Source organism: Maribacter sp. UH1 (assembly GCF_056839145.1).
The window spans coordinates 1,641,544-1,872,229 of the sequence record NZ_CM166387.1 but is presented as its reverse complement, the minus strand read 5'-3'; the positions used below and the strand labels follow the sequence as shown (position 1 = coordinate 1,872,229).

General features: G+C 35.2%; 212 protein-coding genes, 1 tRNA gene and 1 pseudogene (2 of these 214 running past the window's edge). 110 read left to right on the top strand and 104 right to left on the bottom strand.

Going from position 1 to position 230,686, the window contains the following annotated elements; genetic code table 11:
* Positions 1 to 1,538 carry the 3' portion of a sodium:solute symporter family protein gene (locus UH1x_RS08235; protein WP_482626135.1) on the top strand. 274 nt of this gene lie to the left of the window's left edge, so the window shows 1,538 of its 1,812 coding nt (coding positions 275-1,812); its start codon lies off the left edge, out of view; the stop codon is at positions 1,536 to 1,538.
* Positions 1,539 to 1,655: 117 nt separating this feature from the next.
* On the opposite strand, the gene UH1x_RS08230 is transcribed toward UH1x_RS08235, so the two are convergent.
* Entirely contained in the window at positions 1,656 to 2,240 is a 585-nt protein-coding gene (locus tag UH1x_RS08230) for a riboflavin synthase (RefSeq protein ID WP_482626134.1), read from the bottom strand.
* A 138-nt stretch (positions 2,241 to 2,378) separates the two neighbouring features.
* Between UH1x_RS08230 and pdxA the strand changes: the two genes are divergently transcribed.
* From pdxA to UH1x_RS08175, 11 genes are all read left to right on the top strand, one after another.
* Positions 2,379 to 3,431 (top strand): 4-hydroxythreonine-4-phosphate dehydrogenase PdxA, encoded by a 1,053-nt coding sequence (pdxA, locus tag UH1x_RS08225; RefSeq protein ID WP_482626133.1) that lies wholly within the window; start codon positions 2,379 to 2,381, stop codon positions 3,429 to 3,431.
* A 122-nt stretch (positions 3,432 to 3,553) separates the two neighbouring features.
* Positions 3,554 to 4,084: a YceD family protein gene (locus UH1x_RS08220; protein ID WP_036150613.1), complete on the top strand. Its 531-nt coding sequence runs from the start codon at positions 3,554 to 3,556 to the stop codon at positions 4,082 to 4,084.
* A 7-nt stretch (positions 4,085 to 4,091) separates the two neighbouring features.
* Positions 4,092 to 4,289 carry a 50S ribosomal protein L32 gene (gene rpmF / locus UH1x_RS08215; protein WP_027065618.1) on the top strand — a complete coding sequence of 66 codons (198 nt, stop codon included), beginning with the start codon at positions 4,092 to 4,094 and terminating at the stop codon, positions 4,287 to 4,289.
* A gap of 233 nt (positions 4,290 to 4,522) precedes the next feature.
* Positions 4,523 to 5,515: a beta-ketoacyl-ACP synthase III gene (locus UH1x_RS08210; protein ID WP_482626132.1), complete on the top strand. Its 993-nt coding sequence runs from the start codon at positions 4,523 to 4,525 to the stop codon at positions 5,513 to 5,515.
* Between the two features lie 33 nt (positions 5,516 to 5,548).
* A complete protein-coding gene (accB, locus tag UH1x_RS08205) occupies positions 5,549 to 6,040 on the top strand; it encodes an acetyl-CoA carboxylase biotin carboxyl carrier protein (RefSeq protein WP_396632813.1) in 492 nt (163 codons plus the stop codon).
* 84 nt (positions 6,041 to 6,124) lie between these two features.
* Positions 6,125 to 7,477, top strand: coding sequence for an acetyl-CoA carboxylase biotin carboxylase subunit (accC, locus tag UH1x_RS08200; protein ID WP_036150607.1), 1,353 nt, complete (start codon positions 6,125 to 6,127; stop codon positions 7,475 to 7,477).
* An 82-nt stretch (positions 7,478 to 7,559) separates the two neighbouring features.
* Positions 7,560 to 8,675 carry an NAD(P)/FAD-dependent oxidoreductase gene (locus tag UH1x_RS08195; RefSeq protein WP_482626131.1) on the top strand — a complete coding sequence of 372 codons (1,116 nt, stop codon included), beginning with the start codon at positions 7,560 to 7,562 and terminating at the stop codon, positions 8,673 to 8,675.
* A 171-nt stretch (positions 8,676 to 8,846) separates the two neighbouring features.
* Entirely contained in the window at positions 8,847 to 9,458 is a 612-nt protein-coding gene (locus tag UH1x_RS08190) for a hypothetical protein (protein WP_482626130.1), read from the top strand.
* Positions 9,445 to 9,915: a 3-oxoacyl-ACP synthase gene (locus UH1x_RS08185; RefSeq protein ID WP_482626129.1), complete on the top strand. Its 471-nt coding sequence runs from the start codon at positions 9,445 to 9,447 to the stop codon at positions 9,913 to 9,915. The genes UH1x_RS08190 and UH1x_RS08185 overlap by 14 nt, the downstream gene beginning before the upstream one ends.
* A gap of 14 nt (positions 9,916 to 9,929) precedes the next feature.
* Complete coding sequence (locus UH1x_RS08180; protein WP_482626128.1) at positions 9,930 to 10,766, top strand: FKBP-type peptidyl-prolyl cis-trans isomerase; 837 nt, start codon at positions 9,930 to 9,932, stop codon at positions 10,764 to 10,766.
* A gap of 98 nt (positions 10,767 to 10,864) precedes the next feature.
* The gene (locus UH1x_RS08175; RefSeq protein ID WP_482626127.1) at positions 10,865 to 12,193 is read left to right on the top strand and encodes a GntP family permease; all 1,329 of its coding nucleotides are present in this window, start codon (positions 10,865 to 10,867) and stop codon (positions 12,191 to 12,193) included.
* Between the two features lie 13 nt (positions 12,194 to 12,206).
* On the opposite strand, the gene arfB is transcribed toward UH1x_RS08175, so the two are convergent.
* From arfB to UH1x_RS08140, 7 genes are all read right to left on the bottom strand, one after another.
* Positions 12,207 to 12,608 (bottom strand): alternative ribosome rescue aminoacyl-tRNA hydrolase ArfB, encoded by a 402-nt coding sequence (gene arfB / locus UH1x_RS08170; RefSeq protein WP_482626126.1) that lies wholly within the window; start codon positions 12,606 to 12,608, stop codon positions 12,207 to 12,209.
* Between the two features lie 14 nt (positions 12,609 to 12,622).
* Entirely contained in the window at positions 12,623 to 13,612 is a 990-nt protein-coding gene (locus UH1x_RS08165) for an ABC transporter ATP-binding protein (RefSeq protein WP_036150589.1), read from the bottom strand.
* 85 nt (positions 13,613 to 13,697) lie between these two features.
* Positions 13,698 to 15,854, bottom strand: a complete 2,157-nt coding sequence (locus UH1x_RS08160; protein ID WP_482626125.1) for a prolyl oligopeptidase family serine peptidase — start codon at positions 15,852 to 15,854, stop codon at positions 13,698 to 13,700.
* 86 nt (positions 15,855 to 15,940) lie between these two features.
* On the bottom strand, positions 15,941 to 16,930 hold the full coding sequence (locus UH1x_RS08155; protein ID WP_482626124.1) for an aspartate-semialdehyde dehydrogenase: 990 nt from the start codon (positions 16,928 to 16,930) through the stop codon (positions 15,941 to 15,943).
* 242 nt (positions 16,931 to 17,172) lie between these two features.
* Positions 17,173 to 17,574, bottom strand: a complete 402-nt coding sequence (gene mscL / locus UH1x_RS08150) for a large conductance mechanosensitive channel protein MscL (protein WP_276491319.1) — start codon at positions 17,572 to 17,574, stop codon at positions 17,173 to 17,175.
* Between the two features lie 85 nt (positions 17,575 to 17,659).
* Complete coding sequence (gene alr, locus UH1x_RS08145; protein WP_482626123.1) at positions 17,660 to 18,766, bottom strand: alanine racemase; 1,107 nt, start codon at positions 18,764 to 18,766, stop codon at positions 17,660 to 17,662.
* Positions 18,759 to 19,403, bottom strand: coding sequence for a thymidine kinase (locus UH1x_RS08140; RefSeq protein ID WP_482626122.1), 645 nt, complete (start codon positions 19,401 to 19,403; stop codon positions 18,759 to 18,761). The genes alr and UH1x_RS08140 overlap by 8 nt, the downstream gene beginning before the upstream one ends.
* 103 nt (positions 19,404 to 19,506) lie before the next feature.
* Here UH1x_RS08140 and UH1x_RS08135 point away from each other — a divergent pair, with 103 nt between their 5' ends.
* The 14 genes from UH1x_RS08135 (at position 19,507) to UH1x_RS08070 (ending at position 30,872) form a co-directional block, all read left to right on the top strand.
* Complete coding sequence (locus tag UH1x_RS08135) at positions 19,507 to 20,199, top strand: hypothetical protein (RefSeq protein ID WP_482626121.1); 693 nt, start codon at positions 19,507 to 19,509, stop codon at positions 20,197 to 20,199.
* 155 nt (positions 20,200 to 20,354) lie between these two features.
* Entirely contained in the window at positions 20,355 to 21,026 is a 672-nt protein-coding gene (gene rsmI / locus UH1x_RS08130) for a 16S rRNA (cytidine(1402)-2'-O)-methyltransferase (RefSeq protein WP_482626120.1), read from the top strand.
* Positions 21,027 to 21,160: 134 nt separating this feature from the next.
* Positions 21,161 to 21,484, top strand: coding sequence for a hypothetical protein (locus tag UH1x_RS08125; protein ID WP_482626119.1), 324 nt, complete (start codon positions 21,161 to 21,163; stop codon positions 21,482 to 21,484).
* Between the two features lie 231 nt (positions 21,485 to 21,715).
* Positions 21,716 to 22,519 carry an MbnP family protein gene (locus UH1x_RS08120; RefSeq protein ID WP_482626118.1) on the top strand — a complete coding sequence of 268 codons (804 nt, stop codon included), beginning with the start codon at positions 21,716 to 21,718 and terminating at the stop codon, positions 22,517 to 22,519.
* A gap of 52 nt (positions 22,520 to 22,571) precedes the next feature.
* Positions 22,572 to 23,609 carry a cytochrome-c peroxidase gene (locus tag UH1x_RS08115; protein ID WP_482626117.1) on the top strand — a complete coding sequence of 346 codons (1,038 nt, stop codon included), beginning with the start codon at positions 22,572 to 22,574 and terminating at the stop codon, positions 23,607 to 23,609.
* Positions 23,610 to 23,612: 3 nt separating this feature from the next.
* Entirely contained in the window at positions 23,613 to 24,584 is a 972-nt protein-coding gene (locus tag UH1x_RS08110) for a transporter family protein (protein WP_482626116.1), read from the top strand.
* 33 nt (positions 24,585 to 24,617) lie between these two features.
* Entirely contained in the window at positions 24,618 to 24,962 is a 345-nt protein-coding gene (locus tag UH1x_RS08105) for a HopJ type III effector protein (protein ID WP_482626115.1), read from the top strand.
* 77 nt (positions 24,963 to 25,039) lie between these two features.
* Complete coding sequence (locus tag UH1x_RS08100) at positions 25,040 to 25,612, top strand: uracil-DNA glycosylase family protein (protein WP_482626114.1); 573 nt, start codon at positions 25,040 to 25,042, stop codon at positions 25,610 to 25,612.
* Between the two features lie 472 nt (positions 25,613 to 26,084).
* The gene (locus tag UH1x_RS08095) at positions 26,085 to 26,513 is read left to right on the top strand and encodes an OsmC family protein (protein WP_482626113.1); all 429 of its coding nucleotides are present in this window, start codon (positions 26,085 to 26,087) and stop codon (positions 26,511 to 26,513) included.
* A gap of 40 nt (positions 26,514 to 26,553) precedes the next feature.
* Complete coding sequence (locus UH1x_RS08090) at positions 26,554 to 26,916, top strand: four helix bundle protein (protein ID WP_482626112.1); 363 nt, start codon at positions 26,554 to 26,556, stop codon at positions 26,914 to 26,916.
* A 95-nt stretch (positions 26,917 to 27,011) separates the two neighbouring features.
* Positions 27,012 to 28,700 carry a single-stranded-DNA-specific exonuclease RecJ gene (gene recJ, locus UH1x_RS08085; protein ID WP_482626111.1) on the top strand — a complete coding sequence of 563 codons (1,689 nt, stop codon included), beginning with the start codon at positions 27,012 to 27,014 and terminating at the stop codon, positions 28,698 to 28,700.
* Complete coding sequence (locus UH1x_RS08080; protein ID WP_482626110.1) at positions 28,697 to 29,080, top strand: VOC family protein; 384 nt, start codon at positions 28,697 to 28,699, stop codon at positions 29,078 to 29,080. The genes recJ and UH1x_RS08080 overlap by 4 nt, the downstream gene beginning before the upstream one ends.
* 62 nt (positions 29,081 to 29,142) lie before the next feature.
* Positions 29,143 to 29,505, top strand: coding sequence for a hypothetical protein (locus UH1x_RS08075; protein ID WP_482626109.1), 363 nt, complete (start codon positions 29,143 to 29,145; stop codon positions 29,503 to 29,505).
* Positions 29,506 to 29,609: 104 nt separating this feature from the next.
* Positions 29,610 to 30,872 (top strand): MFS transporter, encoded by a 1,263-nt coding sequence (locus UH1x_RS08070; RefSeq protein WP_482626108.1) that lies wholly within the window; start codon positions 29,610 to 29,612, stop codon positions 30,870 to 30,872.
* Positions 30,873 to 31,511: 639 nt separating this feature from the next.
* Here UH1x_RS08070 and UH1x_RS08065 read toward each other — a convergent pair.
* The 7 genes from UH1x_RS08065 to UH1x_RS08035 all read right to left on the bottom strand — a co-directional run bounded on the left by UH1x_RS08065 (position 31,512) and on the right by UH1x_RS08035 (position 37,203).
* Entirely contained in the window at positions 31,512 to 32,276 is a 765-nt protein-coding gene (locus UH1x_RS08065) for a UDP-2,3-diacylglucosamine diphosphatase (RefSeq protein ID WP_482626107.1), read from the bottom strand.
* Between the two features lie 74 nt (positions 32,277 to 32,350).
* Entirely contained in the window at positions 32,351 to 33,337 is a 987-nt protein-coding gene (locus tag UH1x_RS08060) for an endonuclease/exonuclease/phosphatase family protein (protein ID WP_482626106.1), read from the bottom strand.
* An 81-nt stretch (positions 33,338 to 33,418) separates the two neighbouring features.
* Positions 33,419 to 33,868 (bottom strand): 6-pyruvoyl trahydropterin synthase family protein, encoded by a 450-nt coding sequence (locus UH1x_RS08055; RefSeq protein WP_299798967.1) that lies wholly within the window; start codon positions 33,866 to 33,868, stop codon positions 33,419 to 33,421.
* A gap of 56 nt (positions 33,869 to 33,924) precedes the next feature.
* Entirely contained in the window at positions 33,925 to 34,350 is a 426-nt protein-coding gene (locus UH1x_RS08050) for a hypothetical protein (protein ID WP_482626105.1), read from the bottom strand.
* Between the two features lie 216 nt (positions 34,351 to 34,566).
* Complete coding sequence (locus tag UH1x_RS08045; RefSeq protein ID WP_482626104.1) at positions 34,567 to 35,334, bottom strand: enoyl-CoA hydratase/isomerase family protein; 768 nt, start codon at positions 35,332 to 35,334, stop codon at positions 34,567 to 34,569.
* 21 nt (positions 35,335 to 35,355) lie between these two features.
* A complete protein-coding gene (locus tag UH1x_RS08040; protein WP_482626103.1) occupies positions 35,356 to 36,690 on the bottom strand; it encodes an MATE family efflux transporter in 1,335 nt (444 codons plus the stop codon).
* Positions 36,691 to 36,702: 12 nt separating this feature from the next.
* A complete protein-coding gene (locus tag UH1x_RS08035) occupies positions 36,703 to 37,203 on the bottom strand; it encodes a GNAT family N-acetyltransferase (protein ID WP_482626102.1) in 501 nt (166 codons plus the stop codon).
* A gap of 53 nt (positions 37,204 to 37,256) precedes the next feature.
* Between UH1x_RS08035 and UH1x_RS08030 the strand changes: the two genes are divergently transcribed.
* The 6 genes from UH1x_RS08030 to UH1x_RS08005 all read left to right on the top strand — a co-directional run bounded on the left by UH1x_RS08030 (position 37,257) and on the right by UH1x_RS08005 (position 44,588).
* On the top strand, positions 37,257 to 38,054 hold the full coding sequence (locus UH1x_RS08030; protein ID WP_482626101.1) for a universal stress protein: 798 nt from the start codon (positions 37,257 to 37,259) through the stop codon (positions 38,052 to 38,054).
* A 128-nt stretch (positions 38,055 to 38,182) separates the two neighbouring features.
* Positions 38,183 to 38,428, top strand: coding sequence for a GIY-YIG nuclease family protein (locus UH1x_RS08025; protein ID WP_482626100.1), 246 nt, complete (start codon positions 38,183 to 38,185; stop codon positions 38,426 to 38,428).
* Between the two features lie 164 nt (positions 38,429 to 38,592).
* Positions 38,593 to 38,669, top strand: a tRNA-Ala gene (locus tag UH1x_RS08020).
* Between the two features lie 296 nt (positions 38,670 to 38,965).
* Positions 38,966 to 42,148, top strand: a complete 3,183-nt coding sequence (locus UH1x_RS08015; protein ID WP_482626099.1) for a TonB-dependent receptor — start codon at positions 38,966 to 38,968, stop codon at positions 42,146 to 42,148.
* Positions 42,149 to 42,222: 74 nt separating this feature from the next.
* A complete protein-coding gene (locus UH1x_RS08010; protein WP_482626098.1) occupies positions 42,223 to 43,224 on the top strand; it encodes an endonuclease/exonuclease/phosphatase family protein in 1,002 nt (333 codons plus the stop codon).
* An 8-nt stretch (positions 43,225 to 43,232) separates the two neighbouring features.
* The gene (locus tag UH1x_RS08005) at positions 43,233 to 44,588 is read left to right on the top strand and encodes an alkaline phosphatase family protein (RefSeq protein WP_482626097.1); all 1,356 of its coding nucleotides are present in this window, start codon (positions 43,233 to 43,235) and stop codon (positions 44,586 to 44,588) included.
* On the opposite strand, the gene UH1x_RS08000 is transcribed toward UH1x_RS08005, so the two are convergent.
* Positions 44,585 to 45,208, bottom strand: coding sequence for a Crp/Fnr family transcriptional regulator (locus tag UH1x_RS08000; RefSeq protein WP_482626096.1), 624 nt, complete (start codon positions 45,206 to 45,208; stop codon positions 44,585 to 44,587). The two genes, UH1x_RS08005 and UH1x_RS08000, sit on opposite strands and share 4 nt — an antisense overlap.
* Before the next feature lie 566 nt (positions 45,209 to 45,774).
* On the opposite strand from UH1x_RS08000, the gene UH1x_RS07995 reads away from it, so the two are divergent.
* The 6 genes from UH1x_RS07995 (at position 45,775) to UH1x_RS07970 (ending at position 50,146) form a co-directional block, all read left to right on the top strand.
* A complete protein-coding gene (locus UH1x_RS07995; protein ID WP_482626095.1) occupies positions 45,775 to 46,044 on the top strand; it encodes a helix-turn-helix transcriptional regulator in 270 nt (89 codons plus the stop codon).
* 77 nt (positions 46,045 to 46,121) lie between these two features.
* Positions 46,122 to 47,327 (top strand): primase-helicase family protein, encoded by a 1,206-nt coding sequence (locus tag UH1x_RS07990; RefSeq protein ID WP_482626094.1) that lies wholly within the window; start codon positions 46,122 to 46,124, stop codon positions 47,325 to 47,327.
* Positions 47,328 to 47,535: 208 nt separating this feature from the next.
* Complete coding sequence (locus tag UH1x_RS07985) at positions 47,536 to 48,492, top strand: toprim domain-containing protein (RefSeq protein ID WP_482626093.1); 957 nt, start codon at positions 47,536 to 47,538, stop codon at positions 48,490 to 48,492.
* On the top strand, positions 48,489 to 48,794 hold the full coding sequence (gene mbpA, locus UH1x_RS07980) for a mobilization protein MbpA (RefSeq protein WP_482626092.1): 306 nt from the start codon (positions 48,489 to 48,491) through the stop codon (positions 48,792 to 48,794). Before UH1x_RS07985 ends, mbpA begins: the two co-directional genes overlap by 4 nt.
* Positions 48,791 to 49,660, top strand: a complete 870-nt coding sequence (locus tag UH1x_RS07975; protein WP_482626091.1) for a relaxase/mobilization nuclease domain-containing protein — start codon at positions 48,791 to 48,793, stop codon at positions 49,658 to 49,660. Before mbpA ends, UH1x_RS07975 begins: the two co-directional genes overlap by 4 nt.
* A 12-nt stretch (positions 49,661 to 49,672) precedes the next feature.
* A complete protein-coding gene (locus tag UH1x_RS07970) occupies positions 49,673 to 50,146 on the top strand; it encodes a DUF6730 family protein (RefSeq protein WP_482626090.1) in 474 nt (157 codons plus the stop codon).
* A gap of 113 nt (positions 50,147 to 50,259) precedes the next feature.
* Here the strand turns inward: UH1x_RS07970 and UH1x_RS07965 are convergent, their stop codons facing one another.
* Positions 50,260 to 51,477: a phage integrase SAM-like domain-containing protein gene (locus tag UH1x_RS07965; protein WP_482626089.1), complete on the bottom strand. Its 1,218-nt coding sequence runs from the start codon at positions 51,475 to 51,477 to the stop codon at positions 50,260 to 50,262.
* A 576-nt stretch (positions 51,478 to 52,053) separates the two neighbouring features.
* Here UH1x_RS07965 and UH1x_RS07960 point away from each other — a divergent pair.
* Complete coding sequence (locus UH1x_RS07960; RefSeq protein WP_482626088.1) at positions 52,054 to 52,779, top strand: hypothetical protein; 726 nt, start codon at positions 52,054 to 52,056, stop codon at positions 52,777 to 52,779.
* A 112-nt stretch (positions 52,780 to 52,891) separates the two neighbouring features.
* Here the strand turns inward: UH1x_RS07960 and UH1x_RS07955 are convergent, their stop codons facing one another.
* Positions 52,892 to 53,932 (bottom strand): succinylglutamate desuccinylase/aspartoacylase family protein, encoded by a 1,041-nt coding sequence (locus tag UH1x_RS07955; protein WP_482626087.1) that lies wholly within the window; start codon positions 53,930 to 53,932, stop codon positions 52,892 to 52,894.
* A 217-nt stretch (positions 53,933 to 54,149) separates the two neighbouring features.
* On the opposite strand from UH1x_RS07955, the gene UH1x_RS07950 reads away from it, so the two are divergent.
* The 15 genes and pseudogenes from UH1x_RS07950 (at position 54,150) to UH1x_RS07880 (ending at position 66,490) form a co-directional block, all read left to right on the top strand.
* Positions 54,150 to 55,313 (top strand): imelysin family protein, encoded by a 1,164-nt coding sequence (locus UH1x_RS07950; protein WP_482626086.1) that lies wholly within the window; start codon positions 54,150 to 54,152, stop codon positions 55,311 to 55,313.
* A 110-nt stretch (positions 55,314 to 55,423) separates the two neighbouring features.
* Positions 55,424 to 56,818: a di-heme oxidoreductase family protein gene (locus tag UH1x_RS07945; protein WP_482626085.1), complete on the top strand. Its 1,395-nt coding sequence runs from the start codon at positions 55,424 to 55,426 to the stop codon at positions 56,816 to 56,818.
* 4 nt (positions 56,819 to 56,822) lie between these two features.
* Positions 56,823 to 57,920, top strand: coding sequence for an imelysin family protein (locus UH1x_RS07940; RefSeq protein ID WP_482626084.1), 1,098 nt, complete (start codon positions 56,823 to 56,825; stop codon positions 57,918 to 57,920).
* Positions 57,921 to 58,086: 166 nt separating this feature from the next.
* A pseudogene (locus UH1x_RS07935) lies at positions 58,087 to 58,260 on the top strand (flavodoxin family protein); the annotation flags it as partial.
* Positions 58,261 to 58,615: 355 nt separating this feature from the next.
* A complete protein-coding gene (locus UH1x_RS07930; protein WP_482626083.1) occupies positions 58,616 to 60,460 on the top strand; it encodes a hypothetical protein in 1,845 nt (614 codons plus the stop codon).
* Positions 60,461 to 60,548: 88 nt separating this feature from the next.
* A complete protein-coding gene (locus tag UH1x_RS07925; RefSeq protein WP_482626082.1) occupies positions 60,549 to 61,085 on the top strand; it encodes a hypothetical protein in 537 nt (178 codons plus the stop codon).
* Positions 61,086 to 61,138: 53 nt separating this feature from the next.
* Complete coding sequence (locus tag UH1x_RS07920) at positions 61,139 to 61,711, top strand: hypothetical protein (RefSeq protein ID WP_482626081.1); 573 nt, start codon at positions 61,139 to 61,141, stop codon at positions 61,709 to 61,711.
* Complete coding sequence (locus tag UH1x_RS07915) at positions 61,711 to 62,328, top strand: hypothetical protein (protein ID WP_482626080.1); 618 nt, start codon at positions 61,711 to 61,713, stop codon at positions 62,326 to 62,328. The genes UH1x_RS07920 and UH1x_RS07915 overlap by 1 nt, the downstream gene beginning before the upstream one ends.
* Before the next feature lie 33 nt (positions 62,329 to 62,361).
* A complete protein-coding gene (locus UH1x_RS07910) occupies positions 62,362 to 62,706 on the top strand; it encodes a biotin/lipoyl-containing protein (protein ID WP_482626079.1) in 345 nt (114 codons plus the stop codon).
* 142 nt (positions 62,707 to 62,848) lie between these two features.
* Positions 62,849 to 63,799 (top strand): SDR family oxidoreductase, encoded by a 951-nt coding sequence (locus UH1x_RS07905; protein WP_482626078.1) that lies wholly within the window; start codon positions 62,849 to 62,851, stop codon positions 63,797 to 63,799.
* 41 nt (positions 63,800 to 63,840) lie between these two features.
* A complete protein-coding gene (locus tag UH1x_RS07900; RefSeq protein WP_482626077.1) occupies positions 63,841 to 64,353 on the top strand; it encodes a hypothetical protein in 513 nt (170 codons plus the stop codon).
* A 1-nt stretch (position 64,354) separates the two neighbouring features.
* The gene (locus UH1x_RS07895; RefSeq protein WP_482626076.1) at positions 64,355 to 65,266 is read left to right on the top strand and encodes a helix-turn-helix domain-containing protein; all 912 of its coding nucleotides are present in this window, start codon (positions 64,355 to 64,357) and stop codon (positions 65,264 to 65,266) included.
* A gap of 33 nt (positions 65,267 to 65,299) precedes the next feature.
* Positions 65,300 to 65,635: an avidin-fold protein gene (locus UH1x_RS07890; RefSeq protein WP_482626075.1), complete on the top strand. Its 336-nt coding sequence runs from the start codon at positions 65,300 to 65,302 to the stop codon at positions 65,633 to 65,635.
* A gap of 301 nt (positions 65,636 to 65,936) precedes the next feature.
* The gene (locus UH1x_RS07885; protein ID WP_482626074.1) at positions 65,937 to 66,230 is read left to right on the top strand and encodes a Bor family protein; all 294 of its coding nucleotides are present in this window, start codon (positions 65,937 to 65,939) and stop codon (positions 66,228 to 66,230) included.
* Between the two features lie 56 nt (positions 66,231 to 66,286).
* Positions 66,287 to 66,490 (top strand): hypothetical protein, encoded by a 204-nt coding sequence (locus UH1x_RS07880; protein ID WP_482626073.1) that lies wholly within the window; start codon positions 66,287 to 66,289, stop codon positions 66,488 to 66,490.
* A 5-nt stretch (positions 66,491 to 66,495) separates the two neighbouring features.
* Here UH1x_RS07880 and UH1x_RS07875 read toward each other — a convergent pair whose 3' ends face one another.
* Positions 66,496 to 67,836 carry a sugar porter family MFS transporter gene (locus UH1x_RS07875; RefSeq protein WP_482626072.1) on the bottom strand — a complete coding sequence of 447 codons (1,341 nt, stop codon included), beginning with the start codon at positions 67,834 to 67,836 and terminating at the stop codon, positions 66,496 to 66,498.
* 116 nt (positions 67,837 to 67,952) lie between these two features.
* On the opposite strand from UH1x_RS07875, the gene UH1x_RS07870 reads away from it, so the two are divergent.
* Entirely contained in the window at positions 67,953 to 68,663 is a 711-nt protein-coding gene (locus UH1x_RS07870; protein ID WP_482626071.1) for an SDR family oxidoreductase, read from the top strand.
* A 2-nt stretch (positions 68,664 to 68,665) separates the two neighbouring features.
* Here UH1x_RS07870 and UH1x_RS07865 read toward each other — a convergent pair whose 3' ends face one another.
* The 4 genes from UH1x_RS07865 to UH1x_RS07850 all read right to left on the bottom strand — a co-directional run bounded on the left by UH1x_RS07865 (position 68,666) and on the right by UH1x_RS07850 (position 77,230).
* A complete protein-coding gene (locus UH1x_RS07865) occupies positions 68,666 to 71,407 on the bottom strand; it encodes a PD-(D/E)XK nuclease family protein (RefSeq protein ID WP_482626070.1) in 2,742 nt (913 codons plus the stop codon).
* Positions 71,408 to 71,479: 72 nt separating this feature from the next.
* Positions 71,480 to 72,823 carry an OmpA family protein gene (locus tag UH1x_RS07860; RefSeq protein ID WP_482626069.1) on the bottom strand — a complete coding sequence of 448 codons (1,344 nt, stop codon included), beginning with the start codon at positions 72,821 to 72,823 and terminating at the stop codon, positions 71,480 to 71,482.
* A 113-nt stretch (positions 72,824 to 72,936) separates the two neighbouring features.
* Entirely contained in the window at positions 72,937 to 74,130 is a 1,194-nt protein-coding gene (gene kbl, locus UH1x_RS07855) for a glycine C-acetyltransferase (RefSeq protein ID WP_482626068.1), read from the bottom strand.
* Positions 74,090 to 77,230 (bottom strand): UvrD-helicase domain-containing protein, encoded by a 3,141-nt coding sequence (locus UH1x_RS07850; RefSeq protein WP_482626067.1) that lies wholly within the window; start codon positions 77,228 to 77,230, stop codon positions 74,090 to 74,092. The genes kbl and UH1x_RS07850 overlap by 41 nt, the downstream gene beginning before the upstream one ends.
* Positions 77,231 to 77,349: 119 nt before the next feature.
* Here UH1x_RS07850 and UH1x_RS07845 point away from each other — a divergent pair, with 119 nt between their 5' ends.
* Positions 77,350 to 77,958: a superoxide dismutase gene (locus tag UH1x_RS07845; RefSeq protein WP_482626066.1), complete on the top strand. Its 609-nt coding sequence runs from the start codon at positions 77,350 to 77,352 to the stop codon at positions 77,956 to 77,958.
* A gap of 1,067 nt (positions 77,959 to 79,025) precedes the next feature.
* On the opposite strand, the gene UH1x_RS07840 is transcribed toward UH1x_RS07845, so the two are convergent.
* From UH1x_RS07840 to purN, 4 genes are all read right to left on the bottom strand, one after another.
* Entirely contained in the window at positions 79,026 to 80,924 is a 1,899-nt protein-coding gene (locus tag UH1x_RS07840) for an amidophosphoribosyltransferase (RefSeq protein WP_482626065.1), read from the bottom strand.
* A 47-nt stretch (positions 80,925 to 80,971) separates the two neighbouring features.
* Positions 80,972 to 81,898 (bottom strand): PfkB family carbohydrate kinase, encoded by a 927-nt coding sequence (locus UH1x_RS07835; RefSeq protein ID WP_482626064.1) that lies wholly within the window; start codon positions 81,896 to 81,898, stop codon positions 80,972 to 80,974.
* 114 nt (positions 81,899 to 82,012) lie between these two features.
* Complete coding sequence (locus UH1x_RS07830; protein ID WP_482626063.1) at positions 82,013 to 82,648, bottom strand: ribonuclease H1 domain-containing protein; 636 nt, start codon at positions 82,646 to 82,648, stop codon at positions 82,013 to 82,015.
* Positions 82,648 to 83,223: a phosphoribosylglycinamide formyltransferase gene (gene purN, locus UH1x_RS07825; RefSeq protein WP_482626062.1), complete on the bottom strand. Its 576-nt coding sequence runs from the start codon at positions 83,221 to 83,223 to the stop codon at positions 82,648 to 82,650. The genes UH1x_RS07830 and purN overlap by 1 nt, the downstream gene beginning before the upstream one ends.
* A gap of 289 nt (positions 83,224 to 83,512) precedes the next feature.
* Here purN and UH1x_RS07820 point away from each other — a divergent pair, with 289 nt between their 5' ends.
* From UH1x_RS07820 to pyk, 5 genes are all read left to right on the top strand, one after another.
* On the top strand, positions 83,513 to 83,746 hold the full coding sequence (locus UH1x_RS07820) for an acyl carrier protein (protein WP_008269813.1): 234 nt from the start codon (positions 83,513 to 83,515) through the stop codon (positions 83,744 to 83,746).
* 106 nt (positions 83,747 to 83,852) lie between these two features.
* Positions 83,853 to 85,103, top strand: coding sequence for a beta-ketoacyl-ACP synthase II (gene fabF, locus UH1x_RS07815; protein WP_482626061.1), 1,251 nt, complete (start codon positions 83,853 to 83,855; stop codon positions 85,101 to 85,103).
* An 8-nt stretch (positions 85,104 to 85,111) separates the two neighbouring features.
* Positions 85,112 to 85,846, top strand: coding sequence for a ribonuclease III (gene rnc, locus UH1x_RS07810; protein WP_276493327.1), 735 nt, complete (start codon positions 85,112 to 85,114; stop codon positions 85,844 to 85,846).
* 115 nt (positions 85,847 to 85,961) lie between these two features.
* A complete protein-coding gene (locus tag UH1x_RS07805) occupies positions 85,962 to 86,426 on the top strand; it encodes an IPExxxVDY family protein (protein ID WP_482626060.1) in 465 nt (154 codons plus the stop codon).
* Positions 86,427 to 86,428: 2 nt separating this feature from the next.
* A complete protein-coding gene (gene pyk, locus UH1x_RS07800) occupies positions 86,429 to 87,871 on the top strand; it encodes a pyruvate kinase (RefSeq protein WP_482626059.1) in 1,443 nt (480 codons plus the stop codon).
* 67 nt (positions 87,872 to 87,938) lie between these two features.
* Here the strand turns inward: pyk and UH1x_RS07795 are convergent, their stop codons facing one another.
* The 6 genes from UH1x_RS07795 to dinB all read right to left on the bottom strand — a co-directional run bounded on the left by UH1x_RS07795 (position 87,939) and on the right by dinB (position 96,291).
* Positions 87,939 to 88,463: a PAS domain-containing protein gene (locus UH1x_RS07795; protein WP_482626058.1), complete on the bottom strand. Its 525-nt coding sequence runs from the start codon at positions 88,461 to 88,463 to the stop codon at positions 87,939 to 87,941.
* Between the two features lie 264 nt (positions 88,464 to 88,727).
* The gene (locus UH1x_RS07790; protein ID WP_482626057.1) at positions 88,728 to 90,176 is read right to left on the bottom strand and encodes a TolC family protein; all 1,449 of its coding nucleotides are present in this window, start codon (positions 90,174 to 90,176) and stop codon (positions 88,728 to 88,730) included.
* Positions 90,169 to 93,411 (bottom strand): efflux RND transporter permease subunit, encoded by a 3,243-nt coding sequence (locus tag UH1x_RS07785; RefSeq protein WP_482626056.1) that lies wholly within the window; start codon positions 93,409 to 93,411, stop codon positions 90,169 to 90,171. Before UH1x_RS07785 ends, UH1x_RS07790 begins: the two co-directional genes overlap by 8 nt.
* 16 nt (positions 93,412 to 93,427) lie before the next feature.
* A complete protein-coding gene (locus UH1x_RS07780; RefSeq protein ID WP_482626055.1) occupies positions 93,428 to 94,513 on the bottom strand; it encodes an efflux RND transporter periplasmic adaptor subunit in 1,086 nt (361 codons plus the stop codon).
* Between the two features lie 145 nt (positions 94,514 to 94,658).
* Positions 94,659 to 95,078 (bottom strand): hypothetical protein, encoded by a 420-nt coding sequence (locus tag UH1x_RS07775; protein WP_482626054.1) that lies wholly within the window; start codon positions 95,076 to 95,078, stop codon positions 94,659 to 94,661.
* A gap of 109 nt (positions 95,079 to 95,187) precedes the next feature.
* Positions 95,188 to 96,291, bottom strand: coding sequence for a DNA polymerase IV (dinB, locus tag UH1x_RS07770; protein WP_482626053.1), 1,104 nt, complete (start codon positions 96,289 to 96,291; stop codon positions 95,188 to 95,190).
* Positions 96,292 to 96,343: 52 nt separating this feature from the next.
* On the opposite strand from dinB, the gene UH1x_RS07765 reads away from it, so the two are divergent.
* On the top strand, positions 96,344 to 96,817 hold the full coding sequence (locus tag UH1x_RS07765) for a CYTH domain-containing protein (protein WP_482626052.1): 474 nt from the start codon (positions 96,344 to 96,346) through the stop codon (positions 96,815 to 96,817).
* Here UH1x_RS07765 and UH1x_RS07760 read toward each other — a convergent pair.
* The 19 genes from UH1x_RS07760 to UH1x_RS07670 form a co-directional block, all read right to left on the bottom strand.
* Positions 96,814 to 97,392, bottom strand: coding sequence for a TetR/AcrR family transcriptional regulator (locus tag UH1x_RS07760; RefSeq protein WP_482626051.1), 579 nt, complete (start codon positions 97,390 to 97,392; stop codon positions 96,814 to 96,816). The genes UH1x_RS07765 and UH1x_RS07760 overlap by 4 nt on opposite strands.
* A 17-nt stretch (positions 97,393 to 97,409) precedes the next feature.
* Positions 97,410 to 98,813, bottom strand: a complete 1,404-nt coding sequence (locus tag UH1x_RS07755; protein ID WP_482626050.1) for a TolC family protein — start codon at positions 98,811 to 98,813, stop codon at positions 97,410 to 97,412.
* Between the two features lie 7 nt (positions 98,814 to 98,820).
* Positions 98,821 to 101,970 carry an efflux RND transporter permease subunit gene (locus UH1x_RS07750; protein ID WP_482626049.1) on the bottom strand — a complete coding sequence of 1,050 codons (3,150 nt, stop codon included), beginning with the start codon at positions 101,968 to 101,970 and terminating at the stop codon, positions 98,821 to 98,823.
* A gap of 39 nt (positions 101,971 to 102,009) precedes the next feature.
* A complete protein-coding gene (locus UH1x_RS07745) occupies positions 102,010 to 103,095 on the bottom strand; it encodes an efflux RND transporter periplasmic adaptor subunit (RefSeq protein ID WP_482626048.1) in 1,086 nt (361 codons plus the stop codon).
* A gap of 102 nt (positions 103,096 to 103,197) precedes the next feature.
* A complete protein-coding gene (locus tag UH1x_RS07740; protein WP_036157432.1) occupies positions 103,198 to 103,689 on the bottom strand; it encodes a GbsR/MarR family transcriptional regulator in 492 nt (163 codons plus the stop codon).
* A gap of 243 nt (positions 103,690 to 103,932) precedes the next feature.
* Positions 103,933 to 104,328 (bottom strand): hypothetical protein, encoded by a 396-nt coding sequence (locus UH1x_RS07735; protein WP_482626047.1) that lies wholly within the window; start codon positions 104,326 to 104,328, stop codon positions 103,933 to 103,935.
* A 9-nt stretch (positions 104,329 to 104,337) separates the two neighbouring features.
* The gene (pheS, locus tag UH1x_RS07730; protein ID WP_482626046.1) at positions 104,338 to 105,357 is read right to left on the bottom strand and encodes a phenylalanine--tRNA ligase subunit alpha; all 1,020 of its coding nucleotides are present in this window, start codon (positions 105,355 to 105,357) and stop codon (positions 104,338 to 104,340) included.
* 71 nt (positions 105,358 to 105,428) lie between these two features.
* The gene (locus UH1x_RS07725) at positions 105,429 to 107,303 is read right to left on the bottom strand and encodes a SulP family inorganic anion transporter (RefSeq protein ID WP_482626045.1); all 1,875 of its coding nucleotides are present in this window, start codon (positions 107,301 to 107,303) and stop codon (positions 105,429 to 105,431) included.
* A gap of 171 nt (positions 107,304 to 107,474) precedes the next feature.
* Positions 107,475 to 108,104 (bottom strand): carbonic anhydrase family protein, encoded by a 630-nt coding sequence (locus tag UH1x_RS07720; RefSeq protein ID WP_482626044.1) that lies wholly within the window; start codon positions 108,102 to 108,104, stop codon positions 107,475 to 107,477.
* 65 nt (positions 108,105 to 108,169) lie between these two features.
* A complete protein-coding gene (locus UH1x_RS07715; RefSeq protein ID WP_482626043.1) occupies positions 108,170 to 109,762 on the bottom strand; it encodes a SulP family inorganic anion transporter in 1,593 nt (530 codons plus the stop codon).
* Positions 109,763 to 109,831: 69 nt separating this feature from the next.
* On the bottom strand, positions 109,832 to 110,125 hold the full coding sequence (locus tag UH1x_RS07710; protein WP_482626042.1) for a hypothetical protein: 294 nt from the start codon (positions 110,123 to 110,125) through the stop codon (positions 109,832 to 109,834).
* A gap of 58 nt (positions 110,126 to 110,183) precedes the next feature.
* A complete protein-coding gene (locus UH1x_RS07705; RefSeq protein WP_482626041.1) occupies positions 110,184 to 110,945 on the bottom strand; it encodes a tetratricopeptide repeat protein in 762 nt (253 codons plus the stop codon).
* 2 nt (positions 110,946 to 110,947) lie between these two features.
* Entirely contained in the window at positions 110,948 to 112,672 is a 1,725-nt protein-coding gene (locus UH1x_RS07700) for a BatD family protein (protein WP_482626497.1), read from the bottom strand.
* A gap of 59 nt (positions 112,673 to 112,731) precedes the next feature.
* Entirely contained in the window at positions 112,732 to 113,592 is an 861-nt protein-coding gene (locus tag UH1x_RS07695) for a tetratricopeptide repeat protein (protein WP_482626040.1), read from the bottom strand.
* Complete coding sequence (locus tag UH1x_RS07690; RefSeq protein WP_482626039.1) at positions 113,585 to 114,631, bottom strand: VWA domain-containing protein; 1,047 nt, start codon at positions 114,629 to 114,631, stop codon at positions 113,585 to 113,587. Before UH1x_RS07690 ends, UH1x_RS07695 begins: the two co-directional genes overlap by 8 nt.
* A gap of 1 nt (position 114,632) precedes the next feature.
* On the bottom strand, positions 114,633 to 115,631 hold the full coding sequence (locus tag UH1x_RS07685; RefSeq protein ID WP_482626038.1) for a vWA domain-containing protein: 999 nt from the start codon (positions 115,629 to 115,631) through the stop codon (positions 114,633 to 114,635).
* Entirely contained in the window at positions 115,632 to 117,293 is a 1,662-nt protein-coding gene (locus UH1x_RS07680; protein WP_482626496.1) for a hypothetical protein, read from the bottom strand.
* Between the two features lie 5 nt (positions 117,294 to 117,298).
* Positions 117,299 to 118,165: a DUF58 domain-containing protein gene (locus tag UH1x_RS07675; protein WP_036157393.1), complete on the bottom strand. Its 867-nt coding sequence runs from the start codon at positions 118,163 to 118,165 to the stop codon at positions 117,299 to 117,301.
* A 138-nt stretch (positions 118,166 to 118,303) separates the two neighbouring features.
* Entirely contained in the window at positions 118,304 to 119,305 is a 1,002-nt protein-coding gene (locus tag UH1x_RS07670) for an AAA family ATPase (RefSeq protein ID WP_036157390.1), read from the bottom strand.
* Between the two features lie 171 nt (positions 119,306 to 119,476).
* Between UH1x_RS07670 and UH1x_RS07665 the strand changes: the two genes are divergently transcribed.
* The 3 genes from UH1x_RS07665 to UH1x_RS07655 all read left to right on the top strand — a co-directional run bounded on the left by UH1x_RS07665 (position 119,477) and on the right by UH1x_RS07655 (position 122,335).
* Positions 119,477 to 120,340 carry an aldo/keto reductase gene (locus tag UH1x_RS07665; RefSeq protein WP_482626037.1) on the top strand — a complete coding sequence of 288 codons (864 nt, stop codon included), beginning with the start codon at positions 119,477 to 119,479 and terminating at the stop codon, positions 120,338 to 120,340.
* Positions 120,341 to 120,352: 12 nt separating this feature from the next.
* A complete protein-coding gene (locus tag UH1x_RS07660) occupies positions 120,353 to 121,105 on the top strand; it encodes an SDR family NAD(P)-dependent oxidoreductase (protein WP_482626036.1) in 753 nt (250 codons plus the stop codon).
* Positions 121,106 to 121,198: 93 nt separating this feature from the next.
* The gene (locus UH1x_RS07655) at positions 121,199 to 122,335 is read left to right on the top strand and encodes a DUF5929 domain-containing protein (protein ID WP_482626035.1); all 1,137 of its coding nucleotides are present in this window, start codon (positions 121,199 to 121,201) and stop codon (positions 122,333 to 122,335) included.
* Here UH1x_RS07655 and UH1x_RS07650 read toward each other — a convergent pair.
* Both UH1x_RS07650 and UH1x_RS07645 read right to left on the bottom strand, forming a co-directional pair.
* On the bottom strand, positions 122,313 to 124,262 hold the full coding sequence (locus tag UH1x_RS07650) for an amylosucrase (protein ID WP_482626034.1): 1,950 nt from the start codon (positions 124,260 to 124,262) through the stop codon (positions 122,313 to 122,315). The two genes, UH1x_RS07655 and UH1x_RS07650, sit on opposite strands and share 23 nt — an antisense overlap.
* 1 nt (position 124,263) lies before the next feature.
* Complete coding sequence (locus tag UH1x_RS07645; protein ID WP_482626033.1) at positions 124,264 to 125,208, bottom strand: carbohydrate kinase family protein; 945 nt, start codon at positions 125,206 to 125,208, stop codon at positions 124,264 to 124,266.
* A gap of 185 nt (positions 125,209 to 125,393) precedes the next feature.
* Here UH1x_RS07645 and UH1x_RS07640 point away from each other — a divergent pair, with 185 nt between their 5' ends.
* From UH1x_RS07640 to UH1x_RS07625, 4 genes are all read left to right on the top strand, one after another.
* On the top strand, positions 125,394 to 126,530 hold the full coding sequence (locus UH1x_RS07640; RefSeq protein ID WP_482626032.1) for an SPFH domain-containing protein: 1,137 nt from the start codon (positions 125,394 to 125,396) through the stop codon (positions 126,528 to 126,530).
* A gap of 39 nt (positions 126,531 to 126,569) precedes the next feature.
* Positions 126,570 to 127,652: a TFIIB-type zinc ribbon-containing protein gene (locus UH1x_RS07635; RefSeq protein ID WP_482626031.1), complete on the top strand. Its 1,083-nt coding sequence runs from the start codon at positions 126,570 to 126,572 to the stop codon at positions 127,650 to 127,652.
* Positions 127,649 to 128,383 (top strand): metallophosphoesterase family protein, encoded by a 735-nt coding sequence (locus UH1x_RS07630; RefSeq protein ID WP_482626030.1) that lies wholly within the window; start codon positions 127,649 to 127,651, stop codon positions 128,381 to 128,383. Before UH1x_RS07635 ends, UH1x_RS07630 begins: the two co-directional genes overlap by 4 nt.
* A 64-nt stretch (positions 128,384 to 128,447) precedes the next feature.
* Positions 128,448 to 129,446: an acyl-ACP desaturase gene (locus UH1x_RS07625; protein WP_036157363.1), complete on the top strand. Its 999-nt coding sequence runs from the start codon at positions 128,448 to 128,450 to the stop codon at positions 129,444 to 129,446.
* Positions 129,447 to 129,500: 54 nt separating this feature from the next.
* Here UH1x_RS07625 and UH1x_RS07620 read toward each other — a convergent pair whose 3' ends face one another.
* From UH1x_RS07620 to UH1x_RS07585, 8 genes are all read right to left on the bottom strand, one after another.
* A complete protein-coding gene (locus tag UH1x_RS07620) occupies positions 129,501 to 130,154 on the bottom strand; it encodes a hypothetical protein (RefSeq protein WP_482626029.1) in 654 nt (217 codons plus the stop codon).
* Positions 130,155 to 130,186: 32 nt separating this feature from the next.
* On the bottom strand, positions 130,187 to 131,092 hold the full coding sequence (locus tag UH1x_RS07615; protein WP_482626028.1) for an OmpA family protein: 906 nt from the start codon (positions 131,090 to 131,092) through the stop codon (positions 130,187 to 130,189).
* A gap of 584 nt (positions 131,093 to 131,676) precedes the next feature.
* Positions 131,677 to 133,230 carry an L-piperidine-6-carboxylate dehydrogenase gene (gene amaB / locus UH1x_RS07610; RefSeq protein ID WP_482626027.1) on the bottom strand — a complete coding sequence of 518 codons (1,554 nt, stop codon included), beginning with the start codon at positions 133,228 to 133,230 and terminating at the stop codon, positions 131,677 to 131,679.
* A gap of 80 nt (positions 133,231 to 133,310) precedes the next feature.
* On the bottom strand, positions 133,311 to 133,682 hold the full coding sequence (locus UH1x_RS07605) for a DUF1304 domain-containing protein (RefSeq protein ID WP_482626026.1): 372 nt from the start codon (positions 133,680 to 133,682) through the stop codon (positions 133,311 to 133,313).
* Complete coding sequence (locus tag UH1x_RS07600; RefSeq protein WP_482626025.1) at positions 133,679 to 134,221, bottom strand: 3-hydroxyanthranilate 3,4-dioxygenase; 543 nt, start codon at positions 134,219 to 134,221, stop codon at positions 133,679 to 133,681. The genes UH1x_RS07605 and UH1x_RS07600 overlap by 4 nt, the downstream gene beginning before the upstream one ends.
* Before the next feature lie 113 nt (positions 134,222 to 134,334).
* The gene (locus tag UH1x_RS07595) at positions 134,335 to 134,841 is read right to left on the bottom strand and encodes a CAP domain-containing protein (protein WP_482626024.1); all 507 of its coding nucleotides are present in this window, start codon (positions 134,839 to 134,841) and stop codon (positions 134,335 to 134,337) included.
* A 266-nt stretch (positions 134,842 to 135,107) separates the two neighbouring features.
* Entirely contained in the window at positions 135,108 to 135,587 is a 480-nt protein-coding gene (locus UH1x_RS07590; RefSeq protein WP_482626023.1) for a CAP domain-containing protein, read from the bottom strand.
* A gap of 189 nt (positions 135,588 to 135,776) precedes the next feature.
* Complete coding sequence (locus tag UH1x_RS07585) at positions 135,777 to 136,301, bottom strand: CvpA family protein (protein ID WP_482626022.1); 525 nt, start codon at positions 136,299 to 136,301, stop codon at positions 135,777 to 135,779.
* An 81-nt stretch (positions 136,302 to 136,382) separates the two neighbouring features.
* Here UH1x_RS07585 and UH1x_RS07580 point away from each other — a divergent pair, with 81 nt between their 5' ends.
* From UH1x_RS07580 to UH1x_RS07570, 3 genes are all read left to right on the top strand, one after another.
* Positions 136,383 to 136,739 carry a hypothetical protein gene (locus UH1x_RS07580; protein WP_396632991.1) on the top strand — a complete coding sequence of 119 codons (357 nt, stop codon included), beginning with the start codon at positions 136,383 to 136,385 and terminating at the stop codon, positions 136,737 to 136,739.
* 354 nt (positions 136,740 to 137,093) lie between these two features.
* Positions 137,094 to 138,581: a glycerol kinase GlpK gene (gene glpK, locus UH1x_RS07575; protein WP_482626021.1), complete on the top strand. Its 1,488-nt coding sequence runs from the start codon at positions 137,094 to 137,096 to the stop codon at positions 138,579 to 138,581.
* Between the two features lie 142 nt (positions 138,582 to 138,723).
* The gene (locus UH1x_RS07570; RefSeq protein WP_482626020.1) at positions 138,724 to 140,391 is read left to right on the top strand and encodes a glycerol-3-phosphate dehydrogenase/oxidase; all 1,668 of its coding nucleotides are present in this window, start codon (positions 138,724 to 138,726) and stop codon (positions 140,389 to 140,391) included.
* Here the strand turns inward: UH1x_RS07570 and UH1x_RS07565 are convergent.
* A complete protein-coding gene (locus UH1x_RS07565; RefSeq protein WP_036157330.1) occupies positions 140,388 to 141,389 on the bottom strand; it encodes an NAD(P)H-dependent glycerol-3-phosphate dehydrogenase in 1,002 nt (333 codons plus the stop codon). The genes UH1x_RS07570 and UH1x_RS07565 overlap by 4 nt on opposite strands.
* A 110-nt stretch (positions 141,390 to 141,499) precedes the next feature.
* Here UH1x_RS07565 and UH1x_RS07560 point away from each other — a divergent pair, with 110 nt between their 5' ends.
* Positions 141,500 to 142,414: a nicotinic acid mononucleotide adenyltransferase gene (locus UH1x_RS07560; protein WP_482626019.1), complete on the top strand. Its 915-nt coding sequence runs from the start codon at positions 141,500 to 141,502 to the stop codon at positions 142,412 to 142,414.
* Positions 142,415 to 142,463: 49 nt separating this feature from the next.
* Here the strand turns inward: UH1x_RS07560 and UH1x_RS07555 are convergent, their stop codons facing one another.
* A complete protein-coding gene (locus UH1x_RS07555) occupies positions 142,464 to 142,991 on the bottom strand; it encodes a DUF421 domain-containing protein (protein ID WP_482626018.1) in 528 nt (175 codons plus the stop codon).
* A gap of 124 nt (positions 142,992 to 143,115) precedes the next feature.
* Positions 143,116 to 143,964, bottom strand: coding sequence for a helix-turn-helix domain-containing protein (locus UH1x_RS07550; protein ID WP_482626017.1), 849 nt, complete (start codon positions 143,962 to 143,964; stop codon positions 143,116 to 143,118).
* A gap of 146 nt (positions 143,965 to 144,110) precedes the next feature.
* Here UH1x_RS07550 and UH1x_RS07545 point away from each other — a divergent pair, with 146 nt between their 5' ends.
* Entirely contained in the window at positions 144,111 to 145,085 is a 975-nt protein-coding gene (locus tag UH1x_RS07545) for a phytanoyl-CoA dioxygenase family protein (protein ID WP_482626016.1), read from the top strand.
* 82 nt (positions 145,086 to 145,167) lie between these two features.
* Complete coding sequence (locus tag UH1x_RS07540) at positions 145,168 to 146,799, top strand: SulP family inorganic anion transporter (RefSeq protein WP_482626015.1); 1,632 nt, start codon at positions 145,168 to 145,170, stop codon at positions 146,797 to 146,799.
* Positions 146,800 to 146,820: 21 nt separating this feature from the next.
* On the opposite strand, the gene UH1x_RS07535 is transcribed toward UH1x_RS07540, so the two are convergent.
* Positions 146,821 to 147,096 carry a hypothetical protein gene (locus UH1x_RS07535; protein ID WP_482626014.1) on the bottom strand — a complete coding sequence of 92 codons (276 nt, stop codon included), beginning with the start codon at positions 147,094 to 147,096 and terminating at the stop codon, positions 146,821 to 146,823.
* A gap of 161 nt (positions 147,097 to 147,257) precedes the next feature.
* On the opposite strand from UH1x_RS07535, the gene UH1x_RS07530 reads away from it, so the two are divergent.
* Positions 147,258 to 148,361, top strand: coding sequence for a lactonase family protein (locus UH1x_RS07530; RefSeq protein ID WP_482626013.1), 1,104 nt, complete (start codon positions 147,258 to 147,260; stop codon positions 148,359 to 148,361).
* Here UH1x_RS07530 and trxA read toward each other — a convergent pair.
* From trxA to UH1x_RS07505, 5 genes are all read right to left on the bottom strand, one after another.
* A complete protein-coding gene (gene trxA / locus UH1x_RS07525) occupies positions 148,358 to 148,654 on the bottom strand; it encodes a thioredoxin (RefSeq protein WP_482626012.1) in 297 nt (98 codons plus the stop codon). The genes UH1x_RS07530 and trxA overlap by 4 nt on opposite strands.
* A 44-nt stretch (positions 148,655 to 148,698) precedes the next feature.
* Entirely contained in the window at positions 148,699 to 149,388 is a 690-nt protein-coding gene (locus UH1x_RS07520; protein ID WP_482626011.1) for a DsbA family oxidoreductase, read from the bottom strand.
* Between the two features lie 136 nt (positions 149,389 to 149,524).
* Complete coding sequence (locus tag UH1x_RS07515) at positions 149,525 to 150,004, bottom strand: c-type cytochrome (protein WP_482626010.1); 480 nt, start codon at positions 150,002 to 150,004, stop codon at positions 149,525 to 149,527.
* A 158-nt stretch (positions 150,005 to 150,162) separates the two neighbouring features.
* Positions 150,163 to 151,125 carry a YheT family hydrolase gene (locus UH1x_RS07510; RefSeq protein ID WP_482626009.1) on the bottom strand — a complete coding sequence of 321 codons (963 nt, stop codon included), beginning with the start codon at positions 151,123 to 151,125 and terminating at the stop codon, positions 150,163 to 150,165.
* A gap of 25 nt (positions 151,126 to 151,150) precedes the next feature.
* The gene (locus tag UH1x_RS07505) at positions 151,151 to 152,125 is read right to left on the bottom strand and encodes an NAD(P)H-dependent flavin oxidoreductase (protein ID WP_482626008.1); all 975 of its coding nucleotides are present in this window, start codon (positions 152,123 to 152,125) and stop codon (positions 151,151 to 151,153) included.
* Between the two features lie 122 nt (positions 152,126 to 152,247).
* Between UH1x_RS07505 and UH1x_RS07500 the strand changes: the two genes are divergently transcribed.
* Positions 152,248 to 152,721 carry an acyl-CoA thioesterase gene (locus UH1x_RS07500; RefSeq protein WP_482626007.1) on the top strand — a complete coding sequence of 158 codons (474 nt, stop codon included), beginning with the start codon at positions 152,248 to 152,250 and terminating at the stop codon, positions 152,719 to 152,721.
* Positions 152,722 to 152,834: 113 nt separating this feature from the next.
* The gene (locus UH1x_RS07495; RefSeq protein ID WP_482626006.1) at positions 152,835 to 153,452 is read left to right on the top strand and encodes a GntR family transcriptional regulator; all 618 of its coding nucleotides are present in this window, start codon (positions 152,835 to 152,837) and stop codon (positions 153,450 to 153,452) included.
* On the opposite strand, the gene UH1x_RS07490 is transcribed toward UH1x_RS07495, so the two are convergent.
* Entirely contained in the window at positions 153,449 to 154,351 is a 903-nt protein-coding gene (locus tag UH1x_RS07490; protein WP_482626005.1) for a DMT family transporter, read from the bottom strand. The two genes, UH1x_RS07495 and UH1x_RS07490, sit on opposite strands and share 4 nt — an antisense overlap.
* Positions 154,348 to 154,701, bottom strand: coding sequence for an arsenate reductase family protein (locus UH1x_RS07485; protein ID WP_482626004.1), 354 nt, complete (start codon positions 154,699 to 154,701; stop codon positions 154,348 to 154,350). The genes UH1x_RS07490 and UH1x_RS07485 overlap by 4 nt, the downstream gene beginning before the upstream one ends.
* Positions 154,702 to 154,836: 135 nt before the next feature.
* Between UH1x_RS07485 and UH1x_RS07480 the strand changes: the two genes are divergently transcribed.
* On the top strand, positions 154,837 to 155,298 hold the full coding sequence (locus UH1x_RS07480; protein ID WP_482626003.1) for a DinB family protein: 462 nt from the start codon (positions 154,837 to 154,839) through the stop codon (positions 155,296 to 155,298).
* Here the strand turns inward: UH1x_RS07480 and UH1x_RS07475 are convergent.
* Complete coding sequence (locus UH1x_RS07475) at positions 155,295 to 156,038, bottom strand: DUF3298 and DUF4163 domain-containing protein (protein WP_482626002.1); 744 nt, start codon at positions 156,036 to 156,038, stop codon at positions 155,295 to 155,297. The two genes, UH1x_RS07480 and UH1x_RS07475, sit on opposite strands and share 4 nt — an antisense overlap.
* A gap of 84 nt (positions 156,039 to 156,122) precedes the next feature.
* On the opposite strand from UH1x_RS07475, the gene UH1x_RS07470 reads away from it, so the two are divergent.
* The 4 genes from UH1x_RS07470 to UH1x_RS07455 all read left to right on the top strand — a co-directional run bounded on the left by UH1x_RS07470 (position 156,123) and on the right by UH1x_RS07455 (position 162,038).
* Complete coding sequence (locus UH1x_RS07470; protein ID WP_482626001.1) at positions 156,123 to 157,277, top strand: cystathionine gamma-synthase; 1,155 nt, start codon at positions 156,123 to 156,125, stop codon at positions 157,275 to 157,277.
* 160 nt (positions 157,278 to 157,437) lie between these two features.
* Complete coding sequence (gene gdhA, locus UH1x_RS07465; protein WP_482626000.1) at positions 157,438 to 158,781, top strand: NADP-specific glutamate dehydrogenase; 1,344 nt, start codon at positions 157,438 to 157,440, stop codon at positions 158,779 to 158,781.
* A 124-nt stretch (positions 158,782 to 158,905) separates the two neighbouring features.
* The gene (recO, locus tag UH1x_RS07460) at positions 158,906 to 159,634 is read left to right on the top strand and encodes a DNA repair protein RecO (protein WP_482625999.1); all 729 of its coding nucleotides are present in this window, start codon (positions 158,906 to 158,908) and stop codon (positions 159,632 to 159,634) included.
* On the top strand, positions 159,627 to 162,038 hold the full coding sequence (locus UH1x_RS07455) for a TonB-dependent receptor plug domain-containing protein (protein WP_482625998.1): 2,412 nt from the start codon (positions 159,627 to 159,629) through the stop codon (positions 162,036 to 162,038). Before recO ends, UH1x_RS07455 begins: the two co-directional genes overlap by 8 nt.
* 52 nt (positions 162,039 to 162,090) lie before the next feature.
* Here the strand turns inward: UH1x_RS07455 and UH1x_RS07450 are convergent, their stop codons facing one another.
* Complete coding sequence (locus UH1x_RS07450) at positions 162,091 to 162,507, bottom strand: hypothetical protein (protein WP_482625997.1); 417 nt, start codon at positions 162,505 to 162,507, stop codon at positions 162,091 to 162,093.
* Between the two features lie 187 nt (positions 162,508 to 162,694).
* Between UH1x_RS07450 and ileS the strand changes: the two genes are divergently transcribed.
* From ileS to UH1x_RS07430, 4 genes are read left to right on the top strand one after another with little or no spacing between them, the layout of a single operon-like run.
* Positions 162,695 to 166,093 (top strand): isoleucine--tRNA ligase, encoded by a 3,399-nt coding sequence (gene ileS / locus UH1x_RS07445; protein ID WP_482625996.1) that lies wholly within the window; start codon positions 162,695 to 162,697, stop codon positions 166,091 to 166,093.
* Positions 166,094 to 166,096: 3 nt separating this feature from the next.
* Entirely contained in the window at positions 166,097 to 166,480 is a 384-nt protein-coding gene (locus UH1x_RS07440; protein ID WP_036157281.1) for a TraR/DksA family transcriptional regulator, read from the top strand.
* Positions 166,481 to 166,519: 39 nt separating this feature from the next.
* Positions 166,520 to 167,140, top strand: a complete 621-nt coding sequence (locus UH1x_RS07435; protein WP_482625995.1) for a DUF4097 family beta strand repeat-containing protein — start codon at positions 166,520 to 166,522, stop codon at positions 167,138 to 167,140.
* Between the two features lie 33 nt (positions 167,141 to 167,173).
* Complete coding sequence (locus UH1x_RS07430) at positions 167,174 to 167,821, top strand: lipoprotein signal peptidase (protein ID WP_482625994.1); 648 nt, start codon at positions 167,174 to 167,176, stop codon at positions 167,819 to 167,821.
* A 12-nt stretch (positions 167,822 to 167,833) separates the two neighbouring features.
* On the opposite strand, the gene UH1x_RS07425 is transcribed toward UH1x_RS07430, so the two are convergent.
* Entirely contained in the window at positions 167,834 to 168,394 is a 561-nt protein-coding gene (locus UH1x_RS07425) for a 5-formyltetrahydrofolate cyclo-ligase (protein ID WP_482625993.1), read from the bottom strand.
* A gap of 489 nt (positions 168,395 to 168,883) precedes the next feature.
* Here UH1x_RS07425 and uvrC point away from each other — a divergent pair, with 489 nt between their 5' ends.
* From uvrC to UH1x_RS07385, 8 genes are all read left to right on the top strand, one after another.
* The gene (gene uvrC, locus UH1x_RS07420) at positions 168,884 to 170,677 is read left to right on the top strand and encodes an excinuclease ABC subunit UvrC (protein ID WP_482625992.1); all 1,794 of its coding nucleotides are present in this window, start codon (positions 168,884 to 168,886) and stop codon (positions 170,675 to 170,677) included.
* Entirely contained in the window at positions 170,655 to 172,946 is a 2,292-nt protein-coding gene (locus tag UH1x_RS07415) for a patatin-like phospholipase family protein (protein ID WP_482625991.1), read from the top strand. The genes uvrC and UH1x_RS07415 overlap by 23 nt, the downstream gene beginning before the upstream one ends.
* A 356-nt stretch (positions 172,947 to 173,302) precedes the next feature.
* Positions 173,303 to 174,082: a DUF3108 domain-containing protein gene (locus UH1x_RS07410; RefSeq protein ID WP_482625990.1), complete on the top strand. Its 780-nt coding sequence runs from the start codon at positions 173,303 to 173,305 to the stop codon at positions 174,080 to 174,082.
* Positions 174,083 to 174,089: 7 nt separating this feature from the next.
* Positions 174,090 to 175,061 carry a tryptophan 2,3-dioxygenase family protein gene (locus UH1x_RS07405; RefSeq protein ID WP_482625989.1) on the top strand — a complete coding sequence of 324 codons (972 nt, stop codon included), beginning with the start codon at positions 174,090 to 174,092 and terminating at the stop codon, positions 175,059 to 175,061.
* Positions 175,061 to 176,359 carry a M23 family metallopeptidase gene (locus tag UH1x_RS07400; RefSeq protein ID WP_482625988.1) on the top strand — a complete coding sequence of 433 codons (1,299 nt, stop codon included), beginning with the start codon at positions 175,061 to 175,063 and terminating at the stop codon, positions 176,357 to 176,359. Before UH1x_RS07405 ends, UH1x_RS07400 begins: the two co-directional genes overlap by 1 nt.
* Positions 176,346 to 177,983, top strand: a complete 1,638-nt coding sequence (pgi, locus tag UH1x_RS07395; RefSeq protein WP_482625987.1) for a glucose-6-phosphate isomerase — start codon at positions 176,346 to 176,348, stop codon at positions 177,981 to 177,983. The genes UH1x_RS07400 and pgi overlap by 14 nt, the downstream gene beginning before the upstream one ends.
* A 172-nt stretch (positions 177,984 to 178,155) precedes the next feature.
* Entirely contained in the window at positions 178,156 to 180,858 is a 2,703-nt protein-coding gene (locus UH1x_RS07390) for a TonB-dependent receptor (protein ID WP_482625986.1), read from the top strand.
* Between the two features lie 92 nt (positions 180,859 to 180,950).
* On the top strand, positions 180,951 to 181,391 hold the full coding sequence (locus UH1x_RS07385; protein WP_482625985.1) for a hypothetical protein: 441 nt from the start codon (positions 180,951 to 180,953) through the stop codon (positions 181,389 to 181,391).
* 58 nt (positions 181,392 to 181,449) lie between these two features.
* Here the strand turns inward: UH1x_RS07385 and UH1x_RS07380 are convergent, their stop codons facing one another.
* Positions 181,450 to 182,490: an endonuclease/exonuclease/phosphatase family protein gene (locus UH1x_RS07380; RefSeq protein WP_482625984.1), complete on the bottom strand. Its 1,041-nt coding sequence runs from the start codon at positions 182,488 to 182,490 to the stop codon at positions 181,450 to 181,452.
* A 107-nt stretch (positions 182,491 to 182,597) separates the two neighbouring features.
* Between UH1x_RS07380 and UH1x_RS07375 the strand changes: the two genes are divergently transcribed.
* On the top strand, positions 182,598 to 183,878 hold the full coding sequence (locus tag UH1x_RS07375) for a hypothetical protein (protein ID WP_482625983.1): 1,281 nt from the start codon (positions 182,598 to 182,600) through the stop codon (positions 183,876 to 183,878).
* A 181-nt stretch (positions 183,879 to 184,059) separates the two neighbouring features.
* Here the strand turns inward: UH1x_RS07375 and UH1x_RS07370 are convergent, their stop codons facing one another.
* The 13 genes from UH1x_RS07370 to UH1x_RS07310 all read right to left on the bottom strand — a co-directional run bounded on the left by UH1x_RS07370 (position 184,060) and on the right by UH1x_RS07310 (position 200,605).
* Entirely contained in the window at positions 184,060 to 184,404 is a 345-nt protein-coding gene (locus UH1x_RS07370; protein ID WP_482625982.1) for a hypothetical protein, read from the bottom strand.
* A gap of 51 nt (positions 184,405 to 184,455) precedes the next feature.
* Complete coding sequence (locus UH1x_RS07365; protein ID WP_482625981.1) at positions 184,456 to 184,833, bottom strand: hypothetical protein; 378 nt, start codon at positions 184,831 to 184,833, stop codon at positions 184,456 to 184,458.
* A 504-nt stretch (positions 184,834 to 185,337) separates the two neighbouring features.
* Positions 185,338 to 185,715: a hypothetical protein gene (locus tag UH1x_RS07360; protein ID WP_482625980.1), complete on the bottom strand. Its 378-nt coding sequence runs from the start codon at positions 185,713 to 185,715 to the stop codon at positions 185,338 to 185,340.
* Between the two features lie 790 nt (positions 185,716 to 186,505).
* Positions 186,506 to 190,192, bottom strand: coding sequence for a YobI family P-loop NTPase (locus UH1x_RS07355; protein WP_482625979.1), 3,687 nt, complete (start codon positions 190,190 to 190,192; stop codon positions 186,506 to 186,508).
* A gap of 470 nt (positions 190,193 to 190,662) precedes the next feature.
* A complete protein-coding gene (locus UH1x_RS07350) occupies positions 190,663 to 191,331 on the bottom strand; it encodes a recombinase family protein (RefSeq protein ID WP_482625978.1) in 669 nt (222 codons plus the stop codon).
* A gap of 255 nt (positions 191,332 to 191,586) precedes the next feature.
* Positions 191,587 to 193,554 carry a heavy metal translocating P-type ATPase gene (locus tag UH1x_RS07345; protein ID WP_482625977.1) on the bottom strand — a complete coding sequence of 656 codons (1,968 nt, stop codon included), beginning with the start codon at positions 193,552 to 193,554 and terminating at the stop codon, positions 191,587 to 191,589.
* The gene (locus UH1x_RS07340) at positions 193,554 to 193,925 is read right to left on the bottom strand and encodes a DUF3703 domain-containing protein (protein WP_405412196.1); all 372 of its coding nucleotides are present in this window, start codon (positions 193,923 to 193,925) and stop codon (positions 193,554 to 193,556) included. Before UH1x_RS07340 ends, UH1x_RS07345 begins: the two co-directional genes overlap by 1 nt.
* A 55-nt stretch (positions 193,926 to 193,980) precedes the next feature.
* Entirely contained in the window at positions 193,981 to 194,397 is a 417-nt protein-coding gene (locus tag UH1x_RS07335; protein WP_482625976.1) for a Fur family transcriptional regulator, read from the bottom strand.
* An 11-nt stretch (positions 194,398 to 194,408) separates the two neighbouring features.
* Complete coding sequence (locus UH1x_RS07330) at positions 194,409 to 196,589, bottom strand: TonB-dependent receptor (protein ID WP_482625975.1); 2,181 nt, start codon at positions 196,587 to 196,589, stop codon at positions 194,409 to 194,411.
* 60 nt (positions 196,590 to 196,649) lie between these two features.
* Positions 196,650 to 196,967 (bottom strand): DUF6660 family protein, encoded by a 318-nt coding sequence (locus UH1x_RS07325; RefSeq protein WP_446051902.1) that lies wholly within the window; start codon positions 196,965 to 196,967, stop codon positions 196,650 to 196,652.
* A 395-nt stretch (positions 196,968 to 197,362) separates the two neighbouring features.
* The gene (locus tag UH1x_RS07320; protein WP_405412203.1) at positions 197,363 to 198,373 is read right to left on the bottom strand and encodes a tyrosine-type recombinase/integrase; all 1,011 of its coding nucleotides are present in this window, start codon (positions 198,371 to 198,373) and stop codon (positions 197,363 to 197,365) included.
* A 2-nt stretch (positions 198,374 to 198,375) separates the two neighbouring features.
* Entirely contained in the window at positions 198,376 to 199,368 is a 993-nt protein-coding gene (locus UH1x_RS07315) for a tyrosine-type recombinase/integrase (protein WP_482625974.1), read from the bottom strand.
* A complete protein-coding gene (locus UH1x_RS07310) occupies positions 199,337 to 200,605 on the bottom strand; it encodes a site-specific integrase (RefSeq protein WP_482625973.1) in 1,269 nt (422 codons plus the stop codon). Before UH1x_RS07310 ends, UH1x_RS07315 begins: the two co-directional genes overlap by 32 nt.
* Before the next feature lie 243 nt (positions 200,606 to 200,848).
* Here UH1x_RS07310 and UH1x_RS07305 point away from each other — a divergent pair, with 243 nt between their 5' ends.
* A complete protein-coding gene (locus tag UH1x_RS07305; RefSeq protein ID WP_405412209.1) occupies positions 200,849 to 201,193 on the top strand; it encodes a helix-turn-helix domain-containing protein in 345 nt (114 codons plus the stop codon).
* A gap of 296 nt (positions 201,194 to 201,489) precedes the next feature.
* Here the strand turns inward: UH1x_RS07305 and UH1x_RS07300 are convergent, their stop codons facing one another.
* Complete coding sequence (locus UH1x_RS07300) at positions 201,490 to 202,083, bottom strand: hypothetical protein (RefSeq protein WP_482625972.1); 594 nt, start codon at positions 202,081 to 202,083, stop codon at positions 201,490 to 201,492.
* Positions 202,084 to 202,147: 64 nt separating this feature from the next.
* On the opposite strand from UH1x_RS07300, the gene UH1x_RS07295 reads away from it, so the two are divergent.
* The 3 genes from UH1x_RS07295 (at position 202,148) to UH1x_RS07285 (ending at position 205,558) form a co-directional block, all read left to right on the top strand.
* Positions 202,148 to 202,372 (top strand): helix-turn-helix domain-containing protein, encoded by a 225-nt coding sequence (locus UH1x_RS07295; RefSeq protein ID WP_405412214.1) that lies wholly within the window; start codon positions 202,148 to 202,150, stop codon positions 202,370 to 202,372.
* Between the two features lie 260 nt (positions 202,373 to 202,632).
* Positions 202,633 to 204,180 (top strand): TonB-dependent receptor, encoded by a 1,548-nt coding sequence (locus UH1x_RS07290; RefSeq protein ID WP_482625971.1) that lies wholly within the window; start codon positions 202,633 to 202,635, stop codon positions 204,178 to 204,180.
* 16 nt (positions 204,181 to 204,196) lie between these two features.
* Entirely contained in the window at positions 204,197 to 205,558 is a 1,362-nt protein-coding gene (locus tag UH1x_RS07285; RefSeq protein ID WP_482625970.1) for a DUF5689 domain-containing protein, read from the top strand.
* Between the two features lie 2 nt (positions 205,559 to 205,560).
* On the opposite strand, the gene UH1x_RS07280 is transcribed toward UH1x_RS07285, so the two are convergent.
* The 3 genes from UH1x_RS07280 to UH1x_RS07270 all read right to left on the bottom strand — a co-directional run bounded on the left by UH1x_RS07280 (position 205,561) and on the right by UH1x_RS07270 (position 208,848).
* The gene (locus UH1x_RS07280) at positions 205,561 to 205,968 is read right to left on the bottom strand and encodes a response regulator (protein ID WP_482625969.1); all 408 of its coding nucleotides are present in this window, start codon (positions 205,966 to 205,968) and stop codon (positions 205,561 to 205,563) included.
* A 263-nt stretch (positions 205,969 to 206,231) separates the two neighbouring features.
* Positions 206,232 to 206,639, bottom strand: coding sequence for a response regulator (locus UH1x_RS07275; protein ID WP_482625968.1), 408 nt, complete (start codon positions 206,637 to 206,639; stop codon positions 206,232 to 206,234).
* Between the two features lie 13 nt (positions 206,640 to 206,652).
* On the bottom strand, positions 206,653 to 208,848 hold the full coding sequence (locus UH1x_RS07270; protein ID WP_482625967.1) for a PAS domain-containing sensor histidine kinase: 2,196 nt from the start codon (positions 208,846 to 208,848) through the stop codon (positions 206,653 to 206,655).
* 108 nt (positions 208,849 to 208,956) lie between these two features.
* Between UH1x_RS07270 and UH1x_RS07265 the strand changes: the two genes are divergently transcribed.
* Together UH1x_RS07265 and UH1x_RS07260 are read left to right on the top strand one after the other, a co-directional pair.
* Positions 208,957 to 209,421, top strand: a complete 465-nt coding sequence (locus UH1x_RS07265) for an ankyrin repeat domain-containing protein (RefSeq protein WP_482625966.1) — start codon at positions 208,957 to 208,959, stop codon at positions 209,419 to 209,421.
* A gap of 3 nt (positions 209,422 to 209,424) precedes the next feature.
* On the top strand, positions 209,425 to 210,213 hold the full coding sequence (locus UH1x_RS07260; RefSeq protein ID WP_482625965.1) for a nitrilase family protein: 789 nt from the start codon (positions 209,425 to 209,427) through the stop codon (positions 210,211 to 210,213).
* Here UH1x_RS07260 and UH1x_RS07255 read toward each other — a convergent pair.
* Positions 210,197 to 211,813, bottom strand: a complete 1,617-nt coding sequence (locus UH1x_RS07255; protein WP_482625964.1) for an Ig-like domain-containing domain — start codon at positions 211,811 to 211,813, stop codon at positions 210,197 to 210,199. The two genes, UH1x_RS07260 and UH1x_RS07255, sit on opposite strands and share 17 nt — an antisense overlap.
* Positions 211,814 to 211,864: 51 nt before the next feature.
* Entirely contained in the window at positions 211,865 to 212,566 is a 702-nt protein-coding gene (locus UH1x_RS07250) for a ComF family protein (protein ID WP_482625963.1), read from the bottom strand.
* 40 nt (positions 212,567 to 212,606) lie between these two features.
* Here UH1x_RS07250 and UH1x_RS07245 point away from each other — a divergent pair, with 40 nt between their 5' ends.
* Positions 212,607 to 213,506 (top strand): hypothetical protein, encoded by a 900-nt coding sequence (locus tag UH1x_RS07245; protein WP_482625962.1) that lies wholly within the window; start codon positions 212,607 to 212,609, stop codon positions 213,504 to 213,506.
* A 37-nt stretch (positions 213,507 to 213,543) separates the two neighbouring features.
* Positions 213,544 to 215,088, top strand: a complete 1,545-nt coding sequence (locus tag UH1x_RS07240) for a glycine--tRNA ligase (protein WP_482625961.1) — start codon at positions 213,544 to 213,546, stop codon at positions 215,086 to 215,088.
* Between the two features lies 1 nt (position 215,089).
* Here the strand turns inward: UH1x_RS07240 and UH1x_RS07235 are convergent, their stop codons facing one another.
* Together UH1x_RS07235 and UH1x_RS07230 are read right to left on the bottom strand one after the other, a co-directional pair.
* Positions 215,090 to 217,180: a TonB-dependent receptor gene (locus UH1x_RS07235; RefSeq protein WP_482625960.1), complete on the bottom strand. Its 2,091-nt coding sequence runs from the start codon at positions 217,178 to 217,180 to the stop codon at positions 215,090 to 215,092.
* 26 nt (positions 217,181 to 217,206) lie between these two features.
* Positions 217,207 to 217,728, bottom strand: a complete 522-nt coding sequence (locus UH1x_RS07230) for a hypothetical protein (RefSeq protein ID WP_482625959.1) — start codon at positions 217,726 to 217,728, stop codon at positions 217,207 to 217,209.
* A gap of 115 nt (positions 217,729 to 217,843) precedes the next feature.
* On the opposite strand from UH1x_RS07230, the gene UH1x_RS07225 reads away from it, so the two are divergent.
* Positions 217,844 to 218,608, top strand: coding sequence for an exodeoxyribonuclease III (locus UH1x_RS07225; protein ID WP_482625958.1), 765 nt, complete (start codon positions 217,844 to 217,846; stop codon positions 218,606 to 218,608).
* A 69-nt stretch (positions 218,609 to 218,677) separates the two neighbouring features.
* Entirely contained in the window at positions 218,678 to 219,718 is a 1,041-nt protein-coding gene (locus tag UH1x_RS07220; protein WP_482625957.1) for an aldo/keto reductase, read from the top strand.
* 105 nt (positions 219,719 to 219,823) lie between these two features.
* On the opposite strand, the gene radA is transcribed toward UH1x_RS07220, so the two are convergent.
* The 6 genes from radA to panC form a co-directional block, all read right to left on the bottom strand.
* Positions 219,824 to 221,185, bottom strand: a complete 1,362-nt coding sequence (gene radA / locus UH1x_RS07215) for a DNA repair protein RadA (protein ID WP_482625956.1) — start codon at positions 221,183 to 221,185, stop codon at positions 219,824 to 219,826.
* Between the two features lie 73 nt (positions 221,186 to 221,258).
* Complete coding sequence (locus tag UH1x_RS07210; protein WP_405412247.1) at positions 221,259 to 221,429, bottom strand: hypothetical protein; 171 nt, start codon at positions 221,427 to 221,429, stop codon at positions 221,259 to 221,261.
* A 54-nt stretch (positions 221,430 to 221,483) separates the two neighbouring features.
* The gene (locus tag UH1x_RS07205) at positions 221,484 to 222,626 is read right to left on the bottom strand and encodes an alpha/beta hydrolase (RefSeq protein WP_482625955.1); all 1,143 of its coding nucleotides are present in this window, start codon (positions 222,624 to 222,626) and stop codon (positions 221,484 to 221,486) included.
* A 26-nt stretch (positions 222,627 to 222,652) separates the two neighbouring features.
* A complete protein-coding gene (locus UH1x_RS07200) occupies positions 222,653 to 223,618 on the bottom strand; it encodes a lysylphosphatidylglycerol synthase transmembrane domain-containing protein (RefSeq protein WP_482625954.1) in 966 nt (321 codons plus the stop codon).
* A gap of 2 nt (positions 223,619 to 223,620) precedes the next feature.
* Complete coding sequence (gene panD, locus UH1x_RS07195; protein ID WP_036157224.1) at positions 223,621 to 223,971, bottom strand: aspartate 1-decarboxylase; 351 nt, start codon at positions 223,969 to 223,971, stop codon at positions 223,621 to 223,623.
* 8 nt (positions 223,972 to 223,979) lie between these two features.
* Complete coding sequence (panC, locus tag UH1x_RS07190; protein ID WP_482625953.1) at positions 223,980 to 224,825, bottom strand: pantoate--beta-alanine ligase; 846 nt, start codon at positions 224,823 to 224,825, stop codon at positions 223,980 to 223,982.
* A 102-nt stretch (positions 224,826 to 224,927) separates the two neighbouring features.
* Between panC and UH1x_RS07185 the strand changes: the two genes are divergently transcribed.
* From UH1x_RS07185 to UH1x_RS07170, 4 genes are all read left to right on the top strand, one after another.
* On the top strand, positions 224,928 to 225,737 hold the full coding sequence (locus UH1x_RS07185) for a glycogen/starch synthase (RefSeq protein WP_482625952.1): 810 nt from the start codon (positions 224,928 to 224,930) through the stop codon (positions 225,735 to 225,737).
* A gap of 5 nt (positions 225,738 to 225,742) precedes the next feature.
* On the top strand, positions 225,743 to 227,665 hold the full coding sequence (locus UH1x_RS07180; RefSeq protein ID WP_482625951.1) for a DUF4270 domain-containing protein: 1,923 nt from the start codon (positions 225,743 to 225,745) through the stop codon (positions 227,663 to 227,665).
* A 151-nt stretch (positions 227,666 to 227,816) separates the two neighbouring features.
* Entirely contained in the window at positions 227,817 to 229,661 is a 1,845-nt protein-coding gene (gene glmS / locus UH1x_RS07175) for a glutamine--fructose-6-phosphate transaminase (isomerizing) (RefSeq protein WP_482625950.1), read from the top strand.
* A 290-nt stretch (positions 229,662 to 229,951) separates the two neighbouring features.
* Positions 229,952 to 230,686 carry the start of a TonB-dependent receptor gene (locus tag UH1x_RS07170; protein ID WP_482625949.1) on the top strand. The gene runs 2,049 nt beyond the window's last position, so the window shows 735 of its 2,784 coding nt (coding positions 1-735); the start codon lies at positions 229,952 to 229,954; the stop codon falls past the right edge of the window.

Here is a 230,686-nt window from a genome sequence, read left to right as displayed (position 1 = left end):
TCGTTTATGCAAAACTATGGCGTAAATCGAACGTAAATACCGATTTAGAGTTCTACGAAATGCGATATGGCGGTAAACCGGCAAGTTTCTTAAGAAAATTTAGGGCAGTTTATTTAGGAGTGATTTTCAATGTAATAACCATGTCTGCCGTAACATTGGCAGCGATTAAAATAGGTAGCATAATGCTAGGTCTAGAACCTTGGCAAACGGTTGTAAGTGCTGGTCTGATTACAGTAACCTTTAGCGCCCTTGGCGGATTCAAAGGGGTAGTATATACCGATTTCCTTTTATTCTTTGTAGCAATGGCAGGGGCAATTGGCGCTGCTTATTACTTAGTGAATATACCAGAGGTTGGTGGTATTGAAGCTTTAATGGCAAATGAAAATGTTTCTGAAAAACTAAACATCCTTCCAGATTTTAGTAACAAGAAAGCGTTGATTACGTTGTTTATAATTCCCTTAGCCGTACAATGGTGGAGTTCTTGGTACCCAGGTGCAGAGCCGGGAGGTGGTGGTTATATTGCGCAACGTATGTTGGCGGCAAAAGATGAAAATCATGCAATTGGCGCAACGTTCTTTTTTAATATAATGCATTACGCGCTAAGACCATGGCCATGGATCTTAGTGGCTTTGGCATCTATCGTGGTATACCCGGATTTAGCAAGCATACAAGAAGCTTTCCCAAATGTTACGGCAGATAAATTAGGTCATGATTTAGCATATTCTGCCATGTTGACCAAACTACCTAGTGGATTATTGGGTGTTGTGTTGGCATCCTTGGTAGCTGCGTATATGAGTACTATTAGTACACAGTTAAATTGGGGGTCGTCATATATTGTATTTGATTTTTATAAGCAGCAGATAAACCCGAATGCATCTGAAAAAAGATTGGTGGCCGTAGGTAGAATTTCAACCATTGTTTTAATGTTGTTTAGTGCAGCATTGGCTTTGCTGCTTCAAAATGCACTTCAGTTATTTGATATTTTGTTGGCATTTGGTGCAGGTACTGGACTCATATTTATCTTAAGATGGTTCTGGTGGAGGATTAATGCTTGGAGTGAGATTACGGCAATGTTTGCATCGGGTATTATTTCTATTATATTAAAATTGACTCCCGTTGGTGCATATCTTTTTGCAACGGAAACAGGCGTATTACCAGACTGGTCTGAGTATATATTTATAGTAGTTGTAACTACGATTATTTGGTTGATTGCCACTTTTATGACGCAGCCAGAATCAAATGATACCCTAAGAAGCTTTTACAAGAAAATACAACCAGGTGGTCCCGGTTGGTCAAAAGTAGTTGCCGATGCAAAAACAGATGCCGTTAAGATTGTAGAAGATAAAGAGAAGTGGAGTGTGCCTGCAGGTGTAACCGCTATGTTGTTAGGCGTAATTCTAATTTATTCTATAATGTTCGCTACCGGTTATTGGATTTATGGAAGAACTACGCAAGCCATTGTTTTAACCGTAGTATCAGCAATTGCAGGTGTGTTATTGGTAAAAGCTTGGAATCGCCTAAAAGGAAACATCTTATAACATCCGTGCAAAAAAGGATAATATCGTTTAGGGCTACATTCTTATATGAGCTATGTTGTTATATGAATAGTCTTATATAACTGCCTTATATTTTGTAAAATGTATTAGGCAGACAGATTATTTCGCCATCAACTTTGCAACATACTTCCCAATAACATCAAACTCCAGGTTTACGATGGTACCCGGTTTATAGGTGTTAAATCTAGTATGTTCGTAGGTGTAAGGTATAATAGCTACGTCAAAAGAATTTTTTCCAGAATTAACAACAGTTAAACTAGTACCGTCAATGGTAATAGATCCTTTTTCAATGGTGGGGTTACCAGTATTTATATCGTAGGTGAAAGAAAATATCCAACTACCATTATCTTCTTTTACGCTAGTACATTCGCCAGTTTGATCTACATGACCTTGAACAATATGGCCGTCTAACCTAGACCCTAAAATCATGGCACGTTCCAAGTTTACAACATCATTGGTTTTAAGCGTATCTAAGTTAGTTTTATTCAGTGTTTCTGCAATAGCAGTTACCGTGTAAGTAGTATCGGTAAGACTTACAACCGTTAAGCAAACGCCGTTATGTGCAACACTTTGATCTATTTTAAGTTCAGGAGTTAAGCTAGATTCTATAGTGATATCTAAGTTTCCGCCTTTGGCTTCCAGAGAAGTAACTTTACCTAATGTTTCAATAATTCCCGTAAACATGTGTCGTTTAATTTAAGTAATTTTGTCGTTTAATATGTGTCCCAATATTTAAATTAGGACGACCACTTTGCTTCTCCTTTTGGAAAGTCAAAACCAATTTCAAGGTTTTTAAGTGGGGTTACAAAGGTACAGATTATCATGGAGGAAAATAGGAAAATAAGGTTAGGCATCTCAATAGGGGACTTAAACGGAATAGGATGTGAAGTTGCATTGAAAACATTCCAAGACAGCAGAATGTTAGACTTCTGTACTCCCGTTATTTTTGCCTCTAATAAAACGATTTCCTTTCAAATGAAGCAGTTGAAACTTAATGTTGTTTTCAACGGAATTCCAGATGCTTCAAAAGCAATAGATAATAAGGTCAATATTGTAAATGTTTGGAAAGAAGTGCCAAGAATTGATTTTGGACAAGCAACTAAAGCTGGTGGTGAATATGCCATTAAATCTTTAAGAGCAGCGGTAGATGCATTAAAAAAAGGAGATATAGATGTGTTGGTAACGGCACCGATCAACAAGAACAATATTCAGTCAGACGAATTTAAATTTCCAGGACATACAGACTTTTTAGCACAAGAGCTAGATGGTGAGAGTTTAATGTTTATGGTAACAGATACCTTAAAGGTAGGTTTGTTGACCGATCATGTAGCGGTAAAAGATGTCTCTGCAGCTATAATACCAAGGTTAATACGCGATAAGATCAATACTATTGAAAAATCATTGAAGATGGATTTTGGTATTCGCAAACCAAAAATAGCTTTACTGGGTATAAATCCGCATAGTGGAGATAACGGAGTAATTGGCAAAGAAGACGATGAGGTAATGAAGCCAGTGATAAAAGAAATGTCAAATATGGGTCATTTAGTATACGGACCCTACTCAGCAGATAGTTTTTTTGGATCTGATGGTTATAAAAAGTTCGATGCTATTTTAGCGGCATATCATGATCAAGGGTTAATTCCTTTTAAAACCATTGCATTTGGTCAAGGTGTAAATTTCACGGCAGGCTTAAGTAAAGTGAGAACATCTCCAGATCATGGAACAGCCTATGAAATAGCAGGAAAAGGCTTGGCAGACGAGAGTTCTTTTAAAGAAGCGGTCTTTATGGCATTGAAGATTTTTAAGAACAGAACCGAGTTTGAAGAGCTTACGAAAGACGTATTAAAAAAGCAACGTTTAAAGAGAGAACGTTAAAATTTAGTTAGATTAAAAAGTTATAAAGATAAATAGTTGATAACTATTGTCTTTTATCAAAATTATAGTATCTTTGCACCCGCCTTTTGTGGGCGATTAGTGTTAATTTAAGTGTGTACGTGATGAAGCAAAAGGAGTTCAATATTCCTTTCTCAGGATTGAAGCAAGGAAAACACAACTTTAATTACCAGATTGACAATACGTTCTTTGATTCTTTTGGATATGATGAGTTCAACGCTGCCAGCATCAATTTAGATGTGGTACTTCATAAAACAAGTACTATGATGGAGGTTGATATGGAAGCATCTGGAACAGTGAATGTTGATTGTGACATTACTAGCGAACCGTATGATCAAGCTATAAGCGGAGATTTACATTTGGTGGTAAAGTTTGGTGAAGAGTATAATGACGAGAATGATGAAATATTGATTCTTCCTCATAACGAGCACCAATTGAACATTGCGCAATACGTGTATGAAATGCTAGTATTGGCAGTTCCGCAAAAAAGAATTCACCCTGGTATTGAAGATGGCACTTTAGAATCTGAAGTGTTAGACAGGTTAAAGGAGCTTCAACCAAAAGAGAAAAGATCAGATAAAGAAGAAAACGATCCCAGATGGGACGCATTAAAGAAACTATTAACGGATAAATAAGGTTTAAATGGCACATCCTAAAAGAAAAATTTCCAAAACAAGGAGAGACAAAAGAAGAACACATTATAAAGCAGTAGCACCTACATTGGCTACCGATTCTACAACTGGCGAGACTCACCTTTTTCACAGAGCTCACTGGCACGAAGGTAAATTACATTATAGAGGTCAAGTTTTGGTTGACAAAACTGAAGAAGCAGAAGCTTAAGAACCTTTTACATTATACTATACTCCCACTTCATTTGAAGTAGGGAGTTTTTTTTAGCCCAATTTGTATTTTACGCCCTTGTTACTCAGATAAATTAACTGATAACAGAGGTATGGCTATTAATTGCAATTTTTCAAAAACCCGATAACTTTACCCAAAAAGTCGTTGAAAATCACTAATTTTCATGACTTTTGACAGGTTTTTTAAGTTTTTTACAAGAAAGCAAATAAAGTATGACCAAAATTACAGCAGCTATTACCGCGGTAGGAGGCTATGTTCCCCAGTTTGTAATGACCAATAAAATGCTAGAGGATTTGGTTGAAACCAATGACGAATGGATTACTACCAGAACGGGCATTAAGGAAAGAAGGGTACTTAAAAAGGAAGAGGGAGAAGGTACGTCGTATTTAGCCATTAAAGCGGCACAAGACCTAATGGAAAAGAAGGGGCTAGATGCTTCTGAAATAGACCTTATTATAGTTTCTACGGCAACACCAGATAGTATGGTTGCTTCTACAGCAGCTTTCGTGGCTTCAGAAATAGGAGCGGTCAATGCTTTTGCCTATGATTTATTGGCGGCCTGTTCAAGTTTTCTTTTTGGCATGTCCACAGCCGCCGGTCATATAGAAACCGGTAGATATAAAAAAGTATTACTAATAGGTGCAGATAAAATGTCATCTATTATTGATTATACCGACCGTACCACATGTATTATTTTTGGGGATGGTGCCGGCGCAGTTCTTTTTGAACCTAATACAGAAGGTCTTGGTCTACAAGATGAGTATTTGAGAGCGGACGGTAGTGGTAGACAATATTTGGGCATGGAAGGTGGCGGATCTCTGATGCCAGCTACTATAGAAAGTGTTACCAATAAAAAACACTTCATTTTTCAAGAAGGAAAAACGGTATTCAAATTTGCCGTCTCTAATATGGCAGATGTAGCGGCAAAGATCATGGATAGAAATGATCTTACCGAGTCAGATGTAGATTGGCTAGTGCCACATCAGGCGAACAAACGTATTATTGATGCTACAGCCAAAAGAATGGGTGTAGGTGATTCAAAAGTGTTGATGAATATTCAACGTTACGGTAATACTACATCAGCAACATTACCATTATTATTATTTGATTACGAAAAACAGCTTAAAAAAGGAGATAATCTTGTATTTGCAGCCTTTGGTGGCGGTTTTACATGGGGTTCTATTTACCTTAAATGGGCGTATTAACTAACATCAACTACCAATTATAACTTAGAAAATATGGATATTAAAGAAATTCAAAGCCTTATCAAGTTTGTTGCCAAGTCTGGCGCTAGCGAGGTAAAACTGGAAACGGATGATATTAAGATCACCATTCGTACCGGAAGCTTAACTGGTAATTCTGAACCAACTTACGTGCATACTATGCCTATGGCACAGCCAGCAGCAGCGGCACCGATAGCGGCCGCACCTGCAGCTCCTGCAGAAGCAGCTACACCAGCGGCACCTGCAGCAGAGGCGGAAGACGATAAGTATATTACAATAAAGTCTCCTATCATTGGTACATTCTACAGAAAACCTTCTCCAGACAAACCTGTTTTTGTTGAAGTAGGTCAGACAATTGGTACTGGAGATGTACTTTGTGTTATTGAGGCAATGAAATTGTTCAACGACATAGAATCTGAAGTTTCTGGTAAAATCGTTAAGATTTTGGTAGACGATTCTTCACCGGTAGAGTTTGATCAACCATTATTCTTGGTAGATCCTTCTTAACTAAATTTTGAGTAGTTATTGTTAGATACCGCTGTTCTGCGGTGTGTAAGAATTATGTAGAACCAAGAACTTAAAATTTAAAAGATGTTTAAAAAAATACTGATTGCCAATAGGGGAGAAATCGCTTTGCGTGTTATCCGTACCTGTAAAGAAATGGGTATTAAAACGGTAGCCGTATATAGTAAGGCAGATGAAGAAAGTTTACATGTGCGTTTTGCAGATGAGGCTGTATGTATTGGTCCTGCCGCTAGTAGTGAATCCTATTTAAAGATCCCAAATATAATTGCAGCTGCAGAGATTACAAATGCAGATGCCATTCACCCAGGCTATGGTTTTCTTTCAGAAAATTCAAAGTTCTCACGTATCTGTGCAGAACATGATATAAAATTCATTGGTGCCTCTGGTGATCAAATAGACAAAATGGGAGATAAGGCTACGGCCAAAGAAACCATGAAAGAAGCTGGCGTGCCTTGTGTACCAGGTTCAGAAGGTCTATTGAAAGATGTTGCAGATGCCAAGAAGATAGCGAAGAAAATGGGCTATCCGGTAATGATCAAAGCTACTGCCGGTGGTGGTGGTAAAGGTATGCGCGCCGTTTTTTCCGAAGATAAAATGGAAGAGCTTTTTGATAGTGCCGTTAACGAAGCAACTGCTGCTTTTGGTAATGGTGGTATGTATATGGAAAAGCTGATCGAAGAGCCAAGACATATTGAAATTCAAATTGTTGGTGATCAATTCGGTAAAGCATGTCACTTGTCAGAAAGAGATTGTTCTGTACAACGTCGTCACCAAAAGTTGACAGAGGAGACTCCGTCACCTTTCATGACAGATAAGTTGAGAGAGCAAATGGGTGAAGCTGCGGTTAAAGCTGCGGAATACATAAAATATGAAGGCGCTGGTACCATAGAATTTTTGGTAGATAAGCACCGTAAGTTCTATTTTATGGAAATGAATACTCGTATTCAAGTAGAGCACCCTATTACAGAGCAGGTTATTGATTACGATTTAATTCGTGAGCAAATACTTGTAGCTGCAGGTGTGCCGATTTCAGGTAAAAACTACCTTCCAAAATTACATTCTATTGAGTGTAGAATTAATGCGGAAGACCCATATAATAACTTTAGACCATCACCAGGTAAGATTACAACCTTACATACGCCAGGTGGTCATGGTGTACGTATGGATACGCATGTATATAGTGGGTACAGTATTCCTCCAAACTATGATTCTATGATCGCAAAACTGATCACTACTGCCCAAACTAGGGAAGAGGCGATCAACAAAATGAAGCGTGCTTTAGATGAATTTGTAATTGAGGGAATTAAAACGACTATTCCTTTCCACAGGCAGTTAATGGACCACCCGGATTATTTGGCAGGTAATTATACGACAGCCTTTATGGACGATTGGAAAATGGATCCTCAACCAGAAAATTAATAACGAACTCCAACAGCAATGTTGGAGTTTTTTTATGTTCTTTTTTAAGATTGATTTTTTATCTTATATCAAAAATGCAACTATGAATTTAAGCTACTGGGAACGTGCATCTTGGTTTTCTAATATCGATTTTACTATTGTAGGTAGTGGAATAGTAGGTTTAAACTGTGCTTTAGAATTAAGACGAAAGCATCCTAAAGCACGTATTCTTATTTTGGAAAAAGGGAAGCTTCCGCAAGGTGCCAGTACCAAAAATGCAGGGTTCGCCTGTTTTGGTAGTGTTTCTGAAATTTTATCAGACCTAAAAACACATTCAGAACAAGAAGTACTGCAATTGGCTCAAGACCGGTTTCATGGAATACAATCGCTACGTACGTTGTTAGGGGATGATGCAATTGGTTATCAGAATAATGGCGGACACGAATTATTTTTAAATCAGGATGCAGCGTTATATGAGAGCTGTCTAAAGGAATTAACATGGATAAATGAGCTACTACGGCCCGTCTTTAAGAATGATGCCTTTAAAATCACGCCAAATAGTTTTAATTTCAATGGAATAAAAAGTAATTACATTTCTCAGGTATTTGAAGGGCAAATTAATACCGGTAAGATGATGTCAGCTTTAGTGCAATTAGCACAGCAAAAAGGCATTACAATTGTAAATTCAACCCAAGTACATTCTTTTGAAGATGCAGGTGCAAAAGTAATAGTCAGAACAGATGACCTGGAATTTATGACCCAAAAATTACTGATAGCGACAAATGGTTTTGCTGCTCAACTACTGTCGGAGAACGTAAAACCTGCACGGGCACAAGTATTGATTACAAAACCAATTAGAGACTTGCATATAAAAGGAACATTTCATCTAGAAGAAGGCTACTATTACTTCCGCAATATTGATGATCGAATTTTGTTGGGGGGTGGTCGCAATCTGGATTTTAAAACCGAAGAAACTACTGACTTTGGCACAACCCGTTTAATAGAAAATAAACTCCTAGAGTTGTTGAAATCAGTCATTTTACCAAATACCGTTTTTGAAATTGATTACAGCTGGAGTGGTATAATGGGTGTAGGTCAACAAAAGAAGCCAATAGTAAAACAAGTAACCAACAATGTTGCATGCGGTGTCCGCTTAGGTGGTATGGGTATTGCCATTGGTAGCACTATAGGTAAAAAGCTTGCCAATATATTAGACTAATGAAATATCCCATTCAACCAATTTTTTAGAAATCTTATTCAAAACGTAGGTATACTCTTATATTTATTTATAAATTGTACGTCCCCTTAGATTATCTATTACCCAAAATGCACTTAACGGTTTACCTAGAACAGTAAACTTGAAAGTTGGTTTGTAATAGCATTATACTATATGAAAATATTTATTGAAAGAGTGGTTATGGCTGTACTTACAGTTGTAATTGGCATTACTTGTTTGGCAAGCTGCGGATTAACCAAAACTCATTATCAGCGAGAATACGCCAGGGTTTGGAAAGAACATATTAAAAGCGAGGCTTGGAAACAATCGCTTATTACAGCTAATTCGTATACAAAAGACGATTTATATGCCAGTACAGATGCTGAAGTGCCACTAGCTGATGATGATATCGTGGAATCTAGATTTCATTCTAAATATGAATCTTTAGTATCTAGAGCTTATTTTAAAATTATTACCGAGGCAGAAAAAGCAGATGCACAAATTACGGCAGATTATAAATTGCTAAACGAAAGCGAGTCAGCCGTAAAAGTTGATAAGAAGAAAATTCAAGCAATAACAAAACGATATGAAGCTCATAAAGCAATGCTAAACGGACTTAAATCATGGAATATTTTTAGTGATGATCGCTCTGGTGATTTGGACTATTTTAAAGCTGAAAATGAAATAGAGATTCAAAACTTGATAAGTGGTGGTGAAAGTGATAATCAAATCGTAAATTACTTGATCTATAAACTAGCAGATCTGTATCACATTGAAGGAAACTGAATTACTTGATAACTTAAAGAAAGACGCTCATAATTTTTGCTTGCAATTTGTTGAAGATAGGTCAACTAGAATACAGAATCAAATTAAAGAATTAGAGTCTGCCTTAACCACAGAGACCAAGAGTAGCGCCGGTGATAAGCACGAAACTGGTCGTGCAATGATCCAGTTAGAGCGAGAAAAGTTAGGCCAACAGTTGGCAGAATTAGAAAAAACGCAACAACTACTATCAAAAGTACCAATAGATAGAAATGCCCCAACCATAGGTTTAGGAAGTTTGGTTGTTACAGATGCCTTCATATATTACATAGCTATATCTGCAGGAGAATTTAAAAGCAAACCTAAGTCCGTCTATTGTATTTCTGCCGCAACACCTATTGGTAAACTCGCCTTTGGTAAAGCAGTAGGCGATGTTTTTAGTTTTAATGGAAAGGAGTTGGTTATTGTTGGTGTAATATGATTTCAACTATTAATATGAAAAAGATCTTTCTTCTTTTTGTTTTAATTATTTCATTCTGTTCTTGTAATCAGGGGGGTAAAGAGGAGAGAAGAGATATAATATTAGGTGATACTATAATTACATCTAGTGGATTAAAATATATCTTTTTAAAAGAGGGTAACGGCAGACCAATTCATTCGAGATCTAAAGTGGAAGCATATATGGATTTGTACCTAAATGAATCTGATTCCATTTTTTGGTCAACATCCACAGAAGAAGATTCTATTATTAGATTTATTCATGGGGTAACTTTTATGATTGATGGGTTTGAAGAACTAAATAACTACTTGGTTGAAGGAGATGAGATAACTGCTATTCTACCAGATTCAATTGCTTATGGAAAGGAAGGTGGTAATGGAGTACCAGCGGCTGCTACTTTAATTTACAATCCATTAATCGTAAAAAAAGTTTCAGAACCTAAAAGGTTAATAAGTGATACACTTCAAATCATTACTACCGAAAAAGGTTCTCAAGCTGCAATTAACTTTTATAGTAAAACAATAAATAGTGAGATAAAAGAGGAGTTTCATGCGGATACGGAATTAATATATAATTTACTTGATTCGCTAATAGATAAAAAATTTTATCAGGAAACTGAAAAATTATCAAAGTATTTTGAAAAAAGAACCAAGAATGTTTTTGAGTTACAAACCTTTGCTTATTATGAAATGCTTGGGTTAGAAGAGCAAGGTAAAGTCAATGACGCTATGCTAATTGTAGATGAGCAACTTGAGAAAGAATCGCATTGGGAATGGTGGGGTGATAAAAGAATCGAATTATTACAGAAGCTAGACTCCTTGCAAGTAAATTAGTGGTTTGCTGAAATAGAAAGACTTGACTAAACTTTTTAAATAGGATTTGGTTAAATTGTTACTTAGTTCAACTCAATTAATAATTACAGCCACCAATCATGGAAATATTTTACCTATTTCTTGCAGTCATTGCCATAATTATACTAACGACAAAACTAAAGATTCACGCGTTTCTTGCGCTGTTTATTATTTCCATTTTATACGGCATTTTTGCAGGTATGCCTTATGCTGATATCATTGTTTCTATAAATGACGGTTTTGGCGGAACGCTAGGTAAAATTGGGTTGATTATAGTACTTGGGGTCATCATTGGTGCTTTTCTAGAACATACTGGTGGTGCATTTGCTATTGCAGAAAAAGTGTTGGGTGTAATAGGGAAGAAAAGGGTGACGATGGCAATGGGAATCATCGGCTATATTGTTTCTATTCCGGTGTTTGCAGATAGTGGTTTTATGCTACTACATCCTTTGAACAAAAGTCTTTCCAAGAAAGCCAAAATCTCAATTGCCGGTCCGGCAATAGCATTAGGTTTGGGCTTAATGGCATCACATACTATGGTGCCGCCAACTCCTGGCCCAATTGCAGCTGCAGGTATTCTTGGTGCAGATTTAGGTTTGGTTATTGCTTTTGGGTTTCCAACAAGTATTGTCGCCTTGATTGTCGGAATCATATTCGCTAAGAAATATGCATCAAAAACCATGATAGCGCCTGATGTTGAAGATGCTTTAGACGCAGAACAAGAAATTAAAGATTCGCCCAGTGCTTTAAAAGCATCTATACCCATTCTGGTTCCCATTTTTCTAATTGTCTTGAAGTCCGTACTGAACTCCATGGATATCGGACAAGAAAACGGACTATTAGATTTCATCAATTTTGTGGGTGAGCCAGTTATATCTTTATTAATTGGAGTTTTCTTATGTCTGCTCTTGCCTAAAAAATTGAATTATGATATGCTCTCATCGGCTGGTTGGGTAGGTAAAGCAATTAAGGATGCGGCCTCTATTTTATTGATTACAGGTGCAGGTGGAATATTTGGTAAAATATTACAGAATTCCGGCATTGCAGAAATTCTAGGGCAAACCTTGACCGATTATAATATGGGTATTTTCTTGCCTTTTGTTTTAGCGGCAGCCTTGAAAACAGCGCAAGGTTCTTCAACGGTAGCATTGGTAACTACAGCATCCATAATCATGCCGATGATGTCATCACTTGGTTTTGATACCGAAATACAAAAAGCTCTGGTTGTAGTAGTAATTGGTGCGGGTTCTGCTGTAATTTCTCATGCAAACGACAGCTTCTTTTGGGTGGTTACGCAAATGAGTGGTATGAATGTAAAGACAGGGTATCGTCTTTTTGGCTTAGGCACTGGAGTGCTAGGAATAACAGGAGCCATAACCGTATTTGTATTCTATTCCATTTTCGCATAAATGGATTTACATATTAGTAGTCTGGCTTACCTCTATTCAGCTTTTTTAAAGAAGCGATTTTCTTACCTTTCAATCTCTTTTCAATAGATGATCTAGTAGGTCTGCTTTTCTTTCTTGCCTTAGGTACTACTAAAGATTTTTCTATAAGTTTCAAGAATCTTTTAATAACCAACTCTTTGTTTTTATGTTGGCTGCGAGATTCATCGCATTGTAATATGAGTAAGCCCTCTTTACTCAGTTTGTTACCTAATTTCAGAAGCACCCTTTTCTTCTGGCGTTCTGTTAGTCCCGATGAAGCTTCAATATGAAAAGACAATTCTACTTTAGAGGAAACTTTATTGGCATGCTGACCTCCGGGACCACTACTTCTAATGGCTTTAAATTGTAATTCGGTAAGAATTTGTTCTTTGTTCACAACTTGCTTTTGTATTAATTAGCAGCGGCTTCTTGTATGCGTTGATTGATAGTTTCAATGGCTACATTCAAAAACAATTCCTTCCCCTTAGGGTATAGTTTATCTGCGTTAAAGAAGATGGTTTCGTCATCATCGCTTTTACTTTCTGTTAGGTAATGACTGCCCATTGGGTATGCTTTTTCTACCGTAACATGAAAGCCTTGAGAAGGTGAAACTCGGAACTCATGTGCATATACTATAATTTTTCTTTTGGTATTCGCGTATGTTTTAAGCACATCTATAGAAATCATACTTGCCTCGCCAAAAAGAGAAGCTACATACAAGTTTTTAGGGTTTTTATATAGCTCCATAGGTCTTGCCCTGGCTATAATTTCTTTATCACGTAAAACAACCGCGCGATCGGCAAAAGGTAAAACATCATGTACGTCATGCGTGGCAACAATCGTAGTAATAAGATTCTCTTTCAAGTAATTGAAAATATTTCGGCGCAAGCTGTTTTTAAGAAAATTGTCGATATGGCTAAACGGTTCGTCTAAAAGAAGCACTTCTGGTTTTTGCGCCAATACTCTAGCCAAGGCAACGCGTTGTTGTTGACCACCACTTAGGGTTTTTACTTTTTTATCTGCAAACTCAGTGAGCTCTATCATCTCTAATAGCTCTTGAGTACGTTCTTTTAATTCATCAGGATAAAAAACAGATAGATACTGGCTAATGTTTTCAGAAACGGTAATGAATGGCATTAAATCAAAATCTTGAGACAAGTATTTCATAAAAGGCATACCTGGAACCAGATGAAATGCAGGACCTAAAATTTGTTCGTCTTCCCAGAATATTTCGCCCTGTTCTAAATCCATTAAACCATACATTAGTTTTAGCAAGGTGCTTTTGCCGCAACCGCTTTCACCAATAATGGCCACATGCTCTCCACGTTGAATACGTAAATCAATGGACTCTAAAACTGGAAGTTTATCATATGAAAATGATAGATTCTCTACTCGTAACATGCTTTTATTCTTAGGAATGTAAAATTGAAAAATCCGTTCCAATTTGAAACGGATTTTTCAATAATTTATTGATTTAAGATAGTAATTACTCCTTAAATTCTTTTAAAACACTTTTGTTAGGTAGCTCGGTATAGCCCATATTGTAAAGTGTAAAGCCATAAATATCTGCATATTGTTCAATAGTTTTGCTTACAGGCGTACCAGCACCATGACCAGCATTTGTTTCAATACGTATTAACGTTGGGTTCGTGCCTGCTTGTTTTTCTTGTAATTCTGCCGCAAACTTAAAACTATGTGCCGGTACTACTCTGTCATCATGATCACCGGTCGTAACCAAAGTAGCAGGGTAAGCCGTACCTGCTTTTACATTATGTACAGGCGAGTATCCTTTCAAGTACTGAAACATTTCATCATCGTCTTCCGCGGTACCGTAATCATAAGCCCATCCGGCACCAGCCGTAAATGTATGATAACGTAACATATCCATTACACCTACTGCAGGTAAAGCTACTTGCATTAAATCTGGCCTCTGCGTCATTGTGGCACCAACTAACAATCCGCCATTAGAACCTCCGCGAATGGCTAAGTATTCTTTTGAAGTGTATTTGTTTTCTATTAAATATTCTGCAGCGGCTATAAAGTCATCGAATACATTTTGCTTTTTAGTTTTAATACCTGCATCATGCCATTTTTTGCCATATTCGCCACCACCACGTAGGTTGGGAACAGCATAAATCCCGCCTTGTTCCATCCAAACTGCATTACCAATGCTGAAAGACGGGGTCAAGCTTACATTGAATCCGCCGTAGGCGTAAAGAATTGTTGGGTTTTTACCATTCAATTCCGTACCCTTTTTATAGGTAATAATCATAGGAACTTTAGTGCCATCTTTTGAAGAATAGAATACTTGTTCTGAAGTATAGTTATTAGGATTGAAATCTATCTCAGGTTTCCAGTACAATTCATATTCACCGGTTGCGGGATCGAATTTATAGGTAGAACTGGGTGTGTTATAATTTGTAAAAGAGAAGTACAGTTCTTTATCTTCTTTATCACCACCAAATCCACCAACGGATCCTATACCAGGTAACTCTACTTCACGAATAAGTTTACCATCATAATCATATTGAATTACCTTAGAAATAGCATCTACCATATATTCCGTAAAGAAGTAACCACCACCAGTATTGGGGTTCAATACATTCTCCGTTTCCGGAATGAAATCTACCCAGTTTTTTGCCTCAGGGTTAGCAGCGTCAACCGTAACTATCTTCTTGTTAGGAGCATTTCTGTTGGTAACGATATACAGTTTAGAGCCCACATTATCAATAACATAGTTGTCAGAATCGGTGTCTTCAACCATAGGAATAAGTAATCCGTTAGGGTCTTCTAAATTTCTGATGAATAATTTATTACCAGAGGTAGAAACAGAAGCACTGATCAGTAGGTATTTATTGTCTTCGGTAACATAGGCCCCTATATAACGATGTTTTTCTGCTGGAGTGCCACCAAATATAAGTTCATCATCTTTTTGAGAAGTACCTAATTTATGATAGTATACCTTATGCTGATCTGTTTTTGCAGAAAGCTCGCTACCTTTTGGTTTATCGTAGCTGGAATAGTAAAAGCCTTCTTTACCTTTCCATGAGAGTCCGCTGAATTTAATATCAATTAGGGTGTCTTCAACAATCTCTTTGGTTTCAGCATTTAAAATTATCGCTTTTCGCCAATCGCTACCACCTTCAGAAATAAGGTAGGCCGCCAAGGAGCCATCTTTAGTAAAGCTTAAACCTGCTAGAGAAGTTGTGCCATCTTCAGAAAATGTATTCGGATCTAAAAATACTTCTGGATTCTCATCACCTTTGGTTCTGTAGACAACATATTGATTTTGGAGTCCGTCATTTTTATAGAAATAGGTATAGTCGCCATTTTTGAAAGGAGAACCTAGTTTCTCGTAATTCCATAGTTTTTCAAGACGATTTTTTAAGTCGGTTCTGAAAGGAATATGTTCTAAATAGCCGAAAGTAGTTTTGTTCTGTTCTTTTACCCAAGCTTCTGTTTCTGGGCTTCTATCATCTTCTAACCAACGATAAGGGTCTTTAACTTCGGTTCCAAAATAAGTATCTACAGTATCAACTTTTGCGGTAACAGGATAATTCACGGTAATAGGTTCAGGTTTAGATTCGTTTTTACAGGAAGAGATTAGCGCAAAGAGAAGTAGCGCAGGTATTACTTTTTTCATGAGTAGTTCAGTTTGTACTAAAATACCATAAAAAAACCTTCAAAACAGTGAAGTTTTGAAGGTTTTAACGTTGTAAAGGATATAAATTAAACTAAGCCTTTTTCTACTAGGTATTCTGAGATTTGAACAGCGTTAGTTGCAGCACCTTTTCTAAGGTTATCTGCAACGATCCACATATTCAAAGTATTTCTTTGCGTTTCATCTCTACGTATACGACCAACAAAAACCTCATCTTTATCATGAGCATAGATTGGCATTGGGTAGGTATTTGTATCAGGATTATCTTGAACGGTTACACCAGGCATTTCATTTAACAAACGACGCACTTCGTTTAGCTCAAAATCATTTTCAAACTCTACGTTTACAGATTCTGAATGCCCACCAGCGGTAGGTATACGTACTGCTGTTGCGCTAATTGAGAAAGTGCGATCATCTAAAATTTTCTGTGGCTCGCGCGCCAATTTCATTTCTTCTTTAGTGTATCCGTTTTCCATGAAAACGTCACAGTGAGGCAATGCATTTCTACCAATAGGGTAAGGGTACGCCATTTCTCCTTGCACGCCGGCAATTTCATTTTCCAATTGTTTTACTGCTTTTACCCCAGTACCGGAAACCGATTGATAGGTAGAAACAACTACACGTTTCATTTTGTATTTGTTGTGTAAAGGGTGCAACGCCATTACCAATTGAATGGTAGAGCAGTTAGGGTTTGCAATGATTTTATCTTCTGCTGTAAGCTCATGAGCATTGATTTCAGGAACCACTAATTTTTTGGTTGGGTCCATTCTCCAAGCAGAGGAATTATCTACTACCGTAGTTCCCACTTCTGCAAATTTAGGAGCCCATTCTAAAGAAGTGTCACCACCCGCAGAGAATATGGCGATATTTGGTCTTGCGGCTACCGCATCAGCTAAGCCTATAACCGTATGTTCTTTTCCTTTAAAGGTCATCTTTTTACCTACAGAACGTTCAGAGGCTACCAATAATAACTCCGTTAATGGAAAATTACGTTCTGCCAATACTTTCAACATTACATCGCCAACCATGCCTGTGGCACCAATTACAGCTACTTTCATTTGTAAAACAATTATATTAAGCGGCAAAAATACGTATTACTGGTACTTGCACAAGTAAAAAAGAATAGAATAATCAAAATATAACAAATTGTTTAAAATATAACAGATGATTATGTGGAGGTAACTTGGAAAGTGTGCTATAAAAAAGAACCGTCAACAATGTTAGCGAAACAAAGTTGACGGTTTTAATTAATGTAAGTTGCAGTGCAACGGTACCCTATAACTAGGGAGTATTATTAAGATTACTTTTTTAAAGCATCTCTTATCTCTGCTAATAACTCTTCTGCAGTTGGTCCTGCTGGTGCAGCTGGAGCTGGAGGAGTTTTAGTTTTGTTGTAAGCTTTAACAATGATAAACATTACGAATCCAACAATAAGAAGGTTAACGATAGCATTTACCCATGCACCCCAACGGATAGCATTTTCTGGCTTAGCGATTGCGCCATCAGCACCAACAACAGCTTCATCTAATACGATTTTCAAATCAGCGAAATCAACTCCACCTGCGAAGTGACCTACGATTGGCATGATGATATCAGCAACAAATCCGTTTACTACTAATCCTACTGCTCCAGCTAAAATAACTGCTACAGCAAAATCGATGACGTTACCCGTCAAAATAAAATTCTTGAATTCTTTTAACATGTTTACTTAATTTATATTAATGGTTAAATTTAAAAAGTAACGCAATTTACTAAAAAATTTGATTCCTTAATGAAATGTTAACGATTCAATTTATTAAAACTCGCTTTATGCGTTGAGAAAGTCCCGTAAGTATTTCATACGTTATGGTGTTAGCTGTTTCTGCAAATTCGTTCGCAGACAGGTTTTTTCCAAAAATTTCCACTTCATCTCCTTCTTTACATTCAATATCGGTAACATCTACCATGATCATATCCATACAAACATTACCAATAATTGGAGCTGGTTTACCATGTATAAGTACATACGTTTTTCCATGGCCATATTCTCTGCCAATACCATCTGCATGACCCAAAGGCAATGTAGCCGTTACGGTTTTATGATCAGATTTGTATTTACGATTGTAACCAACAGATTCTCCTGCAGCGATGGTGTGTTTTTGGGAAATAATCGTTTTCAAGGTCATTACGGGTTGTAGATCAGCATCTATACGTGGTTCGTTACCATAACCGTATAGTCCAATTCCACTTCTGACCATATCATACTGTGCATCTGGGTAATTTATAATACCCGAAGTATTGAGCACATGCTTCAAAGTCTTGGTTTCAAAAAGTTCATCTGCTTTTTTACAAATAGTGTTGAACCGTTCTAGTTGAAGGTTGGTGAAGTCGGTTTCGTTAGGATCTTCCGTTGCTGCCAAATGAGATAACAGGGCAATCGCTTTTACAGCATTCTGTTGCTGAATAAGTGTAGAGATTTCTGGTAATTCATCTACGGAAAAACCTAGTCTATTAAGTCCCGTATTAAATTTTAAATGAATAGGATACTTTGTTTTTCCCAGTATTTTGGCTGTAGCAATAAAATCCGACAGGATAGCTTTGGAATATATACTGGGCTCAAGATTGTTTTCAATGAGCGTTTTAAAATGAACTTTTTGGGGGTGCAGTACTAAAATAGGAGCGGTAATACCTCCTTTCCTAAGGGTTATCCCCTCATCTATATAAGCTACGGCAAAATAATCCGCACCTAAATCTTGAAGATGTTTGGCAATAGCTACGGAATCACTGCCATAGGCATATGCTTTTACCACAGCCATAAATTTAGTTTCCGGCTTTATTATAGATCGCAAATAAGAGTAGTTATGACCAAGTGCCTTTAGGTCAATTTCTAAAACGGTCTCTTCTGCCTTAGCCATTTTGCTTCTTTTTAAGGGTATCGACCTCTTCGGATTTTACATCCATCGTTTTTACCTTTTCTTTCAGCATGGTCTTGTAATATGCACCTCTGCTTAAAGGTTCATATTCATTTACTTCTCCTAACATCACCAAATTATCGTTGCTGGATTTTCTATAACTGTAATTTGCCAAATTGCCTGTACGGGTGCAAATAGCATGTACTTTAGTAACATATTCTGCGGTAGCCATAAGAGCAGGCATGGGTCCGAAGGGTTTTCCTTTAAAGTCCATATCTAGTCCCGCGACAATTACCCTAACCCCTTTATTGGCCAGGTCATTACAAACGGTAACTATTTCATCATCAAAAAATTGAGCTTCATCAATACCTATAACATCGCATGTATCTGCAAGAATACGAATATTGGCAGCTGCGGGTACTGGTGTAGAGCGTATTTCATTGGCATCATGAGATACCACCATTTCATCATCATAACGAGTGTCTACCATAGGTTTAAATATTTCAACCTTTAATTTGGCAAACTGTGCTCGTTTAAGTCTACGGATCAATTCTTCTGTCTTTCCAGAAAACATCGAGCCGGCAATGACTTCTATCCAGCCGAATTGTTCTTTATGATTAACTGTGTTTTCAAGAAACATTTTGTAATTTTAGACGAAAATAATCGGTTTTTCGTTATTCTTTAAAGATGATAAAGGTATTTAAAAAACCCGCTATTTAGGTCTTTACCGTAAAAATTGTGAGATGAAAAATAAGTTGAAACTGGAATTGAGAAAGTTATCTACAGAAATTTTAACTGCAGAGAACTTAGATGATGTTACAAAATTATATGAGGTTTCTAAAAACCTATATGAGAAACTCGCTGTGCTTAAATTTATTGAAGTAGAACTCAATGATATGGAAGTCGATGTTTCTAAAAATGCAATTGCGGCAAAATTTGAGGAAATGGCAAATGCCGTAATGAAAGGAAATACAGGAGTGCCGGAAAATAATCCGCATGAAGAGGATATAGTCAAGCACCCAGGCATGGACACCATTAAAGGTTTTATTTCTGAAATGCCGGATAATGAAGAGCTAGAAGATGTTTTGGCAGATTTTATGTCGAAACCCGATCTTATGAAAAATGATAAAGAGCTCTTTACACCAAGAAAGGAAGATTTTAAACCAGTAGATACCGCACCAAAATCATTAAATGACCGTTTGGCAAAAAGTAATGTAAAGGTAGATTTGAACGATCGCTTGGCTTTTGTAAAACATTTGTTCAATGATAACATGGAAGATTATAATCGTGTATTGTCTCAACTAAATACCATAGATACAGAAGAGCGTTCTATTGCTTTTATAAAAAACATGGTAAAGCCAGATTATAATAATTGGGTGGGCAAAGAACCATACGAAGAACGATTTATTGAGTTGGTATCTCGTAGATTCTCGTAATTAAAACAATATATGTGTCATAAACCCAGCACTTGTGTTGGGTTTTTTATTCGATAGTAAAGATTTAAATATTCCTAAGTTTGCATCGAAATCTAAATTAATTTTTCAATTCAATGCTTCAAGGACATACCTTGAGGTTGTTCACTTTAAAATACATGGGAAAACTTTATTTAGTGCCAACGCCAATAGGTAATCTAGAGGATATGACCATAAGGGCAATTCGTATTCTTAAAGAAGTTGATTTAATTCTGGCGGAAGATACCCGTACAAGTGGAAAGCTTTTGCATCATTTTGAAATTGGTACGCAAATGAAAAGTCATCATATGCATAATGAGCATAAAATGGTTGATTTTTTAGTGGAAAAGTTAAAAGGAGGAGAGAACATCGCATTAATTTCAGATGCAGGTACACCAGCAATTTCCGATCCCGGATTTCTTTTGACACGCGCTTGTGTTGAAGCAGGTGTAGAAGTTGAATGTTTACCAGGTGCAACCGCTTTTGTACCGGCTTTGGTCAATAGTGGTTTACCTAATGATAAGTTTGTTTTTGAAGGGTTCTTACCCGTAAAAAAAGGAAGACAAACACGTTTAAAGTTATTGGCAGAAGAGCCACGTACCATTATATTTTATGAATCTCCGCATAAGTTATTAAAGACTTTAGGGAATTTCGTGGAATATTTTGGTGCCGAAAGACCTGTTTCCGTTTCAAGGGAACTTACCAAACTTTACGAAGAAACTGTTCGTGGTACTGCCGAAGAAGTTCTAAAGCATTTTACCGAAAAACCACCAAAAGGAGAGATTGTTATTATTGTTGGGGGAAATAAGTAGAAACAATAAAATTCTAAAGATTTAAGTGTTAATTCTAATAAAGAGTTAAGAAAATTTCAAAATCAGAATTATCTTCGTGGCGATTAATGAAAAAAATTCTCACATACACCTTTATCTTGTTATACCTCACTGCGATGGTAAAACCGGTATTGCCTGTATTAGAATATGTAATTAATCAAGATTATATAGCTGAGGTTTTATGTATTAATAAAGATAAGCCGATGCTGAATTGCGATGGTAAATGTTACCTCTCACAATTGATTAAAAAGCAGCAGCAAGAAGACCATCAAGATATACCTTCTGCTGATCTTCGGGAATACCCAATTGGTTTTGTAAGTATTCTTGATTGTAATTTTCAAAGTACAATTGTTGAAACAAAAGTGGTTTCAATGCATCCTAACTTAAACGAGCAGCAGTATATATCAGCTGTATTTCATCCGCCTAACTTCTTATCTTAAAGTACAACTTAGCATAGGTATGCCTTATTTAAAAGGCAGATGCTGTTGTATGCTCACACAACGACACATAACCTGTAGTCGTGTACACAATCAATTATTTTAAAATCATACCTAATGCAATGTCACTAGGTGAAACCATTACATAAACTAAGGTGTAATGCGCTGCTCTATTTATTGGTGAAAACCAGATGTAGTTTGGCGAATTATATCGAATAATTAATAAATCAACAGATGAAATCTATATACAAACTTTTTGCAGTAACCTTAATATTAACCGTATTCGCCAGCTGTAGCAGCGATGACGATGCTACAGAAGAATTAATGGGCGAAAACAGCATAACTCTTGAATTTGACAATAGTGTTGGTTCAGATGATTTGCTATTGGCAACTTCAAGTTACACCAATTCTCAAAACGAAACATTGACCATTACAAGACTAAATTACATTGTCAGTAATTTTAGATTAACTAATGATGAAGGTGAAGTGTTTGTCTATGAAAAAGACGATAGCTATTTTGTAACTAGTGAAGAAACCGGTAGTACAGAAGTTGTGTTAGAGAACATACCTGCAGGTAATTATGTGTCCATAACTTTTGGTATAGGCGTAGACCAAGAAAAGTATCTTCAAGGAGCAGAGGGTCAAGGAGATTTTTTGACCGTAGCCGAAGAAACCAATATGATGTGGTCATGGCAAGCGGGTTATAAGTTTCTAAATTTTGAAGGGACTTTTACATCGGAAACTATTACTGAGGCAACAGATTTTAAAGTACACATGGGTAGCCACGGGTCTAGTTTGGACAACTACAAAGAAGTTACTTTGAGTTTGGGTACAGATGCTTTGGTCAGCGATGAAATGTCGCCTATTATACATCTGGTAGCTGATGCCAATGCTATTTTAGACGGAGAAAACAAACTGTCATTAACCGAGCAATCGGTAATTATGGTCAGCGAAGAAAAGTCGCCACAAGTTGCTTTGAATACTGCAAGCATGTTTACCGTAGACCATGTTCATAACGGCACAGGAGATTCACACTAAATATTTTCGGGTCGCTCTTAATGGGGCGGCCCTAATTTTAAAACGATAACAGATGAAATATCTATTTTGGGTATTACTGTGTGTATTTTTGGTGTCTTGCAGTGATGATGATTATGTGGCTATTGAGAACACGCTTTTAACAGTAGAAGTTCCAGAGAATTTTCCTGAATTGGCTTATGATATTGAGGCTAATCCACCAACACAATTAGGATTTGAGCTGGGTAAGAAATTATTCTATGATGGTAAACTATCTTCAAGTGGGTTTATATCATGTGGCTTTTGTCATGAACAAAGTTCTGCTTTCACTCACCACGGACATCAATTTAGTCACGGTGTAAATGATTTGGAGGGTACAAGAAATACACCCACCATATCTAATATGGCATTCTTTACTGAATTTGCTTGGGATGGTGCCACGTCTCACTTAGACCTCTTTCCAATAATTCCTATCACTAATGAAGTGGAGATGGGTGAAACCATGACAGGGGTTATCAATAAACTGATAGCAGATGCCGAGTATCAAAAAGAATTTGAAATGGCTTTTGAGGAAGGTGGTGTAAATGCCGAGAACTTTCTAAAAGCGATATCTCAGTTTATGGTCATGATGATTTCTTCAAATAGTAAATACGATAAGTATGTACGCAATGAAGAAGGAGGAGAATTAACTGAGCAAGAGGCATATGGTCTAGAAGTGTTTCAGCAAAAGTGCGCTACATGTCACGCAACAGATTTATTTACCGATGGCAGTTTTAGAAACAATGGCTTACCACCAAATCCACAATTAAATGATATTGGCAGAGCCGAAGTGAGCGGTAGCGATAGTGACAATTATAAGTTTAAAGTGCCAAGTTTAAGAAACGTATCACTGACCGCGCCTTACATGCATGATGGTAGGTTTGGAAGTCTAGAATCGGTATTAAATTTTTATGCCAACGGCATGGTTGAATCGGAAACAATTGATGATTCTCTACGCACCGATGACGGATTAGGAATAGCATTAAATGATACAGAAAAAGAGGGATTGTTGGCTTTTTTTGAAATTTTGACGGATGATACTTTTATAAATGACGAACGATTTTCAGAATATTAAAAAATGAAAAAAATAATAATAAGTATACTTGTGCTTGGCGGATTTTTTACTGCTCAAGCAAGTGATTTACCAGAAGAAACAACCGAGTGTATCTGGAAAAATACCGCATATGAATATTTCTGCGATACCTGTGGGTGTGGTGGTAATGGAGGAAGTATGGGTTTTGGTACCGGATTGAATAATAACTTTGTAGGACTTAGATATATTGGTCAGAAGTACCGTTCTCGCGATGGTATTTTTGATAATTCGCCATGGATAAATGAGAATTTCAATACCGTACAGGCATGGGGAAAATTCCCGATTGGAGACCGATTTTTGGTAAATGCCATTCTCCCTTATCATTCACACAATAGAACATTTATAGATAATACAGAGCAGACTATAAGTGGTATTGGTGATGCTACGGTTTTAGCATATTACAATGTACTGAAGCAAACTGCCGATAGTATAATTTCAATAAAACCAGAACATGCGTTGCAAATTGGCGGGGGTATAAAATTACCGACAGGAACTTTTGATGCAGCCAATAATGAAGGCAGTGTTAACCCTGGGTTTCAATTAGGAACGGGTAGTTGGGATTATATATTAGCCGCAAATTACGGTATTACACATAGAAATTGGGGTTTTGCCGCCCTATTGAACTACACGATAAAAACGGAGAACAGTAAAAATTATTTGTTCGGAAATCAATGGAATGCAACATTGAATACCTATAAGACCTATTACCTGTCTCCATCGGTATCGCTAACCCCACAAGCAGGTTTGGGAGCAGAGTTCTTCGCCGAAAATAAAGAGTTTGATTTTGCTGTTCCTGACACAGGTGGCGATGTGTATTTTGCTAGATTTGGGCTAGAGGCAAACTACAATAGGTATGCATTGGGCATTTCAAGTATGCTACCAATTTCTCAAAATTTGAATGACGGTAAAGTTGAAGTAAAAAATAGGGTTTCGTTATATTTGAACATCAATATTTAATTGATGACTATTTAAAAATCTAAATAACTAACCATGACCTTAGAAGAATTCAAGAAAAAATTAGCTGCTAGTCCTAAAGAGATTCTCTTTTCAGAGACTATGGCTGCTATCGATTCTAAATATGCATTTACACCAACCGCTTATACCAATGGTAAAGTTAGAAATGAGGTTGGTCAGAATTCTGGGTCTTGTAAATTATTCTCTTTTGCCATGAAAGAAGAACTTTCAAAAGAGGAAACCTTGGCCTGTTTTGGTCAATATTATTTTGATGAGGTATTGTTAGACCTTAAAGGAACTTCACATCAAAATATTAGAAACTTTATGGAAACAGGTTTTGAAGGATTGTCTTTTGATGGTGAAGCATTGAAGTTGCTTTAGAGGCAATCTGACTAATCATTGTCAAAAGGTAAATCGTTAGTATTTATATTAAACATTCAATTCAATAGAAATATAACGTGCAAGAATTATTAGCTGAAATAAGAGGTTGCGAGGTTTGTAAGGCACATTTGCCTTTAGAACCAAGACCTATTGTTGCGGGTACTAACAATTCTAAAATTATATTGGTAAGTCAGGCACCGGGTAGAAAAGCACATGTTGAAAACAAGGCTTGGGATGACCCAAGTGGTAAAAAGCTTAGAGAGTGGCTTGGTGTTAATGAAGAGGTATTTTATAACCCTGATAATTTTGCAGTGTTACCTATGGGTTTTTGTTATCCGGGAAAAGGAAAGACCGGCGATTTACCACCCAGAAAAGAATGTGCTCCTTTGTGGCATTCTGAGGTGTGGGATCAATTTAAAAATGTACAGCTCATTTTACTGATTGGTAAATACTCTCAAGATCAATACTTAGGTAAGCAAGCCAAAAAGAACTTGACCGAGAACGTATTGCACTATAAAGAATACCTGCCAAAGTTTTTCCTATTACCACATCCATCACCAGTAAATCATTTTTGGAGAGGAAAGAATCCGTGGTTTGAAGATGAGGTTGTTGGGGAGTTGCAGAAATTAGTGGCTAAGATTTTAGAGTAGGGTTGACGTCGTTGCGATTCCGATAGCTAATTGCTTAGGAGGAGGATATTTAATTAATATTTTAATGTCACTTCGAGTGAATTTTGAGGCACGAGAAAATTAGTATCGAGAAGCAGTCATGTGCTAAAAGGCGATGTCCTGAACTCAGCCGAAGGGTTCTCGATACCCTCCTAACTGGCGGGCAGGCATTTTTTAAGTCAATGAAAAATTGAATTAAAAACCATTCGAACTGACAATAGAGACAAATGGAAAATTAATTTTTAAAATAAACAGATAGTCTTGCACTTCCAAATACTGATTTTTATTTTCTAACAACTAACAACTAACAACTAACAACTAACAACTAACAACTAACAGCCAACAGCCAACAGCCAACAGTCAATACCTGAATCATTAACTCTTTTCATTCGTCTACCTAACATCATCTCAGCCTATATTATCGTATTTTTGTACCCTACAAAAACATAAAATTATGAGTACAACAAATCATATTAGCACAAAGTGGTTGGGCAACATGTCCTTTGAAAGTAATAATCCTTCTGGGCATTCTTTACGAATAGATATTGCAAAAGAAGACGGTGGTGATGGTAGTGGTTTAAGACCAAAAGCATTAATGTTGTCTTCATTAGCCGGTTGCTCTGGCTTAGATGTAGCTGCAATGTTCAAGAAGATGAAGTTAGAAGTAGATGAATTTCACATTGAGACAATCGCAAACCTAACAGATGAACATCCTAAGTTTTATGACAAAGTAGTCATAGAGTACCATTTTCATGGCGCAAATTTAGCCGAGAAAAAATTACAAAGAGCGGTAGACCTATCCATTGAAAAATATTGCGGAGTAATGGAGATGTTCAGACAATTTGCCGAGCTTGATATTAAGACTGTTTTTCATACCAAATAAAAAAAACTCAAATACAAATTCAAAAATCAAATACAACTAGATGTCTAATAAGCCGTATGATTTGGAGGAAAGATTAGTAAATTTTGCAGCTGATGCTGCTCAATTTTGTAAAGGAATCCCGAATGATTTTACAGGACAATATTATGGACATCAGCTTTTACGGTCTGCAGGTAGTTCAGCTCTTAATTTCGGAGAAATGCAGGGTGCTCAATCGGATAAAGATTTTAAGAATAAAGCAACTATCTCTTTAAAGGAGTTAAAAGAATCTAGAATTAATTTAAAGATTCTGACAAAGATAAATTATGGTGATGCAGCTAAAAGAATAATGATTTTGGATGAAGTTGAGCAATTAATAAAAATCGTAGCGACTATTATTAAAAACAAGAAGCAAACAATTACTTAAATTTTAATTTCACATTTAGATTGAATTTGAATTTGATATTTGAGTTTGAATTTAAAGAACTGCCAACTGAAACTGTAAACTGAACACTGACTAGAATGCGCTGGACAATTAAACCAAAACCGAAACAAGAAGACATCGATGCTTTAGCCAAAGCGTTAAAGGTTGATGCTTTGGTAGCGCAGCTGTTGTTGCAAAGAGGTATTTCTACCTATGAAGAGGCTAAGAATTTCTTTCGTCCGCAGTTAGAAGATTTGCATGATCCTTTCTTAATGAAGGATATGGATATTGCGGTTAACAGAATTGAAGAAGCCATTGCCAACGGAGAAAACATTTTGGTGTATGGTGATTATGATGTAGATGGTACTACGGCCGTAGCTTTAATGTCATCATATCTGTTAAGCTACTATCCTAATGTGGCAACCTATATTCCGGATCGGTATGATGAGGGATACGGAGTGTCGTATAAAGGAATCGATTTTGCGGAAGATAATGGGTTTACATTGATCGTTGCCTTGGACTGTGGAGTGAAGGCAATTGACAAAGTAGCGTATGCCAAAGAAAAGGGAATCGATTTTATCATCTGTGACCACCACAGACCTGGTACAAAATTACCAAGTGCAATAGCAGTTTTAGACCCAAAAAGAGAAGATTGTTCATATCCGTATGATGAGTTATGTGGTTGCGGAGTCGGTTTTAAATTGATTCAGGCATTAGGTTCCCGTAGAGGAGAAACTATTGACGATGTTATTTATTACCTTGATTTAGTGGCGACTGCAATAGGAGCAGATATTGTACCGATAACTGGAGAAAATCGAATATTGGCTTTTTATGGCTTGCAAGTTATCAATCAACGACCTAGAATCGGTTTTAAAGCTATTATCGATCAAATAAATAAAAAAGAGCTTACCATTACAGACGTAGTTTTCATCATTGCCCCTAGAATTAATGCAGCTGGTAGAATGAAACATGGTCAATATGCAGTAAACCTACTGACGGAAACCAATATGAATCAAGCCATACAATTCGCTTCTGAAATTGAAAAATTCAATACCGATAGAAGGGGGCTGGATCAGGAAATTACGATTGAGGCACTAGGGCAAATTCAAGAAAATCAGGAGGAAGAAGGTTTTACTTCTGTTGTTTATAAAGATACTTGGCATAAAGGAGTTATTGGTATTGTAGCATCAAGGTTAACGGAAACCTACTATAGACCAACGCTGGTTTTTACAAAAAGTGGCGATAAGTTGGCGGCATCGGCAAGATCAGTTAGAGGATTTGATGTGTACAATGCTTTAGAAGGTTGTGCAGATTATATTGAACAATTTGGAGGTCATAAATATGCCGCAGGTTTAACCTTATTAGAGGCGCAGTATAATAATTTTAAGCATCAGTTTGAAAAGGTTGTGAAAGAGAGTATTGACCCACAAATGTTAATACCAGAAATTACAATAGATACGGTAATAGAATTAAAAGATATTACACCTAAGTTAATGCGAATTCTAAAGCAATTCGCCCCTTTTGGTCCCGGTAATATGTCGCCAATATTTATGGCAGAAGATTTACATGATACTGGTTACGCAAAAGGTGTAGGTAAAGAAGAAGCACATTTGAAAGTTTCTGTGGTTCAGCAAGACAGTCATAGAATTGATGGTATCGGCTTTAATATGGGCGATAAACTTTCATTAGTAACGGGTAGAAAACCTTTTAGCGCCGTTTTCTCTATTGATGAGAATGAATGGCAAGGTAATGTGAGTTTGCAATTGAAGCTAAAGGACATAAAATGAGAATAGAGCATATTGCTATTTGGGTCGCAGATTTAGAAGTAATGCGTGCATTTTATGAAAGGTATTTCAATGCCATTTCGGGAGAAAAGTATCATAATGCAACCAAACAATTTACCTCTTATTTTTTGAGCTTTACCAATGGTGCTCGTTTAGAAATTATACATAAACCAACAATTGTTGCCGCTTCTGATAATGCGTTAGATACCGGATTTATACATTTTGCCATGTCCGTAGGCTCAAAAGAGCAAGTACATGTTTTAACTGAAAAATTGAGAGAAGACGGATTTACAATTGCCGGCGAACCTAGAACTACCGGGGATGGTTACTATGAAAGTGTTGTACTAGACCCAGAAGGTAATCAGATAGAAATCACCATTTAACAATACTATTTATAATAGTTCTAAATAAGATGCATATATTTATACTAAATATGTAGATTCTTATGAACGATATACATCCTATTTACCAGAATGATTTTGGAATAGCCTTCCAATGGAAAAAAGATAAACCTAGCCAAGCCAATAAAGTTCAAGTGATTTTCAGGGATATTGGATTATTACTTACCCAAAGTGAATTGCGCCATTTTTCTAAATGCATTGCGGATACTGTTGAAAACGGCAAGGATCATCTTTGTGGAGATTGTAAAACAAAAGAGACTTGCAGGTCATTATTGTTGAATACACCTGCCCACCAGGTAACCTTTGCGGTGAGTTATCAAGAAGCTGTAGAGGTTAGAGATTTAATTAACGGCACATTATTTAAGCTAGAGTTAGATTCCTATTTTGGAGAATTAGGCATTGATTAAGGTGCAATGAAACTGATTCTGCTTCTATTAATTAATTAGTTCGTTATTATTTATTAGCCCTGTTATTTATTAAATATCTTTAGACCCTATTTAGCGATTGCCTTATGAGCGTTAACGATCCATATGCAGCCTTAAGATATAAGGAATTCAATATTTTTCTTCTAGTTCGTTTTGCCATGGTTTTTGCTTGGTCAATGCAATTTATAGTCATAGAATGGCAAGTCTATTCAATGACAAAAGACCCGCTATCATTAGGTATAATTGGTTTGATGGAGGTAATACCTGCGGTGAGCATGGCACTTTTTGCCGGTCATATTGTAGATCAAAAAGAGAAAAGAAACCTTTTAATAAAATGCATATTCGGGTTCTCTGTCATTAGTTTTGGACTTTTTATGTTGAGTATGCCTTCAGTTTTAGAGACGTATGAAACTAAAGTAATTCTTTATGGTATCTATGCCTTGGTTTTCTGTGGCGGATTGGTACGTGCATTCTTAGGCCCTACAATATTTTCTTTAATAGCCTTAATCGTACCCAAAAAAATATATCCTAATGCGGCTACGTGGAGCAGTACTACTTGGCAAATGGCATCGGTTCTTGGTCCGGCATTAGCAGGATTTTCTATTAGTTTAATAGGGGTGCACTGGTCTATGTGCGTCATTTTTGGCTTTTCATTGCTTGCGTTGACCGCTCTTTTCAATATTTCAAAGAAACCAATTTTAAATCCAAAGATTGGCGAACCTGTTTTTCAGAGTTTAAAAGAGGGACTAACATTTGTATTTAAGACCAGAGCAGTATTAGGTGCTTTGACTTTGGATATGATTGCCGTACTTTTTGGAGGTGCAGTAGCATTGTTACCCATTTTTGCACAAGACATTTTACATGTAGGTTCAGAAGGTTTTGGTGTGCTAAGAGCGGCACCAGCTGTTGGGGCTGCCTTAACCATGTTGGGGTCTACGAGATTTCCTTTACATAAAAACGCAGGTAAAAAGTTATTATTAGCCGTATTTGGTTTTGGGGTGTGTATGATCGTATTTGGATTATCTACCTATTTCTGGTTATCTGTTATCGCATTGTTTTTAAGTGGAGCAGTAGACGGTGTATCAATGATTATAAGACAAACAATATTGCAATTAAGGACTCCTGATAATATGCGTGGGCGTGTAGCTTCTGTAAATTCTATGTTCGTAGGATCATCTAATGAATTGGGTGCTTTTGAGAGTGGGGTAACAGCAAAATTAATGGGTACAGTAACCGCAGTTGTTTTTGGTGGTACTATGACTTTATTGACCGTGGGACTTACGGCTATTGTGTCACCAAAATTTAGAAAATTAGACTTGCAGAAAGATGTGGAAGAGCATGAGAGTTAAAATACTTAAAGTTTCATCATAAAAAAAGCCCCTTACTCAGGGGCTTTTTTTATTGTAGGTAATGCTTAACGGTTTTGTCATTAAGCGGGGGAACTTGTAGGTAAACTGTAGATTTGGGAATCAACACTTAATCTTAACAACAGTGTAAAGATATTATCGATTAGTAGTTTAGACTAACTTTTGTTGTGAAGTGCTGAATTTAACAAGTAAGAAAAGGATTACATGTTGTTTGATGAGATATTGGATTTAATTTTGTTTGATTTTGAAAAAAATAGAATAATTATAAAATGTTGTTTACTGTTTTTTTGGTGGGAATTAATAGGTTGATTTTTGTTTTAAAAATGAAATTAGATTTTATCATCTAAAAGAATGGAAATTGACCACGAAATATTGAAACAACGAAAAAGCCCCTAAAATAGGGGCTGTTCTTTAAAGTAGGTACACTTAAAATTTGGGTTTTAAGCTGGGGAAACTTGTAGGTAATGTTAAGATTTGGGTCCAACACTTAAACTTAATAACAGGGTAAAGATATAACGGAGCCCTAGTTTTATGAAACTATTGTTGTGAATCGCTTAATTCTTGCTGTAAGAAAAGGATTACAATTTAAATTATGTATTTCGTCGATGTTTTTGCTGGAATTTAGCTGAATTCTTTCAATGAAAGTTGCTGGCCGTCGAACTCGGCATACGTGTAGTATTTGATCCAATCTCCAAGATTGGTATATTTTGAATTTTCTTTTAATTCAATTTCTAAAGGAAGATGTCTATGACCGAATATAAAATGATCGTAATGTTGAGTTTCTAACTTTCGTTTGGCATATAAGACCAACCATTCTTTGTCTTCACCTAAGAACTTGGCATCATCATCTCCACTGATCAACTTATTGCTTACAGAAAGGTGTTTTGCCAAACGAACTCCTATATCTGGGTGTAGCCATCTAAAGAACCATTTAGCTACCGGGTTTGTAAATACCTTTTTCATTCTTTTGAAACCCTTATCATCTGGTCCTAGTCCGTCACCATGACCTATAAAGAACGATGCTCCGTTAATAGAATATTGTTGAGGTTTGTGGTAAACAGGTATGTTTAATTCTTTTTCAAAGTAACCGTTCATCCAAAGGTCATGATTACCAACAAAGTAGTGTATTTGTATACCGGCATCAGACAGTTCTGCAAGTTTCCCTAGTGTTCTGGTAAATCCTTTTGGGATGACGGTGGTGTATTCAAACCAAAAATCGAACAAATCACCCATTAAGAAAATGACTCCTGCATCCGACTTGATCGTATCTAACCAACGAATAAACTTTAGCTCTCTCACTCTACTTTCTTCCATAGTAGGTGCGCCTAGGTGGTTATCACTAGCAAAATATACTTTTTTTCCTGCGGGAAGTTCAATGTTCGTCATCAGGATGTAAATATAATAACTGTTTTGCGTACCAAGGGAATACACGGATCAAAATAAGAGAATGCAATTCTAAATCAAACGGCAGCATCTTTTTCGTTCAGTACTATTTTTATGGGTAGGTGATCACTAAACCCTTTTTCATTGAATGTTGAAGAATTGGGTCTACTGAACTTTACAGGTTTCTGGTAAGATCCAGAAGTAAGCTCAGGGTATGCAATGATTTCTACGGTACTCAATTTAAAAGGTAATTCTGATTTCTCTGACAAAATACTTTTAGAGATCATAAACTGATCTAACAGATTATACTCATTACCGAATACGAATGTACCTATTTGAGCATCTAAAAATCGATGCATTACATTATAAAAGTACTTTAGGCGCACTCTATTACTTTTCACTAAGGCTTTGTTATTGATAGCCTTTAAATATGCTGTAATACTTTTGTTATAAGGGTTGTCATTGAAATCTCCCATTAATATAATGTTGGCATCATCGCCTTGCTCTTCGTAAATTCTCTCTATCCAATACGATAAATTTTCCGCTACCATAATTCTAAATGGCTCACTCTCAAGTTCACCGCCAGATCTAGAAGGCCAATGGTTAAGTACACATACCAGCTTGTTGCCATTGGCAGTGTTGACGTGTACTTGAAATAAATCTCTGGTGGTATTTCGTTTAATAATACGTAGGCTGAAAGTTTGTTGCTCAGGTCCGTATTTGGTCTTGTCATAAATAAGCGCTGTATCAATACCTCGTTTATCTTCTCCTTCAGAGATAACATAACCATAGTTCTTGTCAAGTGCCGTGCTCATGGCATCAATAAGTAATTCGATAACATATTCATTTTCTACCTCACAAACTCCCAATAAATCAGGACCTTTACCATCGTTGAATTTTGATATGACTGCGGTTAGGTTCGCAATTTTCCTATTAAGAATAGCAGCGTTCCATCCGTCAAGTTCCTTACCTAAATGGTTGTTTAAAAATTCACTTCGTCTCGGAGAATTTTCTACATCAAATAGATTTTCAAGATTCCACCAGTAAATATGATGCTTTGTCATGTTGTTATATTAAGGAGATTCCCTAAAAATAAAACAATTTAAAAGCTTGTAAAGTAAGTATATGGTTAAGTTTTGTTGAACTTAATTGTCACTGGCATACCACTCTGCAAAAGAAGTATCAGTTTCTTGCAGTTTTAAAGAGAATAAAGAAATGTTTTCAGGAAGGCGAGATTTTATTTTCGCGGCAAAATCTATGACCATATTCTCACTAGTAGGTTGGTAATCTGCCAAGATAACGTTATGCCCTCTGTCTGTCAATTCTTTGGCAAGTTCTACGTGAGGAGTATTTTTATTGAATACGGTGGCGTGATCAAAAACATCAACGATATCTTCTTTCACTATTTTTTTAAGATCTCCGAAATCGATTACCATTCCTAATTTTACGTGGCTGGTGTCTGTAATAGGTCTGCCAATAACGGTAACGGATAATTTATAACTATGACCATGTACATTTCTACATTTACCGTCATACCCGTAAAGTGCGTGTCCGGTTTCAAAATTGAATTGTTTGGTAATACGAATATTGCTCATGACCTATAATTATATGGCAAAGGTAGGGAATCTTTAAAAGCATTTATAAGAAGAAATCATTCTAAAATAATCTCGGTATTTCCAGAGATTAAATTAACGTGGCAACAGTCTGCAGTAACTTCATAGGTTTCGTTGATGACCTCTTCATTGTCAATAATACCTTTAAATGTAAGAGTCGCCGTAGTATTTTGGTATTGAATACGATTTGCGTCACTAAGAATAGGATAGAAGCCTTGTTCTTTGAGGTATTGATATTCGTCACCGTTGAAATCTGCAGCAAGGTTTTCACCAGTTTCATTATCGATAATCTCATAGCTGTCAAGGGATACAGGTTCGCCCGACGCATCTTTAACGCTTACGGTTATAGTTACAAAATTAAGTGTACAAATGGCTTCAGAACAATCTTGCTGTTCAGCATCGTCATTATCGTTGCAAGCAACTAAGAATATAGATAGAAAAGCTACTATGATTTTTGCGAACATAAAACTGGTTTTTTATTAGATGTTCAAATACCAATTCGTTGCGTAGAGACGACTTGAATTACCTTTTGTATTTCTTTTTCGCACGCATTTTGTTCACTACATAAATGATTAAAACAGAAAGTGCAAGAACTGGAAATACGAGGTTGCCGTTTAAAAATTGAAAAAACTCCATACTAATGATTTAGAAACAGAACGAATAGCTGTTTCAGTTATTGTTTATTTTTTAAATTTTGACAGTGCATTTCTAGTAAAATCCGAAAGGGCTAATTTACCGGTAATAGTTGCACGTTCTGTCAATAAGGTATCCCAATGGTCGGTACCTTCCCACAAAACTTTCTTCCATTCGGTTAAAGCTTCGGCATTATAGCTTGCCAATTTATGAATGAAGAAGTCAAGTTCTTTATCCATTTCGTCTGCAGAGTCATATACTTTATTGAACAATCCTTTTTCTTGAGCCCAATAAGCACTTTTCCATTCCGTAGGTGCCAAAGACATTTCGCCCATAGCGGCATTACCTATTTTACGGGCAACGGCAGGTGCAATTACTAAAGGTGCAATACCAATACTAAGCTCAGAAAGTTTAATAGATGAGTTTACGTTAGAATACACATAGTCACAAGCAGCGGCAAGACCAACGCCACCACCAACGGTTTTACCATGTACACGGCCTACAATTACTTTTTTACATTTGCGCATGGCGTTTATGACATGGGCAAAACCACTAAAGAATGCCTTACCTTCTTCAAGGTTAGAAACCTCTAAAAGTTCATCAAAAGAAGCACCGGCACAAAAGGCTTTTTCACCTTCAGATTTTAATAGGATAACAGAAATACCTTCATTATCAGAAAGCTCGTTAATGGTATCCGTCAGGCGTTCTAAAAGTTCAGAAACAAAAGAATTACTGGCAGGATGCCCAAACTCTACGTGTGCAACTTTACCATCTATTCGGGTATATAAACTTCCATTTTTTCTTGTAGTGACCATAGCATTTTATTTGCCTCAAAATTACGGATTTTGCAATAAAGGTTTGAATTTGTTTCTGAATTTCCACACCAGGGCAGCACCTCTAATAAACATCCAAACGGTGAAGGCAAGCCAAATTCCAGTTAATCCCCAATTGAGGTATTTGCCTAAGAACAGCGTTGGCACAAATCCTAGAAAAGTAGCTACAAGCAGGGTATTGCGCAAGTATTTCATTTCACCAAGACCTTTAAAGACTCCGTCTAAAACGAAAGCGGTACTATTAAAAGGAAGACCCAGAATAATAATATAGAAGATGCTGTAAAAAGCAGATAGCACTAAGGGTTCATTAGAAAAAAGACTGCCCAAAGGTTTATAGAAAATAGTTGCCAATGCCATAATAACAAGGCTAACGAGTAGCCCGTATTTCGTAATCTTTTTTGCCAGTAGCCAGAGTCCGTCATAATTGCGTTCCCCTAATAATCTACCGCCCATAATATTACCAGCGGCACCGTAGCCATCAATAAAAAAGGCAGAAAATAACCAGAGGTTTATAGCAATGGTATGTGCGCCAATATATTTATCGCCAAGCGTGGTTGCTTCTCTAACGGCAAGAATAAGTGCGGTGTTCAGTGCAATGGCACGTACAAACAAATTTAAGCTCATAACTACCAATCTACCAAGTTCTTGATGAACGGGCAGTTTTAGTTTTAGGCTAATATCGGTTTTGGTTACTAGAAGATAGAACGCCATGATAGCCATGACCGCTTGCGCCAACAAACTTGCATAGGCGGCACCTTCAAGGTACATGGCAGGTATGAAACCTTCAATACCGTATACAAATACAAAATCGAAAATTACGTTCAAGACCGCACCTGTTATAGCAATGACCATAGGCCAATAGGTATTTTGCAATCCGCGGAAAATACCCATTACCGCAAATACGAAAAGGGTTAATGGAAAGCCCCAAACACGAATGGAGTAGTAGCTAATGCAATATTTCAATATTTTTCCTTTGGCATTTAGGAGTTCAAAGATTTCTTGAATGACAAAAATGGTAGAAAGCAAAACCAGAATACTTAAGGCAATGTTAAGGTAAATTGCCTGAGCGGGCAGTGTTTTAACTTCTTCCAATTTACCGGCACCTAAGTACTGTGAAATAATGGCCGAAATGGCGCTACGCGTCTGACCTAGAATCCAGATGAGCATAGAAAGAAAAGAACCTACAATACCTGCAGCGGCAAGAGACTCTAATCCGTCCACCGGTATATTACCTACAATAGCAGTATCGGTTATGGATAAAAGAGGTTCTGCTATACCTGCAATGGTAGCAGGTATAGCTAATACGTTTATAGATTTTAAATTAACAGAGGTTTTCAAAAAATGGGTTTTCTATAGTACAAGTTCGTAGCAATGAAAGGGGTGTTCGCTTTGTTTTGGAAAAAAAATATTTCCTAATTTGGTATACCCACGTTGCTCGTAAAATTTCTGGTTTCTTTTGTTTTGGCTAAAGGTATCCAACCTAACCGATAGGGCATTATTTTCTCTAGCAAAGTTTTCACCGAAGTCCATTAAACGCTGGGCAAAACCTTTGCCTTGATGTTTAGGGTGCACCGCAAGACGATGAATGTAGTAGTTCTTTGTGTTTTGGGTGAGCCAATCAACATATTTATATTCCTCATCCATAAAAAGGGAAACAACAATACAACCAACTATTTCGTTATCAAGCTGTAGTACAAAAAGTTCATTGCGTTCTATATCATTTTCAAAAGCTTGCTTAGAAGGATATTCTGTAGTCCATTGGTAAATACCATTGGCTTCCATGGAAATTCTACAAGCATCTGTCATGATTAAAATTTCGGGTATTTGCGATATCTTTGCCGATGCTATCATACAATGAATTTAATTAAATTGTAAATTTAGAGTTATAATCAATACTTTTTATCATGATGAATATTCTTGTTCCGATCGGGACCTCCTCAAATGCGAATCAAACATTACAATATGCAGTAGATTTTGCAAAAGACTTTGGTGCCGAAATATATGTAATGGAGGTTTTTAATGTCAGTGGAAAAACAGGAACACTTACCAATGTAACACTAAAGGTAGCCGAAAATTCGAAGGAAAGATTAAAAGAAATTATAGGGACCGTAGATACAAAAGAAGTATCTATAAAAATAGCAAGCTTTAACGGTGATCTAAAAGACGGTCTAAAAGAAATTGATAAAGGAATTGGTATTGATCTAATTGTTTTGGCACCTAGAAGTAATGACATTCAAGAAGAGAACTATTTAGGACAAACCTCAGGAGCCATAATTAAAAGAACCAATATACCAACGTTGATCGTACCAAAAGGAACAACATACAAATCTTTTGAAAATATATTGGTAGCATTCAAATCTGGAATTTTAAAGAGAAAAAGAATTCTTGATCCGTTAATTGAAATTCAGAACAAGCACAATGCAAACGTGAATTTACTGATGGTAAAAACACCAGGATATTCAGATGACGATTTAAAGATAAATACGGCGTTGATGGACATAAGTTCGCAATTGACCTTTACAGAAAACTCAACTACCTATCATGGTGTTTTAGAGCATTTTCAAGCAAAACACCCCGATTTACTATGTGTTTTTAGAAGAAAACGTGGTTTTTTCAAGAAATTATGGGAAAAGAGTACAATTTCAAAAACAGAGTTTTATGCCCCGGTACCGGTATTGGTGCTTAGCGTAAAGAAAGATTAACTAGTACTTTGATGGCTTGTTAAAATATTTTGGGGGATTAGCCTGCCCGACTTTTTAGGCGGGCTCAGTTGGCTACCCGCCCATGCCGAAAAAGGCATGTTCGGGCAGGGAGCGCAATTTTTCAGATAATGAGTTATATATATGTTCTTTACAGCGATGTTTTTAAAAGGTTCTATGTTGGTATGACTGACGATTTAGAGAATCGTTTGGTAACACATAATTCTAGTAAAGTAAAAAGCACAAAGCCTTATGTACCTTGGCGAATTGTTCATACTGAAGAATACAATAATAAACAAGAGGCTAGAGTAAGAGAAAAGTATTTAAAATCGGCTGCAGGAAGAAGATGGAGAAAGAGTAATATTATGTTGGGGTAATAGCCTGCACGACTTTTTTAGAGGGGCTCAGTTGGTTGATCTATTAAGCCGAAATTTACTTTTTAGATGGGAGTAAAATCTCTATGAAAATGAATTATATTTACAAGCTTTAAAGCGAGACTTTCGGAAAATTGTTATTTCGCTTATTTTATATTAAATATTTTGGGGGATTAGCTCAGTTGGCTAGAGCGCTTGCCTGGCAGGCAAGAGGTCACCGGTTCGAATCCGGTATTCTCCACCAGTAAATAAAGGGCTTCAAGAGTTTTTAACTTTTGAAGCTTTTTTCATTTGCACGCAATTTGCACGCAAAATTTTATTTATTTTAACTAATACCAATCGATGTATTATTGTTGGTTTCTATATTAGATTTTTGAATAGATAAGTCTTTAACAGTATTTCAGTTTATACTCTCTTTTTTCAAATGAATGGTATTACCAAATATTTATCTTAATGTTAACTTCCTCATCAATGTTAAAAGTTAACATATAGCAGTTACACTACTACGATAGTTTTACGCTTCAAATTAAAAACATGAAGATGAAAAACTACTTTTTAAAAAATCGACTAAGATGGAAACTTACTACCAAACTTTCCATTCTCATGATTTTGGGTACGGTGCTCCTATCGTACGGACAGTCAACAAATGCAACCATAAAAGGTAAAGTAACTGATGCAAATGACGAACCTTTAATGGGTGCAACAATCATTGTTAAAAATGTATCAACAGGTTTTACTTCAGGTTCTATTAGCAATATTGATGGCAATTACCAACTGCAACAGTTACCACTAGGAGGACCATATACTGTAACTGCACAATATTTAGGTTTTGAAGATGTCGTAAATAAAGAATTTATGCTAAATCTAAGCGATGTCATAAATGTCAATTTTATTATGCAAGAATCCGCTACTAACTTAGATGAGGTGGTGGTCTCGTCAAATAGTTTGGCAAAACGAGTACAACAATTGGGGGCGTCTACCAAAATTGGTGCCGGGCAAATCGCGAATTTACCTACGGAAGGTAGAAACTTTACCAGACTCACAAGTCTGTCCCCTTTACAAGGCGGCGGATCAATTAATTTGGGGGGTCAAAGAAGAACGTCTACCAATGTAACAATAGATGGCGTTAACTTTAGAAACACTTTAACCGCAGGGGAGATAGGTAGAGGTCCCTACACAATTTCGCAAGAAGCAATTCGAGAATTTGAGGTAGTTACAAATGATTATGATGTTGCACAAGGTCGTCAGGGCGGTGGTGCCATTACCGCTGTGACCAAGTCTGGAACCAATGAATTCAAAGGCAGTGCTTTTTTCTACCATAGAGCTGATGAACTGCAAAGTAATTTTACCATTCAAGGAGAAGAAAGGGAGGCTGATTTTTATAATTCCCAATACGGTTTAAGTGTTGGCGGACCATTGATCAAGGATAAACTACACTTCTTTTTGGTTTATGAAAGACAAGATGCAGGTGACCCGCAGTTCATTGCCAATTTACAAAGTGATGACGATGCAAATCGTTTAGGTATTACAGAAGAGAACTTAGATCGCTTTCTGCAAATCGGTAGAGATCTTTACGGCTTGAGTGACTCAAAACAAGTAGGTCAGTTCGATAGGGTTACGGAGGCCAACAATCTATTTCTTAGGTTAGATTGGCAAATAAACGAGAAGCATAGATTAACATTGCGCAACCTATATAATAAATGGGAAAACCCTTTAAGCGTAAGTGATAACTCTAATATAGAAGTAGCGGAATCGTATTCTGATTTTAGTTCTGAAGAAAATAGTACCCTTCTTTCATTAAGGTCCGTTTTTTCACCAAGTGTAACCAACGAATTTAAGATACAATACCAACATGCAGAACGTCTTTTTGGCCCTAATTCAGAATTACCATCTCAGAATATACCGCGGGCAATTGTCCAAGTAGCATCAATATTACCTAATGGAAATAATAGAACTAGAAGTGTTCAATTAGGCGGACAGCGATTTACACCAGAAACCAATTTAGAAAATCAGGTTCAGGTTGCAAATACCACCTATATAAATGCTGGAAAATTCAATTTTACCTTAGGTACGGATAATCTAATTACCTATTTAGAAACACAATTGTCCAATGAACAGAACGGTCGTTTTTTCTTTGATTCTCTAGATGATTTTGAGAATTTAAACCCTTCAAGATATGCTCGTGAAGTTCCTTTACAAGGGTCATCATTGGTAAAACAGACTGTTTTGGATTTGTCGCTTTTTGGACAAGTTGAGTTTGATATCAACCCGAATCTAAATTTAGTTGCGGGAGTACGTTACGATGCTACTGCATTTTTAGATGCGGCAGAATTCAACCCTTTGGTATTTCAGGAATTAGGTATTCGAACAGATGAAAAGCCTGAAGATTTTAACAACATTCAACCTAGGTTACAATTGACCTATAATTTGAAAGGAAAGGATACTGATATATTTAAATTAGGCGCTGGGGTATTCTCGGCACAACCACATTATTATGCGCAAGTAAATAATATTCAAAATAGTGGTACGCTATTGGGAGCTATTGATGTTACTGGGGCAGATGTTCCAACCCCGAATTTTCCATCCTATAGAAACGACCCAAGTACAGCGCCAGGTGTTCCGGCAGGGGTAACGCCGTTTTCAACCATAAATGCGGTGAGCCCTGATTTTGAAGTACCGACTATTTATAAGGCAAATTTAAGTTACACCCATTTTTTTGGAGATAGGTATAGTTTAGGTGTCAATGCTGTTTTTAGTCATACGACTAATAATTACGTGTATCAAGAAGCCAACTTGGTGGCTGAACCATTTTTCGTGACGCCTCAAGGTAGAGAGGTTTTTGTACCCGCCAATACGATTCCTGAAAGCGGAAGTCCAGATTGGACCAACTCAAGAATTTCTGATTTAATTGGAAGAACATTGGTCCTGAGTCCTGATGGTGTTTCGGATAATATAGCTTTGATATTTGAAGGTTCGGCCAAAATAGGCCAAGATGGATATCTAAATGCCAGTTACACGATAAATCGCTCAAAAGACAATTCATCTTATAATTGTTGTGTAGCAAATACGTCTACCTTTCTTCCAGTAAAGGGAGATCCAAGAGATTTGAACTACGGTTTTTCGGATAATCATTTTGGTTCTAAAGTAGTGGTCAATGGAGCTACACCTACTTGGAAAGGGTTTAACCTTGGAGCCACTATTATAGGTGAAGGTGGATCGCGATACACGTTTGAAGCTGGAGGGAACAGGAGCGCTAACGGTGATTTTAACCTGAGTAACGAGCTTGCCTATGTTTTTGATCCCAACGACCCAAATACGCCACAAGATATTATAGATGGCTACAATCAAATATTGAATGATCCAGAAACTCCAGATAACTTCAAAGAATACCTACGGGAAAGTTTTGGTGGTTTTGCAGAACGTAATGGAGGTAAAAATCCGTTTAGGGCTACAGTAGATCTAAGACTTCAAAAGAAATTCAGTTTTAATAAGAACAAGCACGGATTACAGCTATCAGCCGATGTATTCAATTTTATGAACCTGTTGAATAAAGAATGGGGGCGTACCAATAATTACGGTGGTGGAGTGAACGTAACGAATATAACCGGGTTTGATCAAGCTAGTAATAGTTATCAATATAATGTACAAACAGGATCTGGTACCGAACCGATAAATGGGACCCCTTGGAGACTGCAATTGGGAGCCAGATATACGTTTAATTAAAAAAGGAATTTATTTAATTTTTTATTAAGGGTTTGGTATTTCTCAATCAAACCCTTTTTCTAATAGTGTGTTTTATGAAAAACAGTATTTATATTGTTCTATTTTTAACTTTAGCGGGTTGCGTTAGTTCTACAAACTTGATAGAAAAAGATGCTTATTTTTCTAAAGAAAATTTTTTAGCTAAAAATAATGGAGAAGTAATTCCTTCTAATTATACATACCCCCAAAAAAAAAGTTTTAAAGTTTTTTCTTGGAATGTAGAGTATTTTGTAGACTCTTTTGATGACCCTTATATAGATTCAAAAAGAGAGAATATACCTGATTCTTTAATGGGTAATAAAATAGCTGATTTAGTAACTGCTTTAAAAAAAACGAATGCTGATGTAGTTGTATTACAGGAATTTGAAAGTGCAAAATTTTTAAGAAGTATTGCTGATGAAAATTTGCAAAACATGGGTTATAAATATTTTGCAGATGTACCTAGCCATGGCTGGTATATGAATGTAGTAATTATGAGTAAGTTTCCATTAGGAGTTATTTATGGTTACGGAAATGCAACAACACCTCTCTTAGGATATAAAAATAAAGATGGATTGCCAGAAACACAAAATACGTTAAATACCAGAATGTGGTCCATAGAGGTTTACCCTGCACCAAATTATAATTTTTTACTTACAGGTGTTCATTTAAAAGCAGGAAGAGGAGAAAGAAATATAGCAATGAGAAAAGGTCAAATTAATTTTTTGAAACAACAGTTTAATCGATTTTTAAAAGAAGATAAAAATAAAAATATGTTAGTCGTGGGCGATTTTAATAGCCTACTAGGTAGCGAAGAAATTAATCTATTTACAAATGAAAAAAGAAATAGAGAAAAATTTATAGACCCATTGCCCCAAACAATAATGACACATACTTCTGATGACCCTAAACGAAGGTTAGATTATATCCTAATCAATACCAATATGTACAAAGAATACAAAGAGAATTCGGCAGAGGTCCCTCAACTTTTTACACCACAAAAAATGAGAGAAATTAGTGATCACCTACCAGTAACCACAACATTTATAATTAAATAAGAGATAAAATGAAAAATTTATATTTAACAGCAATAGTTTTATTTATTGCTATTCAAAATATTAAAGCTCAAAAAGAACCACTTTCAGAGCATGTTATATTAATATCAATAGATGGGTTTAGACCTAATTTTTACCAAGAAGCAAAGTGGCCTGCTCCAAACCTTAAAACTATGGCAGAAGAAGGGGTAAGTGCAAACGGTGTTAGAGGTATTTATCCGTCAGTAACCTATCCGTCCCATACTACACTTATTACAGGAGCCTACCCAGCTTCCCATGGTATTTATTACAATAGTCCTTTTGAAGAAAAAGGACAAACTGGTAAATGGTACTGGGAAAGTAGTTTGATCCAAACAGAAACGTTATGGGATGCCGTAAGAAAATCAGGTAAAAAGAGTGCCAGTTTAATTTGGCCTGTTTCCGTTGGGGCACCCGTCGATTACAATGTTCCTGAGGTTTGGACTTTAGATAGAAACTATGGTAGAATACAACCTATGCGTGACAATCAAACACCAAAGGGTCTTTTAGAAGAAATGGAACTAGCCGTTTTAGGAAAGATGGATACGATCAACTTTAACGGTGAATATTTAAATAGGGAAGATCGTACAGGTGAAATGGCAGCCTATATTTTGAGTAATTATAAACCCAATTTAATGACTGTTCATTTAATTGCAACAGACCATTTTCAGCATGAACAAGGGAGAGACGGTAAGAAGGTGCATACCGCAATATCAGCTATAGATAGAGCTATCGGGAAAATTATGGATGCTGCAGAGCGTTCAGGTATTTTAGATAAAACTACTTTTATAATTACAGGAGATCACGGTTTTGTAGACATACATTCAGCTTTAAGCCCCAATGTTTGGTTGGTAGAAGAGGATTTGATGAAAGCACAAAAAAATAGAGGAGAATGGAAAGCTACATTCCATACTTCAGGAGCGGCAGCTTTTTTAATGCTAAAAGATAAGAATGATGTCAAAACACTGACAAAAGTGAGAAAAAAACTGAGTTCTTTACCTCAAGCGCAAAAAAAATTGTTTAGAATTATTGAGCGTGAAGAATTAGATGAAATCGGTACAGATCCCAATGTAGCCTTTGCTTTAAATCCGATTCCGGGTATAGCTATGTCAGGTTCTTCAAATGGAGATGTTCTAAAGCCTAGAAGTGGAGGGACACATGGTTACTTTCCAGATTTTCATGACATTGAAACAGGTTTTATTGCTTGGGGAGCAGGAATAGCTGAAAATAAAAAAATTCAGAAAATTGGTTTAGAAGATATAGCTCCTTTTGTTGCTAAACTTTTGAATTTAGACTTTCAGGCCAAAGACGGAATACTTTATCCTGGTATTTTAAAACAGAAAGATTAATCTAATTTTTTCAATAAATTTGAAATGGTTTGGCGGGTTGTTCCCATAAGGTCCGCCAAATCTTTTTGTGTAAGTAAATGAAAAAGTAAATGTTCTTTTTTATTGGAGTCATATACTAGTAAATTTAAAGACTGTATGAGATATTGTAGTTTTTCATCAGTTCCTCTTTCATTTATTTTTCCTAATTTTTTTTCTGAGATACACCATCGCTTTACGAGGTATGATATAAACCATTCAGCAAGTCTTGGATTTTCTGTGACTTCTTTTTTAAAAAAACTAAGATCGTAAATACGGATCTTACTGGATATCAATGATTTTGAATATTCGAAAAACTGTCCGTTGAGATATTTTAGATTCCCAAAAAAATCACCAGTCTGTATGACATCATACACGTATTCTTCTCCTGACTCTGAATAGCTTCCCAATTTTATGGCTCCAGAAACAATTTCATAAATAAAATTATCTGTAAAAGGCGGACTATATATGTACTCGTTGCGTTTTACAGTAAATTCTTTTACATGATCAATTATATTGAGATGATTTTGCTTTTTTAAGTAATTATAGAAGAATTCCACTTCATAAGAACTATTTAAAGGATGTGCTTCAGCTGTATTTATCATTTCTGTTTTAAAAATGAAGTGAATTTATAGCTATGCATTCACTAATCGATTATTTAAGTGTTATTTCAAAATTATGACATTGTTAATTTGAAGATAAGTAGAAAGCGATTAGGTAGCAAAATGATAGTTCTCAAACCAGAATGATATAATAATTGTATTATAGTAAGTTACTTTCGTTTTGATCAATAAGTTATTTCTTTGCCTCAAATTGCAAACTTTGATTATAACAGGTAAATGAGTAAAAATCTAAGTTTTTAAATACTTGTTTTAGAATTTCTAAAGTCAAAATTGTTGATAACCTTCTTATTACCATAGGATTTACGAATCTGCTATTATTGGGAACAGTACCGTTTCATATCAAACGGAACCAATTTAAATCAATGGTCCTTTAGCACTATCTAATTTGGTGTAATTTTATTTAATTTACTGTTTATCAGTTATTTGTGAATAACTATTTGTAACGGTCTATTTCTATATTCGCTTATTTTCATACATTTATCCAGTAACAATATTGAAGGAAAACAAAAGCGCTTTTGTTCATTTCGTAACCCTAAAAAAGGAAAGCAATGGACAATTTTTTGATTCTCGAACGGCTCGACCGTTTGGAAAAACTACTGATAGCGAACAAAAAGGTACTGACCTTTGAGGAAACCTGTGACTATACGGGAATTTCCAGAAGTTACCTGTACAAACTTACCGCCGCGGGAAAAATTCCGCACTCCAAACCTAATGGAAAACTGATATTTTTCGAGAGAAAGAAAATCGTTCAATGGCTACTGCAAAACCAACGAAAATCTATTGGAGAAATAGAAACGATAGCGGAGCCTGTTGGTTAGCCTTATACATTTTCTAAATTTTTAATCAACTCATTAACACACCTTGGGAATCCTCATGGTGTTCAAAACGTCATTAGATGAAAACAGTACCATACTTACGAGTAGGCACTTCGTACTATAAACTGGTGCAGGCACCGACAATTGCCGGACATTTCAACGAGATCCTGGTGCATTGGAACATCGAGACCATCCGCCAGGACCATGGGAAGGATTATTTGAGCAAGGTGCCGAAGTATGATGGCTTTACCTGTATTCCTAGCCATATCGATTTCAAAAAGGAGTATAAAGGATTCTATAACACCTATTCTCCTTTACCCGCAATCCCAAAAGAAGGGGAGTGCAATATATCGTTGAGTTTCATCGAACACATTTTTGGTAAGCATTATGAACTGGGACTGGACTACCTGCAACTATTGTATACGAAACCCGTACAGGTGCTACCCATTCTATGCCTGGTCTCCAAAGAACGTTCCACGGGCAAGAGTACTTTTCTAAAATGGCTAAAAGCGATCTTCGATAACAATATGACCTACTTGACCAATGATAGTTTCAGTAGTCAGTTCAATGCGGACTGGGCGAACAAGCTACTTATCTGTATCGATGAAGTACTGTTCAACAAGGAGGAGCTTACCGAGCGCATCAAATACCTGAGCACGACCAATATCAACAAGTTGGAGGCCAAGGGAAAGGACAAACGGGAAGTGGAGTTCTTTGGCAAGTTCGTCTTATGCAGTAACAATGAGGACAACTTTATCAAGATAGACGGGAACGAGACCCGGTTCTGGGTGTTGAAAATCCCTGTACTTAAAAAAGAAGAAACCAATTTCCTGAATCAATTGATATCGGAAGTACCAGCATTCCTTTTTTATTTAAGACAAAGGCAGCTTTCAACGAAACATACCACTAGAATGTGGTTCACCCCACAACAGATAAAGACAACTGCCTTGAAAAAATTGGTGCAGAATAATCGTAATAGGGTTGAAAAAGAACTTGCTACGATTCTCTTGGGTGCTATGGAGCAATTCGATATTGAAGAAATACATATTTGTCCATTGGATGCGCTACAGCTACTCAACAGGACACGGATAAAAACCGACTTGACACAACTTAGAAGATTGCTAAAAAGGGATTGGAAACTGGAGAATAAAGATAACTCTCTGAGCTATCAAAAATTGGTCATTTGGCAGGATGCTTCCATGCAGCTGTTGGATGCCAAGGGACGCTATTTTGTCGTGGAAAAATCCTTTTTGCTTGAAAATTTTGATGAAACGATGACGGATTGAGCCGTTCCCTTTAGCTATCGATGCCGGGGCTGTCATCATTATATCATCATTTGTTCATCAAAAAATATAACGATGACAAAAACGAACATAAAAAAAGTGAAAACGATGAATCGATGAAGAAAACGATGCTGTGGAAACCATTGTAAAATAATGCTTGCCGAAGGTTTTTCATCAAATCATCAAAATTTTGTTTAAAACTAGTTGGCTTATGAAAAAAGAAAGAACAAACAATTTAACGTGTGAAAGAGCCCGAGCTTTTCCCATCGAAAAAGCGCTGGCAAAACTAGGGCACTTTCCGACCAAGACAAGCGATAAAGAAGCTTGGTTCCTGAGTCCGTTCCGCTCAGAAACCCAAGCCTCTTTTAAGGTGTCCAAGAAACTGAACAGATGGTACGACCATGGAGCTGGAAAAGGAGGAAATGTTATCGACCTAATTTGTTCGATAACAAAGTCTACAGTTGGTGAGACCCTAAAATTTATAGCACAAGACCAAGAGTCTTTTTCTTTTCAGCAGCAGCCGGTTATTGAAACTGAAAAAGATAAAGGACTTCAAATTCTCTATGTTCGACCCTTAAGACATTCCGGCCTTTTAAAATATGTAGCGGAACGCAGCATATCCATGGCCACAGCAGCTATGTATTGTTATGAGGTTCACTATCTGCATAAGGGTAGACGATACTTTTCCGTTGGATTAAAAAATGATTCAGGGGGATGGGAACTGCGTAACGAATACTATAAAAATTCCAGCTCACCGAAGGATATCACCCATATCAAAAATGGAAATGCAAAACTCATCGTTACCGAAGGGATTTTCGACCTACTGTCGATTTTGGAAAGCACTAAAAATTTGGAATCGCAATATGATTTTCTGGTTTTGAACTCTACTGCATTTCTAAAGAAAACGATGAATAGTATTGATGGGTATCATCGAATCGACCTTTATTTGGACAATGATCTGACGGGTAAGGCAACGACTCAAAAATTGATTTCCCGTTCCAATAACTGCCTGGACAGATCAAGTCTATACGAGGGGTATAAGGACATGAACGAATGGTTGATTGCTAATGCTAAAAAGGGACTTGGTCAGGGAGCGCGAGATGTGTCTTTGTTGCCACAAAAACAAACTCGCTTTACTCCCGGCGGTCGCAAAGAAAAAAAGAAATGAAAAGGACCTACATCAAATTCCGGTGTTCCATCTACGAGAAAAAGCTACTGAAAAAGAGGTCGGAACGGGCAGGTATTTCCCTCTCCGAATATTGCCGAAGTTCCGCTTTTGGTAATTCGGTCATCGAACGGTTGACCGAGGAACAATTGGCCCATTATAAAATGCTAATAAAATACAAAAGCAATTTTACGCGTATCGGAAATATGTTCAAAAGACATAACCCGAAACTGGCAAACGAGGTCGAGAAACTGGCAGAGGAAATCCGAACGCACCTTTATAATTTCAAAAATGTAACGAAATGATAGGTAAAGGAACTTCGATAGCACACACCGGGACAAGTATCGAATACGGCTGGAACCAGGAGAAAGATGCAGAAATCGTCTTTAGTCAACATCTGGCGGGAACTGACCCCCAACAAATAACGGAAGAGTTCAAAATGATACAGGAACAGAACACCCGTTGCCAAAAGAACACCCTGAGCTTCGTCCTCAGCCCGGTAGCCGAGGAGGGCAGGAACCTTTCCAAGGAACAGTTAGGGGAAGTCGCTCAAAGATTTGTCAAGCAAATGCAATTGAAGGAGAATCAGGCCATCGCTTTTGTCCATCGGGACAAGGCACATACCCATGTGCATCTTTACGTCAATCGGATAGGTTTTGATGGAAAGGCCTACAATGATAGTTTTATCGGGAAGCGCAGTCAATTGGCCGCAGAGAATGTTGCCAAGGAAATGGGGTTGACCACGGTCAAGGAAGTACAACTGGAAAAAGAACTGGGCACCACAAAAGTCAGGTTCCAAATAAAGAATATCCATCAGAACGTAATGGAGACTGAAAGGCCTAAAACGTTGGACTCTTATATAAAGGCTATGCAAGAAAGAAACGTCGAAGTTATTCCGAGCATCAACAAGGCGAACAGATTACAAGGGTTTCAGTTTCAATATCAAGGTTATAACTTCAAGGCAAGTGAGGTTCATCGCTCCATGTCAGGAGGAAGGATAATGGCGCAGCTTTCCCAAAACAGGGGTATGGCAAAGCCAAAAGAGGTTGGCAAATCAGTACAACTATTGGGAAAAACTGTGGAAATGAGTACCAATCTTGCAACAAGCATCGCTAAGAACATCATCAAAAAAACAATCAAAAGAGCGATTGACCCGGGAATCGGATATTAAAAATAGGAGATTATGGGATATAAGAAACTGGATGAAGTAATGGAGTTGCTAAATGATGAGCTGGACGGGTTCAACAAGTCCATCGTAAAACTGGAACGGTTGACGAATAAGACCGATAACATTAAAGTAATGCCTGATACTTCGGAAATTGAAAGGCTGCTCCGAGAACACTTAAACTCTGAGAAGGCGAGTAGTTCAAAGCTTCATGAATCCGTTCAAGATATAAGGAGTCAGATGTTAAAGGCAAAATTAGTTCCAAAAATACAGTTATGGCTCCACTATTCGATTTGGTTTGTTTCCTTACTTATCGTAGGTTATTTGACTGTACAAGTCTCCCGAATTGGGGGAATTCAAGAAAAGGCTTTTTCGAAGGGAGAGCAAGAAGTAATCTTTAGTTTAAAAGGATATTTTGACCAATATCCAGAACATTACGAATCATACCAGAAATGGATAAAGAAAAAAGATAGTGTTCCAAATCAAAAGTAGTGTGCGCCCTATGGATTTTTTGCTTAACGCTTATCTGCCGGAACGCTACAAAAATTCCACAGGATCCATGCGCAGGTAAGTTATGGTAAGATTTGGGGGTAGTAAAATAATCACTATAGCTCTACTAATTTTTTATTATAACCATCCAATATCTCACTAGGCAAAGACTTTAGGTATATTTGAGTTGTTGATAAACGGTTATGGCCAAGCATGGCAGAAATCGCTTGTAAAGGAACATCTTGCAGCATTGCTTGAGTTGCGAAGCTATGACGAGACACATAGGAGGTTAAACGTTGCTCTATGTTACATTTTTTTGCAATCTCTTTCAACCCTTTATTATATCTCTTACGAGCCCATAATACATCCTTGTATTGAAGTTCAAAGGTGTCCCTTTTAACTATCGGAAATATGAAATCTGATTTTCGCTTGTTTTTAAGATAAAATGAAAGTATCTCCTTAAGCTGTACCGTTATGTTTATATCATAAGGTTTGGATGTTTTCTTCCTTTGAAACTTAATGCGGTTATCGATAATATTTTCAACTTTTAAAAAAGCCAAGTCCATAAATGAAACACCATAGAGCATATAAGATGCCAAGAAATAGTTTCTATAATGAAACAGGCTATCGTTTTCTTCCAGTTTTAAAAGCATAATAGATTTTATGCTTTTGATGTCAAGAGCTCTTTTTTCGGTAGGAGTTGTTTTAATTTTATAATTGGTAAAAGGATAAGCATCCAACGAAATAACATCAGCTTTGATAGCCCTGTTTAAAATGGCTTTTATTGTTCTCATGTAAGTTGAAAGACCATTTACAGAATTACCTCTAGAAAAATGCCAGCTCTCAAATTTTTTAAGAAAATCATAATTTATTTCATTGAATTTAATATCGTTCCCACCCTTAAATTTTTCTAACACCTTAATTACAGCATAATATGTATTAGCATTTCCAAAACGTTCTGCTTTCTTTAACTCTATTACAATGCTCTTGCTAAATTCAAAAAATGATTCAAATGAAGCAGTTCTCACAATCTTATTTTTGAGTTGTAAAATTGATAAATAGTTAAGCTCATCTTTTTCGTGAAGGTCATTAATTATATCTACGGCTCCGGTTTTTTCTTTCAAGAGCTGATTATTCAATTTACTAACGGATGAAGTTCCTTTGAATGCTCTTTTTATCCTCTCATTTTTATTATCCCAGAACTCCTTTTGTACGGACTGCCCTAAACTAATGGAAGTAGTTTTACGAAAATGAGTTAATCGTAGAATAACAGGGTAGGAGGCATCTTTTTTCTTCCTGCGCGTATCTAAAGAAAGTTTTATATTGGTATTCATTCTAATCAAAGATAAAAAAAATTTGCACGCAATTTGCACGCAAATAGATGATTTCGTTTGATATCAAACGAATACAAATTTAATTAAATAACTGATTATTAATTAGTTATGAATTAATTTGATTTTCTTTGGTGCGTGAATCCTCTTGCTGGCAGGCAAGAGGTCACCGGTTCGAATCCGGTATTCTCCACGCAAAGCTTCCATTTTGGAAGCTTTTTTTATTTATAGCAATTGAGCGTTTGATTATCGTATTAATTAATAAAGAATAGAGCATCCCGAAGGCTTTCGGGAAGGTCACCGGCTCGAATCCGGTATTCTCCACTTAGGGTTCCCATTGTTGGAAGTCTTTTTTATTTTACAACACTTCAGAGATAATATCTTAAATATAATTTCAGGGGATTACAAAAGAATAGATTTTCACCGTAATAAAATCCATTTACAAAACAATACTCTACACATATACTTCCACCTAAAGCTATTTTACATTTTTTCAGCTATACAATATCAGGGTGATTAAAAAGTTATTAGTACATGATTATTGATGATATGTACAACCCCCAAAAGAAAATCATTAACATGAAAAAAATTATTTTCGTCTATCTACTTGTTGTTTGTTTATTTAGTTGCGCCACAGATGATGCAGAAGAACAATTAAACGCTATAAATATTCAAATAGACTTAAGTCAAGTAGAGGAATACTCAAATGATTATGATCATACAGACTTTATGGTTAAGGTATATGATTCTAAAGAAGATTATTTCAATGAAGTAAACGCTGTTTTTTCCGGTAACATAGACGCTACGGGCAAAATATCAATTTCAGAAGAATTACAAGAAAAGAGTTACTATGTAGATATTTATACAGAAGATAAAGTATTAAGTAATTGGGAAGTAATGGATATAGATCTAGACGCTTCTAATATTATAAAGTTTTCTCCAGACACCAATGAGTCTTATTCTACGGTGAACATGACGGATCATAGAAGGTTTGTGGGTAATTGGTCTTTTCTATCTTATGAACAAATCAATAATGAAAATGAAGAAAGAACGGATAAAGTGTTTTTATCCATCAACAAAGATTTTACTGCCACTTCATATGAAACGTATGACGGAGTAGCATATCAATTACACTTTAAATTACTTGGAAATGGTAATGTTCAATTGGTTACAATACAACCTAGCCCAGATAATTACCCGGTAAACCAGACCAGTTCTCAAGATTTAGTTGTACAGATTAAAGAAGATGGATTATTATATTTTACAAATTACTCTGGTGATCAAGCAGTTTATATTGGAAATTAAATACACCTTCATTTACAACATAGTTAAAAGTAAAAAAGCCCTCATTTTCTTGAGGGCTTTCTTTATATGCTATTGTTTATATTTTCAAAAATAGTAGTCAATAGATATATTTTTACAAACGCTTACTAATGCACATTAAAGTATCATCAATATTTACGGGTGGGGTAGAGATTTTGTACAATATAATACCCGATGTATGTGCTTTGTACTCCTTAAGTTTTTCACCAAATTCATTGGTGATGTAACCTACAACATCCTCTTCTTTAACGGTATCTCCCGCGTTATGGTCGCTGTAAAAAAGCCCTGTTTCGGTAGCGCTTAAATAGGTTTGGTTGTTGAGCTGAATAAGGTTGGCGTGGGGTCCGGTTCCGTTATCGTACATATCCATATCGTCAAGCATATTATAGACTCCATTTTTTATTAAGCTAACCGCATCTTCCTGTACATTGCCCAATTTGCCACTTTCAAAGCTCAAAGCTATTTTACCATCTTGCGAGGCTTGTTTAAAAACATATTTTGCAGGTTCATCGTCCCTTAAAGAGAAAGGATATGAAACTATATATTCAAATCCGCTGTTCTCAGTCAGTTCCCTGGCTTTTTTTGTTTGTTCCGGGTAATTAGGGTTATCGTAGAAAAGCGCAAACGGAATCAAATCTTCATTGACCCCACCACCATGTATATCTATAAAAACATCGCTTACAGGTATGATGGTTGTAGTAATAAAATCCGCAATTTTTTGGGTAACGCTACCCGTAGATTTTCCAGGGAAGGCTCCATTTAAATTTACTTGGTCATGCGGATTTACAATAGAGGTTCGCGAAAAAAACGAACTGGTATTTGCAATAGGTATAATGATCACGGTTCCATTCAATTTATCGACATCAATTTCGTTTAACAACTCTTGTACACCAACAATTGGTGGATATTCAAACCCGTGTACACCGGCTACAATGGTAAATACAGGTCCTTCGTTCTTTCCTTTTAGTACAGAAATAGGCAAAAAGGTTTTGTTATTTCTAGCGTCTTGAAATTCAATACGTATGTTGTCTTTTGATGGTCTTGTGGAGTTTGAAAATACATCTTTAAAGCTGTTTTGGGCAATCCCAGAAGTAAGAGAGAAAAAAATGAAAATGGTAAAAAGAAGCTTGTGCATGATACCCTTATTTTATGTGATGCTTTTTGGTAAGACCAAATTATTAAAAAGACATTATTTATTTACCTATACAGCTCCTTTTCTTATTAGAAATTGCAGTACTAAGTCCAAATGTTAAATTTCTTATGTTAATTTAGAATAATTAAAAATAACTTGTTCATGTCTTTGTGATGATTTAGATTTGGCGTCTATTTAAAATAAATCTAAATAAAATATAATGAAAAGAGTTATTCTGGCTGTAGGTTTTATCGGTCTAACATTAATAGGTTGTTCATCAGATGATGATTCAACATCAGAAGTCGTGATAGACGATTCTATCGAGTCATCAGCGGTAATAGAAAATTATGCAGATTTGGTATTGGCGAATTATCAAGCTGCCATGGTAGATGCAGAAGCATTGAAAGTTGCTATTGACAATTTTGTAGCAACACCAACAGAAGATAATTTTAACGCTGCCAAAGAAGCTTGGTTAACGTCAAGGGAAAGCTATGGTCCTTCAGAGGCTTTTCGTTTTGCAAACGGACCTATAGACACGGGCGATACCGAAGAAATTGAAGGGTATTTAAACTCTTGGCCTTTAGACGAAGCATATATAGATTATGTTGAAGGAGATGTTGATGCCGGTATTATCAACAACCTTGCAGATTTTCCAACATTGACTAAAGAAGGCCTAACTGGTGAAAACGGTAATGGCGGTGAAGAAAATGTTGCTATTGGTTACCATGCCATTGAATTTTTACTTTGGGGTCAAGATCTTACGGCACCATCAGAGAATTTAGCAGGTCAAAGAACATATACAGATTTCGTAGATGGTGGTACGGCTGCCAACCAAGATCGTAGAAGAGCATATTTGGCGATCGTAGCAGATTTGTTGACCGATCACTTACAAATTATTATCGATGAGTGGAGCGGTGACTATAGAACAACCTTCTTGGCTTTAGATGAAGATGAAGCTTTAGATAACATGATCAGTAGTATTGCTGAGCTTTCTAGAAGCGAGCTGGCTATTGAGCGTATGGCGGTAGCTTTACAGAACCAAGATCAAGAAGATGAGCACTCATGTTTTAGCGATAATACTGACAGAGATATTAGATTGAATTTGGCAGGTATCGTAAATGTATACACTGGAGTTTACGGTAGTGTAAATGGAAACTCTTTACAAGATTTGATTGAAGAGGCCGATGCGGATCTTGCAGCAGAATTAGATACTTTATTGGCAACTGCGGTTACTGATGTTGATGCAACATTAGATCCTTTTGATTTAGCGATTGTTGATGGCGAGTCTAGCGTAGAAGGTGCAAAGGTACAAACAGCTGTACAGGCGTTGGTAGCTTTTGGTGACAAGCTTTTAGAAGCTAAAGTTGCACTTAATATTGATTAAAAATAATGGCTAAATGCTTATTCTACCTAGGGTTGTGATAAACTGTCCTATATAAGAAAATTGTAAATTAAAACTGGATTTTTTAAAATCCAGTTTTGTTGTTATATAAAATGAACAGAATTTCAATAACGATTTTATGTCTGCTGGTAATTATGGTTACCTCTTGTGGTAAAGATGAGGTAATTGTTCCCTTAATGGCAGAAGAAGGTGAAGAGCTTTCTGGCGGCACCACTTCATCTTCTAATTTTTCTGCGGAAGCGTTTGGTTTTGCTTCCCCAGATCTAACGTTCGATGAGCGTGTAACCTTTGGGGTGGGCAACTCGCTTTTCAACCAGAGTTGGGTTACTGCACCGGCGTCTACCACCGCTAGAGATGGTCTTGGTCCTTTTTTTAATGCAAGAAATTGCTCTGGTTGCCATTTTAAAGATGGTAGAGGAAGACCGCCGGAGTATGACGGTGAGTTTTCTAGTGGTCTTTTGCTTCGTTTGGGTCTTTTGCAAACCACTGAAAATGGAGAAAATATAGGCGATCCCATTTACGGCACGCAATTTCAAGACAATTCTATTTTAAGTGTAGATAAAGAAGGTACTATTATTATAACCTATACACCATTGATCGAAAGCTATGCCGATGGTACAGAAATATCTTTACAGGTGCCGGAATATTCGTTTACCGGTCTAAGTTATGGAGGTTTAAGTGCAGCTACGAGAATATCGCCCAGAGTGGCCAATCAAATGATAGGCTTGGGTCTTTTAGATGCTATACCAGAAGCAACTTTGTTGAGCTTTGCCGATCCTAATGATGCCGATGGTGATGGTATTTCCGGTAAAACTAATGTGGTTTATGATGTAGAAACGGGTAGCAAGGTCATAGGTCGTTTTGGTTGGAAAGCCAATCAACCTAATATTAAGCAACAAGTAGCCGCCGCATTTTCTGGTGATTTGGGCATAACATCATCTCTATTTCCTAATGAAAACTGTCCTGATCCTTTAGATTGTGATAATTACCCAAATGGTGGAACACCAGAAATTCCAGATGATAACTTAGAAAACGTCACTTTTTATGCCGCATCGCTATCCGTACCAGAAAGAAGGGATGTAGATGATCAAAATGTGTTAGAGGGTAAAGAGTTGTTTGTAAGTATAGACTGTGCTAAATGCCACATACCAAAGTTGGAGACGGGCGCTTATGAAATAGAGGCATTGGCATACCAGACCATTCGCCCTTATACTGATATGTTGTTGCATGATATGGGAGATGGGCTAGCGGACGGTCTGCCCGATTTTGATGCTAATGGCAATGAATGGAGAACGCCGCCATTGTGGGGTATAGGATTAATTGAAACAGTAAACGGCCATACCAATCTATTGCATGACGGTAGAGCCAGAAATATAGAAGAGGCCATATTATGGCATGGTGGGGAAGCTTTAGCTTCAAAAGAAAAATTTAAGAAGCTTTCTATAGAAGAAAGAAACAAAATTATTCAGTTTTTGAATACACTTTAAGATGATGAAAAAGACAATTTTATATGTAGTTGTGGTATTGTTCACACTTTCTTGCGGTAATGATGATGGTGTAACTATTGATGAACCAGCATTGTTAGCTGTAGAAGAAGGTCGTAGCCTACAGGTATCCAATTTATACGATTATCAGATAGAGGTAAACCAGGCGGCACATGTGGCAGTTTTGAATAATTTGGTAACTCAAAGTTTAGCCTTTGGAGCTAATGTTACGGAAACTGAGCTAGTGGCGTTGCAAAATGCTTGGAAAACCGCTTTTTTAAACTGGAAGAGTAATGAAGTATTTAACCTAGGTGCCATTCAGAGCTCATTTATACATACCAGAATTAATCAATGGCCTACAAATGATGAGGCATTGGAAGAGAATATTGCAGGCGAAGAAACATTGAACAGTGATTTTGTATCAAGTGTTGGGGCAAATACAAAAGGGTACAGTGCTATTGAATATTTGTTGTTTCATGATACCAACGCCGTTGTACTAGCTGAATTGACCACAGCTGAACATGCCGAAAGACGTATGCAGTACTTGTTGGCATTAATAGAGAATTTAGCGGAACAAGCCGTCTTTTTACAAACCTTTTGGGAAGGGGTAGAACCTAGCTTTAAAAGCAATTTAGAGACTGGTGTAAATGGAAGCCAGAACCAAGTGGTCAATGCAATTATTGCTTCGCTAGAAAGCATGAAAGGCACTAAAATAGAAGAAGCGCTAAATGCTGAGACAGATGCTGTAACCTATTTTGAAGCGTATAGGAGCAGAACCAGTAAAGAAGCCTTGATCGTAAACCTAAATACATTGTACAATAGTTATTTGGGTGAGTATGAAGGCCAATCAGGTTTTGGGTTAGAAGATTATATTTTAGAAGTTTTAAACCGACCTGAAATCGATACCGCATTGCAAGAAGCCTTTGTTGTGGCTATGAGCGATTTAGAAGCTATGGATGGCGCTATTGAAGATGTTTTGGTGTCCGATGTTACTGCGCTTGAAACCCTTAGAACAGATCTGCAAACCATTATAGGTTTGCTTAAAACAGATTTGTCAAGTGCGGCCAATATTGTAGTAACTTTTAACGATACTGATGGAGATTAAATAGCACCTATTAAGAAGTTGAGACTACTATATGTGGTACAGCTATGATAATCGAGGTTAAAAGCAACTTTTCATAATCAAGTTCTTTTAACCTTGTTTGTTTTTAATACAGCCTACTACATAATTACGATTTCAAAATTAAATATTTTCTTCAGGTTTTAAAGAACCCGTAGGTTTTGATAGTGATTTTACCAATAGAAACACCACTTTTATGACCTATAACCTGTTACATTTAGCCAGAATGATGAAAGACAATAACAGCTAACCAAACTACGGGAATAGCCGTACCGAATGGGATGATGGTAAACGGTGGGAGTTCGAAAACCCAGAATATAGGTAGTGGTTTAGTTTATAGTAATAAGTACGAAGTACTTAGATGTTATTTTAAAAATAATTTACTTAATACTTTGTAATCAGTACTTAATACTATTTTTTCTCCTAACTCCTAACTCCTAACTCCTAACTCCTAACTCCTAACTCCTAACTCCTAACTCCTAACTCCTAACTCCTAACTCCTAACTATTTTGTACCTCGAACTTTTCTTTTACGGTTACCCGTAATGCTACATTAAAGAAAAATACTACCTTTCTAGTCGGTTCTAAAACACTACTTCCCCTTGCCGTTTTAGAGTTTAAATTTTTTACTGTCGCATTATTTATTCCAGAATTAATTATAACAAGTAGGTATCAAGTATTATGAAACTAGAGAAAATATTAGATAAGTTAGGATCTATTGAAAAGAATTCATTTATTAAGATTATTGATAATATCATATCTAAAAATCCAACAAACGCAAAGGAAATTGATAAGATTTTAAGCTCCTCGGATAAAGGTTTGAAATCTGTTGATAATCAAAATATTTCCAGGATATTTAATTTAACATCTTCAGAATTTAGGGGTTACATAGAATGTGAGTTTCAGGAAATAACATCACAATTAGATATTTTAATAGATATAATAATTCGTGATGGTAATTGTATTATGAAGCAAGATTGGCTCTCAAGATTATATGAAACGGAAATAAAAAATTTAAAAGGTAGAATCAAAGTTTTAAATGCAGATTTTGAAGATGAGAAGTCCGATTTGAGTTCAGCTAGAAAAAGAGATTATAGAATTTATAAATCATGCTTGCAAACAGCTTATCAGAATGATATAGAAAATAATAGAGATGCTAAAATAACGTCAGATGAACTTTCTATAATATTAACTTTAGGAAAGCAACTGGGTCTTTCTCAAGAAGAAGTGAAACTTATTAATTATTCCATTATCCCAATTAAGAAATTGGACATTCAGGAAGTAATTAAAAGTCTTAAAAATATTGGCGTAATATTTTATTCTAACAAAGAAAACACCATTTATGTAGCAGATGAAATGGTTAGATTATTAAGAAACATTAGGAAAAAAGAAGTTGCTACTAAGTTTTATAGAAGAACATTAAAATTGCTGCGAGAACCTATAATAAATCAAATTGCAAGGAATCATAATATTGATAGAAAATTATCATCTGCACAAAAAATAGAGGAAATTATAAAAGAGGGAATTTCTTTCACCAATTTGCTTTCAGAAGATATTTATAAACCGGGAAGTACTTTGACCGAAAAAAAGAAAACTCTAAATGAATTGTGTGAGAAAGGCTTAAATATTGAAAATCTAAAAGGAAGTGTTTTAGAAGATAAAATAGGTAGTTTAATTCAACATTTTGAAAATGTAGAGCGTGACGAAAAAGTAGGTATTTCTTTGGATGGATTTGATAAAATGCTGGTAGAGCTAAACCAATCATTACCGAAATTAAATAAAGAAATTAGAACTCAATTTGAACTACAAGAAGAGTTTGTTCTAAAAGGGGATTACCTATTGGACTATAACATCAAACCTAGAGATATTCTTGACTTAATAAGTAAATCTGATTTAACTAAGTTTATTAAGGATAATGGAATTAAACAAAGAGGAGACGATATATTAAATATTTTAGAGCATTACAAAGATGTTGAAAATCTTTATTTGGAAAACTACTCTAATGTAGCTTTTAGAGATTTGAATGTTCTAAAGGAAAATGGCATCACCGTAAAAGAAAGTGAATTAGGATCAAAGTTTGAAGAATTGACGAAAGTAATTTTTAAAGGTTTAGGTTTTGATGTCGATGAAGCTTTGAAAAGTAAAATTAATACACAAAAGGATATGATAGATATTCTTTTAAATTTAGGAAATGATGAGATTATTATTGTTGAATGCAAAACTAGCAAGGAAAGAGTTTATAATAAGTTCAGCACGGTTTCAAGACAATTAAAGTCCTATCAAAAATTAGCATTGAAAAATAATCTACGAATTGTTAAGATTTTATTGGTTGCTCCAGAATTTAGTGACGATTTTGTTACAGATTGCGAAATGGATACGGAGATGAACTTATCACTATTAACGGCATCAACATTATCAAATATTTTAGAATCTTTTAAGGAATCCAACTACACTGAATTTCCTCATGTATTATTTAGGGATATTGTAATTAACGAAGAACGAATTTTAAAAGCATTGAGTAAATAATTAGACTTTACGAAAACTAAACCGCCAACTACAGCGAAAAGACCCGTACTATGAAGTAACAGATTGCTTTTTTAAATTTCTACGAAAAATGAAAACTCTAACCCTAATTACACTACTAATTTTAATCTTCTCTTGTCAGCCTAATCACCTTTTTAAAGATCTAGAAAATCAAGAACAGGTGTTCATTGAGCTATCTAAATATGGGTTAGATCAGATACCCAAAGAGGTTGGGCAATTAAAGAATGCAAAGAAATTAGAAATCTACGTTGATAGTTTAGAAGGTTGGGCTATTTATCCTCCACTGAGCGCAATAGACCAATATATAGACGAACCACCGTTTAGAACCATACCACCAGAATTATTAGAACTTGAAGGTCTTGAACAACTAACGTTATATGACCTAGATATTAAAACCTTACCCGAAGATTTGTACAGACTCAAAAATCTAGAATATCTAGATTTATCAATGAACAAACTGACCGTCTCAAATGAAATAGCCAAACTGAATAAGCTAAAGAAACTGAAATGTGTAGAGCTGTTTGGCAACAGAATAAATAAGCTTGAATTAGAAAAGTGGAGAAAAGAAAACCCAAATCTTCAAATACGGTATGGTGATGAATATTGAGTTTCTATAGGAATCAAAGCACTTGGTTTAACCTTAATCCTTATTTTTAGATAATGAAAGAAGGCTTAATAAGAGATACCTATGAGTTAATTATAAAGGAAATACAAACTGTACTTACAGTGTGTTATCTGTTGGCTGTTGGTATAGGTATGATTTTTAATTATAAAAAGTATGCTGAATTTGGCATAAACATTTTTGATTACGCAGATGTATTTGATTTTTTAATAGCTCCCTTTGCAGATTTATACATCATCCTTTTTGTAGCAGCATCTACACTGATTATTTCTATACTGTTTTACATTGATTATCTATGGCTAAAAAAATGGCCTAGATCATATTCAAAAATGAATTTTGGTAGTGATAAAAAGAAGTGGTTTAAAGAATACAGAATTACCATTATAGTAATGAGCTTTATGATTTACTTGTTTTTATCTGCAGGTTTCTACGGTAAGTACACTAAGAAAAAAATATCCAATCAAAGAGATATTTCTATTACTCTAGTGGATAATGAAATAAAGAAGGGTAAACTAATAGGAAAGACCAAGGATATAGTTTTCTTATTAAATGATGACGGTGTTTTTGCAATACCCCTTACTTCTGTGGTAAAACAAATAAAAATTAAATAATGGGAATTTTCGATTTGTTTAAAAAAGGGAGTAACAAGTCGGATGTCTTAAACACAGACAACGGCATGTCAGGACCCACATTTCTTGATGGTCTTACAGAGCTTATAGAAAACCCAAAAGAACTGCATTCGCATGAATGGCGTAGAAAATTGAAATCTTCATCAGGAAATACTAAATTCAAAATAAAATACTACGGTGAGCTTCACGAAGATTATAACAACCTAATAGTGGAGACAAATTTTGCACCAGCTTTAGTATTTGCGGTCAATGTAGAGTCTGGTGAAGAAATACTATTGTTCGATGGTTGTAAACACGGGTATAATGCCATGTTTTGCGATACTTTTACGCAAGAACAAATTATCAATAGACCATTAGAACATCTGTATAAAGACAGTAATGGCAATGAAGTTTTTGAGCTAACCATAAGCACTTACAATGGTATTGATTACGAAGATGAGTTTAGGGAAGATGTAGATGAGAATGGGTTTTTAGAACTCATTGACGGCACTAAAATAGAATTTGAGAGTGCAAAACGAAATGGTTATGACACATTGCAAATATGGGCAACAAATACCAATGGTGATACTGTTGAGGTTGTCTCTGAAGAACTAGCTTAAATAAATTCATCTTAATAGTAAACCATATACAATTTGATAAAAATAATAGAAGCATATTTAGCTAAGCTTTTTAATACTAATAGGTCTAAACAATTTGAAGACCTTGAAGCTAGTAAGTTCATCCCTTTAGAACTGAAAACAGGAGAAGTGCGTGTTTTTGTAGTTCCAGATTTGGGAGATGAAAAGAATCTCGTCTTAGATAAATGGAATGTAAAAGTAGGCGATGGGGTTAAGCCACAAGATGTAATTTGCGAAATAGGTAATGATAACATTGTTATGGAATTCGAAAGTGCCTCTGAAGGCAAAATTATATGGATCTGTGATAAGAAAATAGCCTTGACACCAGGTGATGTTTTTGGTAAAATTGAAGGGATTTAACTGTAAATTTCAAATTCACCATCCCACTAACAAACGAATCCCCACCAAAAAGTACACAACATTCGAAAATGTGTGTAAGGCAATACGCCATTTCTCATTTTACCTTTGTCCTATTCTTTTAGACATTTAAAAAATAGGCGATATGAGTACAACACAATTTGGCAAACAAGGGTGGACACCCGCTAGAATAAAAAGCCTTAAAGGCAAAACATTCTTAATTACGGGTACTACCAGTGGTACCGGTTTTGAGGCGGCAAGAATACTGCTGTCTAAAGGCGCAAAAGTGGTGATGTTGAACCGTAACCCAAAAAAGGCTGCAGATACCATAACAACCCTACAAGAAGAATTGGGTAGTGCCATACCGGTAAGCAATATAGAAATGGACTTGGCATCGTTGGCATCCGTAAAAAAAGCTGCAGATGAGGTGCTAAGAACCGTACCACAAATAGATGCATTGTTATGTAATGCCGCCATTGCCCAAGTGCCCAAGCAAACCTTTACAGAAGACGGTTTTGAAAGTCAGTTAGGGGTAAACCACTACGGTAATTTTTTATTGCAGGCTTTGTTATACCCGCGTTTAGAGGAATCAAATGGGCGTATAGTTACCGTTGGCAGTATGGGGTATAATATGGGCATTAAGACCATACAGTTCGATGATATGAACTGGGACAAGAATTATAATCCGAATGCAGTGTACAGTCAAAGCAAACTGGCGCAAATGATGACGGTTTATGAATTACAGGATAGATTGAAAAGGGCAGGTAAAACAAATGTTAAGGCATACGCCTGCCATCCAGGAGCTTCATCTACATCGCTTATTAAAACCAGTGGTAGCTTGTTGACCAGGTTTATGTGGCAGATCATGAAATTGACACCCATGGTACAATCTGCAGAGAAAGGGGCGTACCCAGAAATTATGTGTGCTACAGAACCAGATTTGGATCAAGAGGCTTTTTACGGTCCAACTGGTAAAAATTATTGGACAGGTCCGGTAGGTGAGTGCAAGCTTGAGCCACATGCCAAAGACAAAGCGGTTATGGAAAGGCTTTGGGAGTTATCGGAAAAGGAAACAGGTATAACCTGGAATTTGTAAATTAGTAAATAACCTCAGTATAATACTTTAAAACATCAGCTATGGATATTTTAAAAGCAGCAACAGATTGGGCAAAGGCCGAACTTTTTTCCACTCCGTTTTTCATGCTATTCGGCATGGCATTTTTAGTGGCGAGTATTGGGTTCTGGCAACTAGGAAAGACAGAAATGGCAAGAGCCTACATTATACCAACATTAGTAGCAGGTTGCTTGCTTCTAATCATTGGACTGGGTTTGTTTTTTACCAATAGATCAAGAATTACACAATTTGAAAAAGCGTACCATACAGATGCAGCTGCTTTTGTAGATGCTGAATTGGAAAGAGCCCAAGCTACTTTAAAAGAATATGACACTATAGTTTTTACCGCAATACCGATAATCATTATGGCCTGTGCATTGGTTCTATTGTTGGTTAGCAGCCCAATTTGGAGAGCAAGCATGATAACGACCATTGCTATGTTGGTCGTTATATTGTTAGTAGACGGTACGGCACATGCAAGAATAGACGGGTATAATAAGCAGTTACAACTGGCAGCAAAAGAAATGAATACATAATATGCAGCATTTTAAAACCTTATCGGCATACATAGATTATTTGGAACTTCCAGGTCCCGAGCACCCTATGTTCAGTGTATTTTCTGTAAAGGGAGAAGGATTTTTGCCTTGCCCAAAAGAAAGTTCGCCGCCAATTACAAACGATTGTTATTCTATAAGTCTAAAGAAAATTGTAAAAGGAGATTTAAACTATGGTAGAACAACCTATGATTTCACTAATGGCGCTTTGATTTGTATAGCACCTAGGCAAGTATTACAATGGGACAGTAGCGTGGTGTATGACCAAAAAGGATTCTCCATTAATTTTCATGAAGATTTTTTAAAAGGGACCGAGTTGGCGCATCAGATCAAAAAATATGGTTTCTTTTCGTATTCGGTGAACGAGGCACTGCACCTTTCGCCAAAGGAGGAAAAACAGATGGAATCCATTGTAGAAAATATCGATATAGAATATCAAAACAATCAAGATGAGTTCAGTAAAGATATTATCATCTCTCAATTAAGTACTCTATTAAAATATGCCAATCGTTTTTATGAAAGGCAGTTTCTTAACAGAAAGGAATTGTCAAACAACTTGTTAGAGCAATTTAACGCACAGTTATCAACGTATTTTGAAACAGGTCAATTACAGGAAAATGGAATTCCGAGTATTGAGCAGATAGCAAATAATATGGCCGTTTCTCAGCGCTACCTTAGTGATACTTTAAAAAAAGAAACTGGTAAAACTACAACCGAGCATTTGCAATTGTATTTAATAGACCAGGCTAAAAATATGTTGTTGCAACCTCATAAGAGTATTGCTGAGGTTGCTTATGAATTGGGTTTTGAATATCCGCACTATTTCTCAAGGCTGTTCAAGAAGAAAGAAGGTGTTAGTCCGTCAGCATATCGTGAAAGTTATAATTTGAACTAAAAGTCAAGTAGGATACTAAGAGGAAGAAGCACAATGAATTATAACAACAAAATATTTAGACCAGTATCCAATTCTGATAACGGAGAAACATCGGCAGAGACACTTTTTAAGTACAAACAAAAAGACACAATTGTAACCTCTAAATACAGTGGCGGGCAGATTGTAGAAGGTCACTTAATAGGTCTGGTAGCTTCAGACGGTACCATTGAAATGCGATATCACCAAGTGAATACAAAGGGTGAATTAATGACGGGTAGTTGTGTCTCAAAACCCGAAATCATGGATAATGGAAAAATAAGACTCCATGAAACTTGGCAGTGGACCTCTGGTGATAAATCTAATGGAAATTCAATATTGGAAGAAGTATAATTCTCATGGTTTATATGCTTAAAACATAGTTTTTATATGTTCAGATATTGAAACCTTTAAACTATTTTTTTTACAACATATTAAGCATCAACTAGTAAGCATTATAGGGTAAAATTCAATCTATAACTTACCTTTTAATGTAAGAAAGGATACACGGTAAATTCTTTCCTTTAACTTTTAGATAAGTAGTTGCGAATAGTTTTGTTCCCCCAGTAAAATTTATGAAATACTATGTAAATACTTCGTTGTCAAGGCTCAAAGTGGGTGATTTTATACATATTTAATTTTAAATTTTAAAAGAATGAAAAATTCAATGAAAATGATGGCAATTGCTTTTGCTTCATCAATTTTATTAACATCATGTTATTCTTACACAAGTGTTGTAGGTAGTGGTGCACAAGGTAACAGCCAAACAACTGAATGGAACCATTACGTGGTTTACGGTTTGGCTCCTGTAGGTGTATCTGATTCTAAGGCTATGGCCGGTGGTGCAGAGAACTACACAGTTACAACTAAACAAACATTTGTAAATGGTTTGGTTTCAGCTATTACTTTCGGTATCTATACACCGACAACTACTACAGTTACTAAATAATTGAGTTACAAAAAGGGAGATTGCATAGCAAACTCCCTTTTTATTATTTCCGAATCATGAAGAAAATCATCTTTTATATTGCTGCAGTTTTTGCTTTTTTTATGTTGATCAATATTGCCAGTATTCTAATATCTGACTTTAGCAGACTTACCGAATATGGTTTTGGTTACCTGGCAGGTAAAGTGATTTTGTTTTTCATTTTTGCTGCTATTGCCTTTTTCTTGAGAAAAGAGGTTATGAGACCTAAAGTAGATGCATAGGTTATCTATTCCTTCACCAGTTCCTTACTCAATTCCTCTAAAGAAACCCCTTTGGTTTCGGGCATTTTGGTAAGTGCCCAAATAAGTTGCAATACCATCATTGCGCAGAAGAAGTAGTAGATATACCACACTTGGTCTTTTAATACTCCTTCCGTAGCATCTAAGAAAAACGGAGTGATCAATGTAATAATCGCTGCAAATACCCAATGAACGCTAACACCCCAAGATTGTCCGTAAGCGCGTACGCTGTTTGGGAATATCTCTGAGATAAACACCCATATTACTGCACCTTGCCCAATGGCATGAGAGGCAACAAATGTGCAGATGAAGGTTAGTGTTAGTGTAGACCCTAAATCCATCTGAAAGCAGAGTCCTACCATAACCAGGCTTATAATGTAGCCAATAGACCCAATGATAATCAATTGGCGCCTGCCCAATTTATCTAACAAGCGTATTCCAATAAAGGTGAATACTAGGTTGACAATACCAATGGCAATAGAATTAAAAAGAGACTCCTTGCCTCCCAGCCCTGCCTGTTCTAGTATTTCAGGAGCATAGTACAGTACAAAGTTAATACCCGAAAGCTGATTGAAAAATGCGATAAAGAAAGCCAGCCATAACACTTTAGAATATTTCTTTTGAAATAGTTTTTCGCTTTTAGTAGTATGTTTAAGGTCCGTTTTTATCTCTGTCAGCTGCTGTGCCGCTTTTTCTTTTGAGTAAATAATCTCTAATATTTTCAATGCACTGGCATCATCTTTTTTGTGTAGCGCCAACCATCTGGGGCTTTCTGGTACGGTAAATACCATTAAGGTATATATAAATGCGGGTATAGCTTCTACGCCCAACATCCAACGCCAGTCATTTACTCCATCGAATCCTTTTAGCAACCAGTTAGAAACAAAAGCAAGTAAAATACCGAAAACCAACCAGAACTGGTAGAGTCCGCCAAGCTTACCACGATTCTCTTTTGATGTAATCTCAGAGATATAAATAGGTGCTGCAACAGATGAGATACCAACACCCACACCACCAATAAAACGAAATACAGAGAACGAATATGGGTCTTGGGCCAAGGCAGAACCTAGTGCAGAAACCAAGAATAGAACACCAACCCAGAGTAAGGTCTTTTTACGACCTAAGTTTTTGGTAGGTATACCTCCAAAAAGAGAGCCTACAACAGTACCCCAAAGAGCCATACTCATTATGAAAGTACCGTGAAATAGAGGAGATGTATTCCATAATTCTTTAATGGGTTCGTTTGCACCTGATATGACTACGGTATCAAATCCAAATAAAAAACCTGCAAGCGCCACGGTTATAGACCAAACGATAATTCTGTTCATTGTTGAGTATTAAGTTGTAGTTAAATATAACAAATCAAAACCGTTAAATCTTAATCTAAAAGGACAACAAAAAAAATAGAGAATCGCTAACTTGTGGTATTATTAAAATTTGAACGATGAAAGATTTAAAAAATAAAGTAGCCTATATCACAGGAGGCACCAAGGGAATAGGATTTGCAGTAGCTCAAACATTATTGAAACAAGGCATGAGAGTTGCCATTAGTGGGCGTTCTCAAGAAAGTGTAGATAAAGCGTTGAAAGATTTTGACGATGATGCTGTTTTAGGTATTGTGTCTAACGTGGCAAAAATGGCGGATGAGAAGAATGCCGTTTCTAAAATAATGGATAAATGGGGTCAAGTAGATGTGGTCTTGGCAAATGCCGGAGTTGGTAACTTTGCGCCTATTGATAAAATGACGGATGATGAATGGCACCAAATGATAGATACTAATTTAAACGGTGCTTTTCATACCTTAAAAGCTTCTGTAGAGTCCCTTAAAAAAACAGAAGGATATTATATTACCCTAGCGAGTTTGGCAGGTACTAATTTCTTTGCTCAAGGTGCAGGGTATAATGCTTCTAAATTTGGCGTGGTAGGTTTTACACAAGCCGCAATGTTAGATTTAAGACAATATGGAATTAAAGTATCTACCATAATGCCAGGATCGGTGTCCACACATTTTAATAATAATGAGCCAGATGAAAAAGATGCTTGGAAAATTCAACCGGAAGATATTGGTGAATTGGTGTTAGACTTATTACAAATGAACGAAAGAACCTTACCTAGTAAAATTGAGGTAAGGCCTACCAGACCAGATAAGAAATAGTATTACACTTCTTTCTCTGTAAACGGAATGTCAGGGTTGCATATTTCTGTAATCAACTGACCAAGAATCTGCTCGAAATTAGAAATGACTTCATTGTTTATGATGTGATTTTTGGGACCTCGGGCAGATTCTTTTTGTGCGAATAACAAAGTGCCCTCGGCAAAATTCTTAAGAGATATAATTCCGGCTTGTATAGATAGGTTTTCTGCGGGATGGGTTTTAAAAAACATCAATCCGTAGCAAAGTAATTGAAACGCTTTGCTAAACTGATATTCATCGGTCAAAATATCCCAATCCATTAATTCAACATTACGGCGTTCTACTTTTCCTGTTTTGTAATCTATGATGCGTGTTATTCCATCGTACTCATCAACACGGTCTAACTTTCCTTTTAAAATAATAGGGAAATCTAAACCTGGTACTGTGAGCGGTACAGATAGTTCTTGTTCTAGGGCAATGATTTTTATGCTATGATCTTTTATAGCGGTTATTTCGGCATCAATAAATGTCTGTATATATTTTAGGATAACATGAAAAGAAATATAGTTTTTGCCTGAACTGATATTTCCTTCCTTATATGTTTTTTCAAAATTTCTGGCTACGGAAGTAGATACGTTCTTTCGTATGGCGTTTAATGATTCTTCAGTAAGTGTTTTGCCAACAAGCGGAGTGTATAGTTCTTCTAAACTATCATGTACAATGGTACCAAAGGTATTGGGCGCCAACGTTTCCTCTACTTGCATAACCTCATTTATATTCAATAAGTTTTGCTTGTAGAAATCTATTGGGTTTCTAATATAATTACTCAGTGAACTTGGTGAGAACCCTTTTCTAGCTTTCTCTTGGATAAGAGCTACTAAGCTACTTGTCTTTTCAACCTGTTCTATTTCTTTGGTAATGGGCTGAATAGTTGGTGTTGCAATAAAAGACTTTATATCGGTTCTATTATCATCGGTTAGCAGCTGAGTAATTAATCTACTACGTTCGCCACCTTCCAAGGCATCTGGTTCCGTATTGTAAAGAACATATACGTTTTTAGCACGTTGTAACAGACGGTAGAAGTGATAGGTATATACCGCGTCTTTCTCTTTATAGGTTGGTAATCCGTTTTTAATTTTTAGGTCGAACGGAATAAACGAATTATTGGATTTACCCGATGGTAATACGCCCTCATTTACAGAAGTAATGATAATAGTTTCAAAATCTAACAATCTACTTTCTAACATTCCCATAATTTGAATGCCTTCAATTGGGTTTCCTTGAAAATCTAAAGTTTCTGAACTCAATAATTGGCTAAATAAATGTTTAAGACTTTTAAGATTGTTGATGTACGAAAAACTTGTACATAAATCTTTTAGCTGATTAAATAGCGTAAAGAATTTATAAAGCTGTTCTAATAAAAGGGAGTTCTGTTTTACAACTTCTATAGTTCTGATGGATTGAATAAGTGCTAGAAAGTTATCTATAAGCCTATTCGGATTATTCTTTACATCTTCAAAAAGTAAATGAATAGCCGCATGTTCCGGCAATAGCTCACGTATTTGGGTATTGGTAATATATGACCAGTTATTTGTTTTGATTTTTGAAACTAAACGCTCTGTTGAGACTTCGTTGGCATCAAATAGTAGTACGGCATAGGAGTGTGTCAAAAGATTTAGTAAATGCTTGTAGAACCATCCTTTTTCAGTCTTTTGTTCGTGAAACTCCATAAGGTTGGTGAAAAAGCTGGCTAATGTAGTAGATTCTAGCTTTTGTCCCATGGTGATGTTCGTAGCCGGAATATTGTCAGGAATAGAATTCAACAGCGGGTTCAGTAATTCTTCATTACCCAAAACAATAGCGGCGTTACGTAAAGAGTCTGGAGATTCGTTCTGAATTTTATACAGCAAATCACCCACATAATTTACTTGGGAGATATTTTTAGGTACACCAATAATCTCAATATTCTTTTTGGTATTGTAGTAATTGGTAAGCCCTGCAAGAGGCTTGTCTTTTAAAATATTCCAAGAGTTTTTATAGTTGCGTATAAAAAAACCTGCATCATGAATGTTGTCTTTTAAAAAGTAAGGATCAATATCCCAATAAATAGAAGCATCTGTTTTTTCCAGAATAGTTTGGATCAGTATACTCTCTGCAGTGTTAAGAGCATTGAAACCTAAGAATATATGTTTTTTATTGGTAGTGCTGAGGTAGTTGGGTAATTCTGAAACCGAGGTTTTATAAATGAGGCCCTGATGCCCTAGACCTTGCTCAAGTAAGCTGTTATTAAATTGATTGTATATACCTTCTAAATATCTCCAGAAATGAAGATAGTTTTCTATCATCTCAGAATTATCCGGGTTCAATGACCAGTGGTTGACCTCTTGTATAGCGGCAACATTTTGGTAAAGTGTAGATGCGTCAACTAAGTAACGGTCTACTTCATTAAAATCCTGTAAAAGTATTTGTCCCCATTTTAAAAAAGAATCAAAGGATTCCTTTTCATAATCGCCCACTTTCAAATAGGCATTATAGAGTTCAAATAATTGTGTGGTCGTATTTGCGGTAACCAGGTTAGAGACCTTTTCAATGAAATCTTCAATACTGTAAATTTCTGGAGCAAGTACTGTTTTGGTGAGAGATTGTGCTAGTATTTTTTTGAGAAAAACACCTGCACGTTTACTGGGTAGAATAAAAACTACGTTACCAGTATCTGGGTTATTCTTTATTACTTCTTGTACTACATCTTTTATAAAGCTCTGCATGGTGTAAAAATAAAAAAGCTCCGCAATATTGCGGAGCTTTTATTTATTAAAACACTTAGGTTTTTATTAAACTTATTTTACTAAGTTAATTTCTACCCTTCTGTTTTGAGCTCTACCAGCTCTTGTATTGTTTGTAGCCATTGGCTTAGACTCACCGTAACCTACAGCAGATAATCTAAACTCTTCGATTCCTTTGTCTACTAAGAATTCTTTTACAGAAAGAGCTCTTGACTCAGAAAGGCTTTGGTTTAATTTTTCGCTACCTACGCTATCAGTATGACCTTCAACAGTAAACTTAGCGTTAGGGTATTCTTTAAGGATTGTGATAATGTCAACCATTACAGAAGTAGACTCAGCTTTGATAGAAGATTTACCAGTATCAAATAAGATAGTTCTAGCATAATCGTTCAATTGCTTTTGAACTTCTTCAGTTACTTCAGGACAACCAGCGTTAGCTACTGTACCAGCAACATCTGGACATTGATCATCTTTGTCAAGTACACCGTCACCGTCTTTATCAGCCCAAGGACAACCTTTGTTTTCAGCAGGACCAGCTTCAGAAGGACAAGCGTCATCTTTATCAGCAACACCGTCACCATCAGCATCAGGACAACCAGCTAAAGCAGGAAGACCAGCTTCGTTAGGACAAGCATCATCTTTATCAGCAACACCGTCACCGTCAGCATCAGGACATCCGTTCATTTCTTTAGAACCAGCTTCGTTAGGACAAGCATCTTTGCTGTCTTCGATGCCATCACCGTCAGAATCAGGACAACCGTTGAATGCTTCAAGACCAGCAACTTCTGGACAAGCATCATCTTTATCGTAGATACCATCACCGTCAGTATCAGTACCACCAAATTTAACTGAGATACCAGCTAAGTGTTGGAAGTGAGGAGCTAAGTAATCTTCGAAAGCATGCTTGTAAGAAGATTGTAATGTAAGACCTAAGTTTTCAGAAAACCAGATGTTTACACCAATACCACCATTTGCAGTACCAGCACCGATTTCATCAATCCAAGTATAACCACCACCGATTTCTACGAAAGGATCGATAACAGTTTGTCTTTTTATGATATCATATTTAATTGTACCATCTATAGCGTAGTGAGATAAATCGTCAACGCTAGTATCACCTAATTTGCTGATTTTGTTAAGAGAACCTCTTGCACCAACAGAGAAACCATCTCCTATTGACTTAGATACTCCTACGTAAGAGATAGAAGGTAAAATGTTCCAGTGATCGTTCACATTGAAGAATTCGTTACCGAAAGAACTTACATCCGAAGTTGGATATACGTCAATGGCATTAACCCCAAATTGCACTTGCCAAGGGTTATTCTCGTCTTGCGCTTGTATGCTGTTGATACCTACTACAAGTAGGGCAACCGCCAATAATTTGCTAAGATGTTTCATGTATTAAATTTTAAGTTTAAGTGTTTATTAGCTGCAAATGTAACTTGTTAAATATTATTAACAAAATCAATTTCCTATTTTTTTTTGCGCATTTAATAGATTAAATACTGCATTTAAACGATTTTTAATTCTTTTCCGACTTCTGTAAATGCCTTAATAGCGGCATCTAAATGTTCTTTAGTGTGTGCTGCAGATAGTTGAACCCTAATACGGGCCTTGCCTTTAGGCACTACAGGGTAGAAGAAACCAATAACGTAAATGCCCCTTTCCAATAATTTATTGGCCATATCTTGAGATAATTTTGCATCGTATAACATTACTGGTACAATCGCAGAATCTCCGTCAACAATGTCAAAACCTGCATTTTTAATGCCTTTTTTGAAGTATGCAGTATTTTCTTGCAACTTATCTCGTAAAGAAGTATCGTTTTCAAGCATGTCAAATACCTTAATAGATGCGCCTACAATAGCTGGAGCTAAGGAGTTGGAGAACAAGTAAGGTCTGGAGCGCTGTCTTAATAGTGTGATAATTTCTTTTTTACCGGTAGTATATCCGCCCATAGCCCCACCTAATGCCTTACCTAGGGTTCCGGTAATGATATCAATTCTACCCATTACTCCTTTTTCCTCTAAGGTTCCTTTTCCTTTTTCGCCAATAAATCCGGTAGCATGGCATTCATCGATCATCACTAAAGCATCATACTTATCGGCTAGATCACATATTTTATCTAAAGGAGCTACAATACCGTCCATAGAGAATACACCATCTGTAACAATAATTTTAAATCGAGCTCCGTCTTCATTTGCTTTGATCAGTTGTGCTTCCAAATCTGCCATATCGCTGTTGGCGTAACGGTAACGCTTTGCTTTACATAGACGAACACCGTCAATAATAGAGGCATGATTTAAAGAATCTGATATAATTGCATCTTCGGCAGTAAGCAAAGGTTCAAATACACCGCCATTTGCATCAAAGGCTGCTGCATATAATATGGTGTCTTCCGTGCCATAGAAATGTGCGATCTTTTGTTCTAGGGTTTTGTGTATATCTTGTGTACCACAAATAAACCGAACAGAAGACATGCCAAAGCCATGTGTGTCCATAGCATCTTTAGCGGCTTGTATAACATCTGGGTGCGATGATAGACCTAAATAATTATTAGCACAAAAATTGATAACCTCTTGTCCGGTATCTATTTTAATAACGGCATCTTGTGGAGAAACGATAATTCTTTCCTCTTTAAAGAGTCCGTCATTTTTAATGTTATCAATTTCTTGCTGTAAATGTTCTTTGATTTTTCCGTACATATTCCTTTATATAATCTAATTCTATTTCTGTATTAATGTATACGATGATTTTGTGATCAATGGTGTAGCCCATATTTTCAAAACTCTGAGCATATGCATTTATTTGATGATGATATGCGGGGTTCCGTTCCCCTGTTTTATAATCGATAATTGTGGCATGGTTGTTTTTTAACACCACCCTGTCCGGTCTTTGAATGGTTCCATCTGCTAGTAACAAGTCACGTTCATTTAGTACCTCTACATCATTTTGGTAAAATTGCGTCAAATCTTTATGAAAGATGACCTTTTTTACAATTTCCTTTATCCCGTTTACTTCTTGCTCTTTGATCAATCCTTTTTGCAGTGCCATTTGTACGGCTCTATCTAAATTGGAAGTTGTGTAAATAGCCCCTAATATATAATGTATGATATTACCTTGGTTTATGGCAACATCTAACCCTTCATCCCATAAAGTACCTGCCAAGGCAAGTATCTTAAAATCGGGCCTATCTTTATTGGTATATATATAAGGTATAGTTAGTTGATCGGTATTGGTTTGTTCTTTAGCGGTTTGTGGCATTAGTTCACCAAAATCATACGATAGTTTATCTTGTTGATATGCATCAATGCTCTTTAAGAAATGTATGAACAAACCAGAATAGTAATTGGTATTGTGTTCACCCTTTTTATCTAGTTTGTTGGCGCTTATAATGAACAAAGCTTTAACCGCTCTGGTGAGGACTACGTATAAAAGATTGAAGGCATCTAGCTGTAATTTTTGATGATCAATTTCATAGAGCAGAGATTCTAATTCACCGTATTGCTGAACTTCTTGCTTTTTATTGATAAGCACTTCTGAAAAGCCAAGAAATTCCTCTTTATTTACCGGAAGCCATAATTTTGGGTCAATTTCTTCGTACACATTAGAATCGGCATAAGGGAAGATAACCACCGGAAATTCCAAACCTTTAGATTTGTGGATGGTCATAATCTGTACCGATTCCATATTTTCTGGTGTGCTTATGCTTGCCGAATTACCTTTCTTGTCCCAATAATCTAAGAAAGATTGCATATCTGAGCCATATTTCTGCTCAACGTCAAAAACAAGATCCATAAAAGCGGAAAGGTGCGCGTCTGAAGTAGGGATAAGGTCAAAGGTTTTTATGGCATATGCCAATCCGTCAAAAACCGAAGCTTGTCTTAGTTTAGAAGCGTCAAATCCATACGTTTCTAAAAGGTGGGCGTCTAGCTTGCCTAAATTTTCATAGATATATGCATGTTTATCTTTTTTTCCTTCAGACAGAAAATTCAAAATCTCATATTGTATCTCTTGTTCTGTTGGTTGAACCATATACCTAATTAGCTGTACCAAGAAATTGGCTTTGGTACTTTCGCTTAACAATAAAGAATCTGAGGAAACAACAGGGATGTTGTGCTGCATTAAGAAATCTGCCAACAGAAGACCATGTTTTTTCTTTCTTATGATAATACAGATATCACTGTAGGTATAGCCTTGGTCCAGACATTGTTGGATAGTTGCTAATGTACTTGCTGCATACTCCTCATCGTTATCTTCTTCTAATAATGAGATATGAACATAGCCACCTTCTTTATGGTTGGTTTCTTGTGTATTTCCTATTTTAAAGAATTCTTGATAAATATCATTCTCTAAAAACGGACTTATGCTTTGAAAAAAGTTGTTGTTGAAGTTGATGACTTCCGCATAACTTCTATAGTTTTTTGGTAAGGTTACCAGGTCTGATTGAATGGTAAACGGGTGTGTTTGGTGTGTTGCCAATTCTAGAAACTGTTCAGCTTTACCACCGCGCCATCTATAAATGGCTTGTTTTGGATCTCCTACCAAAAATAAAGATCCGGTGCTACCTAATTCATCTTCACCTTCCATGGCACTCCCTATTAAAGGAATGAGGTTTTCCCATTGCATTTGTGAGGTGTCTTGAAATTCATCTATGAAGTAATGACGGTATTTTTCCCCAAGTCTTTCATAAATAAACGGAGCGGGTTGATTCTTTACTTCTTTTGCAATTAAGGTGTTAAATTCAGAAATGGACAATTGGTCTTTTTCTTCTTGAATAATCTTTAGCTCTTTTTGGATTGCATTTAACAGTGCAAAGGGAATAATGTTTCTATTGATATTTGCATACAACCCCCTTTTGTAGATCAGTTGCTTTATGGCTTGGTAATGCTGAAGAAGTTGTGGAGCCAAATCTTCTGGCGCATTTTTAACGGTAGCTTTTACTACTTTACCTTCAATTAAATTATCCTCAAGTTTGTTATTGTATAGTTGGGTAGGAGTAAAATTGCCGGCAATAATTTTCTTAAAGTGATTAGGTAATGTTTCTCTAGGGAAATCTTTAAGGTCTAACCCTGATGCAGTGATTGTATCAATAGCTGCAGTTGCAATTTCAACAATATGCTTCTCTAGGTTTTTGGTTTGCTTTTTAAGATGACTTTGTAGTTTTAAGAAGTCGCCCAGTTCAACATCTTTTAATAGCTTTAAGTGTTCGGCATTATTTTCATCGAATATTAGCTTACCTATTTTTAAAAGATCAAATCCAATATCCCAACTTCTGTCGTCCTCAATTTTTTCTAAAGCAAAATCTAAAAGTACCTTGGTAAATTCCGGGTCTTCACCTGCTTTACTAATGACACGTTCAACGGCTTCTTGTAAAAGTAGGTCTACATCTAGTACCACTTCAAAGTTTTGCGGAATCTTTAAATCTTTCGCAAAAGTTCTAATAAGTCTGTGTGTAAACTTATCAATAGTAGAAATGTCAAAAAAAGCGTAGTTGTGTAAAATTTGTTTTAATCGAAGCTTGCTTAGTGCCGGTAGTTCTTCAAAAGTGTAGCTAGTTTCATTTAATATGTCTTTGAATAAAGGATTGGCATCTTCAATAGATGTAGTATTGGAGAATTCGAACAAGCTGTTCAAGATTCTATGTTTCATTTCATTTACCGCTTTGTTGGTAAATGTGATGGCCAATATTTTTCTAAAATTCTGAGGAGAAGCCAGTATTATTTTTAAATATACCTTGGCAAGGGCATAGGTTTTGCCGGATCCCGCAGAAGCATTGTATATGGTAAAAGAATTACTTGACACAGATTTTTACTGCAAATTAAGGATTCCTGTACAGTTCTTAACAAATTATTACGTGAATATAAATGTTAAAATCCGTAACTTTGAAATACTATTAATATTAATCTAAAAACACATAAATTATGGCTTTTGAACTACCAAAATTGCCTTACGCTTATGATGCTCTTGAGCCTCATATTGATGCAAGGACAATGGAAATACATCATACAAAACATCATAACGGATATACAACTAAGTTAAATGCTGCTATAGAAGGTACTGACCTTGATGGGAAGTCTATAGAAGATATTTTAACTGGTTTGGATATGAGTAACAGTGCTGTTAGAAATAATGGTGGCGGATTTTACAATCACTCTTTATTCTGGACAATCTTATCACCAAACGGAGGCGGAAAGCCAAGTGGTGAACTAGCAACTGCAATTGATAGCGCTTTTGGTTCTTTTGAAGAATTCAAAAATAAGTTTACAACTGCTGCAGGAACTAGATTTGGTTCTGGTTGGGCATGGTTATGTGTTCATAAAGGCGGTAAAGTAGAAGTATGTTCTACACCAAATCAAGACAATCCGTTAATGCCAGGTGTTGAATGTGGAGGTCAGCCAATATTAGGTTTAGATGTTTGGGAACATGCATATTACCTAAATTACCAAAATAAGAGACCAGATTATATTGAAGCATTTTTCAATATCATTAATTGGGATGAAGTATCAAAAAGATATGCAAGTAACAAATAAGAAAGGATAGAAATATTCTTAACTATCTTGTAAGAAACCACTTATGAAATTTTCATAGGTGGTTTTTTTGTTTTTAAAATAGAAAAGGGCGGAGAAGTCTCCACCCTTTTCGTCCCAAATCTTACCATAAACTTAACCTACTTATGCTATGGCGAGACTAAATTACTGGTATTGAGTAAATAAAAAAAGGATTTTTAAGAAAAAAATAAACTTTTATTTTGGTGTAGATATTTTTCTAGGGGTAGGTAACAAGGGGTAACTAGTTGTTTTATAAGCCAATTGGTATAAAATAAAAAGACGGAGCATTGCTCCGTCTTTTCCCCAAATCTTACCATGAACTTAACCTACTTATGCTATGGTTCTGTAAATATATAGGCATATGCTGTCATACAAAAAGCTAATCGTTGTACGTCACAAACTTAGGTTGTACTACTAGAATTAATAATTGAGGATAATTTTAAAGGAATAGAGAAGTTAGAAAGGGCTGTAAAATAAAAAGACGAAGCATTGCTCCGTCTTTTCCCCAAATCTTACCATGAACTTAACCTACTTATGCTATGGTTCTGTAAATATATAGGCATATGCTATTATACAAAAAGCTAATCGTTGTACGTCACAAACTTAAGTTGTAATACTGAAATTGATAACTGAAGATAATTTTAATGTATTTGGGAAATTAGAAAGTGTTGTAAAATAAAAAGACGGAGCATTGCTCCGCCTTTTTCCCCAAATCTTACCATGAACTTAACCTACTTATGCTATGGTTCTGTAAATGTAATTGGCTTGTTAATGAATGTAAAAGGTTTTGGCTAAACGTCTCGTAATTACGTTAAAGGGAGTAAAGTGAAGAAACGGATTACAATACCGTACCGTATTAAATATGGACAAATAAAAAAGGTGGAGAAAACTCCACCTTTTTTGCCCCAAATCTTACCATGAACTTAACCTACTTATGCTATGGTAGCTTTAAAAGTAAAGCTGGTTAAGTCAAATCGACCATTCAGTCGATAAAATACCATATTCGTCGACGAAATACACAAATTGAGTGCATTTCGTCGAAGTATTATTTAATAAGCGCGTTCATTGTTACCTTCATAAAAGTTTATGAATGCTCTATTAACCACTCTATTTCCACCTGGTGTTGGGTAGTTTCCGGTGAAATACCAATCTCCTAAATTCTTAGGGCATGCCTCATGAAGATTTTCAATAGTCTGATAAATAATAGACACTTCTGCTTTAATTCCATCAGGACTCAACAGCTCTCCTGTTTTCTTGGAAATTTCTTTTGCTGTAAACGGAGCATAGAATTCTTTAACGTAGTTGATTACATCGTCATCATGACTATCAACTTGCGTCAAGCACTTCTTATAGATTTCTTCTACAATGTGCATAGAGTTATTATCCTCGTGTAAAGCCAATGCTGCTTTAAAAGCTATAAAGTCTTCTAGTTTTGCCATATCGATACCATAGCAATCTGGATACCTAATTTGTGGTGCAGATGATACTACGATAATTTTCTTAGGTGATAACCTGTCCAATATTCTTAGAATACTCTTTTTTAGTGTTGTACCACGAACAATACTATCGTCTATGATAACTAGATTGTCGCCTTCTTTTACTGAACCATAAGAAATGTCATATACGTGTGCTACAAGATCATCTCTACTGCTATCTTGAGTAATGAATGTTCTAAGCTTAGCATCTTTGATAGCTACTTTCTCTATTCTAGGTCTAACATCTAAAATTTCATGAAGTTGTTCGCCAGTAATACCTGTGCCTAAAGCTAGTATTTGCTCTTCTTTTTTCTTGTTCAAGTAATTTTGAGCTTCCTTGACCATACCGTAGAAAGAAGTTTCTGCCGTATTTGGTATATAGGAGAATACAGTATTCTTGATATCCTCATTAATAGATTCCAATATCTGTGGAAAAACCAATTTACCTAATGCTTTACGCTCTTGGTAGATTTCTTTATCGCTACCTCTAGAGAAATAAATACGCTCAAAAGAACAAGCTTTACGTTCTTTAGGTTCTTGTATTTGCTTAATGGCACTTGTACCATTCTTTTTAATGATGATTGCTGCGCCAGGGTCTAATTCCTTTACTTCATCATAAGGTACGTTGAATACTGTTTGTATTGCCGGTCTCTCTGATGCTACTACCACAACTTCATCATCCCTGTAGTAGTATGCAGGTCTAATTCCACTAGGGTCTCTTAATACAAAAGCATCACCATGGCCTAATAAGCCTGCCATGGCATAACCGCCATCAAAATTTTTGGCGGCCCTTTTTAATATTTTATACACCTTTAAGCGTTCTGCAATAATTGGGGAAGCTTCTTGTTTGGTGTATCCTTCTTTTTTTATCTGCTTGTATAATTTAGCAACAGCGTCATCAAGAAAGTGACCGATCTTTTCCATTACGGTAACGGTGTCAGCCATTTCTTTTGGGTGCTGCCCTAACTGAATAAGATTGTCGAACAGTTCATGAACATTGGTCATGTTGAAATTACCTGCAACGATAAGGTTACGATGCATCCAGTTGTTCTGTCTTAAGAACGGGTGAACACTTTCAATACTATTTTTGCCAAAAGTACCGTAACGTACATGCCCTAAAAGTAGTTCCCCTATATAAGGTATGTGCTTTTTTTGTAATGCAACATTATCTTCGTATTCAGGGTGCTCTTTAAGTTCCGTGTTAATACGATCGTTGATTTGGGCAAAAATATCCTGTATAGGTTGTTGCTGACAAGAACGTACGCGGCTCATATAGCGTTCCCCTGCTTTTACATCTAATTTAATACTGGCAAAACCTGCACCATCTTGACCACGATTGTGCTGTTTTTCCATCATTAGATACATTTTATTTACACCATAAAATGCTGTTCCATACTTTTCCTTGTAATACTCTAAAGGTTTTAACAACCGTATTACAGAAATACCACACTCATGCTTAATTGCGTCACTCATTGTTTTTGGTATTAAAAAAACCCCAAAATATTTTGGGGCTAGGGGGATTATTGTAATTCTATGTCGAACTGAGTCAGTCTTTTAAACTGATGCAGTCTTTCTCTAATTTCCTTTCGATCTAAATCGATCATTCTTTCTGTTCCAAATTTCTCAACACTAAAAGATGCTAAGTTAGAACCGTGAATGATAGCTTTCTTCATATTCTCAAAAGAGCTGTCATTGGTTGCTGCCAGGTATCCTGAAAAGCCACCGGCAAATGTATCACCAGCGCCTGTAGGGTCAAATACTTCTTCTAAAGGTAATGCCGGTGCAAAAAAGATTTGGTCTTCATTAAATAATAAAGCCCCGTGTTCCCCTTTTTTGATAACCACATATTTAGGACCCATGGTAAAAATCTTTTGCGCAGCTTTAACTAAAGAGTATTCACCGGTCAATTGTCTGGCCTCCTCATCATTAATAGTTAATACATCTATATGTTTAATTACTTCCATTAAATCATTCAGCGCATTGTCCATCCAAAAATTCATGGTGTCCAATATGATTAATTTAGGTCGTTTTTTCATTTGGTTGATGACACCTAATTGTACAATTGGGTGAAGATTACCTAGCATTACTACATCAGCATCATTGTAATTTTCAGGAACAACAGGGTTGAAATCTTCTAAAGTGTTTAGTTCTGTAGCTAACGTATCTCTAGAATTAAGATCGTTATGGTATTTACCGCTCCAGAAGAACGTCTTGCCACCTTTTACGATTTCCAATGCAGAAATGTCAATATTTCTATCGGTTAAAAGGTCTAGGTATTCTTGAGGTAAATCATCACCAACTATTGATATAATGGCTGAATCAACCTCAAATTGAGATGCTGCTAATCCAATATAGGTAGCTGCGCCGCCCAAAATTTTATCTGTTTTGCCAAAAGGAGTTTCGATGGCGTCAAAAGCGACAGTACCTACTATTAAAAGCTTGCCCATAAAATTGTAAAAATTTAAGCTGCAAATATACGATTTTGAGGGGCTAATTAAAATGGTTTTTCAAATACAAATTGTAATAGTTATCAAAGGCGAATTGTTGATATAAAATGCCAATTATTTCCTACCAAAATCAGCAGGAATTTCTCCCCAAGCCTTCGTTTCCCATTTTACGATAACTGTAGTGTACTTATTTTTCTTTAACCAGTCTTCTGCTCTCGCTATAAGTTCAAAAAGGTTTTTGTTTTTGGCAGATGTTGTTAGTTTAGTGTTGCATTTCTTTTTTCTAACCCAACTCATAGCGGTTCTAGAATCTGTATAGATAATTCGATCGCTATTACGCTCTTTTAAAAACGCCAGTCCGTGAACCAAAGCTAAAAATTCCCCAATATTATTGGTGCCCTGGGGAAAGGGACCTTGTTTAAATAATTTTTTACCCGTTTTGGTATCAACACCTTGGTATTCCATAACTCCGGGATTTCCACTAGAAGCCGCATCAACAGAAATAGAATGATAATTTGGTAAACCTATTTTTGCCAGTTCTTCTTTAGATAAGGTAGAAGCTGTTTTTTTCTTTCCTTTGAAATCGGCATAATTACCATTGTAGGCTTTTTTGGCGACATCAAAAGATTCAAAAGATTTGTATTCTGCACCGGCATAGTTTGCAATAGATTTTTTGCACTCTTTCCAGGAATCAAAGATACCTGGCTTTTTGCCTTTCCAAACCACATAGAATTTTCCTTTTTTCGCCATTATTGTTTCGATAAAATTTCGTCAATAACTTTTGGGAAGTATTCATATTCTAATTGGTGGACTTTAGCGGCAATATCATTTGCGGTGTCGTTTTCATCAATGTTCGCTTTCGCTTGTTTAATGATAGCACCTTCATCATAATGTGCATTTACATAATGTATAGTAATACCGGTTTCAGTCTCTTTATGTTCCTTAACTGCATTATGAACGTTCATGCCGTACATACCCTTACCACCATATTTAGGTAATAAGGCAGGATGAATATTAATGATCTGCTTAGGGAAAGCATTGGTAATAGATTCTGGTATTTTCCATAAAAAGCCAGCTAATACTATAAGGTCAGGTTCTAAAGACTGTAACATATTTAGAATAAAGTCGCTTTTAGAGAATGCCTGTCTGTTAAAAAATAGAGCGTTTATTTCAAGTCTGTTACAGCGTTCAATGACTTTGGCATCGCTTTTGTTAGTTAATACACAGCATATAGTAACATCTTTGCGGAGTTTAAAATAGTTGGCAATGTTTTCAACATTAGATCCAGAACCTGAGGCAAAAAGAATAATTTTTTTGGTTTTCAATAGAAGTGGTCTTTTTAAGAGAGCGTACAATGAAATTAAGTTTGGCAAATAAAGCAAATTTAAAGCTTGTCAGAATTTAGAAAAAAACGATTATCATTTACAGTTCTAATACCTCACTACTTTTCAATACCTTTTATCAACGTTACCGAAACAAAATATTAATATGGTAAAATTACAGCACATGTCTTTAATTTTATTAAATTACCATACATTTTAACGACAATTAGTGTAATTAAACCAAAGTTTTTTATTTTTGCCTTCAATTTAAATTTTTAAAACAAATATTATTATGTCAGACATTGCATCAAGAGTTAAAGCTATCATCGTTGATAAATTAGGAGTTGATGAAAACGAAGTGGTAACCGAGGCTAGCTTTACTAACGATTTAGGCGCAGATTCATTAGACACAGTAGAGTTGATAATGGAGTTCGAAAAAGAATTTGATATTCAAATTCCAGACGATCAAGCTGAGAATATCGCAACTGTTGGTCAAGCGATCAGCTATATAGAAGAAGCGAAGTAAAGCATGTTTTCTTAAATAGAATTCAAATTATCCATGTGGTAAACGCTCCGCATGGATAATTTTTTTTAATTTACGCTTGGTTTAGATTTAAACAAATAAAAGTTAAATGCAGTTAAAGCGAGTTGTAGTTACAGGTTTGGGGGCACTTACCCCAATAGGTAATAATATTGAAGAGTATTGGAATGCACTGGTCAACGGTAAAAGTGGCTCAGCTCCAATTACTTATTACGATACAGAAAAATTCAAGGTAAAATTCGCATGTGAGCTAAAGAATTACAAGACCGAAGATCACTTTGAAAGAAAAGAAGGCCGTAAGTTAGATAGATTTGCACAGTATGCACTTGTATCTTCTGATGAAGCTATTCTTGATTCTAAATTAGATTTAGAAAAAGTAGATAAATTTCGTGTTGGTGTAATTTGGGGAGCAGGAATCGGAGGATTGGAAACTTTCCAGAACGAGGTCATGAATTTTGCCAACGGTGACGGTACACCAAGATTCAATCCATTCTTTATACCAAAGATGATTGCGGATATAGCACCGGGTAACATATCTATAAAACATGGTTTTATGGGTCCTAACTATACAACAGTTTCAGCATGTGCCTCTTCGGCCAATGCAATGATAGATGCCTTGAACTATATAAGATTAGGTCATTGTGATGTTATTGTAACAGGTGGTAGTGAAGCAGCTGTAACTATTGCGGGTATGGGTGGTTTTGGAGCAATGCACGCATTATCTACAAGAAACGATAGTCCAGAAACGGCTTCAAGACCTTTTGATGCAACCAGAGACGGTTTTGTTTTAGGAGAAGGAGCAGGGGCTTTGGTTCTTGAAGAATATGAGCATGCTGTTGCTAGAGGAGCAAAAATATATGCAGAAGTAGCAGGTGGCGGTATGTCAAGTGATGCTTACCATATGACGGCGCCACACCCAGATGGTATTGGTGTAGTCAGGGTAATGGAAAACTGTTTAAGAGATGCAGGAATGTCTATTGAAGACGTAGATGCCATTAATACACATGGTACTTCTACACCTTTAGGTGATGTTGCTGAACTTAAGGCAATTACTAAGGTATTTGGCGATCATGCCAAGAAAATAAATATCAATTCTACTAAGTCTATGACCGGTCACTTATTAGGTGCGGCGGGCGCTATTGAAGCAATTGCATCGATACTGGCAATGGAGCATGGTGTAGTACCACCAACAATTAACCATACCACCGTAGATGAGAATATTGATCCTGATTTAAACCTTACATTGAACAAAGCTCAAAAACGAGATGTAAAAGTTGCCATGAGTAACACATTCGGTTTTGGCGGACACAATGCTTGTGTGGTTTTTAAGAAAATTGATTAATTAGTTTTATGTCATTTCCCACAAACTTATTTAATTCCCATCCAAAAGAGGATGGGGATTTTTTTTTGGGAATAACCAAAATCTTAGGTTTTAAGCCCAAAACATTATCCTTTTATAAAAAAGCCTTTCTTCATAGGTCAATGAATAAAAAAGATGAAGAGGGTAATGCCATGAATTATGAACGATTAGAATTTTTAGGAGATTCTATGCTAGGTACCATTATATCTAAACACCTTTATAATGAAGTCCCAGAGGGTGACGAAGGTTACCTTACTAAAATGCGATCTAAAATTGTAAGTAGAGAGCACTTAAATGAATTGGGCAAAGACCTTGGGTTAATTAATTTTGTGGAAAGTAGGATCCCTAAATCTCACTTTGGTCAAAATATACACGGTAATGTATTTGAGGCACTTGTTGGTGCAATTTATTTGGATCGCGGTTATAAATATTGCGAAAAATTCATCTATAAGAGAGTCGTAGATCCTTACGTTGATATTGAACAATTAGAAGGTAGGGTTATAAGTTATAAGAGTTTGGTAATCGAATGGTGTCAGAAGAAAAAGAAATCTTTTGATTTTGATGTTTATGAAGACACGGGCAATGATCCCTTAAAGCATTTTGCCGTTAGACTTTCAATAGGGGGCGATGTAGTTGCGAAGGCAAGGGCTACCTCAAAAAAGAAAGCTGAAGAAAGAGCCTCAAAAAGAGCCTTTTTTGCCCTACAGGATAAAATGGGGAATTAATCACTTAACAAAATGATAAAAAGCTAACATTTTAATAACTTTTAATGTGTTTTTATCAATTTATCTAACTAGGCTTTATAGCTTAGAAGTTCTATATTTACCGTTTTGTTGAAGTATGGCTACGACTTATAAAATAAATGATGATTTTTATGATGAATCTTTTAGCCTTATAGCTTTACACACTACCTTAGAAGATTTTGCATTGGCCTACGGCTTAAATAAAACTATTAAGGCAAAATTTGTAAGAGCAAAAAAAAATTTTATTCTTGACGAGAATAAATCGTTTCCCATATTTGATTGGGAAGATGAGTATAATGATATGTATTGGGTATTGATTGCCAATCATAGTACTGAAAAAGAGCTCATAGTCCATGACGATTTATTTAAGAATGAAACAACATATAAAATCCCTAGGCTCATACCTGAGTATAAGGATGTTGATTATCTATTAAAAATAGAAACAGAGAAGGATGTTGATATCAACGCCTTAATAAAGAACATATTAATGTTGCCCAGAGTTATGGCAGCATATGAAATAAGTACTGACAAACTAAAATCAAAGAACAATCTAATTTTTTAAATATGCCAACTGTAAAAAAGACGAAAATTGTAGCGACATTAGGTCCTGCAACTAGCAAGAAAGAGGTACTCAGGAGCATGATTGATGCAGGAGTAGATGTATTCAGAATTAACTTTTCTCATGCAGATTACGATGATGTAAAAGAGCGCGTAACTATGATACGTGAGTTAAATGATGAAATGGATACGTACACATCTATTTTAGCGGATTTACAAGGACCAAAATTACGTGTAGGCGTAATGGCAGGTGACGTTGTAGTTAGCCCAGGTGATGAAATAACATTTGTAACAGGCGAGCCTTTTGAAGGTTCTGCTGAACGCGTTTACATGAATTACAAAGAATTCCCAAGAGATGTAAAAGCTGGGGAGCGTATTCTTTTAGATGATGGTAAATTAATGTTCGAGGTTGTTAAAACCAATGGAGAAGATGAGGTTCTTGCCAAAGTAATACAAGGTGGTCCGTTGAAATCCAAGAAGGGTGTAAACCTACCAAATACTAATATCTCTTTACCGGCACTTACTCCAAAGGATATTAAAGATGCTGAGTTCGCTATTTCTTTAGAGGTAGATTGGATCGCACTTTCATTTGTTCGTTTCAGTCAAGATTTAATTGATCTTCAAAATATAATCAATAAACATTCTGAGCATAAAATTCCGATCATTGCTAAAATTGAAAAGCCAGAGGCTGTAGAGAATATCGATAAAATTGTTGCGTATTGTGATGGTTTAATGGTAGCTCGTGGAGATTTAGGCGTTGAGGTTCCTGCACATGAGGTTCCATTAATTCAAAAGCAATTGGTGCTAAGAGCTAAGAAAGCTAGAATACCGGTAATTATTGCTACTCAAATGATGGAGACAATGATTACTAGTCTTACACCAACCAGAGCAGAAGTAAATGATGTTGCAAATTCAGTAATGGATGGTGCAGATGCTGTAATGTTATCTGGTGAAACCTCTGTGGGTAACTATCCTGTACAGGTTATTGAAAAAATGTCTAGTATTTTAGAGAGTGTAGAAGGGTCGGATTTAATTCATGTACCACACGATCCACCACATATTCGTACCAAGAGATTTATAACCAAATCTATATGCTACCACGCCGCTACAATGGCAAATGATATAAAGGCGAAGGCGATTTCTACATTGACAAATAGTGGATATACTGCTTTTCAGATTTCTGCATGGAGACCTAGTGCACATATTCTTGTATTTACATCAAACAAAAGAATTCTTACACAATTGAATCTTTTATGGGGAGTAAAGGCCTTTTATTATGATAAGTTTGTATCTACTGATGATACTGTAGATGACGTAAACCGTATCGCTTTCAATAAAGGTTATTTGCAAGTAGGAGATATGATTATTAGCCTTGCTGCAATGCCAATTAAAGATAAAGGTATGGTAAATACCTTAAGAGTTAGTGAAATAGAGTCGGGCGATATTTAGTCTGTTATCATATTCAATAAAAAAGGGTCGCCAATAGCGACCCTTTTTTTTACACTAAACTTAAATATTAGGCAACTTCTTTTTCAAAAGCTATAAAGTTGACCATTTCACCTTTCTTATCAAATATAGGATGGCCTTGAATCCAACAATTATACGTGGACCCATCTTTTCTGTAGTTGACTACCGTAACTTCAAATGGTTTCTTTTCTTTAACAGCATTAGAAACTATTTTTAAAGTAGATTGCGAGGTTAAATCACCTTGAAACATCTTAGGATTCTTACCTATAATTTCTTCTGGATAATATTGACTCATATTCCACATGTTCTTGGTTGCAAAAACAATGTTTAATTGAGCATCTGTTACCACCACAATATTCTTGTCAGATTTTAATTTGGTATCAATGATATCCGTGTCAAAATCCCAAGAATTGGTGGAAACTAAACTTAAAAGAGCAACCGAATCCTCTTCTGTTTGTTTTATTACTTCGTAATTAGGAGCATAAAAGTCCCAAGAAAGAACAGGCAACAAATTATAGTTTAAACTTTTTCTAAACTTGATCACGGCATTATCGTAATCTTTTAAATCTATCATATGCGTAGTTTAGAGAGATAATTAAAATTTCTTTTTCATAGCAATTAGGGATAAAGCTAAAAATTAACCTGTTATGATTAAAATTTTAAGGTAGGATTAGCATAAATGTTTAAGTCTTCGTCACTTATACTTTAAAAAGTAATTGGAAAGGTTGAACACTAAAATGCTTTTTTTAACAAAAAAATAGTCAAAACAATAAAAAACCCTAACAAGATTTATATCTGTTAGGGTCAAAAAAAAGATATTTAATTGCGTGTAATCTGCTTAATTCCATCCACCACCTAAAGCCTGGTAAATGTTTACCCTAGCCATAAGTTGGTCTTTTTTGGTTTCTACCAATTCCATTTTCGATTCCAAAGCTTCACGTTGGGTGAGCAAAACTTCTATATATTCAATTCTAGCCGATTGAAATAACCGTGTAGATAAATCGATAGATTCTGTCAATGCTTTTACCTGGTTTTCTTTCAGATTATAGCTCTTTTGAAGGTTCTCCATTTTAGAAAGCTGATTTACCACTTCTATATATCCGCCTAAAATTGCTTTTTCATATTCATAAACCGCTTGAATTTGTTTTGAATTTGCTGTATTGTATGCCGCTTTAATAGCATTTCTATTGATTAATGGTCCAACAATATCACCAACTGCACTGTACAAAAGTGATTCTGGTGTTTCTGTTAGATATTTAGCTTTAAATGCCTGTAGCCCAACACCTGCTTTTAAACCAATTGATGGGTAGAAGTTAGCTCGTGCTACTTTGATATTTAACTTGGCAGCTTCCAACTCAAATTCTGCTTGTCTAATATCTGGTCTATTTAAAAGCAATTGCGATGGTAAACCCGCGTAAACAGTATCCATTTGTGTATCTATGAATCCACCAGAATTACGGACTATATGTTGCGGCTGTCTACCAATTAAAAAATTAAGCTTGTTTTCAGTTTCAACAATTTCTTGTTGCACCTCAAACTTGTGACTTTGGTTTTTTAATACTTCTGCTTCAAATCTTCTAACGGCAAGTTCAGTGGCACGTGCGGCTTCTTTTTGTAATCGTACCATTTTTAGAGCATTACTTTGCAACTCTAAGTTTTGCTCAATAATAGCTAATTGATTGTCTAAGGCTATCAACTCGTAATAAGAATCGGCTATCTCGGCAATTAACCTAGTTACCATAAAGTTTTTCCCCTCAATGGTAGATAAATATTCCAGTGCAGCAGCCTTTTTAGAGTTGCGAAGCTTCTTCCAAACATCAAGTTCCCAAGTGGCAAAAAGTCCGGCTGAGTAATCCGTTAGAGGCTCTGGGAATTCTTCACCGTCTTTAATATCGAGATGATGTTCTACAGCACCATCACGGGTATATTCACCCACTTTTTCAACTTCGGCACTTACACCATAGTTGACAAAAGGTAGGTATTCTCCTTTTCTAGCTTTTACTTCATTTTGAGCAACATCTATCTGTTGCATCATTATGCGTAACTCCTGGTTGTTTGCCAATGCAGTATCAATTAGCTTGGTAAGGTTTTCATCTTTAAAAAAGTCTTTCCATTTTAATTGCGCGCTATTAGTGGTATCCGCCAATTGCTGTGCATAATTATCTGGCAGACTCTTGTTAGCTTTTTTTAATTCTCGTGTAGGTACACAAGAATAGAAGAAACCTATTTGCACTAGAAGCACGATAAGTAATTTTCCATGCTTCATGGTATTTATAACTTTAATCATTGTCTTCTTTTTTGGTTAGTTTTTGAATCAGTTGTTTTATCTCACGTAGCTTTTGTCGTGTTTTACTTTCACCTTCGCTTACACGTACAAACTCTTCAGAAATAGGCTCGTCAGACTCTCCTTTTATAAGTCCGCGACCATCTGCCATTCTAGCGAAAATGTAATATAGACCAGGAATAATAAGTACTCCGATTAGGGTACCCATGAGCATACCCCCCATGGCAGATCCACCAATGGTTTTATTGGCAATTGCCCCGGCACCGTGTGCAATAACTAGAGGAATAAGACCGGCGATAAATGCAAATGAGGTCATTAAAATAGGTCTAAAACGTACTTTAGCCCCTTCAATGGCAGATTCTAAGATGGTGCTTCCCTGTCGTCTTTTTTGCACGGCAAATTCCACGATAAGTACGCCGTTCTTGCCTAGAAGACCCACCAGCATTATAAGTCCAATTTGTGCATATACATCATTCGCAAGTCCCATGGCTTTAAGCATAAAGAAAGAGCCTAGCACTCCAATAGGTAATGAAAGAATAATAGCAAACGGAAGAAGGAAGCTCTCGTACTGTGCGGCAAGAACGAAATACACGAAAATTAAAACGACCAAGAAAATATAAATAGATTCATTTCCTCTTTGTGCTTCGTCATATGACAATCCTTCCCAAGCCACGTCAAAACCTCTTGGTAAGGTCTGTTCGGCAACTTCGTTAATAGCGTTAATGGCATCACCACTGGTATATCCTGCAGCTGGGAGTCCTCTTATTGATGCAGAATTGTACAAGTTGTATCTGGTGATTTCGTTAGGACCAAGCTTTTTCTCCATCGACATAAATGCCGAGTAGGGTACCATTTCACCTTCTTCGTTTTTCACGAATAGTTTTTCTAAATCTGAAGGCAAGGCCCTGTATTCTGGAGCTGCTTGGGTATAGACCTTAAAGAACCTACCAAAACGAATAAAACCTTGCTCATAAGTACTACCAATAAGAATATTTAGGTTTTCCATCGCTTTATCTATGGAAACCCCTTTTTGCATCGCAATTTTATTATTGATTTTTAACTCGTACTGCGGATAGTTGGCGGAGTAAAAAGTAAATAACCCGGTAAGTTCATCACGCTCGGATAAAGCTTCCATGAATTCGTTATTTATCTTTTCAAACTCGTGATAATCCGTTCCGTCGGTTTTATCTAAAAGACGCATTGAAAATCCGCCAGAAGAACCAAAACCAGGTACGGCAGGCGGTTCAAAATATTCAATTACGGCACCAAGGTCTTTAGTTTCCTCCTCAAGCTCTTCCATAATTTCATGAACGGAATGATGGCGGTCTCCCCAAGGTTTTAGGTTAATTAAAACCGTACCGGCATTAGAACCACGACCCTCAGTCATAATTTCATAACCTGCTAAGGAAGAAACAGATTCAACACCTTCGGTCTCCTCACAAATAATTTGCAGTTTTCTAGCCACATCATTTGTGCGCTCTAAGGTGGAACCCGGCGGAGTTTGAATAATGGCATAGATCATACCTTGATCTTCGTTAGGTATAAACCCTGCTGGTAAGGTTTCATTGGTAAAGAAAATACCAACGCAGAACGCGGCTAGAATACCAAAAGTAAGCACCCTTCTGGCAACAATTTTATTGAGCACCTTAACATATTTACCAGTTAGTTTCTCAAAACCTCTGTTGAACCAATCTATGAATTTATCGATAGGTGATTTTTTACGCTCCTTACCGTGATTGTTTTTAAGAATCATGGCACAAAGCACCGGTGTTAACGTTAGTGCAACAATAGCTGATAGTATAATAGATCCAGCCATGGTTATGGAAAACTGTCTGTAGAAAACACCTACTGGTCCCGTCATGAATGCGATAGGTACAAATACCGAAACCATAACCAAAGTAATGGCTATAATTGCGCCACCAATCTCATTAACCACAAGTTTTACCGCGTCATAAGGACCTAAATGTGTTTCTTCCATTTTGGCATGCACCGCTTCTACCACCACAATGGCATCATCAACCACAATACCAATGGCGAGCACAAGGGCAAAAAGGGTAATAAGGTTAATGGAGAGCCCAAATAATTGCATGATGAAAAATGCACCTATCAAGGAAACAGGTACGGCAATAATGGGAATTAAGGTAGAGCGCCAATCTCCTAGAAACAAGAATACCACAATGGCAACCAGTATAAATGCATCTCTCAAGGTATGTATTACTTGTTCTATAGATGCGTTTAAGAAGTTAGAAACGTCATAACTAATTTTGTAATCCATGCCACTTGGCAACTCAGATTTTAGTTCTGCCAGTTTATCCTTTACCTCGGCAATTACATCACTGGCATTGCTGCCAAAGGTTTGTTTTAAGACAATAGAGGCAGAGGGCTTACCATCTAGGTTAGAATAAATATCAAAAAATTCACTTCCTAACTCTACATCGGCAACATCTCCTAAAGTTAAAATTTCACCTTCAGGATTCGCCTTTAAAATTATGTCTTTATACTGCTGTGGTTCATCATACCTATCTTGGTAGAGCAGTACATATTCTAAAGACTGAGATGTTTTACCTGAACTTTGTCCAATTCTACCTGGTCGAGCCAAAATACTCTGCTCTTCCATAGCTTCAAGAATTTCTTCTGCAGAAACATTGTAGGCACGCATACGATCTGGCTTTAACCAAACACGCATAGCATATTTACGGCTACCTAAAATTTGAGCACTTGCAATACCATCTATTCGCTGAATTTCAGGAATCATTTTAGTGTAGGCATAGTTGTAAAGAAACAGCTCGTGGTCATCACTATTGTCACTATAAAGGTTCACGTACATTAACATACTGGGCTGTACGGGAGTAATGATAACACCTTCTCTTTGTACCAATTCCGGCAATAAGGGCATTACTTGATCTACTCTTGTTTTTACCCTGACCACGGCTTGGTTGGGGTCTGTGCCGGGTTCAAAAATAATACGGAGCGTACCTTCACCTGCACTAGTAGCATCTGATGCAATATAGCGCATACCTTGAACACCGTTTATAGCAGTTTCTAAGGGGATAAGCGTGGATTTTACCAAAACATCCGCACTTGAACCAGGGTAGGCAATAAAAATATTGACCGTCGTAGGTGCAATATCAGGGAATTGTGAAATAGGCAATTGCTTAATGGAAAGCAACCCTACAAATACGATTATTACCGATATGACAATAGCCAATACCGGTCTTTTTATAAACTTACTGAACATGTTTTTTGTTTTTAGGTTACTCGGCGTAAACCGCCAATTTTGACATCACCTCGTTTGGCTCGGTAAATTCGGTTTCAATCTTCTCATTGTTTTTAACCATACGGATACCATCAACCAATATTCTGTCTTTTGGTTGAAGTCCTTTGCTAATAACAAAAAGGTGGGGGAGCTCTGCAGCAACAGAAATTTCTGTTTGGTGCACCACATCATCTTGGTCTAAAACAAAAACATAACGCTTATCTAATATTTCAAAAGTTGCTTTTTGAGGGATGATCAATGCATCTTTAAACGGAATGGTCATAAGAACACTACCGGTCTCGCCATGCCTAAGAATTTGATCAGGATTAGGGAAAGTTGCTCTGAAGGCAATGTTACCGGTTTCGTTATTAAACTCACCCTCAATAGTTTCAACAATGCCTTTTTGGTTGAATTTTTTATTGTTCGCCATTAAGAGTTGCACTTCTTTTTTATCATCTTTATCCGTGCTAATGATGTAGTCCAAATATTCAGCTTCAGGAACATTGAAATACACCCACATTTTAGAATTGTCCGATAGTGTGGTCAATAATTCGCCTTCATCTAAAAGACTACCTTCCCTTGCATGAAGGTGATCCATAATACCATCAAAAGGAGCCCGTATGTTCGTGAAACCTAAATGGGTCTGTGCTAAGGAAACTTCTGCATTGGCTTTGTCAAAATTGGCTTTTGCCATGGCGAGTTCATTTTTAGAGACTACATTACCATCGGTTAAAAGCTGGGTGTTTTGCAATTCTATTTCGGCAACTTTAGCCTCGGCTTTTGCTTTTTGTAAATCTGCTTCATAGATATTAGGCATAATATTGAACATTTTTTGCCCTTTTTTTACGAGTTGACCTTCGTCTACGTGAATTTCCTTCAAATATCCTTTTTCAAGGGCTCTAAGCTCTATATGCTTATAGGAATTTATTTGACACACATAATCTTTAGTTATGGAAGTGTCTTTTTTAATGGGACTTGTAATTAGAAACTTAGTATGTTCCTCTTTTTTTTCTTTTTTTGAATTACAGCTAGCCGCAATGAATACTATGCATGCGCTAGTGATCAGGAGGATTCTCTTGGTCATAAAATGTATATTTAATTGATTGGAAAAATGAAATTTGAAAATGCGGAGACACACAAATTTTAGGACAAATAGATTAATGAACCTAAAGGGGCTGTTACCTAAAAAATGATGTCAGGTCAAAATACAATCTTGACCAAAAGAAATTTTAAATACGAAATACCTGATATAGGACAAAGCGCCTATTTGCTATGGGTAGAAAAGTAAATAGCTTGGGAAGTGAATTGCTATTTGTAAAATAACTGAATAAAAATAATACTGATAATAGGTAAAAAGAAATAGAAGCTTGTTGGCGCTCAGAATCTTTTTTAAAAAAAGTTTGTTCGCTTTCTTCTTCCTCAATTTCTACAGCTTCAATTTCTAGAACCTTATCTAAATTATTGAAAGAACTTTTTAATACCGCATCATGAGCAACAATAGTTTCTAGATTGTTGTTTAATGAATAGGTTAAATGTTGAATAGATTGAAAAGAAGTACCCTCTATATTGTTATGAGCAAATAGAGGACTGTATATACCAGATAGTAATATACAGACAGAAAGAAGAAATTTTAAAAAACCTTTTTTCATTTAAGTGAACAAAACTATTCTAGCTAATTCTGCTGTACAAGTTATTGCCGTTAATTTTTGTTAACACTTTATATTATTAGTTTAAATAGAGAAAATGAACGTTGAATATTTAGAAATCGAATTTTAATTGTACCAAAATTGATTTATCATCAACTTTTTTAATTTTCTTATCTTCTGTATTTAAGTTAGATAATGAGATTCCTAGAAGTCTAACGGAGTTTTGTAGCTCCTCTTGATACAAAAGGTCCTTTGCAGTTTCTAAAATAAGGTCTTTATCAGCAATAAAATAGGGCATTGTTTTACTTCTTGTGTTCAAGGTGAAATCGCTGTATTTTATTTTCAGCGTTATAGTTTTACCTGCTACTTTAGATTTCGTCAATCTTCTTTCAAGTTCTTGGGCAATATGTTCTAAACGTTCTAGCATAAAAACCTCGCTGCTGAGGTTTTCATTGAAAGTGCGTTCTGCACCAACGGATTTTGGTATGCGATGTGGTTTAACTTCGCTATTATGAATACCACGAACTACGTGGTAATAGTAAGGACCGCTCTTACCAAAATGCTCTGCTAGAAATTCGATTGTTTTTGATTTTAGGTCACTACCGGTAAAAATACCCAGCTTATACATTTTTTCAGCAGTGACTTTACCTACACCATAGAACTTACGTATATCTAATTCTTCCAAGAAAGGAATTACCTCTTCTGGATTTACTGTTTTTTGTCCATTGGGTTTATTGATATCGCTGGCAACTTTAGCAATAAACTTATTGATTGATATACCTGCGGATGCATTTAAGCCTGTTTTCTCTAATATACGTTGTCGTATTTCAGTGGCCAACATAGTAGCGGATGGATTTCCTTTTTTGTTGACTGTAACATCAAGATAAGCTTCATCTAAAGATAGCGGTTCAACTAAATCTGTATACTCAAAAAAGATAGCTCGTATTTGTTTTGAAATTTCCTTGTACCGTTCAAATCTGGGTTTAACGAAGGTTAAGTGTGGGCAGTTTTTTTTGGCTTGAAATCCGCTCATTGCACTACGTACCCCAAACTTGCGAGCTTCATAGTTCGCTGCAGAAACTACACCTCTTTTTTCACTGCCACCTACTGCCAGTGGTTTCCCTTTTAAATCAGGGTTATCCAATTCTTCTACAGAGGCATAAAATGCATCCATATCAACATGAATAATTTTTCGCAAGGGCATTTCATTGGGCATAAGCAAATTTAAGACTTATCTTAGTTTTTGGATAGTAGTTTTAACCATTCATATGATAGAAATAGAGCGTAAATTTTTGGTGAAATCTGACGATTACAAATCTGAAGCAACATCTAAAACACGTATTGTTCAAGGTTTTTTGAATACAGACCCTAGTAGAACGGTACGAGTAAGAATTAAGGGTGATGCAGGATTTATTACTGTAAAAGGGAAATCTAACGCCACAGGTACTTCTAGGTTTGAATGGGAAAAAGAAATATCTGTAGAAGAAGCTGATGCACTTTTGAAATTATGTGAAAAAGGAATTCTAGATAAGTATAGATATGAAATTACCGTTGGAAACCATGTCTATGAAGTTGATGAATTTTTTGGAGATAATGAGGGATTGACTATTGCCGAAATAGAACTGAACGATGAAAATGAATCATTTCAGAAGCCAACTTGGTTGGGTATTGAAGTTACAGGTGAGGTAAAGTATTACAATTCTCAGTTAAGTAAGCACCCATTTAAGAATTGGGTAGATTAATTAGTTTTTCTAATTCCGTTTAATGGAACAATAACCAAATGTTCTAGTAATTCTATATTGCTGTAGCTATCAAAGAAATCTCTATTGGGTAGTATAACCTCGTTAATTCTAAGAAGAAACAGCTCACAGATAAGTTTAACATTAATGTTTTTTCTTAATTGCCCTTCATTTTCGGCCTCTTGTAATAGGTCAAGAATATATGTCCAAACAACAGCTTGAGAAAAATCATCATAAAGTTTATAAGACTGTGGGTAATATTTTTTTAGACCAAACAAAAAAGTAGGACTCAAGTTTCTTAACTCCTCAAGTCCTACATTGGAAATATGTATAATTTTATCAAAAGGGTCTGATGCTTCTTCAGAATGTTGAAAAAACCTGCTCATTTTATCATGCGTTCGGTTGAGTAATAGAGCAACACTTTCATGAACCAAATTATCTTTGTTTTCAAAAACCTCATACAGTGTTTTCTTAGAGATGCCAAGGGTCTCAGCAACATCATCCATTCCGACCCTTTTGCATCCATATTTAGAGAAAAGCACTAATGCTTGCTCTGTATATTTAGTTTTTTTCTGCATTTTAAATATACATGAACTTATTGCCATCCACCGCCAAGCGAACGATATAGCTCAACCGTAGCAGACAATTGTGATAATTTGTTATCTACCAAACTAAGTTCTGCTGTTAAAGCATTTTCTCTAGCAGTTAAAAGATCTAGGTACGTTAAATAACCACTATTCAATAATTCTTCAGAATTACTTTCTGCACGTTTCAATGCTGATACTTGTTTAGAGATAAATTCTTCTTTTTCTAAAGAGATATTATAATCATACAAAGCATTGGATACCTCTTGACCAGCGTTTAAAAGTGTTTTCTTGAACATATAAACTGCTTGTTCTTGCTGAGCTTGGGCTACTTCATAAGCTGTTCTTATTTTTCTTCCATTAAAAATGGGTTGAGTTAAGCCACCTACTAGATTTGCGAAAATGGAACTAGAATCTATCCAATCATCAATTTCTAAACTTTGAAATCCACCTTGGGCAGAAAGGGTAATTGAAGGGTAAAAATTGCTTCGAGCAACATTGGTCAGTTCAAAACTATTGACTAAACCATATTCTGCCTGCATAATATCAGGTCGGTTACGAAGTAAAAGAGTTGGAACGCCTAGTTGTAGATCGTTAGTCAGAGTTTGCTCATCTAAAGTGGTACGAGCATAGGTTTGTGGTTGTTCGCCTAGTAAAATACTCATGGTATTTTCAGTTTGATACAATGCATTTTTAAGGTCTAGTAATTGACTTTGAGCGCTATATAATTGCGCAGCTGTTTGATCAACCCCTACTTGGTTTGCTTGCCCTGCTTCTTTTAAAGCTGTAATAGTCTCTAAACTTTTAGAACGGTTTTCAATTGTTTCTTGGGTAACAGAAATCTGCTTATCTAAAGCTAAAATTTGATAGTAAGTAGTAGCAATTTGTGCTACCAAACTTGTTTTTACAGCTTTATGCGCTGCTACTGTTTGTAAGTAGCTTGCATCGCTAGCGCGTTTTGTACTTCTTATTTTTCCCCAAATATCAGCTTCCCAAGATGCCGTACCAGATGCTTCATATTGATTGAAAGGCTGAGTGAAAAAACTACCAAATTGTCCGTTTTCACTAGTTCTTGCAGTTCTGGTCGCACTTGCAGCACCAGTAATAGTAGGTAAATAACCAGCTTTACCTTGCTTAACATAAGCCTCTGCAGACGCAATGCTCTGAAGTGCAATGCGAATGTCAAGGTTGTTTACCAATCCTTTTTGAATATAAGTCTTCAAATAAGAATCTGTAAAAAGGTCTTGGTAAGAAACAGAAGCAAAAGACACACTGTCTTGAGGTAAATTATCGGTTCGAAACAGGTTTTCAGTTTCCAAATCTGGGCGCTCGTATGTTTTTGCGGTAAAGCAAGACTGCAATAAAAGTGGCAGAAAAGCGACCAATATAAGTTTATTAGATACTAATTTATTCATGATTTCTTTAGTTCTTAGGTTCTTCAATAAGTTCTTGCGGTGCACCAGTAATGCGCTCTTGTAGCGATTGGAAAATAACATACAATGCCGGTATAACGAATACACCGAAAATGGTACCTATTAACATACCACCAACGGCACTCATACCAATAGATCGGTTACCTACTGCACCAATACCTGATGACAACGCCAAAGGCATTAAACCAAGAATGAAGGCGAATGATGTCATTAAAATAGGTCTAAGTCTCGCTTTTGCTCCGTCAATTGCAGAGTCAATAATAGACATACCGTGCTTTCTACGTTGCAATGCGAACTCTACAATAAGAATAGCATTTTTAGAAAGTAGACCAATAAGCATAATCAATGCAATCTGGAAATAAATATTATTCTCTAAACCTGCAAAATTTATAAAGGCAATGGCACCTGCGATACCTACTGGTAGCGATAATAAAATTGAGAATGGTAATATATATGACTCATATTGGGCACTTAAAAGAAAGTATACAAATATTAAACTCAATGCAAAAATGATAATGGTTTGACTACCGGCACTACTTTCTTCTTTTGTTAAACCAGAATATTCATAGGTGTAATTTTGAGGTAATACTTGCGCAGTAACCTCTTCAATTGCGTTAATGGCATCACCAGTACTGTAGCCAGGATTAAGAGCACCATTTATTTTTACAGAACTCAATAGGTTAAATCTACTAACAACTTCAGGACCATAAATTTTCTTGAAAGAAACGAATTGAGAAATAGAGACTGATTCACCCTTAGAATTCGTTACAAAAATAGAATTTATAGATTCTTCATTTGCTCTGTCTTCTGGTTTAGCCTGTATCATTACACGATACTGTTTACCAAATTTATTAAAGTCGGTGGTATATAAGCCACCATAATATCCCTGCATAGTATTAAAGATATCAGTTAATGCAAGTCCTGCAGATTTTGTCTTTTCTACATCAACAACTAATTCGTATTGAGGAAAATTTGGGTTAAACTGTGTAATAGCATATTGAACTTCAGGTCTTGCGTTTAATGCAGCTAAAAATTCATTTGTTGTATTGCTAACCGTATGCCAGTCATCTGCGTCTTTACTTTGCAGGTTAACTTCAAAACCTGCAGAGTTACCAAAACCACGAATACTTGGTGGTGCAAAGAATAGTATTTTAGCATCTTTAATAGTTGCGGCTTTAGCAAATAAAGCTCCAATTGTAGCATCTACTGATTGACCATCTCCTTTACGTTCTTCAAAATCTTTTAGTTTTATTACAGAGAAACCGTAAGAACCACCGTTAACATTGTTCAATAAACTTCGACCTGCAATATTCATTCTAGCCTTAACAATGTCCATAGACTCGTAGATTGAATCCATTTTTTTAACCGTTTCCTGTGTTTTTTCTAAAGTTGTACCAGGAGCCAAAGTCATATCGGCAAAAATAATTCCTTGGTCTTCATTAGGAATAAATCCTGAAGGTGTAGTCTTGAAAAGTAAAGCAGCAACGCCTGTAAAAATGATTAATAATAAAACTGTCAACCATTTTTTGTTCGCTAAAAATTTTACAGAACCAATATATTTGTCCGTTATAGCATCGAAACCAGTATTGAAAGCAGAAAAGAAACGTTTAGATAAACTCTTTTTCTTGTGTTCGTCAGAAGGTGTATGAGGCTTTAAAAACAAGGCGGCCAAAGCTGGACTTAGCGTAAGTGCGTTTACAGCTGATATTAAAATAGCGATTGCTAATGTAATACCAAACTGTTGATAAAAAACTCCAGAAGATCCTTCAATGAACGAAACAGGAATAAACACAGCGGACATCACCAGAGTAATGGATATAATTGCACCAGAAATCTCTGACATTGCAGATTTGGTAGCTACTTTTGCATTAGTAGCACCTTCCTCCATTTTAGCATGCACCGCTTCGACCACCACAATGGCATCATCAACCACAATACCAATGGCAAGAATCATTGCGAATAAGGTTAACATATTTATGGTATAGCCAAATAGCTGAAGAAAGAAAAAAGTACCAATAATTGCCACTGGTACTGCAATTGCAGGTATTAGTGTGGATCTAAAATCTTGTAAAAACAAGAAAACAACTATAAATACTAAGATAAAAGCTTCTATTAAAGTAGTTATAACATGGTCTATAGAAGCATCTAAGAAGTCTTTTGAGTTATAAGGTATTATGTAATCTATCCCCTTTGGAAAATCGCTCTTGCTTTCCTTTAGAATTGTTTCAATTTGCTTAATTATCTCGTTAGCATTTGATGCTGAAGTTTGAAAAATACCCACAACTGTACCTGGGTTTCCCATACCTTCATTTTTGGTACCATAATTAAAAGCTCCCAATTCAATTTCGGCAACATCTCCTAATCTTAAATACTGTCCGTTATCTTGTGCTTTAATTACAATATTTTCATACTCTGAAATTTCAGATAATCTTCCTTTATATTTTAGAACATATTCGTAAACGCCATCTGCATTTTCACCAATTTTACCTGTTGCAGCTTCAACATTTTGTTCATTAAGTGCACTTTGTATATCTGCAGGCATTAAGTTAAAAGCGGCCATTTTATCTGGTTTTAACCAAACTCGCATAGAATAATCTCTAGCACCGATAACATTTACACTACCAACGCCTTCAATACGCTGTAATTTTGGAACAATATTGATGTTGGCGTAGTTTTCAACAAATGTGGCATCGTAGTTTTCATTTTCTGAGAACAACGAGAAGAACATTAATGCACTTGTCTGTGTTTTTTCAGTGATAACCCCGTTTGCGATTACGTTACTAGGTAATACATTGTTTGCTCTAGCAACTCTGTTTTGAACGTTTACTGCCGCAATATCTGGATCTGTACCTAGCTTAAAAAATACGCTGATACTCGCTGCACCATCGTTACTAGCACTAGAAGTCATGTACGTCATTCCTTCCACACCGTTTATTTCCTCTTCTAATGGTACAATAACACTATTTAGAATTGTTTCTGCATTTGCGCCTGTATATGTAGCTGTAACTTGTACGGTAGGCGGTGCAATTTCTGGGTATTGTTCAATAGGTAATGATGATAAGCCTAGAACTCCTAAAATGGTTATTATGATCGATATTACTGTAGAAAGTACAGGGCGATCTATAAATTTTTGGAACATTTTTATTTATTTATATATGAAATGATTTTTTGGAAAGTCTTATTTTACTGGTGTAATTGTCATTCCGTCTTTTATTTTTGTAACACCTTCAACTACAATAGTTGTTCCTTGTTCTATACCATTTTTAACGATATAGCCTTTTTGGGTGTTCTCAATAATATCAATTGGCATAGTTGTGACTGAATTGTCACTTTTTAAAACATATATCAATTTTTTACCTTGTAAATCTATCGTTGCAACTTGTGGTATTTCATAGACACCCTCATAAATTGTTGGAATTTTTATTTTACCGGTACTTCCGCTACTTAGTATATTATTAGGATTTTCAAAATCTGCTCTAGCTGTTACATTACCTGTAGAGCTGTTGATTATGTTATTAACCATTGCAATTTTTCCTGGTTTTGCATAATCTGCACCATTGATCATCTCTAATTTTACTTCAGGTGCTTTGTTTAGGTTAATTAGGTGGTCTTCATTTTTAGGTAATGAAGACTTAAAGTTTAAAGCTTCTCTTTCACTCATAGAAAAATAGGCGCGAACTACACTAACGTCAGAAACCGTAGTTAAAGGTTGTGTCATCGAAGAACTTACTAAAGCACCCATTTGATATGGAATTTCACCAATATAACCATCAACAGGGCTTGAAATATTAGCGTAGTTGATATTAGAAGCAACGCTTTGAAAATTTGCTTTTGCTTGCGCAAGTTGTGCTTTAGCTGTTTCTAACTGAACGCTGCTGATGATATTCTTTTCAACTAGGGGCTTTAATTTATCTACTTCTACTTGAGCAACATTAACTGAAGCCTTAGCTGCATTAGCATCTTGGTTTAGAGTTTGGGTCTCTAATTTGAAAAGTAGTTGTCCTTTTTTGACTTTCTGACCTTCTTCTACATATATTTTTTGCACAAAACCAGAAACTTTAGGCCAAATCTCAACATTTTGTTTACCCTCTAAAGTGGTTGAAAATTCGTTATATGTAGTTAAATCTTGCTTTTTTAGGGCTTCGACTTTTAAACTTGGTGGTGGAGGTGCGGCTGCTCCTTCTGCCGGTTTTTCTGATGAACTAAAGCAGGAACTCAAAAGAAGAGTTGCACTTAATATTCCTATAATTGATAATTTCTTCATTTTAGATGGATGTTTATTTGTATTAAAATAGTTGCTTAGCCTTGTTAAGGTTTTGTTAATTCGGAATGTTCGGTAAAAAACGAACCAAATGGATATAAAAAATTATTTTAGCTCTTTTTGTTGTTGTTTTAATGCAGCAATTGTGGTTTTCAGGCTTGATGTCATATCATCGATACATTTAACGTAAACTGTAATTTTGTTTTTATTTTCTTCATGTTTATCAGGTCTATACTCTTCATTATAAGCGGTAATTTTACGAACCATTTCACTCTCTCTTTCAAGTTTTGTTAATGAACGATTAAGCTTTTTAATGAAGAAAGTATTCTTTTCAGCAACCTTAAAATATCGTTTACGATCTCCAGATTTTGTAAAATACTTTACAAAATCCATTTGTAATAAAAGATTTAAGGATGTTGAAATAGAACTTTTACTAGCGCCTCTCTTAAGAAGACAATCTTCAAACGTTAACCCTTCTTCTTCTGTAATAACCAAGTTCGCAAAGATTCTGGCAGCTAATGGAGGCAAATCATATTCAGATTCGAAATGAACTCCCAGCTCTTCTATTAGCTTATTTTTTATCTCTTCTTTACTCATATGACTAAAATTGAAGCGACAAAGGTATAGTTAGTTCGTCTACAAACAAACTAAAAGAACTTAAATTTTGTTAAAATATGTTATACATATGTTACAAGTACGAAAGTATATGCGAACTATTTGAAAATTAATTCGATAAAAGATATTTTTAACTGTGTGGGTATTTAAAAAACGTGGTCTCTATTAAAAGAAAAAAGAATGTACTTAGTAACTTGGAGTGATTATTATCGTGAAAGAGGTTTTTTATGAGGCAAAAATACCTTCTTTCTTAATTAGAGGAATAGCAGTTAAATTTGATTCGGTCACCGTGTTTTTTTCAAATACAAATCGTTTGTCGTGTAAAGTGCCGTTTGCAAAAAAGGTGACAAAGAACTCATTGTTCAATGCTAAAACATCTTCTTGAACCACTTCAATTTTTTTAAAAGATTTTGGTTCAACTAACCCCAAATTATGCCTCATGATAGATGTTTTACGATCACCGTCATAACCCTTAGACACAACCATGGTCATTTCAATAGCAATATCCCTATCATTAATGATATAAGCATTCCAATCCTTGTCCAAGAATTCTTCGTTCCATTCTCTAATGATGGCAACGTATACATTTTTAACAATAGGTATTTCAATGTCTTTTTTCACGAAACGATGTTAAAGTGCACTTTTAAATTGCTCTAAAAAGCGTAGGTCATTTTCACTTAATAAACGAATATCTGTTATTTGATGAAGAAGCATAGCTATACGGTCGATACCTACACCAAAAGCAAAGCCAGAATATATTTCAGGATCTAGCCCACAATTAGTAAGCACATTTGGGTCTACCATACCGCACCCACCAATCTCTAACCAACCAGTACCTTTAGTAATCTTGTAGTCAGTCTCTGTTTCTAGTCCCCAGTAAACATCAACTTCTGCACTTGGTTCTGTAAAAGGAAAGTAAGAAGGTCTCAATCTAATTTTAGACTTTCCAAACAGCTCTGCAGTAAAATATTGAAGTGTCTGTTTTAGATCGGCAAAAGAAACATCTTTATCAATGTACAAACCTTCTACCTGATGAAAGAAGCAGTGGGATCTTGCTGAAATAGCTTCGTTTCTATATACTCTACCCGGAGATATTGTACGGATAGGAGGTTGGTGGTTTTCCATATAACGCACTTGTACAGATGAGGTGTGTGTACGTAAAAGGATATCTGGATCTGTTTGTACGAAGAAAGTATCTTGCATATCTCTTGCAGGATGATACTCTGGCAAGTTCAACGCAGTAAAATTATGCCAATCATCTTCAATCTCTGGACCTTCAGAAACATTGAAACCAATTCTTGAGAAAATATCAATGATTTTATTCTTTACTATAGAAATAGGATGACGTGATCCTAGCTCAATAGGATTTCCAGGTCTGGTTAAATCGCCATATACCTGTTCATCGGTTTGGTTATTTTCTAAAGCCTGTTTTAAAGATTCTACTTTTTCTGTAGCTGCATTTTTAAGTTCGTTAATAGTTTGACCGAACTCTTTTTTCTGCTCATTAGGTACATTTTTAAACTTCGCAAAGAAGTCGTTAAGAATACCTTTTTTGCCTAAATATTTAATACGGAACGTTTCAACGGCTTCCAAGTTGTCAGCTGTGAACGATGCTACTGTAGCGATTTCTTCTTTTATCTTATCAATCATGAATGTTGATTAAAGCCGCAAATTTAAAACTTTTAAAACAGGTATGATATGTTTTTGTTGCTTAAGATGAATTAGCTTTTGGCAAATTTATCCTTTACGTTAGACTTAACATAGGTTAAACACTCATCAAACGATTTAAAAATATGCTCTTCTGGTATTAATTCTGGAATAACACCAACACGTTCCATCATATATCTAGGCTGTTTAAGGACATCAACAAATAGAATATCAATTCCAGATTTTCTTAGCCCGAACAAAACATCTTCCAAGGTATATAAACCAGATTGGTCCATGTATTCCATTCTACCCATTCTTATGATTACGGTAGATGCAGTATCGGGTATTTGATCTGCCAAATGTTGAAACTCACTCGTAGATCCAAAGAATAAGGGACCTTTTAAGTGTTTTATGAAAACTTCTTCTTGTAAACTTAAAGGAAAAGCAGCTTCATCTGGCCAATTAACTTCTTTCTCCAGTGACTTAACATCTGAGCGTTCTGCGGTTAAATCGCCCATTTTTTTCATAAACATTAAAGAAGCGAGAACTAAACCAACACCCACGGCATATACTAAATTCCAGATGGAAGATAGTACCAATACCACAAGCATGATTACCACCTCTGTACTAAATTTAAGAGGGCCAATGCTCAAATCTTTTGGTAAACTTGGTATAGCCTTAAGGCCTTTATAGTCCATTACACCAAGACCAACGGTAACAAGTATACCTGCAAGAACCGCGGCTGGTATTTTTGATGCGATTGGTCCAAGAGCTAAAAGAACAATAAGCAAAAGAATACCGGCCACCATACCGGACAATTTGGTTTTACCACCTGCATTAATATTTACAACCGTACGTATAGTTGCACCTGCACCCGGTATACCGCCAAATATTGCAGCAATACTATTGCCTATACCTTGACCAACTAATTCCTTGTTTGGCTTATGATTTGTTTTGGTCATATTATCTGCGACAACAGATGTAAGTAAAGAATCTATAGCACCAAGTAAAGCTAAAGTTAGTGCGGTAAAGATATATGGAGTTACGGAGTTTAAATCGAACTGGGTAAAAATGCCCATATTTGGCATAGGAAAATCGCTAGGTATTTCTTCAATAGGTCTATACTTCAGACCAAAACCATAAGCCACACCAGATACTACGATAAGGGCGACCAGTGCGCTAGGTATTGCTGTGGTAATTTTTTTAAAACCATAAATAATAATAATGGTAGAGAGCGCAAGAATCAGTTCTAGCCATTTAACATTTTTTAATGCTCTTGGTAACACCTTAATAGCTCCTATTACTCCAGATGCTTCAGAGTTTGCTAAGGTCTGTGCTTCTTTTAGCTTATCTGCTTCGGTAATATCTTCAGCTCTTAAAATTGTTTGCTTAAAATCTTCAAGAACTAAAATACCTTCGCCGGCTTCTTCTTTTAGTGTATTTTCTAAAATAATTTGTTCTGCTTTAGGTTTGTAAATATTTACAAACTCAGCATCTTCTTTTGGGTAATAGCCAATGGCAGGTAAAATTTGAGTAACCAAAATGATAACACCAATAGCGGTCATAAAACCAGAAACTACGGGGTATGGAATGTATCTAATGTATTTGCCTATGCCTAAAAGCCCTAAGCCTATTTGTATTAGGCCAGCTAATAAAAAAACTACTAGGATGGCCGGTAATGCTTTGTCTAAGCTACCGTCATTTGCAGCTACGATACCCGCTATTACCACCATGCTTACTGCTGTCATAGGTGCAGTAGGGCCAGAAATTTGTGTGCTAGTTCCACCAAAAAGTGCCGCGAAGAAACTTATGAAAATTGCGCCATATAATCCGGCACTAGGACCCATTCCAGAGCTAACGCCAAAAGCTAAAGCTAATGGTAGAGCAACAATACCTGCGGTAATTCCGCCAAATAAATCACCTTTGAAATTTGAAAATAGATTCTTCATACAATTAAATTAATCAATTTTAGTGAGTTTGAATCGGATTTTTTGATAACCGATTCGTTTCGTTTTTAAATAAAATATATTCGTTGACTGCGAATAATTGATTGATTTTATGGTATTATAAAACCGATGTAAAAACACCGGTTTTAAGATTACTATTTTATGTTCTTGTATCTAGTTGCAGAATTCAACAGCACCTGTAGCAATATCATACATGGCACCTACTATAAGAATTTCACCATTATTCTCCATTTCGGCTAAAACCGGACTTTGGGTTCTAATGTTATCTATGGTCATCTCTACGTTTTTAGCCGAAACCTCGTCTACGAAATCTAAATTTTTAGAATTTCTTAAACTCTCATCCGTAGGTTCTTTGACAGCATCAACAGCTGGTTCAATTTTGTTGATCAAGGCGGTTAAATTACCCAATCTGGCATGGTCACAGGCACCTTTAATGGCACCACAACTTGTATGGCCTAAAACTACTATTAATTTGGTGCCGGCTAGTTTACAGCCAAATTCCATACTACCTAAAATATCTTCGTTTACAAAATTACCAGCTATTCTAACGCTAAAAATATCTCCTAGTCCCTGATCAAAAACCAGTTCGGCAGAAACTCTAGAATCTATACAACTTAATATGGTAGCAAAAGGGAATTGACCTTCGCTAGTATCGTTTACTTGTTCTAAAAGGTTACGGTTCGCTTTTAAGTTACTCTGAAATCTCTGATTTCCTTCTTTCAAGAAATCTAAAGATTTCTTAGGGGTCATCGTTGCTTGAGTTTCTTTAGTATGTGCTTTCATGTTATTTCTTATTAAGTTATGTTTTGATTAATACTTTAAAATCAGTATTAAGTTTTAAAAAAATTTTAGCTTAAGCTTAGATCTGATTTTGGTCGTTGCTCAAAGAACTGAATATAACTTGGCGGATTTTCTACCACACCACGCTTAGAAATTAGCTTAATGTCAATATTTCTTTCTTTGGCCTTTAGGCTGAAATCTTCTAATATCTCTATAATATCATAATCCAGGAACCTCGTCTTTAATACATCTAGCTCTAAATAAGTATTATCAGGAAGACTGTCCAATTCTTTTAAAATAGCACCTTTGTTAAAGAAAGTAACCTCTTCTGCCAAGGTCATTTTAATTTTATGCTTACCATCACTATTATCCTCAATATGAAGAAAGTGAGAGTTTTGGTAACTTTTTAGTAAAATAACAACGATACCAACAGCAAGACCTAAACTAATACCTACCAATAAATCTGTGAAAACAATACCTATTACAGTTACAAAGAAAGGTACGTATTGTTTCCATCCTAATTTGTACATTTTAAGGAATAGAGATGGTTTTGCTAATTTAAATCCAACAATAAATAGGATAGCGGCTAAAACCGATAAAGGAATCATATTTAACAATGTAGGAATTAAGATTACAGAAATCAATAAAAGAAAACCGTGAATCATGGCAGATAATTTTGTTCTACCACCAGATTGAATGTTAGCGGAGCTACGAACAATAACTTGTGTAATAGGTAGACCACCTATTAAACCAGAAACAATGTTACCGGCACCCTGTGCCAGAAGCTCTCTGTTAGTAGGCGTTACATTCTTGTGCGGATCCAATTTGTCTGTTGCCTCAACACAAAGTAAGGTTTCTAAACTGGCAACTAAGGCAATGGTAAATGCGGTAATCCAAACTTGTGGATTAGTAATTGCACCAAAATTTGGAAAGCTAAACTGACCAATAAAGGAAGAAACGTCTTCTGGCACAGGTACGCTTACCAAGTGCTCTTTAGATATGGCCAAAACTTCACTTTCTTGAGTTACTATATAATATATAATACCAACTGCAACGGCAACTAAAGGTCCTTGAATAATCTGAAACACTTTACCCTTCTTAGAAAGTATTTTATCCCAAAGAAGAAGAATAGATAGACCTATAATAGCAATTAATGTAGCTCCAGGACTAATATTATTAATAGTATTTAAAATCTCTGAGAATGTATTTTCTCCGTCCACTTGAAAAAATGCCCAATCTCCTTCTGGATCTGGATCATAACCAAAAAAGTGAGGAATCTGTTTTAAGATTATGATGATACCAATACCGGTAAGCATTCCTTTAATTACGGAAGAAGGAAAGTAGTAGCCTATGACCCCTGCTTTTAAAATCCCGAATACGATTTGGATTACACCTCCTAGAACAACAGCTACTAAGAAATTTTCATAACCGCCTAAAGTTCCAATTGCGGTGAGTACTATTGCCGCTAGACCTGCAGCAGGACCACTAACACCTATTTTAGAACCACTAAGACCACCGACTAATACCCCGCCGATAATACCAGCAATAACTCCTGAAAATAAAGGAGCTCCACTTGCTAAAGCAATACCTAGACATAGAGGTAGTGCAACGAAAAAGACAACAATACTCGCAGGAATATCGTTTTTGATAAATTTGAACATGTAAATAATATAATTATGCCCCAAATTTATTTTAGGACAGATTAGTTAATCGTTAAAAACTGAAAATGACTAAATAGCCATGTCTGGTGGGGGAGATAATACTTCTAATGACAGGTCTTGGTAACCTTTCATATTAAAGTTGCTGATTGTTGAATTTACATAAATAGCAACTATGGAAAAGTCTAATGACTTTTCTTTAACAAACTTTTCTTCACCCATAGATTTTTTACCGGACTCTTGTTCTTCTTCGTTAAGATTGGTAATTACAATAGGGTTTTCAACATCGCATAGGGTTATGATGCTTGGTGCAGTAACTGCAAAAAGCCATAACAGTAGTAAAGTAATGCGCGCAAAAAAAGTCATATACTAAAAATCAATCGTAAAGATAGTACGGAAACAGTTAAAAACTGTTAACAATCTTCTAAAAATCCTTCAACAGTTTAAGTTCGTTGTTTTGTATCCATCCAGTTTTCCCATCGGATAATCTAATTTTATTATAATCATCTAACTGGTCTAAAACATTGACTTTAGTTCCTGCATGAATCAAAAACACTTGTTCACTTGTATTATTGGGCTCAGACTTAACAATACTTTCTTCTGCAAAAATTATTGCTGGTTGATTCTCGTCAAAATCTTTACGTTGAATAAAAGCAAACAAAACGGATAATATACATAGGAAAAGGGCAAGTAAACTACCAATAAATGTAAAACGTTTTCTTGTAGCGTAATTTGAATTATAAAAGAGGATATACAAAAGAACAAAAAGTAGCATGAAAGCTATGGCTACATATGCCCATTGATCAAAAGTTAATTTACCTGTTACGCCTTTATATAATTTAGATAATCCCGTTTCTGGCATAATATCAATGGCATCTATGGTCATATTCTGAGCATAGCTAAGGTTGGTCTTTATTTCTTGGTCATTAGGTGATAACAATAATGCCTTTTCGTAAAAGTAGATACTTTCGGCAATTTTATTAAGCTTATAATAAGAATTACCTAAGTTGTAATAAACTGCGGAAGAGTGTTCACCGTTATCAAGTATATCATTGTAATAGTTAATAGCCTTGTCATATTCACCTGCATTATATGCTACCGTAGCCTGCTCGAACAATTTGGTGTTCTGAGCGGTACAAAAGAGAACCGCAAAAAGACTTATTATGGTGGCTAACTTTTTGAACATACTTATAATTGTTTATCCATTATGGAAATTACCTCACTTGCCTTATCATAATCGGCTTGCATTTGCACGTCAGAAAATGGGCTATATCGTGCAGCTTCACAGTTTTTAAGAAGTGCTATAAAACTATCTACGGTAGTGTCATCAATTTGTCTTTGCTTAAGCAGCTCTGTAATTTTATCTTTACTAAATTCAGAAGTTTCAATCTTTAGCTTCGCCTTTAAATAGTTATGAAGTGCGCGCTCAAGAGCTACATAGAAAGAATCTTTATTGCCCAATTGTTTCCTGGCGGCAGATAAATATTTTCGTGCAAGCTTATTGGCTTTTCTAATTTTATTACCAACGACATCATCGGCAATAGCATCTCTTTTCTTCCTAAAAACAATAGCTAAAGGAATTAATAATAGCGGGCATAATAACCACATGTAAAATGATGTGGAACCAAAAAAGTAAGAAACAGATTTGTTAGTTAGGTTAGGGCTTAGTTTTAAAAAATTGAATTCATTACCGCTACTAACAACAGATTGCTTATTACTGTTAGAAGCTGTATTGGAGTTTGTAGAAGCACTTAAAGGACCTTCTAAAACATTGATAACGATTTCATCGGATGTTAGCGTGGTATATTTTCCGGTGGATGGATTAAAATAACTAAAGCTCAAAGGTGAAATTGGGTACTTTCCTCTAAAAGAAGGTACGATGGTATATTGATTGCTCACCTTACCTTGCATGCCTGCTAGCGTAGTTCTTACACCTTCTGTGAACTCAGGTTCATAAACCTCCAATGCGCTTGGTAACTCAAGTTCCGGTAGTTTAAATAATTTTAAATTTCCTTTACCGCTTACTTCCACTGTCGCTTGCAAAGATTCTGTTGCATTTAAGCTGGTCTTACTTGTGGTCACTGCAAAATCAAAATCACCAACGGCACCATTAAAATCTGCAGGTTGGTTATCTAATGGCAAAGGTTTTACATTAATTGTTCTATTACCGGCAGATACAGTTTTGTTTGTTTGGGCATACATTTTTTGACCAAAGAAATCTCTTCTACCAGTAGGTACGTCTACCGTAACATCAAGAGAAAGGGGTTCAATATTTAATTTTCCAGATTTTTGTGGGTAAAGAACAACGCGTTTTAAGATAGCATACCTGTAAGGCTTTCCTTTATAAGTGCCATTTTGTGCGCTAAGCCCGTTTACCTTAATATCTTGACTCCAAAAATTATTATAGGTAGGGTTATCTAAAGGCTGGTAATTGGATACGCTGATGTTTGGACTCACATATAGCTTATAAATGACAGTAATAGCTTCATTCAAATACGGATTCGTTTTTGAAACCTCGGCAACCAAATGTAGATTTTCATCGGCTACATCATCTGCGGTCATTTGATCACTTGGTTTGTCAACGGCTGCAGTAACTACAACATCTTGCGCTAGAGATTTATAGGTTTCACCATCAATAACAATAGAAGCCTGTTTTATAGAAAATTTACCTTTTGCAGTCGGTGCCAGTGTATAGGAATATGATTTAGAATAGCTTCTTACACCATTGATCCATGAAGAACTAATAGATTGAGAAGGTCCCATAACTACTTTGAATCCGTTGAAATCTGGCGGACTAAAATTATCGCCATCACGGTTCATGACAAAATCAACGCGTAATCTTTCGTTTAGGCCAAGCTTTGGTTTGCTCAGTTTCATTTCAAAAGTTACTCCGCTGTTATTTTGGCCCATCATCCAAATAGATGATAGAAAAACGGTTAATACTAACCCAAGTTTTGTTATGGATTTAAAGTCTACCAATCTTTTTCGGTTTTAATTTTAGCACCTTTTACCTTTTTGGCATCAATTTTATCTTGAACCTTTTTCTCTGCATTTTGCATGGCTCTCAATAAATTCTCTACCTGCTGCTTAGAGAGTTGATTAGGTTTAGGTTGTTGTTGATTTTGCTCGTTATCTCCTTCTCCTTGTTTAGGTTTTTTCTTTTGGTCAGATTCATTATCACCTTCACCATCTTTACCATCGTCTTTTTTCTCCTCATCTTTATCACCTTCGTCTCCTTTGTCACCGTCTTCGCCTTGATCTTTTTTATCCTCGTTTTCCCCCTCGTCCTTTTGATCTTGGTCTTTGTTTTCGTCCTTGTCGTCTTTGTCTTTATCCTTATCGTCTTGGTCTTGCTTGTTCTCGTCTTGGTCTTTTTTCAAAAGCTCTTTGGCCAAAGCTAAATTGTAACGGGTTTCTTCGTCGGTAGGATCATTACGTAAGGCCTCTTTATAGGCTTCAACCGCCTTTGCATAGTCTTTACGCTTCATAAAAACATTACCCATGTTATGGTAAGCCTTATGCTTGTCAGCTTTAGAGGTAGAAGCTTCCCCGGCTTCCTTGAACCTGCCAAAGGCTTCATTATACGTTTCATTTTGGTAATACGCATTCCCTAAATTATAAGGAGCCGCACTATTATCTGGACTTTTGGAAATTGCTTTTCTATAATCCACCTCAGCCGCAATAAAATCATCTTCTGATAATGCCTTATTGGCATCCCAAGTATAGTTTGTAGATGACCTTAGGGCTTTCTCTTTTTCTTTCTCGTCAACCTCTTGAGCAAAAGATGACAAGCAAACAAAAAACAATAATAATACTGTGCTTATTTTATTCATTTCTTTTCTCATTAAACAAATTGAGTTTCTTTAACCAGCTTGTCTTGCGGTCCAAGATAAAAATATCTAAAAAGAGAAGCAACAATGCCCCGCCAATAAACCACTGAAACTGATCTTTATATTCTGCGAATTGTTTGGCTTCAAATTCCTTCTTGTCCATTTTCAACAATTCTTCTTTTATATATTCTACTGCGGTATCTGTGTTAGAACCATCTATATATTCACCATTACCTTCACTTGCAATATCCGCTAAAACACTTTCGTTTAATCTTGTGATTACGGTTTCACCTTGGCTATCTTTTTTCAGGCTTTCTAAAATTCCGTTTCTTTTGATAGGTATTGGCGCTCCTTTTTCCTTACCTACACCTATGGTGTAAATGATAATACCTTCTTCAACGGCATCTTCAACGGCATCTAATGTAGACCCTTCAGAATGGTCTTCCCCATCAGAAATAATGAACAATACACGGTTGGTCTGCTCTACATCGTCATAATATGTAGTAGCCAATTCAATAGCTTGATCAATAGCGGTACCTTGAGACGTAAGCATGTCTGTATTCATACCTTGTAAAAACATTTTTGCTGCGCCGTAATCAGTTGTAATGGGTAGTTGTGGGTATGCCTGACCGGCGTAGGCTATAATTCCTATACGGTCACTTGCCAATTGATTTATAATTTCAGAAACCAATCTTTTCGCTTTCTCAATTCTGTTAGGTGCAATATCTTCCGCTAGCATACTTTTACTAACATCTACCGCAAATACGATATCTACACCTTCTCTCTTTACCGTTTCTAATTTTGTTCCAATTTTTGGGTTGACCAAACCTATAATCAATAATGCTAATGCAAGGATGAAAACGACCAATTTTAAACCCCCTTTGTTATAGGAACGGTTAGGTGTTAACCTTTTTAAAAGGTCAGCATCTGCAAATTTCTTTTGCGTTCTTTTTTTCCATATCAATAACAAAAGGAACAGCACTATTATCACCGGTATGATAAAGAGTAAATAAAAATATATTTTTTCGTCGTACTGTATCATATTATACAAAGCTTCTAAAAAGCGTGTTTCTTAAAATCCATTCTAACAAAAGCAATCCTCCTGCTAACAATATCCAAATTCTAAATTTTTCTTCATAGCGGTAGTATTTAAATTCTTCTACCTCGGTTTTTTCTAGTTTGTTGATCTCATCGTAGATTTCCTCTAAAGACTCGTTATCGGTAGCTCTAAAATATCTACCTCCGGTTGTATTGGCAATATCTTTTAATAAATCTTCGTCTATTTCTACCTGTCTCATTCCAAATCTAAAAGAACCGTCAGGATTGTATGAAACAGGTGAAAGGGCATTGCCGTTTGTACCAAGACCAATAGTGTAGGTTTTAATACCAAATTCTAGTGCTAGGTCAGATGCGGTTTGGGGTTCTATAAAACCAGAATTATTTACCCCATCGGTCAATAATATGATGATTTTACTTTTTGCCTTACTGTCTTTTAAACGGTTTACAGAAGTTGCTAGTCCCATACCAATGGCGGTACCGTCATCTAATTGTCCGTATGAGATTTCTGAAAGCGCGTTAAGTACAATAGCTTTATCTGTGGTTATAGGTGTTTTGGTATAACCTTCACCTGCATAAGCAACAATACCTATACGGTCATTAGGTCTATTTTTAATAAAATCTGCCGCCACGTCTTTAAGTGCAGAAAGTCGGTTTGGTTTTAAATCTCTTGCCAGCATACTAGAAGAAACATCTATTGCCATGACAATATCTATACCCTTTGTAGTTTTAGAGCGGGTAGAAATATCTTCTGTCTGTGGTCTTGCCAGAGCTATGATAATTGCAGCCAAAGCCAATAAGCGTAGAATGAATAACGCAGGTTTAAATTTTGGTAAAATGCTATTATAGCTAAACCCTTTTACACTTGATATACGTAATGATGCGGTTTGCTCTTTTTGTTTAAAGATATACCACACAATTGCCAATGGCAGTAATAAGAACAGCCAAAAGAAATCAGGATTTGCAAATGATATATTCTCTAACATTTATGCTTCTGTTTTTACTTCTACCGATGCTAAGATTCGGTCAACTATTTCTTGTGCGTACGTGTCGTCTTTAAGCCAAGTAAGAATTACGTATTGTTGAAATCCTTTACCTCCAAAAAGTAGTACTGTATATTCTCCTTCTAATAACTCTTCTGACCCAGGCATTGGAAAATTGCCACTACCAAAAACTTTCACTCCTTTAACACCACTTATGGTACTAAACTCTTCTTGCTTGGTGATAATGTTTTTTGCTCCCTGATCCTCAAAATTGGATAGGATTTTTTCAATGGTCTTGTCAAACTCTGGCTCTGTTTCTTTTTGTGCTAACGTAATACTAGTGGTACCCATGTTAAATAGAGCGATAGGACTTCTGTACTCAAAAGCCTGCACGTCTTCTATGGTAGCTTTGGCTTCTGGAGGTAATTTTATTTCTTGTCGTACCAAAACTTGCGGAGACTCTAACTGTATTGGTGGAAAACCATAACTGCTGCGAACCCATTCGCCCTCTAAAAGTTCTTTGGTAGGGTGACCTAAAACGGTGTCTTTTAAATAGCCGAATCCGAATTTAACTCCGGCAATGGTGATGCCAATTAAAATTAGGGCAACAGTGGAAATTACCGCTATTTTAATTTTCTTCTTTTTTGCCTTACGTTCAAGTTCTTCTTGGTATTCCGCTTGTTCTAATAACTCTTCTTCTGTGGGTTCTGGTAGCGCTTCGTGTGTTTTTTCAACAATCTGTTCAACCAGTTTTCTATCATGTTCAGCAACTGAGGTAGAAGGTTTGTTCTTAGCGAATTTCACTAAATCTGCCGTCTGTAGTATTTGTTGAAACTGCTTTATAGTATCGTCTTCTAAATTTAACTCACCGGCATCCTTTAAAAGCTCTAATTTTTCAATTAGTTGTCCGGTAGTACTTTCCATTGCGGTTACGTGAGCATCTTCCTCTAAGTATGAACGTACAATGGTGGTCAATTCAGAATAGTACTCTTTGTATTCGTCTTGTATTAGGTATCTAGAATTTTCTAATCGTTTCAATTCTAGTAACGCTCTGTCATAAGGTGGTAAAAGTGCTACTTTTTCTTCTTCTGTAAGTGGCTTTTTTCGGAATACAAACCAATAAAGGAGTCCACCAAAAATTAATAATACCAACAGACCTATTAGCAAGTACTTCCAAAGAGCATAATTGCTTTTATCTACATTGATTAAGGGTTTTATATCATACATTTTCTGATTCAAGGTATCTACAGGTACAGTAGCTACATTGATCATTGAGGAATCTGTCATAAAACCTACTCCGTTAATATCGATTCTTTGTGCAGGTAATTTGTAAGCTCCAGAATCAAACTGGGTAAGGGCGTATATTTTTTGAAGCGTTATTCTATCTTTTTTTCTAGTGGTGTCCGTAGCCAAAGCCTCTACAGTTTCTAGAGGAGAAAACGTTTGCCCTTCAGGGAAAATAACAAAATCTGTGGAGTCGATATTCACAGTAACTTTCCATTGAACCTGCTCACCAATTTTTATAAAAGTTGTATCAACCTCAGTTGTAATGTTTGGTGTTTCTTGTGCAGAAAGTTCAAAGATGAATAGAAGGAATACGAATAGAGGTGAAATTCGTTTACACCACGAAACACATTTTTCATTTGTTTTATTAGTAATAATCATTCGTATCAACCTCTTCTTTTAAAATAGCCCAATAATTTCTTTACATAGCTTTCATCTACCCTACAATCTAAAACTCCGCATCCAGATTTTGTAAAAGACTCCTTAAAGTAAGTAACACGGTTTTTATGATATTCAGCATAGGCGTTACGTACTTTTTTAGACTTGGTGTTTACCAATTGTAATTTTCCTGTTTCAGCATCCTCTACCTGTACCATACCTAAATTTGGTATAGATTCTTCACGTTCGTCATAAACACGAATTCCGGTTAAATCATGTTTGCTACCCGTAATCTTGAGTGTTTTTTCGTATCCGTCGTCAATAAAATCAGATAGAACAAAAACAATAGCTTTCTTTTTCATGACACTACTCAAAAATTTCATGGCTTGAGCAATATCTGTTTTGTTGCTTTTTGGTTTAAATTCCAATAATTCTCTAATGATACGTAGAACGTGGGTCTTTCCTTTTTTAGGCGGAATAAAAAGTTCTATTTGGTCAGAGAACAGAATAACACCTACTTTATCATTGTTTTGTAAAGCACTAAAAGCTAGTGTAGCCGATATTTCAGTAACGATTTCATTTTTAAATTGATTAGTGGTGCCGAATAATTCAGAGCCGCTAATATCTACCATTAGCATCATGGTCAATTCTCGTTCCTCCTCAAAGACTTTTATATAGGGTTCGTTGTAACGGGCGGTAACGTTCCAGTCTATATTTCTTACATCATCGCCAAATTGATACTGTCGTACTTCACTAAAAGTCATACCACGACCCTTAAAAGTAGAGTGGTATTCCCCACCAAATATATGGTCGGAAAGACGTCTTGTCTTTATTTCAATTTTCCGTACTTTCTTGAGTAGCTCTTTAGTATCCATAATACAGCGCTCTAGCCCCCTATAGGAGATTTGATTGCGGTTAAAAATATATGTGAAACGGTAATTTTAAGCATTGTTCTTTATTAAACCCCTTAGAATAAACGAGTAAATATTCCCTCCTTTGGAGATTGTGGGCTCTTAAGGTACTTCTATCTCGTTAACAATTTTGTTGATGATATCAACAGAAGTAATATTCTCTGCTTCTGCCTCATATGTAATACCTATTCTGTGTCTTAAAACATCAAGAACAACGGCACGTACATCTTCTGGCACAACATAACCTCTTCTTTTTATGAAAGCATAACATTTAGCAGCAGTACCTAAGTTGATACTACCCCTTGGAGATGCGCCAAAGCTGATCAATGGTTTTAAGCTTTCTAAATTATATTTCTCAGGATATCTTGTAGCAAAAACAAGGTCAAGAATATATTTTTCAATTTTTTCATCCATGTAAACTTCACGAACAGCTTTCTGTGCGCTAAGTATTTGTTCTATGGATACAACGGCGTTTACAGTTTCGTAGCTACCTTTTAAATTTTGGCGCATAATCAACTGCTCCTCGTTTATTTTTGGATAATCTATAACGGTCTTCAGCATAAAACGATCCACCTGTGCTTCAGGTAACGGATAGGTACCTTCTTGTTCAACAGGGTTTTGTGTTGCCATTACCAAGAAAGGTTTGTCAAGAATAAAAGTTTCGTCACCAATGGTCACTTGCTTTTCTTGCATTGCCTCTAAAAGTGCAGATTGTACTTTGGCAGGTGCACGGTTAATCTCATCTGCAAGAACAAAGTTTGCGAATATTGGACCTTTCTTAATAGAGAAATCGTTTAGTTTCATGTTGTAGATCAGTGTACCCACAACATCTGCCGGAAGTAAATCTGGTGTAAATTGAATTCTACTGAAACTACCTTTTACAGCTTTGGAAAGGGTGTTTATGGCTAAGGTTTTTGCCAAACCAGGTACACCTTCCAGCAATATATGACCTTGTCCTAAGAGTCCAATCAATAATCGTTCTACCATATATTTCTGGCCAACGATTACTTTATTCATTTCAAGCATCAGTAAATCGATAAAAGCGCTTTCTTTTGCTATTTTCTCGTTAACAGCACTAATGTCAATTGAAGTATTTTCTTCCATTTAAAACTATATATTATTGAATGTTAAGGCTTCTAATTTTAACAGTTACGCAAATTGAAAATTTATTCACTCAGTCGCTGTTAATGATAGGTTAAAAAATTGGAAAACCCCTTATTTTTATGAAGGTTTTAAGGGATTTCTTTTTAAATTCATTATTCAAATTATAATACATTGAAATATTCTAGAATAATAGCAGGTACTATGACCTGGGGTAAATGGGGCAAACAACTTGCTACCAAAGATATGATATCACTTATGAATCATTGCATAGATCACAACATTACTACTTTTGATCATGCGGATATCTATGGTGATTATACCAATGAAGAAGATTTTGGTAAAGCATTAATAGAAAGTGCAATTAAAAGGGAGGATATTCAATTAATCAGTAAATGTGGAATTCAGTTCCACGTAAAAGAACGATCAAATAGGGTTAAGCATTATGACTATAGCAAAGGTTATATAGTGTCATCTGTAGAGCGTTCTTTAAAAATGCTACAGACAGATCATTTAGATATGCTATTATTACACAGGCCTAGTCCTTTGATGAACCCTTCAGAAATTGCGGAAGCTATGGATAAATTAAAGAATGATGGAAAGATCAGGCAATTTGGAGTGTCTAATTTCAGCCCATCTCAAATTCAGCTTTTAGAAAAGGAAATACAGGTAGAAGCTAATCAGGTAGAGTTTTCATTGTCTTCTAACACAGTAATGAACGATGGTACTTTAGATGATTGTATTACGTTTGATAGGCTAGCAATGAGCTGGAGTCCTCTTGGTAGTTATTTTAAAGAAAATTCTAAAGCAAATACAAGGATTAAAAAGGTACTGGTGGATTTTACTAAAAAATATAATGCCACAGAAGATCAACTTTTACTCGCTTGGATTCTAAAACATCCATCTGAAATACACCCAGTGGTAGGTACGTCAACGCCAAAACGATTGAAAATGGCAATGGAAGCTGTTTCAATAGAAATGGATGTACAAGATTGGTTTATCTTGCTAGAAGCCAATGAAGGCCATGAAGTTGCATAATTATAATTAAAAATGACAAAAACAGCATTTATTACAGGAGCTACAAGCGGAATTGGAAAATCCACCGCAATTCATTTTGCGCAAAACGGTATAGATTTGGTATTGTGCGGTAGACGTCAAGATCGGCTAGATGCCCTTAAAGAAGAACTTGCTAAACACGTACAAGTACATACCCTAAATTTTGATATTAGAAACAAGGCTTCGGTTAAAGAAGCTGTTGATTCGTTGCCAAAAGAATTTGCAGAGATAGATATTCTAATAAACAATGCGGGTAATGCCCATGGAATGGATACTATCCAAGAGGGAGACATAGATGATTGGGATGCCATGTTAGATATTAATGTAAAAGGATTGCTCTATGTTTCTAAAGCGGTAATTCCACAAATGGTAGCGCGTAAATCCGGTCATATTATCAACATAGGTTCTACTGCAGGCAAAGAAGTTTACCCTAAAGGCAATGTGTATTGTGCAAGTAAACATGCGGTAGATGCTATTAATCAGGGAATGCGTATAGATTTGAACGGCACTGGAGTGCGTGTTGGTGCAGTAAATCCGGGATTGGTAGAGACAGAGTTCAGTAATGTTCGCTTTAAAGGAGATGAAGATAGGGCAGGTAAGGTGTACAAAGGATTTCAGCCTTTAAAACCAGAAGATATAGCAGACATCATTCATTTTGTAGTCACAAGGCCGTATCATGTAAATATTGCCGATTTGGTAGTAATGCCAATAGCACAAGCATCTTCAACTATTGTAGATAAAAAGTGATGTCATGAAAAGATTTTAGAATAAAATCTTTAAAAGCCAAAAGCCAAAAGCCAAAAGCCAAAAGCCAAAAGCCAAAAGCCAAAATTATAACTTATGATCAATAAACGCCTATTGGTAAAAAACTTGCTCGCTCATAATGACGAGAACAGTTTTTACGACAAAAAGCGATTTATTTCTATTGGCGAGAAAGAAGGTAAGGGTAAGTTTTTAAAGCATGTTTGTGCCTTGGCAAATAGTAATCCGGCCAATAATTCTTTCATAGTAATTGGCATTGAAGATGAGGATAATAAAATAGTAGGTGTGGACTTCTTTGATGATAGTAAGATTCAAAATTTGGTAAATGCCTATTTAGATAATCCGCCATTGATTTCATACGAGAATATTCCATTTCCGCATTTGCCAGAGGGTAAAGTTGTGGGGTTGGTGACCATAAAATCTATTGGAAAAATTTGCTCTCTTAGAAAGAACATTTGGAAATATTATGGAGGGTCTGTTTTTTTTAGGGAGGGTAGTATAAGTTTACCAAAAGTGTTTGATATTGAGTTAAAAAATACTAACTCTGAAGCGGTTGCCACCATCGAACAACATGCTAAAAACAATATTGAGCTTACTTTAGATGGAGTCATCGACTTTTTAAATCACCGCCATAAAGATTTAGAAAGTGACTACAAGGTTTTTAAAGAACAATTTGTAGTGTGTTGGGCCGGCAATAAAAAAGTAGTGAACGGAGAAACATATTTCTATAGGGTAGATATTGAATTAATAAATGAGCAGGTAAAATTATTCTACTCTAACTTAGATGAGGTTACCATTACATATGACAATGATTCATTTACAACTATTGAATATGTACAGCTTGGTTTGGCTTCGAAACAAAAATATTATCCATTAGAAAAAGTAGTTATAAATTTCAGTGAAAACGGCACCTATCAAATTACGAGCGATTTACTTTTTAATCCTCCAATACATGACGAGGATGAGCTGAAAAAGATTTATAAGAGTAATAATGCTTTGGTAGCAAAAGCAAAGAAAAATACCGAATTAACAATTGCAGAAGTAAAGCAATTGAAATACCTGGCAGATTCATATTTAATATGTTTTCTTAACGGATTTGAAGAGGCAAAAGAACACATGGAAAAAGCTAGGCAGATTTTGAAGCCTAAATACCCAAGAATAAATGCTTCGCTAAAAGAAGCGCTTCGTGTGCTTAGGAAGGTGAAATATTCTTAATCCAAAGTTGTTCGTAGGGTTTTAGAGGCAATTCGTTATGAATAAGTTCAAATGATTTTCCGGTAAGTAAATCAATAGAATTTTTACCGGCATGAATACCAATAGAAAGCAACCAGCCAATATTTAAAGTTTCTGTAACCTCATTAAAATTGGACAACACCCAAATACTTTCATTTTCATGGGTTCTTTGAAAGACAAATACGTGCTCGTTAGGGCAACCATGAACCTTAAGATTGTTTGTGTCAGCAAATACGGTCTGCTCTTTTCGTAGGCGAATCATATTCTTAATCCCGTTGTATATTATGGTAGGCGGACTATCTTTTTTGCTTTTCAATGTAGAGGCAACACTCCAATTCTGCATTGGTCTATTTACCCAACGATTGTCATTTACATGATCTTCATTTTGCTCATAAGAATAGTCGTTTAAGGTAGCGATCTCATCTCCGGCATATATCATAGGTATACCTCCGTAGGTTAAAATAATACCGTGCATCATTAATATTTTAGTGATGGCATAGTCGATAATATTTTTATTGTTTTGTTCTAGGGCGGTTTCTAGGCCTAGTAGAGAAGCGGCACTACCAGTAATTCTACCATCACCGTTTTTAGGATTGTACATGAACATCAAACCTTTGGCAGGAGACCATTCTAACTTGCCGCAGTAATAGTTTAAAATAAATTCTTTGTGAACGCTTGGATCATAACCCGTAGCACGTACAATATCATCTTCATATCCAAGACCAATATCATCATGGCAGCGAATGTAATTGATCCAAGTAGCATCATTGGGTTTTACTGGGATCTCGCTCACACTTTTTACTAATAAAGAAGCTTTTTTGGTTGCAATTGAATTCCATAATAAAGCCATTAAAGAAGCATTATAAGCTACTTCGCATTCGTTACCTTCCATGGTGTCTTCACCAAAATATTTTATAATATTTCTAGGAGCAACAATAGCTTCGGCCAAAAGAATAACACCTGGTGCAATTACCTGTAGGCACATTCTAAATAGTGAAATTAAAGTATGTGCTTCTGGTAAGTTTTGTGATGATGTCCCTAATTTTTTCCAGAGAAAAGCAAGCGCATCAAAACGGATAACATCTACCCCCAAATTGGCAAGAGACATTAGGTTGCCAAGCATTTCTATAAATACCTCCGGATTCCTATAATTTAAATCCCACTGATAACTATTAAAACAGGTCATAACCCATTTTTCCATTTCTGCATTGTAGGTAAAGTTACCAGGTGCCGATTGTGGAAATATTTCAGGTAAGGACTTTTCAAACTCGTCAGGTATATGGCGGTCAGAATAAGTGTAATAGTAATTTTGGTGGTGCTGGCTACCCTCTTTGGCTTTCTTTGCCCATATAAACTCATCTGAGGTATGGTTGACAACAAAATCAAGCATTAAAAACATATTATTTTCACGTGCCTTTTTGCTTAAAGCTAAAAAGTCTTTTTTTGTACCGTATTTAGGGTCAATTTCATGGTAGCTGTTCACTGCATAACCACCATCATTTTCGCCAGAAGGTCTTGTGGTTATAGGCATTAAGTGAAGAAAATTAATACCTAAATCTTCAAAGTAAGGTATCTTTTCTTTGAGTCCGTTAATGTCTTTGTTGAACCGGTCAACATACAATTGCATACCAACCATTTGCTCGCTTTGGTACCAATTTCCAGAATTTAAACGTGCAATATCTTGTTTTTGTAGTTCTGTAGGTCGGTCTTTAAAAAGCGTTTCTAATGTATCTAAAAGGGTGTAGAAAAATGCTTTATGCTCTTTCTCTTTATATAATGAAAAAAACTGCGTCTTAATAAGGGAAAGATTAGTAGCTAATCTTTGTTCATATAAAGACGTTAAGGGTATTCCACCTTTTTTCTTTTGACTTTTTAAGGCCAACAACCGGTGTAATTCAGCTTGGTTCATTTTAAGAGTCTAATTGTTGTAATGTAGGTAGCGATTGTATAGCTCCAAAATTTTCCGTCGTAATGGCCCCGGCTCTATTTGCTCTTGAAACCATGTTAGAAAGTAAATATTCGTTTACCAAAACATCTTCTATTTTAGAGTGTTCCGTAAGTTGTTGTAAAAGGCAACCAATAAAAGCATCGCCGGCACCGGTAGTGTCTTTTGGTGTTACTTTTATGCTTGGTATGGTTTTATAGAAATCTTTTGTACTAAGTAAAGTTCCTTCGCTACCTAAGGTTACAACAATTACTTGGGTGCCCATTTCATGAAAAAACTGGCAAGCATCTTCAAGCTTATCTTTTCCTGAAAGTAGTTGTGCTTCCTCCAGGCTAAATTTACATAAATGAGATTTCTCTATAAAAGCATGGCATTTACGTATAAAAACATCCTCTTTGTTTTTCCAAAGATCCACTCTGTAATTAGGGTCAAAACTAATGAACGCATTTTTGGTTAGTCCGTCAAATAGATATCTGTTATAGGTCTCTTCAAGAGCACCACCTAAAAGAGCGGTAGCTGCACCAAAGTGAATAATATTATTTTCAAAATTAGATTTTAAGGAAGAGTCGTAAGTAAGCTCTTTGTCTGCACCTCGGCTAAAAACAAAATCGCGTTCACCATCGGTATCAATAGAAACAAAGGCTAAAGTGGTAAAAGTATCGCATCTTTGGGCAAAGGAGATATCAACTTTTTCATCTTCAAGAATACGTAGTAAAAAAGTGCCAAATGGGTCATCGCCAACAGCGCCAACAAAAAAGCTATCGCCGCCAAGCTTGCTAATTGCACAGGCTACATTGGCTGGTGCACCACCTGCTTTTTTAGAAAATTCTTTTGCTTTCGATAAATCTTTGCCTTGGTTTTCGGCAACAAAATCAATGAGTAATTCTCCAATACAGAATACCTTTTTCATACGTTTAAAAAGAAAATTAGGAAGTCTAAGTTAATTAGAAATAACACCTATTTCCTAAAAATTATGAAGTAAATATTAAATTACGGTGGTTTACAGATTATTTTATGAATTTAATTCCTTTCGTATTTTGGGTCTGTTGCTGAATTGCATATATTGAATTACACATTTTAAAACACATACTGACCATGAGCATATTTGATGAAATTAAGAAAAAACTGAGCCACGAGTTTATTGATATTGTAGAATGGCTAGATAATACTGACGACACTATAGTTTATCGTTTTGAACGTTACCAAAATGAAATTAAGAACAATGCACAATTAATCGTAAGAGAAGGACAGACCGCAGTTTTTATTAACGAAGGTCAATTGGCAGATGTTTTTAAACCGGGCACATATACTTTAAATACGCAGAACCTGCCTATTTTAACGACTTTAAAAGGTTGGAAGTATGGATTTGATAGTCCGTTTAAAGCTGAGGTGTATTTTGTAAACACACGTTTGTTTACAGATGAAAAATGGGGTACTAAAAATCCGTTCATGTTAAGTGATGATAGATTTGGTTTGGTGGAAATTCGTGCTTTTGGTACCTATAGTTTTAGAGTAAATGATCCAGGAAAGTTTGTTGTAGATGTAGTGGGTACCGATGGTAATTTTACAAGCTATGAGGTAAATGAACATTTAAAAAGTTTAATAGTAACCCGTTTTACAGATACGGTAGGTGAAGCTAATTTACCAATTGAGTTGTATGCGGCGAACACAAGCGAACTATCTGAAACTTGCCAAGAAGTAATGCAGCCAGAATTTAATAGGGTAGGTATAGAGCTAGAGAAATTCTACATCGAAAATGTATCGATGCCTGAAGAACTTAAAAAGGAAATATTCGAATACAGCCGATTGGATAAATTGGACATGGGCAAGTTGGCGCAGTTCAAAGCAGCCAAAGCAATGGAGTTAGCGGCCAAAAATGAAGGCGGAACAGCTGGTGCCGGTATGGGTATGGGTATGGGTTTTGTATTGGCTCAACAAATGGGAGGCTTAATGGGGCAACCTTCAGCGCAACCGCTTGGAGGGCAAACAGCACAACAGCCACAAGCGCCGCCACCAATGCCGGCACAAGTAACCTATTTCTATGCGGTAAGCGGTCAGCAATTAGGTCCTGTTGGTTTTGATAAGCTCAAAGAATTATTTGCGAGTAGAACAATTAATAGAGATTCGTTGATCTGGAAACAAGGTATGCCCAATTGGACTGCATTAAAAGAGGTAGAGGAATTAAAATCTTTCTTGGGTGGTAATACACCGCCACCATTACCAACAGCATAATTTTAAGCAATATCTTTTTTAAGATAAGGAATACTTTCTATGGATGATATTCAACAATCGGAATATAAAAAAGCATGTGCCAATTGTGGTGCCGAGTTAAAGTTTAAGCCAGGCTCGCATCAATTGACGTGCGAGTACTGTGGGTATGAAGAGTTTATTGAGGCATCTAAAACTAGTTTTGAAGAGTTAGAGCTAGAACACTACTTAAAAATCGTAGGTGAAAATGCCTATACCGAAACTATAGAGCTGTTGCATTGTAAAAATTGCGGTGCCAACCAGCATGTAGAAGAAAACTATAAATCGCTCAACTGTGTGTATTGTAGTGAACCTTTAATACGGGAAGATGTTGAGAAAGAAGGTTGGATATTACCTGGCGCTCTAGTTCCTTTTCAATTAGATGCCAATAAAGCACAGGCAATATTTAAAGCTTGGGTAGATAAAATTTGGTTTGCACCGGATAATCTTAAAAAAGCAGCGCTTGATCCAGAAGGGTTACATGGATTATATGTTCCGTATTGGACTTTTGATGCCAATCTCTTTGCCTCTTACCAAGGGCAACGAGGAGATTATTATTACGAAACACAGACTTATAATAGTAATAAGGCAAGAAGAACAAGACGTGTTAGAAAAACCAAGTGGACGTATGCATCGGGTAGAGTAGATGGTTTTGTAGATGATATTTTAATAAGCGCATCAGAAAAGAAACGAAAAGAGATTCCGGCAAAAGTCGCCTTTTGGAATTTGAAAGATTTAGTGGCTTTTAATTCAAAATATCTATCTGGTTTTGTTACGGAAAAATATACGGTTTCATTAAAAGAAGGGCATCACAAGTCGTTTCAAGAAGCCAAGAATATTGCTTATAATTGGATTAAGCGAGATATTGGTGGTGATACCCAAAGGGTAGCAAACGCCGATATAAAACTTTCAGATGAAAAGTTTAAACATATCTTACTTCCCATTTATCTAAGTTCATATAGATATGATGGTAAAGAGTTTAATTTTTATATAAATGGGCAAACGGGAGTGTTAAGTGGAAACAGACCTTATTCCTTCTGGAAAATCTTCTTTTTAGTGATTTTTATCCTTGCCATGATAACCATAATTGCGATTTTTGCTAAATGAGTACAAAAAGAACACTGGTTGTAGGTGACATTCACTCAGGATTACAAGCTTTAAAGCAAGTACTTGAGAAAGCAGCTATAACTGAAGATGATACGATAATTTTTTTAGGAGATTATATTGATGGATGGAGTGAAGCGGTTGAAACTGTAAACTATCTTATACAACTAAAAGAAAGGTACAACTGTATATACCTAAGAGGTAATCATGATGAGCTTTGCTATGAATGGTTAACCGGTAAGGCAGATAACCCAACATGGTTTATGCATGGTGGTGAGGCCACTTCAAATTCTTATGGGAAAGCTTCAAAAGAAACAAAAGATAGGCACATCAAATTTTATGAAAGCTTAGAGAATTATTATCTAGACGCTGAAAATAGATTGTTTTTACATGCAGGCTTTACAAATTTGAAAGGAATAGAACATGAATATTTTAAAAAGACATTTTACTGGGATCGTACTTTGTGGGAGTTGGCGCTTTCTTTGAATAAAGATTTAGAAGATGATCATATTCATTATCCAAAGCGATTAAAGAATTATGCTGAAATTTACATTGGTCATACACCGGTTACGCGCATAGGTAAAACTACACCACAGAATGCCGCCAATGTATGGAATATTGATACGGGTGCAGCTTTTAAAGGACCGTTAACTGTGTTTAACGCCAATACTAAAGAATACTGGCAAAGTGAGCCGGTTTATACCTTTTATCCTAACGAAACGGGTAGAAACTAAGAAAACCGTTAACTTTACTTTAAAATAGATTGTTTTATTGACGATCTTTAATAAAATTTAAAATATGTCTAATAAAAATATAAGATTAGAAGTGATGCAGGCCTTAGAGCCTAAGGTAGAGAGTTTCATGGAATCTTTCCTTATAAAACCAGAGGATATATGGCAGCCAACAGATTTTTTACCAGATTCTGAAAAAGATACATTTTTACAAGAAGTAAAAGATATTCGTGAAGAGTCTAAGGACTTAGGGTATGACTTTTGGGTAACCATGGTAGCGGATACCATTACCGAAGAAGCCTTGCCAACTTATGAATCTTGGTTAATGGATGTTGTTGGTATTGACCAGCACGGTGACCATAAAACCAATGGTTGGGCTAAATGGGTACGTGCTTGGACTGCAGAAGAAAATAGACATGGAGATGTGTTGAACAAATATCTTTATTTATCTGGAAGGGTAAATATGAGAGAGATTGAAATAACGACCCAGCATTTAATTTCTGATGGTTTTGATATTGGTACTGATCGTGATCCATATAAAAACTTTGTATATACCTCTTTTCAAGAATTGGCTACCAATATTTCGCATAAGCGTGTGGGACAAATGGCGAAGAAAAAAGGAAATGCTTTATTAGGTAAAATGTGTACTATAATTGCCGGTGATGAAATGAGACACCATTTGGCGTACAGAGAATTCGTGAAGACTATTTTAGGCGAAGATCCATCTGGTATGATGATTGCCTTTGCAGATATGATGAAGAAGAAGATTGTAATGCCGGCACATTTTTTACGTGAGTCTGGTGGTACAATTGGTTCTGCTTTTGAGAACTTTTCTAACTGTGCACAGCGTTTAGGTGTATATACAGCGCAAGATTACGTTGACATTCTAAGCAAGTTGAATGCATATTGGGAACTAGATTCTGTTCGTTCTTTAAATGAAGAAGCTGAAAAGGCTCGTGACTACTTAATTAAGTTACCATCAAGATTAGAAAGAATTGCAGAAAGAATGAAATTTCCGCAAGACCAATATCACTTTAAGTGGGTAGAGGCAAACGGAGCATTATAAAATAAAAAATCCCGATAAGTTATGATCGGGATTTTTTTTGCTTTAAACGGTAGATTATAATTTACCGTGTTTGTGCTCATCTTGCCATTTAACAAGTTCTGTCCATTTACCTTCGTAGCACATTTTAGCTTGTAACGGCCAAGAAGCAGGATCGTGAATTTTGTATCGTGTTCCTCCTGTATCCAATATTTTTTGGCAGGCTTCTAAACTAGCCTCAGAAAGTTCTTTCCATGTTTTAATACCGTGGTCTTTGAGCATACCTTCAATTTTTGGACCAATACCTTCCACAAGTTTTAAATCGTCTTGCTTAATGGTTTTTCCAAATGCTGCCTTGGCAGCAGCACCATCAAAAGCTAGTGCGCTACTTGTAGCGGCACCGGCAGCAAAAGAGGCGGCAGATGCACCTAGATTAGTGCTTGGAGCGCTTGGTGCGGCAGGAGGAGGTGTTACAACCTTGCTTGCGGCAATTACTCTTTGGTTACAAGCTTCTAGATCAGCTTTCAGTTTGCTGTTGCTAGCTTTAAGATTGTTTAAGTCAGACAATTCGCCTTTAAGTTTTGTATTACTAGCGGTAAGACTGTTTATTTCAGCAGAGTTGTCTATTGCCTTGGCAGAACGGCTACCTAGTAGATAACCTAAAATACCGCAGATAAGACCTACTAACAATGGAATTATCCAGCACCAAATGTTCATATTTTCAAAATTCATGATTTTACTTATTTATAGGATTAGTGTATGTTTTATTTTAATGTAATAACTGTTCGTCTATTTTTTACTCTGCCTTCTTCAGTGGCATTATCGGCAATGGGTTGTGTTTGCCCTTTGGATGTAGCAATTATCTTATCTGCAGCTATTCCGTTTTGCATTAAATAATTTTTAGCGAATTCTGCTCTATCTTGACCTAGTCTCATGTTTGTACTTGCTCTACCTTGTGAATCTGTATGACCAACAACGCTTGCCTTAGCATCAGAAACCTTATCTAAATATCTAGATATATCGGCAACTTTTTGGCGTTGCGTAGCATCTAAATGAATAGAGGCTTCTGCAGTGTTGAAATAAAGAATTAAAGGATCGGCATTTATTTTTTCATACAATGCTTTAAGGTCATCTTCTGCGGTTGCTGATTTTTCAACAAGACCAAAGGAAGCTGCACCCCAATAAGTACCCTCTTTAGCAATCATTTCGTCCATAAGTTTTCCCTGTGTATTAATTTGAGCAGTAGAGAATCCTTTTGAAGCTAAATCGTTTTTAATTGAATTTGCTCTCGCAAGTCCTAAATTAGGGAATGCGGTATTGTTCTCTTCTTGGCTAGTATAATAACCAGTTACGTTAATAACATTGTTTTCGTTCTCAGCTAAATGACCTTGTAAACCTGTAATTCCTTTGGTAAGGTCTGCACTTAATGGTGTTAAAAAGTTATGCGAAGAGACATTGAAATTATAATTGTCATTGGTGTTATAGGCAAATCCGTTTCCATCTATAGCGAAGGGATACGATGTAGCCGAGGGCTCTTTTATGATTTCCTTTTCTGTAGTTGGCTCTGTAACAACTGCCGCACCGCATTCGCTGCAACAGGTTATAAAGAAGTAAGTACCGACTACAATGGTAATCAACATCAATAATAAATACTTGATTGTTCTTGTCATTGTACGTAATGTTTAGTGTTTAGCGCACAATTTATTAAAAAAATCTTAAAAATGTTAAAAGATTGGTACCTAATTACCTTACAATCAACATTATCTTAACATTAGATATGTTAAAATACTTACCAACTATACAATAACAGGGTGAAACGATAAAAAAACTGTATGGTGCAACAACTATTAATTGCATTTTTACGTATGTATTGAAACGATATAAATCTCCCCACAAAGTTTGGGCATTGATTATATAATTTCAAGTTTTGAGTTAGTTGGTTAAAAAATCCTGTCCTCTTTAAGTCGATAGGATTTTTTTATGCCTTAAAGTTGAGGGTCTCAAAAATCCAACTATACAATATTTGTGTAAACCTGTACAGAAATTGTTGAATTGAGTACTATAATTTACTAGTTTGATACAGAGTAAATTACACTATAAAATGAAGAAAAAATTAAAGAGTATTATAAATTTCCTTTGCATGTTTATTGTTTTGGGCATACAAGCTTTACTTCATGGTAGTTGGTCAAGTGAGCCAACCAATTCTAAAACAGCCTAGCCTAAAAGTTAATATGCAAAGGAAATTATAAGTGTATTATAGATCAAACTTTATACCCTGTGCCAAAGGTAGCTCAGTGGTATAGTTAATAGTGTTGGTTTGTCTTCTCATGTAAACTTTCCATGCATCAGAACCACTTTCACGACCACCACCGGTTTCTTTCTCACCGCCGAATGCACCACCTATTTCAGCACCAGAAGTACCAATGTTTACATTGGCAATACCACAATCACTACCCCAAGCGGAAAGAAAATGTTCAGCTTCACGTAGGTTGTTCGTCATAATAGCTGAAGATAAACCTTGTACAACACCATTTTGAATAGCAATGGCATTTTCAACATCACCAGTATATTTTAATAAGTAAAGTACAGGCGCAAACGTTTCGTGCTGTACAATTTCAAAATCATTTTCAGCTTCTGCAATAGCAGGTTTTACGTAACAACCACTTTCATAGCCCTCACCTTCTAATACTCCGCCTTCAACAATTAATTTACCGCCTTCATTAACCACTTTTTCTAAAGCTTTGTTATATTGAGCAACAGCATCGGTATCAATCAATGGACCTACATGATTATTTTCATCTAGCGGGTTACCAATTCTTAATTGTTGATATGCTGCAACTACTGCTTCTTTTACCTTATCATACATAGATTCATGAATGATCAATCTTCTAGTAGAAGTACAACGTTGACCTGCTGTACCTACAGCACCGAATACGGCACCTATAACGGTCATTTTTAAGTCGGCATCTGGTGTAACTATGATAGCATTGTTACCACCAAGTTCAAGTAAAGATTTTCCAAGTCTGGCAGCCACGGCCTGAGCAACTATTTTTCCCATTCTAATTGATCCCGTAGCAGACACTAAAGGAATTCTTTTATCTTGGGTCATTAATTCTCCAATTTTATAATCGCCATTAATTAAGCAAGAAATACCTTCAGGAAGGTTGTTCGCTTTCATTACTGCGGCAGCTATGTTCTGACATGCAATACCACATAAAGGTGTCTTTTCAGAAGGTTTCCAAACACAAACATCACCACAGATCCAAGCAAGTGCCGTATTCCATGCCCAAACAGCAATAGGGAAATTAAAAGCAGATATAATACCTACAACACCTAAAGAATGATATTGTTCGTACATTCTATGACCGGGTCTTTCTGAATGCATGGTTAAACCATGTAATTGACGAGAAAGACCAACTGCGAAATCACAGATATCGATCATTTCTTGAACCTCACCCAATCCTTCTTGGTAGCTCTTGCCCATTTCATAAGAAACAAGCTTACCAAGCGGTTCTTTAAGTTCTCTAAGTTTGTCGCCAAACTGTCTAACAATTTCACCACGTTGCGGTGCAGGTTTTGTTCTCCACTCTTTAAAAGCTGTCGTAGCAGTAGACATTACTTTTTCGTAATCTTCTTTTGACGTTGTTTTGACCTTTGCAATTAGTGAACCATCTACTGGTGAGTATGATGAAATAATATCGCCTGAAGAAAAATCATTAGATCCGGTAGAGGTTCCCTCATTGATATCACTAATTCCTAATGCTTTGAGAGCATCTTGTATTCCGAAATCTGCTGCAATTTTTGACATTTTATAACTTTTTACGTGATTAATGTTAGATATGATACAAAAATACAAAGAATTTTATCCTTTTGTAGAAGAAATTGTAGCTAAGAGAACTTAATAATAGACCACAATATGATTCCGGTTAACGCAGGTATACTTTGGACTATGAATATTTTTTTACTTACGGTTAGTGCACCGTAAGCACCAGCAATAGCAACGCAACCTAAAAAGAAGAGTGCAACATTTGCAGACCATTGTATTTCGGTAATGAAAAATGACCATATCAACCCAGCGGCTAAGAAGCCATTATAAAGCCCTTGGTTTGCCGCCATAGACTTTGTGGGTTCAAATAAATCTTTTGGAAAATTTTGAAAAACCTTTCTACCTGTTGTTGTCCATGCAAACATTTCAAACCAAAGAATATAAATATGGATCAGGGCTACAAGAGCAGTAATTATTTTTACTATTAGTATCATTCTTCTTTAGCTATAAAACGTTCATCAACCGGCATTTCAGTACCGCAATTGTCACAAGTTCTTAATTCTTCTGAGCTATAAAAATGTTTAAAGTGAGATAAGAAATCTTTCTCTATATCATGAAGGGTAAAATAGGCTTCATATAACTTGTGGTTACAATTATCACAAAACCACAAGAGACCGTCATCCACATTCATATGGTCACGTTTACGTTCTATCACAAGACCTATAGATCCTTCTTTACGAACTGGAGAGTGTGGTACTTTGGCTGGGTGCAAATACATATCTCCAGGTCCTAGTTGCATGGTGCGTTTTTTACCGTCTTCTTGAATATGCACTTCTATGTTTCCTTCAAGCTGATAGAACAACTCTTCGGTTTCGTTATAGTGATAGTCTTTTCTGGCATTTGGCCCGGCAACGATCATAACGATATAATCGCCGGCATCTTTGTATAAATTTTTGTTACCAACAGGGGGCTTAAGTGAAGCTCTGTTTTCCTCAATCCATTTGTTAAGATTGAATGGTGCTTGTATGCTCATTTCTGTGAATTTAAGTGAAAGTTAAAGAAACGATTATTTTTCACCTAAAAGGTAAGCATAAAAAAAGCCTTTGGGTTGCAAAGGCTTCTTTAAAATAGAAATGTTGTCTCTAATTATTTTACAAATATTTGAGTGTAATAGTAATCACCATTGCTGTTTTGGTTTATGCTGATTGCTGAGTAAGAATAGTCTCCTTCAATATTCTTTTTATGCCCTGGGTTGTTCAACCAAGCGGCAAAAGCATCTTCTATTGCGTCATAATTACGAGCAACATTTTCGGAAACAAATACAGCATTTAACCTTTCGGATATATACTCTGCACGTTTGCTGAAATTATCATGACTAGTGCTTTCTTTTGAAATCATATAGTCCGTATGAAGGCTTGCATAATAATATGTAGCATTTTCAAATACTAATTCGTTTAAACCTAATTCAGTTCTATAGTCATTGATTAGTTCAAAAAGCCCAGCTTCTATGGTGTTATGATTTTTAGAAGATGCCAAAGTGTATTTGGTCAAGGTATATTCAGAGTTTTCTTCGTAATCAGAAGAATTTTGTGTTTTGGAACAAGAGGATAAAAGGGCTAAAATTAGAGCTGAACAAATGAAGGTGGATTTCATATAGGGAAACTATTTTTTTAGTGAGTGCCAAAAATAGTCCCGCTAATTACAGCTAGAATTAAAACGTCTATAGAGAGGGTGAAATATTCGTTAAGCGACGATTAATTGTCATATTAAGCCATTTTATAAAAAAGGGCATTAAATTTCATCGTCATTTTGTGCTTTTTATATGATTTTTCTCACTTTGTCAAAACAAGGAAACTGGTCAACCTATTTAGGTAAGCCTGAAGCTTAATTAATAGGCAATAGAGTAATATAAGAATTCTTTACTGCTTGTAAAAAAGTTGGGTAAAGTAGTAATTGCCTTGGTCATCTTTCTTTACACTGATACCGGTATGTGTAAAATCGCCCTCCATTGTTTTTTTGTGGCTGCTACTAATGTACCATCCTTCAAAAGCCTCTAGGGCAGTTTGATAATCCTTGGCTACATTCTCGGCCACCATTTCAACACTTATTTCAGAATCAATGTTAGATGCTCTTGAGCTAAAGTTATCATGACTGATACTACCTTTAGAAATCATGTAGTCTGTATGAAGGTTGGCATATTTATAAGCCACGTCACTAAATTGCAAGGCATTAGTGTTAAGGCTTAACCTATGTTCGTTGACAATTTCCAACAGGTCCTGTTCAATAATTAAAACGTTTTCAGCTTCAAGTATGGGCGTATCATCAAGAGATTCGCTTGTACAAGAACCAAGAAAAAGCAATAAAAAGACAGGGACCGCATAAAGCAATCTCATTTTCATATAAGTGTCTTTTAAATAAATAGCCTTTCGGCGAAGCGAAGTAGGTAAAAAAGTTAAGAGTGTTCTAAGCTCTCGTAATCGATTTGGGTTATCGATGAAGTAATATTATAGAAAAATTGAATGCAGGGTATGAACAAAAATGCTTATTCGATAAAGTGCGCAAAAAGTAAGATTAGCGGACAATTGAATTTAAATGATTATTGGATCTTCTGAAGCTTGTTTTGAAGAGGCTTCGCCCACGAGCACAGTATCAAAAATTAATGCTCCAATATCTTTGATAGGTTGATATAAAATAGATTCCTCTTTAGTTTCTTCCGTAATTAAATTAAAGGTAGTGTCCATTCGATCAAAAAATATAAAAGCGGCACCTAATAAAATAGCCACTTTCAATGCACCAAAAATGCCCCCTGCAATTTTATTTAAAGAGCCTAGCATGGCAAAATTTGCGACTTTAGTCAATAGTTTTCCAATTAAATTGACGATAATTATAATTAGTACAAATGTGATTATAAAGGCTATGATACTCATATTACGTTCATCCCAATTTAAGTGCTCAGATAAATATTCTCCCGTGATATATGAAAAATGGATAGCTCCAAAAATACCGGCAACAAGTGCAACAATAGAAGCAATTTCCATGAAAAGACCATTTTTATATCCCTTCCATAGACCCCATACTAAAGGTAATCCAAGTAAAATATCTAAAAGTCCCATTGGTAAAGTGTTTTAACAAATATAGAACTTTGATTTGTACCTTTGCAATGTCTGTATCAGACTATAGTTGAAGGAAATCATATGGCTAGGGATATACAATTAAAAGAACGATGGGATTTTTTGGTAGAAAAGCTTTCAACAAAGTTTTCTGACGGAGATCCTTTAGAACTAGATGCAATTATTTATTTGGTGGGTGTTCAAGAATTAGGACAATACCATAGAAAATACAAAAAAGATGATAAGTTAGATTTAATGCATATTGCAATATGTCGTCTTTTAGAACCTTACGGATTCTATGAATTCAGTTTTTTTGATGAAGATGGTTGGCCTCATTACAATGTAATAGAAGAATTACCAACATTAAAAGCTGGGGAGCAAACCGTTCTTATGAAAGAAGCGATTGTAACATATTTTATAGAAAAAGAGTTTATAAAATAAGTTGATTTAAACGACCTACTACACTGTTATTTTTACATTTATTAGAGCAACAGCTTAAAATATCAAGGGGAAATCGTTGAGTGTGTGGAGTTGTTTAAAGCGCACGCTAAAATATTGGAATTACCGTAAGTTATAGGTAAAGCTTCAATGCTATTCATGATTCGAAAAAACAGTCACACTCTATATTAACTCCAAAAGAAAAAGGTATTCACTACTGGAATGATTCTTTCTCTGTTCGCATTTGCCTGATAGAACAAGCATATAGTTTTCATAAAAACACACAAAATTCCAAAAAAATCACTGCTTTGGAATCAGCTTTAATTCCGTTATATTTAGGGAAATAACTTAAAGCACATGTCAAGGCAATTTATAGTATCATTAGATCAGGGAACTACAAGCTCTAGAGCATTGTTGGTAGACCATGACGGTACCATTAAAGGAATGGTCCAAAAAGAATTCAAACAAATATTTCCTAAATCGGGTTGGGTAGAACATGACCCAAACGAAATTTTATCTTCACAGATGGCTGTTTTAAAAGAGCTACTTGAACAGGAAAAAGTAAAACCAAATGAGATAGTTGGTATAGGCATTACCAACCAAAGGGAAACTACTGTGGTTTGGGATAAAAATACGGGAGAACCGGTATATAATGCCATTGTTTGGCAAGACAAACGTACGGCAGATATTTGTGAGCATTTAAAGAAAATAGGACTTACAGAGCATGTAAAGAAAACTACAGGTTTGGTAATTGACTCTTATTTTTCGGGCACCAAAGTAAAATGGATATTGGATAATGTTGATGGCGCTAAAGAGAAAGCCAAAGCAGGCAATTTGCTAATGGGTACAATTGATACTTGGTTGGTTTGGAATATGACCAAAGTCCATAGCCATGTAACCGATTATACCAATGCATCACGAACCATGATTTATGATATTGTAAATCTTAAGTGGGACGATAAGCTGTTAAAAGCGCTAGATATTCCCAAAACCATGTTGCCAGAAGTAAAACCATCTTCTGCGGATTTTGGCGATTATGAGTTAGATGGAGTTAAAATACCAATTGCGGGTATTGCAGGTGATCAGCAAGCAGCATTATTTGGGCAAGCTTGTTTTAAGAAAGGATCTGCAAAGAACACCTATGGTACAGGTTGTTTTATGCTAATGAATACAGGTGAAAAACCCCAGTTTTCTAAAAACGGACTTTTAACCACAATAGCTTATGGTTTAGATGGCAAAGTCAATTATGCGTTGGAAGGCAGTATTTTTATTGCGGGAGCAGCGATACAATGGTTGCGAGATGGTTTAGAGCTTATTGAAGATGCAACAGAAACCGAAGAATTGGCCAACTCGATTGAAGGGGAGAACCCGGTTTATGTAGTGCCGGCCTTTGCAGGTCTTGGAGCACCATATTGGGATATGTATGCCAGAGGAGCAGTTTTCGGTTTAACAAGGGATACGGGTAAAGCACATTTGGCAAAGGCAACATTAGAAGCGTTGGCATACCAAACCAAGGATATTTTAAAGGCAATGGAAGATGATTCTGGAATTCAGCTTAAAAATTTAAGAGTTGATGGTGGTGCTTGTGCAAATAATCATCTAATGCAATTTCAAGCAGATATTTTAGACTCAGAAGTACATCGTCCAGAAATTATTGAATCTACCGCAATGGGTGCAGCATTCCTTGCAGGAATTCAAGTAGGTTTTTGGGAGCAATCAGACATTGATCAAAGCCGACCAATGGACCGAATATTTGAGCCCACTTTTGATCGTGTAAAACGAAAGCGTTTGTATAAAAAATGGCAAAAAGCTGTAGAAAGATCAAAAGGCTGGGAAGAAGAATAGTAGCATATATATCAATTTTACAATTTATTAATTTTTTAGAGCATAGAATAGCATATGACTAGTTCTATCTTTGCCTAATTATGTTAGGTTTTCGTCCTTATCCGACGAAAATTACCATTTCAAATTAAAAAGACATCTAGTGATGAAGAATATAAAATTTACCAATTTAGAACGTCAAAATACGATAGACCACCTGGAATCAGAAGATTTTGATTTGGTGGTTATAGGAGGAGGAATTACTGGTGGCGGTATAGCATTAGATGCTGCATCACGTGGTTTAAAAGTAGCCGTATTGGAAAAAGGGGATTTTGCCTCTGGTACCAGTAGTAAATCTACCAAGCTAATACATGGTGGATTGCGATATTTAAAACAGTTCGATTTTTGGTTGGTAAAAGAAGTAGGGTCTGAGCGTGCCATTGTACATAAGTTGGCTCCTCATTTAGTATTGCCGGAAAAAATGTTATTACCATTAATAGAAAATGGTTCTTACGGTAAATGGTTAACATCTATTGGTCTTAAGGTATATGATATTCTTGCTCAGGTTACAGGTGATGATAAGCGAAAAATGCTAGAAAAAAAGGAAGCCTTGAAATTGGAGCCTTTATTACCAAAGAAGATTTTGAACGGTGCTGGTTATTATGCGGAATATAGAACAGATGATGCGCGTTTAACCATAGAAAATATAAAGACTAGTCTTTTGTTCGGTGCTCAGGCATTGAACTATGCAAAGGTGAATGAGTTTGTTTATGAAAACGATAAAGTTGCCGGTGTTAAAGCAATTGATACGGTTACGGGTAAAGAATTTACCATTAAGTCTAAATACGTCATCAGTGCAGCTGGTCCTTGGGTAGATGAGTTAAGAAGCCTAAATAATTCTAAAAAAGGGAAACAGCTTCATTTGACCAAAGGGGTGCATTTAGTATTTCCGTATGAAAAATTGCCTGTTAAGCAGTCTTGTTATTTTGACATACCAGATGGTAGAATGATGTTCGCCATACCAAGAGGTAAAATCACTTATGTAGGTACAACGGATACCAATTATAATGATAATAAGAACAAGGTGAAAACAGATCTTGCAGATGCTATTTATTTGATTTCTGCGGTTAATAATATGTTTCCTGATATTAATCTTGAGCTGGAAGATATTGTTTCTTCATGGGCAGGTCTGCGCCCACTAATTCACGAGGAAGGTAAATCTGCTTCAGAACTATCTAGAAAAGATGAGATTTTTGTTTCAGATACAGGCTTAATCAGTATTGCAGGTGGTAAATTAACAGGTTACCGTAAAATGGCAGAAAGAGTAGTAGATCGTATTGCCAAGAAGATGGAAGAGGATTACGATACCGAATTAAAAGAATGTTACACAGAGAAAATATTTCTATGTGGAAATGTAGATTTCAAGAAATTCAAACATGTAAAAAAATACATTGATGAGGTATATGACCAAATTAAAGAAGAAGGTTTTACAAAGCACGATGCTTGGTTTTTAGTGACCAACTATGGTAAGCAAACAGAGACAATTCTTGAAAATTATAAGGGTATTGTAGAAGCGGATAAATATGTGCGTTTAGCTAAAGCAGAATTGGCTTTCGGTATTGATTATGAAATGGTGCAAACCCCTATGGATTTCTTCATTAGAAGAACCGGTAGGCTATACTTTGACATAGATAGTATTAGAACGCTAATGGAACCGCTGATGGCAGAGTTTCAGAATAGGTTCAAAGTAACGGATGACGTAGTTAAAGAATGGAGAACAACCTTGAATGATGAGTTAAAGGAACATTCAGATTTCTCATTAGAAAGACGTTAATCTAATTGATCGGTTAAATCAAGAAACACCTTTTTAGGATTCTTGTTTTCATAGAGAACTTTATAAACAGCGTCAATAATAGGAGTTTTGACCTTTTTTGTAAAGTTCTCTTTTATGTTATAAGCACTTTTGGCAGCATAATATCCTTCTGCAATCATACTCATTTCCATCTGTGCACTTTTTACGGTGTAACCTTTACCGATCATATTACCGAACATTCTATTACGGCTAAAAATAGAATAACCGGTTACTAATAAATCCCCTAAATAAGCAGATTTATTAATGTTACGGTCTATTTTATGAATACGCTTGGTATACCGTTTCATTTCACGAATGGCGTTACTCATTAATACACTTTGAAAATTATCTCCATAACCCAATCCGTGGGCAATACCCGCCGCTATAGCATATATATTCTTTAACATAGCAGCATATTCAGTACCAATAATATCTTTACTAATGCTGGTTTTAATATAATTACTGGCAAGATTATTGGCAACCAATTCTGCCTTTTCAGTATCTGCGCAAGCAATGGTTAAATAAGATAACCGTTCCATAGCCACTTCTTCAGCATGGCAAGGACCGGTAATAACACCAATATTTTCAAAAGGTATCTCGTACGTATTATGAAAATGCTCGCCTACTATCAATCCAGATTCTGGTACAATACCTTTTATGGCTGAAAAGATGATTTTATCCTTCAACGAAACCGTTAGTTTTTCTAACTCACCAACCAAAAAAGCAGAAGGTATTGCAAAAATTAAAACATCGGCATAATTAACAGCTTCATTAATATCGCTTGTCAACACCAATTGTTCTGTCTTAAATTCTACAGAAGTAAGGTAATTTGGGTTGTGCTTTTGAGTTTTAATATGGGCAATAGCATCGGTATTACGCATATACCAACCAATTTTTTCTTGGTTATTGGTCAGCATTTTCACAATAGCCGTAGCCCAACTTCCACCACCTAAAACCGCAAATTTCGCATTCTCGTTCATGGTGCAAATTTACCAATTATTTGTATGATCATCATATGATTAGAATCAGTCCTGTAAAAATTTTGGCATGGAGATTGTTTCTAGTTAGATAACCTATTAAATGAAATCTTATGAAAACACTAAAACTACTTACGGGATATTTCCTATTGGCAACTTTAATGGTTTCTTGTTATACAGAAGTAATTATTGAAGATGATTTTATAGAAGAGTCTGCATTCAATACCGATCAAGTTTTACAAAGTTATGATTTATGGTATGTAGATATTAATGCAACTAGAGGTAATGGCGAAGTGCCTTTTTTACAAAGGGCATTTACGGTTTCTTTTGATCGCGGAGTGCTTTATGCGAATAATAATATCGTGGGAATTGGTAAAACAGGTGGTGGCTATGGTATTGATGTAGGTACTTATGGTACACTAAGAGGTACGGTAGATATTGCTCATGATATTGACGGGTCTTGGTTTTTGGAAGTGTATGCGGTAAATAATAATACTATTGAATTGTATGATGCTAGTACAGATACCTCTTATTACTTAATAGGATACCAGACTAACAATTTTGATTATGACACTGTCTTCTATGACAACATCAATTATTTCATACAGGAATATGATGCTTGGGAGAAAATATACACCAGTGAAGCAGGAGCGTTAAATGACTTTGACAACGAAAATTACTTGCAGTTTTTACCAAACTTTTTCAGGTCTTCAGTAAATGCGCCAAATACCAATGTTTCTAATTTACAGTGGGATTTTGAAGGGGAGTATCAAGTCTATGATGTACAAGGAGATAATTCATTAAAAACGCTGACATTAGATTATGATTTCTTTGGGAACGATTATTTTGAACTATATGTTATTAACGATGCTACTATAGAATTGTATCACCCAGATAGCGGTACAACTTATGAATTTAGAGGTAGAGGATACCAAGAGTATTTAAAATCTGCAAAAGGTTCAGAAAGTAAGAAAAGAATAAAATCTTCTAATCCTACTATGAATGTAGAACGTAAGAAGGCAAAATAGTTTTTAGGTTGATTGTCTCAAAAGTGCCCTATTTGTAGTAGGGCATTTTTTATACGGTAGATTTAACGTCTTCTACAATAACAGCATCAATATCTATAGGCTTATCTGAATGAAGAACCGATATATCTCCAGTAGTTTCAAAAATAACGGCTTTTACTTGTGACAATTGTAAAACATTTGCCTCTCTAAGTTTTCCTATTAAGTCTGCTTTGCTTACCAATGCTTTGTTTAAATTTTCTTTTAAAATGGCACCATTTTTCATTAGAAGAATTGGGCTATTGGTTATTACTTTTTGTGCGGCATTAGACGATGATAACAGCTTAGCGAATAAAGCTTGTAGACCCGTAAGTAGTGCTATAGAAACCATAGCGGGCATTAAGCTTGAAACAGGTTTGTTGACCGCATCGGCTAAGATAGATCCCATGGCAATAGTGACGGCAAAATCAAAACTGGTCATTTTAGCGAATGTTCTTTTACCTGTTACGCGTGTAATGAACATCATGTATAAATAGATAAAAACCGCAGCTACGCATATTTGCAAAACGGTTTTTAGTGAAAGCGGGTCAAAAATTTCCATAGTTAAGTTTTAGAAGTTATACCTGGTCCATTTAAAGTATGGATTCAAGTTAAAAATGTACTCCTCTAAAAATAACAGTATCTCGTTTTAATTGTTTCCTCTATTACATAGAGTTCTAGTTCATTTAATCGCGCTGCAATCTCTTTTTAAATGCTGATGGATTTTCCCCTGTTACTTTCTTAAAGGTCCTGTTGAAGTAGGAGAGGCTTTCAAATCCGCATTCAAAACATGTTTCGCTTACATTCTTACCAGTAAGCAATAAACGTTTAGATTGACTGATACGATATTGATTTAAAAACTCTATAAAAGTACTTCCCGTGGCTTTTTTAAAATAGCGACAAAAAGCAGGCTTTGTTAAATTACAGAATTTAGCGACCTCATCAACCGATATTTTACCTTGGTAGCGTTCATCGATCAAGGCATAAATATCACGAATTCTACTTTGCTCCTTTTTACTGTATTTATTCTTATAAGGTCTCTTGTGTAGCAATTCAAACTCATTACTTTGAGAAAGTCTTTTAAGAATATTCATGATTGCCATAAAATATTCAAAAGGTTTTAGGGTATGTAGCTCCTTTAGTAATTCACCTACCACTTTTTTAGTTTCTCCGTGAAAAGCAATGCCGTATCTAGAAAGGTCTAATAGTCTATTTAAATTTTTTAATTCAGGTATAGGATCTACAAAAGTGCTCTTAAAAGAAGGTTTAATGTGTAAGACTTCTTCTCTGTAGGAAGTCTTTACTCCGTAATCGAAATTTAAGTGTGGTATGTTAGATCCTATAAGAACCAAATCGGTTTCTTCGTATTCAGAAATATGATCGCCTACATGTCTTGTTCCATTAGCACCTTCAATATAAACGATTTCATATTCAGGATGAAAATGCCAATAAAATAGATGGCTCAACTTGGGGTCATGCAATAGTCTGAACGGACTTTTAGATGCGGGATCAATGGTTTCTAGTTCAATCTTCATGGGCTAAATGTAACAAAATTGCATATAAATTCTATATGGAGTAGCTATAAAATCAATATTGTTCAAATTTAGGTCAATATTACGGTAGCTCAAAATGCTTACTCTCAGTAGTTTTGCTTTATACAACAACTTAAAATTAATGTACTATGCAGCAAATAAACAATAAGGTTGAACAAGGTAATAAAGCGCATAAAGAAATACCTGGAAATCCGTCAACGGCAACAAGCAGTAAGCAAAAATTGAATGATCGATCTAACGGTAAACCACTTCGTGTACTTAGCGAGGAAGATTGGAAATTCTGGATGGAAAATGGATATATCGTAATAAAGAATGCAGTACCCTTGGAGCAAGCAAAAGCTACGGCAGATTTTCTTTGGGAGTTTGATGAAAAGAGTCCTACGGATTCTTCAACATGGTATGCACCACCAAGAGTAGAAATGCAAATGAAAGAGTTGACTGGTACAGGTATGGTTGAGGTTTACAACCATCAACATTTATGGAATAATAGACAAACGCAAAGAGTATATGATGCTTTTGTAGATTTTTGGGGAACAGAAGAACTTTGGGTGACAATAGATAGGGCAAATTTAAATTTTCCGTTACCGCAAGGTGTAGATAAGAAAGGGTTCATTCATTGGGATTATGACCCTGAGACCAAGCCACAAAATGTACAAGGAGTATTGGCATTAGCTGACCAAGATGACGAGAATATGGGAGGCTTTCAATGTATACCTTGGTTATACCGTAATTACGATTCTTGGAAATTGACACAACCAGAAGATAGAGATCGCTTTCAGCCTTCGTTAGATGGTTTGGAAGATAAAATAGTAAAAGTGAAAATGAAGGCAGGTGATTTGTTAATTTTCAATAGTACCGAACCTCATGGTATAAGACCTAATAAATCAAAAGATAAAGTTCGTATAGCGCAGTATATTTCAATGATGCCAGCAGAGCCTGAAAATGAAGAAATGCGTCATTGGAGAGTCAATTCTTGGAAGAACAAAATAGCCCCAGAAGGGTATGCATTTCCGGGTGACCCACGTAAATGGGAGCAAACCAAATATGATACTGCTAAATTATCACCTTTAGGAGAGAAATTACTAGGGCTAAAAGACTGGTAGAGAGATAATATGGTAATAATCTGCTAGTTAGTGGCGAGGGCAATAAATATGACTTATTTTTGCGCCCTTAAATTCATCGGGCATGCAGAAGTACCTCAATATTTTCGATTTCAATCAGAAAGTAGATTACAAAAATGAAATTTTAGCAGGATTAACAGTTGCAATGACAATGATCCCAGAATCATTAATGTTTGCTATTCTTGCTGGGTTTTCGCCATTAGTAGGTTTGTATGGTGCTTTTATCATGGGCTTGGTCACGGCGATTTTTGGTGGAAGACCAGGTTTAATTTCTGGTGGTGCCGGGGCAACGGTAGTTGTGCTAATGGCATTAATGAATTCTCATGGTTTGGAATATGTTTTTGCAGCAGTTGCTTTGGCAGGTGTTTTTCAATTGATCGTTGGTTTTTTAAAGCTGGGTAAATTTATTCGCTTAGTGCCTCAGCCTGTAATGTTTGGGTTTGTTAATGGTTTGGCCATCATTATTTTTATGGCACAAATGGATCAATTTAAAGTTGGCGTAGGCGATGCTGCGGTTTGGTTAACAGGTACAACATTATATACTATGGTTGGCTTGGTGCTGTTTACCATTGCAATAATCGTTTTTGTTCCAAAACTTACTAAAGCAGTACCGGCTTCATTGATAGGTATTATTGTTGTTTTTCTAATAGTATATTTTTTAGATATAGAAACCAAACAGGTAGTAGACATTATCAATCAAGATACGTTACCGGGAGAAAAATTGAAGTCACTTAGCGGATCGCTGCCTTCTTTTCATATCCCGACTATTCCCTTTACCCTTGAAGCCTTTAAAATCATTTTACCTTACGGATTAATAATGGCAGCGGTAGGACTTACCGAAGGGTTGTTAACCTTGAACTTGGTAGATGAGATTACCAATACAAAAGGTAACAGTAACAGAGAGTGTTTGGCACAAGGTGGCGCGAATATTTTGAACGGTTTCTTTGGTGGTATGGGTGGTTGCCCAATGATAGCACAGACTTTGGTAAACCTGTCAGCAGGTTCAAGGGCAAGATTATCTGGTATCATTGCTGCTTTGACCATATTGCTGATCATATTGTTTGGTGCACCAGTAATAGAATTGGTGCCTATAGCTGCCTTGGTAGGTGTTATGGTAATGGTTTCCGTAGGTACATTTGAGTGGGCAAGTTTCAAGGCTTTAAGAAGAATGCCAAGATCAGATATTTTTGTAATGATATTGGTTACTTTAATTACCGTAGTACTTCATAATTTGGCATTAGCGGTATTGATTGGGGTAATTATATCGGCATTGGTATTTGCATGGGAAAGTGCCAAGAGAATTAGAGCAAGAAAATATGTAGATGAGAACGGGGTAAAGCATTATGAAATATATGGTCCTTTATTTTTTGGCTCAACTACGCTTTTTAATGAAAAATTTGATGTGCAAGGTGATCCAAGTGAGGTGATAATAGACTTCAAGGAAAGTCGTGTATCAGATATGAGCGGTATAGAGGCTTTAAACAAGATTACAGAACGCTATGCTCAAGTGGGTAAAAAAGTTCATTTACGTCACTTGAGTAATGACTGTATACGTTTATTAGCTGCCGCAGATGATATCATAGATGTAAATGTTATGGAAGATCCTACCTACAAGGTTATGGTAGACAAGCCTCTTTCAAAATCTAAAGAAGATGAACCCGAAACTAAAAATCCATTTAAGTTGTGGGGGTTATAATAGCCTGCATATGGGCGCTTGTTATAATACATACATATAGATAGCATAAAAAACTGCTAAGACTATTGTTATGGAAAGGATGTAAGTTCCTATTTCTTGAATGTTGTCTTTTTTAGCTTGAGCTATTATTTTATCACGTACCACTTTACGTTCTACATCTGTAAGTTGTTTAAAATGTAATTTAGTTTCTTTCGAGTAGTCTAGATAATCTTTACGCAAATCTCTAAAGCTTTTACTTTTTTTAAGTAGCGCCCTATTTGCCTTTATTACTTTCATTGGTTGTCCGCCGTATCCCATCGTTCTTTCTTTCTTATGTGTAGTAAATTCGAAGGTTTTGTTACATAAAATTGAATTATTCTTATTTTTTGAACAATTCTTTAATACATTTATTGATTTTAATGCAAGATTGATTTTTCTCTTTATGGAGTGGAGTTTTAATAGATTAGAGTATCGGAAATATGAATAGTAAAGTAAGTTTGCTTATCGCAATTATCGGATTGATTATTTTAAACAGTTGTAAGGTGGAAGAGTCTAAAAACGAAGAGGTCCTTTTCGTAGGAACGTATACGGATAATGGTAGCGAGGGAATATATAAATTCAATTTAAACTTAGGTACTGGTGAATTGACAAACCAAACTTTAGTTGCTAAGATTAAAAACCCATCTTACATATCATTTTCTCCGGATAGAAATTCTTTATATGCCGTAAGCGAAGTAGATGATTATAAAAAGGACGATGGGTCAATTACCACATATAGAGTAAAGGATACTTCTCTTATATATGTAGAAGAACAATCTACACATGGCGCTAACCCATGTTTTGTAGGTGTTAGTAAAGATGGCAATCTAGTGGCAGCAGCAAACTATTCTGGTGGTAATGTGGCAATATATAATACGTTGGAAAATGGAAATCTAAAACCTTCTCCACAAATTATAGATCATAAAGTTTTAGATTCTACTAGGAAAGCTCATGCACATATGGCATCGTTCTTAAACGGAGAATTAATGGTGTCTGATTTAGGTCTTGACCGAATAAAAAAGTACACAGCGTCCAATAATAATTTTGTTCAAAGCGATCAAAAAGAGTTAGTGGTTGCGGAAGGTGCCGGACCAAGACATTTTGTTGCTTCTAATGATGCGGAATTTCTTTATGTAATCAATGAATTAAACTCTACTGTTACCATGTTTCAGAAAGAAGATGGCAAGTATTATGGTAAGCAAACGTATGATACTGTAGCATCAGATTTTGAAGATGAGAGTTTTTGTGCCGATCTTCATTTATCACCAGATGGTAAATTTCTATATGGAACAAATAGAGGGGAGAATACAGTAGTAATATTCAAGGTTGATGATACTACCGGAAAATTAGAATTGGTAGGTAGAGAGTCTGTTAAGGGCGATTGGCCAAGAAACTTTACTATTGACCCTACTGGTAAATATGTACTGGTAGCAAATCAACGTAGCAACAATATTGTTGTTTTTAATAGAGATGCAGTAAATGGCACTCTAAGTTTTGTAAGCCAAGTTGATTTGCCTAGTCCAGTATGTTTAAAATTCTTTTAATTAGAATTTATAATTTGTATTAAGTCATTTTTTGGCACTACACCGGATTGTCTCCAAACCTGCTTTCCATCTTTAAAAAGAATCATAGTAGGCACACCTCTAACTTGGTATTGAGATGCCAATGTTTGATTTTTATCTACGTCAATTTTTACGACTTTAATAGCGTCTCCTAAATCGGTTTTCACGTCCTTTAGAATAGGAGCTAGCGTTTTACAAGGTCCGCACCAGTCAGCAAAAAAGTCTACTAAAACCGGAGTGTCCCCTTTAATGATATCAGAAAATGATGCTTTCATATCTTTTATTTTATAATTAATAATAATTTTTAGCTAGTATTAAATTAGCAAATTCCTGTAGAAGGATCACAACTATCACCCGTAGCAATTATTTTTAATGGCGCTACTTGTTTAAAAGCTTCTAAAAAAGCTGCAGGTGGTTGTGCACCACTAATACCGAACTTGTTATTGATAATAAAGAAAGGCACACTGTTGACACCGCGTTGCTGGTAATGCGCAATTTCTTGTTTTACTGCATAGGCAATAGCGTCGTCATTTATAACTTTTTCTGTTTTTTCTGCCGTCCAATCATATTCTGCCATAATAGAGCTTAGAACGGAAACATCGTTTAAATGAAGATTTTCATCAAAGTATGCTTTCATAAAACGTTCTTTAAGAGCGTCTTTAAAGCCTTCTTCACCTGCCACATGTAAAAGTTGATGTAACGGTAGTGTATTTACCGCCAACCATTCCTTTCCAAAGTTGAAGTTGATACCTTCTTCTTTTCCGCTTTCTTCTAAACGTTTCGTCATTTCCAGAGGTCCGTCTACACTGCCAAATTTATTGGTAAGGTAAGTATCCCTGTCTAGTCCTTCCTTTGGTATATTTGGGTCTAGTTGAAAAGGGTGCCACTCAATTTCTATCTCGGCGCCATCCCATTCTTTTATTGCTTTTTCTAATCTTTTCTTACCAACATAACACCATGGGCAAGCAACATCAGAAACTATATCTATTTTTATTTTATCGTTTTGCATATATCAATCATTTAATACCTAATTGGTCGTAAAAAGTAGAAAAAACATACTTTATAAAATGACAATGAGTAATAGGTAAAAAGAAAACCCTTTCATGTTCATGAAAGGGTTTTCAGTATTAGGTTGGCGTTTAACTTTAAAGCGTACGTAAGTATTCTGCTAAGTTACGAGCATCCTCTTCATTTAAATTCTGATTAAGCATAATTGCATTGTTGTATTCTTTCAATAATGCTTTAGCAATAGGATCTTCTTTCAACATTTTATCAGGATTGATAATCATGTTCATTACCCATTCTGGACTTCTACGTTCGTAAACACCTTTTAATGCCGGACCGATCATACGTTGCTCCGCCATATGGCAAGCTGTACAAATTGCTTGAAATTTTTCTTTACCTGCAGCGGCCATTTCTTCGTTTACTGCCTCGTCAAAAGTAACACTGGTTATTGGACCAACACCTTTGTTATCTAAATCAACAGGAACGCCTTCACTTGCCGTTTCTTTTTTAACTTCTTTTTTGGTTCTGTTCATTTCAAAACCATCTTTTTTCTCTTCCTTCTTCTCACCACAACTAATGATCATTGTGCTAAGAGCTAATAAAGTGAATAATTTGCGCATACGTTACTATCTTTTAAGTGTTGTCTGTAAATTGAGCAACTAATATATGAATTTTTGCGGGTTGAAGTATGTTTTAATACGTATGTAGTTAAGTTTTTAACTAATAACTTTAAGTAAGTAACAATTTGTGCGAGCGATTTTATATTTGTGCGCTAACCTTAGTTTATGTTATCTAAAAATTCTAATGTACGCTGCTCCGCGTAGGTTAAGTTATTGGTGCCGTAGAAACCAACATGACCACCATATTTAGGCATTTCAAGGAAAAGATTACTGTGGTGTTTAGCAATTTCTATAGGATAACACTCGGACCCTAAAAAAGAATCGTTTAGTGCGTTAATTATTAGAGTAGGTACTTTGATCTTGTCTAAGAACTGAAGACTGCTACTTTTGGCATAGTAGTCCATTGCATCTTTAAAACCGTGTGCTCTACTGGTATAAAAATTATCAAAATCTTTAAGTGTTTTAATGTTTTCAATATCTGTATCAGAAATAAGGTCAGGAAATAATTCTTGCTTTAGCTTCAGTTTTTTTATGAGATTTCCCTTAAACCGTTTCGCATAAATCGCATTTTTAAACTGAAGTAACTGTTGCAGTGAATCAGCTAATTGGCAAGGCACTGAAATGGCAACTGCTCCTTTAATTTCTGTAGCCCTTTCTCTTTTTTCACCTAAATATTTTAAAAGTAGGTTGCCACCAAGGCTAAAACCATGAAGGTAAATACTTTGGTATTCATCTAAATTTAGAACATGTTCAATAACCGCTTGTAAATCTTCGGTTGCTCCAGAGTGGTAAGATCTAAATAGTTTATTGGCGGTACCGCTACATCCTCTTAAATTAATGGCGCAAACGTCATAGCCAGATTGTGTTAAAACTTTAGCACTACCTTTTATATACGCTCTCTTTGAACTTCCTTCTAGACCATGGATTATGATAACTAATTTTTGGGATGGAGATGAAGCATAGCTCCAGTCCGTGTCTAAAAAATCAGAATCTGGTAGGGTGATACGAATGCGTATTTGCTCTACATCGGCTACTTTTCTAACTAAACCGGAATATATGGTAGATAGGTGTCCGTTCTTGAAAAACAATGGCGGATCATATGTAGAGTCAATTAAAGGCATCTATTTGTAAAAGCTAAAATGATATTTACTTAGGGTATGTTTCCAAAACTTTAATTTGCTCTTCTATAGCCTCTTTAAATTCCGTTTTTAGATGGGATACTAATTCAGTAACAGCTATAGAATCGTCAATGAGTGCAGAACCTTGACCTGCAGACCAAATGGTTTTCCAAGCTTTGGCTTCAGTATTCATTTCTTTTCCAAAATCAATTTTCACATCTTTCTTGAGGTCTTCTTCTGTGATACCCGCAGCTTTTAAACTAGCACCTAAAAAATTGGCGTGTACACCAGAAATTGAAGCAGTATAAACCACATCGCTGGCACCTGCATCAATAATCATTTGTCTGTATTCAGGGGTGGCTTTGCTTTCATTTGTATTTATGAATCTGGTACCCATATAAGCTAAATCAGCACCCATTTGTAGGGCAGATGCAATGTCTCTACCCGTACTAATACAACCAGAAAGAAGAATAGTCTTATGGTAGAATTTCTTTATTTCAGCAACCAATGGCATTGGGTTGATCGTACCTGCATGACCACCGGCACCGGCAGCAACAAGTATTAATCCGTCCACACCGGCTTCGGCTGCTTTCTCTGCATGACGTTTTTTAATAATATCGTGAAAAACCAATCCACCATAACTGTGAATAGCATCTACTACTTCAGAAACAGCACCTAACGAAGTAATGATCAATGGTACTTTGTGCTTAACACATAATTTTACATCTGCTTCTAATCTTGGGTTTGTTGCATGTACAATTAAGTTTACACCAAACGGAGCAGCTTTCTTCCCTGTTTCTTCCTCAAAGGTCTTTAAGGCAGATTTTATTTCAATAAGCCATTCTTCAAAACCTTCGCTAGTACGTTGGTTCAATGCAGGAAAAGTACCAACTATGCCATTTTTACAACACTCAATAACCAATTGTGGTCCAGAAATTAAAAACATTGGTGCTGCAACTGCAGGCAAGGATAACTCTTTAATGAATGCGGGTTTATTTGACATAGTGATGTAAATTTTGAACGTGATTTAAAAATAACGATAAAAAACGATGTTCTTTAGTTCTTACATTTCAAAACTATGGTATTTTTATAAAGTATTATGCATGCATAGCAAAAAATATTAGAATGTATACAAAGGATTTTGAAGTACGGTGGAGTGATATTGATGCAAATCGTCATTTGGCGAATTCTGCGTTTGTCAACTTTATGAGCCACACAAGATTGGCTTTTTTAATGGAACTTGGTTTTGATCAAAAGACTATGGTGGACTATAAAATAGGTCCCGTGGCATTCTATGAACATATGTATTATTTTAAGGAAGCCTTCTTAGGAAATAAGATTAAAGTTTCTTTGGATATAAAGGGGTTGAGTGAAGATGGAAAGTTTTTTGAATTCAATCATGATTTTTATAATGAAAAAGGAGAGAATATAGCGCGTTGTGAAATGATGGGCGCTTGGATCAATCTAAAATCAAGAAAACTAACGGGTCTAGCAGAAGAATTGTTGTGTAAATTTAGTGACCTTGAAAAAGCGGATGGTTTTAAGATTTTGACCAAAGAAGACACAAGGCGGTTTTTGAAAATTCCTAAAAATATATAAGAATTGTAATGTTAAATACTTTATTTTTAAATAATCCAATGAATTACAGTTAGTACCCCCCCCTCTTTGACTGTTAAGTTATAATAACCAATCAATACTAACATTTACGTTTAATGGTCAGCCTACCAGAAGAAATTTTTAAAGATACCTACGGTAAAGTAAAAAAGTTGATTGTAACCAAAAAATTGGTTCCAGGTCAGCTCATTACCGAACATAGGCTATCACATACCTTAAGTGTTACGGATAATACCGTACCGGTAGTTTTACTGCAATTAAAAGAAGAGAGTCTTTTAGTGGGTAGTTTAGACCATGGTCTTTCTGTTAGAGAATTGTGTGAACAAGAAATCACAGAATTGTTTGATTGTAGAATTGCCTTGGAAACCATGGCGGTAAAATTATTTACACGCAATGCCCCACAATCTAAAATTGACGATTTAAGAAGTCTTTTGGTACCATTTGAAAGTGGACCAAAAAACGAATATGTGTTCTATAAAATTGACAGATATTTTCACGAGTATATTGTTAAAAATTGTGGTAATAGAACGTTATATCAAATGTACAAGTCGGCTAAAATATTGTCATTTATGGACTTGGTAGGTTTAAATAGACCTTTACATGTAATTTTGCAAGAGCATCTTGATTTGATTTCTGCTATGCATCACCGTGATGAAATAAAAGCTGTTGAAGTGTTGACCTTGAATTTAGAAAACGCAAAGCAATCGCATATTTAATTCTCTTGTAATTGTCTTTTAGGTTTTTTGCTAGAAAGATACACGCCAACCAATACAAAACAAGCGGCAACAATTTTCAGGGTTGTAATAGAATCTTGACCTGTAAGAACTGCATAAGCTATACCTAGTAATGGTTGTACGTAAACAAAGGCGCTTAATGTAGAAGCTTTCAATTGGGTGAGCGCAAAAATATTGAATAGGTATGTGCAAAAGGTGGTTCCTATAATTACAAAGCCAATTCCAAAATAAGCTTCAAAAGGTAATGTGCTCCAAGAAATTTCCATGAATTCTTGGTATCCAAAAGGAAGGCAAATGAGCACACCTAATGAAAATAACCATTTCATAAATGTAAACGGATGATATTTACTGATTAGCACTTTAACAAGTACCAAATAAGACCCATAAAACATAGAATTCAAAAAAATCAGAAAATTGCCAAGGGGAATATTGGGAGCGTCTTGTCTAACTTCAGCACTAAATAATATGAGACCTAGTGCACCTAGCAGGCCTATTGTAATACCAATGATTTTTCTACTGGAAATTTTTTCTTTTAAAATGACCGCAGACAGTATTAGTACAATAATTGGTGAAGTTGTAATCAATACCGCACTATTAATTGGAGTTGAAAGCGATAGGCCTTTAAAGAAAACCAACATGTTAAAAGCCATGCCCAATAGCGCACAAACTAGCATTCTAAGATAATCTTTACGGTCAATACGTTCTTTTGGTCCTAAAGGGGAGATCAACCAAAATAAAATTGCAGCACCTAGAACTCTAAGAATAATAAACCCAAAAGGTTGCACATAATGGGGCATAACCCCTTTTGCAATGGTGTGGTTTAAAGCATATATTGTTGTAGCTCCAATAGCGGCAAATATGGCCAACAGTCTTTTACTCACGAATGAATTGCCGTTTTAGCGGTTTCAACCACTTTTTTGCTATTACCAATAAAAATTTGGTCACCAACAATGATCACTGGTCGTTTTAAAAAAGTGTATTGTTCTAAAATCAACGCTTTAAAATCGTCTTCAGAAAGGTTTTGTTCTTTAAGGTTACGCTCTCGGTATAAAACAGCTCTTTTGCTGAATAGTGCTTCATAGCTTTTAGATAGCTTATGCATTTCTTCAAGTTGAGAAGTGGTTATTGGTTCTGTTTTTATGTCTTGAAGTTCAAAATCAGAAAGAGGTTGCAATTCTTTAATGATACGTTGGCAAGTAGAACAAGTGCTTAAGTGATATATTTTTTTCATGGGTATGATTGTAAGGAAGATGCTTTTTAGTCTTTCCGAAAGTAAAACACCTTTATTTAATGTATACTTTGGAAATACAAAGAAACCTAAATATCATTAATTGTGCTATTTTTACCAAGCATAAAATGTGAAATGATGACTGAGAATTTATTTGGTATAATGTTACAAAATCGTAAAAATTTACATACGATATTAACAGAGACTCCTAAAGAAAAACTGCTTCAAATACCTGAAGGATTCAATAACAATGTTTATTGGAATATAGCTCATACCGTAGCAACGCAACAACTTCTTATCTACAAGTTAAGTGGTTTACAAATGCGAATTCCAAATGAGCTGGTGGCAAAGTTCGCGAAAGGTACAGTGCCAGATGGTACAGCAACCGAAGAAGAGATGATGGTGGTAGCGGATTTTTTAATTTCTACGGCAGAATGGCTTGTTGAAGATTACAATACGTCACTTTTTCAAACATTTAACGAGTATACCACAAGTGCACGAGTTACACTGAAAAATGTTGATGATGCAATAGTATTTAATTTGTTGCACGAAGGGTTACACCTTGGGCAGATTAGTCTTTTGTTAAAACAATTGTCTTAAGTTTTACTCGGGTACTTTAAAAAAGTATTTGCTTCTTCATAAGGTATGGTCAATATAATTGGACCATCTGCAAAAGATGCTATTTCGTACGGTTCATAAAATAGGAGTAGTCCATTTTCTGTATACCCCATATTATCGGGTAAATAAAAACGCTCTGTTTCGAACATAAAACCGGTGTCGTTTATAGAACCTTCTGTGGGTATGCTTTCTTGTTTTCTAAAAAGTGTTTCGGCATACGTTTTAAAATCGTCTAAGCTGTTGAACAAATCTTCTTGGTATAACTCTTTACCGCTAATTTTATCAAAGTTGAGAAATCGGTTGGTGCCGTAGCCATGAGCGCCACCCGTATAAATGTAAGATGCTAGTTTAATGGTGATGATACTGTCGTTTTCAAAAGTGATATTCCCTTCAACAGTAGCTTCCCAAGGCATGGATTCTTCTGGAAATTTTCCGTTTACCTCCTCATAATCATCTAAGAATGTCTCTTTTGCTTCTTCGAGGTTTTGTGCATTACTCTCCTCATAAAAATTTAGTAATGCTATAATTTCACCTTCTAAGGCATCGTTAATGGTTTTGCTAAGTTTTGTTGCTCCGTTCGCTTTTGGAATTTCTATACGTACAGACGTACAATTCTCACAAGAATCCGTTGCAATAACTAAGGGTTCAAAAGAAAGAGAGTTCTTGTTGTTACAGGCAAAAAATAAAAAACAAAGGAGTAGGCAGGTAAGCTTAGATTTCATGGAGCGATTAGATTTAATGTAAAAATACAGCTTCATTGTATTCCCCGAAAGATAACTATACATTTGTGTAGTAAATACTTAATTATGGCTTCTAAAAACTCAAAATTTAATACCAAGACCATACATGGAGGTCAGCAACCAGATGAGGCTTATGGAGCGGTTATGCCACCAATTTATCAAACATCAACTTATGCACAAACTACACCAGGAGGACATAAGGGGTATCAATATTCTAGAAGTGCCAACCCAACCAGAACAGCTTTAGAAAATTCATTGGCAAGTATTGAAGGGGGAGAATATGGTTTAGCTTTTGGTAGTGGCATTGCGGCAATAGATGCGGTCATTAAATTATTGGCGCCGGGAGATGAAGTAATTTCTACAAATGACCTTTATGGAGGAACGTATAGAATATTCAAAAAGATTTTTGAAAAATTTGGTATTGTTTTTCATTTTGTAGGTATGCAAGGAACAAATGCCGTGCGAAAACAAATAAATTCAAGGACAAAATTAATTTGGGTAGAAACACCAACTAACCCAATGATGAATATTATAGATATTAAAGCGATAGCTGCTTTAACTGTGAATACTGAAATTTTGCTGGCGGTAGATAATACATTTGCTACCCCATATTTACAAAAGCCTTTAGAATTGGGTGCAGATATAGTTATGCATTCCGCTACCAAATATCTTGGTGGTCATAGCGATACCGTTGTTGGGGCTTTAGTGGTAAAAGATAAAGAATTGGCAGAAAAGCTCTATTTCATACAAAACGCAAGTGGTGCCGTTTGTGGGCCTATGGATAGTTTTTTGGTTTTACGAGGAATAAAAACGCTGCATGTACGTATGCAACGACATTGTGAAAATGGAAAAGCAATAGCAGAATATCTTAAAAACAATCCTAAAATTGAAAAAGTATACTGGCCAGGTTTTGAGGATCACCCTAATCATCTTATCGCAAAGGAACAGATGAAAGATTTTGGAGGTATGATTTCATTTGTGCCTAAAGGAGGTAGTTATGAAGATGCGATTAAGATTGTAGAAAAGTTACAGGTATTTACGTTAGCAGAGTCTTTAGGTGGCGTAGAAAGCTTAGCCGGTCACCCTGCAAGTATGACCCATGCAAGTATTCCAAAAGAAGAACGACTTAGTAGTGGTGTGGTAGATGCTTTGATAAGATTAAGTGTTGGTATTGAAGATGTTGATGATTTAATTGAAGATATAGAACAAGCGATAGGATAATGGCCTAAATGTTAAATTAAATGTAGCAAGTATAGGTAGTTTGTTGTCAAAACAACAATTTTTATCGAATTTTAAAAAAATAAGCAATCAAATTACACAAATAGCATAATTTTGACGTTATATTTTGAAATCAATAATTTAAATAAGTTTAAATAGCTTTATGGAGAATAAAATAAAAGCATTTATGGACGAGGTTATTTCCAGAAATGGACATGAGCCAGAATTCATTCAAGCGGTGCAAGAAGTTGCAGAAACAGTTATACCATATATTGCAAGTCAAGACATATATAATGGTAAGAACATTCTTTTAAGAATGGTTGAGCCAGAGCGTTTAATTTCTTTTAGAGTTGCTTGGGTAGATGATGATGGTGAAATTCACGTTAACCGAGGTTATAGAATTCAAATGAATTCTGCTATTGGACCATATAAAGGTGGTTTACGTTTTCACCCTACCGTAAATGCAAGTATCTTAAAATTCTTGGCTTTTGAGCAAGTATTTAAGAACAGTCTTACAACATTACCAATGGGTGGTGGTAAAGGTGGTTCTGATTTTGATCCTAAAGGAAAATCTGATGATGAGGTAATGCGTTTTTGCCATGCCTTCATGTTAGAATTAAATAGACATATTGGTCCAAATACAGATGTGCCTGCTGGTGATATTGGTGTTGGTGCTCGTGAAATAGGATTCCTTTTTGGTATGTACAAGAAGATTAGAAATGAGTTTACCGGTGTATTAACAGGTAAAGGACTTTCTTGGGGTGGTTCCAAAATTAGACCAGAAGCAACAGGTTACGGTACTGTATATTTTGCACAAAGTATGTTGAAGACCAAAAACGAAAGTTTTGATGGTAAGACGGTAGTAATTTCTGGATCAGGAAATGTTGCACAGTACGCTGCTGAAAAAGCAATTTTATTAGGTGCAAAAGTGGTAACACTTTCAGATTCTAGTGGTTACATCTACGACAAAGATGGTATTAATGATGAGAAGCTTGCTTTTGTAATGGACCTTAAGAATAATAGAAGAGGTCGTATTTCTGAATATGCGGATAAATATCCATCTGCAGAATTTCATAAAGGTAAAACTCCGTGGGACGTAAAATGTGATATTGCATTACCATGTGCTACTCAAAATGAATTGGATCAACAAGATGCTAAAAACCTATTGAAGAATGGTTGTATGTGTGTTGCAGAAGGCGCAAATATGCCTTGTAATACCGATGCTGTTCATGAATTCAATAACGCAAAAATATTGTTTGCACCTGGTAAAGCTTCAAACGCTGGTGGTGTGGCAACATCTGGATTGGAAATGTCTCAGAATTCATTAAGAATTAGCTGGACCCGTGAAGAAGTAGATGAGCGTTTAAAAGATATTATGGAAGATATTCATGATTCTTGTATTGAATTCGGTAAAGAAGAAGATGGTTTCTGTAACTACGTAAAAGGAGCTAACATTGCTGGTTTTGTTAAGGTTGCAGACGCAATGCTTGCACAAGGGGTAATCTAGAAAGTAGATTAGCTAAAGCATATAAATTTGTAATGCGAGGTTCTGTAGTAGAGCCTCGCATTTTTTTATACCTTTTCATTACCAAACTTCAATCAACTATCTTTGTTGAAACAGATGTTATAATATGCAGGTAACCACAAAGGCGATAGTATTTTCTGCACTAAAATATGGGGATACAAGCCTAATTGTAAAAGCCTTTACAGCATCTGACGGAATTAAATCTTATCTATTACGTGGTGTGTTGTCTTCTAAAAAAGGGAAATTAAAGACTGCTTATTTTCAGCCTTTAACTCAGCTAGAGATTGTAGCCAATCACAAAAACAAGGGTACTTTAGAAACACTGAAAGAAGCAAAGGTATTCTATCATTACCAAACATTATATGCAGATATGGCTAAAAACGCCATGACCCTGTTCTTGGCAGAGCTATTGAGCAATAGTATTCGTGAGGAGGAAATGAACGAAGATTTGTTTCATTTTCTAGAAGCATCATTACAATGGTTGGATATACACAAAGATGTTGCTAATTTTCATCTCTATTTTATGTTGTCGTTGACACGGTATTTAGGTTTTTACCCAGATGTATATCAGATGGATAGGCCTTATTTTGATTTGTTAGAAGGTGAATTTGCTGCAGTGGAATCATTGAATCCTATGTTGAGAGGCGAAAATATTTATTATTTCAAGACCTTATTGGGCACAAATTTTGATGCAATGCATACCGTAAAGATGAAAAAAGCCAATCGCCAAGAATTACTGAAATCCCTAATACTTTATTTTGAATTGCATTTACAGGGGTTTAGGAAACCAAAGTCGCTTGCCGTTTTAAATGAAGTTTTCAATACATATGTATAAGTATTTATTTATAGCACTTTTTTTATGTTGTTGTCTTGGAAATGCTCAAGAGATTGTCATTTTAGATGCCGATAATGGAGAAGAGATTTCTAATGTTGCCGTATACAATAAAGACAAATCTAAGATTGCTTTATCAAATTTTGATGGGGTTTTTGATGCTTCTGTATTTATGGGTAAAGAGCGCATCACCTTAAAACATATTGGTTATCAAGAATTTAAAACCACAAAAATACAACTGCTAAGGCAAGGAAAAAGGGCTTACTTGATAATGAAGGCTCAACAATTAGATGAAGTGGTAATGTCGGTTTCTAAATGGGAACAGCAAAAGAGAGATATCCCAAATAGAATAATTTCTTTAGATGCCAGGTCTATCGCCTTTTCAACACCTCAGACTTCTGCAGATTTACTTCAAAATAGTGGTAAGGTCTTTGTGCAAAAAAGTCAAATGGGCGGTGGTAGTCCAATGATACGTGGTTTTGCTACTAATAGGTTATTATTGTCGGTAGATGGAGTAAGAATGAACAATGCCATATTTAGAGGAGGTAATGTCCAAAATGTTATATCCATAGATCCTTTTACCATTAAAAATACAGAGGTCATATTTGGACCGGGTTCCGTTATTTATGGTAGCGACGCCATTGGGGGTGTGATGAATTTTTACACTAAAAAACCAATATTATCTGAGAATGATAGTCTCTTGGTGCATGGTAATGCCAATTATAGGTTTGCATCGGCTAACATGGAAAATACGCTTCATGCAGATATTAATTTAGGAAAAAAAACATGGTCTTCGCTAACTAGTGTGACCTATAATAATTTTCAAGATTTAAGAATGGGATCACACGGTCCAGATTCTTATTTAAGAAATACATACGTACAAACTGTAAATGGTATAGATGAGTTGGTAGTAAATGATTCTCCTAAAAAGCAAGTGCCAACGGGGTATGATCAACTGAATTTAATGCAAAAATTTCTGTATAAGCCTAATGCGAAATGGGATTTAAACTTAGGGGCATATTATACGGAAACGTCAGACTATTCTAGATATGATAGGTTGATAAGACCAACAAGCGATGGTTTGGGTTTGCGTTCAGCAGAATGGTATTATGGTCCTCAAAAATGGTTTATGGGTAATGCCCAAGTACAGAAAAAAGGAAACGGAAAAGTTTTTGATGGTTTAAAGTTAGGTTTGGCATATCAGCATTTTGAGGAAAGCAGAATTAATAGGGATTTTCAAGATGAGATAAGAAATTCTACAAAAGAAAAAGTAGATGCTGTAAACTTTAATATGGACTTTGAGAATAAGAAAATTGGAGATTTTAAGCTGTATTATGGTACGGAGTATATTTATAACAAGGTAAGGTCTACAGGGAATGACTTTAATATTGTAACTGAGGAAAAAACAAATGCGGCTTCCAGATATCCAGATGGTTCTACTTGGCAAAGTTTGGCAGGTTATGTAAATGGGGAATACAAAGCAAAACCTAATTTCACGATCATGTCCGGTTTAAGGTATAGCCATGTTTGGGTAGATGCGGTATTTGATGATACTTTTTATGATTTCCCTTTTGATACAGCAGATTTAAGTACAGGCGCATTAACTGGAAGTTTGGGCTTTAGCTGGTTTCCAAGAGCTAATCTGCAAGTCACTTTAAATGGATCTACAGGATTTAGGGCTCCAAATATAGATGATGTAGGTAAGATTTTTGATTCTGAACCGGGATCGGTAGTAGTGCCAAATCCAGATTTGGAACCTGAATATGCTTATAATGCTGAAATTGGGGTTCAGCGTAATATTAATGATAAGATAATTTTAAAAGGAACAGCGTATTACACTTATTTGGTAGATGCTTTGGTGAGAAGAGATTTTAGTTATAACGGCATTTCTGAAATAGAATATGGCGGTGAGTTAAGTAATGTACAGGCAATTCAAAATGCAGCTAAAGCCTATGTCTATGGTTTTGAATTTGGATTGGAGGCTTATTTGACCGAGCAATGGTCATTATCGTCTAACTTAACATTGACAGAGGGCGTTGAAGAGGAAGATGATGGGTCTGACACTCCTGCACGTCATGCGGCACCAACGTTTGGTGATTTTCATGTGGTATGGAAAAATCAACGTTTACGAACAGATGTATTCTTGAATTATAACGGAGAGATAGCAAACGAAGATTTGGCGGTATCAGAGCAAGCTAAAGAATATATTTATGCAGTAGATGAAAACGGTAATCCGTTTTCTCCATCTTGGTATACTTTAAATTTTCGTTCTCAATATGATGTTTCCAATAATTTTAAGGTCACTACCAGTCTAGAAAATATAACCGATCAGCGCTATAGAACGTATTCATCTGGTATAGTTGCGCCAGGTTTAAATATTATTCTTGGAGTAGGGTATCATTTTTAAACAAAAAAAGACCCGCTATTAACGGGTCTTCTAATATTATAAAAAATGGTTGTTAGTGTTTAACCGCATTTTTTACATCTTCAGCTTTTTGAGCTGCTTTGTCAGCTGCACTATTAGCAGCATCTTTTACATCGTTACCTGCATCTTTTACAGCGTCCATACCATCTTGACCTGCTTTCTTGGCAGCATCCATAGTATCTTCACCTGCTTTTTTAGCAGCGTCCATACCTTCTTGACCAGCTTCTTTTACTGAGTCAGCAGCATCACCAGCAGCATCCATTGCTCCTTCGCCAGCTTCTTTAGCAGCATCCATTGCTCCTTCGCCAGCTTCTTTTAAATCGTCACCAGCATTTTCTAAAGCAGCGCCTGCTTCTTCTGTTGCAGATTTTGCTTTATCAGCTGCATCTCTACAAGAAACAGATAAACTAAGTGCTAAAATTGCTAATGATCCTAAAATTACTTTTTTCATTTTTGTAAACTTAAATGGTTATTTGTTCGTGGTAATATACGTAGAAATTTAACTTTTGGATGTTTATAGCGTTAATAAATTCATTAATACATGGTTTATAGGTATTTCAGTAGGGTCAATACGCTCCTTTTTGATCAAAATTTTATAATTTTGCAGCCTTTTAAACCCAGTACCATAAGCATTTCGTATGAAGTTCACAGAATATCAAGGATTGAATTTACCAAAGGTCGCAGAAGAAATACTTGACTACTGGTCAAAGAATGCCATTTTTGAAAAAAGTATATCTACTCGTGAGGGTAAAGATAGTTATGTATTCTATGAAGGTCCGCCATCTGCAAACGGTATGCCGGGTATTCATCATGTAATGGCTAGGACCATAAAAGATATCTTTCCAAGGTATAAAACCATGAAAGGTTTTCAAGTGAAGCGTAAAGCAGGTTGGGATACTCATGGTCTACCAATTGAATTGGGTGTTGAAAAAGAATTGGGTATTACCAAAGAGGATATCGGAGTTAAAATTTCGGTTGAAGAATATAATGCTGCTTGTAAAAAAGCGGTAATGAGGTATACTGATGTTTGGAATTCCATGACCGAACAAGTTGGGTATTGGGTAGATATGGAAGATCCATATATCACATACAAATCCAAATACATGGAGACGGTATGGTGGTTGCTAAAACAGATTTATTCTAAAGATTTAATATATAAGGGTTATACCATTCAGCCATATTCACCAAAGGCAGGAACTGGATTAAGTTCTCATGAGCTAAATCAACCAGGTACCTACCAAGATGTTACTGATACTACGGTAACCGCTCAGTTTAAAGCGGTAGAAGAAACATTACCGGATTTCTTGCAGAATGAAGGCACCGTTTACTTTTTAGCTTGGACGACCACTCCTTGGACTTTACCTTCTAACACGGCGTTGACTGTTGGTCCTAAAATAGATTATGTTTTAGTTGAGTCTTATAATCAGTATACTTTTGAGCCAATGAATGTAGTTCTTGCCAAGAATTTGGTAGGGAAACAATTCTCAGGTAAGTTCACAGAAGTGTCAGGAAAGTCAGAGTTGTTAGAATATAAGTCTGGCGATAAAAAAATTCCTTTCTATGTTGTAAAAGAATTTAAAGGAAAAGATTTAATAGGTATTAGGTATGAGCAGTTAATGGATTATGTACTGCCCTATGAAAATGCAGAAAACGCTTTTAGAATAATTGCAGGTGATTTTGTAACTACAGAAGATGGTACAGGTATTGTTCATACCGCGCCAACTTTTGGTGCAGATGATGCTTTTGTTGCCAAGCAGGCAGTTCCAGAAATTCCGCCAATGTTAGTGTTGGATGAAAATGCAAATTTAGTTCCTTTGGTTGATTTGCAAGGAAAGTTCAGACCTGAGTTGCAAGAACTGGGAGGAAAGTATGTCAAAAATGAATACTATGATGATGGTGAAGCTCCAGAGCGTTCTATAGATGTTGAAATTGCCATTAAATTAAAAGAAGAGAATAAAGCTTTTAAGGTAGAGAAGTATGTGCACAGTTACCCTAACTGTTGGCGTACAGATAAACCGATATTATATTATCCATTAGATTCTTGGTTCATTAAAGTGACAGATGTAAAGGATAAAATGTTTGAATTGAACCAAACCATAAACTGGAAACCAAAAGCAACTGGTGAAGGTAGATTTGGTAATTGGTTGGCAAACGCTAATGATTGGAACCTTTCTAGATCGCGTTATTGGGGTATTCCATTACCAATTTGGAGAACAGAAGACGGTAAAGAAGAAATTATCATTGGTTCTGTTGCAGAGCTAAAGTCAGAAATGGCTAAGGCAGTTGAAGCGGGGGTGTTGGAAAAAGATATTTATGCAGACTTCATTGTTGATGATATGTCTGATGAGAACTATGATAAAATAGATCTACATAAAAATATTGTTGATCAAATTACTTTAGTTTCCGCATCGGGAAAACCAATGAAACGTGAGAGTGACCTTATCGATGTTTGGTTCGATAGTGGTTCTATGCCTTACGCTCAATGGCATTACCCGTTTGAAAATAAAGAACTTATAGATGAGGGAAAAACTTTCCCTGCGGATTTCATAGCGGAAGGTGTTGATCAAACACGTGGTTGGTTCTATACCTTGCATGCAATTGCAACTATGGTCTTTGATTCTGTTGCATATAAAAATGTAGTTTCTAATGGACTGGTTTTAGATAAGGACGGTAAGAAAATGTCTAAACGTTTAGGCAATGCCGTTGACCCTTTTGAAACGATGAACGAACATGGAGCCGATGCAACTAGGTGGTATATGATCAGTAATGCCAACCCTTGGGATAACTTAAAGTTTGATACTGAAGGTATAGTAGAGGTGAAACGTAAGTTCTTTGGTACCTTGTATAATACGTATTCATTTTTTGGATTGTATGCGAACTTAGATGAGTTTACGTATGCTGAAGCAGATGTGCCAATGGCAGAACGTACAGAGATTGACCGTTGGATTCTTTCTGAGTTGAATTCATTGATCAAAACCGTTGATACGGCTTATGATGAATATGAGCCAACACGGGCTGCTAGGGCAATATCAGAATTTGTTCAAGAGAACCTGAGTAACTGGTATGTGCGCTTGTGTAGAAGACGTTTCTGGAAAGGAGAATATGCTACAGATAAAATTGCGGCTTATCAAACTCTTTATACCTGTTTAGATGTAGTAGCCAAACTTTCTGCACCCATTGCACCGTTTTTTATGGACCGTTTATATTTAGATTTAAATAAAGCTACCGTAAAAAATGGTTTTGAAAGTGTGCATTTAGCAGATTTCCCTGTGGCAGATGAGTCCCTGATCGATGAAAGCTTGGAAGTGAAGATGCATAAGGCACAGGTGATATCATCTTTGGTATTATCTATACGTCAGAAAGAGAAGATAAAAGTGCGCCAACCATTGCAGAAAATTATGATTCCTGTGCTGGATAACAAGGATAGGGAAGAAATTGAAGCAGTTTCAGAATTAATAAAATCGGAAGTTAACGTTAAGGAAATACAACTATTAGATGATGCTTCTGGAATATTGGTAAAACGTATTAAGCCTAATTTCAAGACTTTAGGTCCAAAATTCGGTAAAGAAATGAAGCAAATTGCTCAAGTTGTCAATGGTTTTGATCAGGATGATATCCAAAAAATTGAGCAGGATGGCGAATTAACAATCCAATTAGAAAATAAAAGTATTACTTTACAGTTACAGGATGTAGAAATCTCTTCTCAAGATATTGAAGGTTGGATGGTAGCAACCTCTGGTAAATTAACCGTTGCTTTAGATGTAACTATTAATGAGGAGTTGAGAAATGAAGGAGTTGCAAGAGAGTTGGTGAATAGAATTCAAAATATTAGAAAAGACTCTGGTTTTGAAGTGACCGATAAAATTGCAATTGAAATATTGAAAGATGGTTTTGTTGAGGTTGCTGTAGAAGATAATGTAGATTATATTAAAGCAGAAACATTAACGGCCGAACTAAATTTTGTAGAAAAGTTGGAAAAAGGCATAGATATTGCTTTTGACGAGGTGAACACTAAATTGTTTATTGAAAAATATTAAAATATGGCAGAAGATTTAAAAGTGAGGTATTCTGACAAAGACTTGGCAGAATTCAAAGTATTGATCGAAGAAAAGATAGAAAAGGCTAAAAGTCATTTAGAGCTATTGAAAAGTGCCTATATGAACGATGGTAATAATGGTACCGATGATACGTCGCCTACCTTTAAAGCTTTTGAAGAAGGTTCAGAGACAATGAGTAAAGAGGCGAATACACAATTGGCCATAAGGCAAGAAAAGTTTATTCGTGACCTTAAAAATGCCATGTTGCGTATAGAAAATAAAACCTTTGGTATATGCCGTGTAACAGGTAAGTTGATCAATAAAGAGCGATTAAAACTTGTGCCGCACGCTACATTAAGTATTGAAGCTAAGAATATGCAATCATAATTTAAACGCCTTTAGGGGCGTTTTTTAATAGCTATTATTTTGAAAGTTTCCCTATTATATTTTATGCTTTTTCTTTCTTTTGGTCTAAGTGCTCAGAAGAAGATGTATAGAAATATTTTAGCGGATCATATTAGTTTAATTCAGCTAGATGTTACCAACTGCTTTATTGTTGAGGTGCATACAGGTAAGGGTAATGAAATTAGTATAGAAGCGGAAATGGAAGGGGAGTATAGCCAAGATTTGGATCTAGAAGTTTCAACAAATGGTTCTACTCTTGTTGTTGACACAGGTTTTGCTCCTAATTTTAAAAACCCCAATGATAAGCTCAGTGCCCACAAAGTAATTTCCATTTTATTACGATTAACCGTGCCATCTTATAAGAATTTAGATATCTATGGTACAAATGCCAGGGTAATTCTAGATGGTAGTTATAATGAACTACAAGTGTCCTTAGCTGATGGTACATGTGTGCTGAACAATGTTGTTGGTGATGCGGATATAAAAACTCAAAGTGGGAGTATTAAGGTGTATTCAACAGCAGCTAATATTGATGCCATTAGTAAATACGGAGTGGTTTCTTCCAATATAATACCAGAAGGAAATTCATCATTTAAACTACAAACCGTTACCGGAAATATAGATCTCTCTAAAACCGAATAATATTTATATTTTTGCGCTCATTGATTAAAGCCCATGAACATTAAAAAGTCTGTACTATTTATTCTATTGATATTGATTATTGATCAATGGAGTAAGATTTATATAAAAACCCATTTTGTTTTAGGAGAGTCAGTTGAAGTATTTAGCTGGTTTAAAATTCTATTTATTGAAAATGAAGGTGCTGCTTGGGGTGCAAAACTAAGTGATGTGTTGCCTATATCAGATAATATAGGAAAGTTGGTATTGACTGTATTCAGATTATTTGCCATTTTTGGTATTGGGTATTGGCTTTTTGATGTCATTAAGAAGAAAGCATCAAATACTTTAATTTGGGCAGTATCTTTAATTTTTGCAGGAGCATTGGGTAATATTTTGGACTCGGTTTTCTACGGTGCTATTTTTAATGAAAGTTATAATGAGGTTGCAACGCTATTTTCTGATGAGCCTTACGGTAAATTGTTTTATGGTAAGGTAGTAGATATGCTATACTTTCCTATGGTAGACTCTACTTGGCCAACTTGGATGCCTATGGTAGGCGGACAGAATTTTAGATTCTTCGAGCCTGTTTTTAATATTGCGGATACAGCAATAAGCACAGGTGTTGGTATATTATTAGTTTTTAATAAAAGGGCTTTTAGTAAGGAAGAAGAGATGTCGGCAGAAGATAACCTGAACCTTTAGAGTTACAAGGTTTTAAAAGGAGTAGATTTTATTGGGTGTAATACAATAGTCTAAAGGTATGTCTGTAATATCCACATCATCGATATTGTGTTCAGCTTCAAAGAAAGATAGACCTATTTTTATAACATCATCCTTACATTCACTTAGAAAACGGTCATAGTATCCCTTTCCATATCCTATTCTATTTCCTAACTCGTCAAAAGCTAAAAGCGGAATAAAAACAACATCTAGTTTATTTGGTTCTATAATTATTCCATCCACAGGTTCAGGAATGTTTAACTTGTTGGTGGTGAATTTAGTATTGTCTGTAAGAAGATAATGTTCCAGAGAAGTTTCTGAAATTATTTTAGGTACTATTACATTTTTGTCTAAACCTAATAGTATTGAAATAATACCTTCTGTATCTATTTCAGCTTTTTGTTCTATAGGTAGAAATATATGAAAGTAAAAATTATCCCATATGGGTAACTGCAAAACTGAATTCGCAATTGCAATACTTTGTGAAGATATTTGAGCTTGAGTTAGGGAACTACGTAGTCTTAAATATTTTATGCGTAAATCCTTCTTCAACATTTTGAAGTGATTATAGCATATTGATATTTCAATTTATTCTTTACCTGCAACAGCAAAAAATACCTTGAAAAATAACATTAAAATAAGGTAAGTTCCTAAAGTGATGATATAACTATCCATAATCTAAAATTTGTAAATGAACCAATAATCGTTGTTGTTGCGTTAAAAATAGGTAAAATAATTAATAAAATATCTTTTAAGTGCACTTTTTTCTCGTTGAAATGCACTTTTTTATAATAAAATTAACAGTTTCATTCATATAACGAAACATATATTCAATTAATTGTCTGAAAATCAAAGTTTTAAATATATGGATAAATATTTAAATTATTAATATCATAATATAGGTATGGTTAATTTATTTATAAGTAAAAATTTAAGGTAGGAAAATACCATATTCATAATCAGTTATAAAAGACAGTGTTTGTAATTAACTATGGAGACATATTTTAAAATGGCATTAATAGACTAATTTAGTAGTATTAAATTATGACAGAAATTCCTATAAAAATACAGTTGAGTGCATTGCCTTCGAGTCCGGGGGTATATCAGTTCTATGACAGCAATGACGGTATATTATATGTAGGTAAGGCAAAGAATTTAAAAAAACGGGTTTCATCATATTTCAATAAAAATCATGAATATGGCAAAACGCGGGTTTTAGTTAAAAAGATACGTTCTATAAAACATATAGTAGTGCCAACGGAGTCAGATGCGCTGTTGTTAGAGAATAATTTGATAAAGGAGTTAAGGCCTCGGTATAACGTATTGTTGAAAGATGATAAATCCTATCCCTGGTTATGCCTAAAAAATGAAAGGTTCCCAAGATTATTTCCAACTAGGAGAGTAATTAAAGATGGTTCTGAATATTTTGGTCCTTACACCAGTATGAAAACGGTACGGGTACTGTTAGATTTAATTAAGAGTGTTTATCCGTTAAGAACCTGTAATTATGACTTATCTGCAGAGAAAATTAATGCTGGAAAATATAAAGTGTGCTTAGAATACCATTTGGGTAATTGTAAGGGGCCATGTGAGGGGTATCAATCTATAACGGAGTATGACAGACAAATAGATGATATACGTGAAATTGTCAAAGGTAATTTTAAGTCTTCAATAACTTATTTCAAAAGTCAGATGAAAGCATTGGCAGAAGAAATGAAGTTTGAAGAAGCACAAGAAATTAAGGACAAGATAGATGTTCTAGAGAATTATCAGGTAAAATCAACTATTGTAAACCCTAAAATCAGTAATGTTGATGTATTCAGTATAATATCCGATAATGCTTTTGCTTATGTGAATTTTCTTCAGTTGTCACATGGATCTATAATAAGGTCACATACAATGGAGATTAAGAAAAAGCTTGAAGAAAAAGATGAAGATTTGCTTGAGCTGGCTATTGTAGAAATTAGAAATCGATTTAAGTCGGATTCTAAAGAGCTTTACGTACCTTTTAATATCGCAGTATCGCCAGGTTTAAAAGTAACTGTTCCAAAGTTAGGGGATAAAAAACGGATTCTTGATTTGTCTGAACGTAATGCTAAATTCTTTAGGCAAGAACGTTTTAATCAAATTAAGATTATTGATCCTGATCGCCATACGAATAGGATAATGGCGCAAATGAAAAAAGATATTCGTTTATCTGCTGAACCAAGGCATATAGAATGTTTTGATAACAGTAATATTCAGGGGAGTAATCCTGTAGCGGCATGTGTGGTGTTTAGGGATGGTAAGCCTTCAAAAAAAGAGTATAGACATTATAATATAAAGACGGTTACCGGTCCAGATGATTTTGCGTCAATGGAAGAAGTCGTATATCGTAGATATAAAAGACTTCAAGAAGAACTACAGCCATTACCTCAATTAATTGTTATTGATGGTGGAAAAGGTCAATTATCGTCGGCTTTAAAAAGCTTAGATCTTTTAGGGTTGAGAGGTAAAATTGCAATTGTGGGTATAGCAAAAAGGTTAGAGGAAATATACTTTCCGGAAGACCCTATACCTTTATATTTAGATAAGAAATCTGAAAGTCTAAAAATTATTCAATATTTACGAAATGAAGCCCATAGATTTGGTATTACATTTCATAGAAACAAAAGAAGTAAAGGAGCAATTAATTCTGAATTGGAAGGTATTGATGGTGTTGGTGAAAAAACGGCACAGCAATTATTGAAGAAATTTAAATCGGTAAAACGCATTAAAGAAGCTTCAGTTGAAAGTTTAAGTCAAGAAGTAGGAGTTTCAAAAGCAAAGAAGATATATGAATCTTTTCATAAAAAATAATTTTAGTAAAATACCAATGGTGTTTTCGGTACTCTTATTAAGTGCCAGTTATTTGATTGCTCAAAATAAAGGGGAACAGAATAAACCTAAAATTGGGTTAGTATTAAGCGGTGGTGGTGCAAAAGGCATGGCGCATATAGGTGCGTTGAAAGTTATCGAAGAGGCTGGTGTTGAGATTGATTATATAGGTGGTTCAAGTATGGGGGCTATAGTTGGGGCAATGTATGCGGCTGGTTACACAGCCAATGAATTGGACTCTTTGTTCAAAGCAACTAATATAGGATCATTAATTCAGGATAATTTACCTAGAAGTGCCAAAACCTTTTATGAAAAAGAAGATTCTGAGCGTTATGCGTTGACATTGCCATTCAAGAATTTTAAGGTAACAGTGCCTCCGGCAATTTCTGGAGGTCAAAATATATATAATGAATTTGTAAGGCTGTTGTATCATGTAAAGGATATTGATGATTTTAATAATCTACCTACCCCGTTTGTATGTATTGCGACTGATATTGAAACAGGTAAACAAGTGGTTTTGAATTCGGGCTATTTACCAGAGGCCATTTTGGCGAGTGGAACTTTACCGTCTTTATTTGAACCTACAGTAATTAATGATAAAGTCTTAATTGATGGAGGGGTGGTTAATAATTACCCTATAGACGAAGTCAGGTCAATGGGTGCTGATATTATAATAGGTGTGGATGTTCAGCACGATTTGTCCGATCGTGATGCGTTGTTGTCTGCGACAGAAATTTTGTTGCAGATCAATAATTATAGAACTGTTGCAGATATGGAAGTGAAGTCTAAGAAGACAGATATCTATATAAAACCGAATATAGAAGAATATTCAGTAATAGACTTCAATAGATTGGGAGAGATTGTTAAAACAGGTGAAGATGCTGCAAATTTAAAAATAGAAGACCTTAAGAAACTAGCCACGGGTTATAAGAAAAGTGAAAATTCAATTTCTGTAATAGAGCCCAATGAGCAGTTAACCATTAATAGGTTGTTAATAGATGGTAATACCGATCATACTAGGGGGTATGTAAAAGGTAAGTTGAGATTTAGTCTTGACGAGCCTACTAATTTTAAGAAACTTCAACAGGGCATTAGTAATTTATCTGCAACGGGTAATTTTAGAACTATTAAGTATAAGCTATTGGATAATATGAATGGTGGCGAAGATTTAATTCTACCGCTAGATGAGACTAAAAACACATCTTTTTTACGATTAGGTGCCCATTTTGATGATTTATACAAAAGTGCAGCCCTTATAAACATTACAAAGAAGAGAATACTATCAAAAGATGATGTAGCCTCTTTTGATTTTATATTAGGTGATAATATCAGGTATAATTTCGAGTATTATTTGGATAAAGGTACCTATTGGAGTTTTGGGATCAATTCTAGATTCAATGATTTTGAACAAGAAATTGATTATGCTTTAATAGAAGGGAATTTTGAAGTGGGTACGGGAACAGCACTTAATAGAATTAATTTAAATGTATCTGATTTTACAAACCAGCTTTATATACAAACGGTAGTAAAAGAAGAATTTGCATTTACCGTTGGTGGTGAGTTTAAACATCTACAATATAGTACAAGAACTTTTGGTGACACTCCAGATGTTACTACTCCCGGCACAACATCCAGTAACGGTAGAACATATTTTGAGCGAAGTAATTTCATTAGCGCGTTTGGAGCATTAAAATTAGATACCTATGATGACAAGTATTTTCCATCTAGAGGATTATATTTTAATGGAGACATGCATTATTATGTGCTTTCGTCAGACTTTAATAATAATTTCAAAGATTTTTCCGTGTCCAAAGCTCGTATTGGTATGGCAATGCCAATACTCAATAAGTTATCTATAAATGTAGAAACGGAAGGTGGTTTTAAATTAGGTACCTCAAATGTAACATCGTTCGATTTTCTTCTTGGAGGTTATGGCACGGACTTTATTAACAATTTTGTGCCATTTGTAGGATATGACTTTATTAGTTTGCCAGGTAATAGTTTTGTGAAAGCATATGCTAGACTGGATTATGAATTTGTTGAAAAGAACCATTTGCTATTCAGTGCAAATTTTGCCAATGTAGATGATGATCTTTTTAGAACGGGAGACTGGTTTAAAGCACCAACATATTCTGGCTATGGAATAGGGTGTGGCTGGGAGTCATTTTTGGGTCCTATAAATCTTATGTATTCTTGGACACCAGAAATTGATAAATCTCAATTTTTTGTAAGCATAGGTTATTGGTTCTAACCATATCTGCCATAATCAATAGGGTTAAGAGGTTGTAAGTATGCTAAATTTCTTAATAGTTTCCCAATTATTAATTCCAAGTGTGAATAACTGTTAAGGTTATCCTTAAAGTAAGTTAAACAGTGTTGCGGGTAGAATAATGTGCCTTAAATTTACATCAGCTAAGGGGTGGTTCCCTTACAACTTTAAGTAGTGGTTTTTCATAATTTAAAGTTTGGTTGGTTATTTAGGAAAAGCCCAGTTTTTAAGCTGGGCTTTTTTTATTCAACAATACTTTGGAATAAATTTTGTTTAAGATATTGTAATGAAAGTAATCGAGAACTATCTATTACTATTTTTACATTAAACTACGGACTATGAAAAAAATCTTTTTATTTGCCCTTATCTTAACATATTTTGGTGTCCAAGGTCAAAGTTCTCAATCTGCCTTTAAAACAGGGGAATGGTTGAAATTTAGAATGCATTACGGATTCTTGAATGCAAGTTATGCGACCCTGCAGGTAAATTCTGCTACAATAAATGATAAACCTGTATATCATGTTGTAGGGCACGGTGAAACAACTGGTGTAGCTAGTTGGTTTTTTAAAGTAGACGATACTTATGAAAGTTATTTTGACAAGCATGATGGCAAGCCATATAGGTTTGTACGTAAAATTGATGAAGGAGGTTATACCAAAGATGTTGAAATAAACTTTGATCATAATGCGTCTAATGCAGAACTTAATGATAAGAAAAACAAGAAAAAGCTTAATTTTACATTAGAGAACAATATACAGGATTTAATATCCGCTTTTTATTTTTTAAGGAATAACTATAAAACAGAAGACCTTGAGGTAGGAAAAGCGATTACCCTGAAAATGCTTTATGACGATGATGGTATATTTAACTTTAAACTTAAGTATTTAGGTTTAGAGGTTTTAAATACAAAATATGGTAAAGTAGAATGCTTAAAATTTAGACCACTAGTTCAATCTGGGCGTGTATTTAAAGAGCAAGAAAGTTTATCATTATGGGTTTCGAACGACGATAATCGAATTCCTATTAGAATTAAAGCAGATTTAGCCGTAGGTGCTATAAAAGCAGATATTGATGGGTATAATGGTCTTAAGCATCAGTTTAAAATTATAATGGATTAGACCCTAAATGGAAGATAAAGAGAAGATCAGATCCCAAATCTCTAAATTAGAAGAAAAATACAAAGATTCAGGGCAAGATCTTAGCTCTTATTTAGATGGTTTATTACACCAACGTTATCTTACCTATTGGGATTATATTCATCTAGATACCTTATTAAGTCTACAAGTACCAAGAACACATTTCCCAGATGAAGAGATTTTCATCATGTATCATCAAATTACCGAGCTGTACTTTAAGCTAATTTTGCATGAGCAAAAACAATTGGTAGATGATAAAAGCGACAACTTAGATTTTTTTATAGAAAAAGTTAGAAGGGTCAATAGCTATTATAAAGTTCTAATATCTTCATTCAGTGTAATGATAAAGGGTATGGAGCGTGAGCAGTTTTTACAGTATCGTATGGCATTGTTGCCTGCAAGTGGCTTTCAATCTGCACAATTTAGAATGATCGAATTATATGCTACACCTTTAGAAAATTTGGTTCATGTTTCAGAAAGAACTCAATTTTCATCAGAATCTACTATAGAAGAATTATACGAACATATCTATTGGAAAAAAGGCGCCACAGATAAAGATACGGGCGAAAAAACCTTGACCTTAAAACAGTTTGAGTATAGGTATACGCCTAGACTAATAAGAATAGCAAAACAGGTAGAGAATTCCACAATATATCATAAATACTTAAGTTTACCCAAAGAGCAGAGAGAGGATAAAGCTCTGGTGGAAGGGTTGAAGACATTAGATGTAAATGCCAATATAAATTGGCAGTTAATGCACATGGGATCGGCTCATAGATATTTAAGAAAAGACACAGGGGATATTGATGCAACGGGTGGTACTAATTGGAAAGAGTATTTGCCGCCTAGTTTTCAAAAAATCGTTTTTTTTCCAGAATTATATACAGAACAAGAATTAAACAATTGGGGTAAACAATGGGTAGACCATATGTTGAATCCAGATAAATCAAGAGTAGAATAATGCAGAAGTATTGGGGGGTATTATTGGCATTAACAGTAATTGCATCATGCAAAGACGCCGATAATGAGAAGAAAGATATAGCTCAAGACCTAAAGGTCGCGGAAATACCGGAAATCAATGAAAGATTTGGTTTTAATTTAGATGAATTCCATGTTAAATTAGATACCGTAAAATATGGAGATAGTTTTGGTGAGTTAATGCAGGATAACAAAGTAGATTATCCAAAAGTTCTTGCTGTTTCAGAGAATTTTAAAGACAGTTTTGATGTGCGTAAGATTCGCGTAGGCAAACCATATACTATTTTACAATCTAAAGATACTACGGCGCAAGCTCAAGTATTTATTTATGAGAATGATCCAATAAACTATACTGTAATAGATTTACGAGATAGTGTAAAAGTCTATAAAGACAAGAACAAGGTTAAGTTTGTTCAAAGAGAAGTTTCCGGGGTCATAGAATCTAGTTTGTCAGAAGCCATATTAGAGCAAGGTGTAGATTATAATGTTACGCACAACCTTGCAAATGTATATGCATGGACAATAGATTTTTCAAGATTACAAAAGAATGATAAATTCAAGATTATCTATAATGAGAAATTCATAAACGATACGGTGTATGCCGGTGCAGAGCCAATTGAAGCCGCGTATTTTGAGCATAATGGTAAACCTATTTATGCTTTTGCTTATGAAAACGATTCGTTAAGAAGTTTGGTTGATTATTTTGATGAAAATGCAAACAACCTAAGGAGAACTTTTTTAAGAATGCCGGTAGAGTACGGAAGGTTATCATCTAGATATAATCTTAAACGAAGAATAAAGTACTACGGTTATAAATTGCGCCCACATAAGGGTACGGATTATGCCGCACCTATAGGAACACCAATTATGGCCACTGCAGATGGTACAGTGGTAGAATCTACAAGAAGAGGTGGTAACGGTAAATATGTAAAGATTAGACATAACGGTACGTATTCCACACAGTATCTTCATATGAAAGCCCAAAAAGTTAAAAAGGGAGAATTTGTACGTCAAGGAGATGTTATAGGTTGGATTGGTATGACGGGAAATACAGGAGGGCCACATGTATGTTACCGTTTCTGGAAAAATGGAAGACAAGTGGATCCCTTAAAAGAGGAATTGCCACAAGCAGAACCGTTGCATGATTCGTTAAAAGAAGAATATTTCGCATATATTTCAACATATAAAGAACAGTTGGATTGTATCATCTATCCAAAAGTTTTAATTGAAGAAGAAGACGAGGATTTACTAACACTTAATCAAGAAAATGGCACTAAATAAAATAAACCCACAGCAAACTGAAATTTGGAATAAACTAACGGCACATTATGAAGAAACAAAAGGCGAGCATCTAAGAAGTTTGTTTTCTTCGGATGAGAAAAGGGCTGAAAAGTTTACGCTACAGTGGAATGATTTCTTGTTTGATTATTCTAAGAACAGAATCTCTGAAGAGACCATGCAGATGTTGTTAAAGTTAGCGGATGAGGTAAATTTAAAAGGAGCTATCAAAGATTATTTTGGTGGAGATTTAATTAACGAAACAGAAGGTAGAGCAGTACTTCATACCGCACTACGTGCTAAGAAAGATGATGTAGTTTTGGTTGATGGCGAAAATGTAATGCCAGAAATCTATGAAGTAAAAGAGCATATTAAAGAATATACCAACTCTGTAATTAATGGCGAGCTAAAAGGATATACCGGTAAAGCCTTTACAGATGTAGTTAACATAGGTATTGGAGGTTCGGATTTAGGTCCGGCAATGGTGACCGAAGCTTTAAAATTTTATAAGAATCATTTATCTATTCATTTTGTTAGTAATGTAGATGGTGATCATGTTCATGAAGTATTAAAGACATTAAATCCTGAGACAACGCTATTCGTGGTAGTTTCTAAAACCTTTACAACTCAAGAAACGTTGAGTAATGCCACTACTATTAAGAAGTGGTTTTTAAAACATGGAACACAAGAAGACATTGCAAAGCATTTTGCCGCAGTATCAACTAACAGCGAAAAAATAGCCGAGTTCGGTATTGACGCTGCAAACGTATTTCCAATGTGGGATTGGGTAGGTGGTAGATTCTCATTATGGAGCGCAGTAGGTTTAACTATTGCCTTGGCTGTTGGTTATGAAAATTTCGATGCTTTGTTGGAAGGAGCCAATGAAACGGACGTACATTTTAGGGAAACTGATTTTTCAGAGAACATACCTGTAATAATGGCTTTGGTTAGTGTTTGGTATAATAATTTTTATGGTGCAGAAACAGAAGCCATTATTCCTTATGCACAGTATTTAAGTAGATTCTCTGCTTATTTACAGCAAGGAATCATGGAAAGTAATGGTAAGAGTGTAGATAGGGCTGGTAATACGGTTGGTTATGAAACAGGTACTATTATTTGGGGAGAACCGGGTACCAATTCTCAACATGCATTTTTTCAGTTAATACACCAGGGTACTAAATTAATACCAACAGACTTTATTGGTTTCAAACATTCTTTGCATGGAGATAAAGATCATCATGATAAGTTGATGGCAAATTATTTTGCCCAAACAGAGGCTTTAATGAATGGTAAAACCAAAGAAGAAGTTGTTAAAGAATTAAAAGAAAAAGATTTATCTGAAGCGGAAATTAATAAGCTTGCGCCGTTCAAGGTTTTTGCAGGAAATAAGCCTACAAATACAATTTTAATTGATAAGCTAACGCCTAAAAGCCTTGGTTCATTGATAGCGTTGTATGAGCATAAAATATTTGTTCAAGGTATAGTTTGGAACATCTTTAGTTACGATCAATGGGGTGTAGAGCTTGGTAAGCAGCTAGCAGGCACTATTCTTGACGATATTAAAAATTCAGATATTTCTGATCACGACAGTTCTACATTGCGACTTTTGCAATATTTTAAGAAATAATTTTTAATACGATAAAGATTCTTTTAAAAGGATAACTATTTCATTTTCAAGTAAATTATGTAAAGTTTTTGGGTATTTTTGAAGAGCTGATTTAACGTTGTCTTAACGTTGGAGGTTTTAAAATATAGGACTTTTGCAGCAAGTTAAAATAACTAACAAATACTCGAAGAAAATGAAAAAAATGTATTTTGCATTAGCGGCATTTTTAATGACCGTAACTGCTTTTTCACAAGGACCAATTACAGGTACTGTATTAGATGGCGACTCAAATACCCCGTTGCCAGGTGCTACAGTAATGGTAAAAGGTACTACTAACGGAACATCAACTGATTTTGATGGAAATTTTACAATTAACGCAAGTGCTGAATCTGGAACTTTAGTAGTTTCTTATATCGGCTTCAATTCAAAACAAATTGCTTTTACTTCAACTGGTAGCATTGGTTCTATTGTATTGGAGCCTAATGCTGAAGAATTAGAAGGTGTAGTTGTAACTGGAATTTTAGATATAGCAAAGGATAGAGAAACTCCTGTTGCTGTCTCAACAATTAGAGCTGCAGAAATACAAGAAAAATTAGGTTCTCAAGAATTGCCTGAGATACTTAAATCTACTCCTTCTATATATGCTACCAAAACAGGTGGTGGTTTTGGTGACGGTAGAGTTAATGTAAGAGGTTTTGATTCTAGAAACACTGCTGTAATGGTTAACGGTATTCCAGTTAACGATATGGAAAATGGAGCTGTATTTTGGAGTAACTGGTCTGGTTTAGGTGACGTTACTACTGCTATGCAAGTTCAAAGAGGTTTAGGTTCTTCTAAATTAGCAATATCTTCTGTAGGTGGTACTATTAATGTTATTACAAAGTCTACCGAACAAGAAGAAGGTGGTACGGTAACTTTAGGTGGAGGTAATGATGGCTACTTAAAAACTACTGTTGCATATAATACTGGAAAATCTGATAAGGGTTTTGCTGCATCTATTTTATTAGGTAGAACTGCAGGTGATGGTTATATTCAAGGAACTGAATTTGAAGGGTACAACTATTTTATTGGTTTGGGTTACGAGCCTAATGAAAAGCATAGTTTTCAATTTGTATTAACAGGTGCTCCTCAAGTTCACAACCAAAGAACTTCAAGTTTCTTTAACGTTGCAACTTTAGCCGATCACTTAGAATATGGTGCTAGATATAACTACAACGGTGGTACTTTAAATGGTGAAGAATTTGGATGGAGAAGAAATTTCTATCATAAACCTATTACTTCTTTAACTTGGGAATGGAAAGCATCTGAAAAATCAACATTATCAACTTCTGCTTACGCATCTTTTGGTCGTGGTGGTGGTACTGGTGATATTGGTTCAGGGCCAAGTTTTGGTTTTGCTAGTTCTAGTAGATATAGAATTCCTGAAACTGGGCAGGTAGATTACGATTTAATTTCTCGTTTTAACGGTGGTGAAGCGGTTACTTTTTACGATGGTAACGATTACCAATTGTCTCCAAATGGTGATGGCGAATATATTACAACAAGTTTCGGAGATGGTTTAGCTAGAAGAGCTTCTATTAACTCACACAACTGGTTTGGTGTTATAGCTAACTTGAATACTCAAATCAATGAAAAGTGGAATTACGATGTAGGTTTAGATTTAAGAAGCTACAAAGGTATACACTACAGAAGAATGGATAATTTATTAGGTGCTGATGGTTATTTTGATGATGACGACATTAACAACCCTAACCATGTTATACGTGCCGAGGATACTATTGATTCTGATTTTAGTTCAATATTAAATGTATTCAAGAGTATTGATGACGAAGAAAAAATTGATTACTACAATGACGGTCTAGTAAGATGGGCTGGTGCGTTTGGTCAATTAGAATATACAGATGGTGTTATAGCTGCTTTTGTTCAGGGTGGTATTTCTAATCAAGGTTTTAAAAGAATTGATTATTTCAACTATTTAGATTCTGATCCTTTACAAGAAACAGATTGGGAGAACATCTTAGGTGGTAACATTAAAGGTGGTGCCAACTTCAACTTAAACGAAGCTAACAACGTATTTTTTAATGCAGGTTACTATTCTAAACAACCTCTTTTTGATGCTGTTTATTTGAACTTTGTAAATGATTTGAACCCAGATTTGACAAATGAAAAGATTTTAGGTCTTGAGATGGGTTATGGTCTTAATCTTGGTGACTTTAGAGCTAAAGTAAACCTATACAGAACTACCTGGAAAGATAGATTTGTAACAATTGGGATTGAAACTCCAACAGGTGATGAAGGTAATGCTAACATTAATGGTGTAGAACAAATTCACCAAGGTATTGAAATAGAAGCAGATTACCGTGCATCAGAAGTTGTACAGTTTAGAGGTATGATATCTTTAGGTGATTGGGAGTATGCTGGTAATGCAACTGGTCAAGCTCTTGATGATGACAGAAATGTTATCGATCCAGATGTAACTTTATTCTTAGATGGTGTAAAAGTTGGTGATGCTGCACAGTTCACTACAAACTTAGAAATGATCGTAAGACCATTCGAAGGTTTCAAAATTAGCGGTAACCTTTACAACGCATCAAGATTATATGCATTCTTAAATGCTGAAGATTTTGACTCTGCTGATAATCAAGGTTCATTACGTTTACCAAGTTATACACTATTTGACTTAGGTGCTTATTATACTTTTGGTTTTGGAGGAAACAACAAACTTAGTATAGCTGCTAATGTGAACAACCTTTTCGATACTGAGTATATAGCTGAATCTTTGACAAATACTTTTGCAGAACAAGGAGACGATGTATTTAGAGGAATTTCTACTGACAACAAAGTATTCTTTGGATTTGGAAGAACTTTCAACGTAAGTGCGCGTTACAGTTTTTAAGAATTTAATCTTAATAAATAAAAACCCTGACCATGTGGTCAGGGTTTTTTTATGCTTAAAATTCATTACTTTTAAAAACTAAAATCACAACTATGTACGAAACTATTCACATGCTACATTCATACTTGGCCTATATAGCATTGGCAGTATTGATATTAGCCGTTATTAATGCTATTTCAGGGCTTGTAGGTAAGCGAATCTTTAATATGGGAAAAGACCTTAGATTAAGTCTATTTGCGCTTATTTTATGTCATATTCAATTATTGGTAGGGCTAATATTATATTTTGTTTCACCTAGTGGATTAAGTGCAATACAAGAATTTGGTATGGGTGGTTTAACTTCTGCTGCACGTTTATTGGCAGTAGAGCATCCTTTTATTAATATATTGGCAATTGTATCAATAACTGTTGGCTGGTCTAGACATAAGAAATTTGTTGATGGTGCTAAAAAATTCAAGAGCATTGCCATTTTCTACAGTATTGGTTTACTTCTTATTTTAAGTAGAATTCCGTGGGGACAGTGGTTTAACTAAGATGATGATATTTAAAAGTATTACAAAGTCCCTAATATTAATATAATAGGGTCTTTTTTTATGGGTTAACTTTTTTAATTAGATGCAGGTATACGGGAAAATGGTCGCTATACCCGCCAATATAACTTCCACCGGCATAAGTTCGTAACGGGTAACCTTTGTATTTCCCTTTTGGGTCCATTAAATATTCTGGAGAGAATATGCCAACCTTCCAGTAACTGTAACTTTCTCTTTTATTATCTACAAGGCTTGATGTCATATACAGCTGGTCGAACAAATTCCATTTATCTCGGTAGGCTAAAGAACCTCTTCCTTTTTTATAAAGCTTTTCCATTGGTCCGTAAAGACTTAATGAGTCCAAGTTTTTAATGTTTTTTTCAACCTGTAGTATTTTTTTAAAACTGGGGTCTATAGGGTCATCGTTAAAATCTCCCATGCTTATAATCTTGGCATTTACATTTTGCCTTTGAACAGAATCTATAATGCGTTTATTCAGTTTGGCTGCTTCTAATCTAAAAGGTCTACTTCTAGCCTCCCCACCACTTCTAGAAGGCCAATGGTTTACCATAAAGTATATCTTTTCATTATCTAATAATCCTTCTACAATGAGTTGGTCTCTGGTGTAATCTCTTTTTCCTTCTAGGTTAAACAATAGCAATCTATGGCTATTGAAATTAACAGGTACAAATGCACTTTTCTTATATAGAAGTGCCACGTCTATACCGCGTTCATCAGGAGAATTAAAATGTACAATGCCGTAATTGAACTTTAATAAGTTCTTATGGTGTATTAAATCTTCAAGTACACCTAAGTTTTCCACTTCGCATACCCCTATAATATCTGGTGCTGTCTTATTATCGCTAGAACCAATTTCAGAAATCACCCTAGACATGTTATCTAGTTTGTTCAGATAGCGTTCTTTTGTCCAATTGTCTTTTCCTTCAGGAGTTCTGTCATCATCAAAAATTAAAGTGTCATTTTTAGTATCAAATAAATTCTCTAGATTATAGAAAGCTATGGTTCTAATTTGATAAGCATCAGATTTTTGGGCACATGTAGATAATGACGAAAGAAAGCAGATAAGAAGTAGAAATCGCATTGATGAGAGTATTTTACCTTAATTATAAGCGAGTATACGGAAAATTCACGTTAATTATTTCTTAAATGGTATCTTAATAGCTCATTAGTAGGTCCTTAAGTTATATAATGATTAAGCATACCCTGTTTTTATTACTATTCGTTAAAATATGTTTTTTACATGCTCAAAGTACAACGACAATTTCGGGGGTAATAAAAGAAAGGGTTAAAGGTGAAGTAATTACCAATGCAGAAGTAATTTTAGAAGGAGATTTTACACCGATTACTACTAATGAATTAGGAGAATTTAAACTAATTACTTCCAATAAAGGAGAATTTATACTTCAAATTTCTACTCCTGATTTTGATATTAAAAGAATACCGTTATTTCTTGATGACAATACTATTGACCTAGGCATTATTTTTTTGGGAAGAGATATGACCGTAGAAAAATCTATTAATCTCATTAATATTACCGATGACGAGTTATTAGATGATGAAATCAATTCTAATGCGCTCGCTTTATTACAATCAACCAGAGATATTTTCCTGAACAGGGCAGCTTTTGATTTTGGTCAGGCATTTTTTCGGGTAAGAGGTTATGATTCGCAATATGGAGAAGTTCACTTGAACGGATTGCCAATGAACAAAATGTACGATGGCAGGCCACAATGGAACAATTGGGGAGGGCTAAATGATGTAATTAGAAATCAACAATATGCCAATGGTTTAGACGCATCAGATTTTACTTTTGGAGGAATTTTAGGAAACACAAATATAGATTTGCGACCCTCTGGATTAAGGTCTGGTACAAGATTATCATCTTCTTTGTCAAATAGAACATATAGCGGCAGACTGATGGCTACATACAATTCTGGAGTGAAGAATGAGAAATACGCCTATATTGTATCTGCTTCTAGACGCTGGGCAAAAGAGGGGTATATGGATGGTACTTTGTATGATTCGTATTCTATATATGGTTCATTGGAGTATCTTTTAAATGAAAAGAATACAATTTCTGCCACAGCAATTGTAGCCTCTAATAGAAGAGGACGGTCATCTGCCATTACAGAAGAAGTACAAGAGATTCAAGGAAATAGATATAACCCATATGCTGGTATACAGAACGGAAAAATCAGAAATTCTAGAGAGCGACATATTCGTGAACCGCTATTTCTTTTAAATTATCATCATGAATCTAAAAATCTGCAAATTAATGCGGGTTTGGGCTATCAAACCGGTGTGTATAAGAGAAGTCGTTTAGGGTATTATAATGCTCCAAATCCTGATCCTACATACTACCGTTATTTGCCGAGTTTTTATTTGAATTATGTCAAGTATGATATTATGTCATTTTATACAGGTAAAAGATTGAAAATTAATATATTAAATGATATTTACTTTGCATAATAATTTGAGAAAATTGAAAATTGGAATTTGTAATTAGTCTTTTTATAGGATTAGCATAAGTTTGAAATTTAAGAACCGCTTGGTGATGGGGTATGAAGCCCATCGGAGCGAAAATGTACGGTAGGGTGTCTAATTCATTGTAAACAAGCGGATTTTAATGGTTATCTATCGTTTTTTTGAACTATTTGCGTAATACTAGGTCAACTAGCTTTTCGAACATTCCTTTTTTCACTTCTATATCTTGAGCACCAAATTGTTCTGGGTTTTTATTGACTGTCACTTCACCAAGAAATATCTCATCTCCCTTTTTTTCAACCCTTGCTATAAAAATACAATGACCTGTCCAACTCCTATGAAAGTAGATAGACTCTTCCTGACTATAGATAAACCATTTGTCATCCATACTAGACGGTTTCAAACCCGAACTAATCTTTGAATAATCTTGAGGAGTTAAATTTCTACCACAATAAAAATTCTCTGTTTCATTTGGCATTGCTTCGATTTTCCAATCACCAGGTTTAGTCATCCTTTATTTAAACTTTCAAACACCGAAACTTATTATCAATTTAAATAGCATTTACTGTTTTGTATATACATCGTAACATTCCTCAACACACGAATTTGGAATAAATGCTATTATTAACTTACCGTTTTCAAATAAGTATACATATTCACTTCTTTCACGATCACATAAGTTTTCTACAATAAAGGTATCATCCATGAGTTCATAGGTTCCCTCGCAATCAGGGAACAAAGTATCACTATATGCACCAAGTTCTGAAAACGATATAACATTACCGTTTTCAACGTCCATTAATGGAGACGGACTGCCGCCGTCAAAACGTGCAGTCTTCTTCCAAGCACCAATAAGCGTTTGTTCTTCTGAAGAATTATCATCTGAAGAACAGGCAATAAAGGAGAATAAGATACTAAAAATCAAGATTTGTGTTTTCATAAAGAAAAGTTATAAAATATACTTTAAATAAGAAGATACTTACTTTAATTTAAGGTTAATTCTTTAATATAGGATGCTCAATCTTACTAAAGGTTGCTTTCCGTATTATTTTTTCAACCATTTTATTTGCCCCCCTAAAACGGCCGATTTACGGAACTTGGTTGAAAAGCCTTTCAAATAAATGATTCCAGTTCCATTTGTCGTTCTTTTTAGTAGTTCCGGTAATTCACCTTTTACGGAACTAAAAAAGTTCATTTAAACGACTGCTTATTTAAGCTTTCACAATATCTGCAAAGTTTACCTCTTTACAAAAGTGAATTCTGTAAAGAGTTTTCTCACCTATACCATCCTTTATTTGAACTTTTCAAATTACCGTTTTTGCACACTTTAATCTTAAATTCCAAAAGAGGATGCAACTTTCAAGTATTAAATGCAACTGATTTTCGATGAAATGATAATATTTTGGTAATTAAATTTATAACAATTAAGCCAAAATGAAAATTTCTAATCAATTTTTGTATATAACGTATAGCATCCTTCATCACAGCTAGACTCCTGTTCAGTCAGTTTTAATTTACCCTCTATGAATTCATAATCATACGTTGTAAATCCAAAGCATGGGAAATCAACTTCTATAGTGTTATCGTCATAACTAAATGTTCCATCGCAGTCGCGCGAATTACTTGTGATAATACCATCAGTATCAAAATTATATGTTCTGCCATTCTCTATTTGCAAAAGCCCGTTACCTTGAGGTCCGCCATCAAATGATGCCGTAAGCTGCCAATTTCCTAAAATTGTTTGAGGAACTGAGGGTTCCTCGTCGGAGGAACAAGCAATTAGGAAAAAAACTGTACAGAAAATCAAGAGTTGTTTTTTCATCCTTTATTTAAACTTTGGCAAACTAGACAATGGCTTTTTATCGGAGATTACGGTGATATAGTTTTTATATTATTTGAAGAATGAATATCAAGAAAATAGCCGGCCCATAAAGCAGCATATCCAAGCGGGTAAATCTCCTATGGTCAAGCGGGTCCCACTTACTTCGTGTGAGAGTGACAAATTCCTTATTCTGAAAGTTTAGGCTTACCCATCTTAAAATTTGAAACGCAATTAAGAAAATCCAAAAATTTCTAAGTCCACGTATTGCTGACCAATCAGCATTGTTAAGTCCGTGTTTGTAGTAAATTACTATTTGTACAAGGGAAAATCCAAACCAAAGAAGCCAGACATCGAAATTTCTCAACGCTACATAATTAAAACCAATAGTAAAAAAATAAAGTCCAAACGAATAAAATATAATTGAATTTCTATTTGAAAATTCAACAGGTTCAATCATCAGAAAATAGATAGAAAAACACACGCAGATCCCCATTGGGATAAAATTCAAAATATTTATTTTATTTCTTTTGAAAAATCTATTTTCCATCATTTGCGAAAATTATCCATAACATTAAGGACCATACGTGGTCAGGTGGTGTCATTTTGCACAATACCGATTTACCCCCTCTGTTTAACCATCCTTTATTTGAACTTTGAAGGAAGATACTAAAAATCACCTAAAACAATATACTCTTTTCGAAAGGTACAATTTGTAAAGAGTTATAAAATGATTGAATTTTTAAGTAGATCAATCCAGTGTTAGCATAAATTAGGCAAACTCAAGCCATTTTTAATTTCTAAAAGTTGTGACTTTAATAATATTGTCTTTAACCTTGATTTTTGAAATTTTTCCAATTCTTTGGAGATAATCGAAAAAAATCACTAAACTATCTGTTTTCCTAAAGGAAGGCATAGGTCCCTTTTCATTTAGTTCCTTGTATTTTCCACCCAATGCGTTAAGAAAATTTGTTGTGAAATCAGTGGTAAACATAGAAACATTCCTTACAAATAGCTTTATTTTCTTCTCCGGGCTGATTGAGGATTTCAATAGTATTGAAAACATGGTTTTCTTTGACGGTTCAAGAACCGAATGCGCTAAACTAAAATTGCCAATCAAATTCAAAGCCTTCATTTCCGTAATAGCATTCTCTTTCTCAAAGTGTACTATTAGCTTGATTTTATTGGATGTCCCAAGACTAGGATTTTCCAAAAGATTTATCAATTCTTGTTCCGTTAAATTTAGTTCTGAAAACGCGTTAAAAAAACTTGTAATATTATTAGTTGCAAATGTCAAATGCAGAGGCGAGAATTTTGATTTTAACTTATTATAGTTTTCTACATCAAATGACAATTTACGTTTGTCAACAAGGACCCCTACTTTAGGCTCAGATAAGATTTCAAAATTTAAATCCCCATAAATAAACGGAAAAGCATCAATACAGGTACGGTATATTTCATCCTTTATTTCTTTATTCATAAGAAAAGCTCTTCTAAAAGCTTCATGGTTTTTTTCTTTTGAATTAAAGATTTTAGTACTTAAATTTTTGGCATTGCTTGGTTTATTTATAAAATTCGTAAGTGTCTCCGTAAATCTGTTTCCCATTTGTTCATATACAAAGACAAGATTCAACCAATTGGCATCAGCTTTTCCATTTTCTAGCAAAAAATCACTCAACTCTGACGGCTTATCCAATTCTGAAATATCTTCAATCATGGTGTTAGTCCATAAAAGAATTTGTTCTTTGTCGGTAATTGAGATTTCTGCTCTGTTGATTAAATTCATTAAATATGGAAGTTGCTCCTCTTTGTTGCTCTCTAGCTTTAGGTATACGGCATCAATATATTTGGCGATATTACCATCCACGTACTTAACTAAAGAATCACATTTCGAAAGCTGAATTGCTGCATAATTACTTTTATTAAAAGTATCCTTGTTAAAATCACCGAATGTTTTTAGCATTAAGCCAAGCATGGAATGATTCAACGCATAGTTATTATTTGCATAAACATATCTCTTACTATCTTCAGAAATACCGTTAAAGTTTAGTGTGGTAAATTTGATATCAAATAAATCGATGATGTCTATCAATTTTTCCGACTCTTCGATTAGCGATAAAAAGTCAGGTTTGTCACTAATAAAGCTTTCCATTCCTGAAACTAAGGCTATTTTTTCGAGGTCTTTAATGTTCCCGTTATTTAAAATTAAAGTATAATAACTTAGTCTTTCTTCTGCGGACAAAGAGCTGTCTTGTTCAATAAAATTCCAAATATTAGTCCAATTTTTGCATAGGTCTTTAATGAATTTAGCTGTGTCTTTAGCCTTTTCGATATAGGATTTTACAAACTTAACAGAATCCTCAGACTCATTAGATAATTGTTTGAGAGCAATATTTTTTTTGATCCGGTATGTGTGGCTCTCAAATAAGTAATCTAGCAAATTGTAGTTGAGAATATAACTTGTTTCAAATTCTGAGTCGCTAATTTTTTTGATAACATTGCCAACTTCATCAAGATTATATTCAAAATCACTAGGTGTCTCATTTCTGACATTCATTAAGAACCAATGATCATTTTCTGTTATGCTTCCCGGATAGAAATAGGAAATATAATTAAGGTAATCTTCTGCTATATATCCATTGCGTATAAGGAGTATAATTAGTTGCTCCTGCTTTGTAGGTTTGGCGTTAATGGGCACCTCTTTCCCCTTAAGAAGATATTTTATTTTAGCGCCCCTTGTTTGCCTCACTAGTTCTTGATTGCTCTTAAGTTTATTTCTAATAGATGTAATTCTACCTGAATTGCTTTTTTCAATTTGTGTCTTTCTCTGTAAATAACCTTGCTCTGAATCTACTTGTTCCTCTATATTAGAAAAATGAAAATCAAACTGTACATTATTATTATATGGAGCTGTATTACATCTAACTGAACCCTTCATTAATTTTTCGAAATTGTCCTCTTCAAGCATCTTTTCTATACTATAGTTTTGATTGTCAATTCTGAAGGATATTAAATTAGGGGTATTTTTAATGTATTCTAGCAGATAAATCCGCTTTAATTCATCTAGATTTTTAGGAAATGTTTTTTCTAATTGGTTTAGTTCCTCTTTTAGAATTAAATTTTCCTTCTCTATTTCTACAATAGCTTCTTTGACCCAGACTAATTTATTACCAACTAAGTGCTTGTATAGTATTCCTGTATTTCGCCCAAGTTTTACAAAATCTTCGGGATATATATTCTTATAGACAATCATTGCGAAAAGTTTATCCATAAATTCTTTACCTTGAAACTTTTGAAAATAGATATGAAATTCATTTACCACATTGTACAATAAACGCATGTCATCCACATAAAAAGCCATCTCGTCTATTAACTCGACAGATATGCTGTAACCAAATTCTTTAAGTGCTCTTGTCAGTTGCTCATTGGAATTTGAATAATTGATTACAGGAATGATTGGGATTATAAAATCAAAAAATTTGGTTCTATCGTTATCCTTAAACATTTCATCCCTAACGGCATAGATGAAGGCGACATCACGATTGATGGATTTGGAATTGTTAATGAGTAAATTAATTTCCCTCAGCTTTGTAAATATTTCTGTTTGTTCAAATCGATCTAAATCCTCAATAATCACTACATTATAATCAGTAGCTTCAAAAAAGTATAAAATCTCATCTAAGTGATTGTTGAGTATTGATTTATTTACCGTTTCAGCCACTTGAATTTCTAGATTTTGAAAATTCAATTTACTAATAGTCAACCTTTGAGAAAATTGAATTACTTTTTTTAGAAAATAATAAAAAATTGCCAAAAATCCGGCTAGAATTAAGCCTTTGACAATAAAACCAAACCAAGGTAATGGTTCTGGTATGCCTAACAATGTGCGAAACGTATTGAAATAGAAGAGTAAATAAAAGGAGCAGAGTACACCAAAGACCAGCCATGTGGCATTAGTTATTTCATCAGGTTCTAGTCTTCTAATTTTTTTAAAACGAGAATCTGGTATGTTGTCATTCCTTTCGTGATAAAATATTTGTTGAAGTATGCTTAATTCTATTAGACGAAGTTGGTCATTTTTGTCTGGAGTCCACTCTGTCTTTTCGGATTTTGAATAATTTTTGGAATCAGGGGATGTATCCCTTTTGTCAGTATTATCTGAAATTTCTAATTCATCATCAATTGGTCTATTCTTCTTTTCCTCTTTAAAGGTCGCTAAGGAAATCTTTAAAAACTTCAAACCCTTTATTTGCCTTTCTCGAAAAGTCTTTAGTATACTACTTTTGCCGGAGCCATAATTTCCAGTAAGTGCTATATTTTTGATATCTTTTTCTTTCCTATTTAGCAATGCCCATTCAAGAGCATCGCAATAATATTTATGCTTTTCGATATCACTAACAGGAGAAAGTGAATGATATGGCATATTTAAATCACTTTTTACAAACTGATCTTTGTTAACTTTTTCCTCAGTTTTTTTCATAGTTTGCTTGCACTTTTTATTTTCGAATTCTTAAAACCACTTTATTATTTCCTACAATCAATTCCTTTATATTCAAACAGAATAAAGTTTTTCATTAAGAACCATATGCATCAGATATTTATATAGTTAACCTAGAAATCTCAGTCAGACACATATCTTAATCATTAGGAAAACCTTATATTTTTGTAGCGATGTGTTGTTATAGGAATTCTTAAATATCGTAAAACTGTTAAAGATGCAATATTAAAAAAATGATTAGTTATCGCCAGTAATTAACAAATCGGTTAAATGTAAGAATTTATATACGAATGTGAGGGAAGTCAAAAGGAATAGTAATCTAATTGAGAAACCGAATGATTAAATACACTCTTTACATTACGCCTTTCGAGCGTGAATTAATGTTTCTTTTAAGCAACCTGAATTATGGAGTAAAAACTAGTACTCTTTACGTTCGCTTTTTACAAAGCTTCTCATTTCTTCTTCTTTAAATGTTTCTTGCAAAGTGCAGTTTCAAGTTCCTGCTCGGTATCCCAAAAGATTACACCACACTCCTTGCAGTTCCTTCTACCTTGAATAGCCAAATATTTATATAGGGTAGGTTTTGATTTAATACCTACCAACTTCATGATGTCAACAATAGGTAATTTATTCTCTTGGTAATATGTTGCAGCCAGCATCGCCTTTTGTTTAGCTTCTTTACCGAGCCCCTTTTTACGTCCTAATTGTATTCCTCTCCTCCTAGCGCTTTTAAGTCCGGCAGTAGTCCGCTCGATAATTATATCACGCTCCAGTTGGGCTACGGCCCCGAACAGTGTAATTATAAATTTGCCGTGCGCAGAAGTCGTATCAATGAAAGGGTCATTAATGCTCTTGAAATTGACGCCAAGTTTCTCGAACTGATCGACCAATTTTAACAGGTGGGAAATACTCCTTGCAATTCGGTCGAGTTTCCAGACGATGACGGTATCCCCTTCCCTTAGTTTAGATATCATCAAATCCAGATCATGGCGTTCTGACTTGGCACCGGAGGAAACATCTCGGTAGATGTTTTTCTCAGTTACACCTTCTTTCAATAATGCATCGATCTGTAAACTGGGATTTTGGGTTTTGGTGCTTACCCTTACATATCCAAAAAGCATATCTAGTATATTTATAGGTCTAAAAATAAACTAATAAATTATACCAATAAAATGAACCGCTGTTTATTTGAAATTCGATTTAAATAAAAAGTTCAAAAAAACGGTCGTTTATTTATACTTTTTTAGTTCCGTAAAACGTGAATTACCGGAACTATTAAAAAGAACGACAAATGGAACTGGATAAGGATATGTTTGACGCGAATATCGATAGTGCCGAGAAACGGCCCTTTTTTGGAGCTTAGTTAAAAGAATAAATTACTCCCACTCCATCCTTTGCAACCGCACCGCATTCAATATAGCTAACAAAGCAACTCCCACATCCGCAAAAACCGCTTCCCACATTGTTGCGAGGCCACCTGCACCCAAAATGAGTACTATGATTTTAACTCCAAAAGCCAATGCAATATTTTGCCAAACGATACTTCTAGTTGAGCGACCTATCTGAATAGCACGTGCAATCTTGCTCGGTTGGTCGTTTTGGATGATGACATCCGCTGTTTCGATTGCGACATCACTACCTAAGCCTCCCATTGCAATTCCTACATCACTTACAGCCAAAACAGGAGCATCGTTGATACCATCGCCTATAAAGGCAACCTTTGTATCCGGTTGCGCTTTGAGCTTTTCTACTTCATTGAGTTTATCTTCAGGTAATAAGCCACCCTTTGCCCAATCGATGCCTAGCTCTTTCGCAACTTTTTGGGTAATGGAATCTTTATCCCCAGAAAGCATAATGATTTTGGAAATCCCTGATTTCCTAATCTGTTTAATTGCTTGGTGCGCATCTTCCTTCAGTTCGTCGGCAATGGTAACGTAGCCAGCAAATTTTCCGTCAATGGCGACCATTACAATTGATTCTACGATATTATCCGTTTCCGAGGGAACCTCTATGTTGTTCGAGGTCATCAATGCTTTGTTGCCTACCAACACCGTCCTTCCGTTGACCGTTCCCTTCAATCCCTTTCCAGCAACTTCTGAGACATCGGTCGCTTCAAAATCCACACCTTCGGCTTTATATTCCAGAATTGCTTTTGCAATCGGATGGGTAGATTGTTCTTCCATGGCCATTAGATACTCCATAAATTCAGCTTCTGTAAAAGACGAGCTGTTTACTACTTCCTTAATCTTAAATACCCCCTTAGTAACCGTTCCCGTTTTGTCCATTACAACAGTATTCACTTTTGTCATTGCATCAAGAAAAGACGCGCCTTTGAACAGAATCCCGTTTCGAGATGCCGCACCCAAACCACCGAAATAACCCAAAGGAATCGAAATGACCAATGCACAGGGACAGGAAATCACAAGGAATATCAAAGCCCTATAAAGCCAATCTCTAAATACATAATCATCAACAAAGAAATAGGGAAGCAACGTTAGACCTATAGCGAGAAAAACAACGATAGGTGTATAAATACGAGCAAATTTTCTAATGAAAAGTTCGGTTTTGGATTTGCGAGCGGTTGCATTTTGAACCATATCTAGTATGCGTGCAATAGAACTATCTTTAAATTTTTTGGTAGTTTCAACTTCTATTACTCCATCGAGATTAATACTTCCAGCAAATACAGCTGCGCCTTTCTGGATGGTATCTGGTTTGCTTTCTCCCGTAAGGGCTGCGGTATTAAAAGAACCTTTTTCTGAAAGTAGAATTCCATCGAGAGGTACTTTCTCGCCTACACGTACTTGAATTTTTTCGCCTATCGCTACAGTTTCAGGATGAACAGAAACGAAGTCGCCATTACGTGATACCAGAGCTTCATTAGGTCGTACATCTAATAATGCCTTGATGTTTCCTTTTGCCCGATTAACGGCTGCTTGTTGGAATAATTCGCCAACTGCATAAAACAACATTACGGCCACGCCTTCGGGATATTCGCCTATCGCAAAAGCTCCCAAAGTGGCAATGGACATCAATAGAAATTCCGTGAAGAAATCTCCATTTTTGATACTGTTCCATCCTTCCTTGATTACTGGAAACCCTACTGGAATGTAAGCTATCGTGTACCAAACAATTCTGACCCATCCCTTGAAAAAAGGAATAGCATCGAAATAATCAACCGCAATACCAATCATTAGCATTACTAAGCTGAAAATCGCAGGCAGATACGTTTTAAAATTAGACACTTCATCTGGACTGCTGTGATTGTGTCCATCATCGTGACTGTGCTCCCCCTCATGATTCTTAGGGTCTAAATCCCGTAAGTTTACTTTTTTCTTTTTCATTAACTTTTTCTGTAATTATTCAAAATAAGCGTTAAGTCTCGTGGTATTTCCATCTTCTTCATAGGTGACACATTACTTCCACCTGTATTTCCAATTGGTACACGGTCAATGAACGATTTCCAACCGCCAACAAGTAATCGCATTAGTTGTCCTAAGACTTCTTCGAACTTTTTTTGTCTAAAACCAAATTTAAGCATCAGCCAATGGGAATATGTATGTTGAAAAGGATAAGATTGCCCCAATACGTGCGAACGTTCAAGATGATGCCATGCCCTTGTTAAATCATTCTTTTGAAGGAATGAACGATACTGTTCAATCTCTTTTAAGTAATGTCCTTTTAGTCCGCTTGGAATAGTTGTGTTGAATTTCATGGATTACTATTTTTTAATGCAAGGTACACTATGGAATCATGCAACAGAAGTGCATTTATTGCAGGCTGCATTTGTCACAGATTCCCTTCAATACCAAATTCGCATCTTCTGCAATGTAACCGTCCGGAAGATTGATATGTGGAATTTTATGTTCCGTAAGACAGACCGTCTCCTTACAGTTGTTACAATGGAAATGAAGGTGCAAATCCTGTTCGATGGCACAATTACAGCCTTCCTCACATAGTGCATATTTGGTCATGCCCGTACCATCGTCTATCTGATGGACTATCGCTTTATCCTCGAACGTCTTTAGGGTTCTGTACAAAGTTGTCCTATCTGCCTTTGCAAAAGCGTTTTCGATGTTAGATAGGGTTTTGGCCGTTTCGCTTTCGGCCAAGAATCGGAAGACCAACAAACGCATTGCCGTAGGGCGGACCCCTTTTTCTTCCATAAATTTGTCTGCTTGTATCATTGTATTGTCAGTTAATCGTTGTCTTCGTTTCCAAATGGTTTAAAAATAAGGCCTACGCTAAAGATAAATCCGTCCGTGGGGGCATAGATTTCTGGAAAGGTAGGATTTTCGTGTGGGGGCAATACCAAAGGAGAGAATCGGCTCTGCCTCCTATCCGTGAAATTTTCAAAATTAATGAATGTGCTTCCCCATTTAAAGTTGCGCATCAACAAGAGCCCCATGGTTACGAAATCAGTAGTTTCCGTTCCATTGGATAGTAATTGTTTCCCTGTATAATAGGTCTCATACCCAATACGCCATTTTTCGGATTCATACATTAAAATACTCCCCGCATTATGCTTGGCGGTCAAGGGTTTTTGAGGATTGCCAGGTAAATAATTCAATCTCGCGTTAATAAGCGCGTAGTTTAGGAACCATCGAAAATCCCTGAAGGTGAATTTGATATTCGTCTCCGAGCCTTTGCTCAAGATTTCCCCCGTCGCATTTTCAAACTGGAACTGGCCATTATCCAAAGAGTTGAGCAATAGGCCATTTCTGATAGCGGTCAAATAAAACAATTGATTGACCGAAAAGCCCAGCTCGTCCGATAATCTTGTTTGATAATTAAAATCAAGGTTCAGACCGTACGACCGTTCGGCTTTCATAGTTCCCCTATCGATTGGAAGTACGTCCCTGAAATTGATGAACTCTGCTTCTTCCGTAAAAATATCAGGGATTTTATATCCCAGTCCACCACCAATCCTACTTGAAAAACTAGTATCAGATTTGTAAAGCAAGGAGACCCTCGGGAGTGGAAAGAATCCCCAATCCTCAGCATAATCTGTTCGAACACCTGTTTCAAGAATCCATCGGTCCGAAAGGTCATAGATACTATTTGCGAATAGTCCATACGTAATATCGCGTTGATTACGTTCAACTGGATTCTCCATTTCATCAAATGATGTAGTGTAAAGGTTAGCTCCCAAGACCCAATCTGATGTTAAGCCCTGTTTCTGATATGAGGCCTCCGAAAAAGTGTTCCATTGCGTTCCTTTGAAAGATAGGTCAGGGATTTCGAGACTTCTATCAAAAAACGCAATGCTATTCTTGACTGAAATGGATTGGGTCGAGTCCAAATGGGTTTCGAATACAGCTTGTGTGCTGATTCGCTTTGAAAGGTTTTCTTCAGTATACTGATGGATTCCATTTTCACCCTCCTCAATCTTCGTAATATCACCTCCTTTTCTATCATCGTACGTTCCGTTGACACCAAACCACACCGTAGTTTTTTCAGAAGGATAATAGAACAATTTGGGATTGAAACTTAAAGAACTCGTACGAGGAAGGTTACTAAATCCATCATCTTCAGGGTCAAAAGCTTTTTGTAAATGACCAGAGCCGTAAAGTGTCCATCCCCATTTTTCGTTACGTTCGCTATAAAAGACATTGCCCGTACTTCCCAAAGCTTGGGTCTGGGTAAGCATGATATCCAGTTCAGGTTCTTCATTAGGGGTTTTGGACACCATATTGACCAAACCTGCAATGGCTCCACCACCGTACAACGTGGAAGAACTTCCCTTTATAATTTCAAACTGTCTCAAATCTAACGGTGGTATTTGTAGGATACTCAAGCCGCTTGAAAAACCACCGTAGAGCGGAAAACCATCTCGAAGGAGCTGGGTGTAACGACCGTCCAAACCCTGTATCCGAATATTGGTGTTGGCACTACTCAACGAAGTCTGTTGCATCTGGATTCCCGTACTTTCACGAAGTACCATGGAAATATTAGTTGGGTTCATTATCGCTTTTTCCCCTAATTCCTCAACCCCGATATACTCTATTCGGGTCGGTATCCTTTGTATGGTTCGGGTGCTTCTTGAGGACCGTACTACCACTTCATCTAAAGCGTTTGCGCTTTCTTTCAAATAAAATACCCAATCGTCTCCTGTAGGTACAACAATATTGGCTTCCAAAGTCTCGAAGCCCAAGTACGAGATTTGGAGATTGTATTGACCATCGGGTACATCCTCTAATAAGGCTATACCATCAAAATCGGTAGTCACTCCCTTATCCAGACTCTCAATGTAAATGGTCGCCCCGAATAAAGGTTCTTTTTCTTCTGCTGTAAAAATATTGATTTTCAGAGTATTCTGTGCATAACCGAATGCACAGCAAATGAGCATAAGCCAAAGGCTTATTGCATATTTAATCATAGTAATTTGATTTTAATTGACTAATTTTTTTGGAGGGCGATGATGTCATCGCATATGTAATTAGCCAATAATCTTGGGAGGTTGAAAGAGGGTAAATACCGGGTCTTCGCTTACGCTTTCAAAATGGGAAAAACTTTCTTGTATGACCTTAGGTTCGATAGGCTCAAAAATATCCAAATCAAAAACAATGGTGTGCGAATGACAGCAATGGCATTGACAAAATGGTGAGCAAAGTTCGCACTCACCGTGATTTTGATTATGGTCCAAACCCACTTGAAACTCGGTTGTTGATGAATCGGAAATTTGAGCATCATCGCCACAGGGCACTACGTTGAGTGCCAAAAAATATAAGGATAGTATGACCGCTATAAATTTCACAATGCAAAGATAGACGATTTCCAATGCAACTGGATTGCAAATGTAGTTGGGATGTAATTTGTTTAGAACACGTAGTATCGTAAAAGGAACCTTTTTCGGCACTACATTTTATTCTAACGTTCAAAAAAACCTGTTTCGACTTAATTGAACTTGGTACATTTAATCCCACCTTTATTCGAACTTTAAATATTGCTTTTAAAGACTATAAAAAGGTATTTATAATTACACATAACCTAAAGTCTTTTAAAGAGTTTAATTGACCATTCCTATCAATAAACTATTGGAAATTCTAGTGAAACTCCAATATTCAAAGGTGTCAGACGATAGTTTACTCACCACAAAAAAATCATTTCATCAAATTTATTTTAAAATTCTATACTGGAAGTATATTAATTTTACAATTCATTAAGCCAGGTTAAAAGATTTGAATCGTCTAACCATTTCGAAGTTTCTGTAGGGCTTACATTTTTATTAGCTTTTTCAATAGCTTTTCTTTTAGCTGTCATTTCTACTTTTGCATATTTTTCTGTGGTAATAACTGAAGAATGTCCAAGAATATCTCTTATGATATATAATGGAACACCAAATGACAAAAGGTGTACCGCTCTACTATGTCTAATAGTATGTGGTGAAACATTTTTTGGAAAGATAACATTAGTATTTTTTCGCGCTTGGATGATATTTCTTTCAAGTATAACTCTTATGCCTTGACTGGAGAATTGTTCTTTTTGACAATTATAAAATAATGGATGGTGTGCCTCATTTTTATCTATTTTCAAAATATTCATATAATGCTTTAGATTTTTTATTTGAGTCTCTACAATTGGCACATTTCTGGTTTGATTACCTTTACCTATAATCTGGATTGAATACGGTTTTTTAAAATCTATCATAGAAGGCGTTAAGTCAATTATTTCTTGTACTCGTGCACCTGATTCATATAAAAGAGAAAGCAAGGCAAGATCTCTTATACCTTTTTTTGTTGATAAGTCAGGTTGTTTCAATAGTTCTTTAATTGCATCTATGCTCAAGTATTCAACAAGTTTTGATTGAAATTTTTTACTTTTTATAGATTGAATTTTTTGTGTTTCATGAAGATTCTCTATATCAATATATTGTATATAAGATAAATATGATTTGATAGCAGCTAGCCTGACATTCCTTGTTTGAATCGAGCAATTTCTTTCAAATTCGATAAAATATAGAAATTCTAAAACTGTTTCTTTTGTTAAATGCTTAATTCTAAGTTTTTCAACTTTGATATTCTTCTTGTCATTCATAAAGCTAATCAAGAGCTTCCATGTATCTCGATAACTTTTTACGGTATTTCTTGAATAACCTCTTTCATTTTTTAGGTAATTATGTAAAAAATTAGATATTGTTTCAGAGAAATCGGTTGGTTTCATAATTATTTTTTTGGAAATATATCAGTAAATGTTGTATCCAATTTCTTTAAAACTTCAGGATACATTTTTGTAGTTAATCTAATATAGTTTTCGGTAGATTTTAAAGTTGAATGTCCCAAGTATATGGATAGTATAGGAAAACAAGAATTAAAATCATATCCTTGGTTGGTCATGTTTACTATGGAAGTTACAGCAAATGTATGTCTAAGATCATGTATCCGAGGATTTCCATCTATACCTTTTGGTTGCATTCTCATTATTGTAATACATATTTTAAACCATTCGTATACGGTGCTTCCTTGTAATGGTTCTCCTAAGATGCCAACAAAAAAGTAATTTGAATCTTTTGTTTTTTGAGGTAAGTATTTCTTATAATTTAAATATATTTTGCACTGTTGAGCTAATGTGTCTGAAATTGGAATTAACCTTTGAGATCCATTTTTAGAATCTGTTACATTAAGGGTCTTATTTTTAATATTAACATTTTCTTCCAGTAGTGAAAGAGCCTCACCTCTTCTAATACCCGTAGCGTATAAAACTCTAAATAATAATGGTATAGAGAATAAATTAACATTATTACCTTTTCGAGTAAACTCTAGATTATCACAGATAGTGAATAGTCTTGTAATCTCATCTGGCGAAAAAATAAAAGGATTAAACGTAGATTTTTTATAATTGGGTAATTTTGGTATGAAAGTTTCTATATCTAATATGTCTAAATAGTCTGCAAGTTTTTTTAGATAGAGTATTCTTATATATTTTGCTTTATCACTTTCATTTGGTGCATATTTCGCCCATTTATTACAGAAGTCGTAGGAGATACCTGGTCCTTTTTCCTTTGTTTCCGTTGCAAATTTGTCAATTCTATACAAATGGGATTCGGCAGCTTCATATTTATATCCAAGTTGACGTTTTAGTTTAATATATTCCGAAATATGTTTACCATATACACTTGTAAATAATTTATTCGTAGAATTTCCCTCCTCCTTGTTCATAGAAATTTTTGTTAACAGGTGATACATTTAAAATGCATTTTTGCATAGATTTAAGGTCGATGTGCATGTATGCCTTCTTTGATTCTAAACTTTTGTGTCCAAGTACTTGAGTAATTGTATGTAACGGAGTGCTTTTTTCGAACATGCGTGAAGCCAAACTATGTCGTAAAGCATGTGGTCCTATTTTTCTATTATTAACTTTTACTCCGGATGTTCTAATCAAACCTGAAATAATTTGATAAATCCCTGAATTTGTCATTGTGTTACTGTAAGGAGGAGTATTAGTAATAAAGATTGATCTAGAATCGCATTGTGGTCGTCCAAATTTTAAATAGTCTATAATAGCATTACCTACATCCGAAGTCAAGGGTAATGTAAGATTTTCAAGAGTTTTGTTTTGATTGAATGATATTAATTGTTTCTCCCAGAGAATTTCATCTAAAGATAGTTTAGCAACATCTGATGCTCTTAATCCATATTTTACTAATATTAAGGTGATTGCGTAGTTTCGTTTACCTATTGCTGTTGAACGATTAATAGTTTTTAAAATTTTAAGAACTTCTTTTTCGCTGTATGTTGATAGTAATTTTTCTCCTTTTATCTTTTTAACACTTGGTATTCTTTTTGAAATATTTTTTTTAATGATATTCATTTCAAAAAGATAACTTGTAAATTTTCTTATTATGCCAGTAATAGTTGCAGTTGTAGAATGAGATGTTTTTTCTATTTGATTCAAATAGATTGTAATAAATTGAAAGTCAATTTTTTCTGGAGAATTTAAATTATGTTGCTTACATAGTTGCTGAAAATTAAATAAGTGTCGAGAGTGGGTTCTGATATTTCCAATAGATAGCTTCTCTCTATGTAGTTTATTAATAAAATCAATTATTATTTCACCGATTGCTCCTTCAAACTTTGGTAATTTATTCCCTAAGCCCTTTCGCAAAGTCATTCTAGAGTTCTCCTTGTATTCAATTAGATATTTAATTATTCTTATGTAATTTTGAGTATATTTTGACCTAGGGTCATAATCTTTATCATTAAAGAAATGAGCAATAAATAAATCGCCTACTTCTTGATTAAGTTCTTCATGATTATTATCAATGATGTATTTACGTACTTTTTTCCAAATCAAATTATATTTATAAATACCTGACTCAGAGAATTTAAGTTTGTGACGCATAAAATTTGATGCGTCATGAGTTAGGGAATTGAATTTTTCGAACTTCTCATTCATATTAAAATTTTATATTAAGCACATTATTAATGACATATTTTCAAGGTGATTCAAGGCTTTAAATTGTAAATTGTAATAAAGAGGAATTTTTTTATTTTTTATTTTTTTGGAAATTGCATTTATAGGATTATTATATAATTTTAGGTCAAAGGGATTGAATTTTTGAAAAAATATAGGATTATTATATATTATATCCATAGATTATATAAGTATACAATATAAATTACATAAACAGATGATTTTATGATATCTAGAGAATATTTTGGGCATAAATTGAGAGGGCTTCGGAAGGAACGGAATATGACTCAGTCTGAACTTGCCAATAGATGTGGTATTAATCAAGCACAGGTTACTAGATATGAAAAAGGGCAAAATTTACCTACAGCTAAAATGATCAAAAGAATAGCGGAAGGATTAAATGTTAAGATTGAGATTTTTAGCGAGGTAAGTGAAATTTCAATTAACTCGCTTGACTCAGATTATGAGAAATTAAGGGATTCATTAATTAACCCAGAGCAGAAGTTAGCATTAAGATATGTATTGAGAAGTTTTTACTTAAGTACAAAGACAAAATTAATCAATGACTAGATCAATGTATATTAGTTATATTTTATTAAATAAATAAGAGGTAGTATGGCACTAGATGATATTTAATTCTTTAAGAATATCTCTCTTCATTTTACTCAAAGAATGTTTATGAAAATCAGCTTCATTTGTAGGTATTCTTTGGTTATAGATAAAAGTTTAGTTATTGGATGAATAAGGTGGAATTAACTTAAGGATTTAATGAGTTTACAGTAAAAATATTAAAAGTAAAACAAGCGCCTGTCAGAGAATACCAATTAAAATTTTTTAAAAAAAGGACGTTTTCGTTTGTATGAGTTTCATTCCTTTTTTATAATATATTGAATTTTGGAACTAAAATTAAAAGATTTAATTTTCCAATTATCTTCTCTTTCTATCCAGATTAACCCCTTTCGTTGAAGCCCATTTATAATATTCCAAACATTAGAGTCTGAAATATCATTGTTGAAAATGTGCCGGTATATTAAATCTTTCCTTCTTAACTGGATAATACCTTTTAGTACTTTAATTTCATCTATAGACAAACTTCTTATAATTTCATCTAAGGATTCATCTTTTAAGTGGAAGTCACTATAATTAGGCGAGAATTTTTTGCAGTTTGGACATATTCGAGGATATAATGCTATAAAATCTAAGAAATCTTTACGATTAATTACTGTAATTGTTAAAGAGGAATAACAAAGTATGCAATTTTTAAAAGTTAAAAGACACTTTGAGTTTTTAAGAATATTTTGAATTATTGCTAACGATATACCATCGTTTGAAATGTCTTCGTTAATTGGGTATGTAAATGTATTGTTATCATATGTCCAGTATTTTATAATATTGACAAGCAAGCTTTCAGTTGCTTTATTTGATACAATAATTTCATATTTGAATCCTTCTAAATCCATAATAAATATAATGACATATATGTCATTACAAAAATGACTATTTCTTCTGACTTTTCATAATTCTATGAAGGGTCATATACGTAACGACAAATTACTTTTAAAAATTTCCAACAGATTAAAAACACTTAGATTTCAAAAAGGTGTTACTCAAGAGGAAGTGTATAATGAGACTGGTGTCCATATTTCACGAATTGAAGCAGGTAAATCCAATATTTCTGTAACTACTTTACATCGTCTTTGTATTTATTTTGAGATAGATTTAGTAGAATTTTTCACTTTTATGAAGTAAAAATTTAAAACTCTGATTCAATTTCCGGTATATTTTTTCTCGTGCAAATTTTAATACGATAAGTATTTCTATAATAAGAAGAGAATTACATTAAAAATGGAATTCTCTTCTAACAATTAGATGCATTCGTTTCTACGATAAACCAGATAAATTATCTCAACTTTTTTTTATTAAAAACCTTGCTTAAATGCACTTTAAGACCAAGTCTTTGCATAATAAAATACTTTACATAAAAAAAGTTATGTCAAACTTTACATAATTTGAATTCGCCTATAGGAGCCAATTTTGAAAGTGCTATTCAAGCGGAAGAAGGCTTTATAGAAAACCCTCAATTAGATTGGGAAAATATATACAAGGCAAATACTAGTATAAGTCAAAACGGAGAAGCGGCTTACGTACTGTACGATGATACCACAAAAGATAATCAGATTACTGCAAGGGCTACCGCAAATATAAATATTGATAGTCATTTAAGACTGGATATGGGTGTAACTCACAGGCAGTTAAATTCTAAAAACTATGCTCGAATAAATGATTTGTTAGGGGCGGAGTTTCATCGTGATATAGATACGTTTTCAGAAACTTTAAATGATGTTTCAACTGAAACTAATAAACTAGAGGGAGAAATCTTTAATTATAATTATGATTTAAACGGTAGTAATAGCGATGTCTATACTCAGTTAAATGCCCATTATAATAAAGTAAAGGTATTTGTTGCTGGTAAGTATACTTTAGTTGATTATCAAAGAGAAGGTTTATTTAAAAATGAACGATTTATAGACAACTCACTAGGTAAGAGCGAAATGGTCAAATTTTCAAATTGGTCATTAAAATCAGGCGCATCTTATACAATAACAGGTAGGCATTGGGTTTCTGTCAATGCCGCGATTATAAATAAAGCGCCTGTGTTACAAAATGTATTTATAAACCCTAGGGAGAACAATACTGTAGTTCCCAATTTACAAAGCGAAACCATTACTAGTGTAGATGCTAACTACTTTCTTAGAATGCCAAAATTAACGGGCAGATTTACAGGGTTTTATACTCGTTTTCAAAATACCACCGATGTCAATTTCTTCTTCGTTGATTCGGGTGTTGGCTCAGATTTCGTACAAGAAGTACTCACTGATTTAGATAAATTACATATGGGTGTTGAACTTGGTTTGGAATACCAAGTATCTAGCGCTGTAAAATTATCATTAGTTGGCTCTGTGGCAAAACATGAATATGCAAGTAACCCATTTGTGACAATTAATTTTGATACAGCAGGTGCAGCCGAAGATTTAATTGACATTTCAGGTTCTAAGTTTTTAGGGCAATCTGCAGTTAAAGGGTATAAGTTAGCGCAAGGTCCGCAGAAAGCAATTGCGGTAGGTATAGAATATAGAGATCCAAAATATTGGTGGGTAAGTGCCTCGGCAAATTACTTGGGTAATAATTATGCCAATATTTCTACGATAACCAGAACCCAGAGTTTTTTAATTGATCCAGAAACCCAACTAAGGTTCCCTGATGCAACAGATGAAAATGTTCAAAAATTACTAAAGCAAAAACCACTGGATAATTTTTATTTATTGAATATGGTAGGCGGTAAGTCGTGGCTTAAGAAAGGGAAGTATATAAGTGTTTTTGCAAGTGTTAATAATCTTTTTGATACCACTTTTAGAACGGGTGGTTACGAGCAGAGTAGAAATGGAAATTATGGTCAGCTAAAGCAAGATAATTTAAGTGGTAATCCGTCTTTAGCGCCTAAGTATTGGTATGGTTTCGGTAGAACCTATTTTTTAAATTTTGCATTTAGTTTTTAAAAATGAAGTAATCTATATGAATTTTAAGAGTAACAAATACTTTCTAATTATTATTGTTGTCATGCTTTTCTCATGTGTAAAGAATAGGGATTTTGATGCACCAGAACTAGAATGTTCAGCTTCAGATTTTACCTTCATAACCATATCAGAATTAAAGAATATGTATAATGGTGATACTTTTCAAATTCAGGAAGACTTGGTTATAAAAGGCTACGTAATATCTTCTGAAAAAGAAGGTAACTTTTTTAATATTATATATTTTCAAGATGAGTCTAGTAACCCATCGGAAGGAATGGAGATTGAGTTAGAATTAAGGGATTCTCATTTGTTCTTTGACGTAGGTCAGCAAATTATCATAAAACTAAAAGGATTGTATTTAGGTAAATCTAATGATATATATAAAATTGGCGGTGTATTTACCTCTTTTGGGAATCGTAGTGTTGGTAGGTTGCCTAAAAATGTTGTTTTTGACCATGTTTTGGTTTCTTGTGAGCCAATTAATGGAATAGAGCCTACTTTAGCTGTTATTTCAGGATTAAACGATGCTATGTTAAATACTCTAGTAGTAATAAACAGCGTGGAAATTAAGCAAGAAGAACTAGGGAAGACTTTTGCTGTTAAGGAAGAGGAAACATTGCGTACCCTTGTGGATTGTATGGATAATGAATTGGTTATGCTAAACAGTGGATATGCAGATTTTCAATCAGAAAGTTTACCAGACAAAATGGGTACCGCTACAGGGTTGTTGACTAAAGATAATAATCAATATCAGCTAATCATCCGTGGCGTAAATGACCTTAAATTTGAACAAGAACGGTGTGAAGATTTTATAGATGAATTTACTTCACCGTCAATTTTTATATCTGAGATTGCTGACCCAGATAATAACGCTGGGGCAAGGTTTGTAGAGCTTTATAACGCATCAGAAGAAAGTCTATCTTTAAATGGGTGGAGTTTGGAACGTTACACTAATGATAACACTGCCATTAGTTCAAGCATAGATTTGTCTGAATATGAAATACCTGGTAGAGGTTTCTTAATAATTTCTCCCAATTCAGAAGAGTTTGAAAATATATATGGCTTTGATGCTGATGTTGCAGTAGGCACAAATTCACCGGCAGATTCTAATGGAGATGATAATCTTGTTTTAGTAGATCCCTTTGGTTCTGTTGTGGATATTTTTGGAATAATTGGTGAAGATGGTAGCAATACCAACCACGAATTTGAAGATGGAAGGGCTGTTAGAAAAATAGAAGTAGATATTAACAATGCTATTTTTAATTCAGCGGAATGGTTAATTTACAATGATACTGGTGCTGAGGGCACCATAAACGAGCCGCAAAAAGCGCCGTTGGATTTTAATCCTGGTTTAAGATAAAATTACACAGTTTCCTTTGAATCGATAATTTTTTGAACGGCGCTTTCGGTCAAAGGTTTCACGATATAATCTTTAACCAATTTGTAGTCTTTGGCTTTTTCCATGTATTTAGGGCTGATGAAAGAACTGGTAATATAAATTTTAATGTGCTCTATTTTATCTTCAGGAAGTTCTTCAAATTCTTCTAGAAAAGACCAACCGTCTCGGTTGGGCATATTTAAATCTAAAAAGATGATATCGGGTAATTTAATGTTTTCAACCAGTAACCCAATAAGTCCGTCAAGTGCCTCTTGTCCACCTGTATAATATAGAATATTATCACTGAAGTTATGATGCTTTAAAATATTCTTAGTGCTAAGCGAAAAAAATTCGTCGTCATCAACAATACAACAGCTAGAAAATATACTCATTTTAAATTATTTCAAAAGTAAACCTTAATTAGATTTTGGGTCATCAGGTTTATAATCAATTATACTTGACTAAGTTATATAATTTACTCGATAATCGACATTTAAATACTTAGACGGTTACGTCGAAATCTTAGTTGGACTTTTAATTAATATTTTACAAGCTTGCGCTGGGGTAATTTACTAATCGTTAACATTTGATGATAATAAGATTTAGAGGTTTATTATCAATTAGTCCTCTTTGGAAATACTGGACTTAAATAGAATCAACTTTCTACTGTGGCGCCTAATATTTTAGCTAAATCATCTGGGGTAATGGGTTTTAGAATATAGGTATCTACTTGTTTGTAGTTTTTAACCCGTTCTAAATCTCTTGGGTCTACAGAAGAACTGATAATATAGATTACAATTTTTTTTGACTTTGGACTTCTGCAGTCCTTAAACTCATCTAAAAACTGCCAGCCGTTTAATATAGGCATATTAAGGTCTAAAAATATGACGTCTGGCAAGGGTTCATTGGCTATGCAAATTTTCATGAGTCCGTCCAGAGCATCTTGTCCATTGTTATATACAATTATAGATTTCGCAAAATCTACTTCTTTTATAATCCTTTTGGTTCCATATACAAATATAGGGTCGTCATCTATAATACAGCAAGTTTCAACTTTTTTCATAATAAATTCTAGTTTAGCTCTGTTTAAGTTCAATTAAAATGGTGGTACCAATATCTACAGTACTTTCAATACTAATGATACCGCTCATAGCTTCTATTTGGTTTTTTGTTATAAAAAGACCAATACCCTTCGCATCTTTGTGCTTGTGAAAAGTTTTGTACATACCAAAAATTTTATCACCATGTTTATTTAAATCTATTCCCTGGCCATTATCGGTAAAAGTGATAAGAATATTATCCTTTTTTATTCTAGATTTTATTTCAATTGATGGGGTGCGTTTTGGTGAACTATATTTTAGGGCATTTGTAAGGATGTTTAGAAAGATGCTTTCTAAATAAGCTGGGACTGCATTAACAAAATGCGATTTGGAAATATCTATTGTTAAAGTTGCTTTTTGCTCTTCAAGTAATCCATTAATACTTTTTGTTATTTGATTAATAGTATTTAAAATACTGATACTTTGTAGATTTTCAAGAGCCCCGGTCTTCACCTGTACCACGTCGTTTAAATGTGCAATGGTTTCAGATAGGCTTTCTGTGGCACTGGTAATCATTCTATTCAAATTTTTACGCTCGTCTTCATCTTCTTCCTCGTTTAAGAACTTGGTCAGCATGGTCATATTTGTGGAATGCGAACGTAAATTGTGAGATACAATATGTGCAAAATTAGTAAGACTTTCATTTTGGCTTTTAGTGACTTCTACTAATGTTTCAAGCTTATTTTGCGATTCAATTCTACTGGTAATATCAAGAAATTGGGTAATTACATGACTTAAATTACCATTAATGTCTTTTACAGGAGTTGCTCCTATAACTGCATGAACAATATGGCCATTTTTATGAAAGTATCTTTTTTGAAATTGTAAATTTACTTTATCACCTTCAATAACTTTGTTTTTATAAGAATGACTACCTAATAGGTCATCTGGATGAGTAATGTCAGTGGAATTTATTTTTAATAGCTCTTCTTCGGAGTATCCTAAACTTTGGCATAAACTTTTGTTGACTTTTAACCACTTAAGATCAGGACTTACCAATGCCATACCTATTGCAGAATGTTCAAATGTTTCTGTAAATGATTTTGTACTTCTGGCTAATTTGAATTCTGTACTACGTAATTCCGTAATATCCCAATTAGCCCCTGTCATCTTAATAGGCTTTCCATTTATACCATTAATAGTTTTAGATAAGCCTTTAATATGCCTAATAGAACCGTTTTGAAGTACTATTCTAAATTCTTCATCAAAATCCTTAATTCCGTCAATGGCTTCTTTGGTTGCCAATATTGCTCTATGTTTATCATCAGGATGTACTGTTGATGACCAAGCCTCAAAAGCTCCGGAAAATTGGTTTTCCTTCACATCAAAAATTCGGTACATTTCATTATCCCACTTAAGGTCGTTCGAAATTAAATCATAATTCCAAGTTCCAATTTGTGCAGTTTGGGTGGTAATTTTTAATCGTTCAGAAATCTGTTGATGAGCTATTTCAATTTTCTTTCGCTCATCTATATCTTGAAAAGTACCAACGAGCCTAATAGCTTTTCCATGTAACATTTCAACTTCGCCTTTTGCACATACCCATACTTCATTTCCTTTGGCAGTGACTATTATCAGCTCCGTGTCAAAAGGTTTTCCTTCTGCAATTGCGGTACTTACTAAATAAGAAATTTTATCTCTATAAATTCCCTCTTTATAAAAGTTTATTCCTTCCTCTAAATTAGGAACAAAGTCATGATTTACTTCATGAATATCTTTTGTTGTTTTTGTCCAGTATACTGTGTTGTTCAGTAAATCAAGTTCCCAGCAACCAATTCTTGCAACTTCTTCAGCTTTGTGTAGTAATTCTATTTCTTTCTGTTCAACTGTAATATCTTCTAAAAAAATAATAGCTCCGTCAAAACCGTGACGCTCAATTGTAGAAGGTATAATTTTCCATTTTAGCCATTGTAATTTACCGTTTGGTAATATAAATTTTTGACCATGATTAGTATGCTCTTTTCCTTCTACACCATAATTAACTGCATTTTTGAAAAAAATGGGAGTTTCAATTATACTGTCAAATAAATTATTATTGACGTTATCGGTTTTGCTTAAACTAAATTTTTCTTGCCACTGGTTAGAGTAGCTAATATAGTTTAACTTAGTATCGACGATAGCAATTGCATTGGGGGACTCTTTTAAAAGAAAGTCAACGGCTAATGTTTTCAAAAGTTATTGATTTAGAATTAAAGGTACGTATTTCTTTTAAAGTAGGAAAAATAGTTACTAAGTAAGAAAATACTTCTACTTTAAAAGAATGTTTAAAATAATAAGACTATGAACGAGTTTTTTTTCAAAGTAATAAGAGAAGGTAGTATTAATGAAGTAAAGTCGATGTTAGAAAAAAATCCTGTGCTTGTCAATAGTAAAGATGCCAGAGGCTCAACACCATTAATTTTGGCTACATATTATGATGAAAAGGATATTGCAATATTGCTTCTTGATAAAGGTGCAAAAATTGATGCGGTAGATGCATCTGGTAATACAGCATTAATGGGTGTTTGCTTTAAAGGGTATACGGATATTGCTAAGCTGTTGATTGAAAAAAAAGCACAGCTAAACGAACGTAATGCAATGGGTGCAACTTGTCTAATTTATGCTGCACAATTTAATCGTTTAGAGATTGCAAAATTGTTAATAGCCAATGGTGCGGATAAAACAATAAAAGATAATAGAGGAAACAGTGCATTGGATCATGCCCAAACCCAGGGGTTAAGTGCTTTTATTGATATGTTGGAATAGGGTATGAAGGAGAATCAAAATAATAGTCTAAATATTGCCTTAATTCAATCTGCATTACATTGGGAGAACCCTGTTGCTAATAGAGAGATGTTCGGTAATAAAATTGTTCAGATTGTTGATCCGGTTGATATTATAGTTCTGCCAGAAATGTTTACTACCGGTTTTACCATGTCACCTGGTAATATTCATGAAAATGAAGGGTTTATAACATTAGATTGGATGAAAAAAATGGCTGCCGATCACAATAGCGCTATAGTGGGTAGTATAATATTTAAAGACGATGATAAGTATTATAATAGACTTTTTTTTGTAAAACCCAGTGGTGATTACGAAAGTTATGATAAGCGTCATACATTTACTTTAGCAGGAGAGGATAAAGAGTATACAGCTGGTACACAAAGGTTGATAGTGAATTATAAAGGTTTTTCTATTTGTCCTTTAGTTTGTTATGATCTCCGTTTTCCTGTGTGGAGTAGAAATACAGAAAATTTTGATGTATTGTTATATACCGCAAATTGGCCAACGCCAAGAATCAATGCTTGGGACACTCTTTTAAAAGCTAGGGCTATTGAAAATATGGTGTATTGTATAGGAGTAAATCGTATTGGTGAAGATGAGGTTGGGCATAAATATCCAGGACACTCATGTGTATATGACCCTCTTGGGGAATTAGTTTTACTTTCTAAAAATGAAGGGATTTCAATAGTTGAAATTTCTAAAAATAAAGTTGATCTTATAAGAGAGAAACTTCGTTTTTTAAATGATAGAGATGAGTTTAATCTATCAAATTAAAAGTCTCAATTTTTTCCCAGTTAGCACGTAATTCTATTAAAGTAGGATAATAACTTATTTTTTCTGGTTGTTTTTTGTCTAAAAAGCTACCGGTATCCCATTCGCCATTTCCGTTCATATCAAAAATAACGCGTGCTTGATATTTGCCCGGACTTAGATTATCGAAAACGTAAGCTTGCGATTCTGTAGAGTAAATTTCGCGTTGCAAATCGCCTTTTTCATTGGTTAATTGCACAATTATTGGATAAACAATATTATTGCCATTTACATTTAAAGTTAAATTACCATAATCAGCAAGACCTTTGGTTCTAAAGGAAAAGGCTACAGAATCATTACTAGTTTCAAAAAAATCTGTTACCGCTCCCGGTATTAATTCCATTCTATAATTTTGGTCAGGATTTATTTTAAAATCAAAATTTAAAAGATTTTTTAAAGTGTCCAGCTTTAAATCATAAGCTACTTCTACAGAATCTTTATCCATTAATTTTATTTTAGTACTGTCATAGGCTACTAATGGCGTATTGCTGAGAAGATTAATGGGCTTGTCCATTTCTATATTTCCATTCTGGTTCATAGAGATTTTCAGGGAATCAAACTCAACTTTTCTGTTCTTTACCTTAAATGTGTCTTGGATTTTTAAATTTTCGTTGGTAATTGTAAAGAGTAAGGAGTCCATCTCATAAGGTGTAAACCAAAAGTTTAAGGTGTCTTTTTCTCTTTCTTTTAAAATTATGGTTCTAACGGTATCTGGTATTTCGGTAATAGTTTCAATTTTAATGTCGTCACCTTTGCCATAATATCCAAAGCTTATTCTATTGCTCGCCTCCATACTAGGTACCGCAACACCGTAATCCTGTACTTCTTTAAAAAGATTTAAAAGATATATTGAATCTGTTGGTAAATTTATAGTGTCTTCTACAAAACCTATTTTATCTGTTTTTTGATCAAATAAATTATTACTGGATGCATCTTTAATACCGAATAAAGCGTATTTACCTTCCTTTAAATTCTTCAGTTTAAATATTACCGCACTATCTAAGGTATTTGTAATGTAATTTGGTGGTCTTTTATAAACAGTAGAGTCATTATAAGTGCTGTCTATTTTATAGAGCATTACACTGATAAAATCATCTGCTTTTTTATTAAAAGCATCTTTTACAACTCCCGTAAGTTCTAGTGAATCAATATAATCGCCAGTGGAGAAAACATAGGTAAAAAAAGAATTTGGATTTTCTTCGTTGTTGTCAACAATACCTTGACCAAAGTTGAAAGTATATGTAGTATTAGGTTCCAGTGTATCTTTAATGGTGATTTCTACATATTTATTGGCGTTTCCAATAGGAGAAAGCACAGGAGAATTTTTTAATGGTGGAGAAATGATAAGCTGTTTTTGAATATCGTTTAACTTCACCAATTCATTAAAGTACAATCTAATCTTTTGCCCTTTGAAATTAGTTGTTAAATTAGGTGGCTCTGCTCTTGTTAATTCTGGGGGTGTAATATCTTTTGGTCCGCCTGTTGGCGTACCTCTTTGCGCACATTGGTAAGAAACCAGTACAATGACAAAAATAAATATAAAACCTAGAATTTTTCTGCCCATTAGTGTGTTTATCGACCGCAAAGAAACAACATATTTTATAGAAAACTAATTCTATGGAACAACTGCCATACTAGAGATATAAATCTCAACACCTTCAATATCTTTAAAAGTGTTAGCGCAAATTTCCATAGTAGCGCCAGTAGTGATTACATCGTCAACTAAAAGTATGGTTTTGTTGGCTAGCGCTTCTCCATTTTTAATTTCATATAAAGATCTATTGTCATACCATCTGCTTAGTCTATTTTTTTTGGTTTGTGTTTTTGTATTAGCGGTTTTTACCAAAAAATCATCATTGTATTTGGCATTGATATGAAAAGCAATTTGCTTTGCAAAAAGCGCTACTTGGTTATAACCTCTTTTTTTAAGTTTTTTTCGATGTAAAGGGACGGGGATTACAAAGTCAATTTTTGGCAGATGGCCTTGCTCCTTTAATATTTGACCGTGCCAATCACCTAAAAATTGCCCTATACCTTCTTGATTCTTATATTTTAAAAAATGTATGAGGTTTTTTACGATTCCAATTTCGGTAAAGAATAAGAATGAATTTGCTTTTTTTATGTTAATTCGACCATAAAAAATACGGTCAACCGCATTTTCATCGTTAAAGGTGTACTCGGTAAGTGGTAATTGATGTCGGCAAGATGTACAGAGAAGCACCTCTCCTCTATATAATCGTGCATTACATCCAAAACATGATATGGGTAGCAGTATGTTGGTAACATCCTTTAGTATATTTGAAATTCTGTTTTTCATCAAATTTTACAGATTAAACAACCTACAGCCCGCTTTTTAAATGGACAGTCAAGATAATAAATTCAATTATAAAATAATACTGGCAGCATTTGTTGCGGTTCTTTTAGCGTTATTAATTGCGTTCTACTATAGTTATGCCCAGTCAAATGCTCAAATTGACTTTTTAGAGCAAGAAAAAGAAATTTTGGTAAGAGATCTTACTATTATGAAGGCTGATGTGGATCGTTTGTCTGCTAAAAGTGAAATGAACGAAATTGAATTACAAGATTCTAAATTTAAAGTACAAGAGCTTTTAGATTCTGTAGGCAGGTTGAATTTTACTGTTCAAAAGTTAAGGGAATTCAAAACCGAATTACGTAGGTTAGAATCCAAAAATGATAGTTTACTTCTAAAGAACAACTTTTTACGTTACAATAATATGTTACTTACAGATAAGTATGACGAGTCTCGTAAGCAAATTGAAAACCTAAGGGCAAATAGTAATTCTTTAGCTGAGGCAGAAGCTTTACAAAGAAGAAAAATTCTAGAACTTAATCAGAAATTGAAAACGAAGAGCTATTTAAAAATGGCCAATTCTGAAGGTAGTGGTTTTAGGTTAATTCGAGGAACTAGGCCAACTAAAACAAATAAGGCATCTATTATTGAGAAACTAAGAGGCTGTGTAACCGTATTGGCTGATGAGAGTGAAGCTGATAATGAGAAAGTAATTTATCTACAGTTTTTAGACCCTAACAAACAAATTGTTGAAGATAATGCCAATACTATTACCGTAAACGGTAATGTTTATAGTAAAAGAGTCGAATTTGTTTTCACAGGTTTAGACCAGTCTTTATGTGAGTCTATTACCATACCAGAAGGTTCTTTGATGGAGGGTATTTATACATTGAATGTATTTGAAGATGAGCGTTTAATTACTTCTTCTGAATTTGAATTGAAATAATTATTTTTTTTTTGGGCTATTGTTCTATTTTTGCCACATGGCAAAGCAAGAAGATGATTTTAAGCGTGTAATTTCTCACGCAAAGGAATACGGATATGTATTTCAATCTAGTGAAATTTATGATGGTTTAAGTGCTATTTATGATTACGGTCAAAATGGTGTTGAACTTAAAAAGAATATACGAGACTATTGGTGGAAAGCAATGGTACAGCTCAATGAGAATATTGTTGGGTTAGACGCTGCAATTTTTATGCACCCATTAACGTGGAAAGCTTCTGGGCATATAGATGCTTTTAATGATCCGTTAATAGATAATAAAGATTCTAAAAAAAGATATAGAGCAGATGTTTTAGTTGAAGACTATGTCGCTAAAATTGATGCTAAAATTGAAAAGGAGGTCAAAAAAGCTGCAAAACGTTTTGGAGACGCTTTTGATAAAGAACAGTTTTTACAGACCAATCAGCGTGTAGTTGATTATCAGGAACAGGGAAAAACCATCTTGAGCAGATTGGGTAAATCTTTACAGAATGAAGATTTAGCCGATGTAAAAGCACTTATTGAAGAATTGGATATCGCATGCCCAATGTCTGGTTCTAAGAACTGGACAGATGTTAAGCAGTTCAATTTAATGTTCGGCACCAAATTAGGTGCTAATGCAGAAAGTGCAATGGATTTATATCTAAGACCTGAAACTGCACAGGGTATTTTTGTAAACTTCTTAAATGTTCAGAAATCTGGTCGTATGAAGCTTCCTTTTGGAATTGCCCAGACCGGTAAGGCTTTTAGAAATGAAATTGTAGCAAGACAGTTCATATTTAGAATGCGTGAGTTTGAACAGATGGAAATGCAATTCTTTATTCAACCAGGTACACAGAAAGAATGGTATGAGGTTTGGAAAGAAAAAAGAATGAAGTGGCACTTGTCTCTTGGTTTAGGTCAGGACAACTATCGTTTTCATGATCATGAGAAACTGGCACACTACGCAGATGCTGCATCAGATATAGAATTTCGTTTTCCATTCGGATTTAAAGAGTTAGAAGGAATTCATTCTCGTACAGATTTTGATTTAAGCAGTCATGAGAAATTCTCTGGTAAAAAATTACAGTATTTTGACCATGAAGTAAATAGAAACTATGTGCCTTACGTCTTAGAAACTTCTATTGGTTTGGATAGAATGTTTCTAGCGGTATTCTCTAACTCGCTTCAAGAGGAAGAATTGGAGAATAACACTACCAGAACAGTACTTAAGCTACCGGCTGTTTTAGCACCTGTAAAAGCTGCTATTTTACCTTTACTTAAAAAGGATGGTTTACCTGAAATTGCACACCAAATTATAGATGATCTTAAATGGGACTTTAATGTGGTTTATGATGAAAAAGATGCTGTAGGTAGACGTTACAGAAGACAAGATGCCAATGGTACTCCTTTCTGTATTACCGTTGATCACCAAACTTTAGAAGATCAAACTGTTACTATTAGACATAGAGATTCTATGGAGCAGGAGCGTGTTGCTATATCAGCGTTGAATGGTATCATTCATAATGCTGTAGATATGAAAACGTGGTTAAAGAAAATGGAATAGATTATAGAGTGTAGTGCAACTTTACACTACCGTAATAATTAATAGAGTTCCCAGGGTAGAAATACCTTGGGGCATTTCCTCCAAATCCGGTAGCGTTAATTAATACAGACTGTGCATACTTTTTATCCGTGAGGTTGTTGATTCCAAAATCCAAACCTACACGTAATTTATCTGTAATTTGTTTTTTATAACCTGCTTTAATATTTAATAAGTTGAAGGAATCGCTGTAAAGGGAATTTGCATCTGTTAAAGGAATTTCATCTACAAATTGATGGGTGATATTTACAAACAAACCATTTCCAAAATTAGTTTGAATTCCTGAATTTATTTTGTTTTTAGGTACTCCGGTTAGAGCGTTTTCAGAATAATCTTCATCGGCTTCTTCATCTGTGAAATCAACGAATTTATGGTTACTATAAGTGTAACTTATAAATGGAGTAAACAAAATTTTATCGGTTAGGTTAATGCGGTAGCTCCAATCTAAATCAATACCTTGATGTTTGGTCTTGCCGGCATTGCGCCCTATATATTGGTTATCTCCAACACGCTTGGCAACCAAAAGATTTTTAATTGGCATAATATAAGCAGCGACTTCCAACTTTAGTTTTTCGTCTTTACTTTTATGTACGATGCCTAATTCATAGTTAGTGCCTGTCTCTTGAAGAATGTCAGGATTTATGATTCCGTCAGGGGTTAGTGTTTCTTCTAAACTAGGATTTGAAAATCCGCGGCTAATATTTGCATACAGTTGGTTTGTTGGAGTAATAGTATAATTAACATCTAAGCTTGGTAAGAATAATGTATTAAAATCTCTATTGGCACTAGTATTGCTTTCACCTGTGTTGAAAATATCTCTATAGTCATATTGAGTTTTATTGATATTTAACCCTAATTGAGCTGTAAGTTTATCTGTAAAAGAATAGGATGCCGTAGCAAAACCATTTAGTTGGTTTCTAAATTCTTTATTTTGAGAAAGTCTTTCTCCTTGCAAGCTTCCATTACCATTATTTTCTTGATATAGGTTATCAAAAGTTCCCCATGAATATTCATCTTTGTATAGCTCACCACCAAAAGTGTAGGAAATGGCATTTTCTGAAATATTTAAAGTGCCAGAAAACAATGTTCTAAAACCGTAACCATTAGTGTATTCATCTAATATATTGAATGGTGCAGGCTCATAATGGTCTAAATAAGTATAGAACAGGCTAGTGGTATTTTTTAAATTAGCATTTGCATAATAGGTGTGAGAAAGTCCTATAAGGCTATAGTTGTTGTCTTCGTATCCTTTGGATGACCTCCAAGTAAAAGCGGCTTGAGTAGGGTCTTCATCGAAATCTTCTTGACTTATAGAGCTGGCTATTTGAGCCGAGTAATCAATATGATTTACCAAAAGTCCTACTTCACTTTTTTCTGAAAGTTTGAAAATGGTGTTAAGAAGAAATCCGTCACGCTCAAATCTATTGTTTTCTCGGTATCCATCTATTTCCATATGACCATATTGAAAGGTCATATAAAAATCTTCTTGTGAATGTGTAAATCCTAAACTGTTTTTAAATAGTCCGTAAGAACCTACAGTAGTATTATTGGTAAACTTGGTAGGTTGGTTACTTGTTTGTTTCGTGTTTAAGATAATTGACCCACCTAAATTAGTTCCAAATCCTGTTCCTTTCGGTCCTTTAATAACTTCAATTGAAGTAAGGTTTTCCAAATCAAAAGCTTCTATGGTTGACGAGCCTGTTCCGTTTGTAATGGGAATGTTGTTGTAGTAAAGTCTCAGTTTGTCTGTACCGTATAATGTTCTAGAACCAACACCTCTAATTGTTATTCTATTGGTATTCAGTGCTCCAGATAAAGCATAAAGACCGGAAACTTGATTAATGGAGCTAATGAAGTCTACAGGACTATAATTGGCAAATGTAGTAGCGCCAATAGTTTGTGAGGGTATAATGCCAATAGCATTTTTAGCCGTTAGCGTATCTACAACAATTACTTCGTTCAATTGGGTGATACTATCATTTTTGATAGTATTTTGAGCAGAAAGATTTAAGGTAGTAACTAATATTATTAGTGATAGTTGAAATATTCTCTTCATAGGTGGTTAAACCTCAAAAATACCCATTAAAAGCGGTAACCTAAAGATAATCCGGCTCTGAACATAAAGTCATCTTGAAAATCTTCTGGATTAATGTTTCTTCCCAGTCCTCCATTTAATTCAATAGTGAATTTTTGACTTCTAGTTGCCCATTTATATCCACCGCCAAGACCAAGTGCTATGGTAGAGTAATCATAGTTTCTATTCCCTAGGTTTGCAGTGTCCTCATCATCTTCGCCTGTGTAATAAAGACCGAACACTTCAGCAAAAAGACCACTTTTTGGTCCGTAACCAAAATAAGCTCTTAAGTTAGGTCCTATTCCAAAATTACCATTATAATCAGTTGACTTTCCATCAAAATATAGTGTTCCTCCAATACTTGTATCTTCGTTTATGTAATATTCATAACCAAATTCAACAGTAGTGGTTACTAGGAATTGACCAATGTTCAACTTCACTTCATGGCTATTTTCATCATTATAATAGGCTTGTGAAAAAGAAGAAGTTGTAATGAATACTAAAAGAGCAGAAAAAATAAACTTGTTCATGAGAAGCGTTTTAAAATGCAAATATATTTTTAAAGCTGTGAAATTATGATTTTAATGGAAAGTATGCACCTTTAATCTTTAACTCTTTTTTATTTTTAAGCCAAAATGAATAGAGATGAAGATCATATCTTATAATGTAAATGGAATTAGGGCAGCGATAAGAAAGGGTTTTTTGGATTGGTTGGGAACCGTATCTCCAGATGTAGTTTGTCTACAAGAAATTAAGGCCAACGAGGACCAACTTGATCTTTCTTTATTTGAAGAAGCGGGTTACAAGTATAATTATTGGTATAGTGCTCAAAAGAAAGGATATAGTGGTGTCGCTATACTTTCTAAGACCCAGCCAGACAACGTAGTTTTTGGTACAGGTATAGCGTATATGGATTTTGAGGGAAGAAATATTCGTGCAGATTTTGGAGATATCTCCATTATGAGTATGTATTTGCCCTCAGGTACTAATATGGAGCGATTAGATTTTAAACTTACATATATGGCAGATTTTCAAGAGTATGCCAATACCCTTAAAAAGACAAATCCTAATCTAATAGTTTTAGGGGATTATAATATTTGTCATGAAGCCATAGATATTCATAATCCTGTGGGATTAAAAAACGTATCGGGATTTTTACCTGTAGAACGGGAATGGATAGGAGATTTCATGAAAAGCGGATTTATAGATAGTTTTAGAGAGTTTAATTCTGAACCGGATAATTATACATGGTGGAGCTATAGAGCCAATGCCAGAAATAATAACAAGGGTTGGCGTTTAGATTATGCTATGGTGGCTTCCACATTAAAAGACAGGTTGTCTAGATCTGTAATTTTATCAGAAGCAAAACATAGTGATCACTGTCCTATTTTAATAGAGGTAGAGAGTTAACGAAATGGATACAAACACACTAAAAATATTTAGTAGTTTTGCGTCTTAAGTTTGCAAATTTTAAGCTAAATGATCTATACCAATTTACCGCATACAGATATTGAAGTAAGTAAAATATGTTTGGGTACTATGACCTGGGGTAATCAAAATACCGAAGAGGAAGGTCATGAACAAATCAATTATGCTCTAGATAAGGGTGTTAATTTTTTAGATACGGCAGAGTTGTATCCTGTCCCGGCACATAAAGATAGATATGCCGCTACAGAGAAGGTTATTGGTAATTGGTTTAAGAAAAATGGTAATAGAGAAGATATTGTTCTAGCTTCCAAAATTGCCGGAAAAGCTGAAATGACGAAGTTTATTCGTACTAACGGTTTTACTAGAGAATCTATTATTGAAGCTGTAGAGGGAAGTTTACAGCGTTTGCAAACAGATTATATTGATTTGTATCAATTACATTGGCCGGATAGGAGTACCAATTATTTTGGTCAAAGAGGTTATAAGCATGATATATCTGATCATTGGGAAGATAATATTCATCAAGTTTTAGAAACCTTCCGTGATTTAATACGTGAGGGAAAAATTAAGCACGTTGGTATTTCAAATGAAACACCATGGGGAACCATGCGCTTTTTAGAGGAAAGTAAAGTTCATGGAACATTGCCAAGAACCATAACCGTTCAAAATCCGTATAGTTTATTGAATAGATTGTTTGAGGTGGGCATGGCCGAAATCTCTATGAGAGAGCAAGTAGGTCTATTGGCATACTCTCCAATGGGTTTTGGGGCGTTAAGTGGCAAATATTTAGGAGATAGAATGCCAGAAGGCTCTAGGTTAAGCTTGTTTCCTCAATATAATAGATATATAGGTGATAGAGCGGTTGAGGCTACTAAAAGATATTATGATTTGGCACAAGCCAATGGTCTTACCTTAGCGCAAATGGCATTGGCATTCGTAAATACGAGACCTTTTGTGACCAGTACAATTATTGGAGCTACTGGTCTAAGACAGTTAGAGGAAAATATTGGCAGTATTGATATTGATTTATCTGAAGATGTTTTGAAAGAAATAGAAGCCATTCATAATTCAATTCCTAATCCTGCGCCTTAGAATGGATAGCCTAATTATTTTAAAAGTCGGTTTTGGACAAATAGTCTTAATCTTAGTAGTGATTGTAATTATTATGGTTTTGGCTAGAATAATGCGAGATAAGCGCTAGCTAAATAAATTATTTGTAACCTCTTCTATTTTGGACGCTAATAATATTTTAATTTTTGTCGATTTCAGACCTATTTTATTGCTTTTTGAAATTATGATGGTGTCATAACCTAGTTTTTCAGCTTCTAATATGCGTTGCTCCACGCGCTGTACGGGTCTGATTTCTCCGGCAAGTCCAACTTCGGCAGCAAAGCAAATTCCTTTATCAATAGGTATATCCTCATTACTGGATAAAATAGCAGCAATGACGGCCAAATCAATAGCCGGGTCATCTACAGATATGCCTCCGGTTATATTCAGGAAAACATCTTTAGCGCCCAGTTTAAATCCTGCACGTTTTTCTAACACTGCCAATAGCATATTTAATCTTTTGGCGTTATAGCCCGTTGTAGAACGTTGAGGTGTTCCATAAACAGCTGTACTGACTAGTGCTTGAATTTCTATAAGTAGGGGTCGCATACCTTCTACGGTAGAGGCAATTGCAGTACCACTTAAGCCGTCGTCATTTTTGGAAATCAATACCTCAGATGGATTGTTGACTTCGCGCAATCCACTACCTTGCATTTCGTAAATACCAAGTTCTGCAGTTGATCCAAATCTATTTTTTAATGACCTCAAAATACGATATACATAATTGCGATCACCTTCAAATTGAAGAACGGTATCCACCATATGTTCTAGAATTTTTGGTCCTGCAATGGATCCGTCTTTAGTAATGTGCCCAATCAATATAACGGGTGTATTGGTTTCTTTTGCAAATTTTATAAGTTCGGCGGTACATTCTCGTATTTGAGAAATACTACCTGCAGCAGATTCAATATAGTCTGAGTGAAGTGTTTGTATAGAATCGATAACAACAATATCAGGTTCCGTTGCTTCTATTTGTTTAAAAATGTTTTGGGTTTTAGTTTCCGTCAGAATAAAGCAGGTTTGGCTATTTGGGTGAATTCTATCGGCACGCATTTTAATTTGCTTTTGGCTTTCTTCACCAGAAACATAAAGCGTTTTATAAGGTAATTTTAATGCTATTTGAAGAAGTAGGGTGCTTTTTCCAACACCAGGTTCGCCGCCTAGAAGTACCAATGCACCAGGAACTAAGCCGCCACCCAGAACTCTATTGAATTCAAGGTCAAAAGTATTTAGGCGAACTTCTTTCTCAATACTGATTTCATTCACCAAAAGAGGTTTAGAAACTCTTTTAGTGGTTTGGGTAGGAGTTTTCCAACTAGTCTTCTCTTCTTTTTGTACCACCTCTTCAACAACGGTGTTCCATTGTTTACAGGCAGAGCATTGTCCTACCCATTTGGCATATTGAGTTCCACAATTTTGACAAAAAAATGCAGTTTTAGTTTTGGCCATCTTTAGCTTTTATCGAAAAAGCTAAAGGTAGCAAGAAGTTTGAAATGATAGAGTTTAAGAATGAAAATATGGTTTAATTTTCACCGGACTTCTCTTTTTTAAAAGCACTAAAGGCGAGGAAAAATGATGCCCACGCCATAAATAGGGCAATACCGTTATAGGCTAAAATGAACTCTCCTTTGAGTCCAAAGTAAGTAAAGAGCACTCCGGAGAATACGAAGTACATTGCGTCAATTTTAATCATAATTAAGTAGGTTAGGCTAATTTGGGACTAGCCGTTTATTTAATATTATAATCTTTAAAAACCGAAATCGGCTTTCAGTGCATCCATTTTTTCAAGGGCCATTTCTTTAGTTAAAAAATCTATTTCTTCCATTTGAAATGACTTTTCAAATGTTCTTAATGCTTTTTTAGGTTCACCAAGTTGTTCGTAATACTCAGCTTCAAAATAAAAACCTAACATAGTTTGGGGGTATTCTTTTTTACACAAGTCAGATAAAGGTTTTAACGACTCAAAATCTTCTTTCTTTCTAGATGCCGCATATATTGCCATAATGTCGTTTAATTCAACAGGCTTGCTAAAACCGAACATGTCTACAATACCTTGGTATTTATTTTCTAAATAGTCATAGACCGGCTCTTCACTAGTTAGTATTTGAGTTTTGTATTCCTTTGGACTAATAGGTTTGAACATTCCAAAAATATTATCAAACGCTTTTCCAATGCCATAGGTAGCAACAGAAATATGATCTGCATTAGAATATTCATCAAAGAAATAATGTAAAGATTCTTTTTTAATGGCTTTAAGTTCCTTGTCCATTGTTAGAATTCGTTGCTTGTCATTGCTAGCTTCGCCTTCAACAATAAGTTGGTAGAAAATTTGATCTTCAATGATACCTAATCTCATAGGTACTCTACTTTCCATCTCTGGTGCAAGAGTAGGTGAGATACTTACATAACCATCAAATATAGAATTATCCTTAAACAACCAATAGTTCATGAAACTAGCGGTAATATCATATCCAACGATCATTTTAAATGGCGCAGTACTATAGTTGAGATCTAGATAGGGAATAAGTTCCATGCCAATAAACTCATAAAAGCTTTTACCTTTTTCAGAAGGGAGTCCGCTATCTGGGTCAAATGCACAATCTTCATATCTAAGATCATTTTCACTTTGGTTGATACCTACAACTATACTTTGTGGCATTCCATGAAAACGACTGTAGAATTTTGAATTTGCCACTACTTGTTCAAAAAGATAATCACCGTCAAGTACAATGATCAAAGGGTACTTTTTGGTTTCATCCATGTTTTCTGGAAAGTAGTAGTTTACATCTCTTCGTTCTTGAAGTTTAAAAGATTCGAAGATTTCTTGAGTCACTTGAGAATAGGAAGTTATCCCAAATAAAAGTGCGAATACTAAAGATACATAGCGCATAAAAAATAATTATAAGTTGAAAGTAACTATTTACCACGGTTCAATAACGGTAATAAAAGAAAAGATATTGCACCAAAAACAACTATCATTAGCGTCTGGGCTATCCATATAATCCAACCAAAGGCATCCCCAGATACTGCACTTATTCCAAAGATGGCAAGAGCGCCACTCACTGCAATAGGGTAAAGACCTATGCCGCCGTTGGTGGTTGCCATGGCGAAAGCCCCAGCCACAAAGGCTACCAAGAGTTGGCTAAGCGTTAGTGATATGGTTTCTGGAACCGTAAATTTTATAATCCATAGCATGCCGATATAGCATCCCCAGATAAAGAAAGTATGAAAAATAAACAGCCATTTATTTTTCATTTTAAAAATACTGAACACTCCGTCAAGAAGTCCTTTTATAAATGTTTTAATTTTTAGGGCAAATGCATTCTTAGATTTTTTTATGATAAAAATAAAAACAAAGAATAAAGCTACTCCACCCAATCCAAGAAATATGAGTCCGGTTGCATTGAAACCACGTTCCTGGAGAATGCCCATAATTACATCTGTTTGTAGTAAAAATGCAATGGTTACTACTAGAAGAAGCATAATTACATCAATAACCCTTTCTGTTACAATGGTGCCAAAACCTTTTTCAAAAGGTACATTTTCATAAGTAGTCAGTGCTGTGGCCCTTAATATTTCACCTGTTCTTGGAATACCTAAATTGGCAAAATAAGATGTTAGGATGATAAGAATGTTATTAACGAGTTTTGGCTTGTAGCCTAGTGGTTCAAGAAGATAATTCCATCTAATCGCTCTAGAAATATGCCCTAAAATACCTAGTAAAATAGAAAGGGAAACATAAAGTGGATTGGCTTCTTTTATGTAGAAAATTATTTGTTTTCTATTTTCTGGTGTAGTTGAATTGTAAGAGTACCAAACTAAAAAAACTCCCAATGCAATTGGGAGTATGATCTTAAGATTTTTTTTTAGCGAAGTAGTCAACGTTAAGTTAAAAGGTTGTTAGCTTCATTAGGGAAAACCAATGAAGGATTAAATTTCTTTGCATCTTCAATATCCATCCAAGTATAAGAAATTAAAATTAAAATATCGCCTACGGCTACCTTTCTAGCCGCTGCGCCATTTAAAGTAATCTCTCCGCTTTTTCTTGGACCGGGAATGATATAGGTTTCTAATCTTTCTCCATTATTGTTGTTGACAATCTGAACCTTTTCGCCACGAATAAAATTTGCGGCATCCATTAAATCTTCATCGATAGTAATGCTGCCAACATAATTTAGATCGGCACCAGTAACTTTTACACGGTGTATTTTTGATTTAACTACTTCTATTTGCATATCTTATTTTAATTAAGGGCTATATTATCTATTAGTCTTACGTCTTCCACATAAACGGCAATAAACGCCCTGTATTTTACATTGTTTATTTTATTCTTCATTGGGGTCAATGTTTCAACATCGGTAATGTCAAAATATTCTAATTGAAAATCAAGGTTGTTTTCAAATTGATTAATCACCCAATCTTTAACATTTAATGCATTTTCCGTGCCAAATTTATTTTTGGCAGTCTTTAGTGTTTCGTAAATAAATGCTGCTTTTTGTCGTATGTTTTTACTTAACCTTTCGTTTCTGGAGCTCATTGCCAAACCATGGTCTTCCCTAACAATTTCGCAACCTATTATTTCTACAGGTATATGCTGTATTTCGGTAAGTTTTTGAATAATGCGTAATTGTTGAAAATCTTTTTCTCCAAAATAAGCTTTTGAAGGTTGTACCACATTTAGCAACTCTTCAACAATAGTACCAACACCGTTAAAATGGTCATCTCTGAATTCGCCTTCCATAACTTTGTCCAATCCTTCAAAATCATAAATTTTTGGAACAATAATATCTGGATATATCTCAGAGACTTCCGGAGTGAATATGATAATGTTATCAGAAATCGCAGAAATCAATTGTATGTCGGCATCTATCGTTTTTGGGTATTTGTCTAAATCTTCCTTGTTATTGAATTGTGTAGGGTTGACAAAAATACTTACCACAACATTCTTATTTTGCTCAACCGCTTTTTTAATAAGCGATGCGTGCCCTTCGTGAAGTGCGCCCATAGTGGGTACAAGACCTAAGTCTAATTTGTTACTTAACTTATTAAGTTCTTCTTTGAGCTTGGTTTTGGTCTTTATTACCGGCATTGAAAAGTTCATTAGCGAGCAAACTTACTATAATTACTGCTAATCTCTATATTTTTTGTAATTTTGCAGTTGCGTTCCAGTGAAAAATAAAATATAACCTTTATGAATGGTAAAAAGATATTATTTGTATCTTCTGAATTAGTTCCTTACTTACCCGAAAACGAAGTTTCCCTAATGTCTTATGAAGCACCTAGAATGGTCAACAGCAATGGTGGTCAGATCAGGATTTTCATGCCTAGATACGGGAACATTAATGAGAGAAGGCATCAATTACACGAAGTAATTAGACTATCAGGTATGAACTTGGTCATTAATGATATGGATATGCCATTGATCATTAAAGTGGCGTCAATTCCAAAAGAGAGAATTCAAGTTTACTTTATCGATAACGAAGAATACTTTAAGCGTAAGGCTACCTTTACTGATAAACAAGGAAACCTCTTTCCAGATAACGACCAACGTGCAATATTTTTTGCAAAGGGAGTTATGGAGACTGTTAAAAAATTAAATTGGTCACCAGATATTATTCATGTTCATGGATGGATGGCAAGTTTATTGCCATTGTATTTAAAGAAATACTATGCTGATGAGCCCTTATTTGCTGACAGTAAAATAGTGTTATCTGTGTATGGTAAAACTTTTGAAGGTTCTTTGGATAAGGATATGATCAAGAGAATTTCTTTTGATGGTATTCCAGAAGAAGAAATTGCATCTTTAGGTGAGCCTACCTATAATAATTTGTTAAAGGTGGCTGTTGATTATTCTGATGCTGTTATTTTAGCCTCGGAGGAAATACCAGAAGAATTAGAAAACCATATTTCTAGCCAAGAAAAACCAGTGTTGCCATATGTACCTGTTCAAGAGTTTGAAGAGGCGTATGCTAATTTTTATAACACCGAAGTTTTAAAATAATCTGAATGAATTTTATTGCTAAGTCCGCTGTCCCTAATTTTTTAGGGTTGTTTTTGATATTGGTTTTTTTGGTTTCTTGCGAGCAAGATTTAACAACTGTAGGTTCTGGTGTTGTTGGTAACGAGCCTTTTACCACCGGTACGGAAGTATATGATGTTTTTGCATTTAACAAGAACATTGAGGCGGTTCAGACCAATAAACTTGATATTTATCAAATAGGTACATATAATGACCCTGTTTATGGTAAAACAGAGGCTTCTGTAACTTCACAAGTCTATTTAAGTACGGCTAACCCATCTTTTGGTAGTTTTTCTCAAGAAAAGGAGGATAGAGCTGGTACTACAGATGAGGCAATAACTACGGTTCAAGAAAATGAAACTATTAAAGAAGTTTATCTTTATATACCATTTTTGACAAATGCTAGTTCGTTGGATACTGATGGTGATGGTGTTGTAGATGAATTTGATCTTGACCCAGACGATAGTAGTAATGACAATGATGGTGATGGTGTTTCTAATATTATAGAGACGGCATCTAATACAGATCCTTTGGATGGTTCTAGTGTTGATGAGGATCGTGATGGTATTAATGATCTTGATGGTTCAACCATTTTTTCTGATAATTTTGCGGAAAAAGTTGAATTAGATAGTATATACATCAATGGTATAAATTATGATGATGTAGCCAAAACTCCATTACCTTCCTTTAATTTAAAGGTAGAACGTTCAACTTTTTTCTTACGTGATTTAGACCCAAATGCTAGCTTTCAAGAAGCACAACAGTATTATTCAAATCAAGTGTTCTCTCCTGATTTTGTAACAGGTGATCCTTTGTTTGAAGGTGTAGTTGAGATTATTGATGAAGAAATCTTAATTCAGAATGAAGATGACGACTCTACGGAAGATGTTGATGAGTCTCAAACTTTCACAAAATTACAGCCAGGTATTAGAGTGGCATTGGATACTGAGTTTTTTCAAACTAATATATTAGACAAGGAAGGAAGTTCAGAGTTAGTTAGTCAAGCTAATTTTACTGAATTTATCAGGGGTCTTCATTTTTCAATTGAAGATGAATCTGGTAATGATGTGCTTTTTATGTTCAATTTAAATAGTTCCAATATTACTATGACTTATAGTTACACCAACTATGATACTAATAGTACTACTGATGATACTAGTGACGATAATCCTAATAACATTTTAGAAAAAGATTTTATTTTTTCTTTTTTATCACAGAGTACAAGTGGTATTGTTTCCGGTAATGCTGTAAATACCATTGTAACTGAAAACTACGGTCCTCAAATTCTTCAAAATTTAGACACTAGTGAAAATGCTTCTAGGATATATTTAAAAGGAGGACCTGGTACTTATGCTGAAATCAATTTATTTGAAGAAGACGGAGGTGAAAGTATTATTGAACAAATTAAAAGTGAGAATTGGGTAATTAATGAAGCTAATTTGGTTTTCTATATAGATAGAGATCAGTTGGATGCTGTAGGTAGTACTTTAGAGCCTCCTAGATTATATTTATATAATGCAGAGAATAAGTTTCCTTTAATAAATACATCTACAGATGTGGCATTGGCGGTATCTGGAACTCCAAACTTATTTGCATTTTATCCTGATTATGATGGAGTAATAGAGAAATCTAACGGGAAAGGAGTTCAGTATTCGGTGAAAATTACAGAACATATAAATAATATGATCGTAAGAGATTCTACAAATGCAACTTTGGGTTTAACACTATCGACAAATATTCAAAATTGGAATATTGCAGATGCAAAAGTTGCTGATGGTGAAGAAGAATTACCTATAACGTCAACGGTTACTCCTTTGGGTACTATTTTGTTTGGTAGTAATATAGATGCTACTGATCCTGATTATGACAAAAGGTTAAAATTAGAAATATCTTATACCAAAGCTCAGTAAACCATTAAATAGTGGTTTTCGTCATTTATTCAATTGATGACATACCACTTCTACATTATTAACGTTGTATAATCTAAATGGCATAAATCTTGAAGCTTATTTGTTGAGCTAAAAGATTTTAATTTAATTTTTTTCAAATAGATACAGTAATATGTGCGGAATTGTTGGTTACATAGGTCATAGGGAAGCTTTTCCTATTGTTATAAAAGGACTTCAGAGATTAGAATATCGTGGTTATGATAGTGCAGGTATTGCATTATACGATGGTAACCAGATCAATCTTGCTAAAACAAAAGGTAAGGTTGAGGATTTAAAAAATAAAGCAAAAGAAATATCTCAGGCGGGTAGTATAGGTATTGGTCATACACGTTGGGCAACACATGGTGTACCTAATGATGTTAACTCACATCCTCATTATTCCAATTCTGGAAACCTTGTTATTATACATAATGGTATCATTGAAAATTATGAGGCCATTAAGCAAGAGTTGACTAAACGTGGATATGTTTTTCATTCAGATACGGATACTGAGGTGTTGATCAATCTTATTGAAGAGGTAAAGAAAACCGAAGATGTTAAGCTAGGCAAGGCGGTACAGATTGCACTTAATCAAGTAGTAGGGGCATATGCAATTGCTGTTTTTGATAAGGAAAAACCAGATGAAATTGTGGTTGCTAAATTAGGTAGTCCTTTAGCTATTGGTATTGGTGAGGAAGAATTTTTTATAGCTTCGGATGCTTCGCCATTTATAGAATTTACAAATAATGCTGTTTATCTTGAAGATGAAGAAATGGCAATTATTAGATTAGGAAAAGAAATTAAGCTTAGAAAAATTAAGGATGATGCGGTAGCTTATCCAAGAATTTTAGAGCTTCAAATGAATCTTGAAGAAATTGAGAAAGGTGGTTATGATCACTTTATGTTAAAAGAGATTTATGAACAACCTAGAGCTATAAAAGATACATATAGAGGTCGTTTATTGGCAGATCAAGGTTTAATTAGAATGGCGGGGATTGACCTTAACATGGAAAAATTCTTAAACGCCAATAGAATTATTATTGTTGCATGTGGTACTTCATGGCATGCCGGTTTAGTTGCTGAGTATATTTTTGAGGATTTGGCAAGAATTCCTGTAGAAGTAGAATATGCATCGGAATTTAGATACAGAAACCCTGTTATTACAGATAAAGATGTTTTAATTGCAATTTCACAATCTGGTGAAACTGCAGATACTTTGGCAGCTATTAAATTAGCGAAAGAAAAAGGAGCTTTTGTATTTGGTGTTTGTAATGTAGTAGGTTCTTCTATTGCAAGGGAAACGGATGCTGGAGCTTATACGCATGCAGGACCAGAAATAGGAGTAGCTTCTACGAAAGCTTTTACGACTCAAATTACTGTTTTGACGTTAATGGCGTTGAAATTAGCGAAAGCAAAAGGTGTTTTCTCGGAAACAAAATATCGCGAATATTTATCCGAACTAGAAACTATTCCTAGTAAAGTAGAAAAATCTTTGGAATCTAATACGCTAATAGAAATTATAGCAGATGTTTATAAAGATTCAACTAACTGTCTTTATTTAGGGAGGGGATACAACTTTCCGGTAGCATTGGAAGGAGCACTTAAATTAAAAGAGATAAGTTACATTCATGCAGAAGGATATCCGGCAGCTGAAATGAAGCATGGTCCTATTGCATTGATTGATGAACAAATGCCGGTTTTTGTAATTGCGACTAAAAAAGGGCATTATGAAAAGGTGGTAAGTAACATTCAGGAGATTAAATCCAGAAAAGGGAAAATTATTGCAATAGTTACAGAAGGTGATGAGCAGGTGAAGGATTTAGCGGATCACGTCATTGAAGTTCCTGAAACTTTAGAAAGCTTAACTCCGTTATTAACGACAATTCCTTTGCAATTACTTTCATATCATATTGCAGTTATGAGAGGTTGTAATGTAGATCAACCTAGAAACCTTGCCAAATCGGTTACTGTTGAGTAGATAAAATATTTTATAGAGATATAAAAGGGACATGATTCATTTCATGTCCCTTTTTTAGTGGGTAAAATTAAAATAATGTGCACATAAAATCTCCTTTTTATAAAGGATTGGTGGATTTTGGATATATTTTTTACATTATGTTATTTAAAAGTTAATTGCGTATATCCCAATAAATGAATCATTTAATTATTAAAATAATACTATGCGTGCATAATTTTTTTCAAATTACTATTATCCATGTGAAATAATCTGTATCTTAACCCTCAACTAATTTTAAACTTTGATTAAGAATGAGAGCAATACTTCTTTTAGCATTGATGATTGTGGGTACTTTAGGGTACTCCCAAACCAATATCAATGGTAATGTTGTTGACCAGAACAACGCGCCCATCCCAGGGGCCAATATTGTAATTGTTGGCAAAACCATTGGAACAGTAACAGATTTCGATGGTAATTTTAATTTGGCTACATCCGAGGTGCCACCTTTTAAGATAGAGGTGTCCAGTATTGGATATACAAGTACTACTGAAAGTGTTACTAGTGCAAACCAAAAAATCACAATAACCTTAAATGAATCGCAAACCTTTTTAGATGAAGTTGTTATTTCTGCTTCTAGAACTCCAGAGCGTATTTTCGAATCTCCGGTTACTGTAGAGAGGATAGGTATTTCAGAAATTAAGAATACTACCGCAGCTGATTTTTATGGCGGATTGGAAAACTTGAAAGGGGTTGATGTAAATACGAACAGTTTAACCTTTAAGTCAGTAAATACAAGAGGTTTTGCATCTTTTGCTAATACCCGTTTTATGCAACTTGTTGATGGTATGGATAATTCTACACCGGCGTTGAACTTTCCTATTGGTAACTTGGTAGGTATGGTTGAAACTGATGTACAAAGTGTAGAATTGTTGCCTGGTGCATCTTCTGCATTGTATGGTGCAAATGCTTTTAACGGGATTTTATTTATGCGTAGTAAGAGCCCGTTTGATTATGAAGGCATTAGTGTATCTATAAAACAAGGTATT

What these genes read in the sequence shown, in the direction of transcription:
- UH1x_RS07230 (WP_482625959.1), bottom strand. Translation starts at nt 217,728, where the DNA reads ATGAACAAGTTTATTTTTTCTGCTCTTTTAGTATTCATTACAACTTCT.
- UH1x_RS07480 (WP_482626003.1), top strand. Translation starts at nt 154,837, where the DNA reads ATGACTGAGAATTTATTTGGTATAATGTTACAAAATCGTAAAAATTTA.
- UH1x_RS07260 (WP_482625965.1), top strand. Translation starts at nt 209,425, where the DNA reads ATGAAGGAGAATCAAAATAATAGTCTAAATATTGCCTTAATTCAATCT.
- UH1x_RS07830 (WP_482626063.1), bottom strand. Translation starts at nt 82,648, where the DNA reads ATGGCGAAAAAAGGAAAATTCTATGTGGTTTGGAAAGGCAAAAAGCCA.
- UH1x_RS08035 (WP_482626102.1), bottom strand. Translation starts at nt 37,203, where the DNA reads ATGATAGCATCGGCAAAGATATCGCAAATACCCGAAATTTTAATCATG.
- UH1x_RS07780 (WP_482626055.1), bottom strand. Translation starts at nt 94,513, where the DNA reads ATGACCAAGAGAATCCTCCTGATCACTAGCGCATGCATAGTATTCATT.
- UH1x_RS07990 (WP_482626094.1), top strand. Translation starts at nt 46,122, where the DNA reads ATGAAAACAGTACCATACTTACGAGTAGGCACTTCGTACTATAAACTG.
- UH1x_RS07960 (WP_482626088.1), top strand. Translation starts at nt 52,054, where the DNA reads ATGAAAAAAATTATTTTCGTCTATCTACTTGTTGTTTGTTTATTTAGT.
- mscL (WP_276491319.1), bottom strand. Translation starts at nt 17,574, where the DNA reads ATGTTAAAAGAATTCAAGAATTTTATTTTGACGGGTAACGTCATCGAT.
- UH1x_RS07390 (WP_482625986.1), top strand. Translation starts at nt 178,156, where the DNA reads ATGAAAAAAATGTATTTTGCATTAGCGGCATTTTTAATGACCGTAACT.
- UH1x_RS08175 (WP_482626127.1), top strand. Translation starts at nt 10,865, where the DNA reads ATGGAAATATTTTACCTATTTCTTGCAGTCATTGCCATAATTATACTA.
- UH1x_RS07550 (WP_482626017.1), bottom strand. Translation starts at nt 143,964, where the DNA reads ATGAAGATTGAACTAGAAACCATTGATCCCGCATCTAAAAGTCCGTTC.
- UH1x_RS08070 (WP_482626108.1), top strand. Translation starts at nt 29,610, where the DNA reads ATGAGCGTTAACGATCCATATGCAGCCTTAAGATATAAGGAATTCAAT.
- UH1x_RS07765 (WP_482626052.1), top strand. Translation starts at nt 96,344, where the DNA reads ATGATAGAAATAGAGCGTAAATTTTTGGTGAAATCTGACGATTACAAA.
- UH1x_RS07970 (WP_482626090.1), top strand. Translation starts at nt 49,673, where the DNA reads ATGGGATATAAGAAACTGGATGAAGTAATGGAGTTGCTAAATGATGAG.
- UH1x_RS08140 (WP_482626122.1), bottom strand. Translation starts at nt 19,403, where the DNA reads ATGTTTCTTGAAAACACAGTTAATCATAAAGAACAATTCGGCTGGATA.
- UH1x_RS07515 (WP_482626010.1), bottom strand. Translation starts at nt 150,004, where the DNA reads ATGCGCAAATTATTCACTTTATTAGCTCTTAGCACAATGATCATTAGT.
- UH1x_RS07760 (WP_482626051.1), bottom strand. Translation starts at nt 97,392, where the DNA reads ATGCAGAAAAAAACTAAATATACAGAGCAAGCATTAGTGCTTTTCTCT.
- UH1x_RS07915 (WP_482626080.1), top strand. Translation starts at nt 61,711, where the DNA reads ATGGGAATTTTCGATTTGTTTAAAAAAGGGAGTAACAAGTCGGATGTC.
- UH1x_RS07930 (WP_482626083.1), top strand. Translation starts at nt 58,616, where the DNA reads ATGAAACTAGAGAAAATATTAGATAAGTTAGGATCTATTGAAAAGAAT.
- UH1x_RS07350 (WP_482625978.1), bottom strand. Translation starts at nt 191,331, where the DNA reads ATGCTTTTTGGATATGTAAGGGTAAGCACCAAAACCCAAAATCCCAGT.
- UH1x_RS07900 (WP_482626077.1), top strand. Translation starts at nt 63,841, where the DNA reads ATGGATATTTTAAAAGCAGCAACAGATTGGGCAAAGGCCGAACTTTTT.
- UH1x_RS07710 (WP_482626042.1), bottom strand. Translation starts at nt 110,125, where the DNA reads ATGACTTTTTTTGCGCGCATTACTTTACTACTGTTATGGCTTTTTGCA.
- UH1x_RS07940 (WP_482626084.1), top strand. Translation starts at nt 56,823, where the DNA reads ATGAAAAAGACAATTTTATATGTAGTTGTGGTATTGTTCACACTTTCT.
- UH1x_RS07580 (WP_396632991.1), top strand. Translation starts at nt 136,383, where the DNA reads ATGGCTAGGGATATACAATTAAAAGAACGATGGGATTTTTTGGTAGAA.
- UH1x_RS07820 (WP_008269813.1), top strand. Translation starts at nt 83,513, where the DNA reads ATGTCAGACATTGCATCAAGAGTTAAAGCTATCATCGTTGATAAATTA.
- UH1x_RS08110 (WP_482626116.1), top strand. Translation starts at nt 23,613, where the DNA reads ATGAAAAAAATAATAATAAGTATACTTGTGCTTGGCGGATTTTTTACT.
- UH1x_RS07700 (WP_482626497.1), bottom strand. Translation starts at nt 112,672, where the DNA reads ATGATGGGCCAAAATAACAGCGGAGTAACTTTTGAAATGAAACTGAGC.
- rpmF (WP_027065618.1), top strand. Translation starts at nt 4,092, where the DNA reads ATGGCACATCCTAAAAGAAAAATTTCCAAAACAAGGAGAGACAAAAGA.
- UH1x_RS07320 (WP_405412203.1), bottom strand. Translation starts at nt 198,373, where the DNA reads ATGAAACCAACCGATTTCTCTGAAACAATATCTAATTTTTTACATAAT.
- UH1x_RS07655 (WP_482626035.1), top strand. Translation starts at nt 121,199, where the DNA reads ATGATCAATAAACGCCTATTGGTAAAAAACTTGCTCGCTCATAATGAC.
- UH1x_RS07590 (WP_482626023.1), bottom strand. Translation starts at nt 135,587, where the DNA reads ATGAAAATGAGATTGCTTTATGCGGTCCCTGTCTTTTTATTGCTTTTT.
- glpK (WP_482626021.1), top strand. Translation starts at nt 137,094, where the DNA reads ATGTCAAGGCAATTTATAGTATCATTAGATCAGGGAACTACAAGCTCT.
- UH1x_RS07865 (WP_482626070.1), bottom strand. Translation starts at nt 71,407, where the DNA reads ATGCAGAGCTTTATAAAAGATGTAGTACAAGAAGTAATAAAGAATAAC.
- UH1x_RS07280 (WP_482625969.1), bottom strand. Translation starts at nt 205,968, where the DNA reads ATGAGTATATTTTCTAGCTGTTGTATTGTTGATGACGACGAATTTTTT.
- UH1x_RS07995 (WP_482626095.1), top strand. Translation starts at nt 45,775, where the DNA reads ATGGACAATTTTTTGATTCTCGAACGGCTCGACCGTTTGGAAAAACTA.
- alr (WP_482626123.1), bottom strand. Translation starts at nt 18,766, where the DNA reads ATGGCTAAGGCAGAAGAGACCGTTTTAGAAATTGACCTAAAGGCACTT.
- UH1x_RS07870 (WP_482626071.1), top strand. Translation starts at nt 67,953, where the DNA reads ATGAAAGATTTAAAAAATAAAGTAGCCTATATCACAGGAGGCACCAAG.
- UH1x_RS07630 (WP_482626030.1), top strand. Translation starts at nt 127,649, where the DNA reads ATGAGTACAAAAAGAACACTGGTTGTAGGTGACATTCACTCAGGATTA.
- UH1x_RS07510 (WP_482626009.1), bottom strand. Translation starts at nt 151,125, where the DNA reads ATGCCTTTAATTGACTCTACATATGATCCGCCATTGTTTTTCAAGAAC.
- UH1x_RS07840 (WP_482626065.1), bottom strand. Translation starts at nt 80,924, where the DNA reads ATGAGTGACGCAATTAAGCATGAGTGTGGTATTTCTGTAATACGGTTG.
- UH1x_RS07185 (WP_482625952.1), top strand. Translation starts at nt 224,928, where the DNA reads ATGAATGGTAAAAAGATATTATTTGTATCTTCTGAATTAGTTCCTTAC.
- UH1x_RS07880 (WP_482626073.1), top strand. Translation starts at nt 66,287, where the DNA reads ATGAAGAAAATCATCTTTTATATTGCTGCAGTTTTTGCTTTTTTTATG.
- UH1x_RS07675 (WP_036157393.1), bottom strand. Translation starts at nt 118,165, where the DNA reads ATGGATACTAAAGAGCTACTCAAGAAAGTACGGAAAATTGAAATAAAG.
- UH1x_RS08010 (WP_482626098.1), top strand. Translation starts at nt 42,223, where the DNA reads ATGAAAAACAGTATTTATATTGTTCTATTTTTAACTTTAGCGGGTTGC.
- trxA (WP_482626012.1), bottom strand. Translation starts at nt 148,654, where the DNA reads ATGAAAGCATCATTTTCTGATATCATTAAAGGGGACACTCCGGTTTTA.
- UH1x_RS07225 (WP_482625958.1), top strand. Translation starts at nt 217,844, where the DNA reads ATGAAGATCATATCTTATAATGTAAATGGAATTAGGGCAGCGATAAGA.
- ileS (WP_482625996.1), top strand. Translation starts at nt 162,695, where the DNA reads ATGAAGTTCACAGAATATCAAGGATTGAATTTACCAAAGGTCGCAGAA.
- UH1x_RS07440 (WP_036157281.1), top strand. Translation starts at nt 166,097, where the DNA reads ATGGCAGAAGATTTAAAAGTGAGGTATTCTGACAAAGACTTGGCAGAA.
- UH1x_RS07365 (WP_482625981.1), bottom strand. Translation starts at nt 184,833, where the DNA reads ATGAAAACACAAATCTTGATTTTTAGTATCTTATTCTCCTTTATTGCC.
- UH1x_RS07885 (WP_482626074.1), top strand. Translation starts at nt 65,937, where the DNA reads ATGAAAAATTCAATGAAAATGATGGCAATTGCTTTTGCTTCATCAATT.
- UH1x_RS07370 (WP_482625982.1), bottom strand. Translation starts at nt 184,404, where the DNA reads ATGACTAAACCTGGTGATTGGAAAATCGAAGCAATGCCAAATGAAACA.
- UH1x_RS08000 (WP_482626096.1), bottom strand. Translation starts at nt 45,208, where the DNA reads ATGATAAATACAGCTGAAGCACATCCTTTAAATAGTTCTTATGAAGTG.
- UH1x_RS07535 (WP_482626014.1), bottom strand. Translation starts at nt 147,096, where the DNA reads ATGGGATACGGCGGACAACCAATGAAAGTAATAAAGGCAAATAGGGCG.
- UH1x_RS08120 (WP_482626118.1), top strand. Translation starts at nt 21,716, where the DNA reads ATGAAATCTATATACAAACTTTTTGCAGTAACCTTAATATTAACCGTA.
- UH1x_RS07415 (WP_482625991.1), top strand. Translation starts at nt 170,655, where the DNA reads ATGAATCTTTTCATAAAAAATAATTTTAGTAAAATACCAATGGTGTTT.
- UH1x_RS07635 (WP_482626031.1), top strand. Translation starts at nt 126,570, where the DNA reads ATGGATGATATTCAACAATCGGAATATAAAAAAGCATGTGCCAATTGT.
- kbl (WP_482626068.1), bottom strand. Translation starts at nt 74,130, where the DNA reads ATGTACGGAAAAATCAAAGAACATTTACAGCAAGAAATTGATAACATT.
- UH1x_RS07560 (WP_482626019.1), top strand. Translation starts at nt 141,500, where the DNA reads ATGAAAACACTAAAACTACTTACGGGATATTTCCTATTGGCAACTTTA.
- UH1x_RS07640 (WP_482626032.1), top strand. Translation starts at nt 125,394, where the DNA reads ATGAGCATATTTGATGAAATTAAGAAAAAACTGAGCCACGAGTTTATT.
- panC (WP_482625953.1), bottom strand. Translation starts at nt 224,825, where the DNA reads ATGCCGGTAATAAAGACCAAAACCAAGCTCAAAGAAGAACTTAATAAG.
- UH1x_RS07340 (WP_405412196.1), bottom strand. Translation starts at nt 193,925, where the DNA reads ATGAAATTCAACACAACTATTCCAAGCGGACTAAAAGGACATTACTTA.
- UH1x_RS08060 (WP_482626106.1), bottom strand. Translation starts at nt 33,337, where the DNA reads ATGACAAAGCATCATATTTACTGGTGGAATCTTGAAAATCTATTTGAT.
- UH1x_RS07375 (WP_482625983.1), top strand. Translation starts at nt 182,598, where the DNA reads ATGATTAAGCATACCCTGTTTTTATTACTATTCGTTAAAATATGTTTT.
- rsmI (WP_482626120.1), top strand. Translation starts at nt 20,355, where the DNA reads ATGGGAAAACTTTATTTAGTGCCAACGCCAATAGGTAATCTAGAGGAT.
- UH1x_RS07485 (WP_482626004.1), bottom strand. Translation starts at nt 154,701, where the DNA reads ATGAAAAAAATATATCACTTAAGCACTTGTTCTACTTGCCAACGTATC.
- UH1x_RS07210 (WP_405412247.1), bottom strand. Translation starts at nt 221,429, where the DNA reads ATGATTAAAATTGACGCAATGTACTTCGTATTCTCCGGAGTGCTCTTT.
- UH1x_RS07775 (WP_482626054.1), bottom strand. Translation starts at nt 95,078, where the DNA reads ATGAAAAAAGGTTTTTTAAAATTTCTTCTTTCTGTCTGTATATTACTA.
- UH1x_RS08180 (WP_482626128.1), top strand. Translation starts at nt 9,930, where the DNA reads ATGAAAAAGATCTTTCTTCTTTTTGTTTTAATTATTTCATTCTGTTCT.
- UH1x_RS08105 (WP_482626115.1), top strand. Translation starts at nt 24,618, where the DNA reads ATGACCTTAGAAGAATTCAAGAAAAAATTAGCTGCTAGTCCTAAAGAG.
- glmS (WP_482625950.1), top strand. Translation starts at nt 227,817, where the DNA reads ATGTGCGGAATTGTTGGTTACATAGGTCATAGGGAAGCTTTTCCTATT.
- UH1x_RS07285 (WP_482625970.1), top strand. Translation starts at nt 204,197, where the DNA reads ATGAATTTTAAGAGTAACAAATACTTTCTAATTATTATTGTTGTCATG.
- UH1x_RS07540 (WP_482626015.1), top strand. Translation starts at nt 145,168, where the DNA reads ATGCAGAAGTACCTCAATATTTTCGATTTCAATCAGAAAGTAGATTAC.
- UH1x_RS07965 (WP_482626089.1), bottom strand. Translation starts at nt 51,477, where the DNA reads ATGAATACCAATATAAAACTTTCTTTAGATACGCGCAGGAAGAAAAAA.
- UH1x_RS08045 (WP_482626104.1), bottom strand. Translation starts at nt 35,334, where the DNA reads ATGGTCACTACAAGAAAAAATGGAAGTTTATATACCCGAATAGATGGT.
- UH1x_RS07750 (WP_482626049.1), bottom strand. Translation starts at nt 101,970, where the DNA reads ATGTTCCAAAAATTTATAGATCGCCCTGTACTTTCTACAGTAATATCG.
- UH1x_RS07945 (WP_482626085.1), top strand. Translation starts at nt 55,424, where the DNA reads ATGAACAGAATTTCAATAACGATTTTATGTCTGCTGGTAATTATGGTT.
- UH1x_RS07220 (WP_482625957.1), top strand. Translation starts at nt 218,678, where the DNA reads ATGATCTATACCAATTTACCGCATACAGATATTGAAGTAAGTAAAATA.
- UH1x_RS07645 (WP_482626033.1), bottom strand. Translation starts at nt 125,208, where the DNA reads ATGAAAAAGGTATTCTGTATTGGAGAATTACTCATTGATTTTGTTGCC.
- UH1x_RS08050 (WP_482626105.1), bottom strand. Translation starts at nt 34,350, where the DNA reads ATGTTCGCAAAAATCATAGTAGCTTTTCTATCTATATTCTTAGTTGCT.
- UH1x_RS08220 (WP_036150613.1), top strand. Translation starts at nt 3,554, where the DNA reads ATGAAGCAAAAGGAGTTCAATATTCCTTTCTCAGGATTGAAGCAAGGA.
- UH1x_RS07425 (WP_482625993.1), bottom strand. Translation starts at nt 168,394, where the DNA reads ATGTTGAAGAAGGATTTACGCATAAAATATTTAAGACTACGTAGTTCC.
- UH1x_RS07475 (WP_482626002.1), bottom strand. Translation starts at nt 156,038, where the DNA reads ATGAAATCTAAGCTTACCTGCCTACTCCTTTGTTTTTTATTTTTTGCC.
- UH1x_RS07845 (WP_482626066.1), top strand. Translation starts at nt 77,350, where the DNA reads ATGGCTTTTGAACTACCAAAATTGCCTTACGCTTATGATGCTCTTGAG.
- uvrC (WP_482625992.1), top strand. Translation starts at nt 168,884, where the DNA reads ATGACAGAAATTCCTATAAAAATACAGTTGAGTGCATTGCCTTCGAGT.
- UH1x_RS07380 (WP_482625984.1), bottom strand. Translation starts at nt 182,490, where the DNA reads ATGCGATTTCTACTTCTTATCTGCTTTCTTTCGTCATTATCTACATGT.
- UH1x_RS07360 (WP_482625980.1), bottom strand. Translation starts at nt 185,715, where the DNA reads ATGAAAAAACAACTCTTGATTTTCTGTACAGTTTTTTTCCTAATTGCT.
- UH1x_RS07790 (WP_482626057.1), bottom strand. Translation starts at nt 90,176, where the DNA reads ATGATTAAAGTTATAAATACCATGAAGCATGGAAAATTACTTATCGTG.
- UH1x_RS07670 (WP_036157390.1), bottom strand. Translation starts at nt 119,305, where the DNA reads ATGGAAGAAAATACTTCAATTGACATTAGTGCTGTTAACGAGAAAATA.
- UH1x_RS07295 (WP_405412214.1), top strand. Translation starts at nt 202,148, where the DNA reads ATGAAGGGTCATATACGTAACGACAAATTACTTTTAAAAATTTCCAAC.
- dinB (WP_482626053.1), bottom strand. Translation starts at nt 96,291, where the DNA reads ATGCCCAATGAAATGCCCTTGCGAAAAATTATTCATGTTGATATGGAT.
- UH1x_RS07275 (WP_482625968.1), bottom strand. Translation starts at nt 206,639, where the DNA reads ATGAAAAAAGTTGAAACTTGCTGTATTATAGATGACGACCCTATATTT.
- gdhA (WP_482626000.1), top strand. Translation starts at nt 157,438, where the DNA reads ATGGAGAATAAAATAAAAGCATTTATGGACGAGGTTATTTCCAGAAAT.
- UH1x_RS07300 (WP_482625972.1), bottom strand. Translation starts at nt 202,083, where the DNA reads ATGGATTTAGAAGGATTCAAATATGAAATTATTGTATCAAATAAAGCA.
- UH1x_RS07925 (WP_482626082.1), top strand. Translation starts at nt 60,549, where the DNA reads ATGAAAACTCTAACCCTAATTACACTACTAATTTTAATCTTCTCTTGT.
- UH1x_RS07470 (WP_482626001.1), top strand. Translation starts at nt 156,123, where the DNA reads ATGGCTTCTAAAAACTCAAAATTTAATACCAAGACCATACATGGAGGT.
- UH1x_RS07950 (WP_482626086.1), top strand. Translation starts at nt 54,150, where the DNA reads ATGAAAAGAGTTATTCTGGCTGTAGGTTTTATCGGTCTAACATTAATA.
- UH1x_RS08125 (WP_482626119.1), top strand. Translation starts at nt 21,161, where the DNA reads ATGGTAAAACCGGTATTGCCTGTATTAGAATATGTAATTAATCAAGAT.
- UH1x_RS07505 (WP_482626008.1), bottom strand. Translation starts at nt 152,125, where the DNA reads ATGTCAAATAAACCCGCATTCATTAAAGAGTTATCCTTGCCTGCAGTT.
- UH1x_RS07685 (WP_482626038.1), bottom strand. Translation starts at nt 115,631, where the DNA reads ATGTTAGAGAATATATCATTTGCAAATCCTGATTTCTTTTGGCTGTTC.
- UH1x_RS08190 (WP_482626130.1), top strand. Translation starts at nt 8,847, where the DNA reads ATGAAAATATTTATTGAAAGAGTGGTTATGGCTGTACTTACAGTTGTA.
- recO (WP_482625999.1), top strand. Translation starts at nt 158,906, where the DNA reads ATGCAGGTAACCACAAAGGCGATAGTATTTTCTGCACTAAAATATGGG.
- UH1x_RS08005 (WP_482626097.1), top strand. Translation starts at nt 43,233, where the DNA reads ATGAAAAATTTATATTTAACAGCAATAGTTTTATTTATTGCTATTCAA.
- UH1x_RS07620 (WP_482626029.1), bottom strand. Translation starts at nt 130,154, where the DNA reads ATGAATTTTGAAAATATGAACATTTGGTGCTGGATAATTCCATTGTTA.
- UH1x_RS08165 (WP_036150589.1), bottom strand. Translation starts at nt 13,612, where the DNA reads ATGTTACGAGTAGAGAATCTATCATTTTCATATGATAAACTTCCAGTT.
- UH1x_RS07330 (WP_482625975.1), bottom strand. Translation starts at nt 196,589, where the DNA reads ATGATTAAATATGCAATAAGCCTTTGGCTTATGCTCATTTGCTGTGCA.
- UH1x_RS08075 (WP_482626109.1), top strand. Translation starts at nt 29,143, where the DNA reads ATGAACGATATACATCCTATTTACCAGAATGATTTTGGAATAGCCTTC.
- UH1x_RS08155 (WP_482626124.1), bottom strand. Translation starts at nt 16,930, where the DNA reads ATGAAAGTAGCTGTAATTGGTGCCACAGGCATGGTTGGCGATGTAATG.
- UH1x_RS07720 (WP_482626044.1), bottom strand. Translation starts at nt 108,104, where the DNA reads ATGAAAGCACATACTAAAGAAACTCAAGCAACGATGACCCCTAAGAAA.
- UH1x_RS07450 (WP_482625997.1), bottom strand. Translation starts at nt 162,507, where the DNA reads ATGAAAAAAGTAATTTTAGGATCATTAGCAATTTTAGCACTTAGTTTA.
- UH1x_RS07430 (WP_482625994.1), top strand. Translation starts at nt 167,174, where the DNA reads ATGAACATTAAAAAGTCTGTACTATTTATTCTATTGATATTGATTATT.
- UH1x_RS07545 (WP_482626016.1), top strand. Translation starts at nt 144,111, where the DNA reads ATGCAGCAAATAAACAATAAGGTTGAACAAGGTAATAAAGCGCATAAA.
- UH1x_RS07265 (WP_482625966.1), top strand. Translation starts at nt 208,957, where the DNA reads ATGAACGAGTTTTTTTTCAAAGTAATAAGAGAAGGTAGTATTAATGAA.
- UH1x_RS07975 (WP_482626091.1), top strand. Translation starts at nt 48,791, where the DNA reads ATGATAGGTAAAGGAACTTCGATAGCACACACCGGGACAAGTATCGAA.
- UH1x_RS07205 (WP_482625955.1), bottom strand. Translation starts at nt 222,626, where the DNA reads ATGCGCTATGTATCTTTAGTATTCGCACTTTTATTTGGGATAACTTCC.
- UH1x_RS07595 (WP_482626024.1), bottom strand. Translation starts at nt 134,841, where the DNA reads ATGAAATCCACCTTCATTTGTTCAGCTCTAATTTTAGCCCTTTTATCC.
- mbpA (WP_482626092.1), top strand. Translation starts at nt 48,489, where the DNA reads ATGAAAAGGACCTACATCAAATTCCGGTGTTCCATCTACGAGAAAAAG.
- UH1x_RS07530 (WP_482626013.1), top strand. Translation starts at nt 147,258, where the DNA reads ATGAATAGTAAAGTAAGTTTGCTTATCGCAATTATCGGATTGATTATT.
- UH1x_RS07725 (WP_482626045.1), bottom strand. Translation starts at nt 107,303, where the DNA reads ATGAAGAATCTATTTTCAAATTTCAAAGGTGATTTATTTGGCGGAATT.
- UH1x_RS07920 (WP_482626081.1), top strand. Translation starts at nt 61,139, where the DNA reads ATGAAAGAAGGCTTAATAAGAGATACCTATGAGTTAATTATAAAGGAA.
- UH1x_RS08015 (WP_482626099.1), top strand. Translation starts at nt 38,966, where the DNA reads ATGAAAAACTACTTTTTAAAAAATCGACTAAGATGGAAACTTACTACC.
- UH1x_RS07805 (WP_482626060.1), top strand. Translation starts at nt 85,962, where the DNA reads ATGGCTACGACTTATAAAATAAATGATGATTTTTATGATGAATCTTTT.
- pyk (WP_482626059.1), top strand. Translation starts at nt 86,429, where the DNA reads ATGCCAACTGTAAAAAAGACGAAAATTGTAGCGACATTAGGTCCTGCA.
- pheS (WP_482626046.1), bottom strand. Translation starts at nt 105,357, where the DNA reads ATGATTGATAAGATAAAAGAAGAAATCGCTACAGTAGCATCGTTCACA.
- UH1x_RS07520 (WP_482626011.1), bottom strand. Translation starts at nt 149,388, where the DNA reads ATGCAAAACGATAAAATAAAAATAGATATAGTTTCTGATGTTGCTTGC.
- UH1x_RS07600 (WP_482626025.1), bottom strand. Translation starts at nt 134,221, where the DNA reads ATGAGCATACAAGCACCATTCAATCTTAACAAATGGATTGAGGAAAAC.
- UH1x_RS07405 (WP_482625989.1), top strand. Translation starts at nt 174,090, where the DNA reads ATGGAAGATAAAGAGAAGATCAGATCCCAAATCTCTAAATTAGAAGAA.
- UH1x_RS07890 (WP_482626075.1), top strand. Translation starts at nt 65,300, where the DNA reads ATGAATTATAACAACAAAATATTTAGACCAGTATCCAATTCTGATAAC.
- UH1x_RS07235 (WP_482625960.1), bottom strand. Translation starts at nt 217,180, where the DNA reads ATGAAGAGAATATTTCAACTATCACTAATAATATTAGTTACTACCTTA.
- recJ (WP_482626111.1), top strand. Translation starts at nt 27,012, where the DNA reads ATGCGCTGGACAATTAAACCAAAACCGAAACAAGAAGACATCGATGCT.
- UH1x_RS07745 (WP_482626048.1), bottom strand. Translation starts at nt 103,095, where the DNA reads ATGAAGAAATTATCAATTATAGGAATATTAAGTGCAACTCTTCTTTTG.
- UH1x_RS07875 (WP_482626072.1), bottom strand. Translation starts at nt 67,836, where the DNA reads ATGAACAGAATTATCGTTTGGTCTATAACCGTGGCGCTTGCAGGTTTT.
- UH1x_RS07785 (WP_482626056.1), bottom strand. Translation starts at nt 93,411, where the DNA reads ATGTTCAGTAAGTTTATAAAAAGACCGGTATTGGCTATTGTCATATCG.
- UH1x_RS07895 (WP_482626076.1), top strand. Translation starts at nt 64,355, where the DNA reads ATGCAGCATTTTAAAACCTTATCGGCATACATAGATTATTTGGAACTT.
- UH1x_RS07795 (WP_482626058.1), bottom strand. Translation starts at nt 88,463, where the DNA reads ATGATAGATTTAAAAGATTACGATAATGCCGTGATCAAGTTTAGAAAA.
- UH1x_RS08195 (WP_482626131.1), top strand. Translation starts at nt 7,560, where the DNA reads ATGAATTTAAGCTACTGGGAACGTGCATCTTGGTTTTCTAATATCGAT.
- UH1x_RS07410 (WP_482625990.1), top strand. Translation starts at nt 173,303, where the DNA reads ATGAAAAAAATCTTTTTATTTGCCCTTATCTTAACATATTTTGGTGTC.
- panD (WP_036157224.1), bottom strand. Translation starts at nt 223,971, where the DNA reads ATGCAAATAGAAGTAGTTAAATCAAAAATACACCGTGTAAAAGTTACT.
- UH1x_RS08095 (WP_482626113.1), top strand. Translation starts at nt 26,085, where the DNA reads ATGAGTACAACAAATCATATTAGCACAAAGTGGTTGGGCAACATGTCC.
- pgi (WP_482625987.1), top strand. Translation starts at nt 176,346, where the DNA reads ATGGCACTAAATAAAATAAACCCACAGCAAACTGAAATTTGGAATAAA.
- UH1x_RS07650 (WP_482626034.1), bottom strand. Translation starts at nt 124,262, where the DNA reads ATGAACCAAGCTGAATTACACCGGTTGTTGGCCTTAAAAAGTCAAAAG.
- UH1x_RS08030 (WP_482626101.1), top strand. Translation starts at nt 37,257, where the DNA reads ATGATGAATATTCTTGTTCCGATCGGGACCTCCTCAAATGCGAATCAA.
- UH1x_RS07955 (WP_482626087.1), bottom strand. Translation starts at nt 53,932, where the DNA reads ATGCACAAGCTTCTTTTTACCATTTTCATTTTTTTCTCTCTTACTTCT.
- UH1x_RS07715 (WP_482626043.1), bottom strand. Translation starts at nt 109,762, where the DNA reads ATGTTCAAATTTATCAAAAACGATATTCCTGCGAGTATTGTTGTCTTT.
- UH1x_RS07625 (WP_036157363.1), top strand. Translation starts at nt 128,448, where the DNA reads ATGTCTAATAAAAATATAAGATTAGAAGTGATGCAGGCCTTAGAGCCT.
- UH1x_RS07690 (WP_482626039.1), bottom strand. Translation starts at nt 114,631, where the DNA reads ATGATACAGTACGACGAAAAAATATATTTTTATTTACTCTTTATCATA.
- UH1x_RS07755 (WP_482626050.1), bottom strand. Translation starts at nt 98,813, where the DNA reads ATGAATAAATTAGTATCTAATAAACTTATATTGGTCGCTTTTCTGCCA.
- UH1x_RS07310 (WP_482625973.1), bottom strand. Translation starts at nt 200,605, where the DNA reads ATGAATGAGAAGTTCGAAAAATTCAATTCCCTAACTCATGACGCATCA.
- UH1x_RS07255 (WP_482625964.1), bottom strand. Translation starts at nt 211,813, where the DNA reads ATGGGCAGAAAAATTCTAGGTTTTATATTTATTTTTGTCATTGTACTG.
- UH1x_RS07385 (WP_482625985.1), top strand. Translation starts at nt 180,951, where the DNA reads ATGTACGAAACTATTCACATGCTACATTCATACTTGGCCTATATAGCA.
- UH1x_RS07245 (WP_482625962.1), top strand. Translation starts at nt 212,607, where the DNA reads ATGGACAGTCAAGATAATAAATTCAATTATAAAATAATACTGGCAGCA.
- accB (WP_396632813.1), top strand. Translation starts at nt 5,549, where the DNA reads ATGGATATTAAAGAAATTCAAAGCCTTATCAAGTTTGTTGCCAAGTCT.
- UH1x_RS07835 (WP_482626064.1), bottom strand. Translation starts at nt 81,898, where the DNA reads ATGGGCAAGCTTTTAATAGTAGGTACTGTCGCTTTTGACGCCATCGAA.
- amaB (WP_482626027.1), bottom strand. Translation starts at nt 133,230, where the DNA reads ATGTCAAAAATTGCAGCAGATTTCGGAATACAAGATGCTCTCAAAGCA.
- UH1x_RS08210 (WP_482626132.1), top strand. Translation starts at nt 4,523, where the DNA reads ATGACCAAAATTACAGCAGCTATTACCGCGGTAGGAGGCTATGTTCCC.
- UH1x_RS07240 (WP_482625961.1), top strand. Translation starts at nt 213,544, where the DNA reads ATGGCAAAGCAAGAAGATGATTTTAAGCGTGTAATTTCTCACGCAAAG.
- UH1x_RS07495 (WP_482626006.1), top strand. Translation starts at nt 152,835, where the DNA reads ATGGTCAGCCTACCAGAAGAAATTTTTAAAGATACCTACGGTAAAGTA.
- UH1x_RS08230 (WP_482626134.1), bottom strand. Translation starts at nt 2,240, where the DNA reads ATGTTTACGGGAATTATTGAAACATTAGGTAAAGTTACTTCTCTGGAA.
- UH1x_RS07615 (WP_482626028.1), bottom strand. Translation starts at nt 131,092, where the DNA reads ATGACAAGAACAATCAAGTATTTATTATTGATGTTGATTACCATTGTA.
- UH1x_RS08065 (WP_482626107.1), bottom strand. Translation starts at nt 32,276, where the DNA reads ATGACGAACATTGAACTTCCCGCAGGAAAAAAAGTATATTTTGCTAGT.
- UH1x_RS07315 (WP_482625974.1), bottom strand. Translation starts at nt 199,368, where the DNA reads ATGAACAAGGAGGAGGGAAATTCTACGAATAAATTATTTACAAGTGTA.
- accC (WP_036150607.1), top strand. Translation starts at nt 6,125, where the DNA reads ATGTTTAAAAAAATACTGATTGCCAATAGGGGAGAAATCGCTTTGCGT.
- UH1x_RS07705 (WP_482626041.1), bottom strand. Translation starts at nt 110,945, where the DNA reads ATGTTCAAAAAGTTAGCCACCATAATAAGTCTTTTTGCGGTTCTCTTT.
- UH1x_RS07335 (WP_482625976.1), bottom strand. Translation starts at nt 194,397, where the DNA reads ATGATACAAGCAGACAAATTTATGGAAGAAAAAGGGGTCCGCCCTACG.
- UH1x_RS08055 (WP_299798967.1), bottom strand. Translation starts at nt 33,868, where the DNA reads ATGAGCAATATTCGTATTACCAAACAATTCAATTTTGAAACCGGACAC.
- UH1x_RS08025 (WP_482626100.1), top strand. Translation starts at nt 38,183, where the DNA reads ATGAGTTATATATATGTTCTTTACAGCGATGTTTTTAAAAGGTTCTAT.
- UH1x_RS07585 (WP_482626022.1), bottom strand. Translation starts at nt 136,301, where the DNA reads ATGGGACTTTTAGATATTTTACTTGGATTACCTTTAGTATGGGGTCTA.
- UH1x_RS07455 (WP_482625998.1), top strand. Translation starts at nt 159,627, where the DNA reads ATGTATAAGTATTTATTTATAGCACTTTTTTTATGTTGTTGTCTTGGA.
- fabF (WP_482626061.1), top strand. Translation starts at nt 83,853, where the DNA reads ATGCAGTTAAAGCGAGTTGTAGTTACAGGTTTGGGGGCACTTACCCCA.
- UH1x_RS07305 (WP_405412209.1), top strand. Translation starts at nt 200,849, where the DNA reads ATGATATCTAGAGAATATTTTGGGCATAAATTGAGAGGGCTTCGGAAG.
- UH1x_RS08160 (WP_482626125.1), bottom strand. Translation starts at nt 15,854, where the DNA reads ATGAAAAAAGTAATACCTGCGCTACTTCTCTTTGCGCTAATCTCTTCC.
- UH1x_RS08135 (WP_482626121.1), top strand. Translation starts at nt 19,507, where the DNA reads ATGAAAAATAAGTTGAAACTGGAATTGAGAAAGTTATCTACAGAAATT.
- radA (WP_482625956.1), bottom strand. Translation starts at nt 221,185, where the DNA reads ATGGCCAAAACTAAAACTGCATTTTTTTGTCAAAATTGTGGAACTCAA.
- UH1x_RS07605 (WP_482626026.1), bottom strand. Translation starts at nt 133,682, where the DNA reads ATGATACTAATAGTAAAAATAATTACTGCTCTTGTAGCCCTGATCCAT.
- UH1x_RS07680 (WP_482626496.1), bottom strand. Translation starts at nt 117,293, where the DNA reads ATGATTATTACTAATAAAACAAATGAAAAATGTGTTTCGTGGTGTAAA.
- UH1x_RS07660 (WP_482626036.1), top strand. Translation starts at nt 120,353, where the DNA reads ATGACAAAAACAGCATTTATTACAGGAGCTACAAGCGGAATTGGAAAA.
- UH1x_RS08080 (WP_482626110.1), top strand. Translation starts at nt 28,697, where the DNA reads ATGAGAATAGAGCATATTGCTATTTGGGTCGCAGATTTAGAAGTAATG.
- UH1x_RS07355 (WP_482625979.1), bottom strand. Translation starts at nt 190,192, where the DNA reads ATGAAAAAAACTGAGGAAAAAGTTAACAAAGATCAGTTTGTAAAAAGT.
- rnc (WP_276493327.1), top strand. Translation starts at nt 85,112, where the DNA reads ATGTCATTTCCCACAAACTTATTTAATTCCCATCCAAAAGAGGATGGG.
- UH1x_RS07570 (WP_482626020.1), top strand. Translation starts at nt 138,724, where the DNA reads ATGAAGAATATAAAATTTACCAATTTAGAACGTCAAAATACGATAGAC.
- UH1x_RS07565 (WP_036157330.1), bottom strand. Translation starts at nt 141,389, where the DNA reads ATGAACGAGAATGCGAAATTTGCGGTTTTAGGTGGTGGAAGTTGGGCT.
- UH1x_RS07555 (WP_482626018.1), bottom strand. Translation starts at nt 142,991, where the DNA reads ATGGAAATTTTTGACCCGCTTTCACTAAAAACCGTTTTGCAAATATGC.
- UH1x_RS07250 (WP_482625963.1), bottom strand. Translation starts at nt 212,566, where the DNA reads ATGAAAAACAGAATTTCAAATATACTAAAGGATGTTACCAACATACTG.
- UH1x_RS07860 (WP_482626069.1), bottom strand. Translation starts at nt 72,823, where the DNA reads ATGAAACATCTTAGCAAATTATTGGCGGTTGCCCTACTTGTAGTAGGT.
- UH1x_RS07905 (WP_482626078.1), top strand. Translation starts at nt 62,849, where the DNA reads ATGAGTACAACACAATTTGGCAAACAAGGGTGGACACCCGCTAGAATA.
- UH1x_RS08115 (WP_482626117.1), top strand. Translation starts at nt 22,572, where the DNA reads ATGAAATATCTATTTTGGGTATTACTGTGTGTATTTTTGGTGTCTTGC.
- UH1x_RS07740 (WP_036157432.1), bottom strand. Translation starts at nt 103,689, where the DNA reads ATGAGTAAAGAAGAGATAAAAAATAAGCTAATAGAAGAGCTGGGAGTT.
- UH1x_RS07985 (WP_482626093.1), top strand. Translation starts at nt 47,536, where the DNA reads ATGAAAAAAGAAAGAACAAACAATTTAACGTGTGAAAGAGCCCGAGCT.
- pdxA (WP_482626133.1), top strand. Translation starts at nt 2,379, where the DNA reads ATGGAGGAAAATAGGAAAATAAGGTTAGGCATCTCAATAGGGGACTTA.
- UH1x_RS07695 (WP_482626040.1), bottom strand. Translation starts at nt 113,592, where the DNA reads ATGAATAAAATAAGCACAGTATTATTATTGTTTTTTGTTTGCTTGTCA.
- UH1x_RS07500 (WP_482626007.1), top strand. Translation starts at nt 152,248, where the DNA reads ATGTATACAAAGGATTTTGAAGTACGGTGGAGTGATATTGATGCAAAT.
- UH1x_RS07180 (WP_482625951.1), top strand. Translation starts at nt 225,743, where the DNA reads ATGAATTTTATTGCTAAGTCCGCTGTCCCTAATTTTTTAGGGTTGTTT.
- UH1x_RS08090 (WP_482626112.1), top strand. Translation starts at nt 26,554, where the DNA reads ATGTCTAATAAGCCGTATGATTTGGAGGAAAGATTAGTAAATTTTGCA.
- UH1x_RS07345 (WP_482625977.1), bottom strand. Translation starts at nt 193,554, where the DNA reads ATGAAAAAGAAAAAAGTAAACTTACGGGATTTAGACCCTAAGAATCAT.
- UH1x_RS07400 (WP_482625988.1), top strand. Translation starts at nt 175,061, where the DNA reads ATGCAGAAGTATTGGGGGGTATTATTGGCATTAACAGTAATTGCATCA.